Source organism: Streptacidiphilus fuscans (genome assembly GCF_015690355.1).
Taxonomy (GTDB): Bacteria; Actinomycetota; Actinomycetes; order Streptomycetales; family Streptomycetaceae; genus Streptacidiphilus; species Streptacidiphilus fuscans.
The window spans coordinates 156,268-384,457 of record NZ_JADPRT010000007.1 but is presented as its reverse complement, the minus strand read 5'-3'; the positions used below and the strand labels follow the sequence as shown (position 1 = coordinate 384,457).

204 protein-coding genes, 1 tRNA gene and 1 pseudogene (1 of these 206 cut by a window edge) are annotated in these 228,190 nt (G+C 71.9%); 130 read left to right on the top strand and 76 right to left on the bottom strand.

The window, feature by feature from the left end; translation table 11 throughout:
* Both I2501_RS19530 and I2501_RS19525 read left to right on the top strand, forming a co-directional pair.
* Positions 1 to 138 carry the 3' end of an ROK family glucokinase gene (locus I2501_RS19530; RefSeq protein ID WP_236046649.1) on the top strand. The gene continues 936 nt to the left of window position 1, outside the view, so the window shows 138 of its 1,074 coding nt (coding positions 937-1,074); the start codon falls outside the window, past its left edge; its stop codon occupies positions 136 to 138.
* Between the two features lie 17 nt (positions 139 to 155).
* A complete protein-coding gene (locus I2501_RS19525) occupies positions 156 to 791 on the top strand; it encodes an MBL fold metallo-hydrolase (RefSeq protein ID WP_196195358.1) in 636 nt (211 codons plus the stop codon).
* Positions 792 to 846: 55 nt separating this feature from the next.
* Here I2501_RS19525 and I2501_RS19520 read toward each other — a convergent pair whose 3' ends face one another.
* Together I2501_RS19520 and I2501_RS19515 are read right to left on the bottom strand one after the other, a co-directional pair.
* A complete protein-coding gene (locus I2501_RS19520; RefSeq protein ID WP_328806483.1) occupies positions 847 to 1,605 on the bottom strand; it encodes a phosphatase PAP2 family protein in 759 nt (252 codons plus the stop codon).
* A gap of 7 nt (positions 1,606 to 1,612) precedes the next feature.
* The gene (locus I2501_RS19515) at positions 1,613 to 2,269 is read right to left on the bottom strand and encodes a DedA family protein (protein ID WP_196195357.1); all 657 of its coding nucleotides are present in this window, start codon (positions 2,267 to 2,269) and stop codon (positions 1,613 to 1,615) included.
* A gap of 204 nt (positions 2,270 to 2,473) precedes the next feature.
* Here I2501_RS19515 and I2501_RS19510 point away from each other — a divergent pair, with 204 nt between their 5' ends.
* The 9 genes from I2501_RS19510 (at position 2,474) to I2501_RS19470 (ending at position 11,198) form a co-directional block, all read left to right on the top strand.
* Positions 2,474 to 2,842 carry a BlaI/MecI/CopY family transcriptional regulator gene (locus I2501_RS19510; protein WP_196195356.1) on the top strand — a complete coding sequence of 123 codons (369 nt, stop codon included), beginning with the start codon at positions 2,474 to 2,476 and terminating at the stop codon, positions 2,840 to 2,842.
* A 34-nt stretch (positions 2,843 to 2,876) separates the two neighbouring features.
* Positions 2,877 to 3,311 (top strand): YjbQ family protein, encoded by a 435-nt coding sequence (locus tag I2501_RS19505; RefSeq protein WP_196195355.1) that lies wholly within the window; start codon positions 2,877 to 2,879, stop codon positions 3,309 to 3,311.
* Between the two features lie 262 nt (positions 3,312 to 3,573).
* Entirely contained in the window at positions 3,574 to 4,698 is a 1,125-nt protein-coding gene (gene alc / locus I2501_RS19500; protein ID WP_196195354.1) for an allantoicase, read from the top strand.
* A gap of 255 nt (positions 4,699 to 4,953) precedes the next feature.
* Positions 4,954 to 5,877 carry a LysR family transcriptional regulator gene (locus I2501_RS19495; RefSeq protein ID WP_196195353.1) on the top strand — a complete coding sequence of 308 codons (924 nt, stop codon included), beginning with the start codon at positions 4,954 to 4,956 and terminating at the stop codon, positions 5,875 to 5,877.
* 125 nt (positions 5,878 to 6,002) lie between these two features.
* A complete protein-coding gene (locus I2501_RS19490) occupies positions 6,003 to 7,169 on the top strand; it encodes an allantoicase (RefSeq protein ID WP_196195352.1) in 1,167 nt (388 codons plus the stop codon).
* Positions 7,166 to 8,194, top strand: a complete 1,029-nt coding sequence (locus tag I2501_RS19485; RefSeq protein ID WP_328806481.1) for a DMT family transporter — start codon at positions 7,166 to 7,168, stop codon at positions 8,192 to 8,194. Before I2501_RS19490 ends, I2501_RS19485 begins: the two co-directional genes overlap by 4 nt.
* Positions 8,195 to 8,330: 136 nt before the next feature.
* Complete coding sequence (locus I2501_RS19480; protein WP_196195351.1) at positions 8,331 to 9,530, top strand: Zn-dependent hydrolase; 1,200 nt, start codon at positions 8,331 to 8,333, stop codon at positions 9,528 to 9,530.
* Between the two features lie 343 nt (positions 9,531 to 9,873).
* The gene (locus I2501_RS19475) at positions 9,874 to 10,716 is read left to right on the top strand and encodes an SGNH/GDSL hydrolase family protein (protein WP_196195443.1); all 843 of its coding nucleotides are present in this window, start codon (positions 9,874 to 9,876) and stop codon (positions 10,714 to 10,716) included.
* A 59-nt stretch (positions 10,717 to 10,775) separates the two neighbouring features.
* Positions 10,776 to 11,198, top strand: a complete 423-nt coding sequence (locus I2501_RS19470) for a VOC family protein (protein WP_196195350.1) — start codon at positions 10,776 to 10,778, stop codon at positions 11,196 to 11,198.
* On the opposite strand, the gene I2501_RS19465 is transcribed toward I2501_RS19470, so the two are convergent.
* Positions 11,162 to 13,054, bottom strand: a complete 1,893-nt coding sequence (locus I2501_RS19465) for an AMP-dependent synthetase/ligase (protein WP_196195349.1) — start codon at positions 13,052 to 13,054, stop codon at positions 11,162 to 11,164. The two genes, I2501_RS19470 and I2501_RS19465, sit on opposite strands and share 37 nt — an antisense overlap.
* Positions 13,055 to 13,430: 376 nt before the next feature.
* Here I2501_RS19465 and I2501_RS19460 point away from each other — a divergent pair, with 376 nt between their 5' ends.
* From I2501_RS19460 to I2501_RS19435, 6 genes are all read left to right on the top strand, one after another.
* A complete protein-coding gene (locus I2501_RS19460) occupies positions 13,431 to 16,094 on the top strand; it encodes a sensor histidine kinase (protein ID WP_196195348.1) in 2,664 nt (887 codons plus the stop codon).
* Positions 16,091 to 16,504, top strand: coding sequence for a roadblock/LC7 domain-containing protein (locus I2501_RS19455; protein ID WP_196195347.1), 414 nt, complete (start codon positions 16,091 to 16,093; stop codon positions 16,502 to 16,504). The genes I2501_RS19460 and I2501_RS19455 overlap by 4 nt, the downstream gene beginning before the upstream one ends.
* Before the next feature lie 4 nt (positions 16,505 to 16,508).
* The gene (locus tag I2501_RS19450; protein ID WP_196195346.1) at positions 16,509 to 16,922 is read left to right on the top strand and encodes a DUF742 domain-containing protein; all 414 of its coding nucleotides are present in this window, start codon (positions 16,509 to 16,511) and stop codon (positions 16,920 to 16,922) included.
* A 283-nt stretch (positions 16,923 to 17,205) separates the two neighbouring features.
* Positions 17,206 to 17,493 carry a hypothetical protein gene (locus I2501_RS40275; RefSeq protein ID WP_196195345.1) on the top strand — a complete coding sequence of 96 codons (288 nt, stop codon included), beginning with the start codon at positions 17,206 to 17,208 and terminating at the stop codon, positions 17,491 to 17,493.
* Entirely contained in the window at positions 17,493 to 18,239 is a 747-nt protein-coding gene (locus I2501_RS19440) for a bestrophin-like domain (protein ID WP_196195344.1), read from the top strand. Before I2501_RS40275 ends, I2501_RS19440 begins: the two co-directional genes overlap by 1 nt.
* A gap of 134 nt (positions 18,240 to 18,373) precedes the next feature.
* Positions 18,374 to 18,934 carry a GTP-binding protein gene (locus tag I2501_RS19435; RefSeq protein WP_328806480.1) on the top strand — a complete coding sequence of 187 codons (561 nt, stop codon included), beginning with the start codon at positions 18,374 to 18,376 and terminating at the stop codon, positions 18,932 to 18,934.
* Here the strand turns inward: I2501_RS19435 and I2501_RS19430 are convergent.
* A complete protein-coding gene (locus I2501_RS19430; RefSeq protein WP_196195343.1) occupies positions 18,887 to 20,668 on the bottom strand; it encodes a hypothetical protein in 1,782 nt (593 codons plus the stop codon). The genes I2501_RS19435 and I2501_RS19430 overlap by 48 nt on opposite strands.
* 74 nt (positions 20,669 to 20,742) lie before the next feature.
* The gene (locus tag I2501_RS19425; RefSeq protein ID WP_196195342.1) at positions 20,743 to 21,597 is read right to left on the bottom strand and encodes an SMP-30/gluconolactonase/LRE family protein; all 855 of its coding nucleotides are present in this window, start codon (positions 21,595 to 21,597) and stop codon (positions 20,743 to 20,745) included.
* Between the two features lie 142 nt (positions 21,598 to 21,739).
* On the opposite strand from I2501_RS19425, the gene I2501_RS19420 reads away from it, so the two are divergent.
* The 9 genes from I2501_RS19420 (at position 21,740) to I2501_RS19380 (ending at position 34,159) form a co-directional block, all read left to right on the top strand.
* On the top strand, positions 21,740 to 22,594 hold the full coding sequence (locus I2501_RS19420) for a hypothetical protein (RefSeq protein WP_196195341.1): 855 nt from the start codon (positions 21,740 to 21,742) through the stop codon (positions 22,592 to 22,594).
* Positions 22,595 to 22,694: 100 nt separating this feature from the next.
* Positions 22,695 to 25,577 carry an FAD-binding and (Fe-S)-binding domain-containing protein gene (locus tag I2501_RS19415; RefSeq protein ID WP_196195340.1) on the top strand — a complete coding sequence of 961 codons (2,883 nt, stop codon included), beginning with the start codon at positions 22,695 to 22,697 and terminating at the stop codon, positions 25,575 to 25,577.
* Between the two features lie 140 nt (positions 25,578 to 25,717).
* A complete protein-coding gene (locus tag I2501_RS19410; RefSeq protein ID WP_196195339.1) occupies positions 25,718 to 27,007 on the top strand; it encodes an extracellular solute-binding protein in 1,290 nt (429 codons plus the stop codon).
* A 137-nt stretch (positions 27,008 to 27,144) separates the two neighbouring features.
* Positions 27,145 to 28,152 carry a carbohydrate ABC transporter permease gene (locus I2501_RS19405; protein ID WP_196195338.1) on the top strand — a complete coding sequence of 336 codons (1,008 nt, stop codon included), beginning with the start codon at positions 27,145 to 27,147 and terminating at the stop codon, positions 28,150 to 28,152.
* Positions 28,149 to 29,015: a sugar ABC transporter permease gene (locus tag I2501_RS19400; RefSeq protein WP_196195337.1), complete on the top strand. Its 867-nt coding sequence runs from the start codon at positions 28,149 to 28,151 to the stop codon at positions 29,013 to 29,015. The genes I2501_RS19405 and I2501_RS19400 overlap by 4 nt, the downstream gene beginning before the upstream one ends.
* A 70-nt stretch (positions 29,016 to 29,085) precedes the next feature.
* On the top strand, positions 29,086 to 30,816 hold the full coding sequence (locus I2501_RS19395; RefSeq protein WP_196195336.1) for a glycoside hydrolase family 13 protein: 1,731 nt from the start codon (positions 29,086 to 29,088) through the stop codon (positions 30,814 to 30,816).
* The gene (locus I2501_RS19390) at positions 30,813 to 31,901 is read left to right on the top strand and encodes a LacI family DNA-binding transcriptional regulator (protein ID WP_196195335.1); all 1,089 of its coding nucleotides are present in this window, start codon (positions 30,813 to 30,815) and stop codon (positions 31,899 to 31,901) included. The genes I2501_RS19395 and I2501_RS19390 overlap by 4 nt, the downstream gene beginning before the upstream one ends.
* 3 nt (positions 31,902 to 31,904) lie before the next feature.
* Positions 31,905 to 33,131 (top strand): MFS transporter, encoded by a 1,227-nt coding sequence (locus I2501_RS19385; protein WP_196195334.1) that lies wholly within the window; start codon positions 31,905 to 31,907, stop codon positions 33,129 to 33,131.
* 11 nt (positions 33,132 to 33,142) lie between these two features.
* On the top strand, positions 33,143 to 34,159 hold the full coding sequence (locus tag I2501_RS19380) for a LacI family DNA-binding transcriptional regulator (RefSeq protein ID WP_196195333.1): 1,017 nt from the start codon (positions 33,143 to 33,145) through the stop codon (positions 34,157 to 34,159).
* Between the two features lie 135 nt (positions 34,160 to 34,294).
* On the opposite strand, the gene I2501_RS19375 is transcribed toward I2501_RS19380, so the two are convergent.
* Complete coding sequence (locus tag I2501_RS19375; protein WP_196195332.1) at positions 34,295 to 35,140, bottom strand: sirohydrochlorin chelatase; 846 nt, start codon at positions 35,138 to 35,140, stop codon at positions 34,295 to 34,297.
* A 407-nt stretch (positions 35,141 to 35,547) separates the two neighbouring features.
* On the opposite strand from I2501_RS19375, the gene I2501_RS19370 reads away from it, so the two are divergent.
* A complete protein-coding gene (locus I2501_RS19370; RefSeq protein WP_196195331.1) occupies positions 35,548 to 35,784 on the top strand; it encodes a DUF397 domain-containing protein in 237 nt (78 codons plus the stop codon).
* 136 nt (positions 35,785 to 35,920) lie between these two features.
* Here the strand turns inward: I2501_RS19370 and I2501_RS19365 are convergent, their stop codons facing one another.
* Positions 35,921 to 36,475, bottom strand: a complete 555-nt coding sequence (locus tag I2501_RS19365; RefSeq protein ID WP_196195330.1) for an ATP-binding protein — start codon at positions 36,473 to 36,475, stop codon at positions 35,921 to 35,923.
* Between the two features lie 333 nt (positions 36,476 to 36,808).
* On the opposite strand from I2501_RS19365, the gene I2501_RS19360 reads away from it, so the two are divergent.
* A complete protein-coding gene (locus I2501_RS19360; protein ID WP_196195329.1) occupies positions 36,809 to 37,672 on the top strand; it encodes a helix-turn-helix domain-containing protein in 864 nt (287 codons plus the stop codon).
* Between the two features lie 35 nt (positions 37,673 to 37,707).
* Here the strand turns inward: I2501_RS19360 and I2501_RS19355 are convergent, their stop codons facing one another.
* From I2501_RS19355 to I2501_RS19340, 4 genes are all read right to left on the bottom strand, one after another.
* Entirely contained in the window at positions 37,708 to 38,343 is a 636-nt protein-coding gene (locus tag I2501_RS19355) for a TetR/AcrR family transcriptional regulator (RefSeq protein ID WP_236046646.1), read from the bottom strand.
* 175 nt (positions 38,344 to 38,518) lie between these two features.
* Positions 38,519 to 39,418, bottom strand: a complete 900-nt coding sequence (locus I2501_RS19350; RefSeq protein WP_196195328.1) for a DMT family transporter — start codon at positions 39,416 to 39,418, stop codon at positions 38,519 to 38,521.
* Positions 39,419 to 39,625: 207 nt separating this feature from the next.
* A complete protein-coding gene (locus I2501_RS19345) occupies positions 39,626 to 40,621 on the bottom strand; it encodes a M56 family metallopeptidase (RefSeq protein WP_196195327.1) in 996 nt (331 codons plus the stop codon).
* Between the two features lie 195 nt (positions 40,622 to 40,816).
* Entirely contained in the window at positions 40,817 to 41,410 is a 594-nt protein-coding gene (locus I2501_RS19340) for a DUF5134 domain-containing protein (RefSeq protein ID WP_196195326.1), read from the bottom strand.
* 315 nt (positions 41,411 to 41,725) lie between these two features.
* Here I2501_RS19340 and I2501_RS19335 point away from each other — a divergent pair, with 315 nt between their 5' ends.
* Together I2501_RS19335 and I2501_RS19330 are read left to right on the top strand one after the other, a co-directional pair.
* The gene (locus I2501_RS19335) at positions 41,726 to 42,904 is read left to right on the top strand and encodes an MGDG synthase family glycosyltransferase (RefSeq protein ID WP_196195325.1); all 1,179 of its coding nucleotides are present in this window, start codon (positions 41,726 to 41,728) and stop codon (positions 42,902 to 42,904) included.
* Complete coding sequence (locus tag I2501_RS19330) at positions 42,901 to 43,626, top strand: polysaccharide deacetylase family protein (protein WP_196195324.1); 726 nt, start codon at positions 42,901 to 42,903, stop codon at positions 43,624 to 43,626. The genes I2501_RS19335 and I2501_RS19330 overlap by 4 nt, the downstream gene beginning before the upstream one ends.
* A gap of 66 nt (positions 43,627 to 43,692) precedes the next feature.
* Here I2501_RS19330 and I2501_RS19325 read toward each other — a convergent pair whose 3' ends face one another.
* The 3 genes from I2501_RS19325 to I2501_RS19315 are packed head-to-tail and all read right to left on the bottom strand — an operon-like array spanning position 43,693 to position 46,240.
* Positions 43,693 to 44,457, bottom strand: a complete 765-nt coding sequence (locus tag I2501_RS19325; RefSeq protein ID WP_196195323.1) for an amino acid ABC transporter ATP-binding protein — start codon at positions 44,455 to 44,457, stop codon at positions 43,693 to 43,695.
* Positions 44,454 to 45,329, bottom strand: coding sequence for an amino acid ABC transporter permease (locus I2501_RS19320; RefSeq protein ID WP_196195322.1), 876 nt, complete (start codon positions 45,327 to 45,329; stop codon positions 44,454 to 44,456). The genes I2501_RS19325 and I2501_RS19320 overlap by 4 nt, the downstream gene beginning before the upstream one ends.
* Positions 45,330 to 45,349: 20 nt before the next feature.
* Entirely contained in the window at positions 45,350 to 46,240 is an 891-nt protein-coding gene (locus I2501_RS19315) for an ABC transporter substrate-binding protein (RefSeq protein WP_408022753.1), read from the bottom strand.
* 250 nt (positions 46,241 to 46,490) lie between these two features.
* Between I2501_RS19315 and I2501_RS19310 the strand changes: the two genes are divergently transcribed.
* From I2501_RS19310 to I2501_RS19300, 3 genes are read left to right on the top strand one after another with little or no spacing between them, the layout of a single operon-like run.
* A complete protein-coding gene (locus tag I2501_RS19310; protein WP_236046644.1) occupies positions 46,491 to 47,924 on the top strand; it encodes a DUF6421 family protein in 1,434 nt (477 codons plus the stop codon).
* Positions 47,921 to 48,652 carry an SDR family NAD(P)-dependent oxidoreductase gene (locus I2501_RS19305; protein ID WP_328806477.1) on the top strand — a complete coding sequence of 244 codons (732 nt, stop codon included), beginning with the start codon at positions 47,921 to 47,923 and terminating at the stop codon, positions 48,650 to 48,652. The genes I2501_RS19310 and I2501_RS19305 overlap by 4 nt, the downstream gene beginning before the upstream one ends.
* A complete protein-coding gene (locus I2501_RS19300; RefSeq protein ID WP_328806476.1) occupies positions 48,634 to 49,749 on the top strand; it encodes a threonine aldolase family protein in 1,116 nt (371 codons plus the stop codon). Before I2501_RS19305 ends, I2501_RS19300 begins: the two co-directional genes overlap by 19 nt.
* Before the next feature lie 132 nt (positions 49,750 to 49,881).
* Here I2501_RS19300 and I2501_RS19295 read toward each other — a convergent pair whose 3' ends face one another.
* A complete protein-coding gene (locus I2501_RS19295; RefSeq protein ID WP_196195321.1) occupies positions 49,882 to 51,222 on the bottom strand; it encodes a cytochrome P450 in 1,341 nt (446 codons plus the stop codon).
* 611 nt (positions 51,223 to 51,833) lie between these two features.
* On the opposite strand from I2501_RS19295, the gene I2501_RS19290 reads away from it, so the two are divergent.
* The 6 genes from I2501_RS19290 (at position 51,834) to I2501_RS19265 (ending at position 55,668) form a co-directional block, all read left to right on the top strand.
* On the top strand, positions 51,834 to 52,901 hold the full coding sequence (locus I2501_RS19290) for a tryptophan dimethylallyltransferase family protein (RefSeq protein WP_196195320.1): 1,068 nt from the start codon (positions 51,834 to 51,836) through the stop codon (positions 52,899 to 52,901).
* On the top strand, positions 52,898 to 53,536 hold the full coding sequence (locus I2501_RS19285) for a hypothetical protein (protein WP_196195319.1): 639 nt from the start codon (positions 52,898 to 52,900) through the stop codon (positions 53,534 to 53,536). Before I2501_RS19290 ends, I2501_RS19285 begins: the two co-directional genes overlap by 4 nt.
* Positions 53,533 to 54,363: a hypothetical protein gene (locus I2501_RS19280; protein WP_196195318.1), complete on the top strand. Its 831-nt coding sequence runs from the start codon at positions 53,533 to 53,535 to the stop codon at positions 54,361 to 54,363. Before I2501_RS19285 ends, I2501_RS19280 begins: the two co-directional genes overlap by 4 nt.
* A 124-nt stretch (positions 54,364 to 54,487) precedes the next feature.
* A complete protein-coding gene (locus I2501_RS19275; protein ID WP_037604596.1) occupies positions 54,488 to 54,709 on the top strand; it encodes a toxin-antitoxin system HicB family antitoxin in 222 nt (73 codons plus the stop codon).
* On the top strand, positions 54,706 to 55,095 hold the full coding sequence (locus I2501_RS19270) for a hypothetical protein (RefSeq protein ID WP_328806475.1): 390 nt from the start codon (positions 54,706 to 54,708) through the stop codon (positions 55,093 to 55,095). Before I2501_RS19275 ends, I2501_RS19270 begins: the two co-directional genes overlap by 4 nt.
* Positions 55,096 to 55,146: 51 nt before the next feature.
* Entirely contained in the window at positions 55,147 to 55,668 is a 522-nt protein-coding gene (locus I2501_RS19265; RefSeq protein WP_196195317.1) for a hypothetical protein, read from the top strand.
* Between the two features lie 2 nt (positions 55,669 to 55,670).
* Here I2501_RS19265 and I2501_RS19260 read toward each other — a convergent pair whose 3' ends face one another.
* On the bottom strand, positions 55,671 to 56,294 hold the full coding sequence (locus I2501_RS19260) for a hypothetical protein (RefSeq protein WP_196195316.1): 624 nt from the start codon (positions 56,292 to 56,294) through the stop codon (positions 55,671 to 55,673).
* A gap of 333 nt (positions 56,295 to 56,627) precedes the next feature.
* On the opposite strand from I2501_RS19260, the gene I2501_RS19255 reads away from it, so the two are divergent.
* Positions 56,628 to 57,878 carry a polysaccharide deacetylase family protein gene (locus I2501_RS19255; protein ID WP_196195315.1) on the top strand — a complete coding sequence of 417 codons (1,251 nt, stop codon included), beginning with the start codon at positions 56,628 to 56,630 and terminating at the stop codon, positions 57,876 to 57,878.
* A 218-nt stretch (positions 57,879 to 58,096) separates the two neighbouring features.
* The gene (locus I2501_RS19250; RefSeq protein WP_328806474.1) at positions 58,097 to 59,839 is read left to right on the top strand and encodes a phosphatidylglycerol lysyltransferase domain-containing protein; all 1,743 of its coding nucleotides are present in this window, start codon (positions 58,097 to 58,099) and stop codon (positions 59,837 to 59,839) included.
* A 217-nt stretch (positions 59,840 to 60,056) separates the two neighbouring features.
* On the opposite strand, the gene I2501_RS19245 is transcribed toward I2501_RS19250, so the two are convergent.
* Positions 60,057 to 61,250: a sensor histidine kinase gene (locus tag I2501_RS19245; RefSeq protein ID WP_328806473.1), complete on the bottom strand. Its 1,194-nt coding sequence runs from the start codon at positions 61,248 to 61,250 to the stop codon at positions 60,057 to 60,059.
* Positions 61,251 to 61,255: 5 nt separating this feature from the next.
* Positions 61,256 to 61,978, bottom strand: a complete 723-nt coding sequence (locus I2501_RS19240) for a response regulator (protein WP_196195313.1) — start codon at positions 61,976 to 61,978, stop codon at positions 61,256 to 61,258.
* 245 nt (positions 61,979 to 62,223) lie between these two features.
* Here I2501_RS19240 and I2501_RS19235 point away from each other — a divergent pair, with 245 nt between their 5' ends.
* From I2501_RS19235 to thrS, 5 genes are all read left to right on the top strand, one after another.
* Positions 62,224 to 64,242 carry a beta-galactosidase gene (locus I2501_RS19235; RefSeq protein ID WP_196195312.1) on the top strand — a complete coding sequence of 673 codons (2,019 nt, stop codon included), beginning with the start codon at positions 62,224 to 62,226 and terminating at the stop codon, positions 64,240 to 64,242.
* Positions 64,239 to 65,045, top strand: coding sequence for a class I SAM-dependent methyltransferase (locus I2501_RS19230; protein ID WP_196195311.1), 807 nt, complete (start codon positions 64,239 to 64,241; stop codon positions 65,043 to 65,045). Before I2501_RS19235 ends, I2501_RS19230 begins: the two co-directional genes overlap by 4 nt.
* Before the next feature lie 106 nt (positions 65,046 to 65,151).
* On the top strand, positions 65,152 to 66,627 hold the full coding sequence (locus I2501_RS19225) for a DUF2079 domain-containing protein (RefSeq protein ID WP_328806471.1): 1,476 nt from the start codon (positions 65,152 to 65,154) through the stop codon (positions 66,625 to 66,627).
* Positions 66,628 to 66,640: 13 nt separating this feature from the next.
* Positions 66,641 to 67,897: a lanthionine synthetase LanC family protein gene (locus I2501_RS19220; RefSeq protein WP_196195309.1), complete on the top strand. Its 1,257-nt coding sequence runs from the start codon at positions 66,641 to 66,643 to the stop codon at positions 67,895 to 67,897.
* Between the two features lie 150 nt (positions 67,898 to 68,047).
* Positions 68,048 to 69,319 carry a threonine--tRNA ligase gene (thrS, locus tag I2501_RS19215; protein WP_196195308.1) on the top strand — a complete coding sequence of 424 codons (1,272 nt, stop codon included), beginning with the start codon at positions 68,048 to 68,050 and terminating at the stop codon, positions 69,317 to 69,319.
* A gap of 14 nt (positions 69,320 to 69,333) precedes the next feature.
* Here thrS and I2501_RS19210 read toward each other — a convergent pair whose 3' ends face one another.
* The 5 genes and pseudogenes from I2501_RS19210 to I2501_RS19190 form a co-directional block, all read right to left on the bottom strand.
* Entirely contained in the window at positions 69,334 to 71,850 is a 2,517-nt protein-coding gene (locus tag I2501_RS19210) for a DEAD/DEAH box helicase (RefSeq protein WP_196195307.1), read from the bottom strand.
* A 54-nt stretch (positions 71,851 to 71,904) separates the two neighbouring features.
* Positions 71,905 to 74,880 (bottom strand): tetratricopeptide repeat protein, encoded by a 2,976-nt coding sequence (locus I2501_RS19205; RefSeq protein ID WP_196195306.1) that lies wholly within the window; start codon positions 74,878 to 74,880, stop codon positions 71,905 to 71,907.
* Positions 74,877 to 75,323 (bottom strand): hypothetical protein, encoded by a 447-nt coding sequence (locus tag I2501_RS19200; RefSeq protein WP_196195305.1) that lies wholly within the window; start codon positions 75,321 to 75,323, stop codon positions 74,877 to 74,879. Before I2501_RS19200 ends, I2501_RS19205 begins: the two co-directional genes overlap by 4 nt.
* Before the next feature lie 144 nt (positions 75,324 to 75,467).
* Entirely contained in the window at positions 75,468 to 76,208 is a 741-nt protein-coding gene (locus I2501_RS19195) for a class I SAM-dependent methyltransferase (RefSeq protein ID WP_196195304.1), read from the bottom strand.
* A 179-nt stretch (positions 76,209 to 76,387) separates the two neighbouring features.
* Positions 76,388 to 76,810, bottom strand: a pseudogene (locus I2501_RS19190) (NAD(P)H-dependent oxidoreductase); the annotation flags it as partial.
* Between the two features lie 479 nt (positions 76,811 to 77,289).
* Here I2501_RS19190 and I2501_RS19185 point away from each other — a divergent pair.
* The 10 genes from I2501_RS19185 (at position 77,290) to I2501_RS19140 (ending at position 96,666) form a co-directional block, all read left to right on the top strand.
* The gene (locus I2501_RS19185) at positions 77,290 to 78,564 is read left to right on the top strand and encodes an MFS transporter (protein WP_196195303.1); all 1,275 of its coding nucleotides are present in this window, start codon (positions 77,290 to 77,292) and stop codon (positions 78,562 to 78,564) included.
* On the top strand, positions 78,561 to 81,815 hold the full coding sequence (locus tag I2501_RS19180; RefSeq protein WP_196195302.1) for a type I polyketide synthase: 3,255 nt from the start codon (positions 78,561 to 78,563) through the stop codon (positions 81,813 to 81,815). The genes I2501_RS19185 and I2501_RS19180 overlap by 4 nt, the downstream gene beginning before the upstream one ends.
* The gene (locus I2501_RS19175; protein WP_328806469.1) at positions 81,805 to 87,843 is read left to right on the top strand and encodes a MupA/Atu3671 family FMN-dependent luciferase-like monooxygenase; all 6,039 of its coding nucleotides are present in this window, start codon (positions 81,805 to 81,807) and stop codon (positions 87,841 to 87,843) included. Before I2501_RS19180 ends, I2501_RS19175 begins: the two co-directional genes overlap by 11 nt.
* An 18-nt stretch (positions 87,844 to 87,861) precedes the next feature.
* On the top strand, positions 87,862 to 90,066 hold the full coding sequence (locus tag I2501_RS19170; RefSeq protein WP_196195301.1) for an alpha/beta fold hydrolase: 2,205 nt from the start codon (positions 87,862 to 87,864) through the stop codon (positions 90,064 to 90,066).
* The gene (locus tag I2501_RS19165) at positions 90,063 to 91,559 is read left to right on the top strand and encodes a condensation domain-containing protein (protein ID WP_196195300.1); all 1,497 of its coding nucleotides are present in this window, start codon (positions 90,063 to 90,065) and stop codon (positions 91,557 to 91,559) included. Before I2501_RS19170 ends, I2501_RS19165 begins: the two co-directional genes overlap by 4 nt.
* The gene (pdhA, locus tag I2501_RS19160; protein ID WP_215909753.1) at positions 91,556 to 92,650 is read left to right on the top strand and encodes a pyruvate dehydrogenase (acetyl-transferring) E1 component subunit alpha; all 1,095 of its coding nucleotides are present in this window, start codon (positions 91,556 to 91,558) and stop codon (positions 92,648 to 92,650) included. Before I2501_RS19165 ends, pdhA begins: the two co-directional genes overlap by 4 nt.
* Complete coding sequence (locus I2501_RS19155) at positions 92,647 to 93,624, top strand: alpha-ketoacid dehydrogenase subunit beta (protein WP_196195299.1); 978 nt, start codon at positions 92,647 to 92,649, stop codon at positions 93,622 to 93,624. The genes pdhA and I2501_RS19155 overlap by 4 nt, the downstream gene beginning before the upstream one ends.
* Before the next feature lie 89 nt (positions 93,625 to 93,713).
* Positions 93,714 to 94,829: a dihydrolipoamide acetyltransferase family protein gene (locus tag I2501_RS19150; RefSeq protein ID WP_196195298.1), complete on the top strand. Its 1,116-nt coding sequence runs from the start codon at positions 93,714 to 93,716 to the stop codon at positions 94,827 to 94,829.
* Positions 94,830 to 94,846: 17 nt separating this feature from the next.
* The gene (locus I2501_RS19145) at positions 94,847 to 96,166 is read left to right on the top strand and encodes a cytochrome P450 (protein ID WP_328806467.1); all 1,320 of its coding nucleotides are present in this window, start codon (positions 94,847 to 94,849) and stop codon (positions 96,164 to 96,166) included.
* Positions 96,160 to 96,666, top strand: coding sequence for a flavin reductase family protein (locus tag I2501_RS19140; RefSeq protein ID WP_196195297.1), 507 nt, complete (start codon positions 96,160 to 96,162; stop codon positions 96,664 to 96,666). The genes I2501_RS19145 and I2501_RS19140 overlap by 7 nt, the downstream gene beginning before the upstream one ends.
* A 64-nt stretch (positions 96,667 to 96,730) precedes the next feature.
* Here the strand turns inward: I2501_RS19140 and I2501_RS19135 are convergent, their stop codons facing one another.
* On the bottom strand, positions 96,731 to 97,624 hold the full coding sequence (locus I2501_RS19135) for a helix-turn-helix domain-containing protein (RefSeq protein ID WP_196195296.1): 894 nt from the start codon (positions 97,622 to 97,624) through the stop codon (positions 96,731 to 96,733).
* A 270-nt stretch (positions 97,625 to 97,894) separates the two neighbouring features.
* On the opposite strand from I2501_RS19135, the gene I2501_RS19130 reads away from it, so the two are divergent.
* The 3 genes from I2501_RS19130 (at position 97,895) to I2501_RS40640 (ending at position 100,653) form a co-directional block, all read left to right on the top strand.
* Positions 97,895 to 98,266, top strand: coding sequence for a peptidase inhibitor family I36 protein (locus I2501_RS19130; RefSeq protein ID WP_196195295.1), 372 nt, complete (start codon positions 97,895 to 97,897; stop codon positions 98,264 to 98,266).
* Positions 98,266 to 99,273 (top strand): hypothetical protein, encoded by a 1,008-nt coding sequence (locus I2501_RS19125; RefSeq protein ID WP_196195294.1) that lies wholly within the window; start codon positions 98,266 to 98,268, stop codon positions 99,271 to 99,273. Before I2501_RS19130 ends, I2501_RS19125 begins: the two co-directional genes overlap by 1 nt.
* Before the next feature lie 96 nt (positions 99,274 to 99,369).
* The gene (locus I2501_RS40640; protein ID WP_328806466.1) at positions 99,370 to 100,653 is read left to right on the top strand and encodes a C40 family peptidase; all 1,284 of its coding nucleotides are present in this window, start codon (positions 99,370 to 99,372) and stop codon (positions 100,651 to 100,653) included.
* A gap of 116 nt (positions 100,654 to 100,769) precedes the next feature.
* Here I2501_RS40640 and I2501_RS19115 read toward each other — a convergent pair whose 3' ends face one another.
* Complete coding sequence (locus I2501_RS19115; protein WP_196195293.1) at positions 100,770 to 101,558, bottom strand: SDR family oxidoreductase; 789 nt, start codon at positions 101,556 to 101,558, stop codon at positions 100,770 to 100,772.
* Positions 101,559 to 101,679: 121 nt separating this feature from the next.
* Here I2501_RS19115 and I2501_RS19110 point away from each other — a divergent pair, with 121 nt between their 5' ends.
* From I2501_RS19110 to I2501_RS19100, 3 genes are all read left to right on the top strand, one after another.
* Positions 101,680 to 103,050 carry a cytochrome P450 family protein gene (locus I2501_RS19110; RefSeq protein WP_196195292.1) on the top strand — a complete coding sequence of 457 codons (1,371 nt, stop codon included), beginning with the start codon at positions 101,680 to 101,682 and terminating at the stop codon, positions 103,048 to 103,050.
* 62 nt (positions 103,051 to 103,112) lie between these two features.
* Complete coding sequence (locus I2501_RS19105) at positions 103,113 to 103,847, top strand: molybdopterin-dependent oxidoreductase (RefSeq protein ID WP_196195291.1); 735 nt, start codon at positions 103,113 to 103,115, stop codon at positions 103,845 to 103,847.
* Positions 103,848 to 103,851: 4 nt separating this feature from the next.
* Positions 103,852 to 104,547: a cytochrome b/b6 domain-containing protein gene (locus I2501_RS19100; protein WP_236046642.1), complete on the top strand. Its 696-nt coding sequence runs from the start codon at positions 103,852 to 103,854 to the stop codon at positions 104,545 to 104,547.
* A gap of 3 nt (positions 104,548 to 104,550) precedes the next feature.
* On the opposite strand, the gene I2501_RS19095 is transcribed toward I2501_RS19100, so the two are convergent.
* Complete coding sequence (locus I2501_RS19095; protein WP_196195289.1) at positions 104,551 to 105,315, bottom strand: TetR/AcrR family transcriptional regulator; 765 nt, start codon at positions 105,313 to 105,315, stop codon at positions 104,551 to 104,553.
* A 76-nt stretch (positions 105,316 to 105,391) separates the two neighbouring features.
* On the opposite strand from I2501_RS19095, the gene I2501_RS19090 reads away from it, so the two are divergent.
* From I2501_RS19090 to I2501_RS19065, 6 genes are read left to right on the top strand one after another with little or no spacing between them, the layout of a single operon-like run.
* Positions 105,392 to 107,164: an amidohydrolase gene (locus I2501_RS19090; RefSeq protein WP_196195288.1), complete on the top strand. Its 1,773-nt coding sequence runs from the start codon at positions 105,392 to 105,394 to the stop codon at positions 107,162 to 107,164.
* Between the two features lie 25 nt (positions 107,165 to 107,189).
* Positions 107,190 to 108,872, top strand: coding sequence for an ABC transporter substrate-binding protein (locus I2501_RS19085; protein WP_196195287.1), 1,683 nt, complete (start codon positions 107,190 to 107,192; stop codon positions 108,870 to 108,872).
* Positions 108,845 to 109,819, top strand: a complete 975-nt coding sequence (locus I2501_RS19080) for an ABC transporter permease (protein ID WP_196195286.1) — start codon at positions 108,845 to 108,847, stop codon at positions 109,817 to 109,819. Before I2501_RS19085 ends, I2501_RS19080 begins: the two co-directional genes overlap by 28 nt.
* Entirely contained in the window at positions 109,816 to 110,727 is a 912-nt protein-coding gene (locus tag I2501_RS19075; RefSeq protein WP_196195285.1) for an ABC transporter permease, read from the top strand. The genes I2501_RS19080 and I2501_RS19075 overlap by 4 nt, the downstream gene beginning before the upstream one ends.
* The gene (locus I2501_RS19070) at positions 110,724 to 111,734 is read left to right on the top strand and encodes an ABC transporter ATP-binding protein (protein WP_196195284.1); all 1,011 of its coding nucleotides are present in this window, start codon (positions 110,724 to 110,726) and stop codon (positions 111,732 to 111,734) included. The genes I2501_RS19075 and I2501_RS19070 overlap by 4 nt, the downstream gene beginning before the upstream one ends.
* Complete coding sequence (locus I2501_RS19065; protein WP_196195283.1) at positions 111,731 to 112,549, top strand: ABC transporter ATP-binding protein; 819 nt, start codon at positions 111,731 to 111,733, stop codon at positions 112,547 to 112,549. The genes I2501_RS19070 and I2501_RS19065 overlap by 4 nt, the downstream gene beginning before the upstream one ends.
* A 5-nt stretch (positions 112,550 to 112,554) precedes the next feature.
* Here the strand turns inward: I2501_RS19065 and I2501_RS19060 are convergent, their stop codons facing one another.
* The gene (locus I2501_RS19060) at positions 112,555 to 114,039 is read right to left on the bottom strand and encodes a cellulase family glycosylhydrolase (RefSeq protein WP_196195282.1); all 1,485 of its coding nucleotides are present in this window, start codon (positions 114,037 to 114,039) and stop codon (positions 112,555 to 112,557) included.
* 196 nt (positions 114,040 to 114,235) lie between these two features.
* Between I2501_RS19060 and I2501_RS19055 the strand changes: the two genes are divergently transcribed.
* The 3 genes from I2501_RS19055 (at position 114,236) to I2501_RS19045 (ending at position 116,876) form a co-directional block, all read left to right on the top strand.
* Positions 114,236 to 115,447 carry a DNA glycosylase AlkZ-like family protein gene (locus I2501_RS19055; protein WP_196195281.1) on the top strand — a complete coding sequence of 404 codons (1,212 nt, stop codon included), beginning with the start codon at positions 114,236 to 114,238 and terminating at the stop codon, positions 115,445 to 115,447.
* Positions 115,448 to 115,546: 99 nt separating this feature from the next.
* The gene (locus I2501_RS19050) at positions 115,547 to 116,479 is read left to right on the top strand and encodes a hypothetical protein (RefSeq protein WP_196195280.1); all 933 of its coding nucleotides are present in this window, start codon (positions 115,547 to 115,549) and stop codon (positions 116,477 to 116,479) included.
* A gap of 112 nt (positions 116,480 to 116,591) precedes the next feature.
* Positions 116,592 to 116,876 carry a hypothetical protein gene (locus I2501_RS19045; RefSeq protein ID WP_196195279.1) on the top strand — a complete coding sequence of 95 codons (285 nt, stop codon included), beginning with the start codon at positions 116,592 to 116,594 and terminating at the stop codon, positions 116,874 to 116,876.
* Positions 116,877 to 116,921: 45 nt separating this feature from the next.
* On the opposite strand, the gene I2501_RS19040 is transcribed toward I2501_RS19045, so the two are convergent.
* Positions 116,922 to 117,356, bottom strand: a complete 435-nt coding sequence (locus I2501_RS19040; protein WP_196195278.1) for a nuclear transport factor 2 family protein — start codon at positions 117,354 to 117,356, stop codon at positions 116,922 to 116,924.
* A gap of 164 nt (positions 117,357 to 117,520) precedes the next feature.
* On the opposite strand from I2501_RS19040, the gene I2501_RS19035 reads away from it, so the two are divergent.
* Entirely contained in the window at positions 117,521 to 117,997 is a 477-nt protein-coding gene (locus I2501_RS19035; protein ID WP_196195277.1) for a hypothetical protein, read from the top strand.
* A gap of 307 nt (positions 117,998 to 118,304) precedes the next feature.
* Here the strand turns inward: I2501_RS19035 and I2501_RS19030 are convergent, their stop codons facing one another.
* Positions 118,305 to 119,036, bottom strand: a complete 732-nt coding sequence (locus tag I2501_RS19030; protein ID WP_328806464.1) for a pyridoxine/pyridoxamine 5'-phosphate oxidase — start codon at positions 119,034 to 119,036, stop codon at positions 118,305 to 118,307.
* Positions 119,033 to 119,731 (bottom strand): TetR/AcrR family transcriptional regulator, encoded by a 699-nt coding sequence (locus I2501_RS19025; RefSeq protein WP_196195276.1) that lies wholly within the window; start codon positions 119,729 to 119,731, stop codon positions 119,033 to 119,035. Before I2501_RS19025 ends, I2501_RS19030 begins: the two co-directional genes overlap by 4 nt.
* 182 nt (positions 119,732 to 119,913) lie before the next feature.
* On the opposite strand from I2501_RS19025, the gene I2501_RS19020 reads away from it, so the two are divergent.
* The 11 genes from I2501_RS19020 (at position 119,914) to I2501_RS18970 (ending at position 134,153) form a co-directional block, all read left to right on the top strand.
* A complete protein-coding gene (locus tag I2501_RS19020) occupies positions 119,914 to 120,843 on the top strand; it encodes an ABC transporter permease (RefSeq protein ID WP_196195275.1) in 930 nt (309 codons plus the stop codon).
* 7 nt (positions 120,844 to 120,850) lie between these two features.
* On the top strand, positions 120,851 to 121,663 hold the full coding sequence (locus I2501_RS19015; protein WP_196195429.1) for an ABC transporter ATP-binding protein: 813 nt from the start codon (positions 120,851 to 120,853) through the stop codon (positions 121,661 to 121,663).
* 280 nt (positions 121,664 to 121,943) lie between these two features.
* Complete coding sequence (hpnC, locus tag I2501_RS19010) at positions 121,944 to 123,011, top strand: squalene synthase HpnC (protein WP_196195428.1); 1,068 nt, start codon at positions 121,944 to 121,946, stop codon at positions 123,009 to 123,011.
* Complete coding sequence (hpnD, locus tag I2501_RS19005) at positions 123,008 to 123,925, top strand: presqualene diphosphate synthase HpnD (protein ID WP_328806462.1); 918 nt, start codon at positions 123,008 to 123,010, stop codon at positions 123,923 to 123,925. The genes hpnC and hpnD overlap by 4 nt, the downstream gene beginning before the upstream one ends.
* A 241-nt stretch (positions 123,926 to 124,166) precedes the next feature.
* Positions 124,167 to 125,516, top strand: a complete 1,350-nt coding sequence (gene hpnE, locus I2501_RS19000) for a hydroxysqualene dehydroxylase HpnE (protein ID WP_196195274.1) — start codon at positions 124,167 to 124,169, stop codon at positions 125,514 to 125,516.
* Entirely contained in the window at positions 125,513 to 126,685 is a 1,173-nt protein-coding gene (locus I2501_RS18995; protein WP_196195273.1) for a polyprenyl synthetase family protein, read from the top strand. The genes hpnE and I2501_RS18995 overlap by 4 nt, the downstream gene beginning before the upstream one ends.
* Positions 126,686 to 126,689: 4 nt before the next feature.
* Entirely contained in the window at positions 126,690 to 128,783 is a 2,094-nt protein-coding gene (shc, locus tag I2501_RS18990; protein ID WP_196195272.1) for a squalene--hopene cyclase, read from the top strand.
* 62 nt (positions 128,784 to 128,845) lie between these two features.
* On the top strand, positions 128,846 to 129,451 hold the full coding sequence (locus I2501_RS18985; protein ID WP_196195271.1) for a phosphorylase family protein: 606 nt from the start codon (positions 128,846 to 128,848) through the stop codon (positions 129,449 to 129,451).
* A gap of 28 nt (positions 129,452 to 129,479) precedes the next feature.
* Positions 129,480 to 130,637, top strand: coding sequence for a flavodoxin-dependent (E)-4-hydroxy-3-methylbut-2-enyl-diphosphate synthase (gene ispG / locus I2501_RS18980; protein ID WP_196195270.1), 1,158 nt, complete (start codon positions 129,480 to 129,482; stop codon positions 130,635 to 130,637).
* A 110-nt stretch (positions 130,638 to 130,747) separates the two neighbouring features.
* Entirely contained in the window at positions 130,748 to 132,721 is a 1,974-nt protein-coding gene (dxs, locus tag I2501_RS18975; RefSeq protein WP_196195269.1) for a 1-deoxy-D-xylulose-5-phosphate synthase, read from the top strand.
* Positions 132,711 to 134,153 carry an aspartate aminotransferase family protein gene (locus I2501_RS18970; protein WP_196195268.1) on the top strand — a complete coding sequence of 481 codons (1,443 nt, stop codon included), beginning with the start codon at positions 132,711 to 132,713 and terminating at the stop codon, positions 134,151 to 134,153. Before dxs ends, I2501_RS18970 begins: the two co-directional genes overlap by 11 nt.
* Before the next feature lie 36 nt (positions 134,154 to 134,189).
* Here I2501_RS18970 and I2501_RS18965 read toward each other — a convergent pair whose 3' ends face one another.
* The 5 genes from I2501_RS18965 to I2501_RS18945 all read right to left on the bottom strand — a co-directional run bounded on the left by I2501_RS18965 (position 134,190) and on the right by I2501_RS18945 (position 138,512).
* Positions 134,190 to 134,564 (bottom strand): hypothetical protein, encoded by a 375-nt coding sequence (locus I2501_RS18965; RefSeq protein WP_196195267.1) that lies wholly within the window; start codon positions 134,562 to 134,564, stop codon positions 134,190 to 134,192.
* Between the two features lie 42 nt (positions 134,565 to 134,606).
* Complete coding sequence (locus I2501_RS18960; RefSeq protein WP_328806461.1) at positions 134,607 to 135,458, bottom strand: phosphatase PAP2 family protein; 852 nt, start codon at positions 135,456 to 135,458, stop codon at positions 134,607 to 134,609.
* A gap of 232 nt (positions 135,459 to 135,690) precedes the next feature.
* The gene (locus tag I2501_RS18955; RefSeq protein WP_196195265.1) at positions 135,691 to 136,452 is read right to left on the bottom strand and encodes an SDR family oxidoreductase; all 762 of its coding nucleotides are present in this window, start codon (positions 136,450 to 136,452) and stop codon (positions 135,691 to 135,693) included.
* A gap of 204 nt (positions 136,453 to 136,656) precedes the next feature.
* Positions 136,657 to 137,415 carry a 3-oxoacyl-ACP reductase FabG gene (fabG, locus tag I2501_RS18950; RefSeq protein WP_196195264.1) on the bottom strand — a complete coding sequence of 253 codons (759 nt, stop codon included), beginning with the start codon at positions 137,413 to 137,415 and terminating at the stop codon, positions 136,657 to 136,659.
* A gap of 80 nt (positions 137,416 to 137,495) precedes the next feature.
* Positions 137,496 to 138,512, bottom strand: coding sequence for a phosphotransferase family protein (locus I2501_RS18945; protein WP_196195263.1), 1,017 nt, complete (start codon positions 138,510 to 138,512; stop codon positions 137,496 to 137,498).
* A 235-nt stretch (positions 138,513 to 138,747) separates the two neighbouring features.
* Here I2501_RS18945 and I2501_RS18940 point away from each other — a divergent pair, with 235 nt between their 5' ends.
* The 4 genes from I2501_RS18940 (at position 138,748) to I2501_RS18925 (ending at position 143,598) form a co-directional block, all read left to right on the top strand.
* Entirely contained in the window at positions 138,748 to 139,338 is a 591-nt protein-coding gene (locus I2501_RS18940) for a TetR/AcrR family transcriptional regulator (RefSeq protein ID WP_196195262.1), read from the top strand.
* Positions 139,339 to 139,568: 230 nt separating this feature from the next.
* A complete protein-coding gene (locus I2501_RS40635) occupies positions 139,569 to 140,474 on the top strand; it encodes a MarR family winged helix-turn-helix transcriptional regulator (RefSeq protein ID WP_196195261.1) in 906 nt (301 codons plus the stop codon).
* Between the two features lie 437 nt (positions 140,475 to 140,911).
* Positions 140,912 to 141,649: an aggregation-promoting factor C-terminal-like domain-containing protein gene (locus I2501_RS18930; RefSeq protein WP_196195260.1), complete on the top strand. Its 738-nt coding sequence runs from the start codon at positions 140,912 to 140,914 to the stop codon at positions 141,647 to 141,649.
* A 191-nt stretch (positions 141,650 to 141,840) separates the two neighbouring features.
* A complete protein-coding gene (locus I2501_RS18925; RefSeq protein ID WP_196195259.1) occupies positions 141,841 to 143,598 on the top strand; it encodes an AMP-binding protein in 1,758 nt (585 codons plus the stop codon).
* Here I2501_RS18925 and I2501_RS18920 read toward each other — a convergent pair.
* A complete protein-coding gene (locus I2501_RS18920; protein ID WP_196195258.1) occupies positions 143,568 to 144,548 on the bottom strand; it encodes a TrmB family transcriptional regulator in 981 nt (326 codons plus the stop codon). The two genes, I2501_RS18925 and I2501_RS18920, sit on opposite strands and share 31 nt — an antisense overlap.
* Before the next feature lie 318 nt (positions 144,549 to 144,866).
* On the opposite strand from I2501_RS18920, the gene I2501_RS18915 reads away from it, so the two are divergent.
* Entirely contained in the window at positions 144,867 to 147,335 is a 2,469-nt protein-coding gene (locus I2501_RS18915) for an MFS transporter (RefSeq protein ID WP_196195257.1), read from the top strand.
* A gap of 192 nt (positions 147,336 to 147,527) precedes the next feature.
* The gene (locus I2501_RS18910) at positions 147,528 to 148,346 is read left to right on the top strand and encodes a YceI family protein (RefSeq protein ID WP_196195426.1); all 819 of its coding nucleotides are present in this window, start codon (positions 147,528 to 147,530) and stop codon (positions 148,344 to 148,346) included.
* 51 nt (positions 148,347 to 148,397) lie between these two features.
* Here the strand turns inward: I2501_RS18910 and I2501_RS18905 are convergent, their stop codons facing one another.
* From I2501_RS18905 to hpnH, 3 genes are all read right to left on the bottom strand, one after another.
* Positions 148,398 to 149,486, bottom strand: a complete 1,089-nt coding sequence (locus tag I2501_RS18905) for a hypothetical protein (protein ID WP_236046640.1) — start codon at positions 149,484 to 149,486, stop codon at positions 148,398 to 148,400.
* Positions 149,487 to 149,600: 114 nt separating this feature from the next.
* Positions 149,601 to 150,371: a hypothetical protein gene (locus I2501_RS18900; RefSeq protein WP_196195256.1), complete on the bottom strand. Its 771-nt coding sequence runs from the start codon at positions 150,369 to 150,371 to the stop codon at positions 149,601 to 149,603.
* Positions 150,372 to 150,580: 209 nt separating this feature from the next.
* A complete protein-coding gene (gene hpnH, locus I2501_RS18895) occupies positions 150,581 to 151,585 on the bottom strand; it encodes an adenosyl-hopene transferase HpnH (RefSeq protein ID WP_196195255.1) in 1,005 nt (334 codons plus the stop codon).
* Between the two features lie 79 nt (positions 151,586 to 151,664).
* Here hpnH and I2501_RS18890 point away from each other — a divergent pair, with 79 nt between their 5' ends.
* The 3 genes from I2501_RS18890 (at position 151,665) to I2501_RS18880 (ending at position 155,045) form a co-directional block, all read left to right on the top strand.
* On the top strand, positions 151,665 to 152,366 hold the full coding sequence (locus I2501_RS18890; RefSeq protein WP_196195254.1) for a TetR/AcrR family transcriptional regulator: 702 nt from the start codon (positions 151,665 to 151,667) through the stop codon (positions 152,364 to 152,366).
* 133 nt (positions 152,367 to 152,499) lie between these two features.
* Positions 152,500 to 154,101, top strand: a complete 1,602-nt coding sequence (locus tag I2501_RS18885) for a flavin-containing monooxygenase (protein ID WP_196195253.1) — start codon at positions 152,500 to 152,502, stop codon at positions 154,099 to 154,101.
* A 50-nt stretch (positions 154,102 to 154,151) separates the two neighbouring features.
* Positions 154,152 to 155,045 carry an SDR family oxidoreductase gene (locus tag I2501_RS18880; RefSeq protein WP_196195252.1) on the top strand — a complete coding sequence of 298 codons (894 nt, stop codon included), beginning with the start codon at positions 154,152 to 154,154 and terminating at the stop codon, positions 155,043 to 155,045.
* A gap of 7 nt (positions 155,046 to 155,052) precedes the next feature.
* Here I2501_RS18880 and I2501_RS18875 read toward each other — a convergent pair whose 3' ends face one another.
* On the bottom strand, positions 155,053 to 155,514 hold the full coding sequence (locus tag I2501_RS18875; RefSeq protein ID WP_196195251.1) for a MarR family winged helix-turn-helix transcriptional regulator: 462 nt from the start codon (positions 155,512 to 155,514) through the stop codon (positions 155,053 to 155,055).
* An 87-nt stretch (positions 155,515 to 155,601) separates the two neighbouring features.
* Here I2501_RS18875 and I2501_RS18870 point away from each other — a divergent pair, with 87 nt between their 5' ends.
* Together I2501_RS18870 and I2501_RS18865 are read left to right on the top strand one after the other, a co-directional pair.
* Positions 155,602 to 156,060, top strand: a complete 459-nt coding sequence (locus I2501_RS18870; RefSeq protein ID WP_196195250.1) for a hypothetical protein — start codon at positions 155,602 to 155,604, stop codon at positions 156,058 to 156,060.
* Positions 156,057 to 157,676: a multicopper oxidase family protein gene (locus I2501_RS18865; protein ID WP_328806459.1), complete on the top strand. Its 1,620-nt coding sequence runs from the start codon at positions 156,057 to 156,059 to the stop codon at positions 157,674 to 157,676. Before I2501_RS18870 ends, I2501_RS18865 begins: the two co-directional genes overlap by 4 nt.
* A 25-nt stretch (positions 157,677 to 157,701) precedes the next feature.
* Here the strand turns inward: I2501_RS18865 and I2501_RS18860 are convergent, their stop codons facing one another.
* The 4 genes from I2501_RS18860 to I2501_RS18845 all read right to left on the bottom strand — a co-directional run bounded on the left by I2501_RS18860 (position 157,702) and on the right by I2501_RS18845 (position 161,155).
* Positions 157,702 to 158,460 (bottom strand): DUF4232 domain-containing protein, encoded by a 759-nt coding sequence (locus tag I2501_RS18860; protein ID WP_196195249.1) that lies wholly within the window; start codon positions 158,458 to 158,460, stop codon positions 157,702 to 157,704.
* A 45-nt stretch (positions 158,461 to 158,505) separates the two neighbouring features.
* Complete coding sequence (locus I2501_RS18855; protein ID WP_196195248.1) at positions 158,506 to 159,948, bottom strand: pyridoxal phosphate-dependent decarboxylase family protein; 1,443 nt, start codon at positions 159,946 to 159,948, stop codon at positions 158,506 to 158,508.
* 60 nt (positions 159,949 to 160,008) lie between these two features.
* Positions 160,009 to 160,842 (bottom strand): hypothetical protein, encoded by an 834-nt coding sequence (locus I2501_RS18850; protein WP_196195247.1) that lies wholly within the window; start codon positions 160,840 to 160,842, stop codon positions 160,009 to 160,011.
* 88 nt (positions 160,843 to 160,930) lie between these two features.
* Positions 160,931 to 161,155, bottom strand: a complete 225-nt coding sequence (locus I2501_RS18845) for a hypothetical protein (RefSeq protein ID WP_196195246.1) — start codon at positions 161,153 to 161,155, stop codon at positions 160,931 to 160,933.
* Positions 161,156 to 161,318: 163 nt separating this feature from the next.
* Here I2501_RS18845 and lnt point away from each other — a divergent pair, with 163 nt between their 5' ends.
* From lnt to glmS, 3 genes are all read left to right on the top strand, one after another.
* Positions 161,319 to 162,932, top strand: a complete 1,614-nt coding sequence (gene lnt, locus I2501_RS18840) for an apolipoprotein N-acyltransferase (protein WP_408022752.1) — start codon at positions 161,319 to 161,321, stop codon at positions 162,930 to 162,932.
* Between the two features lie 112 nt (positions 162,933 to 163,044).
* Positions 163,045 to 163,287: a hypothetical protein gene (locus I2501_RS18835; protein WP_196195423.1), complete on the top strand. Its 243-nt coding sequence runs from the start codon at positions 163,045 to 163,047 to the stop codon at positions 163,285 to 163,287.
* 22 nt (positions 163,288 to 163,309) lie between these two features.
* Complete coding sequence (glmS, locus tag I2501_RS18830; RefSeq protein ID WP_196195244.1) at positions 163,310 to 165,133, top strand: glutamine--fructose-6-phosphate transaminase (isomerizing); 1,824 nt, start codon at positions 163,310 to 163,312, stop codon at positions 165,131 to 165,133.
* On the opposite strand, the gene I2501_RS18825 is transcribed toward glmS, so the two are convergent.
* Positions 165,120 to 166,571: a GNAT family N-acetyltransferase gene (locus I2501_RS18825; RefSeq protein ID WP_196195243.1), complete on the bottom strand. Its 1,452-nt coding sequence runs from the start codon at positions 166,569 to 166,571 to the stop codon at positions 165,120 to 165,122. The two genes, glmS and I2501_RS18825, sit on opposite strands and share 14 nt — an antisense overlap.
* Before the next feature lie 149 nt (positions 166,572 to 166,720).
* Positions 166,721 to 167,203 carry a MarR family winged helix-turn-helix transcriptional regulator gene (locus tag I2501_RS18820; RefSeq protein WP_328806458.1) on the bottom strand — a complete coding sequence of 161 codons (483 nt, stop codon included), beginning with the start codon at positions 167,201 to 167,203 and terminating at the stop codon, positions 166,721 to 166,723.
* A gap of 89 nt (positions 167,204 to 167,292) precedes the next feature.
* On the opposite strand from I2501_RS18820, the gene I2501_RS18815 reads away from it, so the two are divergent.
* The 3 genes from I2501_RS18815 to I2501_RS18805 all read left to right on the top strand — a co-directional run bounded on the left by I2501_RS18815 (position 167,293) and on the right by I2501_RS18805 (position 168,742).
* Positions 167,293 to 167,907, top strand: a complete 615-nt coding sequence (locus I2501_RS18815; protein ID WP_196195241.1) for a TIGR03086 family metal-binding protein — start codon at positions 167,293 to 167,295, stop codon at positions 167,905 to 167,907.
* A gap of 95 nt (positions 167,908 to 168,002) precedes the next feature.
* The gene (locus I2501_RS18810) at positions 168,003 to 168,374 is read left to right on the top strand and encodes a hypothetical protein (protein ID WP_196195240.1); all 372 of its coding nucleotides are present in this window, start codon (positions 168,003 to 168,005) and stop codon (positions 168,372 to 168,374) included.
* A complete protein-coding gene (locus tag I2501_RS18805) occupies positions 168,374 to 168,742 on the top strand; it encodes an ArsR/SmtB family transcription factor (protein ID WP_196195239.1) in 369 nt (122 codons plus the stop codon). The genes I2501_RS18810 and I2501_RS18805 overlap by 1 nt, the downstream gene beginning before the upstream one ends.
* An 86-nt stretch (positions 168,743 to 168,828) precedes the next feature.
* On the opposite strand, the gene I2501_RS18800 is transcribed toward I2501_RS18805, so the two are convergent.
* Positions 168,829 to 169,248, bottom strand: a complete 420-nt coding sequence (locus I2501_RS18800) for a hypothetical protein (RefSeq protein ID WP_196195238.1) — start codon at positions 169,246 to 169,248, stop codon at positions 168,829 to 168,831.
* Between the two features lie 21 nt (positions 169,249 to 169,269).
* A complete protein-coding gene (locus tag I2501_RS18795; RefSeq protein WP_196195237.1) occupies positions 169,270 to 169,734 on the bottom strand; it encodes a hypothetical protein in 465 nt (154 codons plus the stop codon).
* A gap of 255 nt (positions 169,735 to 169,989) precedes the next feature.
* Between I2501_RS18795 and I2501_RS18790 the strand changes: the two genes are divergently transcribed.
* Together I2501_RS18790 and I2501_RS18785 are read left to right on the top strand one after the other, a co-directional pair.
* Complete coding sequence (locus I2501_RS18790) at positions 169,990 to 171,168, top strand: sensor histidine kinase (protein ID WP_215909752.1); 1,179 nt, start codon at positions 169,990 to 169,992, stop codon at positions 171,166 to 171,168.
* Positions 171,165 to 171,821 (top strand): response regulator, encoded by a 657-nt coding sequence (locus I2501_RS18785; RefSeq protein WP_196195236.1) that lies wholly within the window; start codon positions 171,165 to 171,167, stop codon positions 171,819 to 171,821. Before I2501_RS18790 ends, I2501_RS18785 begins: the two co-directional genes overlap by 4 nt.
* 60 nt (positions 171,822 to 171,881) lie before the next feature.
* Here the strand turns inward: I2501_RS18785 and I2501_RS18780 are convergent, their stop codons facing one another.
* From I2501_RS18780 to I2501_RS18770, 3 genes are all read right to left on the bottom strand, one after another.
* Complete coding sequence (locus tag I2501_RS18780; protein ID WP_196195235.1) at positions 171,882 to 172,727, bottom strand: SGNH/GDSL hydrolase family protein; 846 nt, start codon at positions 172,725 to 172,727, stop codon at positions 171,882 to 171,884.
* A gap of 76 nt (positions 172,728 to 172,803) precedes the next feature.
* Positions 172,804 to 175,158, bottom strand: a complete 2,355-nt coding sequence (locus tag I2501_RS18775) for an ABC transporter permease (protein ID WP_196195234.1) — start codon at positions 175,156 to 175,158, stop codon at positions 172,804 to 172,806.
* A complete protein-coding gene (locus I2501_RS18770; RefSeq protein WP_328806457.1) occupies positions 175,155 to 175,880 on the bottom strand; it encodes an ABC transporter ATP-binding protein in 726 nt (241 codons plus the stop codon). The genes I2501_RS18775 and I2501_RS18770 overlap by 4 nt, the downstream gene beginning before the upstream one ends.
* A gap of 362 nt (positions 175,881 to 176,242) precedes the next feature.
* Between I2501_RS18770 and I2501_RS39470 the strand changes: the two genes are divergently transcribed.
* Together I2501_RS39470 and I2501_RS18760 are read left to right on the top strand one after the other, a co-directional pair.
* Positions 176,243 to 177,727, top strand: coding sequence for a sensor histidine kinase (locus tag I2501_RS39470; RefSeq protein WP_328806456.1), 1,485 nt, complete (start codon positions 176,243 to 176,245; stop codon positions 177,725 to 177,727).
* Complete coding sequence (locus I2501_RS18760; RefSeq protein ID WP_196195232.1) at positions 177,679 to 178,326, top strand: response regulator transcription factor; 648 nt, start codon at positions 177,679 to 177,681, stop codon at positions 178,324 to 178,326. Before I2501_RS39470 ends, I2501_RS18760 begins: the two co-directional genes overlap by 49 nt.
* Positions 178,327 to 178,344: 18 nt before the next feature.
* Here the strand turns inward: I2501_RS18760 and I2501_RS18755 are convergent, their stop codons facing one another.
* Positions 178,345 to 178,770 carry an OsmC family protein gene (locus I2501_RS18755; RefSeq protein WP_196195231.1) on the bottom strand — a complete coding sequence of 142 codons (426 nt, stop codon included), beginning with the start codon at positions 178,768 to 178,770 and terminating at the stop codon, positions 178,345 to 178,347.
* Between the two features lie 88 nt (positions 178,771 to 178,858).
* A complete protein-coding gene (locus I2501_RS18750) occupies positions 178,859 to 179,395 on the bottom strand; it encodes a gamma carbonic anhydrase family protein (protein ID WP_196195230.1) in 537 nt (178 codons plus the stop codon).
* Positions 179,396 to 179,506: 111 nt separating this feature from the next.
* Between I2501_RS18750 and I2501_RS18745 the strand changes: the two genes are divergently transcribed.
* The 3 genes from I2501_RS18745 (at position 179,507) to I2501_RS18735 (ending at position 181,287) form a co-directional block, all read left to right on the top strand.
* On the top strand, positions 179,507 to 179,956 hold the full coding sequence (locus tag I2501_RS18745; protein ID WP_196195229.1) for a VOC family protein: 450 nt from the start codon (positions 179,507 to 179,509) through the stop codon (positions 179,954 to 179,956).
* 18 nt (positions 179,957 to 179,974) lie between these two features.
* The gene (locus I2501_RS18740) at positions 179,975 to 180,439 is read left to right on the top strand and encodes an SRPBCC family protein (protein WP_196195228.1); all 465 of its coding nucleotides are present in this window, start codon (positions 179,975 to 179,977) and stop codon (positions 180,437 to 180,439) included.
* A gap of 110 nt (positions 180,440 to 180,549) precedes the next feature.
* Complete coding sequence (locus I2501_RS18735; protein WP_196195227.1) at positions 180,550 to 181,287, top strand: GntR family transcriptional regulator; 738 nt, start codon at positions 180,550 to 180,552, stop codon at positions 181,285 to 181,287.
* 65 nt (positions 181,288 to 181,352) lie between these two features.
* Here I2501_RS18735 and I2501_RS18730 read toward each other — a convergent pair whose 3' ends face one another.
* Positions 181,353 to 182,531 (bottom strand): ROK family protein, encoded by a 1,179-nt coding sequence (locus I2501_RS18730; protein WP_196195226.1) that lies wholly within the window; start codon positions 182,529 to 182,531, stop codon positions 181,353 to 181,355.
* A gap of 194 nt (positions 182,532 to 182,725) precedes the next feature.
* Entirely contained in the window at positions 182,726 to 183,934 is a 1,209-nt protein-coding gene (locus I2501_RS18725) for a type ISP restriction/modification enzyme (protein WP_328806455.1), read from the bottom strand.
* A 177-nt stretch (positions 183,935 to 184,111) separates the two neighbouring features.
* Between I2501_RS18725 and I2501_RS18720 the strand changes: the two genes are divergently transcribed.
* Both I2501_RS18720 and I2501_RS18715 read left to right on the top strand, forming a co-directional pair.
* A complete protein-coding gene (locus I2501_RS18720) occupies positions 184,112 to 184,606 on the top strand; it encodes a GNAT family N-acetyltransferase (RefSeq protein WP_408022751.1) in 495 nt (164 codons plus the stop codon).
* A gap of 85 nt (positions 184,607 to 184,691) precedes the next feature.
* Positions 184,692 to 185,063 carry a hypothetical protein gene (locus tag I2501_RS18715; protein ID WP_196195225.1) on the top strand — a complete coding sequence of 124 codons (372 nt, stop codon included), beginning with the start codon at positions 184,692 to 184,694 and terminating at the stop codon, positions 185,061 to 185,063.
* Here I2501_RS18715 and I2501_RS18710 read toward each other — a convergent pair.
* The 5 genes from I2501_RS18710 to bioB all read right to left on the bottom strand — a co-directional run bounded on the left by I2501_RS18710 (position 185,016) and on the right by bioB (position 191,862).
* Positions 185,016 to 187,586: an ABC transporter permease gene (locus tag I2501_RS18710; RefSeq protein WP_196195224.1), complete on the bottom strand. Its 2,571-nt coding sequence runs from the start codon at positions 187,584 to 187,586 to the stop codon at positions 185,016 to 185,018. The two genes, I2501_RS18715 and I2501_RS18710, sit on opposite strands and share 48 nt — an antisense overlap.
* 15 nt (positions 187,587 to 187,601) lie before the next feature.
* Entirely contained in the window at positions 187,602 to 188,396 is a 795-nt protein-coding gene (locus I2501_RS18705) for an ABC transporter ATP-binding protein (RefSeq protein WP_196195223.1), read from the bottom strand.
* Positions 188,397 to 188,563: 167 nt separating this feature from the next.
* Positions 188,564 to 189,283 (bottom strand): dethiobiotin synthase, encoded by a 720-nt coding sequence (bioD, locus tag I2501_RS18700; protein WP_196195222.1) that lies wholly within the window; start codon positions 189,281 to 189,283, stop codon positions 188,564 to 188,566.
* 189 nt (positions 189,284 to 189,472) lie between these two features.
* On the bottom strand, positions 189,473 to 190,792 hold the full coding sequence (locus I2501_RS18695; protein ID WP_236046638.1) for an adenosylmethionine--8-amino-7-oxononanoate transaminase: 1,320 nt from the start codon (positions 190,790 to 190,792) through the stop codon (positions 189,473 to 189,475).
* Between the two features lie 5 nt (positions 190,793 to 190,797).
* Complete coding sequence (gene bioB, locus I2501_RS18690; protein WP_196195221.1) at positions 190,798 to 191,862, bottom strand: biotin synthase BioB; 1,065 nt, start codon at positions 191,860 to 191,862, stop codon at positions 190,798 to 190,800.
* A 276-nt stretch (positions 191,863 to 192,138) separates the two neighbouring features.
* Between bioB and I2501_RS18685 the strand changes: the two genes are divergently transcribed.
* The 3 genes from I2501_RS18685 to I2501_RS18675 all read left to right on the top strand — a co-directional run bounded on the left by I2501_RS18685 (position 192,139) and on the right by I2501_RS18675 (position 195,270).
* Complete coding sequence (locus I2501_RS18685; protein WP_196195220.1) at positions 192,139 to 192,924, top strand: hypothetical protein; 786 nt, start codon at positions 192,139 to 192,141, stop codon at positions 192,922 to 192,924.
* Positions 192,925 to 193,034: 110 nt separating this feature from the next.
* Positions 193,035 to 194,204 carry an 8-amino-7-oxononanoate synthase gene (locus tag I2501_RS18680; RefSeq protein WP_196195219.1) on the top strand — a complete coding sequence of 390 codons (1,170 nt, stop codon included), beginning with the start codon at positions 193,035 to 193,037 and terminating at the stop codon, positions 194,202 to 194,204.
* 43 nt (positions 194,205 to 194,247) lie between these two features.
* Positions 194,248 to 195,270 carry a Gfo/Idh/MocA family protein gene (locus I2501_RS18675; protein ID WP_236046635.1) on the top strand — a complete coding sequence of 341 codons (1,023 nt, stop codon included), beginning with the start codon at positions 194,248 to 194,250 and terminating at the stop codon, positions 195,268 to 195,270.
* A gap of 12 nt (positions 195,271 to 195,282) precedes the next feature.
* Here I2501_RS18675 and I2501_RS18670 read toward each other — a convergent pair whose 3' ends face one another.
* Together I2501_RS18670 and I2501_RS18665 are read right to left on the bottom strand one after the other, a co-directional pair.
* Entirely contained in the window at positions 195,283 to 195,765 is a 483-nt protein-coding gene (locus I2501_RS18670; RefSeq protein WP_196195218.1) for a C40 family peptidase, read from the bottom strand.
* Between the two features lie 426 nt (positions 195,766 to 196,191).
* Positions 196,192 to 196,767, bottom strand: coding sequence for an ATP-dependent Clp protease proteolytic subunit (locus I2501_RS18665; protein WP_196195217.1), 576 nt, complete (start codon positions 196,765 to 196,767; stop codon positions 196,192 to 196,194).
* 96 nt (positions 196,768 to 196,863) lie between these two features.
* Here I2501_RS18665 and I2501_RS18660 point away from each other — a divergent pair, with 96 nt between their 5' ends.
* From I2501_RS18660 to I2501_RS18645, 4 genes are all read left to right on the top strand, one after another.
* Positions 196,864 to 197,181, top strand: coding sequence for a type II toxin-antitoxin system Phd/YefM family antitoxin (locus tag I2501_RS18660; protein ID WP_196195216.1), 318 nt, complete (start codon positions 196,864 to 196,866; stop codon positions 197,179 to 197,181).
* Positions 197,182 to 197,190: 9 nt separating this feature from the next.
* Complete coding sequence (locus I2501_RS18655; protein WP_328806454.1) at positions 197,191 to 198,543, top strand: SAM-dependent methyltransferase; 1,353 nt, start codon at positions 197,191 to 197,193, stop codon at positions 198,541 to 198,543.
* Positions 198,544 to 198,748: 205 nt separating this feature from the next.
* Positions 198,749 to 199,375 carry a DUF1707 SHOCT-like domain-containing protein gene (locus I2501_RS18650; RefSeq protein ID WP_328806453.1) on the top strand — a complete coding sequence of 209 codons (627 nt, stop codon included), beginning with the start codon at positions 198,749 to 198,751 and terminating at the stop codon, positions 199,373 to 199,375.
* A gap of 65 nt (positions 199,376 to 199,440) precedes the next feature.
* Positions 199,441 to 199,668 carry a hypothetical protein gene (locus I2501_RS18645; RefSeq protein WP_196195215.1) on the top strand — a complete coding sequence of 76 codons (228 nt, stop codon included), beginning with the start codon at positions 199,441 to 199,443 and terminating at the stop codon, positions 199,666 to 199,668.
* 27 nt (positions 199,669 to 199,695) lie between these two features.
* On the opposite strand, the gene I2501_RS18640 is transcribed toward I2501_RS18645, so the two are convergent.
* The 5 genes from I2501_RS18640 to I2501_RS18620 form a co-directional block, all read right to left on the bottom strand.
* Entirely contained in the window at positions 199,696 to 200,661 is a 966-nt protein-coding gene (locus tag I2501_RS18640; RefSeq protein WP_236046633.1) for a cytochrome c oxidase assembly protein, read from the bottom strand.
* A gap of 83 nt (positions 200,662 to 200,744) precedes the next feature.
* Positions 200,745 to 201,743, bottom strand: a complete 999-nt coding sequence (locus tag I2501_RS18635) for a 2-hydroxyacid dehydrogenase (RefSeq protein ID WP_196195214.1) — start codon at positions 201,741 to 201,743, stop codon at positions 200,745 to 200,747.
* Positions 201,744 to 201,848: 105 nt separating this feature from the next.
* Positions 201,849 to 202,874: a 6-phosphofructokinase gene (locus tag I2501_RS18630; protein WP_196195213.1), complete on the bottom strand. Its 1,026-nt coding sequence runs from the start codon at positions 202,872 to 202,874 to the stop codon at positions 201,849 to 201,851.
* Positions 202,875 to 203,082: 208 nt separating this feature from the next.
* Positions 203,083 to 203,814 carry a type 1 glutamine amidotransferase gene (locus tag I2501_RS18625; protein WP_196195212.1) on the bottom strand — a complete coding sequence of 244 codons (732 nt, stop codon included), beginning with the start codon at positions 203,812 to 203,814 and terminating at the stop codon, positions 203,083 to 203,085.
* A gap of 34 nt (positions 203,815 to 203,848) precedes the next feature.
* Entirely contained in the window at positions 203,849 to 205,105 is a 1,257-nt protein-coding gene (locus tag I2501_RS18620; RefSeq protein ID WP_196195211.1) for a MurT ligase domain-containing protein, read from the bottom strand.
* A gap of 205 nt (positions 205,106 to 205,310) precedes the next feature.
* Here I2501_RS18620 and def point away from each other — a divergent pair, with 205 nt between their 5' ends.
* Together def and I2501_RS40630 are read left to right on the top strand one after the other, a co-directional pair.
* Entirely contained in the window at positions 205,311 to 205,862 is a 552-nt protein-coding gene (gene def / locus I2501_RS18615) for a peptide deformylase (protein WP_196195210.1), read from the top strand.
* An 18-nt stretch (positions 205,863 to 205,880) separates the two neighbouring features.
* Positions 205,881 to 206,795 (top strand): GNAT family N-acetyltransferase, encoded by a 915-nt coding sequence (locus I2501_RS40630; protein ID WP_196195209.1) that lies wholly within the window; start codon positions 205,881 to 205,883, stop codon positions 206,793 to 206,795.
* A gap of 33 nt (positions 206,796 to 206,828) precedes the next feature.
* On the opposite strand, the gene I2501_RS18605 is transcribed toward I2501_RS40630, so the two are convergent.
* Positions 206,829 to 207,452, bottom strand: a complete 624-nt coding sequence (locus tag I2501_RS18605) for a TetR family transcriptional regulator (protein ID WP_196195208.1) — start codon at positions 207,450 to 207,452, stop codon at positions 206,829 to 206,831.
* Between the two features lie 103 nt (positions 207,453 to 207,555).
* On the opposite strand from I2501_RS18605, the gene I2501_RS18600 reads away from it, so the two are divergent.
* The 3 genes from I2501_RS18600 (at position 207,556) to metG (ending at position 210,943) form a co-directional block, all read left to right on the top strand.
* A complete protein-coding gene (locus I2501_RS18600; RefSeq protein ID WP_196195207.1) occupies positions 207,556 to 208,797 on the top strand; it encodes an acyl-CoA dehydrogenase family protein in 1,242 nt (413 codons plus the stop codon).
* Positions 208,798 to 208,983: 186 nt separating this feature from the next.
* Entirely contained in the window at positions 208,984 to 209,217 is a 234-nt protein-coding gene (locus I2501_RS18595; RefSeq protein WP_196195206.1) for a hypothetical protein, read from the top strand.
* Positions 209,218 to 209,407: 190 nt separating this feature from the next.
* Positions 209,408 to 210,943 (top strand): methionine--tRNA ligase, encoded by a 1,536-nt coding sequence (gene metG / locus I2501_RS18590; RefSeq protein ID WP_196195205.1) that lies wholly within the window; start codon positions 209,408 to 209,410, stop codon positions 210,941 to 210,943.
* Between the two features lie 222 nt (positions 210,944 to 211,165).
* Here metG and I2501_RS18585 read toward each other — a convergent pair whose 3' ends face one another.
* Both I2501_RS18585 and I2501_RS18580 read right to left on the bottom strand, forming a co-directional pair.
* Positions 211,166 to 213,241, bottom strand: coding sequence for an FUSC family protein (locus I2501_RS18585; RefSeq protein ID WP_196195204.1), 2,076 nt, complete (start codon positions 213,239 to 213,241; stop codon positions 211,166 to 211,168).
* 122 nt (positions 213,242 to 213,363) lie between these two features.
* On the bottom strand, positions 213,364 to 213,966 hold the full coding sequence (locus tag I2501_RS18580) for a histidine phosphatase family protein (RefSeq protein ID WP_196195203.1): 603 nt from the start codon (positions 213,964 to 213,966) through the stop codon (positions 213,364 to 213,366).
* 128 nt (positions 213,967 to 214,094) lie between these two features.
* Between I2501_RS18580 and I2501_RS18575 the strand changes: the two genes are divergently transcribed.
* Positions 214,095 to 215,027 (top strand): TIGR02452 family protein, encoded by a 933-nt coding sequence (locus I2501_RS18575; RefSeq protein ID WP_196195202.1) that lies wholly within the window; start codon positions 214,095 to 214,097, stop codon positions 215,025 to 215,027.
* Here I2501_RS18575 and I2501_RS18570 read toward each other — a convergent pair.
* From I2501_RS18570 to I2501_RS18560, 3 genes are all read right to left on the bottom strand, one after another.
* A complete protein-coding gene (locus tag I2501_RS18570) occupies positions 215,019 to 215,693 on the bottom strand; it encodes a PhzF family phenazine biosynthesis protein (protein ID WP_196195201.1) in 675 nt (224 codons plus the stop codon). The genes I2501_RS18575 and I2501_RS18570 overlap by 9 nt on opposite strands.
* 62 nt (positions 215,694 to 215,755) lie before the next feature.
* The gene (locus tag I2501_RS18565; RefSeq protein WP_196195200.1) at positions 215,756 to 217,072 is read right to left on the bottom strand and encodes a YhgE/Pip domain-containing protein; all 1,317 of its coding nucleotides are present in this window, start codon (positions 217,070 to 217,072) and stop codon (positions 215,756 to 215,758) included.
* A 172-nt stretch (positions 217,073 to 217,244) separates the two neighbouring features.
* A tRNA-Leu gene (locus tag I2501_RS18560) sits at positions 217,245 to 217,327 on the bottom strand.
* Between the two features lie 310 nt (positions 217,328 to 217,637).
* Here I2501_RS18560 and I2501_RS18555 point away from each other — a divergent pair.
* The 3 genes from I2501_RS18555 (at position 217,638) to I2501_RS18545 (ending at position 220,495) form a co-directional block, all read left to right on the top strand.
* Positions 217,638 to 218,975 carry a M20/M25/M40 family metallo-hydrolase gene (locus I2501_RS18555; protein ID WP_196195413.1) on the top strand — a complete coding sequence of 446 codons (1,338 nt, stop codon included), beginning with the start codon at positions 217,638 to 217,640 and terminating at the stop codon, positions 218,973 to 218,975.
* Positions 218,976 to 219,153: 178 nt separating this feature from the next.
* On the top strand, positions 219,154 to 219,393 hold the full coding sequence (locus I2501_RS18550; protein ID WP_196195199.1) for a chaplin: 240 nt from the start codon (positions 219,154 to 219,156) through the stop codon (positions 219,391 to 219,393).
* A 364-nt stretch (positions 219,394 to 219,757) separates the two neighbouring features.
* On the top strand, positions 219,758 to 220,495 hold the full coding sequence (locus tag I2501_RS18545) for a chaplin (protein ID WP_328806450.1): 738 nt from the start codon (positions 219,758 to 219,760) through the stop codon (positions 220,493 to 220,495).
* Positions 220,496 to 220,498: 3 nt separating this feature from the next.
* Here the strand turns inward: I2501_RS18545 and I2501_RS18540 are convergent, their stop codons facing one another.
* Positions 220,499 to 220,714 (bottom strand): DUF5703 family protein, encoded by a 216-nt coding sequence (locus tag I2501_RS18540; RefSeq protein ID WP_328806486.1) that lies wholly within the window; start codon positions 220,712 to 220,714, stop codon positions 220,499 to 220,501.
* Positions 220,715 to 220,942: 228 nt separating this feature from the next.
* Between I2501_RS18540 and I2501_RS18535 the strand changes: the two genes are divergently transcribed.
* Complete coding sequence (locus tag I2501_RS18535; protein WP_196195197.1) at positions 220,943 to 221,530, top strand: hypothetical protein; 588 nt, start codon at positions 220,943 to 220,945, stop codon at positions 221,528 to 221,530.
* 48 nt (positions 221,531 to 221,578) lie between these two features.
* Here the strand turns inward: I2501_RS18535 and I2501_RS18530 are convergent, their stop codons facing one another.
* Positions 221,579 to 223,438: a helix-hairpin-helix domain-containing protein gene (locus I2501_RS18530; protein ID WP_196195196.1), complete on the bottom strand. Its 1,860-nt coding sequence runs from the start codon at positions 223,436 to 223,438 to the stop codon at positions 221,579 to 221,581.
* A 99-nt stretch (positions 223,439 to 223,537) separates the two neighbouring features.
* Positions 223,538 to 224,521, bottom strand: coding sequence for an aldo/keto reductase (locus I2501_RS18525; protein ID WP_196195195.1), 984 nt, complete (start codon positions 224,519 to 224,521; stop codon positions 223,538 to 223,540).
* 276 nt (positions 224,522 to 224,797) lie between these two features.
* Between I2501_RS18525 and I2501_RS18520 the strand changes: the two genes are divergently transcribed.
* From I2501_RS18520 to I2501_RS18505, 4 genes are all read left to right on the top strand, one after another.
* Complete coding sequence (locus tag I2501_RS18520) at positions 224,798 to 225,859, top strand: LLM class F420-dependent oxidoreductase (protein WP_196195194.1); 1,062 nt, start codon at positions 224,798 to 224,800, stop codon at positions 225,857 to 225,859.
* Positions 225,860 to 226,080: 221 nt separating this feature from the next.
* Complete coding sequence (locus tag I2501_RS18515; protein WP_196195193.1) at positions 226,081 to 226,434, top strand: YegP family protein; 354 nt, start codon at positions 226,081 to 226,083, stop codon at positions 226,432 to 226,434.
* Entirely contained in the window at positions 226,431 to 226,856 is a 426-nt protein-coding gene (locus tag I2501_RS18510) for a hypothetical protein (RefSeq protein ID WP_196195192.1), read from the top strand. The genes I2501_RS18515 and I2501_RS18510 overlap by 4 nt, the downstream gene beginning before the upstream one ends.
* 104 nt (positions 226,857 to 226,960) lie before the next feature.
* The gene (locus I2501_RS18505) at positions 226,961 to 228,094 is read left to right on the top strand and encodes a PstS family phosphate ABC transporter substrate-binding protein (RefSeq protein ID WP_236046631.1); all 1,134 of its coding nucleotides are present in this window, start codon (positions 226,961 to 226,963) and stop codon (positions 228,092 to 228,094) included.
* The last annotated feature ends 96 nt before the right edge of the window (positions 228,095 to 228,190 follow it).

Here is a 228,190-nt window from a genome sequence, read left to right as displayed (position 1 = left end):
GCCGACCTGGCCCGCGGGCGCGCACGGCGGTTCCGCACGGTCAAGCGCAGCCGCGTCGAGGGCACGCCCGCGCGGCGGCTGGGGCAGTGGTGGACGGCGGGGAGTTCATCCAAAACCACGGGCGCTGTGGATCTTTGAGGGGCAGGATGGTGGGCATGCGACTCACCAAACTCGGCCATGCCTGCGTCCGTCTGGAGCGGGACGGACAGACCCTCGTGCTCGACCCCGGCGCGTTCAGCGAAGACACGGCGATCGACGGCGCGGACGCCGTGCTGATCACGCACGAGCACGCGGACCACTTCGTGGAGGCGACGCTGCGGGCGGCGGCCCAGGCCAACCCGGCGCTGCGGATCTTCGCCGACAAGACCGTCGCCGCCCAACTGGAGGGCCTCGGCGCGGGCCGGGTGACCGTCGTCGGACACGGCGACGCCTTCACCGCCGCGGGGTTCGAGGTGGAGGTGCACGGCGAGTGGCACGCGGTGATCCACCCGGACATCCCGATCGTGCGGAACAACGGCTACCTGGTCGAGGGCGTCTTCCACCCCGGCGACTCGCTGACCGTGCCCGAGGCGCCGGTGGAGACCCTGTTGCTGCCGCTGCACGCGCCGTGGTCGAAGACCGGCGAGGTGATCGACTACGCCCGCGCGGTGGGCGCGAAGCGCAGCCTCGCCGTCCACGACGCGCTGCTCTCGGTCCCGGGGCTGTCAGTGGGAGAGCGCCTGGTCGGTGGCAATGTCACCGAGCAGACGCTCTTCACCCGGGTGGAACCGGGAACCTCTTTCGACCTCTGAGATCGAGCTCTGGGATCGACCTCAGAATTCGAGCTCTGGTCAGCTCACCGCGAGCTCAGCTCGCGGTGAGCAGCGGTCGCAGCGCGCCGCTCTGCAACCGGACGACGAGCGGGGGCGCGTACCTGCGCGCCAGCAGCATCGTCGGCAGGGCGACGGCGGTGCCGACCAGCAGGCCGACGACGACGTCGTGCGGGTAGTGGGCGCCGACCCAGACCCGCGAGAAGGCCATCACCAGGGCAAGCGCGGCGGCGATGATGCCCAGGTACCGGTTGACCAGCCACAGCGCGGCGGCCGAGGCGGCGGCGATGGTGGCGTGGTTGCTCGGGAAGGACCAGTCGCCGACGCCCGGGCAGGGCTGCAACGTCACCGTGCCGGGGATCGCCTGGCACGGCCGGACCTCGGTGACCAGGCTCTTGACGAGGTCGTTCACCACGAAGGCGACGACCACCGCGACCGGGACGGCCAGCGCCGTCGTCATGGCCAGCGCGTTGCTCGCCTGCCGGGCCTGCCACCAGCCGAAGACCATCAGCACGGCGAAGAGGCCGAGGCCGAAGGTGGCGTTGAAGGAGATCAGGTCGTCGAACCAGTGCGGTGCGCTCTGCGCCTGCTGGGTGAACCAGCTGTAGAGGCCGCCGTCGATGGACGGGCCGGACAGCGCGAGGTTGTGCAGGCCGATGCTCTGCGGAGCGATGCTGTGCAGGTCCGCCGCCTGAACCGCACCGGCCTGAACCGCACCGGCGTGGACTGCGTCGACGTGCAGGGCACCGGTCTGGACGGCGCCGTGCACGACGGCGGTGTGCTGGAGAGTGCTCACGAGGCGGTCACTCCGCGGCGGTGCTGCTCTTGCGAGCGCGCAGCAGTTCCAGGGCGATCGGGATCAGCGAGAGGACCACGATCACGGCGATGATCGGCAGCAGGTAGTTGTCGATGTTCGGGATGCTCGACCCGAGCGCGTATCCGGCCAGCGTGACGCCGATGCTCCAGAGCAGGCCGCCGACGACCTGCCACACGGTGAAGGTCTTGACCGGGACGTTGAGCGCGCCGGCCATCGGGTTGAGCACGGTGCGCACCACCGGGATGAACCGGGCCAGCACGATCGCCTTGGCGTAGCCGTACTTGGCCAGGATCTCCTCGGCCCGCTCCGCACCCTTCTGCAGGTGCTTGTTCTTGCTGCGGGCCAGCAGCGACTTGCCGCCCTTGCGGCCGATCAGGTAGCCGACCTGGGCGCCGATCAATGAGCCTGCGATGGCGCAGACCAGCACGGACGGCAGGTTCAGGTGGACGCCGTTCTTGGTGGTGGTGCAGAGCAGGCCGGCGGTGAAGAGCAGCGAGTCGCCCGGCAGGAAGAAGCCGACCAGCAGGCCGGTCTCGGCGAAGAGGATCACCGCGATACCCAGTGCGCCGAATGCGGCGAGCACCGAGTTGGCATCGAGGAGGTTCACCGCGAGGTAGTGCACGGCCGAGGGGTCCGGGGCCATCGGAATGATCCTCCTGCAGGGGTGGGCGCGGGTTCGGTAAGGTCTGTCTGGAACAACGTCTACATCCATGTAGTCGTTCCGGCTCACTGTAGTGGATGGACGTGAGGATTCCGAAGACGCGAGCGGTGGCCGGGGCGCAAGAGAAGCGTGAGAAGGTGCGCGGGGCGCGCATGGAACGACACGAGAGCGGGGAGGTCGAGGGGCATGGCGGATGCGGGACACCGGCGGAATCCCGGTGAGCTGGAGTCCGGTGTGCTCTCCGTGCTGTGGTCCGCGACGGGGCCGCTGACCCCGGGGGAGATCCAGCACGCTCTCGGCGGGGGGCTGGCACGCACCACGGTGAACACGATCCTGTCCCGGCTGCACGAGAAGGGCGTGGTGGAGCGCACGCGCAACGGGCGCGCCTTCGCCTACGCCCCCGCGCGTGAGGTCGCCGACGCGCCGGGACTGGTGGCGCGGCGGATGCGGTCGGAGCTGGAGAAGGAGCAGGACCGCGAGGCCGTGCTGGCCCGCTTCGTGTCAGGGCTCAGTGACGAGGACGAGGAGCATCTGCGACGCCTGCTCGGCACGTGAGGGTCACGGGCTGCCGGAAGGTCATGATGGACGCATGACGTCCAGTACGCAGAGCTTCAGCACGCGGACCTTCGAGCTGACCACCGGTCACCATGAGGCGGCCGTCGATCTGACGAGCCGTTGCGAGACCTTCCTGGCCGAGGTCGCGCCGGGACGGGACGGGCTGCTCAACGTCTTCGTGCCGCATGCGACCGCCGGGATCGCGGTCATCGAGACGGGCGCGGGCAGCGACTCCGACCTGCTGGCCCAGCTGCGCGAACTGCTGCCCGCCGACGACCGCTGGCGGCACCGGCACGGCTCGCCGGGGCACGGTCGGGACCACGTGCTGCCCGGCCTGGTGGCCCCGCACGCAACGCTGCCGGTGATCGGCGGTCGGATGGCGCTCGGGACCTGGCAGTCGGTGGTGCTGGTCGACACCAACGTCGACAACCCGGTCCGTACCGTGCGCCTCTCGTTCCTCGGCGGCTGATCGTCCGGGCGACGCGACTTCCCGCGCGGGATCGGGCGGAATCTTGTATTCCCTCTGGTCAGCCGTCCGGGCGCGGGCGTCGAGCGCCGCCGCCCGGCCGCCTGCGGGCCGACTGTGTAGCCCGACTGAAAATAGCCGAAGGATTTACGCGATGGACCTGTGCGGTGCCCAGGTTCGAGCCTTGGGGTGCGGGCAGCGGACCGCCGCCCGGACGGGGCGGCGGGGGAACCCGCCCTGTTTCACGAGCCCCTGAGGAGATCGCATGCCGCACGTCACGTCCTTCACCGGCGACGCCAAGCCGTACCGTGAGGGCGCCGAGCCGTACGCCGACTACCGGCGGGCCGAGACGCTCCCCTTCGACCAGCTGGTCGACCTCGCGGACCGACGCCTGGGCGGTGCGGTCGTCGCAGCCAACGACGAGTTCTTCGCCGAGCGCGAGAACCTGCTGGTCCCCGAGCCCGCCGTGTTCGCCCCGGAGCGGTTCGGGCACAAGGGCAAGATCATGGACGGCTGGGAGACCCGCCGTCGCCGCGGGGTGGACGAGGAGACCCCGCACCCCGAGGCGGACGACCACGACTGGGCGCTGATCCGGCTGGGCGTGCCCGGCGTGGTCCGGGGCCTGGTCGTGGACACCGCGCACTTCCGCGGCAACTACCCCCAGGCGGTCAGCGTCCAGGCGACCACAGCCCCGGCCTCCGCCTCGGCGGAGGAACTGCTCGCGGACGACGTCGAGTGGATCGAGATCGTCCCGCGTACCGAGATCGGCGGGCATGCGGCCAACGCCTTCAGCGTCGACGTCGAGCGGCGCTTCACCCACCTGCGCCTCAACCAGCACCCCGACGGCGGCGTCGCCCGGCTGCGGGTCTACGGCGAGGTGGCGCCCGACCCGGAGTGGCTGGACGCGCTCGGCGCCTTCGACCTGGTCGCGCTGGAGAACGGCGGCGCGGTCGAGGACGCCTCCGACCGCTTCTACTCGCCGCCGACCAACACCATCCTGCCGGGCCGTTCCCGGAAGATGGACGACGGCTGGGAGACGCGGCGGCGTCGTGACAAGGGCAACGACTGGGTCCGCTACCGCCTGACCGGCCAGGCGGTGATCCGTGCCGTCGAGATCGACACCACCTACCTGAAGGGCAACGCGGCGGGCTGGGCCGCGCTGTTCGTCCAGGATCAGAGCTCCGGCACCGGGGAGTGGACCCAGATCCTGCCCCGCACCCGGCTGCTGCCCGACACCGTGCACCGGTTCCTGGTCGACACGCCGCCGTCGACCCACGTCCGGATCGACATCTTCCCGGACGGCGGCATATCCCGGCTGCGGCTCTTCGGCTCGCTGACCGCGGACGGCGCGAAGGCGCTGGCCGAGCGCACCGCCGAACTGTCCGGCTGACGGACGGTCAAGGCTCCGGCACAGCAGGCACAACCAGCACAGCAGGCACAACCAGCACAGCAGGCACAACCACAGAGCACCGCCCGCGCCGCCTTCGTGGCGCCGGGGTCGGCCGGGCACCCGCCCGGTCCGCCCCGGCCCCACGGAGGCGGCGCTTCCTTGTCCGCGCCGCTCTCGACCGGTCGGCTGTGCGGCCGGTGACCGCCCGTCGGACGGTTGTTGCTGTACGACCGAGTGATCCGTAGCCTCGGCTGAATGATCGAATGGGATCTACGGAAGTTCCGTGTGCTGACCGAGCTGAAGCGCCAGGGCACGGTCACCGCCACGGCTCAGGCGCTCTCCCTCACCCCCTCGGCGGTGTCGCAGACCCTCAACAGCCTGAGTCGGCAGATCGGCGCACCGATCGTCGAGCCGGACGGGCGGCGGGTGCGCCTGACCGAGGTGGCGCATCTGCTGCTCCGTCACGGTGATGCCGTGTTCGCCCAGTTGGAGGCCGCCGAAGCCGAGATCGAGGCGTACCTGGGCGGTGAGGAGGGGCTGGTCCGGATCGGCTCGTTCGCCACCGGAGTGGAGGCGCTGGTGATGCCGGCGCTGGACCTGCTCCGGCAGTCCCGCCCCACCTTCCAGGCCTCCGTGCACGAAGCCGAGGCGGCCGAGGTCTACACACTGCTGGAGCGCGGCGAGATTGACGTGGCGCTGTCGTTGGCCGCGCACACCGACGGCGCCGTGGCCGGCGGACGGCTGGTCAGCTTCCCACTGCTGGCGGACCCGATGGACGTCGCGCTGCCCGCGGGGCACCACCTCGCGGGGCAAGCCGGGCTGCATCTGGCCGACCTGGCGGAGGAGGCCTGGGTCTTCGGCGCGTCGGGCCCGTGGCGGGACATCACCCTGGCGGCCTGCGCCGAGGTGGGCTTCGCTCCCATCGCCGCGCACACCGCCTCGGACTGGGGCGCGATCCTGGCGATCGTGCAGGCGGGGATGGGCGTGGCGCTGGTGCCTCGTCTGGTGGACGCCCGGCGTCCTGGCGTGCGGATCCGGGTGCTGACGGAGGATCAACCCCGGCGCCACGTCATAGGGGCGGTGCGCAGGGGGTCCGAGACCGCCCCGCGCCTGAAGGTGGTCGTACGGAGTCTTCAGCGCGTCGCCGAGGACCGTCGCCGCTACAACCCGTCCGTGTAAACGTACTGAAACTTCGCTTACGAAAAGCTCGATGGACGCACCACCGGCCCGGCCGGTCAACTGGTTGTGCGGCGACGATCCCGTCTGCCGCACAAGCCAGTTGACCCGAACCGGAGGTGTGCACCATGCCTGTGGCACTGCTCGACCTGACCGGGCGCGACCTCGGTGCGAGCGTGGTTGCCTCCAGCGACGACTCCGCAGGCCGCCATGACGCGCTGCTGAGGGTTCGGCCCCCAGTCGCGACGGCCCCGGGCACAACGCCGGACGCCTGGCGAGCGCGGCGTCGCACGGCGCCTGTCGGCGAGTGGGTGATCGTCCGGCTGGGCGAGCCCGGTGTGCTGCGCACGGTGGTGCTCGACACCCGCCACCTCCACGACGACTGCCCCGACTCGGTCACCGTCCAGGCCCACTGCTGGGACGGCTACCCGGCCGCCGAGCAGCTGACCGACCCGGCACTGCCGTGGACGACCCTGCTGCGCGGAGTGGCCCTGCGGCCGGACGCCGAGAACGCCTTCGACGTCACCGACCCGCACCGCTACACGCACCTGCGGATCATCGTCCAGCCCGACGGGGCGCTCGCCCGGCTGCGGGCCCACGGCACGGTCGTGCCCGACACGACCCTGCTGCGCGCCGCCTGGATCGACCTGGCCGCGCAGGAGAACGGCGCGGTGGTGGTCGACCACTGCGGCGAACACCCCCACGCCCCCGCCGCACGGCTGACCGTCCCCGGCGGGCCGGACGGCCCCGGCTGGGTCCCGCCGCGTCGGCGGGACGCCTCCCACGACTGGGTCCACCTCCGGCTCGCCGCCGAGGGCACGGTGCGTCAGGTGGACATCGACACCTCGTTCCAGGGCGTGGACGCACCGAGCCGCGCGGCCCTGTACGGGCTCAACGCCTCGGACAGCGGGGACGATCTTCCGCGCTGGTTCGAACTGCTGCCCGCCACACCGTTGCTGCCCGACACCCGGCACCGCTTCCTGGTGCCGACGCCGCGCCCCTCCAGTCATGTCCGGCTCGACCTGTTCCCGGGCGGTGGTGCCTCGCGGCTCCGGCTGTGGGGCGAACTCGCCCCGGCGGGACGGGCGTCGCTCGCGCTCGGGTGGCTCAACACGCTGCCCGGCCAGGCGTTGACCGCACTGCTCGACCGGCCCGGGACACGCGGAACCCCCGGGCCGGAACCGGGCCAGGTCGAGACCTTCCTGGCCGACAGGCCGTTCACCAGCCTCGGCCAGGCCCGCGCCGCCGCACCTGCGGCGCTGCTCACTCACCTTCGAGAGGAGACCCACGCGTGACGCTCACCAGCCCGCGCCCTGACGTCCAGCCCGAGAGCCCTTCTGACGCCCTGTCGGAGGTCCCGCAGACAGATCTCAGTAGCTCCCGATCCGGAACGGGACCGGACAGTGCGCCCCCGGAGAGTGCGCCCCCGGGCAGTCGCATCCGGGGCCGGGCGGCCGTCATCGGACTGGCACTGGCCACCCTCGCCACCGTCATCTGGTCGGGGAACTTCATCATCGCCGATGCCATGGCCCGTTCCATCCCCCCGGTTCAACTGGCGTTCTGGCGTTGGGTCATCGCCCTCTGCGCCGTCGCCCCCTTCGGGGTCAGGCACCTGCGCCGTGAGTGGGCCGTCGTGCGGGCGCACTGGAAGTTCCTCAGCTGCGCCGCGCTGTTGGGCGTCACGCTGTTCAACACCCTGATCTACACCGCCGGGCGCACCAGTCCGGCCACCAACATGGCCCTGCTGGCCGCCGCGTCCCCGTTGGTGATCACGCTGGGCGCCCGGTTGGTCTGGAAGGAGGCCATGGGGCCACGCCGCTGGGCCGGGGCGGCGCTGTCCCTGGTCGGGATCGTCGTGCTGATCACCCGCGGCTCGCTCACCACACTGCTGGACCTGCACTTCTCGTCCGGGGACCTGTGGATGGTCGCCGCGATGACCACCTTCGCGCTCTACTCCCTGATGCTCAAGCGCAAGCCGGCCGGCCTCTCCGGGCTCAGCCTGCTGCTGGCCACCTTCGGGCTCGGCACCGCTTTCCTGGCGCCCGCCTACGCCTGGAGCCTCACCACGCAGGGCGGGTTCCCCGTCCACGTCACCACGGTCAGCGCGCTGCTCTACGTCGGCGTGCTCTCCTCGGCGGTCGCCTACTTCTGCTGGAACAAGGCCATCGCCACGGTCGGGGTGGGCCGTGCCTCGGTCATCTACTACCTCGAACCCGCCGTCGTCGCCCTGCTCGCCTACCTCACCCTCGGCGAGCCGATCAACACTCCGCAGCTGGCCAGCATGGCGCTGATCGTCATCGGCGTCGCCCTCAGCTCCTGACCCGTGCACCGGACTGTCCCTCAGCACCACCGCTCCACCCGCGAACTGTGAACGCGAACTGAGAACCCTGAACCGTGCAACCGCGGACCTCGCCGGCACCGTGCCGAGCGACCGCGCAACGAGGAGGACCACGAACGTGAACACCCCGTCCATCAACGCCCAGCGACTCCTGACCGAGCTGACGCACCTCGCGCAGATCGGGGCCGGACCGGACGGAGCGATCCACCGTGTCGCGGGGTCGCGCGCCGACCTCGCCGCGCGTGACTGGCTGAGCAAAACCATGCAGGTCGCCGGACTGACCGGCCATCGCGACGAGATAGGCAACGTCTTCGGCCGTGTACCAGGCAGCACCGGCCCATGGGTACTGCTCGGCTCCCACGCCGACACGGTCCCGGCCGCCGGTCACCTGGACGGCGCCTACGGCGTGGTCGCCGCCATCGAGGTGCTGCGCACGCTGGTCGAGACGGGGCATCCGGCCGCCGACCACATCGAGATCGTGGCCTTCTGGGACGAGGAGGGCGTGGCGCCCGACTCCAACGGGGGCCTGGGCGGTTCGACCTTCCTCGCCGACAGTCCGCACATCGACGACATCGCCGCCTATCTGGAGGTCCACGTCGAGCAGGGCCCGCGGATGGAGGCCGCGGGTCTCGACCTCGCGGCGGTCACCGGCATCGTCGGCGTCGAGCGCTACGAGATCGTCATGCACGGACAGGAGAACCACGGCGGCGCGTCCCCGTTCGACATGCGCGCCGACGCCGGACGTGCGGCGACCCGTGCCGCGGCCGCGCTCCGCCCCATCTGCCAGAGCATCGACCCCGTCGGACTGATCGGCAATGTCGGCTCCTGCTCGTTCACACCCGGCGCCGCCAACGTCGTTCCGGGGGAGGCGACCCTCCAGATCGAGATCCGCGGCATCAGCGAGGCGGTCCTGGACCAGACCCGGACCGCGCTCCGCGAGGCGTACGAGCGGATCGCGGAGGAGGAGAACTGCACCTGCACCATCCGGAAGGCGTCCGCCAAGCCCGTCGCGGAGTTCAACCCGGAGATCGTCCGCATGGCCGACGAGGTCTGCCGGGCCAGCAGCGACCGCACCGATCGGATGGCCTCCTACGCCGGACACGACGCCAGCGTGATGAGTACCCGGGTCGCCACCGGCATGATCTTCGTGCCCAGCACCTCGGGCATCAGCCACAACGCCTTGGAGCACACGCCCGACCACCAACTGGTCCTGGGCACCCAGGCGCTGCTGGACACGGCCGTGGCCACCGCCGAGCGGCTGACGACCGGTCAGGACTCGCTGTCGGCCGCCCCGCCGGTGCTGGCGGCCGCGGCCTGACGCGCGCCGGCGCCCCGCCGCACGGCCTTCGGCGGCCCGCGACTGTGACCCGTGATCGACCCCACTGCCTGAAGGCGTGTCGGGGCCGGTCACGGGTCACCCGTGCTTACCGTGCGCCTCTCGTTCCTCAGCTGAGCTCTCGTTGCACATCTGACCCACATCTGGCGCATATCTGACGCATCATTACCTGAACGGGCGGCAAATCTTCAACCTTTCAGGGCATTTGCTGGCATGCACACTTCCCCGACCGGTTACCCGCTGGTACACATGACGTGACGCGCGTCGCACTGTGTCCCACCTCACAGTCGTGTACCACCACGTTGCAGTGGAGGGTTTCATGCGCATGCCCGCATTCCCCAGACCGACGTCCCCCGGAGTCGCAGTCTCCGGAACCGCAGGCCGTCGCCTCGGCGCCGCAGCCGCGGCCTCCGCGGCGCTGCTCGCCGGCAGCCTCGCCCTGGCGCCGGGAGCCCAGGCGGCCGGCGGCGGGTACGTCGCCCTGGGCGACTCGTACTCCTCCGGCGTCGGCAGTGGCAGCTACATCTCCTCCAGCGGCTCCTGCGAGCGCAGCACGCTGGCCTACCCGTACCTGTGGTCCCAGGCCCACTCGCCGTCGAGCTTCAGCTTCGAGGCGTGCAGCGGTGCCACCACCAGCGATGTGCTGAGCAGTCAGCTCGGGACGCTCAGCAGCAGCACCTCCGAGGTGAGCATCACCATCGGCGGCAACGACGCGGGCTTCGCGTCGACCATGGAGACCTGCGTCCTGGAGGGCACCAGCTCCTGCCTCTCGGCGGTCTCCTCGGACGAGAACTTCGTCAACACCCAGCTCGCGCCCAAGCTCGACGCCGTCTACTCGGCGATCAAGTCGAAGGCGCCCAACGCCCATGTGGTGGTGCTGGACTACCCCCACCTCTACGAGGTGCCGGGCTCCTGCCTCTTCGGCATAGGGGACACCAGCCGGACCGCCATCAACGGCGCGGCCGACGACCTGGACTCGGTCACCGCCAAGGAGGCCGCCAAGTACGGCTTCACCTTCGCGGACGTGCGCAGCGCCTTCGAGGGCCACGAGATCTGCTCGAACGACTCCTGGCTGCACAGCACGACGCTGCCGATAGACGAGTCCTACCACCCCACCTCGGCGGGGCAGGCGGACGGCTTCCTGCCGGTGTTCAGCAAGGACGCCTGAGTCTCCGCGCCGGTGCCGTCAGTGCCGGTGCTGTCAGTGTCGTTGCCTAGTCTTGCCGCATGACTGAACAGACCCCGCCGCACGGACCGTTGGTCCATCACGTCGAGCTGTGGATGGACGACCTGGCCCTCGCCGAACGCCAGTGGGGCCCGGTGCTCGGGGTGCTCGGCTGCAAGCCGTTCCAGCACTGGGAGAACGGCCGCAGCTGGCGGCGGGACGGCAGCTATGTGGTGATCGAGCAGTCGCCGGCGCTCCGGCCCGGAGGGCACGACCGCCTCCGGGCCGGAATCAACCACCTCGCGCTGCGCTGCACGCCCGTCCGGCCCGAGGCCGTGTTCACCACGGCGCGGGACGCCGGGTGGCAGCTGCGGGTGGACACCGGCCAGGCGCTCCACCTGACGGACAGTCAAGGATTCGAGCTGGAGCTCGTCTACGACGAGACTCCTCAGGTCGACAGTGCCGCCTGCGCCGACGAGGCGTAGAGCGCCTCGATGTCCACCGCGCAGTGGCGGATGATCGCGCGGCGGCGGAGCTTGAGCGAGGGGGTCAGCAGGCCGGACTGCTCGGTGAAGTCCATCGCCAGGACCCGGAACGCGCGCACCGACTCGGCCCGGGAGACGGCGGTGTTGGCCGTCACGACCGCGCGTTGCAGCTCGGCGTGGATGTCCGGGTCATGGGCGGCCTGGGCGGGGCTCAACTGGGGTCGGCCGTTGCGGCGTTGCCAGTGGTCCAGGGCCTCGGGGTCCAGGGTCAGCAGTGCGCCGACGAAGGGCCGGTTGTCGCCCACCAGCATGCAGTGGTTGACCAGCGGGTGGTTGCGGATCCGGTCCTCAAGGGTCACCGGCGCGACGCTCTTGCCGCCGCTGGTGACGATGATCTCCTTCTTGCGGCCGGTGATCCAGAGGTAGCCCTCGCTGTCGAGACGGCCGAGGTCGCCGGTGGCCAGCCAGCCGTTGCGCAGGGTGTCCTCGGTGGCCTCGGGGTTGTTCAGGTAGCCCTGGAAGACCTGGCCGCCGTGCACCCAGACCTCGCCGTCCTCGGCGATCAGCACGCTGGTGCCGGGGATCGCCTGGCCGACGCTGCCGAAGCGCGGGCGGTCGGGCGGGTTGGCGGTGCTGGCCGCGGTGGTCTCGGTGAGGCCGTAGCCCTCGATGACGGTGACGCCCGCGCCCTTGAAGAAGAGCGCGTGCTCGCGGTTCATCGCCGAGCCGCCGGACATGGCGTGCCGGAGCTTGCCGCCGAGCACGGCGCGGACCTTGCCGTAGACGAGCGACTCGTAGAACTGGTGCTGCATCCGCAGCGCGGCCGTCGGCCCGGGGCCCTCGCCGAACGCGGCGCGCTCCTGGGCGGCGGCGTAGCGGACGGCGGCGTTGTAGGCCTTCTCGAAGATGCCGCCGCGTCCGCTCTCCTCGGCCCGCTGGCGGGCGCGCTGCAGCAGCTTCTCGAAGATGTACGGGACGGCCAGCAGGAAGGTCGGGCCGAACGACGCCAGCGACGGCAACAGGTCGGCCGGCCTGAGGCTCGGCTCGTGGGCGAGCCGGACCCCGGCGCGGATCGCGCCGACCTGGACCATCCGGCCGAAGACGTGGGCCAGCGGGAGGAAGAGCAGCGTCGAGGCCTGCTCGCCGCGTCCCTTGGCGCCGAAGACCGACTCGTACTGGGTCACCAGGTTGTCGCACTCGGCCATGAAGTTGCCGTGGGTCAGCACGCAGCCCTTGGGACGGCCGGTGGTGCCGGAGGTGTAGATGATCGTGGCGACGGTGTCGGAGGTGACGGCCGCGCGGTGGCGCTCGATCTCCTCGTCCGGCACGGAGCGTCCGGCGAAGGCGATCTGCCGCAGGGCGCCGGCGTCGAGCTGCCAGATCCGGCGCAGCGTGGGGAGGCTGTCGCAGACCGAGCCGACGGTCATCGCGTGGTCCTCGTGCTCGACGATGCACGCGACCGCGTGCGAGTCGCCGAGGATCCAGCGGACCTGCTCGGCCGAGGAGGTCGGGTAGACCGGGATCGGCTGCGCGCCGATGGACCACAGCGCGTAGTCGAGCAGGGTCCACTCGAAGCGGGTGCGCGACATCAGCGCGACCCGGTCGCCGAAGCGGATGCCCTGCTGGAGCAGGCCCTTGGCGAGCGCCTGGACCTCGTCGCGGAACTGCGCCGCGGTGACGTCGTGCCAGGTGGCCCCCTGCGGGGATGGCGCCTCGTCGGTCGCGTCCGGGTTGATCGCGGTACGCCTGCTCAACACCGGGAGGAGCGGAGTCTCCTCGGCGGTGCGGAAGACGGAGTCGGCGAGGCCTTCCGTCCGTTGTGCCCGGACCAATGCCGGAACGCTGAACTCACGCATCCGGCACCCTTTCATCACCCTGCGTGTGGAGAACCCGCAAGTTACCCCAGGTAAACGCCATGAACCAGAGCGGCGCGGGGGATGCTCCAGCCTTTTCACAGGACCCCCACCGCACCTGCCTGCCTTCTGTGTACCAACTTCCCAGGATGACAAGTGATTTGGGGTGATCTGTCGGATATGACCGTGAAATGTGGTGACACTGCGGCCCGGTGGCGGTGCCGTATCGACGGCGTATCGGTCGCGTCAGCGGAGCCGGGCTGGAGATGTGGTGACAGATGTCATCGGAAGTGCAGCGATCTGTGTCCCTCCACTGTCGAACTGACGTCCTTGCGAGTAGTAGAGTCGCGGCGATTCTGCCGGGACCTGAGAGGAATCCATGCGCTTCCGCCGCAGATCCATCCGCGCGAAGATCACCGCGCTGCTCCTGGTGCCGCTGACCGCACTGACGGCCCTCTGGGCCTACACGTCCGTGCAGTCGGTCAGCCAGGTCTGGGGCCTGATGCGGGTCAGCAGCGACTACCAGTGGTTCGGAACGCCTGCGGACACCCTCTCTCGCGCCCTGCAGGACGAGCGCCGCGCCGCCGTCGCCTACACCGCGGCCTCGCTCTCCGCCGATGGCCGGCCGACCACGCCCCCTGCCGCCGAGCTCAGCGCACTGCGCCAGGCCGAGGCGGCGACTGACGCCGCGTCCGCCGCCTTCACGCGCCACGCGAACGATCGGGGCCACCGCTCCGGGCTGAACGCCGCCGAGCTGAGCACGCTGGGGCTGATCGACACGGAGCTCAAGGGTCTGGCCTTGGAACGGCAGGCGATCAACGGCAACTACCAGGGCTGGTACAGCGTCTACGCGTGGTACACGGTCGGGCAGGACCCCTTCTTCCAGTTCCGGCTCCAGCTCAGCGACGTCAGCGGCGGCGACCTGGCACGGACCGCACAGAACCTGATCGAGATCGTCCGCGCCCGCGAGTACCTCTCCCGCGAGGACGCGATTGAGGTGGGCGCACACTTCCAGGGCACCCTCGACGACCAGCAGTACCAGGAGATGCTGTCGACCGGGGCGACCCAGCAGCTGCTGCTCCAGGTCCACACCGAAGAGCTGCCGTCCTCGATCGCCGCGCTCTACACCCCGTACCTCAGCAGCTCCGACTACTTCGAGCTGCAGGCGCTGCAGTCGGACGCCGCGCAGCTCGGAGCGGCGCAGGCGCTGAACCGGCTCAGCTACCAGCAGTGGCAGCAGAGCGTCGGCGTCAACCTGAGCCGGCTCAGCGACATCGACCAGCAGGCCGCCCAACTGGCCGGGCAGCAGGCCACCTCCTACGCGATGCGGGTGATCTGGCAGGACGGGATCGCCGGTGCGCTCGGTCTGCTCGCGGTGATCGCGACGATCGTCATCTCGCTGCGGATCGGCCGCCGTCTGGTCCGCGAGCTGGTCGAGCTGCGCAACGGCGCCTTCGAGCTGGCCGGGGTCCGGCTGCCGTCGGTGATGCGCAGGCTCCATGACGGCGAGAAGGTCGACGTGGCCGTCGAGGCGCCGCCGCTGGCCACGCCCAGCGGGGGCAGGCCTTCCAAGGGCAAGCACGCCGACGGCTCGCACGACGAACTGGCGCAGGTCGGCCGGGCGTTCAACGCGGTGCAGCGCGCCGCGATCGAGGCCGCCGTCGAGCAGGCCGAGCTGCGGCGCGGCATCTCCGCCGTCTTCGTCAACCTGGCCCGCCGCAGCCAGGCGCTGCTGCACCGGCAGCTGTCGCTGCTCGACGAGATGGAGCGCCGCGCGGAGGACCCGGGCGAGCTGGACGACCTGTTCAAGCTCGACCACCTGACGACCCGGATGCGCCGCCACGCCGAGGGCCTGATCATCCTCTCCGGCGCGGCCCCTGGCCGGACCTGGCTGCGACCGGTGCGGGTGCTGGACGTGGTCCGCGCCGCGGTCGGCGAGATCGAGGACTACGCCCGGGTCCGGGTGCACCGGATGCCCCCGGTCGCGGTGGTCGGCGGCGCGGTCTCCGACCTGGTCCACCTGCTGGCCGAACTCGTCGAGAACGCCACGGTCTTCTCGCCGCCGCACACCCAGGTGCGGATCCAGGGCGAGGAGGTCGCCAACGGCTTCGTGCTGGAGATCGACGACCGCGGGCTGGGCATGGGCGAGGAGCCGCTGGCAGCCGCCAACGACCGGCTGGCGACCGGCGGCGACTTCGACCTCGGCGACACCGACCGGCTCGGGCTCTTCGTAGTCAGCCGCCTGGCCGCCCGCCACGACGTCCGCGTGTCGCTGCGGCGCTCGCCCTACGGCGGCACCACGGCGGTCGTGCTGCTCCCGCACGCCCTGCTCACCCCCGCGCCGCCGCGCCCCGGCGACGCCGACGTCAGCGGCGTCGAGGCGACCGGCGAGCAGGTGGTCGTGCCCCAGCTCACGCGGGTGGCGCGCGAGTTGACGCCCGCGGGCCGGACCCGTCCGGTCCTGGAGGGGGACCGGTCCGGCTTGGACGCGTCGGACCGGCCCGCGCTGGGTGGTCCGCGTCCGCACGGGCCGGAGTCGGAGGACGGCGACGGTGTCGGCCTCACCGCCCCGAGGCTTCCGCGCCGCCGCCGGACCGACGCACGCCGCGAGGTGGTCCGCGAGGCGCCCCGCGAGGTCCGTCAGGACGTGCGCTCCGAGACCCGGTCCGACCTCCGGCACGACGTCCTCGACGAGGACGTGCTGGCGGACGAGATCCTGTTGCGCAGCGACACCGAGACCGCCGTCGCACCGGCACTCCCCAGGCGCGTGCGCCAGGCCAACCTGGCCCCGCAACTGCGGAGCGCACTCGAACCGGACTCCGCGTCCCGGCCCGCGGCGCCCGCCGTCGACCAGGTCGAGCGCACACCCGAACAGGCCCGCGCCGTCTTCGCCTCGTTCCAGCGCGGACTCGCCCGAGGCCGCGCCGCGGCCGACCCGGCGCCGGCACCGGCACCGGCCCCGGCACCTTGGCGGTCGGCATCCGACTCCGTTCTTGACGCAGCACCAGATTCAGCACCGACACCGGAAGGACCCACCCGATGACCGGCACGACGAAGCCGTCCGGCGACCTCAACTGGCTCTTGGACGACATGGTCCGCCGGGTGCCCACGATCCGGCACGCGGTGGTGCTGTCCAGCGACGGGCTGGCCACCGGCGCGTCCGGGGAGCTGGCGCGTGAGGACACCGAGCACCTGGCCGCGGTGGCCTCCGGCTTCCACAGCCTGGCCAAGGGCGCGAGCCGCCACTTCGAGGCGGGCGACGTCCGGCAGACCATGGTCGAGCTGGACCAGGCCTTCCTCTTCGTCACCTCCGCGGGCGACGGCAGCTGCCTGGCCGTGCTGAGCGAGGCGGACTCGGACGTGGGCCTGATCGCCTACGAGATGGCGCTGCTCGTCCGTCGCGTCGGTGAGCACCTGGGCACCGAGCCGCGGGCGTCCGCGTCGGCGGGGTGACCCGATGCCGGGGGAGCAGGACCGCCGTGAGGCCGCCGTAGGGCGAGCGGACGACTGGGACGAGGACACCGCCCAGTTGGTGCGTCCCTACACGCTGACCCGGGGCCGGACCCGGCACTCCGGGTCCGAGGCGTTCGACGTGGTCGCCCAGATCAGCGCGGTGCCGCGCGAGCCGGGCATCGCGGACGAGGACGCGCAGGACCCGGAGCACGAGGCGATCCTCGACCTGGTCCGCCACGGGCCGCTGTCCGTCGCGGAGTTGGCGGCGGACCTGGACCTGCCGCTGGGCGTCGTGCGGATCCTCCTCGGCGACCTGCTGGCGGCGGAGCTGATCCAGGTCACCCGGCCGGTGCCGCTGGCCGAGCTGCCGGACGTCCAGATCCTGCGCGAGGTCATCCAGGGCCTGCGCGCGCTCTGACGTCCTGGCCGTGTTGAGCAGGGTGACGTCTGGCACGCGCTGACGTGCCTGCCCTGCAAGCCCGTTCGACGATTTGTCGCCCGGACGGGTCAATCGGCGGCGGCTCCGGCGTGGCGTCGGGGCGCGCGGGCAGCTTCGGCGCATGCAACCTGGGATCTGTGCGCCCCCACCGGTACCGCCCCCGCACGTGCCGGTCGTGCCACCGGCCGGACCGGGATCGTTCACCCCGCCACAACCGCCGCCCGTACCACCGGCGTTCCCGCCGCCGCTCAGCTGCGTCCGGGTGGTTCCGCACCGGCCGCACCCGCGCGTCGTCGTGCACCCGCGCCCGCCCCTGCGGGTGACCCCGCACCGGACGCCGCCGCCCAAGCCGCCGCCTCCGCTGCCCACACCCGTGCTGGTCGCGCACGTCCAGGCCGTCACCGCCGTGCCGCACGTGCTGGCGCAGCCGATGGTGACGGCGGCTCCCGCCGCGCCCGAGGCCGCGTTCGTCTATGTCGCGATCACCATTCCCGCCCTGGTCGCCGCCGGGGCGGGCGCGCTCAACCACGTGCTGGGAAGGGGTCGTTGATGACCACTCTGGGATTTCTCGCGGCTGCCGTGGTGGGCGGGCTGCTCGCGGTGCTGGTCCTCGCCGGGTTCGGGCGGACCACCCGCTCGAAGGAGGGCGCGTTCTCGGGAGGCGCGCTGGGCTTCCTCGGCTCGGCCTCGCTCTCCTCCTTCGTGCTGATCGCGGCCTTTCTGATCGCCGGGTCCTGGTCCAACCTCAACACCGCGCGCGGGCACACCTTCGACGAGTCGCGCGCCCTCAACGCCGCCTACACGGACGCTGACACCACCACCCGGCCGCTGCTCAAGGAGTACGTGAGCGCCGTCATCGACAAGGAGTGGGCCACCATGGCCGCGGGCCAGGCCAGCCCGGCGGCCTGGCAACGCCTGGACGCGGTCCGCGCGCAGGTGGAGGCGCTGCCCGCCGCCACTCCCACCGCGCTCACGGCCAAGGACCAGGAGCTCAGCGATCTCGACGCGGTCTACACGGCCCGGCAGATCCGGCTCGCGGACACCTCGGCGACCATGCCGTGGCCGCTCTATCCGGCGCTGATCTGCACCGGCCTGCTGGTGCTGCTCTATGCGCCGATCGCCGGGCTCACCTTCCGCCACCGCGAGGCGGTGGCGTTGGGACTGGTCGGCGCGGTGGTCGGGTTCGGGGTCTGGATGGTGCTGCACCTGACCCACCCCTATGCGGGACCGGTCCATGTGACACCCGTCGCATACGTGCAGAGCCTCGCGAGATTCCAGCAGTTGGGAGCGGCCTGAGCCGGTGCCGTGCACCGCGACCAGGGCGTGGACGGCTTGACCCGCCCCCATGCCCGTGCCCTAGGGTGCGGCGCGTGAACCCTGGCGCGAACAGCGGTGGCGCCGCGTCCGCTGCCGTGAAGAATCCAGTAGCCGTGAAGATCCTTGTCGCAGGCGGCTTCGGCGCCGGCAAGACGACGCTCGTCGGTGCGGTCAGCGAGATCCGGCCGCTGCGCACCGAGGAGCGGCTCAGCGAGGCGGGACGACCGCTCGACGACACCGTCGGCGTGGAGGGCAAGCGGACCACCACGGTGGCCATGGACTTCGGCCGGATCGACATCCGGGCGGGGTTGGCGGTCTACCTGTTCGGCACGCCCGGACAGGACCGGTTCTGGTTCGTCTGGGACGAGTTGGCCCAGGGCACGCTGGGTGCGGTCGTGCTGGCCGACACCCGGCGGCTGGAGGACTGCTTCCCGTCGGTGGACTACTTCGAGCGGCGTGGGATCCCGTTCGTGGTCGCCGTCAACTGCTTCGAGGGCGCGCCCCGGTACCCGGCGGAGGAGGTCCGCTCCGCGCTGGACCTGGCCGCGAGCGTGCCGGTGGTGCTGTGCGACGCGCGGGACAAGGACAGCGTCAAGGAGGTGCTGGTCGAGACGGTCTCGCTGGCGCTATCCGAGAAGCAGGCGCTCGTTGGTCAGGGTCATCGGTCCGTCTGAGAGAACGCGCAGGTAGGTCGGCCCGGAGGGGTTGCGCGCGAAGGGCGCGCCGATCCGGGCCAGCGTGTAGCGGGCCGTGGCGTGCGCGGGGAGGGTCGCGGGGCCGGAGACGATCCGCCAGTTGAGGTCCATCCAGGCGTTGCTGCTGGTCGCGAAGGCGGGGGTGAGCGGCTGGTCGCCGGTGTTGCGCAGCGTCGCGGTGATCCGGCTGATACCGGCCGAGGGCTTCGCCGACTTCGCGGTATGCGCCGTCGCGGCGGTTGCGGCCACCTGAAGCGGCGGCGGGGTGAGGACGGCGACGGCGAGCAGCACCACGGCGGGCAGCACCAGCAGCGCGGGCACCCCGAAACGTACCGGGCGGGACCGCAGCACCGCCGGACGTGTCGCCGGACGCCAGGTCCACGCCGTCGCGAAGGACGCCCGCTCGTTGCAGGCGAGCGCGGTGAGCCAGAGCGGCGTCAGCAGCATGAAGTAGGTCTCCGTCGACCGGGTCGACAGGAAGAACGCCGGCCACGGCAGCACGGCGATCGCGGGCGCGAGCCGGGCCGGGAACAGGGCGAGGAGCACCAGGGTGGCCAACAGCAGCGCCGCCGCGGCCGTGGAGTAGAGCCCGAGCGCGCCGCTGCCCCGGGTCAGGTAGTAGCTGATGTCGACGGGGCCGAGGCCCTGCGGGGTGGCGTGCTGGGTCAGCACGGCGACGATCCCGGGCGCCCAGCCCTTTCCGTCCAGGCCGAGTCCGTCCCGGATCAGGAACGGCAGGTTGACCAGCAGGAACACCGCCCCGGCCAGGCCCGCGTAGCGGCCGGTGACGGCCAGGGCGGGACGCCAGGAGCGCAGCTCGCCCCGGCGCAGCAGCAGGACCCCGAGCAGCACGAACGCGGTGAGGAACCAGGCGAGTTGGTGCGCCGAGTCGGCCACGCCCAGGCAGCAGGCGGAGACGGCCCCGGACCGCCCCAGGCGTCCGCCCGCGCCGATCCGGCTCCAGCCCGCCAGCACCACGACCAGGAACGGCAGCGTCAGGAAGACCGGGTAGCCGTCGCGGGCGTACGGGAACATCCAGCTCATGCCGAAGAGCAGCAGCGTCGCGGCGGGCCGCAGCGGCACCGGCAGCAGCCGGAACATCAGTACCCCGGCGGCCACCAGTGCGGCCAGCGACCAGAGCCCGGCCACGGGCACCCAGAACGGCGCGGGCAGCAGCCCGTGCGGCACGAATGGGGCGTTCAGCAGCACGCTCAGCGGTGGATAGCCGAAGACGTCGACGGGCCTGCCGTCCATCAGCGGCGTCAGACTCACGTGGTAGACCGCCGAGGCGGTGGGGAAGTGCGCGCCGTAGACGTGCCCGCCCGCGGCGAAGGCGCGGGCGGCCATGCTGACCAGCGCGCCCTCGTCGTCCCCGTACGGCAGCGTGCCGCGGCCCGAGGTGGCCCCGAACTGGAGGACCAGGCGGACCAGTGCGGCGCCGAGCACCGCCAGATCCAGCCGACGCAGCGTCACCGGCCGCCTGGCGAGCGAGATCAGGACAGCGAAGGCCAGCAGCGCGCCGTAGAGCACGCCGAAGCCCGCGCTGAGGTAGACCCGGCTGACGGCCTCGTCACGCAGGTCGGCCGGAAGGCCCTGGAACAGGCTGAGCAGCGCGACCAGTGAGAGGATCCGGTGCGCGAGCAGCGGGCTGATGACCGGCTTCGAGGTGACGGCCGGTGGTTCGACGGGTGGTCGGTTGACGATGGTCCGCATGGCGAGGCCGACGCTAGTCGACACATTCCGGCATACGCGGCGAAGGACCCCAATGAGTGAGGAACAGGGATCAACTATTCGCCTGGCCGGGCGAATCCGGACCAGACGTTCGCGGGACGGCCCGGGCCGAGTCCGGGATGACGGAAGAGACCGCCGCCTGCGGTGGTGATGTAGAGGGTGTCGAGCCCGGGACCGCCGAACGCGCAGTTGGTGACGTTGGGCACGGGCAGTTCGACGGTCTCCAGCAGCTTGCCCTGCGGGGACAGGCAGCGGACCACGCCGCCGCCCCAGAAGGCGATCCAGAGGTTGCCCTCGGCGTCCAGCGTCATGCCGTCCGGGTCGCCGTCGAGGTGGGACACGTCGAGCGAGCGCAGCGGGGCGGCCAGTGGGCCGTGCTCCGGGTAGGCGTAGAGGTCGATCCGGCGGCGCGGGGTGTCGGTGTGCCAGAGCAGGTCCGGCTCGGGCCAGTCGAGGCCGTTGGGGATCAGGAAGCCGTCCGCGATCGGGACGGCGACGACGGCTCCCGCGTCCGCGTCCTGTTCCAGCCGGTAGAGCGGTCCGGGGCGGCGCGGCTCGTCGACCTGCATGGTGCCGGCCACGATCCGGCCGAAGGGGTCGCACTTGCCGTCGTTCATCCGCCGGTCGGGGCGGTCGCCCTCCACCTCGGCGACGACGCGCAGGTCGCCCGTCGCGGTGTCGAGCAGCGCGAACCCCTCGGCGACGGCCAGCAGCACCGTGCCGTCCCGGTAGGGCGCGACGGTCCCCGGCATGGTCGGCAGGGCGATCTCGCCGACGGAACCGTCCGCGTGCGAGAACCATCGAAGGGTGCGGTCCTCGATGCCGATCCAGTAGACCCGTCCGGTCGCGGCGTCCCAGAGGACGCCCTCGCCGAGGACGAGAGGAGTGGCGTCGGCATGTTCCAACGGCATGTGCTGCTCCGGATTCTGTGACGAGGTGGGGCCTCGGTGCCCACAACCATGCTCGCAGGCCGCACAATGGTTCTTCACGGACCGGACACACGGACAGATACTCCAACAGATACACCGACGCGATGCGGGAGCGGTTCAGGCGATGCAGGGGGCGGCACTGACGCACTGGCGGCTGGGCAAGTTGGGGCTGGGCAAGCTTCTCGGTCCGGGCAGGCTGCGCGGGCTGGTCGAGCTTCGCCCGTTCGGCGTGTTGCGCCGGGCGTGCGGCCTGCGGCGGGTCGGCGGCGTGGTGATCACCCTCGGCGTCGTCGCCTCGGTCGCCGTGGTCGGCGAGGCGGCCTCCGGTTGGCTGGCCGATCCGCCGCCCGGGCAGTTGGCGGCGCAGGCGGCCGACGGCGAGGCGCGGCTGCTGGCCCTGGCGCTGCGTCAGCTTCCGCCTGACGGCCTGCCGGACGAGGCCCGGTTCGCGGAGACGGCGACCGCCGTGCCGAGCGAGCTGCTCCGCGTCGACGTGCGGCGTCCCGGCGACGCGGTGCTGACCGTCCAGCTGGTGGGCCAGGCGAGCTCGGGCGCCTTCGACGGGCGGAGCGCGGCGACGGTGGTGCGCTGCTACGCCATGGACTGGCAGCCCGCGAAGGCAGGCGGTCCGTCGGGCGGTTCGGGCGGTTCGGGTGGTTCAGCCGGTTCGGGCGGTCCGGCCGGTGGTCCGGTCTCGGGGCTCGCGGCCGACGTGGTCGGCGATCCCGTCCCGACGGCCTGCCCGGCCCTGCCCGTGGTGCCGGCGGGAGCGCCCAGCGGCAGCGAGTTGGCGGCGGAGCTGAACGCGGGCTCGACCGGGGAGCGGGCCAGCAGAGCGGGCGTCTTCGCCACCGGACAGCCGGGCGCGTGCGCGTTCGCGGAGACCAGACCCTCCGGGCGGCTGCTGGCCTGGGCCGCGCCGCTGCTCGCACCCTGCACGAACGCCGCGGCCCGCGAGGCGGCCGCTTTCGGCGCGTGAGCGAGCCGGACCGGGCCGGATCGGGTAGGACCGGGGTCGGATCGGGCCTGAACGGGCGTCGTCGCACCGAGATCGGCCGTGGCCGCACGAGAATGACCGGGTGACCAGTTCTGTCGAACAAGCGCGGTCCCTCGAACGCGCGCTGCGCGGCGCCCTCCGGGGTGAGGTGGACTTCGGGACCGCGCAGCGGGCCGTCTACGCCTACGACGCGTCCAACTACCGTCAGGTCCCGCTCGGGGTGGTGAAACCCGCGTCGTCGGACGACGTGCGGGCGGCCGTGGCGCTGGCGCGGGAGCACGGCGTGCCCGTGCTGGCACGCGGGGCCGGGACCAGCATCGGTGGGCAGGCGGTCAGTCCCGGCGCCCTGGTGCTCGACCTGCGGGCGCGGTTCGCCGGGGTGACGGAGGTCGATCCGCAGGCGCGGACCGCACGCGTGCTGCCCGGCACGGTGCTGGACTCGCTCCAGGCGGCGGCCAGGCCGCACGGGCTGGTCTTCGGGCCGGACCCGTCCACGCACAGCCGCTGCACGCTCGGCGGGATGATCGGCAACGACTCCTGCGGCCCGCACTCCGTCGTCTGGGGCCGCACCGCCGACAACGTCCGCTCGCTCGACCTGCTGCTCGCCGACGGCACCGAACTGACCGTCAGCGGCCCGCTCTCCGCCGACGAGCGGGCGCAGCTGCTGCGCGGCACGCCGGGCCGCGCGGGGGAGCTGCTGCGCGGATTGCACGCGCTGGCCGAGCAGAACCTGGGCACGCTGCGTCAGGACTTCCCGCAGCTGCCGCGCCGCGTCTCCGGCTACGCGCTGGACGCGCTGCTGCCCGAGCGCGGCTTCGACCTCGCCCGCGCGCTCACCGGCACCGAGGGCACCTGCGCGCTGCTGTTGGGCGCGACCGTCGCGCTGGCCCCGCTGCCCAGCCGCCGCGTCCTGGTCGTCGCCGGGTACGCGGACGAGAGCGCCACCGCCGAGGCGGTGCTGGAGCTGCTGCCGCTGCGCCCGCTGACGGCCGAGGGCATGGGCGGCGACCTGGTCCCTGGCGGCCTGGCCGGTCTGACCGGCCCAGGCGGCTGGCTGTTGCTGGAGGCCGAGGCGGGCGACCACGCCAGGGCGGTCGAACGGGCCGTGCGGGCGCAGGGAGCGGCCGTCGCCGTGGTCGAGGACCCGGTGGCCCAGCGGGCGGTGTGGCGGGTGCGCGAGGCCGCGGCCGGGACGGCGACCCGGGCGCCGGACGGCTCGGAGGCCTGGCCGGGCTGGGAGGACACCGCCGTGCCGCCCGAGCGGCTGGCCGGGTACCTGCGGGAGCTGCGGGAGCTGATGGCCGCGCACGGCCTCCAGGGCACCCCGTTCGGGCACTTCGGCGAGGGCTGCGTGCACCTGCGGATCGACTTCGACCTGGACCGTCCGCAGAACGGCAGGTTCCGGGGCTTCCTCACCGGCGCCGCCGACCTGGTGGTGCGTCACGGCGGGTCGCTCTCCGGCGAGCACGGCGACGGCCAGGCGCGCGGCGAGCTGCTGGCCCGGATGTACCCGCCGCGCGTCATCGAGCTGTTCGGGGCGTTCAAGGCGCTCTGGGACCCTGCGAACCTGCTCAACCCGGGCAATCTGGTCGACCCGCGCCCGTTCGACGCCGATCTGCGGCAACCGGCGCTGCGGCGGGAGCTCTTCCCGGAGCTGACGCTGACGCTGGTGGACGGCGCGCGACGCTGCGTCGGCGTGGGCGCGTGTGTCACCGACGACCCGGCGACCGTGATGTGCCCGAGCTACGCGGTCACCAGAGAGGAGCGGCACTCGACGCGTGGCCGGGCCCGGCTGCTCGGCGAGCTGCTCCGCGGTGACCTGGTGACGGACGGCTGGCGCTCGCGCGAGGTGCGGGAGGCGCTCGACCTGTGCTTCGCCTGCAAGGCCTGCGCGAGCGACTGCCCGGTCCATGTCGACATGGCGACCTACAAGTCCGAGTTCCTGCACCGCTTCTACCGGCACCGGCCGCGGCCCCGGATCCACTGGACGCTCGGCGGACTGCCGCGCAACCTGCGGCTGCTGCGCGCGCTGCGGCTGGGCCGACCCGTCGGCGCGCTGGCACGGAGCCGCTTCGGACCGCTGTTGGCGTGGCTCGCCGGGACCACCCGGCAGCGTCCGCTGCCGCCGATCCCCGCGCGCGCCTTCACCGAGGGCACCATCACCGAGGGTGCGGCCGGCGCGGGTTCGGGCGGTCGGCCGGTGCTGCTCTGGCCTGACACTTTCGGCAACCACTTGCAGCCCGAGGTGCTGCGCGCTGCGACAACCGTGCTGCGCCGGTTCGGATTTCGGCCCGTACTGCCGCAAGGGCCCGTCTGCTGCGGGCTGACGCAGACCACCACGGGCCGCCTCGACGCGGCCCGTCGCACCAGGGACCGCACCCTGCGCACGCTGGCGCCGCTGCTGGACGCCGATCCGCAGCTGCCGATCGTGGTGCTGGAGCCGAGCTGCGCGGCCGAACTGCGCGCACCGCACTCCCCACTGGCCGACCGTGTCCGCACGTTCGCGGAACTCCTGGACGAGCAACTCGACCGCGTTCCCGAGCTGGTTGCTGCCCTCGCGGTCCAGGGCAAGCCCGAGAGCAAGCCCGACAGCAAGCCCGAGAGCAAGCCCGACAGCAAGCCCAGCGCGCTGGTGCAGACGCACTGCCACCAGCACGCCGTCCTCGGCACCGACGCCGACCGGCGCCTCGCCGCCCGGCTAGGCCTGGACCTGCGCCAACTACCGCCGTCCTGCTGCGGGTTGGCGGGCGATTTCGGCTTCGAGCCGGGTCACGAGGCGGTGTCCGTCGCCGCCGCGGAGCGGGTGCTGCTGCCCGCGCTGCGGGCCGAGCCGGACGCGACGGTGCTGGCGGACGGGTTCAGCTGCCGCACCCAGATCGCCCAGCTGGCGGACGGTCGCCGGGCGTTGCACCTCGCCGAGTGGTTGGAGCGGATGCTGCCGCAGGAGCCTCTCTCGGACATCTGACGGACACGCGGAGGTAACGATCCGGCGTGCTTGCAGAAAGTTGCTGCAAGCACTTTCCAAGCCGATTGCATCGCTGTTACGTTCCTCCCCAAGCCCGGCGGCTGTGCGACCCGGGCACCCACCCCCGAAGGAGTCCATCGATGCGTCGTGGCATTGCGGCGGCCGTTCTGGCGACGGCGATAGCGGTTTCTGCAAGCGCTTGCGGTTCCTCTGGCAGCAGCTCCGGCAGTTCCTCCGCCAACGCGGGTCCGGTCACCATCACCTGGTGGGACACCTCGGACGCCACCAACGAGGCGCCGACCTACAAGGCCCTGGTCGCTCAGTTCGAGGCCGCGAACCCGACCATCAAGGTGGACTACGTCAACGTCCCCTTCGCGACCGCCCAGACCAAGTTCACCGCCGCCGCGTCCGCGGGCAAGGGCGCGCCCGACGTGCTCCGCTCCGACGTCGGCTGGCTCCCCGGCTTCGCCCAGCAGGGCTACCTGGTCCCGCTGGACGGCACCCCCGCCTCCGCCGAGAAGGCCAAGTTCGAGCCGCAGCTGATCCAGCAGGCCACCTACCAGGGCAAGCTGTACGGCATGCCCGAGGTGACCGACACCCTGGCGCTGATGTACAACAAGCAGCTGTTCGCCAAGGCGGGCATCACCGCCGCGCCGACCAGCTGGGCCCAGCTCACGGCCGACGCCGCGGCGGTCAAGACGAAGGACGGCGTCGACGGCTTCGCCTTCAACCCGGCGTCCTACTACGCCATGCCGTTCCTCTACGGCGAGGGCACCGACATGGTGGACGTCAACGCCAAGAAGCTGGAGTTCAACTCCGCGGCGGCGATCAAGGGGATCACCACCCTGAAGAACCTGCTCGCGGCTCCGGGCGTGAGCAAGCTGGACACCACCGCCAACGGCTACGCCAACATCATGGACGCCTTCGAGACCGGCAAGGTCGCCTCGATCATCCAGGGCCCGTGGGAGACCACCAACGTCCTCAAGGGCTCCGCCTTCTCCAGCGCGTCCAACCTGGGTGTCGCGGTGGTCCCCGCCGGCTCGGCCGGCAAGGCGGGCGCGCCGATCGGCGGCCACAACCTGGTCGCCTACGCCGGTTCGGACGCCGCGCACCAGGCCGCCTCCGAGAAGTTCATCGCCTTCATGACCTCGGCGGCCTCGCAGGAGACCATCGCGACCAAGAACTCCACGCTGCCGACCCGCAGCGACGCGTACACCTCGGCCGTCACGGCCAACCCCGGGATCGCCGACTTCCAGCCGGTGCTCTCCGCCGGTGTGCCGCGTCCGCCGCTGGTCCAGTACAGCGACCTCTACACCACCTTCCAGACCGACCTCACCAAGATCCTGCTGAACCAGGAGAGCGTGCAGACCGGGATGAACAACGTCACCATCCAGGCGCAGAAGGAACTCACCGACTACGCCGCGCAGTGACCGAACTCCGGCCGGCCGTCCGGTCGCTGTGGACTGAGGGTTCCACGGCGCGACGACGGCCGGCCGGTCGCAGTCCTTCCCGGCCGGCAACGGCCAGCATCAGTGTCTGAAGCAGCAGTCTCTGAAGAGGTGTCAGCATGACCGTGGCAGCACCGGCCAAGGCCGCGCCGCCGGACCCGGTGGACCGGGCCGAGGCGCGACGCCGGGGGCCGTTCCGTCGGATCCGGCAGTCGTACGACCAGTTCTGGTACGCCTGGGCGATGTGCGCCCCGGTCGTGGTGGTGCTCGGCCTGCTCGTCGGCTATCCGCTGGTGCTGGGCGTGATGTACACCTTCACCGACGCGACCAGCCTCAACGTCGGGCACACCATCGGGGTCAACCACATCCCGGACACCTTCAGCTGGGTGGGGCTCAAGACCTACGTCGACATCCTGTCGGGGCCGGACAACCAGTTCTGGCCGCACTTCGGGTGGACGATCGTCTGGACCGTCACCTGCGTCGTCCTCACCATCTCGCTGGGCCTCGGGCTGGCCGTGCTGCTCAACCGCAAGGTGCGCGGCCGGACCGCCTACCGGATGCTGCTGATCCTGCCGTGGGCGGTGCCGACCTTCGTCACCATCTTCTCGTGGCGGCTGCTGCTGGCCGACGACGGGCTGGTCAACAGCGTCCTCGGATTCGTCGGCATCGGCCATGTGCAGTGGCTCAGCGACCCGTTGTGGCAGCGGGTGGCCGCGATCGCGGTCAACGTGTGGGTGGGCGTGCCGTTCATGATGGTCTCGATGCTGGGCGGCCTGCAGGCCATCCCGGGCGAGCTCTACGAGGCCGCCGAGATGGACGGCGCCACCGCCTGGCAGCGGTTCCGCAACGTCACCCTGCCGGGTCTGCGGCCGGTCAGCAGCACGCTGGTGCTGCTCGGCATCATCTGGACCTTCAACCAGTTCAACGTGATCTACCTGCTGTTCGGCACCACCAACAGCGACAGCGTGCAGATCCTGGTGACCTACTCGTTCCGCCTCTTCTTCGGCCAGGAGCCGATGGACTACGCACGCGCCGCGACCGTCGGCGTGCTCTGCCTCTCCATCCTGGTCGTCTTCACCGAGTTCTACCGGCGCTGGATCCGCCGCATGCAGGGAGACGCAGCATGAGCAGCAGCGCACGCTTGACCAAGCCACGCGGTCGCAACGAGCGCAGCCCGCTCGCCTCCCTCGGACTGCACTCGGTCCTCGCCGTGGCGGCGTTCGTGGCGGCCTTCCCGGTGGCCTGGGTCGTCTACATCTCGCTCGGCCCGGGGCAGTACGACTACCAGCACCCGCAGCGGATCGCGGCACACGCCTCGCTCTCCAACTACAGCTACGTGCTGGGCCACACCGACTTCTTCACCTGGTTCGCCAACTCGGCGATCGTGGCGGCCGGGACGATGGTGCTCGGCGTGCTGCTCGCCGCCAGCGCGGGCTACGCGGTCTCGCGGATGCGGTTCCTCGGACGCGGCACGCTGATGTACTCGTTCCTGCTGACCCAGATGTTCCCGGTCGCCGTGCTGCTGGTGCCGCTCTACAAGATCCTGGCCGACACCAAGCTGCTGGACACCTACCCGGGCCTGATCCTCGTCTACTGCACCACCACCGTCCCCTACGTCGCCTGGCTGATGAAGGGGTACTTCGACACCATCCCGGTGGAGATCGACGAGGCCGGCCGGATCGACGGGCTCACCCCGTTCGGCACCTTCTGGCGGCTGATCCTGCCGCTGGCCAAGCCGGGCCTGGCGGTGGCGGCGTTCTACTCCTTCATCACCGCCTGGGGCGAGGTCGCCTTCGCCTCCTACTTCCTGCTGTCGCCGGACAAGTACACGCTCGCGGTCGGCATGCAGCAGTTCGTCAGCCAGTACAACTCGCAGTGGAACTACCTGGCGGCCACCGGCGTGCTGGTCGCCATCCCGGCGGCGATCGTCTTCTACCTGGTGCAGAAGCACCTGGTCGCCGGGCTCACCGCGGGCGGCACCAAGGGCTGACCGGCCCGCGCCCCCGCTCCGCACCACCTCTCGCAGTTCAGTCGAAGTTCTCTCGCTTCCAAGGGATTCCATGACCCAGCATCTCGTCGTCCCGGTCCGTCCCGCGCTCAGTGGTGCAGGCGAGCGCGATGCGCAGCGGAGAACCGACTGGTGGCGTGAGGCGGTGATCTACCAGGTCTATCCGCGCAGCTTCGCCGACGCGAACGGCGACGGCATGGGCGACCTCGCGGGCGTCCGCGCGCGCCTGCCCTACCTGCGCGACCTGGGTGTGGACGCGGTCTGGCTCTCCCCGTTCTACGCCTCGCCGCAGGCTGACGCCGGCTACGACGTCTCCGACTACCGCCGGGTGGACCCGATGTTCGGCGAACTCGCCGACGCGGCGGGCCTGATCGAGGACGCGCACGCGCTCGGCCTGCGGGTCATCTTCGACATCGTGCCCAACCACTGCTCGGACCAGCACGAGTGGTTCCAGCAGGCGCTGCGCGAGGGCCCCGGCTCGGCGCTGCGCCGCCGCTTCCACTTCCGCCCCGGCAAGGGCGAGAACGGCGAACTGCCGCCCAACGACTGGGAGTCCATCTTCGGCGGCCCGGCCTGGACCCGGGTCACCGAGCCGGACGGGACGCCGGGGGAGTGGTACCTGCACCTGTTCGCGCCCGAGCAGCCGGACTTCGACTGGGACCACCCCGCCGTCGCCGACGAGTTCCGCTCGATCCTGCGGTTCTGGCTGGACCTCGGCGTCGACGGCTTCCGCATCGACGTGGCCCACGGCCTGGTCAAGGCCCCCGGCCTGCCCGACCTGGGCGTGCACGACCAGCTCAAGCTGCTCGGCCACGACGTGATGCCCTTCTTCGACCAGGACGGCGTCCACGAGATCTACCGCTCCTGGCGGCCGATCCTCGCGGAGTACGCGGACGAGGACGGCTCCGAGCGCATCTTCGTCGCCGAGGCGTGGACGCCGACCGTGGCGCGGACGGCCAACTACGTCCGCGAGGACGAGCTGCACCAGGCGTTCAACTTCCAGTACCTGGCCACCCCGTGGGAGGCCGAGGCACTGCGCGAGGTGGTCGACCTGACCCTCGACGCGATGCGTCCGGTCGGCGCGCCCGCCACCTGGGTGCTCTCCAACCACGACGTCACCCGCCACGCCACCCGGTTCGCCAACGAGCCGTCCACCAGCACCCAGATCCGCACGCCCGGCGACCGCGCGCTCGGCCTGCGCCGCGCGCGGGCCGCGACGCTGCTGATGCTGGCCCTGCCGGGCTCCGCGTACCTGTACCAGGGCGAGGAGTTGGGCCTGCCCGACGTCACCGACCTGCCGGACGAGGTGCGTCAGGACCCGTCCTTCCACCGCCAGAGCGGCCAGGACGGCTACCGCGACGGCTGCCGGGTGCCGCTGCCGTGGTCCGGAACGGCGGCGCCGTACGGTTTCGGGCCGGTCGACGGCGGCCCCAGCTGGCTGCCGCAGCCGCCCGTCTGGGCGGAGTTGAGCGTCGAGGTGCAGACCGGCGACCCGACCTCGACGCTGGAGCTCTACCGCTCCGCGCTCGCGCTCCGCGCCGAACGCCCGGAGCTGGGCGCGGGCGACGCGGTGGACTGGCTGGACGCCCCCGAGGGCGTACTGGCCTTCCGTCGCGGCGCGTTCACCTGCGTCGCGAACACCGGCTCCGCGCCGGTCCGGCTGCCCGTGCCTGGGCGGCCGTTGCTCACCTCGGGCGCGGAGCCGGTGCTGGACGGCGGGACCGCTGCCGGCAGCACCGTTGTCGTACCTGGAGACACCACCGTCTGGTGGACGGACCGATGAGCATCCCGTCACAGGCCGGCCCGGCGAGTCCTGGCCCGGCGTCACCGCCCGCCCGGCTGGCGGACATCGCGGCCCAGGCGGGCGTCAGCGAGGCGACCGTCTCCCGGGTGCTCAACGGGAAGGCGGGCGTCTCGGCGACCACCCGGCAGACCGTGCTTGCGGCGCTGGACGTGCTCGGCTACGACCGCCCGGTCAAGCTGCGGCAGCGCAGCGCGGGCCTGATCGGGCTGATCACACCGGAGTTGAGCAACCCGATCTTCCCGGCGCTGGCCCAGGTCGTCGAGCAGGTGCTGACCCGCCACGGCTACACTCCGCTGCTCTGCACCCAGACCCCGGGCGGCTCGACCGAGGACGAGCTGGTCGACATGCTGGTCGACCGAGGCGTCACCGGCATCGTCTTCGTCTCCGGCCTGCACGCGGACACCACCGCCGACCACGAGCGCTACGCCCGACTCGCCGGGCGCGGTGTGCCGTTCGTGCTGATCGACGGGTTCAGCGAGCGGATCGACGCGTCCTTCGTCTCGCCCGACGACCGCGCGGCGATGTGGATGGCGGTCCGGCACCTGGCCGAACTCGGCCATCAGCGCGTGGGCCTGGCCGTGGGCCCGGCCCGGTTCGTGCCGGTGGCACGGAAGCTCACGGGCTTCGCGGCGGCGACGCGGGAGCTGCTCGGCTACGGCGACGCCGAGGTCGAGCAGTTGGTCCAGCACACCCTCTTCACCGTCGAGGGCGGCCACGCCGCCGGTGGGATGCTGCTGGACAAGGGCTGCACGGCGATCGTCTGCGGCAGCGACCTGATGGCCTTCGGCGCGATCCGCGCCGCCCGCCAGCGCGGCCTGGACGTGCCGGGCGAGGTCTCCGTCGTCGGCTTCGACGACTCGCCGCTGATCGCCTTCGCCGACCCGCCGCTCACCACCATCCGCAAGCCGGTCGAGGCGATGGGCGCGGCGGCGGTCGACGCGTTGCTGGAGGAGATCAACGCGGTGCCGGTGCACCGCGCGGAGTTCGTCTTCCAGCCGGAGTTGGTGGTCCGGGGCTCCACCGGCGCCCATGGTGCGAGCGCGCGCCAGCGCGGACGAGGCTGACGGATGGCGTACCGCGAACTCTTCGCCCCGCGCGGGGCGAAGGGGTTCACGGCGGCGGTGCTGCTGGCGCGGTTCCCGGTGGGGATGTTCTCCCTGGCGGCGACGCTCCTGGTCACCTCGCTGCACCGCTCCTACAGCCTGGCCGGGCTCGGCGGCGCGACGGTCCTTGTGACCATCGCCGTCGTCGGGCCGTGGCAGGCCCGGCTGGTGGACCGTCACGGCCAGACCAGGGTCAGCGTCCCGGCGGTGCTGCTGGCCACGCTCGGCGGCCTCGGACTCGTCCTCACCCTGCGCGCCCACGCGCCCACCTGGCTCTACCTCGCCTGCGCCGCGCTGAGCGGCGTCGGCCCCAACACCGGTTCGCTGGCCCGCGCCCGCTGGTCCTTCCTGCACCGGGGCGACGAGGCGGTGCTGCACACCGCGTACGCCTACGAGGGCGTGGTGGACGAGCTCTGCTACGTCCTCGGCCCGATCGCGGCGATGGCGCTGGCGACCTCCTTCTCGCCGCTCACCGCGTATCTGACGGCCTCTCTGCTGAGCCTGGTGGGCATCCTCGTCCTGGCCACCCAGCGCCGCACCGAGCCGCCGCCCGCAGCCTCCCCCGACCGCTCGACGCGTACCCGGCCCGGTGGAGCCCTGCGCGCCCCGGGGATGCCCGCGCTGGTGCCGATGCTGACGGCGGCGGGCTGCGTCTTCGGCACGATGGAGATCACCACCGTCGGCTTCGCCCAGGCCCACGGGCACAAGGCCGAGGCCAGCCTGGTACTCGCCGCTTACGCGCTCGGCTCCGGCCTCTCCGGCATCGCCTTCGGCCTGTGGCGACCGCGCGGCTCGGCGGTGGTCCGGCTGCGCTGGGCGCTGCTTGCCATGACGGTGACGCTGGCTCCGCTGCCGCTGGACCGCAACCTCTGGCAGGTGGCGCTCAACCTTTTCGTCGCGGGGTTCGCCACCGCGCCGACCATGTCGACCAGCATGGGCCTGGTCGCCGAACTCGTCCCGGAAAACCGGCTGACGGAGGGCTTCACGCTCACCACGACCGGCCTGCTGGTCGGCGTCTCCGCCGGTACGGCGGTGGGCGGTTGGGCGGTCGACCAGCTCGCTCCCGGGGCCGGGTACCACGTCCCCGCGGCGGCGGCGCTGGTCGCGCTCGTCCTGTCCTTCCGACTGAGGATCCCTGCGAATCGTCCGCCGGTCGGGCAAACAGCAGGCGAAAGTGTGTGCGTGCAATAGGCTTCGGTGCTGTGAACACAGCGCGGTTGGCCGACATCGCGGCACAGGCAGGGGTCAGCGAGGCCACCGTCTCCCGAGTGCTCAACGGAAAGCCGGGCGTCGCCGCGGCGACCAGGCAGACGGTGCTGGCCGCCCTCGACGTCCTCGGCTACGAGCGTCCCACCCGGCTGCGGCAGCGCAGCGCGGGCCTGATCGGCCTGATCACGCCCGAGCTCAGCAACCCGATCTTCCCGGCGCTGGCCCAGGTCATCGAGCAGGTGCTGACCCGCTACGGCTACACGCCGGTGCTCTGCACGCAGACGCCGGGCGGTTCCACCGAGGACGAGTTGGTCGAGATGCTCGTCGAACGCGGCGTCACCGGCATCGTCTTCGTCTCCGGCCTGCACGCCGACACGACGGCCGACACCGCGCGTTACGACAAGCTCCAGGGCCAGGGCGTGCCGTTCGTGATGATCAACGGCTACAGCGAGCGGATCAGCGCGCCGTTCATCTCTCCTGACGACCGCGCGGCGATGTGGATGGCGGTCCGCCACCTGGCCGGGCTCGGCCACGAACGCATCGGGCTGGCCGTGGGCCCCTCCCGCTTCGTCCCGGTGCTGCGCAAGGAGGAGGGCTTCACCGCGGCGCTGGGCGAGGTCCTGGGCCTCTCGGAGGAGCAGAGCCGGGAGTTCATCCAGCACTCCCTCTTCACCGTCGAGGGCGGCCACGCCGCGGCCAACGTCCTGCTGGACAAGGGCTGTACGGCGATCGTCTGCGGCAGCGACCTGATGGCCTTCGGCGCGATCCGCGCGGCTCGGGCGCGCGGCCTCACGGTCCCGGGCGACATCTCCGTCGTCGGCTTCGACGACTCCCCGCTGATCGCTTTCGCGGACCCGCCACTGACCACCATCCGCCAGCCCGTGGAGTCGATGGGCGCGGCCGCGGTCAACGTCCTCCTGGAGGAGATCGGCGGAAACCCCGCGCAGCGCGGGGAGTTCGTCTTCCAGCCGGAACTCGTCGTCCGCGGCTCGACGGGTTCTGTCGCGTAGCGACAACAGGGGCGCGGGGAACGGCGCGAGAAACCACTCTGTGCGGATGGCCCTGCGCGTTGAGGACCGTCCGCCCTGGGTGGCTTGTCGCGCAGTTCCCCGCGCCCCTTAGGTGCTGCAACGCACCCTTTGTTCTTACAGTTCAGCCTCGACGCCGAGGGCGCCGAGGTACAGCCCCAGTGCCAGCCGCGCCACCGCAGGGTACGTGCCGATCGGCTCGGCCAGCGGGCACTCGATCGCATCCGCCAAGGACGTCAGCAGCTCGGCGTTGACCTCGGGGCCGAGCAGGTACGGCGCCAGCGCCGGCTGGACGCAGCCCGTCTCACGCAAGTGAGTCATCGCCGCCACCACCGACTCCGCGGAGTCGAGTGACGCGGCCACCACCGGGACGGCGAGGCGCGCAGCCAACAGCACCGCGGTGACCTCGGCCAGCTCCAGCGCCTCCGCGTCGCCCGTGCCGGCGAGCACGATGCCGTCGGCGGAGGTGTTGATGGCGAAGAGGCGCGCGCGGTCCGCGCGGGCCAGACCGGCCTCGCTGAGGCGCACGTGGACGGCCTCGGCCAGCAGCGGGTGCGGGCCCAGCGCGTCGGTCCGCCGGACGGACTCGAACCCGGCCAGCGCGGCGTCCAGCTCGGCGCTGGGGCCGGGGGAGAGGGGAACCACGATCGGCGGGGTGCCCGCCTCCACCGCCTCGCCCAGCACGTCCTGGATGGACGGGCAGTCGCCCAGCCCGTCGACGTTCGTGGCGGCCGTCAGATAGGCCGCGGTGACCTGCGCGTCCGGCTGGTCCAGGCGGATCAGCGTGGCGATCTCCTCCGCCAGTCGCCGGGAGTCCGGGTTGGCCGGCGCCGGGACGGCGAGCACGAGCGTGGAAGCGCCCGCGGGGATCTCGGGCCGCTCGGGACGGCGGTGGCGTCCTCGCGCGCGTGCGGCGGGCGTACGGACAGGCAGCGGCGTGCTGGGAGTCGCGGCAGTGCTCATGGGGGACGATGGTAGGTCATCCGTTCGTCCCCTGGGAGCCGGGTGCCCTATACCGGCCCCATACCGGTGAGTAAGGGATCGGCCGAACCGAACACGCGTGAGCAGCGTCACACAGGTGGTACGGGCACGTGGTTACTGACTGTGCGTCACGGGGGAGTTCCATGCTGTTGATCAAGTCGGTCGATATGTGTGCACTGTGCGAGAGCCTGTTGCCGAGAGCGACGACGATGCGCCCGGATTTGCCCGTTTAGGGCGGTCAACTCCCCGTGCTGTAAAGAAAGCAGTCACCTCCTGTAAACGCATGTGCACACGCATAAGCACCTGCACGTGCACGTGCACTGGCGATATCATCACCGGCAGTGAGAACGCTGCATGGTGCACCGCTCGCACGTCCCGGGGAGATACCTATGCATCGCATCTACAACGGCATCGCCGCCACGGAACTCGAGGGAGTGGTCTGGCAGAAGGCCCGGATGAGCAACTCGCAGGGCAACTGCGTCGAGCTGGCACGCCTTGAGGGCGGTGACGTCGCGGTCCGCAACTCGCGGTTCCCGGACGGTCCGGCCCTCATCTACACCAAGGCGGAGATCGTCGCGCTGCTCCACGGTGTGAAGGCCGGGGAGTTCGACCACCTGGTCGACTGACCTGCGCCCCGCACGTTCCACCCACACGGTCCCCATGTGATGGCCCGGGAGTAACTCCCGGGTCATCTCTCGTGTTAGGGGGGTGTGTGCGGCATGCGAAGGATGTGTGCGGCCGCGGCGATCCGCGGCCGGAGCATCAGCCGTGCGACTGAAGTTCGAAGACGGCCCAGACGACCTTGCCGACCGCCACGGGGTGCCAGCCCCAGGACTGACTGAAGGACTCGACGAGATGCAGCCCACGGCCGGACTCGGCCACCCAGTCCGCCTCGCGCGGCACCGGGCCGTTCTCGCAGGGGTCGGTCACCGCGCAGACCACCTGGGGGTCGCTGCGCACCAGGCTGAGCCGTATCAGTGGCTGATTCCCGGGGTTCTCCGCCGTGCCGCCGTAGCCGCTGCCCGCCGTCTCCTCTGCCCGGAGGTCCATGCGGTCGCCGATGGGGCTTGCGCCCGCGCCGCGTCTGCCCCAGATGCTGCGGGGCTCGGGCACGTGGGCCGGCAGGCCGTAGCGGAGCGCGTTGGTCACCAACTCGCTTGCCACCAGGGCGATGTCGTCGAAGAGATCGCCGAGCTCCCAGCGGTTCAGGGTGAGCCGGGTGAACTCCCTGGCTGTACGGACGGATTCGCGTCGGGGGGCGAGCGCGCAGCTCACCACGGTTTCGCGGTCCGCGAGCACCGCCGGGCTCAGGCCCATGAAGAGCTCCTCCCATGCGGGCGCGGCCCCGTCCGGTGGTGCCGGCCGGGGCGAATTCTCGGCGGATTGCCAGGGGGCGTGCAGGTGCACGTGTCCATGGTCCTCTTCGCATACGTCAGATGCAAGAGTGGATTCACGTGCATTCGCGCCTAGGGCAGATGCACGTGCATCTGCCCATGCAGCGAGTAGTGTGGTGGTAGCGCTGCGCAGTGATGGAGGGTCACGACTCGGACATCTTGACCGGCGCATGGACAAGCAGGCACGATGCGCGCCCGGGCAGTGCCTGACAGTGGCAGACTGTGGCGTGTTACCAGCGGGTGGAGGTTCGACGGAATGACCACGGTTCAGCCGGGGGGCGGTTCGATGGTGCGCCGCATCCTCCTCGGCTCCCAACTGCGCCGTCTTCGCGAGGCCAAGGGCATCTCCCGCGAGGACGCCGGTTACACGATCCGGGCCTCCGAGTCGAAGATCAGCCGCATGGAGTTGGGCCGCGTCAGCTTCAAGGAGCGGGACGTCGTGGACCTGTTGAGTCTCTACGGGGTCGAGGAGTCCGAGCGCGGCCAGCTGCTGACGCTGGTGCGCGAGGCCAACCAGAACGGCTGGTGGCACAGCTTCAGCGACGCCATGCCCAACTGGTTCCAGACGTATGTGGGGTTGGAGGAGGCCGCCGCGCTGATCCGCACCTACGAGGTGCAGTTCATCCCCGGCCTGCTGCAGACCGCCGACTACGCGCGGGCCATCATGGGCCTGAACCGGCCCTACATGGGGGAGGAGGAGATCGACCACCGGGTCGACCTCCGGATGCGCCGTCAGCGGATGGTCGTCGAGGGCTCCGGGCCGCGTCTCTGGGCGGTGATCGACGAGGCCGCGCTGCGTCGCCCCATCGGGGGACCGAAGGTGATGCGGGCTCAGGTCCAGGCGCTCATCGAGATGGCCGAGCTGTCGAACGTGGTGCTCCAGGTGATGCCGTTCCGCTTCGGCGGCCACGCGGCCGAGACCGGCGCGTTCTCGATCCTCCGCTTCCCCGAGCAGGACCTGCCCGACGTCGTCTACCTGGAGCAGCTCACCAGCGCGCTCTACCTGGACAAGCGCGACGACGTCGACGCCTACGTCCAGGTCATGGAGCGGCTCAGCGTCGACAGCCTGACGCCGGAGAAGACGGTCGACCTGCTCACCGGGCTGATCGAGGAAGCCTGACGCTCAGGCGTCGTCGCGATCGGACGGTGTCACGATCAGGGCAGCGCGACGGCTGTCGCGCTGCGCGGACCGAGGCGAGGGTCCAGGCCGTAGCGGGCGAAGAGGTCCGCGCGGATCACGGAGCCCGGCAGTTCGGCGCCGGGAAGCAGCAGGCCGATGCACGCGCCCATCAGCGCGCTGCGCAGCACCGCGTGGTCAGCGGCCGGATCGGCCGAGCCGCGCCGCCGCAGCACCTCCTGGAGCAGCGCCCCGAGTTGCTGCTGCTCGTCGTCCTGGACGAAGCGCCCGTCGATGGGGGCCAGGATCAGCGCCAGATGCGTCCGCATCAGCGTGGGCTGGTCGACGGCCAGGCCGGTGATCGCGTCGATCGTGGTGGCCAGCCAGACGTCCGGGTCCTCGCTCTGCGCGGGGTTGCCGGGCTCGTCCAGCGGACGCAGCGCCGCGGCCAGGGCCAGGTGCATGTGCCGGTGCATCGCGGTCTGCAGCAGGAACCGCTTGCCGGGGAAGTAGTACGAGACCAGCCCGCGGGCCACCCGTGCCCGCTCGGCGATGTCGGCGAGGGTGACCCGGTTGAAGCCGTGCTCGTCGATCAGCTCCACGGTGGCCTGCATGATGCGCTCGCGCGAGCGCGCACGCATGACCTCGTTGACCGCTTCCCGACGTGGTGACATGGCGCTCCTGCACTGCCTTGGGCTGACCGGCTGGGGGTGGGGGCCGGTCAGTGGGTGCCGCTCACTGGCTGGGCGCCAATATACGCGCGCAACCTGAGCGTCCTACCGGCCCCGGAAGGCGGCTCCTGAGCTGCGCGACACGGGCCCTCGGCGCAGCAGCATCAGCCCGGGAGCTTCAGCGCAGCACCGTCTCCGGCTCCGCGTCGGGCAGGGCAGCGGACGCCGGGCGGGCGTCCGGCAGTGCCGGGTGCCGGCCGATGACGACCACCCCGATCACGATGCAGACCAGCCCGGCCGCCGCGCCCGCCAGCGCAGCCGGGGTGAGCTGGAGCTGGTCGCCCAGGAAGCCGACCCCGCAGGCGATGCCCGCCAGCGGCTGGGCCGCGGTCAGCGCCGGTGCGGACATCTTCAGCGGCGCCGACTCGAAGGCGTTCTGCACCAGGACCAGCCCGACCACGCCGATCGCCAGCACGGCGTAGGGCTGCCAGCCGGTCACCAGCAGGCCGAGTCCGCCGGTGTCCAGACGGAGCTCGGCGGTGCGGGTGAGTGCGTCCTGCAGGCCGTAGAGCAGCCCTGCGGCGAGCGCGAGCAGGGTCGCCTGGCGGATCCGGGGCAGCCGTCCGGCCAGCGTGACCAGCAGCAGCGCGAGCCCGGCGACGATGCCGAAGACCAGCCAGTGGCGCAGCGCGCCGATCTCGGCGCCACCGCCGGTGGGCTGCCCGCTGAGGATGAAGACGGTCACGCCGACCGCCAGCAGCACCACGCCGCCCCAACCCGAGGCGCCCAGCGTCTGTCTGGTGATCCGTCGGGCCAGGGCCATGGCGAACAGCAGCTGGGTCGAGAGGAGCGGCTCGACCAGGGAGATCCGTCCCGCGTCGAGGGCCATGGCGCTGAGCACCTGACCGCAGACCATGAAGGCGATGCCGAGCAGCCACTCGCGTGACCGCACCAGCCGCAGCAGCAGGCGGTAGGAGACCAGGTCGGAGCGCGTGGCGGACTGCGCCGCGTGCTGCTGCAGGACGAAACCCAGCCCCAGCAGACAGGCTGCGCCCACACCGAGAAGAAACACCGTCACGGGGATTCACCCACAGTCAACGTGCCATCACGGGCCACTCCCGGGAAGCGTATCGCGGGGTTCCCGGACCGGCCCTCGCACTCAGCGCATTCCCACCTTCTTCAGGAAGTACGTCAGCTTCTTGGCGAACTACGCCACTTCGGGAGGGTTGAACCCGGCCGGAGGGCCGCGCCGCACCCGGGGCAGGGCGCGGGGACAGACCCGGTGTCAGACCAGCGCCGACAGGCCGGGCGTGAAGGTGAGGACGACCGGGGTCAGCGCCAGCGCCACCGCGGCGACGGTCAGGCCGAGCCGGGAGGGCCAGGGCAGGCGCGTGCCACCCGCCAGCAGGCGGTCGACCCTGGCGGGTATCTGGGCCAGCGGATGCGGGCACGGGCTGTCGGGGTTGAGCTCGACCAGCGCGATCGCGGTGGCCAGCCGCCCGTGGCTGCGCGCGGCGGAGTCGTCGGCGGCGAGCTCGACGAGGTGGCCCACCTGGTCGCGGAACTGGCCGAAGAGCCGTATCGCGGGGAACGCCGAGACGAGGGCCTCGGCGAAGCCGGACAGCCAGTGGTGCCGGGCGCGGACATGCCCGCGCTCGTGGGCGAGCAACGCGTCCAGCTCGCGGGTGCTGAGGCGGCGCAGCGCGGCCGTGGTGACCACCAGTCGGGGCACCGGACCGGGCAGCGACCAGGCCTTGAGCTCCTCGCTCTCCAGCACGACCAGTTTCTCCGACTGCCCCGAATGCTCCGAGCGCTCCGAGCGGCTCCATGGCGCGGCGGACTGCTTCAGGTCGGGGTGCGGCCCGGGACGCAGCTCGGGGTGCAGGTCGGGCGCCTGAGCCTTCAGCTGCCGGTGCTGACGCAGCCGGGTCGCACGGGAGCCGGAGACCTCGACGGCCAGGGCCAGCGCGGTCCGCACGCCGCCCACAGCGAAGACGAAGGCCGCGCCGATCGCCCACGGGCGGGCCAGCGGAAAGCCGTAGGCCTCCTCCACGCCTGCCGGGGCCCCGGTGAAGACAAGGGATCTGACGGCGGGCCAGGCCGCCGCGCCGGTCAGCACCAGCGCGCAGACGCAGCAGAGCAGGACGCCGACCACCAGGCACTGCCAGGCCCACAGCCCGACCACCGGCTCGCGTTCCGTCCAGCGGGCGCGGGCCAGCGCGCGCGGGCCCAGCAGAGCGAGCAGCGCGCCGAGCGCGACAAGTCCGGGCAAGGCTCCCACCGCTGCGCGGCACCTCCGAGGGCAGGACGGGACGCACGCGTCACTGCGTGCGCGCTCAACCTATGGCGGATCGGCCTGCCACGGAATCGGTTTGCCGAAAGCAGTGACGCAGGACACGGAGTCGGCGGCGAGCCCGCCGCATGCGCTTCGGAGCAGCACGGGCTCGGAGCAGCACCAGGTCAGAGCAGCACGAGCTCAGAGCAGCACGAGCATGGTGGCCATCGACAGGCCCATGACCACCCGACAGGCGTCCGGCAGCGCGGGGGCGGTGAAGAGCGACCGGGACCGGTGGCCGGTGGCGGGTGCGGTCAGCCGCAGGCCCGCGACGAGCGAGACGGCCAGGAAGGCGACCAGCAACGTGCCCGTCAGCACGGGCAGCCCGCGGGGAGGCGCGCCCGCCATGCCGGTCATTCCCGCCATCCCTGCCATGTCGCCGGAACCGATGTCGCCCGAGCCGACTGCGCCGCCGCTCATGGCGACGGCCATGTACACCATCGCCGCGTGCCCGAGGACGTGGTAGCCGTGGTGCAGCCGATGGCCGGAGACCAGCAGTACCGCGCCGAGCGAGAGCAGCGCGGCCGACCCGTAGACCGCGACCCAGAGCCCCGTAGGGGCCGTCAGCCCGGCCGCCATCGCGGCCATACCGAGGCCCATCACCGCCTCGGTGCCGTCCGCGGCGCGGTCCGCCCGCGGCGCCGACCGGCGCAGGCAGAAGCGGGCGGCGCAGTAGAGTCCGGTGCCCCCGCAGAGCAGCACCAGCAGCCAGCCCAGTACCCCCGCGTCCTGCATCCACGCCCCCTGACGCGTCGCCTGTCCGCCTCGGGCCACTGTGACGCGGGGTGATCGCCGCAGAACAGGGCGCAACGGGGGCGCGTGGAAGCAGATGGCGGGGTGTGAATGCCGCGTTCACTGCGTCTCCACCTTACGGCCGACCCTGAGAGCCGACGTACTCCAAATGGAGTATGTGGCGGTGCCGGGTACCCGACGCGACTACGGATCGCGGTGACGCCAATCATCCTGCGGGCGCTCTCGCTGCGGCGTTTCGATCAATAGCTTGGAACTGTCCGCTTTCATCACCGAACCGATCCGGGGACTGCCGACATCATGGGCCGACTCATCCGCCTGCCGCTGCAGCGCCGTTCCGACCTGACGCACGCCCGCCCGCCCCGTGCGGTGATCGTTTCGGCGAGCGTCGGAGCCGGACACGACGCGGTGGCGAAGGAGCTGGAGACCCGGCTCGCCGAGGCCGGCCTGAACGTCGACCGCCACGACTTCCTCGACCTGCTGCCCGGCATCACCGGCAAGATCTTCGTCGGCACCTACCACACGATGCTCGAGCGGGCCCCGTGGACCTGGAAGCTGCTCTACGGCGGCATGGACAACCCGCGGATGATGAACGGCCAGGCCGCCCTCTTCACCTGGCTCGCGGGCCGGGCGATGAAGCGCGCGCTGCCGGACGACACCGCGGTCGTCGTCTCCACCTACCCGCTGGCCAGCCAGGTGCTGGGCCGGCTCCGCAAGCGCGGTCGGATCAGCCAGCGGGTGCACACCTACCTGACGGACTTCTCGGTGCACCGCCTCTGGGCCTCGCCGGACGTCGACTCCCACCTCGCCGTGCACACGGTCCCGGCCGAGCAGGCCGAGGGCACCGAGTGCCAGGACGTCCACGTGGTCACCCCGCTGGTGGACCGCCGGTTCACCCCGGTGACCAAGGCCTCCCGCGCCGCCGCCCGGCAGCGCTGGGGCCTGGCCCACGACGCGAAGATCGCGCTGCTGGTCGGCGGCTCCTGGGGCGCGGGCGAGCTGGAGCACACCGTCGCCGACGTTGAGGCGGCCGACCCGCGGCTGACCTGCGTCGTCGTCTGCGGGCGCAACGAGGTGCTGCGCGCCCGGTTGCAGGAGGCCGGAGTCACCGCGCTGGGCTGGGTCGACGACATGCCGAGCCTGATGCACGCGGCCGACGTGCTGGTCCAGAACGCCGGTGGCATCACCGTGCTGGAGGCCGTCGCCTCCGGCATCCCCGTCATCACCTACCGCTCCATCCCGGGCCACGGCCTGACCAACGCGGCTGCGCTCGACCAGGCGGGCGTGGCCCCCTGGGCGCGCTCCCACGCCGAGCTGGCCCCGCTGCTGGACCGGGCGATACGCTCCGAATCCGCCGTCCCCGCGCCGTGGGGCGTCGACGCGGTCGAGCTGCTGCTGGAGTCGGCCGGGCTCACCCATCTCACCGCGGAGCTCCCCGGCGTGGTCGTCCCGCTCGCCACGATGGAGAACGCACGATGAACCGTGCTGTGAAGACGGCCGCCGGTATCGCCGGCGGCCTGGCGCTGGCGCACGCCGCACCCGCGCTGACCTCGATCCAGCCCCTCGAACCGCTCCGTACCAAGTTCTTCCCCGGCTACGGGGGCCTCGGCGACCCGGGGCACGTCGCGCTCAGCTTCGACGACGGCCCGGACCCCATCTCGACGCCGCGCTTCCTGCGGCTGCTGGAGAAGCGGGACGTCAAGGCGACCTTCTTCCTGCTCGGCTTCATGCTGGAGCGCGACCCGGGCCTCGGCAAGGAGATCATCGCGGCGGGCCACGAGATCGCCGTCCACGGCTACCTGCACCGCCCGATGGTCGTCCGCACGCCGCGCGCCACCAAGGACGACCTGACCCGCGCCCACGGCCTGGTCACCGAGGCGACCGGCGTCGAGCCGCGTTGGTACCGGCCGCCGTACGGCATCGCCACCACCTCGGCGCTGACGACGGCCCGGGGCCTGGGCATGACCCCGGTCCTGTGGACCTCGTGGGGCGCGGACTGGCGCGCCGGCGCGACGGGCACCTCCGTCTACCAGACGGTCACCCGCAACCTGCGCGGCGGCGGCACCATCCTGCTCCACGACTCCGACTGCACCAGCGCCCCGGCCTCCTGGACCGCGACACTGGCCGCGCTCCCGCGCCTGCTTGACCACTGCGCGGAGCAGGGCTGGCAGGTCGGCCCGGTGGGCGAGCACGGGATCTGAGCGCACGCACGTGGGGCCGGCTCTCCTTCGGGAGGACCGGCCCCACTGTCGTTGCTCTGCGGGCGGCTAGAGCCGTCCTGACTCGCGCAGGCGGGTGAGGAACCGCCGCGTGCGCTCGTGCTGCGGGTCGCCGAAGACCTCGGCGGAACTGCCGCGTTCCAGCACCACGCCGTCGGCGAGGAAGCAGACCTGGTCGGCGACGTCGCGGGCGAAGGCCATCTCGTGGGTGGCCAGGACCATGGTCATGCCCTGGCCCTTGAGGTCGCGGACGACCTCCAGCACCTCGCCGACCAGCTCCGGGTCGAGGGCCGCGGTGATCTCGTCGAGCAGCAGCAGCCGCGGCTCGCCCGCGATCGCGCGGACCAGGGCGACGCGCTGCTGCTGGCCGCCGGAGAGACGGTCCGGGTACTCCTTGGCCTTGCCCGCCAGACCCAGCCGGTCCAGCAGTTCCAGCGCGCGGGCCTCCGCCTCGGCCCTCGGCTTCCGGTGGACCCGGCGCGGGGCGAGGGTGATGTTGTCCAGCACGCTCAGGTGCGGGAAGAGGTTGTAAGCCTGGAAGACCACGCCGATCCTCCGGCGCACCGCGTCGGCGTCGGCGCGGGGATCGGTGATCTCCTGCTCGTCCAGCCAGATCGCGCCGTCGTCGACCACCTCCAGCAGGTTGGCGCAGCGCAGCAGCGTCGACTTGCCGGAGCCGGAGGCGCCGATCAGGACGGTGACCGAGTGCTCGGGGACCTCCAACGACACGTCGTCGAGGATGACGTGCTCGCCGAAGGCCTTGCGGACCGACTCGAAGCGCAGGACCGGGGAGGCCGGGGCGGGGCTGGTCATACGACGCCTCCCTGGGCGCGCTGGTTGTCCATCCGGCGGGTGAGCCAGTCCGCGTAGCGGGTCATCGGGATGGTCAGGATGACGAAGCCGAGCCCGGCCAGCACCAGCGGCGTGTAGTTGAAGCTGCTGGCGACCATGATGTGCGCCGCCGCGACCGCGTCGATCGCGCCGCCGAGGTAGACCAGGCCGGTGTCCTTCTGCAGCGAGGCCATGTCGTTGACCAGCGCCGGCACCACCCGGCGGATCGCCTGCGGCAGCACCACGAACCGCATCGTTTGCGCGTAGCCGAGACCCAGCGACCGGGCGGCGGCACGCTGGCTCGGGTGGACCGACTCGATACCGGCGCGGAACACCTCGGCCACGTAGGCGGAGTAGCAGATCACCAGGGCCGCGCCGCCGAGGACGATCGGGTCGTTGGTGACGCCCTGGAGCTGTAGCGCGGGGACGCCGAAGACGACCAGCAGCATCAGGATGACGAGCGGGAAGCCGCGGAAGAAGTCCACATAGGCGGTGGCCAGCAGCCGCACCGGCAGGAAGACCGGTCCGCGCAGCGTCCGCAGCGCGGCGATCAGCAGGCCGAGCACCAGGACGGTCGGCCCGCAGACCGCCAGCAGCTCCAGGTTGAGCACGAAGCCGTGCAGCACCGGGGATATCGCCTGGCGGGCGTAGTGGCCGCTGAAGAAGGTCGTCCTGGTCACCGGCCACCCGGGGGAGCCGGTGATGACGACGGCGAGCACGGCCGCCACGGCGACCGTGCTGCCTCCCGCGATCAGCGCGGAACGCCGCGCCCGCGAGCGGCGGTAGGCCTCACGCTCCAACCGCCGCTGCGAGGGGACGTACGCCGAGGCTTCGGCGTCCGTCCCCTCGCGCATCTCTGCGTCCGATCCCGCGCTCACTTGAGAACCGGCGCTGTGTCAGAAGCCGGCAGCCACTGCTTGGCCAGCGCGGTCAGGGTGCCGTTTGCCTGGAGGGCCTCGACGGCCTGGGAGACGCAGGAGGTCAGCGCGCTGCCCTTGGGCAGGACCAGGCCGAACTGCTCCGGCTTGCCGTCGGAGGTGGCCGCGCCGGACGGGAACTGGCCGGTGACCGTGGCGTTCGGCAGCTCCTCCGAGGTGATGTAGAAGGCGGTCGGCAGATCGACGACGAACGCGTCGATCTGGTGGTCCTTCAGCGCCGAGGTGAGCAGGTCTGTCGTGTCGTAGACGGACGGCTGGGTGGTCGGGGCGATGACCTTCTGCACGACCGTCAGGCCGGTGGTGCCGACCTGCGCGCCGATCTTCGCGCCCTTGAGCCCGGCGACGGTGGTGGCGCCCGCGAACTTCGAGCCCTTGAGCGTGATCACGGCCTGGCGGACGTCGTAGTAGCCGGTGGAGAAGTCGACGGCCTGCTTGCGCTCGTCGGTGATGGAGACCTCGTTGACGTCGAAGTCGAACTTCTTCTGCCCCGGCGTGATCACGTTGTTGAACGGCGCCACGGTCCAGTCGACCTTGCCCTTGGCGTAGCCGAGCTGCTGGGCGACCGCGTAGGCCACCGCCGACTCGAAGCCCTTGCCGTCCGACGGGTCGTTGTTGTCGAACCACGGCGTGTACGCCGGGTTGTCGGTGCCGACGGTCAGCTTGCCCGAGGCCATCGTGGCGAGGGCGCCCTTGGTGCAGGAGGCAGCGGAGCCGCTCGCACCGGAGGCGGCCGTGGAGCTGGACTGCGGCGCGCAGCCGGCCAACGCCAGGACGGCTGCGCCGGCGACGGCGCTGAGCAGACGGGTGGTCTTGAGCAGGGCGTTCACAGTGACTCCGGTGAATCCTGGAAGGAAGGCAAGTGGCCGGAGCTTACCGATCACGTGTCACAGCACGATGAAGCCGGTTCTCCGCTTCCGTCCCGTCTCGGATGCCGGACACCCACGCCTCGTCCGGACGTCGCCCGGGTGCGGACGGTGATCAGCGCCACCCGTCCGGTTGCTGGTCCCCCTTGTACGACAGAACCTTCTGTATATACGGTGGGCCCACCACATTTTCTTTCGTTCAGGCAGGGTTGTCATGGAAAATCTCTCGTCAGCGCTTCCCGTGGCAGGCAATTCCACTGCAGCCTCTGCGACTGCGGCCTCTGCGGATCTGTCCCAGCACCCGGCATGGCTGCGGCTCAAGGTGGCCGTCGAGGCGCTCCGCCCGCTGCAGTTGAAGGACGGCTCGATCGACCTCAACTCGCACGGCGCGTCCACCAAGGACCAGGCCGACGCCCAGCTGTCGGTCATCACGGCGTCGATAGGCGAGCTGGCCCCGCTCTTCCCGCACGACAAGGCGTACCTCGACGCCGTCGTGCTGGACCTGATGCGCTGGGCCGCGTCCGGCTACGCCGTGCCGGACTTCCTGGACTCGCTGCTGGCCTTCCAGCCGGCCGAGCAGCGTGTGGACGGGCTGCCCCACCTGGTGGTCTTCCCGATGTACACGCAGAACGGCAACCCGAACCGGAACATCGAGGCGGTGCTGCTCAACGTGGTCTGGCCGGACTGGCTGGCCGAGCTGGAGCGCACCCGCTACGACAACCCGATGTTCGTGCCGATCACCTTCGTCGACTTCACCGCCGGCTACGACACCAACTCCGCGGTGCTCTTCCCGGAGACGGTCGCGGTGCGCGAGGTGCCGGAGCGCTTCACCTGGGGCGGCATCTTCTGCGACCGTGAGGCCGCCCGCTTCCGCGCCGTGTCGACCTCGGCCGTCCGCACCCTCGGCCTGGAGATCCCCGAGGACGCCGCCGCGCTGCTCACCGACCAGGAGCTGGCGCAGCAGACCTTCGTCCTGTGGGACCTGGTCCACGACCGCACCCACAGCCACGGCGACCTGCCGTTCGACCCCTTCATGATCAAGCAGCGCTCCCCGTTCTGGATGTACGGGCTGGAGGAGCTCCGCTGCGACCTCACCGCCTTCAAGGCCGCCGTCCAGCTGGAGGCCGAGGGGTACGAGCAGGGTCGCAACGTGCAGTACGCGATCCTCTTCGACCGGATGTTCCGCTTCCCGGTCTCCGGCGGCCGGGTCCGCAACTACGACGGCCTGGGCGGGCAGCTGCTCTTCGCGTACCTGCACAAGCACGACGCCCTGCGCTGGACCGACAACAAGCTGCACATCGACTGGCAGCGCGCCCCGCAGGTCACCAACGACCTGTGCGGTGAGATCGAGAAGCTCTACCGCGACGGCATCGACCGCCCGAAGACGGCCCACTGGCTCGCCGCCTACGAGCTGGTCGCGCAGTACCTGACTCCGCACCCTGCCTCCACCTGGGCCAAGGGCGCCGACGCGCTGCCCTTCAAGGAGCACAGCGACGCCAAGTCGCTGAACAAGGCGCTGTGCGACGCCGTGCTGCCGGACGAGTTCCCCCTCAGCATGTTCTTCGAGGCGCTCAGCAAGAAGCTGTCCGGCGTCATCGCGTCCACCTCCGGCATGACCGGAACGTCCGTTGTGGAGAATGCAGCGTGAGCACTGACTCTGTTGACCTGAAGGGCCGCGTCGTCGCGGTGGCCGGTGCGACCGGGATGGCGGGGCGGGCGACCGTGCTGCGGCTGGCGCAGGCCGGGGCGACCGTCGCCTGTGGCGACATCGACGCCCGCAAGCTCGACGAGCTGATGGACTCCGTCCGCCGCGCCGTGCCCGGCGCGATCGTGGTCGGCCAGGTGGTCGACCTGCTCGACCCGCAGGCCGCCCACGACTGGGCCGAGCACGTCGAGGCCGAGTACGGCCGCGTCGACGGCCTGATCCACATGGTCGGCGGCTGGCGCGGGTCCAAGACCTTCGGCGATGTCGACCTCGCCGACTGGGACTTCATGCACGACATGCTGGTGCGCACCCTCCAGCACACCAGCCTCGGCTTCCACGAGGCGCTGAAGCGCAGCGACAACGGCCGTTTCGCGATCATCTCGGCCGCCGCCGCGCACAAGCCGACCGGCGGCAACGCCGTCTACGCCACCGCCAAGGCCGCTGCCGAGACCTGGACGCTGTCGCTGGCCGACTCGTTCAAGGACAGCTCGGCCGCAGCTGCGATCCTGGTGGTGAAGGCCCTGGTCTCCCCGGAGATGCGGGCCGAGAAGCCGAACGCCAAGTTCGCCGGGTTCACCGAGACCGCCGACCTCGCCGAGCAGGTCCTGTCGCTCTGGGCCCGGCCCACCGACGAAGTGAATGGAACGCACCTGTGGCTGACCGCCCAGTGACCGACAACCGCCCCGCCGACACCAGCGAGACCAGCACGGTCACCGACGCCGTCCGTCGGCACGACCCCGCCGTGCGCGGTTTCGCCAGCGACAACTACGCCGGTGTGCACCCGGAGGTGCTCGCCGCGATAGCGCTGGCCAACGAGGGCCACCAGATCGCCTACGGCGAGGACGACTACACCGCTCACCTGCAGGACGTCTTCAAGGCGCACTTCGGCGAGCGCGCCCAGGCGTTCCCCGTCTTCAACGGCACCGGCGCCAACGTCGTGGCGCTCCAGGCGCTGCTGCCCCGCTGGGGTGCGGTGGTCGCCGCCGAGACCGCCCACTTCAACGTGGACGAGGGCGGCGCGCCGGAGAAGATGGCCGGGATCAAGATCCACACCGTGCCGACCCCGGACGGCAAGCTCACCCCCGAGCTGATCGACCGTCAGGCCTGGGGCTGGGGCGACGAGCACCGGGCGCAGCCGCTCGCGGTCTCGATCACCCAGAGCACCGAGCTGGGCACCCTCTACACCCCGGACGAGATCCGCGCGATCTGCGACCACGCCCACGAGCGCGGGATGCTGGTCCACGTCGACGGCTCGCGGCTGTCCAACGCGGCTGCCGCGCTGGGCCTGCCGTTCCGCGAGTTCACCACCGACGCGGGCGTGGACGTGCTGTCCTTCGGCGGCACCAAGAACGGCCTGCTCGGCGGCGAGGTCGTGGTGGTGCTCAACCCGGACACGGTCAAGAACATCACGTTCCTGCGCAAGACCTCGATGCAGCTCGCGTCCAAGATGCGGTTCGTCTCGGTGCAGTTTGAAGCGCTGCTGGCCGGCGACCTCTACCTGCGCAACGCCGGGCACGCCAACGCGATGGCCAAGCGGCTGGAGACGGCGGTCGCCGCGATCGACGGCGTGACCGTGGTCCGCCCGGTCCAGGCCAACGCGGTCTTCGCGATCCTTCCGCGTGAGGTGAGCGAGCGCCTGCAGAAGCGGTTCCGCTTCTACTTCTGGAACGAGCACACCGGTGAGGTGCGCTGGATGTGCTCCTTCGACACCACGGAGCAGGACATCGACGCCTTCGCCGCGGCGATCACGGAGGAGATGGGCCGCTGACCTGCGGCCCTTCGGGGCCGCAGCGCTGCGGTGTCGCGGTGTCGCGATACGAACGACGGCGCACGGTCCGTCGGGTCGAGCAGGATGACCCGCACGGACCGTGCGCCGTTTCGTTGGTGGTGGACCGGCTGACTAGCCCTTGATCCAGCTGAGGAACTGGCTCCAGCGGCCTCCGCGTTCGGCCTTGCCCGCCTCGGCGGCGACCGGCTCGGCCGGCTCCGTACGCTGCGCGGTGGTGGTCCGCCCCGCGATCTCGACCGGCGTGAAGCGGGCCGGCAGCGAGGCCAGGCCGCGGCTGAAGGGGCCCGGACGCCACCTCAGGCTCTCCTCCGGGACGGCGAGGACGACGTCGGGGAGCTGGTTGAACAGGTACTCGATCGCGGTGACCGCGATCTGACGGGCCGGCTCCTTGGACGGGCAGGCGTGCGGGCCCGCGCTCCAGGACAGGTGTGCCCGGCTGCCCGCCTGCCGCGCCGCGGCGAGGGCCGGGCCCGTGTTGGCGGCGGCGAGGCTGATCAGGACGAGGTCGCCGGCCCGGAAGTGGTGCCCGGCGAACTCCAGGTCGGAGGCCGGGTAGTGGGCGGCGAAGTTCGACATCGGCGGGTTCTCCCACAGCGTGTCGTCGATCGCCTCGTCGATCAGCCCGCCCTTGTTGGCGTACCCGTCGTCGGTGAGCACCCGGTGCAGGGTGTTGCCGATGAGGTTGCGCAGCGGCTCGGTACCGGCGCCCAGCAGCAGCGCGAGCTGGTACACCATCTCCTCGTCCGTCAGCTTCGCGTGGTGCTGCAGCAGCCACGAGGTGACGTCGTCGCCGGGCCGGCTGCGCTTGAGCGCCACGAGCTCGCCGCAGGCACCGAACAGCACGCCGACCGCCTGCTCGGCGTTGACGCCCTCGAACATGCCGGAGACGCCGAACATGACCCGGTCGCCGATGTCGGCGGGGCAGCCGAACAGCTCGTTGAAGACCATCAGGGAGACCTGCTTGGCGTAGTCGCTCAGCAGGTCCGCGGAGCCGCGGGCTCCGAACTGGGAGATGAGGAAGCGCGAGACCTGCTCGGTGCTCCGGGCCAGTCGGTGCGTGTCGATGCGCGACATGGCGTCGGTGATCGCCTGGCGGAGCCGCAGGTGCTCGGCGCCGTCGCTGCACATGGCGTTGGGCCGGTAGGCCAGCGTCGGGACGACCGGGCTGTCCGCGGGCAGCTTGCCCTCGGCGAAGTCACGCCAGCGGCGGGGGTCCTTGCGGAAGTTGGTCGGGTCCTGCAGCAGGCGCAGGGCGGTCTGGTAGTCCGTGACCAGCGTGGCCTCGACACCGGGCGCGATCTCGACGGGCGCGGTGGGCCCGTAGTGGCGCAGGTAGTCGTAGTAGGCCTGCGGGTAGGCCGCGAACTCCGGTCCGTACAGCGGAACTCGGCCGCCTAGGGCGTGCGCCGGGCATCCGGGCGGGGGAACCGGGGCGGAAGAGCGAACGTCCATGTCTGCCTGTGGCTCCTAAGCCGGCGGGTCAGCGAAAGCTGACGAGACTAGTCAGAGGGCCGACTGCTGTAGCCCCGAGATCTCGGGGTGGACCCACCTGCTCCGCAAATGCGGTGCGATCGTATCACCGGCTCACGGACCGTCCCTTCTCGTTCCAGGGCCGGTCGTTGGGGGTGCGGGAGGCCTTGTCGCGCTTGGCCTCGGGCACCGCCGGAAGGGTCGTGCGCCGTTGACAGAGGCGCTGAAAAGTCGACACCGAACCACCAAGATCATCTCATGTTAGGCTCCGACGCCGGTGTGCCGCAGGGCAGTTCACATGTGCGCTACGTCGCACACATGATCCGTTTGCGCTCATTCCGGTTGGGCATGCCTGCAGGGTTTGCTGATGATGATCGCGCCGACCTCCCGTGAGATTGCTGCAGATCCCCAGCGTCGAGGGCTTCGTCCCGCGTGCGCCGGTGGGTCGATCACCGGGAGGTGGGTGGGGGCGGTGCGCTGCGAGAACGGAAGGGTGAGTGGACAGCATCTTCTCGGGTGACGGGCGTTCCGTCGGGGAGTTCCTCCGCGAGCGCTGGGCCGACATGTGTGACGGGCTTGGTCTGCAGCGATCCATGACCGGGCCCGTGTCGGGCCAACTCCGCGAACTTCTCCGGCCATGGGCCGACATACCCGTCGGGCGGACGTGCCCGTTCCCCTCGTACGTCGCCGACGACGGCTTCCCCGCCGAGATGTCGGTGAAGTGGTCCCAGGGCAGACCGGAACTACGGATCCTCTTCGAGGCGTTGGGCTCCTCCCGGCCCATCACCCCGGCCTCCAACCTGTTGGCGGCGGCGGAGCTGACGGACCGTCTTGCTGGGGAGCCGATGGTCAGTCTCGACCGCTACGGCAAGGTGGCCGACGTGTTCGCGTCGGGTGCGGGCCGGGGGAGCCTGCCCGTCCCCGTGTGGCACTCCCTGGCCTGGCTGCCGGGAAGCCCGCCCGCCTTCAAGATCTATTTCGGGCTGTTCACCCTGGCCCCGGAGGATCGTTTCTCCATGGTCGGCGAGGCGATGGAACGCCTCGGTATGGGCGCGGCGTGGGCCGACACCGCTGCCCGCGTGGCCCAGGCGACGCGGGCCGACGGCGTCGAGCGCGAGCTGGAGTTCTTCGCCCTCGATCTGGACGCGGGCGAGCGGGCGCGGGCCAAGATCTACTACCGCAACCACAGCAGCAGCGTCGCGGTCCTGGAGCAGATGGCCTCGATAGCCCGGAGCCATGAGCCGGAGCGGGCCCGCTCGGCCTTCCGCACGCTGCTCGGCACGGACCCCGAGGCCGCCGGAACCGCCCCGCTGACCTGCCTGGCCTACCGGTCGGACGCCGAGCGCGCCGACGAGTCGACCACGTACTTCCGGGTGTCGAGCTTCACCGCGTCCGACGCGGAGGCCGCGGCCAGGATCGGCGCACTGATGGCCCACGAGGGCCTCGACCCGGGGCGTCACCACACCCTCCTCAAGGCCGTGGCGCCGCAGCCGCTGGACCGGAGCCGCGGCTTGCAGGAGCTGGTCAGCTACCGCTCGCGCGGCCACGAGGGCGACGTGTCCGTCTACTTCAGGTTTCCGCTCTACCCCGCACTGCCCGTTCAGGCCAGCTTGCCGTCACAGCAGTCCCGAGGAATCCTCCAGGAGGTCGAGTCCGCATGACCACCATGATCGAGCCCCTTCAGGCAGTCGCCGACAGGAACGAGGAGCATGTCCGCGCATACCGCGCGAGCAGCCTGATCGTTCTGCTGGAGGACCCCACCACGCCGGTGGCCACCAAGAACGCCGTCCTGGCGTATCTGGCACCGTGGTCGAACGCGTTCCAGCGGATGATCAGCGTCCGGGCCGCGTACGAGACCGACCCCCAGCTCAAGGAACTCGCCCTTGAGCACCAGCAGGAGGAGGTCGGCCACGACGGGATCCTGGCGGACAGCCACGACACCGGCCGGACCGCCGGCTGGGACCCCGTCATCGAGGCCGGAGCCGCCTGGTTCGTCGACCAGCTCCGCGTCCTGCCCGGGCTCCACCGCGTCGTCCTGGCCCACCTCGTGCTGGAGGCCGGCAGCCTCGCCTTCAGCAACGCCGGATCCCTGGCCTTCCCGGGCAACACCTACTTCGCCCTGCACGACGAGGAGGACCAGGAGCACATCGAGATGGGCTACCGCCTGCTGACGGAGCGTCAGGAGTGGGAGCTCGGCGAGGTCATGGAGCTCCTCGACCAGGCCTGGCAGGTCATCACCATGGTCTCCGACCGGATCGCCGAACTGGCGCTCCGCGACACGGTCGGCGCGGCATGAGCGCACTCGCCCTGGAGCCCCTCGACTCCGCCTCCGCCACCAGAATCGTCGAGCACTGCGCCAGTCTTTTTGAGCAGACCCTCGCCGACCGCCTCGTCGCCGCCTACGCCCTGGGCAGCCTCGCGCACGGCGGGTTCGCCCCCGCCGTCAGCGACATCGACCTCGGACTCGTCCTGGCCGACCGCCGCGATGACGACGACGAGACCATTCGCCGGGTGACCCGTGAACTCCAGCAGAAGGGCAGTTCCTACCAGCGCCTGTCGGTCTTCTGGAGCTCCCTGCCCGCCCTGCGCGCGGACGGGGACGACGGCAGGTTCCCGGCCGTCGACCGGCTCGACCTCGGCAGGAGCGGCCTGCTGCTCCTGGGCGAGGACGTGCGCCCCGAGGTGGCCCGACCGAGCGCCCACGCGCTGCTGACCGACGGCATCCGCTTCGCACTTCAGGTGCTCGCGGCGGCCCCGGTCGTGGTCGAGTTCCGCGACCCGGCGCGGCTGGCGAGCGACATCCACCGGTTCACCAAAGCGGTCCTGCTGCCCGTCAGGTTCCTCTACACCGCAGCCACGGCGGACATCGGATCGACCGACGACGCGGTCGAACGCCACCTCGCGCAGCCCGCGCCGGTGGCCGCGGACCTCGTCCGGGCGGCGATGCGCGCACGCCAGGGACAACCGGACTCGGCGGAGCAGCTCACCGAGCTGCTGCGGGTGGAGCTCATCCCCCTCTACCTCGCCTACATCGACGGCTGCCTGCCCGCGCTGACCCCCGCGGACGGGGAACTGGCACAGGGCCTCACCGACTGGCGGACCCGACTGCTCAATCCGGCCTGACAGTCCTCGCTCCACCCGGACGGCCCGCGTCCCCTCAACCCACGCTTGAGCGGGCGCGGGCCGTCCTGCTGCGTTGTACGGACAGCACTCCCCTGTGCAGCACGGCTGCTGTACCGTAGCGAGCATGTCGAAGCACATCACCATCCGGGTGGACGAGGAGTTCCATGCCCGGTTGGCGGCGCGGGCGGCGGCGGAGGGCACGACCATCACCGCGCTGGTCACCGAGGCGGCCAAGCGCGAGCTCGACCCGGACCGGCAGCGATTCCTGGAGGCTGCCGCGGAGTTCAACACCTCGGAGAACTGGGCGTACTTCCAGGAGCGGTTCGGCGGGAAGAAGACTGCGTGAAGTCCGACGCCGTGAAGGCCGACGAGGCCTGGGCCTGGAACGTGTTGGCGCACCACCTCCCGTCCGACCCGACGGTGTGGGATCCCTCCGGGATCAGCGCGGCGATAGCCCGGCACGCCAGCGACGTCGTCCTGGTCGCCGACGAGCCCCCGCGCGACGTCCAGTGGCGCGCGGCAGCGCTGCTCCACACACTTTCGGTCTGCCCGCCGCTCGACTCCCCGATGAACGAGTTCTACGCGGCCACGCTCACCCGCGCCTACCTGGCCATGGCCGGCGTCAAGCCGTTGCCGAACCCCTTCGCGATGGCCGATCTGGTCGAGCACGCCAAGGAAGGCCGCAACGACGTCTTCGCCACGGCGGAGGCGCTGCGTAAGCTCACCGACTGACGGGTCATCGCTGACGCGTCCTCACTGCACCACGACGCCTGGGGCGGGGCTGTGTTCAAGTCGGGAGTGGGCTTCTACGCCCTGTTCGGGTTCGGCTGGTGGATGTGGGGCCTCGGCGGGGTCGCTGCGGGCGTCGCCCTGCCGGTCGGCATCGTGGTCGCATTGGCGTTGATGCTGACGGCGCGTCGCCGACTGCCCGACGAGGCGGGGGATTTCGCATCGCCCGAGGTGCGCCGGAGGTTCGGCTGGATCAACGGTGCCCAGTGGCTGCTGATCGGCGCGGCCGTGGTCGGCTGCGTCGTCGCCGGGATACCGGAGCTGCTGCCCGCGCTGGTGGCGCTGATCGTGGGCGCGCACTTCGTCCCGCTGGCCGCCGTCTTCGGCGATCCGCGGCTCCGCGTCCCGGGCGTGCTGCTGATCGCGGCGGGCTTTGCGGGCGTGCTGCTCCGGTCCCTCTCCCATCCCTCGGCCGGGACCATGGCCACCACGGTGGGGGTGCCGTGCGCGCTGATCCTCTGGGGCACGGGCCTCTGGGTGGTGGCCACCGGGGCGAACCGCGCCGCGCGGACCTGAGTTCAGCGCGGGTCGGGGCGGTCCAGGTTCCAGTGGCGGACCGTCTGGCAGATCCAGCCGTCGCCGGTGGAGCGCGGCAGCAGCGAGAGGCGGGTGACCGTGCGCTGGCCGCCCTCGTGGTCGCCGTAGAGGAGGTCGACGTTGAGGCGCTGCCGGTTCTTGACCCGGTCGGCGAGCGACGGGTAGGCGGCGTCGTCCAGGTCGCGCAGGGCCGCGTGCCAGGTACCGTGGTCGCCCGCCGCGACGTACATGTCCAGGCCCTGGCGGCGGAAGGCGTCGGCGGGCTCCGGGGTGTCGCCGGTCGGCAGGGACCAGCCGTGGACGATGCCGAGGCCCGGGCCGAGATTGCGCAGCGCCGCGCCCAGGTAGACCGCGTCCGCACCGAGGTGGGCGTAGGCGCCGCTGCCCGAGAGATGGGTGGCGTGGCCGTCGGACCAGATCAGCTTCTGCTCCGGGTCGGTCGGCCGGGCCCCCACCAGCACCGGGCGCAGCGAGACTTGGAGCGCGCGCTCGGCCGAGCGCGCCGCGCGGTCCGCCGAGCGGATCGATGCGAAGCTTGCGACGGCAAGCACCAGCGTGCCGGCCGCGGTGAGCACGTTCGCGCTCGTGCCCCAGTCGAGCGACACGCCCGAACCCCCCTCTGGCCCCGGAGATCCAGCCATCTGACGGATGGTGCCCGCCGGTCGGCGGGTGATCTCATCGGATTTTGTGGCAGCTTAGCTGCCGGACAGCAGTCACACACGTTCGGGTGAGTTTCTTTCGGCGGACTCCTGGGAAGTGCCGCGCGGCCACACACAGGCGAGTGAATCGCCCGTGGGTCAGTGAGCGGGAGACGCCTCGGCGTGAGCGATGCTGTCAGGGTTGCTCATATCCGGATCGAACACCGCGAACCGTTCGAACCACTCGAAGCGTCCCGAGATTCGCACAGCCGTACAGATCGGAAGGTAGGGGAAAATCTTATGGGAGCCATCACGCGTCGGAACGTTCTCGCCGGGGGAGTCGCGGTCGCGACTGCCCTGGGAGTGTCCGCGTGCGGAGGTCCCGGCAGTGCGAATCGCAGCGGGGGAAGCGGCGACGGCCAGCCGGTCGGCGGCACCAGTTCCTCCCCTTCGGCGAGCGCGCGGCCGGTGTCCTTGATCGGTGACGGTTCGATGGCGGACACGGGGCCGCAGCCGTTCCAGCCGGTGCCCGAGAAGTTGCAGCCGGGGCAGCGTCCGCCGCAGTTCGTGGTGTTCAGCTGGGACGGCGCGGGTGAGGACAGCAAGAAGCTGTTCTCGCACTTCCGCTCGGTGGCGCAGGAGGTGAAGGCGACGATGTCGTTCTTCCTCTCCGGGATCTACGTGCTGCCGGAGGGCAAGAAGGACCTCTACCTGCCGCCGGGCCACAAGCCGGGCGCCTCCGACATCGGCTACCTGGCCGACGAGCACGTCAAGATGACGCTGGACCAGGTGCGGGGGGCGTGGCTGGAGGGCCACGAGATCGGCACGCACTTCAACGGCCACTTCTGCAGCGCCACCACCGGTGTCGGCACCTGGACCCCGTCGCAGTGGCGCAGCGAGCTGGAGCAGGCCATCGGCTTCGTCGAGAAGTGGAAGACCAACACCGGCTACACGGACATGGAGCCGCTGCCGTTCGACTACCGCAAGGAGCTGATCGGCGGCCGGACGCCGTGTCTGCTGGGTCAGAACCAGCTGCTTCCGACGGTCGCGGACATGGGGTGGAAGTACGACGCGAGCTCGCCCGGCGGGCTGCAGATGTGGCCGGGCAAGACCCCGCAGGGGCTGTGGAACTTCCCGCTCCAGTCGATCCCGTTCCCCGGGCACAGCTTCCAGGTGCTGTCGATGGACTACAACATGCTGGCCAACCAGACCGGCGGCACGCCCAACGGCGATCCGTCCAAGCGTCCGTACTGGCAGCAGCAGTCGTACCTCTCCTACATGGCGGGCTTCAACCGCGCGTACACCACCAACCGCGCGCCGTTCTTCATCGGCAACCACTTCGAGAGCTGGAACGGCGGCATCTACATGAAGTCCGTCGAGCAGGCGCTGCGCGACATCGCGGGCAAGCCCGACGTCCGCCTCGTCTCCTTCCGGCAGCTGGTGGAGTGGCTGGAGGTGCAGGACCCGGCGGTGCTGGCCAAGCTGCGCACGCTCAACGTCGGTCAGAAGCCTGCCGACTGGCGCGAGTACACCACCCCGCAGCCGGTCTGAGCTGCGCCGATCTGTCAGCTGATCCGTCCCGTTCGGCGGCCCACCGCCGATCGTCACCGGCCCCCCGCCGATCGGCGGGGGGCCGGACTGCACCTCGGGTTGACGCCTCGAACGCATCCTTACGGAATCCTGATAGTGGTCGCTCGACCGTCTCTCCTCCACCCGGAAACCCGGAGCCCGCCTTGATCTCCCGAGCCGCCGCACCCCGGGTGCAGCGTGTGAGCGCTCGCACCGCCGTCTGGTACCTGCGGATCGTCGCCTGCCTCAACCTCTTCGCCGCCGTCTCGCTGAGCTTCCGCGAGCAGGTCCGGCACCACAACCACGGTGACTTCTACACCCCGTACCTGCTGACCGCGGGCTTCAGCTCGGCCGCCTTCGCCGTGCTGATGGCGGTCATGATGAACCGTCACAAGCGCGCCGCCTGGATCGCCAACCTGGTCCTCTCCGGCCTGCTGCTGATCGGCGTCGTGCTGTCGCTGCTGCAGCACCCCGGCGTCGACCGCCACTGGTTCAACTGGGCCACGCTGGCCGTCCTGGTCGTCTTCGTCGGCGCGCTGGTGCTCGGCCGCTCCGAGTTCCAGGCCAAGGGCGACCCGACCAACCCCAAGCTGGCCGGCTGGACGCTGATCGGCGGCGGCGTGGTCACCCTGCTCGTCGGCACCGGCCTGCTCAGCCTCACCGCGGCGGGACGCGCGGCGTCGCTCGCCGACCGCGCGGAGTACGTGGTGCTGCGCGCCGTCACGCTGGGCTCGGACGGCTCGCAGTCCCTGGAGTTCGGCGTTCCGCGCGCCATCGACGTGACCGTCAACGTGCTCTGCGTGGGCGTGCTGCTGCTGGTGACCTACGCGCTGTTCCGCGCGCCCAAGGGCAAGGAGTACCTGAGCCACGAGGACGAGACGCGGCTGCGCGAGCTGCTGGTCAAGCACGGCGCCCGCGACTCCCTGGGCTACTTCGCGCTGCGGCGCGACAAGTCGGTGATCTTCTCGCCGAGCGGCAAGGCCGCGGTGACCTACCGCGTCGTCGGCGGCGTCTCGCTGGCCTCGGGCGACCCGATCGGCGACATCGAGGCCTGGCCGGGCGCGATCGAGCAGTGGCTGGAGCAGGCCCGCGAACACGCCTGGGTCCCGGCGGTCACCGGCGCGAGCGAGGAGGGCGGCGTCGTCTACGCCCGCCACGGCCTGGACGCGCTGGAGCTGGGCGACGAGGCGATCGTCGAGGTCTCCGAGTTCAGCCTGGACGGCCGCGCGATGCGCGGCGTCCGCCAGGCGCACAAGCGCGTCGCGCGGGCGGGCTACACGGTCGCGGTCCGACGGCATGCGGACATCGCCGAGGCCGAGATGGAGACCATGCTCCACCACGCCGACCAGTGGCGCGACGGCGCGACCGAACGTGGCTGGTCCATGGCGCTGGGCCGGCTCGGCGACCCGGACGACGGCCAGTGCGTGATGCTGGAGTGCTACGACGGCGAGGGCGAGCTCAAGGCGCTGCTCAGCTTTGTGCCGTGGGGCGAGCACGGCCTCTCCCTGGACCTGATGCGCCGTGACCGGGACTCCGACAACGGCCTGATGGAGTTCATGGTCATCGAACTGATCCAGCGCGCACGGGAGATCGGCGTCGAGCGGGTCTCGCTGAACTTCGCGGTCTTCCGCGCGGTCTTCGAGCGGGGCAGCCGCTTGGGCGCCGGGCCGTTCCTGCGGGCGTGGCGGTCGGTGCTGGTCTTCTTCTCGCGCTGGTGGCAGATCGAATCGCTCTACCGCGCGAACGCGAAGTACCGGCCGCAGTGGGAACCGCGCTACGTGCTCTTTGAGCGCAGCCGCGACCTGCCGCGGATCGCGTTGGCGAACGCGTGCGTCGAGGGCTTCATCGCCCAGCCGCGCCTCCCCGCGCTGCTGCGCGGACGTCGGCGGGGGGTCGCTGCGGAGCAGGCCACGCAGGAGCGTGAACTGGAGCACGTCGCTTAGCTTTTGGTTCGGCGGGGAGTTGCACTATCTGGGGCGCGGGGCTCTGCTGATGTGCGGCTCCGCCGCGTGGGCGCGACAAGGTGGGCGGGTGCTGCCGCAGGTGGTTGCACTACTCAGGGGCGCGGGGAACTGCGCGACAAGCCACCGATGAGCAGATGGTCCTCAACGGTCAGGGCCATCCGGACAGGGTGGTTGCTCGCGCAGTTCCCCGCGCCCCTTAGGTCTCAACGGGGCTGAGCCGCTCGGTGGGGAACCGGGCCTGCACGGTGAAGCCGCCGTCCGGGTGGGGTTCCGCGAGCAGGACCCCGCCGAGCTGTTGGGCGCGTTCGCGCAGGCCGATGAGGCCGTGGCCGCCGCTGGGGAGGAGCAGGGGCTCCGCGCCCTGGGCGCGGGGGCCGTTGGTGACCGTCACGTGCAGTGCGTCGCGGGTGTCGGTGTGGGTGACGTGGACGGTGACCGCCGAGCCCGGGGCGTGCTTGCGGACGTTGGTGAGCGCCTCCTGGACCGTGCGGTACGCGGCCCGCGCGACCGGCTCGGGGACCGTTCCGTCGGTCACGCCGCACTCCAGCGTCGCCGACAGGCCGGAGCCCGTGACCAGGCGCGGCAGATCGGCCAGGGTCGGTTGCGGGGTGAGCTGCTGGGCCTCGCCGCCCGCGCCCGCCGCGCGGAGGACGCCGACCATCTGGCGGAGCTCCTCCAGCGTCTTGACCGAGAGCTGACGGATCGTCCGGGCCGTGTCGCGGGTCGCGTTCGGGTCCTCCGCGCGGACCTGGAGCGCGCCGGCTTGGATGGAGATCAGGCTGACCTGGTGCGAGACCACGTCGTGCATCTCGCGGGCGAGCCGTGCCCGCTCGGTGGAGAGCACGCTCTGGGCCAGCAGGTCCCGCTCGCGTGCCTGACCACGCGTCAGCTCGTCGAGGCGGACGGCGAGTTCCCTGCGGGTGGTGACCAGCATGCCGAGGGCCAGCGGCGCGCCACCGGTCAGCAGCGCGTACATCACGGCCAGCGCCGTCGTCCGGTCCCAGCCGGGGAGGTTGTCGGACCAGGGCCACGGCAGGAACTGCGCCAGCGCGACCAGCAGCGCGCAGCAGCCCACCAGCCAGCGGTTGCGGTGCTTGACGGCGACCGAGTACTTCACCGCGACCGAGTAGACGGCGATCATCGGCGCCAGCCAGATGTAGCTGAGCTGGAGGCCCGGCAACGTCGCCAGCAGCACCCACACCGGCCAGCGCTTGCGCAGCAGCAGCGCCGCGGCGGCCAGCAGCGAGGTGGTCATCTGGACCGTCGAGCCCAGGTCGTTGGCGAGGAACGCCTCGACCGTCGCCAGCAGCACCGGCGTGGGGACGGTCACCCAGGGCGAGGTGTACCAGGGACGCCGGAGCACGGTCGGCGCGGGCGCCGTCGTCGCCACGGAGCTCACTTCTCGGTCCTGCCGCGAGCCTGGCCCGGCGACTGGCTGGGTGACTGGCCGTGCGACTGGCCCGGTGACTGGTGGTCCCCGGCCAGCAGACCGGCCTGGTGGGCGAAGACGGCCGCCTGGACCCGGTTGGAGGTGCCGAGCTTGGCCAGGATCGCGCTGATGTGGTCCTTGACCGTGCCGGTGCTCAGGAAGAGCCGGGAGGCGATGTCCGCGTTGGAGAGGCCCTCGCCGAGCAGCGCCAGCACGTCCAGCTCGCGGGTGGTCATGGTGGCGAGCCGGGCCGCGGTCTGCTTGTCGGGGCCGGAGTCGAGGTAGCCGGCGATCACCGTGTCGGTGACCGTCGGGGAGAGGATCCGCCCGCCCGCGGCGAGCACCCGGACCGCGTGGACCAGCTGCTCCGGATCGGTGTCCTTGAGCAGGAACCCGCCCGCGCCGCCGCGCAGCGCCGTGCCGATGTACTCGTCGGTGTCGAAGGTGGTCAGCATCGCCACGGCCGGAGGCTCGGGCAGCTCCATCAGCCCGCGCAGCACGGTCAGGCCGTCGACGTCGGGCATCCGCACGTCGAGCAGTACCACCCGCGGGCGGGTCCGGGCCACGGTCGCCACCGCGTCGCCACCGCCGCAGGTGGCCACGACCTCGATGTCCGGGGCCGAGCCGACGATCAGGCTCAGGCCGGAGCGGACGAGAGTCTCGTCGTCGACGATGACCACAGGGATCACAGGGCGGTCCTTCAATCTTCCGTGCGGGTTTTCGATGGCGTTCGCTTCAGGTTCCGCGCGTGGGCTTCCCTGGGTGAGGGCCTCCACGCGTGAGAGGGTCTCTACGCGTGTCCAGCATCGCGGGTCCTTCGTAAGAGCCTACGAGGCTTCGCACCCGTGTGGGGTCTTGCCGAACGAGCGTCGAACGGGAGAGGCTGCGCACGGCCACAGCGGTTCCACGGACGGCACCGGACGAGGAGTGATCCATGGCACAGCGGCTGCGTCTGGGCGGTATCGCCTACGGCGGCGACTACAACCCGGAGCAGTGGCCGGAGGAGGTGTGGGCCGAGGACGTCGCGTTGATGCGGCAGGCCGGGGTGAACCTGGTCAGTCTCGGCATCTTCTCCTGGGCCAAACTGGAGCCGAGGCCCGGCGAGTTCGACTTCGGCTGGCTGGACCGGGTGATCGACGGCCTGCACGCGGGCGGGATCGCCGTGGACCTGGCCACGCCCACCGCCGCGCCGCCCGCCTGGTTCCAGCGCGCCCACCCGGACGACCGCCCGGTCACCGCCGACGGGCGAGTGCTCGGCTACGGCGCCCGGCAGACCTACTGCCCGAGCGCGCCCGCGTACGCGGAGGCGTGCGCCCGGATCACCCGCGAGCTGGCCGCCCGCTACGCCGGTCACCCGGCGGTCGTGCTCTGGCACATCCACAACGAGTACGGCTGCCATGTCGCGCGCTGCTACTGCGAGCGCAGCGCCGTCGCCTTCCGGGAGTGGCTGGCCGACCGCTACAAGACCGTGGACGCGCTCAACGAGGCGTGGGGCACGTCGTTCTGGGGCCAGCGCTACGACAGCTTCGAGGAGGTCGACGCGCCGCGCACCGCGCCCAGCGCCGTCAACCCGACCCAGCAGCTGGACTTCCGCCGCTTCTCCTCCGACGCGCTGCTGGCGCGCTACCGGGCCGAGCGGGACATCGTCCGGGCGGCCGACCCGGACGTGCCGATCACCACCAACTTCATGGCCGGGCTCACCGACAACCTGGACCTGTGGGCCTGGGCGCGCGAGGTCGACGTCGTCGCGACCGACCACTACACGTCCGCCGAGCGCCCGGACAACCAGATCGGGCTGGCGCTCTCCGCCGACCTGACCCGTTCGCTGGCGGGCGGCGCGCCCTGGCTGCTGATGGAGCACTCCACCTCGGCGGTCAACTGGCAGCAGCGCAACATCGCCAAGCGGCCGGGCGAGATGGCCCGCAACAGCCTGGCGCACGTGGCGCGCGGCGCGGACGGGGTGATGTTCTTCCAGTGGCGCGCCTCCCGCGCCGGTGCCGAGAAGTACCACTCGGCCATGGTCCCGCACGCGGGCACCGACACCCGGATCTGGCGCGAGGTCGTCGACCTCGGCACCCGGTTGCAGCAGCTCGCGCCGGTGCGCGGCAGTCGCGTGCGGGCGCAGGCGGCGATCGTCTGGGACTGGGAGTCGCTCTGGGCGCTGGACCTGGAGTACCGGCCCAGCGTCGAGCTGAACTTCCGCGAGCGGATCGACGCCTACTACGAGCGGCTCTGGCGGGCCGGGGTGACCGTCGACTTCGTCCACCCGACGGCGGACCTGAGCGGCTACCGGCTGGTCGTCGCGCCGTCGATGTACCTGGCGCCGACGGCGTGGGCGGAGAACCTGCGCTCCTGGGTCCGCTCCGGCGGAACCCTGCTGACCAGCTACTTCACCGGCATCGTCGACGAGAACGACGCGGTCCACCTGGGCGGTTACCCGGGCGCGCTGCGCGACGTGCTGGGCGTGCGCACCGAGGAGTTCCTGCCGCTGCGCAAGGACGAGCGGACCAAGCTGGTCGCGCCGCCCCGGATCGAGGGCGCCGGCGCCGCGCCAGGGACAGCCGGTCGCTGGGCCGAGGACCTGACGCTGACCGGCGCCTCCGCCGTGCTCCAGCACGCCGACGGCCCCGCCGCCGGACGTCCCGCCGTCACCCGGCACGGCTACGGCGAGGGCACCGCCTGGTACGTGGCGACCGCGCCCGATTCCGGCACCCTCGACGCGGTGCTGCGCGCCGCGCTGGCCGACGCCGGGGTCCGGACGCCGAGCGGCGTGCCGGACGGCGTCGAGCGGGTCCGGCGCGTGGCCGAGGACGGGCGTGGCTGGGAGTTCGTGATCAACCACGCCGACACCGAGGCCGTCGTCCCCGGCCCCGGCAGCGGACACGTCACCGTGCCGGGCGGCGCGGTGGAGGTACTGGACATCGCATCGAACATCACTGGAGGGGTTGTATGACGGTCGAGCGCAGCACGGTCTTCGGCACGACGGCGGAGACGTACGACGCGGCGCGGCCCGGCTATCCGGACACGTTGATCGAGACGGTGCTGGAGTTCGCGGGGCCTCTTGCCGACGACCGCCGCGCGGTGGAGATCGGCGCGGGGACGGGCAAGGCCACGGTCGCCTTCGCGGGGCGGGGTGTGCCGGTGCTCGCGGTCGAGCCCGACCCGAGGATGGCCGAGGTGCTGCGCCGCAACACCGCGGCCCTGCCCGGCGTGGAGGTGCGGATAGGCCGCTTCGAGGACGCCGCGCCGCAGGACCACGGCGCGGGCCTGGTGTACGGGGCCCAGTCCTGGCACTGGCTCGACCGGGCGACCCGACGGGACCACGTGTTCGACGCCCTGGCTCCGGGTGGCGCGGTCGCGCTCTTCTGGAACCTGACCGGCATCGTCGACCGCGACCTCGCCGAGCGGATGACCGCGCTCGACGAGCGCTGGGACATGGGCATGCGTCATGTCGCGGGCTGGGCCGCCGAGTTCGCGGGCGAGATCGAGGCGACCGCCGACAACGACTGGGCCGGGTTCGAGTTCCGCGACGACGCCCGCTTCGCCGACCAGCGCTCGATCCGATTCCGCAACGGCGTCGCCTGGCACACCAGCGACCAGTGGGTGGAGCGGCTGTCCACCCACTCCGGCACGCAGATCCTGGCCCCGGCCGAGCGGACGGAACTGCTCGGCGCGGTCCGCGCCCTGCTGGACGCCAACGGCGGCGGCCTTACGGCCGCGTCCTTCACCGACCTGTTCCTGGCACGGGCGGTCTAGAAGTCCTCCAGCGTCCCCCGGACGAGTCGGCCTCGCCTCACGTCCGCCGCACCGGGCCCGCCCTATGGTGGACTGGTTTGCAGACGGACGGGGCGGGACACGGCACGTGGGTACGACCGAGATCGCAGCCGTCGCGGCGCAGCGCACGCGCCCGGCGGCCACCGGGACCACCCCTGCGCGCACCCGCCGCCGAGCGCCTGCGTGGGTGTGGACCTGGGCGCCGGCCGTCTGCTTCGCCGTCCTCTACACGCTGCTCGCCGTCCGGCGGCACCAGCAGCAGCAGACGGCCGGGTACGACCTGGGCATCTTCGAGCAGACGGTGCGCGCCTACGCGCACCTCCAGGCGCCGATGGTGCCGCTGAAGGGCACCGGTTTCGACGAACTCGGCGACCACTTCAGCCCGGTGCTCGTTCTGCTGGCTCCCCTCTACCGGGTCTTCCCGAGCCCGGTGACGCTGCTGGTGGCGCAGAGCGTGCTGCTGGCGCTGGCCATCGTGCCGCTGGCCGGGTGGGCGCTGCGGGTGCGCGGACCGGTCGCGGCGCTCGTGGTGGGCGGCGGGGTCGGCGTGTCCTGGGGGATCGTCCAGGCCGCGGACTTCGACTTCCACGAGATCGCCTTCGCCGTCCCGCTGATCGCGTACGCAGTGTGCGCGCTGGGCGAACGGCGCTGGCGGGCGGCCGCGTTGTGGGCCTTGCCGCTGCTGCTGGTCAAGGAGGACCAGGGGCTGACCGTCGCCGCCGTCGGCGTCTTCGTCGCGCTGCGCGGCCCGCGTCGGCTCGGGCTCTGGCTGACGGCCGCCGGGGCGCTCGGCACCTGCGCCGAGGTGCTGCTGGTGCTCCCGTCCTTCAACGCCCATGGCGGCTTCGACTACTGGCAGCAGATCACCGGCGGCGGCACCGACACCACCGGCGGCATCACCCAGGCGGGCGGCGACGGTTCACTCCTCGGCCTGCTGCTCCATCTGCCCTGGCCCGGCGTCAAGTGGGCCACCCTCCTGCTGCTGCTCGCCCCGACCGCGTTCCTGGCGCTGCGCTCGCCGCTGGTGCTGCTCTGCGCGCCGACGCTGCTGTGGCGCTTCGCCTCGGGCAACGCGCACTACTGGGGCTTCCATTACCACTACAGCGCGGTGCTGATGCCGATCGTCTTCGGCGCGTTCGTCGACGCCCTGGACCGGGGCGGCGTTCCGCCACGCGTTTTGCGCGGCGGGCTTGCGTTCAGCGCCGCGTTCAGCCTGGTGACACTGCCGTGCTTCCCGCTGTGGGACCTGACCCACCGCGGCGAGTGGACCACCAGCGCCCATGTCCGGGACGCCGACCGCCTGTTGCAGCGCATCCCGAGCGGCACGACGGTCGGCGCGGGCAACCGCCTGGCCGCTCAGCTCGTCTCCCGCGACACGGTCGGCCTGGTCTGCCTCGACGCCGCCCAGGGCGTCACCCCGCAGTGGGTCGTCGTCGACGCCAAGGACTCCAAGGCCGTGGCCCCGTGCTCCGCCTCGGCGGCGATCGCCGCCCTGCATGGCTACGAGACCCGCGGGTACCGGGTGGTGGGGAGCGACGACGGGGTGACCCTGTTGCGGCGGTGACGAAGGGGGCGGCATGAGGACAGCCGACAGCGCGCGGGACCCGGAGCAGTTGGCCGAGGCGGGGCTCGCCTGGCTGCTGAGCAGCGCCCGGCAGGGCGGGGACGGCAAGCTTCACTGGACCACACGGCCGAGTGACGAGGAGCCCAACCCTGTCCTCTACAGCGGCACTTCCGGGATCGCGGTCGCCCTGCTGGAGGCGTACCGGCACTTCGGCGACGACCGCTACGGCACCGCCGCCCTGCGGGCCGCACGCAGCATCGCGGCGGTGGTGCCGGACTGGGAGCTGCACGGCCTGTACCTCGGCCTGAGCGGCATGGCCTTCGCCTTGCACGCGGTCGGCGAGCAACTGGACGATCCCGCGTCCACGGCCGCAGCGCGCCGCGCGCTGGACCGGGTCCGTGCGGGCTTCGACGGCACCCGCTGGGGCCGGTACCTCGAACTGCTCAGCGGCAACGCCGGCGTCGCCCTGGGCGCGCTGGCCGTAGGGGACCGGGAGTTGGCGCTGCTGGCCGTCGAGCCCTTTCTGCGGACGGCCGAGCCGACCGCGCACGGCGTCCAGTGGGAGCAGCGTCAGGGGACCGCGTCCCGCTTGCACCACGTCTCGCACGGCACGTTGGGCATCGTTGCTGCGCTGGCCTCGGTCGGCCGGGCGGAGGGCCGGGCCGACCTCGTCGAGCTGGCCCTCGCGGGCGCGGCGGACGTGGTCGCGCGGGACGAGGCAGGGCCGTGGGGCTTCCTGGTGCCGCACTCGGACCCGCAAGCGTCGCCCGAGCGGATCGAGCGCTACAGCTTCGGGTGGTGTCACGGCCCGGCCGGGGACGCGCAGGTGTTCCGGCTGCTGCGCGACGTCGATCCGGGAGGAGAGTGGTCGGCCCTGGTCGACCGGTGCTGGTACACCGTCACCCGCTCCGGCCTGCCACGCCGGCTCCACCCGGGCTTCTGGGACAACAGCGGCCGGTGTTGCGGTACGGCGGGCGTCCTGGCCTTGGCCGGTGACCGGATGGCGGAGGACGGGGACGGAGCACCCCGGTTCGCCGCAGCGCTCGTCGCGGACCTGAGCCGGCGGGCGAGCGTCGACGACGCGGGTGCCCGCTGGTCCAACGTCGAGCACCGGCGCAGCCCGAGTCTGCTGGAGCCGGAGTACGGCTGGGCGATGGGCAACGCGGGCATCGTGCGGGAGTTGCTGCGGTTCGTCCGGGTCTCACGGGGCGACGGCACCGGATATTCGGTTGCCTGGCCCGACCAGCCTTCCGCTACGGTGGAGACATGAAGCGCGCTGCAGCAGTCATGACGACGACGCCGGACCACGTCCCGGTGCGCTGATCTTCGCTGTCAGTCCGAAGCCCCGGGGCGAGTGCCCCGGGGCTTCGGCGTTTCCGCGCTCCGGGCGCTCGCTCCTCCCGTGAGTCAGGAGAGTGCGATGCAGGAGCACGACGCCGACGAGCAGCACGAGAACCAGCTGCACCAGCACGACCACCGCCGTCTCGGCCGCGAGCTCGGGCTGTTCGACAGTGACCCGCTGATCGGCGCGGGTCTGCCGTACTGGCTGCCCGACGGCGCGGCGGTGCGGCACAGCCTGGAGGAGTACATCCGCGAGGTGGAGCGGCGGGCCGGGTACCGGCACGTCTACTCGCCGGTGCTGGGCAAGCGGGAGCTGTACGAGATCTCCGGCCACTGGCAGCACTACCGCGAGGACATGTTCTCGCCCATGGAGCTCGGTGGGCAGCACGGCGAGGAGCAGCTGGTGCTGCGGCCGAGCCTGTGTCCGCACCATGCGCTGATGTTTCGCTCACGCTCCCGCAGCTACCGCGAACTGCCGCTGCGGTTCGCCGAGTTGGGGGCGATGTTCCGGTCCGAGCGGACCGGGGTGCTGCGCGGGCTGACCCGGGTGCGGGCGATCCAGCTCAACGACGGGCATGTCTTCTGCACCCTGGACCAGGTCGCCGGTGAGGCCGCCGCCGCGCTGGAGCTGATCCGCCGCGCCTACGTCGCGCTCGGCATCGAGCCCAGCCGCTACCGGCTGTCCCTCCCCGGCCCCGGCGGCAAGTACGTCGCCGCGCCCGAGCTGTGGGAGCGGTCGACCGCGCTGCTCCGCGCGGTGCTTGACGACTCCGGGCTGGACTTTGAGGAGGCCGAGGGCGAGGCGGCCTTCTACGGGCCGAAGATCGACGTCCAGGTGGTCGACAACGCGGGCCGCGAGGCGACCCTCTCCACCGTCCAGGTCGACTTCCACCAGCCCGAGCAGTTCGACCTGCACTACGTCGGCGCGGACGGGGCCAAGCACCGGCCGGTGATGGTGCACCGGGCGATCATCGGCAGCGTCGAGCGGGCCGTGGCGCATCTGCTGGAGCAGCACGGCGGGGCGTTCCCGGCCTGGTTGGCGCCGGTCCAGGTGGCCGTGCTGCCGGTCACCGAGGACCAACTGCCGCAGGCGGAGGCGTTCGAGGCGCGCTGCCTGGACGCGGGACTGCGCGTGGAGCTGCTCGGGCCGGAGCGCGGCAGCCTCGGCGCGCGGATCCGCGAGGCGCGGCTCGCGCCCTACCAGGCGGTGATCGGCGCCAAGGAGGCGGCCGACGACCACGTCGCGCTGCGGCTGCGCGACGGGCGTCGGATCGACCCGCTTCCCGCCGACGAGGTGCTCGCCCGGATCGGAGCCCTCGTCGGCGCGCACCGCGTCGACCTGTGGGAGTGACGGCTGACGGCTTGTCAGCCCAGGCGGCTGACCTCGGTGACCCGGAGGACCGCCCGGCCCTCCTCGTCGGAGGAGTGCAGGTCGACCTCGGCGCTGATGCCCCAGTCGTGGTCGCCCGCCGGGTCGTCGAAGATCTGCCGGACCAGCCAGGCGCCCTGGACCGACTCGTCGTCGATCAGCAGCATCTTCGGTCCGCGCGCGTTCGGGCCGGTGAGCAGGTCGTCGTGTTCGTCCCAGTACGCGTCCATCGCGTCGGCCCAACGGTCGGCGTCCCAGCCGCCGTCCTCGGCGTCGAGCTCGCCCAGCGCGTCGTAGTGCTCCAGCGCGGCGAGCTCGACCCGGCGGAACAGGGCGTTGCGGACCAGGACGCGGAAGGCGCGGGTGTTGGCGGTGACCGGGGCGGTCCTCTCCTCCAGGGACTCCTCCAGCTCCTCCTCGTCCTCCGGGTTGGCCAGCTGCTCCCACTCGTCCAGCAGGCTGGAGTCGACCTGGCGGACCAGCTCGCCCAGCCAGGAGATCAGGTCGCGCAGGTCCTCGGACTTCAGGTGGTCAGGGACGGTGTGCTCGACCGCCTTGTACGCGTTGGCCAGGTAGCGCAGCACCAGGCCCTCGGTGCGCGGGAGTTCGTAGAAGCCGACGTAGTCGGTGAAGGTCATCGCACGCTCGTAGAGGTCGCGGGCGACGGTCTTCGGGCGCAGCGGGTGGTCGCTGATCCACGGGTGCGAGCGCCGGTAGACCTCGTACGCGTGCTCCAGCAGCTCCTCCAGCGGCTTGGGGTAGGAGATCTCCTGGAGCCGCTCCATCCGCTCCTCGTACTCGACGCCGTCGCGCTTCATCTCGGCGACGGCCTCGCCGCGCGCCTTGTTCTCCTGCGCGTGCAGGATCTGGCGCGGGTCGTCCAGCGTGGACTCGACGACGGTGAGCATGTCCAGCGCGTAGGTTGGCGAGGCCGGGTCGAGCAGCTCGAAGGCGGCCAGCGCGAAGGTGGAGAGCGGCTGGGTGAGCGAGAAGTCGTCCTGAAGGTCGACCGTCAGCCGGACGATGCGTCCCGTCTCGTCGGGGTGCGGCAGCCGCTCGACGACGCCGCCCGCCTCCAGCGAGCGGTAGATGGCGATGGCCTCGCGGATGTGGCGGCGACGGGTCTTCGGGTCGTCGTCGTTGTCGGTCAGCAGGTGCCGCATCGCCTCGAAGGCGTTGCCGGGACGGTTGATGACGGAGAGCAGCATCAGGTGGCTGACCTTGAACCGGGAGACCAGCGGCTCCGGCGCGGCGTCGATCAGCTTGTTGAAGGTCTCCTCGCCCCAGGAGACGAAGCCCTCCGGGGCCTTCTTGCGGACCACCTTGCGCTTCTTCTTCGGGTCGTCGCCAGCCTTGGCGACGGCCCGCTCGTTCTCGATGACGTGCTCGGGCGCCTGCGCGACGACGGTGCCGACGGTGTCGAACCCGGCGCGTCCGGCGCGGCCCGCGATCTGGTGGAACTCACGGGCGCGCAGCATCCGCACCCGCTGGCCGTCGTACTTGGAGAGCGCGGTGAACAGCACCGTGCGGATCGGCACGTTGACGCCGACGCCGAGGGTGTCCGTCCCGCAGATCACCTTGAGCAGCCCGGCCTGCGCCAGCCGCTCCACCAGCCGCCGGTACTTGGGCAGCATGCCGGCGTGGTGGATGCCGATGCCGTGCCGGACGTAGCGGGAGAGGTTGCGGCCGAACTTGGTGGTGAAGCGGAAGTTGCCGATCAGCGCGGCGATCGCCTCCTTCTCGGCCTTGGTGCACATGTTGATGCTCATCAGCGCCTGGGCGCGCTCGACGGCCTGCGCCTGGGTGAAGTGCACGACGTAGACGGGCGCCTGACCGCTCTTGAGCAGGTCCTCCAGCGTGTCGTGGATGGGGGTGCGCTGGTACTCGTAGAAGAGCGGCACCGGGCGCGTCGCCGAGGAGACGGTGGTGGTGTCGCGGCCGGTGCGGCGCTTGAGGTCCGCCTCGAAGCGGCGCACGTCGCCGAGCGTCGCCGACATCAGCAGGAACTGCGCCTGCGGCAGCTCGATCAGCGGCACCTGCCAGGCCCAGCCGCGGTCCGGCTCGGCGTAGAAGTGGAACTCGTCCATCACGACCTGGCCGACGTCGGCCTGCGTGCCGTCCCGCAGCGCGATCGAGGCCAGCACCTCCGCGGTGCAGCAGATGATCGGCGCGGTCGGGTTGACCGACGCGTCGCCGGTCATCATGCCGACCTTCTCGGTGCCGAACATCTTGACCAGGTCGAAGAACTTCTCCGAGACCAGCGCCTTGATCGGCGCGGTGTAGAAGGTCCGCTGCCCGTTCGCCAGCGCCGCGAAGTGCGCACCCGCAGCCACCAGGCTCTTTCCGGAGCCGGTCGGGGTGTTGAGGATGACGTTGTTGCCAGAGACGATCTCGATCAGCGCCTCTTCCTGGGCGGGGTAGAGGGTGATCCCGCGCTCCTCGGCCCACCCGGCGAAGGCCGTGAAGAGGTCGTCGGGCTGGGGCGCGGCGGGGATGAGATCAGTCAGGGTCACCCGACCATTCTGCCTGCTCCGGCTCCTCCGGCCGGCCCTCCCCGTCCGCCGGGGTCACCCGTAGTGCTTCGCGGCCCACCGTCGCAGTTCGGACGCCTCCTCGGGCTGCCCGACCTCGTCGAGCGCGGCGGCCTGCATGGCCAGCACCTTGAGGAGACGCGGGACCAGGCCGGGCGCGGTGGCGACACGGCGACGGTAGATCTCCGCCGCCTCCGCCGTGAGTGCCAGCGCCTCGGCGAAATCGCTCTGCCGCGCCCGGACGAGGGCGAGAACGGTCAGCGACAGGGCGAGATCCGGTTCGTGGGCGTCGGCTTGTCCCGCCGCCAGCCGACGCCGGATCGCCACGGCCTCCCGCGCGGTCGCCAGCGCCTCCTCCTGCCGCCCCGCCTCCGACAGCCGGACGCCGAGGTTGTTCAGCGACAGGGCGAGCTTGGGTTCGTGGGCGGCAGGATCCCTGGCCGCCAACCGGTGCAGGATCGCCGACGCCTGCTCGGTGACGGTCAGTGCCGCGTCCTGCCGCCCCGCGTTCGACAAGTGCTCCCCGAGGTTGGTCAGCGAGTCGGCCAGATCGGGTTCGTGGGCGGCCGGGTTCTCCGCCGCCAGCTCGTCGAAGGCCTTGACCGCGCACTCGGCGATGGTCAGTGCGTCGTCCTGCCGTCCCGCCTCCGCCAGCCGGATGCCGAAGCTGGTCAGCGCGCGGCCGAAGTCGCCTGCGTAGGCCGCCCGGTTCTTCGACGCGAGCCCCTGCAGGGTCAGCACCGCCTGGTCGGTGACAGCCACCGCCTCCTCCTGCCGCCCCGCCTCCGACAGCCGGACCCCGAGGTCGGTCAGGGTGGCGGCGAGGGCGGGTTCGTGGGCGGCGGGGTTCTGCGTCGCCAAACGCTGGAGGATCGTCGTCGCCCGCTCGGTGACGACCAGGGCCTCCCGCCGCCGCCCCATCTCCGCCAGCCGCGCGCCCAGATTGGCCAGCGAGAGGGCGAGTTGGGGTTCGTGGGCCGCCGGGTCCTCCGTCGCCAGCCGCTCCCAGATCTCCGCCGCCTGCCCGGTGGCGGCCAGCGCTTCGCCCGGCCGCCCCGCCTCCGACAGGTGAGCTCCGAGGTTGTTCAGGGTGAGGGCGAGGTCGTGCTCGTGGGCCGCCGGGTTCTCGGCCGCCAGCCGCTCCCAGATCTCCGCCGCCTGTTCCAGGGCGGCCAGCGCCTCCCGCCGCCGCCCCGTCTCCGACAGGATGTTCCCGAGGTTGTTCAGTGAGCGGCCGAGCTCGGGTTCGTGGACGGCCGGGTTCTCCGCCGCCAGCCCCTGCCAGATCTCCGCGGCCTGCTCGACGGCGACGACGGCGTGACTCCGAAGACCGACATGGCGCAGGCGTACCGCTAGGTCGTCGTTGACGCGGGCACGGGTGGGCGGGTCGTCGGCGACGGCCAGGAGGTGATCGGCCAGGCGTGCGGTGACGGCCGCGATGCCGATGTCCAGATCCGTGTGCCGCCCGGCGGGGAAGAGGGCCGCGACAGCTCCCAGGACGGTGAGGTCGACGTCGTCGAATTCGGCCAGGGCGAACAGCGCGCTGCTCCCCGCCCGCAGGGCGAGTTCGGGATGGCTCCTCAGCAGGGGGTAGAGCTCGGCCGACGCGACGTGGGGCCATCGGCGGGCGGTTTCGATCAGCACGGTCAGCACGTCGCGGGCCCAGGGCGCGGTTGCTCCCGCATCGGAGCCCGCGCCCGCATCGGAGCCCTGGCCCGGATTGGAGCCCGCGCCCGCATCGGCGGACGCGGCCGCCAGGAGCCGTGCGGCCGCGCCGTGGGCCCAGTCGTCGGTGGCCGCACCGGGCACGGGATGAGGCGCGTCGGGGCCGGCCGGGGTGGTCAGACCGAGGAAGTCCTCGCCGAGGCGGTCGGGGTAGAGCGGCTCCAGCACGGTGACGGCGCGTGCGGGCTCGGTCGGGGGAGCCGGATAGCAGGTGCGGTGGTCGTCCAGGAGGATGTTGGCGGCTTCGGCGGTGTCGGCGAGCCCGACGCAGGCGAGTGCGTCCCTGGCGTGGGGGCGAGCCAGCGGCCGGGTGAGGGTGGCGGTGAGCACGGCGCGGCCCATCGTCTCCGGCGTGGTCGTGAGCGGCCCGGACGCGCGCTGGTGCAGGGCGCTCCAGTGGGCGCGTTCGCGCCTCAGGAGATACGCGGACGCGCGGGCCGGGTTGTCCGGGGCCGTATCGTCGCGCAGGCGGGCGTCGACGGCAGCCAAGGCGGCGATGTGGATGGTCAGGACCTGGGCGTAGGCGTCGTCGAGGTCGAGGTCCTTGGGCGGTTCGATCAGGTCCGCCTGCTCGGCGCGCAGGCCGAGGTGGTCGGCGAAGCTGTCGCGCGCGTGGCGGAAGAGGTCGGCGCGCGCGGACGGGGCGCTCGCCAGCGGCCGGAGCGGTTGGGCTTCGGCGGGTGCGTCGAGGGCGTCGCCGATCCAGGTCGAGAGGCTCTCCCACCAGAGGCCCGCCGGGCGGGCCAGCAGCAGGATCCGCACCGGAACACCGGCGGGGTGCAGCAGTGACTCCCGCAGGAGCTTGCGCAGGTCCGCGGTCGGCCAGCGTTCGGCGTAGTCGACCACCAACAGGATCCCGGCCCCGGTCTCGGGCACCGGGTCGGTGGCGAGGGGGTCGGCGCCGGTCTCGTTCACCACCGCCTGCCACACCGTCCACCCCGCCGCCCGGCTGAGCTCGGCGAAGTGCGCGGCGAGCCGGCTCTTGCCCTGGCCGCCGGGGCCGTGCACGAGGCGCGCGGCCAACCGGTCGGCCGCGTCGTCACGCCAGCGGGCCAGCTCCTCCAGGTCGTCGTGGCGGCCGATGAACGGCACCACCTGGTGCACGGCCCGCAGCAGCCGGGACGGCTGCTGGGCGAGGAGCCGGGCGGACACCCGGTCGGGCTCGACGGGGAAGCTCTCGACCCGGTAGCCGGGCTTCCACTGGTGCACGAAGTGGACGTGCTGGACGCCGTGGTCGCCCGCGATGAACGCGGTGGGACCGTGGAAGACACCGCCGTGACCCGTCACGACTCGGGGCCGAAGCGAACATCCTGCCGGTTGTTGTTGCCGACCTGGAAGGCGACCGGCCCACGGAAGGTGTTGCCCGACACGAGCCCCACCCCGCCGCTCGCCCCGGCGGTCGCCGCGTCCAGCAGTCGCCTCAACTCGGCGGCCACCGTTGCCCGTTCCTCGTCGTCACGCAGATCCTCCAGCAGATCGCGGAAGCGGGTCTGCCAGGAGGCCGCCGCCAGACCCTGGGCCTGCTCGACCGCGTCGGGCGCGGTGCGCGCCACTTCTGCCGCTGTGCGGTCCAGCCGCTCCAGGGCCGTCTGCTGCGCGGCCTCCGGTGCGTGGCCGCGGCGGAAGAGACGGGCGATCCCGTCGCGCAGTCCGTGCCAGGCATCCGTACCGACGGCCTGTGCCACGGCCGTCCCCGCCGTCGTCGCGAGCGCGAGCAGCTCCGGATCCAACGTGTCCCCCCAGGGTCTGTCCGACCGACCGGAGGCGCCATGCCACGTCCGCCCCCGGTTCCCTGCAGCGTACTGCCGCCCTCACTCCGCCGTGGTCGATCTGACGGACTGTCGGGATCGTGCGCAGTGCTGACTTCCCTCGTCCTAGGCGCGGCAGCGCAGCATCGTCAGCGGGGGATTGGCGGCGTAGTCGTCCCAGAAGTCCTCGCCGTACTCGCGGACCCCGGCGGGGGAGATCTCCAGGGGGACCCAGGTGATCTCGCTGAACCCGGCTGCCCGCAGGCACTGCTCCAGGACCTCGCGGCTCGGCGGGTTGGCGACGAAGGAGATGGGCGGGTCGAGCAGCGCGGTGATCTTCACCCGCGGCCCGATCTCGGTCTCCTCGCCGAGCGACTCGCACAGGAAGCCGTACTTGGCAAGTGACGGCCCGTCGAACCGGAGGTCCGGGCTCTGGGTGAAGACGAAGAACTCGCCGCCCGCCGCGATGCTCCGGTGGATCCTGCGACACATCTGCTCGATGGTCGCGACGTCCGGGGCGTAGTTGAACAGCTGGACCGCGACCGCGAGGTCGAAGGGCTTGTCGAAGGCACGCAGCTCGGCGACGTCGCCGATCTCGTACTGCACGCCCAGCGGGTCACGGCCCTCGATCGCCTCGGCGGCCTCGACCATCGCGGAGGAGATGTCGACGCCGAGCACGTGCGAGGCGCCGCGGCGCTTGAACTCCCGGCTGTAGAAGCCGGTTCCGGAGGCCAGGTCGAGGACCGACCGGCCCGTGACGTCGCCGACGAGGCCCAGGAAACCGGGAACCTCCCCGTAACGCGTCAGCGGGAGGGTCTTGAAGCCCTCGAACGCCTCGCCGATCCCGTCGTACAGCTGACCGCTCATGGTGGGTCCCCCTCTGTCCGTTCTGTCCATGGTGATGGCTGTCCATGGCGTCGGCCCAAGGACGGGCCGCGGCACTGGCAGGAAGTCTCCACCCGGCCGGGCGGGGCGGCGTACTGGCCGAAGGCCCAAAGATCAGGTGGCTGCGGCCGGTACGGTTCGTGCGCACATCAGACGACCCGTCAGCCGCGCACGTGCAGCCCGAAGCCCGTGCGGCCCGCGGGCTCGAGCCCCTCCCTCAGGTGCAGCGAGGGGATCTCGTAGTCACCGAAGTTCTGCTGCCGGAAAGCGATCGGCTCGGTCGACTCCAGCGAGAGCCGGCGTTCCCGCCACGCCTTGGCGACGTCCTGGTAGTCCTCGGCGGTCAGCCGGTCGGTGCCGTACAGCACGAAGGGTGGCAGCACCTCGATGCCCGGGTAGTAGAGGACGCCGTGGTGGATCGGGAACAGCAGGTCCTCGATGGGTCCGTTGATGCCGCGAGCGGCGTAGTGCGACTCCGGACCGCCGGCGGTCACCGACAGCAGCGCCCGCCGGCCCGCGAGGGTGCCCTCGCCGAAGCGCTCGCCGTACTGGGTGTCGCTGTGTTCGCCGACGCCGTAGGCGAAGTGGCAGCCCCGCCGAGGACAGGCTGCGGGTGCTCGCCTCCCTCGGCGCCGACAGCGCATTCCCCGGAAAAAGCCCCGAGAAACATCAGGAACCGGTCGGACAAACCGAGTCGGCGGATCCGGGCAGCAAAGTGGTCCATGCGCGGCAATACCGGAGTTGAGCAGGCCAACCGGCCCATATGCGACGGCCTCCTCGACCCGTATGTCTGCGTTTACTCGCGTTGCTCGAAGTAGTTGTTGCCGCATTGCCAAACCGTGCGGTATGAAATACCCGGATCTTGGTCGCCCCTAGCGGGCGCCCAGGGAGTCGGCCACGCTGTCGAGCGCGCGGGGAGGGCGCATTGGGGTGAAGTCGCCCCAGCGGGCCGGAATGCCGTATTCCTTCCGAGCATATTCACCGAATCAACTCCGCAGAGCCACAAGCTCGCACGCTTTCGGGTCAGCCCGGCCTCCACACATATGACAGGGCTACGATTCCCATGACCTCAGACTTCAAGAGTTTCCGCTATCTGGTGGCGGGTAACGCCATATCCGCCTACGGCAGCTATTTGAATCTCGTGGCGCTCAATCTCTATGCATTGAGCACCACAGGGAGCGCCGGGCAGACCGGCCTCATCATGGCCGTGCGCCTGGCCGTCGCGTTCTGCATGGGCTTCGTGTCCGGCTCGATCGTCTCCCGCTTCAATCGCAAGTTCGTGATGATCTTCGGCGACCTGTCGCAGGCCGTCGCGCTGACGGTGCTGCTCACGGTTCCGGCGGACGCGCGGCCCGCCCTGCTCTACGTGGTCGCCGTGGTCGCCGGGGTCGGCGGGACGCTGTCGAGCGTCGCACTGCGCAGCAGCATCCCGGTGATCGTCGGGCAGGACCAGCGGGTCCGGGCCAACGGGCTGCTGACCTCCGGACGCTCGCTGGCGATGGTGGCGGGCTTCGCCTCGGCCGGCATCGTGGTGACCGCCTTCGGCTTCCGCACGGCGTTCGCGGTCGACGCGGCCACCTTCGTCCTCTCCGCCGCGAACATGGCCCGGCTGCCCCTGAAGCTGCGCAGGTCCGAGTCGGCGGCGCCGTCCGCGGGCGGCGGGTCGATCTCGCCGATGATCGGGCTGCGGATCCTGCGCGCCACCCCGGTACTGCTCGTGATGATCGCGATCCGTGCGGTGGACGGCCTCGGCTCGGCTTCGCACAACGTGGGCCTGCCGGTGTACTCGACGGCGCTCAACCCCGCGCATCCCGCGGAGTTCGTCAGCCGCTTCTGGGCGATCTGGGCCGTCGGCAACATCCTGATGCAGCGCGGCCTGGTCCGATACCTGAAGAAGAGCGGACGCTCGATCGGCGAGAACGCCTTCTCCGTCGGCACGATCCTGATGTCCGCCTCCTTCATCATCGCCTTCACCGGCCCGCCCCTGATCGTGGGCGTCGTCGTCGCGCTGTGCGCCGGACTCGCCGACGGATTCACCGACAACGCCTACGCGTCCCGCCTGCAGACGGTGAGCGACGACGACCGCGGCTATGTCTTCGGCTTCTCCTCGATGGCAGAGAACCTCGGCTTTGGCTCCGGCATGGTGGTCAGCGCCCTGCTGCTCGACCATCACAGCCCGCTGTGGGTGGTCGGCGTCTCCCACGGTGTCGCGATCGCCTGCGGCGTCGCGTTCCTGAGCTACGTGTTCGTCGCGAGGCGGCGGGAAGCGCGCCGATCCGGCGGCGAGAAGGCGGCGGCTCCGCTCGATTCGGCGGCGGTGGGCGGGGAGGCGAGATGACCGACCGGCGTATCGCGGTCGTCGGCATGGCCTTCCGCTTTCCGGGTGCCGACGACGAACTCTCCTTCTGGCGCAACATCCGTGATGGCGTGTGCAGTGTGCAGCGCTTCACCGACGACCAACTCGCCGCGGCCGGAGTGCCTCCCGAGGAGTACCGCGAGGGCGACTTCATCGGCGCGAGCGCGTTGATCCCCGGGATCGCCGAGTTCGACGCCGGCTTCTTCGGCATGAGCGGAAGCACGGCGCGTGCCACGGATCCGCAGCAACGGCTGTTCCTCCAGGTCGCCTACCACGCCCTGGAGGACGCGGGCTACGCGGCGGTCCCGGACGGCGTGCGGGTCGGCGTCTTCGCGGGCCACGGCTACCACCTGTACGGGCACCGGACCTACCTGGTCAGCAACCTGATCCCGGAGGGCTGGCCCGACTGGGTCTCCGGGTCGCTGGTCACCAACGGCAACCACCCCGACTTCATCGCCACCCGGACCTCGTTCGCGCTCGGTCTGACCGGCCCCTCGCTGGGTGTGCAGAGCGCGTGCTCCACGGGGCTGACGGCCGTGCACATCGCGAGCCAGTCACTGCTCGCGGGGGACTCGGACGTCGCCGTGGCCGGGGCCGCCGCCGTGCACGTCCCGCAGGTGCTCGGCTTCCGGCACGTCAGGGGTTCCATCCTCTCGCGCACCGGCGTCTGCCGCGCCTTCGACGCGGCGGCCGACGGGACGGTCGGCGGCAACGGCGTCGCTGCCGTCATCCTCAAGCGTCTCGACGACGCCCTGGCCGACGGCGACACGATCCACGCCGTGCTGCTCGGCGGCGGCATCGGCAACGACGGCGCGTCCAAGGCCGGTTACAGCGCACCCAGTGCCGAGGGGCAGCGGCGGACGATCCGCCGCGCACTCGCGTCCGCCGGGGTCTCCGCGGATTCCGTCGGCTACCTCGAATCGCACGGCACCGGCACGTACAAGGGCGACCCGATCGAGTTCGAGGGCCTGACGACCGCGTTCCGGGAGGACACCGACCGGGTCGGCTACTGCGCGCTCGGCTCCACCAAGGCCAACCTCGGTCACCTGGACGCCTGCGCGGGCATGGCGAGCCTGATCAAGACGATCCTCGTGCTCAAGAACAGGACCATCCCGCCGATGGCGAACTTCAGTTCGCCGAATCCCCTGCTGCCGTTGGCGAGCAGCCCGTTCGACATCCCGGCGCAGGCGCGGCCGTGGCCTGCCGGGGACGGCCCGCGCCGGGCGGGGATCAACTCCCTTGGGGTCGGCGGGACCAATGTGCACCTGATCGTGGAGGAGGCGCCCGCACGAAGCCGTTCCAGCGCGACGCTGCCACCGCTGCCGTTGACGCCGGTGCCGCTCTCCGCGAAGTCGGCGCAGGCGCTGGCAGAGCTGCGCGAGAGCTACGTCGGTCATCTGCGCTCCGATGCCGGAGCGCAGGCGGCGGACGTGACACTCAGCGCGGCGGCCGGGCGGCCGCACTACGCGCACCGGACGGTCGCCCTGGGCCGCGATCTCGGCGAGGTCGCCGCGGAGTTGGCGAAGGCCGAGGGCGCGCCGTCCACAGGCGCACCCCTCGGGGAGAGCGGCGTCGCGTTCGTCTTCTCCGGCCAGGGCGGCGCCTATCGCGGCATGGCGCGCGCACTGTGGGATCACTTCCCGATCGTGCGGGCGACGCTGGAGGAGTGCGACCGGTACCACCAGGAGCTGACCGGCGCGTCGATGCTGCCCGCGATGCTCGGGACCGACGGCGACGTGCCGCGCGACGGCGCGGACGTGTGGCCGACCGAGCTCGCGCAGCCCGCGCTGTTCGCCTACCAGGTCGCCCAGTGCCGACTGTGGGAGTCGCTGGGCGTGCGGCCCCGCGTGGTCGCCGGCCACAGCGTCGGTGAGTACGCGGCGCTCTGTGCCGCGGGCGCGTTGACGGTGGCCGAAGGCATGCGCCTGACCGTGGGGCGCGGCCGGCTGATGCGCGACGCGAGCGTCGAGGCCGGCATGGTCGCGGTCCTCGCGGAGCGTGCCCACGTCGACGAACTGCTCGCGTCCGTGGCGGAGTTGGACCTCGCGGCCGTCAACGGCCGGGTGAACCACGTGCTCGCCGGGCCCTTCGCGTCAATTCGAAAGCTGCGCGACCTGTTGGACGCTGGGGGAGTCGAGTACGCGCCGCTCGCGGTGGACCGTGCCTTCCACTCCTGGCTCCTCGATCCGCTGCTCGGCGTCTGGCGCGCTCAGGCCGCCGCGGCGAGCACGGGAGAGCTCGCCATCCGATTCGTCGCCGGGCCGGACGGCGCGGTGTGCGAGCCCGGTTGGCGCCCGGACGCCGACTACCTGGTCCGGCAGACCCGTCGGCCCGTGCGGTTCGACCTGGTTCTGGCGCAGCTCGCCGAGGTCGGCGCGGTTGTCGAGATCGGTCCGGGAACGACCCTCACCGGCCTCGCCCGCCGCGCCCTGCCCGAGAAGACCGCGCTCCTGCTGCCCACGCAGCGGCGCGGGCGCGAGGCCGAGACGCTGCTCGAATCGCTGAGCGCCCTCTACCGCGCGGGGGCCGACATCGACTGGCACGCCCTCACCGCAGGGCGAGGCGGCGGTCGCGTGCCGCTGCCCCGCTACCCCTACCAACTCCGAACGTACTGGACCGGGCCGCTGCCGGACCCGTCCGTCCTCGCACCGACGCCCGCCACCCACTCCGAAGGGACCAGCATGCCCAGCTCCAGTGCGCCCACAACCTACGAGCAGCGGGTGCTCGACCGGATCGTCGAACTGACGGTCCGCCATCTCGGCTGCGAGCCCTCCGCGGTCGAGCCGGGGATCGCGTTCGTCGACTTCGGCGCCGACTCGCTTCAGATGATCAACATGGTGCGCGAGCTGGAGAAGGAGTACGCGGTCCGGGTGGGACTGCGCGAGGTCTTCGAGGAGGCCGGTTCGCCCGCGCTGCTCGCGGCCATGGTCGCCAAGCGCTCCGGCGGTGCGGCGAAGGCGGCCGAGACGGCGGCGGTTTCCGCCCCGACGGCAGCCAGCCCGGCTGCGCCCGCCGCTCCGGCGGCCCCGGCGGCTCCGGTGGTCCCCGCTTCGCCCGCAAGCCCGGCGGCGGTGACGCCGACCCCGACCCCGACCCCGGCTGCGGCCCCGACCCCGAGTCTTGAGGCGCTCGCCGAGCAGGTCAGGGTCCTGCAGCAGGTCCAGCTGCAGATGATGGAGCAGCTCTCCCAGCTCGTGTCGCTTCAGCTGTCGGGGGCCCGCCGTGAGAGTTGATGACGCATCAGCGCGGATGCTCGCCCTGAGCAAGCAGATCTCCGCCCAGCTCGCCGAGGCGACGGGCGCGCCGACGGGCGAGGCGGTGGAGCCGGCGGTGGAGTCGGCGGTCGACGCACCGGCCGCGAGCTCCGCTCGTCCGCAGGAGCACGGCCCGCGCGTCAGCGTGGCGCGCGAGTCCGGAATGGCTGGTTCCGCCGACGTGGCGCAGCGCGAGCACGTGGCGGGGCTCATCAGCAGCCTGACGGCGAAGACCCCGTCGTCCAAGGACGCGGCGCAGCGCTACCGCTCCGTGCTCGCCGACAGCCGCGCGGTCGTCGGATTCCGCAGCGCGACCAAGGAGATGCAGTACCCGATCGCGGGTCGCCGCGCGGCCGGCTCCCGCCTCGAGGACGTCGACGGCAACGACTACGTCGACATCACGATGGGCTTCGGCACGCTGCTCTTCGGGCACGAGCCCGCCTTCGTGACCGAGGCCGTGCGCGAGCACCTGTCGCGCGGCCTGCAGCTCGGCCCGCGCAACATCGAGACCGGCGAGGCGGCCCTGCAACTCGCCGAGCTCACCGGGATGGAGCGGGTCGCCTTCGCCAACTCGGGCACCGAGGCCAACAGCGCGGCAATCCGACTCGCCCGCAACGCCACCGGGCGCACGAAGATCGTGATGTTCCACGGTTCCTACCACGGCCATGCCGACAACGTCCTGGGCCGCTCGGTCCCGACCGAGGACGGCCGTCAGACGGTCCCGGTCTCCTCCGGCATCCCCGGCTCCGCCGTGGCCGACCTCGTCGTGCTCGACTACGGTTCGCCCGAGAGCCTGCGGGTCATCGACGAGCTCGGGCCGCAGATCGCCGCCGTGCTGGTCGAACCCGTGCAGAGCCGCAAGCCGTCCTTCCAGCCGGGCGAGTTCGTCCGCGAGCTGCGGGCGCTGACGACACGTCACGGCATCGTCCTGGTCTTCGACGAGATGCTCACCGGCCTGCGCCCGTGCCCCGGCGGGGCCCAGGAGTTCTACGGCGTGACCGCCGACCTGGCCACCTACGGCAAGGCGCTCGGCGGCGGGTTCCCGATCGGGGCCATCGCGGGCCGCGCCGACATCATGGACGGCGTCGACGGCGGGTTCTGGCGCTACGGCGACTCCAGCTACCCGCCGCGCGACACCACGTTCTTCGGCGGCACCTACATCCAGCACCCGGTCTCGATGGTGGCGGCGCACGCCGTGCTGACCCACCTGCTCGCCGAGGGGCCCGGCCTTCAACAGCGGCTCAACGCGCGCACCGACGCGTTCGTCGGCGAGCTCAACCGGTTCTTCGCCGACGAGGAGTTCCCGCTCCGCATCAACCACTTCGGCTCCATGTTCCGGTTCGAGCACCTGGCCGACATGGAACTCCTCTATCCCCACCTGCTGCTCAAGGGCGTGCTGGTCTGGGAGTGGCGCAACTTCTTCCTCTCCACCGCGCACACCGACGCGGACCTCGCATTCGTGTCGGACGCGGTGAAGAACTCGATGCGCGAGCTGCGCTCGGGCGGCTTCTTCCCCTCGGCCAAGGCGCCGCAGCGGCAGCCCTTGCCCGGGACGGCGTCCACGGCGGTCACCGAGCGCCCGGCCGCAGCGACGAGCCCTGCGCCGCAGCCCGTAGCGGATCCCGTGCCGGATCCCGTGCAGGCCAAGGCACTTGACTTCAGCGTCTACTTCTTCGGCGACTACCCGCGCGAGACCCCGGAGGAGGAGCGCTACGACCTCGTCGTCGACACCGCGCGCTTCGCCGACCAGCACGGCTTCCACGCGCTGTGGCTGCCCGAACGCCACTTCCACTCCTTCGGCGGCATCTCCCCGAACCCCTCGGTGCTCGCCGCCGCGCTCGCCCGGGAGACCTCGCAGATCCGGCTGCACGCGGGATCCGTGGTGCTCCCGCTGCACGACTCGATCCGCGTCGCCGAGGAGTGGGCGATGGTCGACGCGCTCTCCGGCGGACGCGCCGGGCTCGGGTTCGCGCCCGGCTGGCGGCCCGACGACTTCGTCTTCCACCCCGAGCGCTTCGGCAACCACCGCGACCTGATGTACGAACAGCTCGACGAGGTGCGCCGGTTGTGGCGCGGCGAGTCGGTGGAGCGTGCGTGCGGCAGTGGCCGCACGACCACCGTGCGGCTGTTCCCGAAGCCGGTCCAGGCCGAGCCGCCGATGTTCGCGGCCGTCGTCGGCAACCCGGTGTCGTACCGGCGCGCCGCGCGGAACGACCTCGGCATCATCACCAACCTGATGAGCCAGACGCCCGAGCAGTTGGCGGACAGCATCGACCTCTACCGCAAGGAGCGGGAGGCCGCCGGGCTCGACCCGGACGGTGGTCGCGTCGTCCTGCTCCTGCACACCTACCTGGGCCGGGAGCTCGCACAGGCGAGACGCGAGGCCTTCGGGCCGCTCAGCAGATACCTGCGCTCCTCCCTGTCGATGTTCGGGGACGTCGCCAACAGCCTCGGCTTCAACGTCGACCTCGACCAGATGACCGAGGACGACCTCGACTTCGTCTTCGAGCGCGCCTACGACCGGTACTGCGACCAGCGCTCGTTGATTGGGACCGTCGAGTCCTGCGCCCCGTTCGTGCGGCGGCTTCGGGAGGCGGGTGTGGACGAGATCGCCGCCCTCGTCGACTTCGGCGTTCCGGCGCGCGGCCTGTCCGCGAGCATGGAGGAACTCGACGCCCTGCGCAGGGCCTCGCAGCAGCAGCCGGAGACCGAACCCGTGACGCCCACGGCCGCCCCACGGATCGTCGTACGGACCGAGCCGGAGCCCGAGTTCACCCCAGAGCCCGCGGTCGCCCCCGAGCCGGTCGTCGCCCCTGCACCTGCGGTCGCCGCGGAGCCCGTCGTCGCCCCAGCCTCCGCCGGCCAGCAGCGCATGTGGTTCTCCGAGCAGCTCCTCGCCGGGCGTTCGGTGCACAACGAGGCCAAGGCGATCCGGCTGCGCGGCACCGTGGACGTCGACGCCCTGCGCACCGCGCTCGGCGGCCTGATCGAGCGGCACGCCAGCCTGCGCACCGTCTTCCGTGAGATCGACGGCGAGCTGTGCCAGATCGTGCGGCCCGAGGCCGAGGCCGAGCTCGACTTCGCCTTCGTCGACCGGTCCGGCGCCGACGAGGAGACGGTGGCCCGCGAGGCCCTCGACGAGGAGGGCCGCCGTCAGTTCGACCTGGCCGAGGGGCCGCTGTTCGCCGCGCGGCTGATCCGGCTGGCCCCGGACGCGCACGTGATGGTCTGGTCGATGCACCACATCGTCATCGACGCCCTGTCCACGATCATCATGTGCCGCGACGTCTCGGCCCTCTACCGCGCCGCGCTCGCGGGCCGCCCGGCGGACCTGCCTGAACTGACGTCGAGCTACGCGGACTTCGCCCACAGGCAGGCCGAGTCGGGTGACTCGGACACCGCGCGCGCGGACCTCGACTGGTGGGTGCGGCAGCTGGGCGACCGGCTGCCCGAACCGCAGCTGCCCGCGGACCGTCCCCGGCCCGAGGTGATGACGTCGCGCGGCCGCGCCGTGTTCACCACCTTCGACCTCGAACTCACCGCCGCGCTCAAGGAGCTGAGCCGCGCGCACGGCGTCACCCTCTTCACGCCGCTGCTCGCCGCGTTCGCCGTCATGGTGCGGCAGGTCGGGGATGGCGGGGACGAGGTGGTGCTGGGGACGCCGGCCTCGGTACGCCCCGAGGGCACTGAGGATCTGGTCGGGTTCCTGCTCAACCTGCTGGCCCTGCGCATCGACCTGTCCGGCGACCCGACCTTCGCGGAGCTGCTCGGGCGGGTGCGCGGCGTCGTGCTGGACGCCTACGACCGCTCGGACACGCCCTTCGAGCGGATCGTGCACGCGCTCGCGCTGCCGCGCCGCACCGACCGCACGCCGGTCTTCCAGGTGATCGTCGAGTTCGAGAACGAGCAGGTCTTCGACCTGGACCTGCCGGGGATCGAGGCCTCGGTGCTGGAGTTCGCGACCAGCCGTGCCGTCACCGACCTGACGGTCAACATGACCAACGGTGTGAACGGCGTCCTGTGCCAACTGGAGTACAACACCGACCTGTTCGACGCCGCGACGGTCGAGGGCTTCCTCGCGGTGTGGCGCTCGGTCCTCCGCGCCGGCTCGGTCGATCCGGGCCTGCGGCTGTCCGAGTTGGCGGCCTTGCGCGGCCGCGACGTCGAGATGCCGCGCTCGACGGTGCGTCACCTGGTCGACGTCCAGGCTGCGCGCCGTCCCGACGCCGTCGCGGTGGAGTCGTCGCAGGGCACTGTCAGCTACGGCGAGCTCGTTCGGCGTGCCGACCGGATCGCCGGGGCGCTCGCCGCGCGCGGCGTGGGCGTGGGCGACGTCGTCGCGCTGTGGCTGCCGCGTTCGGCGGATCTGATCGCGGCGATGCTCGCGGTGCACGGGCGGGGCGCGGCCTACCTGCCGCTCGACCCGGCGCTGGGGCGGCAGCGGGTCGACGTCGTGCTCGCCGAGAGCGGAGCCCGCGTGGTGCTCTCCGACTCCGCTGCGGACTCCGTGCGCGTGCCCGGGACCGACGTCCTAGACGTCCTCGACATTGCCGAGGCGTTGCGGGCCGAGCCGGTCGCGCCGGTCGACGGCCGCCCGGACGACGCGTGCTACGTGATCTACACCTCGGGCTCGACCGGTCGGCCGAAGGGCGTGGTCGCGACCCACGCGGGCGTGGTCAACCTCTGCGGCTGGCACCGCACGCGCTTCGGCTTCGGCGAGGAAGCGCGCGCGGCGATGGTGTGCGGCCAGAGCTTCGACGCCTCCGTACTGGAGGTCTGGCCCGCCCTGACCGCGGGCGGCACGGTCGTCGTCGCCGACGAGGCCGACCGGTTGGACACCCGCGCGCTGGCGAAGTGGCTGGGGGAGAAGGAGATCTCGGTCTCGATCGTCCCCACCCAGCTGGGAGCGGAACTGCTCACGCTGGCCGATGAGTTGCAGCCGGCGTCGTTGCGCCACCTGATGCTTGGCGGTGAGGAGATGCGACGCCGGCCGCGGCCCGGCCTGCCGTACCAGGTCCTGAATGTCTACGGGCCCACCGAGACCACGGTCCTGGTGACGACCGAGGCGGTCGCCGACGCGAGCGTCGATACCGGGCCGATCGCACTCGGCCGGGCGATCGACAACACCGCGCTGCACGTCCTCGACGAGCACGGCCGCCGCGTCGCCCCGGGTGACGAGGGCGAGCTGCACGTCGGCGGCACCGGGCTCGCCCAGGGCTACCTGGGCCGACCCGAGCTGACCGCGGAGCGGTTCGTGACCACCGAGTGGGGCCGGCTCTACCGCACGGGCGACCTGGTCAGGCTGCGCCCCGACGGCCGCCTGGAGTTCCGCGGTCGCGCCGACGACCAGGCCAAGATCCGCGGCTACCGGGTCGAGCCGGGCGAGGCCACGCACGCGCTGCTCGCGCTGGAGGAGGTCGCGGACGCCTTCGTCACCGCGCGCCGCGACCACCAGGGCGACGCGTACCTCGCGGGATACGTGGTTCCCAAGACACCGTCAGCCGACGTGGTGGGACGGATACGCGAGCGGCTCACGGGACGGCTCCCCGCCTACCTGGTGCCGACGCGCTGGGTCGTGCTGGACTCCCTGCCGCTGAACCCGAACGGGAAGATCGACAGGTCCGCCCTGCCGGAGCCCGGGCAGCAGCCAGCCCAACCGCCCGCCCAGGTGAAGGCCTCCGCGCCGGAGCCGGCACCTGAGCCGGAGCCCGCGCCTGCGGGCGCCGCAGCGGATCGGATCGCTGAGCGCGTACGCGCGCTGTGGTCCGCGGAGCTCGGGCAGCCGGTCGGCGAGGAGGTCGACGGTTCCTTCTTCGACCTCGGCGGTCACTCGATCAACGCGATGCGGCTGCTCAACCGGGTCCGTGACGAATTCGACCGCGACTACTCGATGATGGACTTCTACAAGGAACCCACCATCAAGGCCATGGTGGCCGGACTCGCGGGGAACGCCGCGGGGCCGGTCGGCGACGCTCCCACCACCTCCCGCGTCCGCGGCACGCTGTAGCGGGGGGACCTGAACGTCATGCGCCTGTTCTGCCTGCCCCACGCCGGGGGCACCTCGCGGGTCTTCAAGCCCTGGGCCCAAATCCTCGGCGACCAAGTCCTCGGCCGGGACGTCGAGCTCGTTCCGCTCGACGTCGCCGGACGCGGCACCCGGATGCGCGAGAACGGGCCCGGGTCGTTCGCCGACGCGGCGGACGACCTGGCCCGGATCGTCGCCGAGCGCTGCGTCGGCGACGACTACGCCCTGTACGGGCACAGCATGGGCGCCCTGCTCGCCTACGAGGTGACCCACCGGCTCGCCGAGCGCGGATGCCACAGCCCCGTCCACCTGTTCGCGGCCGCGTGCCGGCCGCCGGGCTACCGGCGGCCGGGGCCGATGCTGCACTCCTTCCCCGACGCGGCGTTCCTCGGCGCCCTCGCCGCCTTCGGCGGGCTGCCGGTCGAGATCCTGCACGACCCCGAGCTGATCGAGTTCTACGCCGGGCTGGTCCGGGACGACTACCGGCTCTACGAGGAGCACGCCGCCGTCGTGGTGCCGCGTCCGTTGGCCTGCCCGGTCTCGGTCATCCTCGGCACCGAGGACCCGATCGCGCCGACGGCCTCGGCGGACGGCTGGCGCGCGGTCTCGGGCGGGCCGCTCACCCTCCTTTCGCTGGAGGGTGCGGGGCACTTCTTCGACGACCGGCTCAAGGAGATCGGCACGTTCGTGGCGACCTCGCTGGACGCCTACCGCGCGCCCGCCGTGCGCCCGGAGGCGGCCGAACTGCTCGGCCGACTGCGGCTGGCGGACGTGCGGCTGACCCCGGGCCCGTCCGGACTCGCCTTCGACGCGCCGGCCGGCGCGGTGGACGACGACCTCACGGCGCTCATGGGCGAGCACCGCGACGAGCTCGCCGCCCTCGTCGAGGCGGGCGGTCCGGTCGTGCGCAGCGGCCCGCCGACGAAGGGCCAGCGCCGCGCGGTCGTTCGCGCCGAGACGACCGAGGCGCCGTCCGCGCTCAATGTCGCGTTCCGGCTCTCCGTGTCCGGTGCCCTCGACGTGCCGCGCCTGGAACGGGCGCTCACCGCGCTCACGGCCCGGCACGGCGCGCTGCGCACCCGCTTCGCGCGCCACGGCGGACACCTCGTTCAGGAGCAGCTCCCGCCCGTTCCGTTCACCCTCGACGTGACCAACTTCGCGGGCCTCGAAGGAGACCGGCTGCGTACGAGCCTGGAGGAATGGTGCCTGGCCGCCGCTCGTACGCCGTTCCGCCTCGGCCGGGAACCGCTCTTCCGCGCGAGCTTGGCCTCGGCAGGCCCGCGGGCCTGGGAGTTGATGATCGTCATCCAGCACACGGTCTCCGACGGCTGGTCGCACGCGACCCTGCTGGAGGACCTCTCCGCGTTCTACCAGGACGGCGGCGCGAGCCTCGCCCCGCTCACGGCGGACCTGATCGACTTCGCCCAGTGGGAGGAGGACCGCCTGAGCGGGCCGAATCTCCAGGCGCTGCGGGAGTACTGGGTCCGCCTGCTCGGCGACGCCCCGCTCACCGTCGACCTCCCCTCGGACCGGCCGCGGCCTAAGGCGCTGAGCGGACGCGGCGGTTTCCACGACTTCTTCGTTCCCGCCCCGCTCGCCGAGGCCGTGCGCTCGTTCGCCCTGCGCACCCGCGCCACGGAGTTCGCGGTGTTCTTCGCGGTGCTCGTGCTCTGGCTCGGCGAGCTCACCGGGCAGCGTGACCTGACGGTGCCCACCAACTACGTCAACCGGCCGCGCCGCGAGTTCGAGGACGTCGTCGGACTGTTCCTCAGCAATGTGCCCATCCGCGTCCGGACGCGCGAGGGGGAGCCGCTGGGCGATCTCGTGCGCCGCGTCGGCGCGGCCCTGTTCGAGAACGCCGACCACTTCCTGCCCCTGGACATGCTGGCCGAGGAGCTGCGCTCGGTCGGCAATCCGGGGGTGGGCACCTTCCCGCAGGTGGTGACGGCCGTGCTCAACACGCCGCCGCTGCGGGTCTCGCTCGGCGACCTCGACGTCACCGTGACGCACGTGCCGCCCGGCGGTGCGCCCGGCGAGATGTGCGTCATCTTCGAACCCGAGGACGGCGGTTGGCGCGTGATGGTGCCGTACTCGGCGGACATGTTCGACGAGGCGACGGTCGTCGGCATGTGCGCCCGCTACAGCGAGCTGCTCGAACGCCTGATGACCGAGGAGACCGAGGAGACCGAGGAGGAGGTCCGGTGACCCGCGCCCAACAGGAGCACGAGGCCGTCGAGTTGCTCGGCCGGCTGCGGCTGGCCGACGTGCGGATGTCCGTGACCGCGGCCGGGCTCGGCTACGACGCCCCGGCGGGGGTCGTGGACGACGCGCTGCTGGCGGAGATGGCACGGCACAAGGCGGCACTGACCGCGCTGGTCGCCGAGGGCGGGCCGGTCGAGGCCTCGGGGCCGGTGGCCTGGGGCCAGCGCCGGTCGATCGGTCGGCTGGAGGCGACCTCGGAGCCGGCGAGCTTCAACATCGCCATGGCGCTCTCCATCACCGGCGACCTCGACGTTCCGGCCCTGCGCCGCGCGCTGACGCTGCTCACGGCGCGGCACGCGGGGCTGCGCACCCGCCTGGCGCGGCACGGCGGCCACCTGGTCCAGGAGGTGCTGGCGACGGACCGGATCCCGTTGCCGATCACGGATCTCACCGGCGTGGCTCCCGAGGAGCGGGACGCCGCGGTCGACGCCTGGCGGCGCGAGGGCGCCCGGGTGCCCTTCCCGCTCGGCGAGGGGCCGCTGCTGCGCGCCGCCCTCGCCGAGATCGGGCCCAGGGACTGGGACTTGCTCATCCTGGTGCAGCACACCGTCTCCGACGCCTGGTCGAACTCGACGATGCTGCGCGATCTGAACGAGCTCTACCGCGGCGGTGTGCTCTACCCGCCGCAGGCCGACCTGCTCGGCTTCGCGCGCTGGGAGTCCGAGCGCTATCAGGGTCCGCGCCTCTCCGCGCTGCGCGCGTGGTGGACCGACCTCCTCGCGGACGCGCCGCTGACCCTGCCGCTGCCCGCCGACCGGCCGCGGCCTCCTCAACTCAGCGGCCGCGGTGGGCTGCACGAGTTCCTCGTTCCGGCGTGGCTCGCCGATCAGGTGCGCGCGTTCGCCGACACGGCGGGCGCGACCGAGTTCGCCGTGCTGTTCGCGGCTTTCCTGGAGTGGCTCGGCGACCTGACCGGCCAGGACGATCTGACGGTGCCGGTCAACTACGCCAACCGGCCGCGGAGCGAGTACGAGGACGTCGTCGGCTTCTTCGTGGACAACGTCGCCGTCCGGATCGAGCTGGACGACGCGGAGCCCTTCGAGGCGCTGGTGCGGCGCGTCGGGGCCGCGCTGTTCGAGAACGTCGACCGGTTCGTGCCGTTCGGCATGCTGACCGAGATGCTGCGGGAGGCCGGCAACGAGGGTGTCGCGGTCTTCCCGCAGGTGCCCTTCGTGGTGTTGAACACGCCGCCGATGGATCCGGCGCTCGGCGACCTCGACGTGACGCTCACCCTGGTCCCGACCGGCGGGGCGAAGATGGAGTTCTCGTTCATCCTCGAGCCCGAGGACGGGGGCTGGCACGGCTTCATCCCGTACCAGTCAGACATGTTCGACGCCGGGACCCTGGCCGACTGGTGCGCCGGATACGTCGACCTGCTCGAACGACGCACGGCCGAGGACACAGCTGGACGCACTGCCGGGGAGGCGGGGCGTTGAGCGGGCCCGAGACGTTCCTCGACGCGGACGGCACGCAGATCGGCGAGATCCCGGCCGGTCTGCTCGACCCCGACGACCTCGTCGAGACTTATCGCGCACTCGTCCTGGCACGGCGCTTCGACCTCCAGGCGGGCGTACTCGCGCGGCAGGGCCGACTCGTGGTCTACCCTTCCGCCCTCGGGCAGGAGGCCTGCCAGGTCGGTGCCGTCCTCGCGCTCGAGCCGGACGACTGGTTCTTCCCCACCTACCGCGACTCGATGGCCATGGTGGTGCGCGGCATCGACCCGGTGGAGGTGCTGACGCCTCAGCGCGGAGACCGCCACTGCGGCTATGACCCGTACGAGCACCGCACCGCCCCGCCCTGCACCCCGCTGGCGACGCAGCTTCCGCACGCCGTGGGGTTGGCGATGGCGGCGCGCAGCCGCGGCGACGGGCTCGCCGTGCTGGCGTTCTGCGGCGACGGCGCGAGCAGCGAGGGCGACTTCCACGAGGCGCTCAACTTCGCCGCCGTCTTCCAGGCCCCGGTCGTCTTCCTGGTGCAGAACAACCAGTACGCCATCTCGGTGCCCTTCCGGGAGCAGACGCGGGCCGCGTCCCTCGCCGCCAAGGCCGAGGGGTACGGCATGCCCGGGCGTCGGATCGACGGCAACGACGTGCTCATGGTCCGCCACGCGGTCGGCGAGGCGCTCGCCGCGGCGCGCGCCGGAGCAGGCCCGGCGCTGATCGAGGCGGTCACCTACCGGATGGGTCCGCACACTACGGCTGACGACCCGTCGCGTTACCGGGATCCCGAGGAGGAGCAGCTCTGGGCGGCGCGCGACCCGCTGGCGCGTTTCGCCGCGTTCCTGCGCGAGCGCGGCACGCTCACCGAGATCGTGGCGAAGGCGGCTACGGCCGACGCCGAGGCACTGGCCGACGACCTGCGGGCCCGGCTCGAACAGGAGCCGGTGTTCGATCCCGACGAACTGTTCGACCACGTCTACGCCGAGCCGACGCAGCGCCTGCGCGCGCAGGCCGCCTACGTACGCGCCCAGTTGGCCGCCGAGCTCGATGCCGCTGAGCTCGATGCCGCCGAGGGGGCCCGCAGATGACCGGCTCGACGCTGGCCGGCGCCGTCAACAGGGCGCTGCGCGACGCCATGGCCGCCGACGATCGCGTCGTGGTCTTCGGCGAGGACGTCGGACGGCTCGGCGGAGTGTTCCGGGTCACCGACGGCCTGCGCGCCGAATTCGGCGCGGAGCGCTGCTTCGACACGCCGCTCGCCGAGGCCGGCATCCTCGGTGCCGCGATCGGCATGGCGATGTACGGGCTGCGGCCCGTCGTCGAGATGCAGTTCGACGCGTTCGCCTACCCGGCATTCGAACAGGTCGTCAGCCACCTGGCCCGGATGGGCAATCGGACGCGCGGCCGGATGCGCCTGCCGGTCGTCGTCCGCATCCCCTACGGCGGCGGCATCGGAGCGGTCGAACACCACTCGGACTCCTCCGAGGCCTATGCGGTCCACACACCGGGGCTCCACGTCTTCACCCCGGCGACCGCCGGCGACGCCTACGGCATGCTCCGTGCCGCCGTCGCGTCACCGGACCCGGTCCTCTTCTTCGAGCCGAAGCGGCTCTACCACGTGCGCGCCGAGACCGATCCGACCAAGGAGACGGTCGCGCCGATCGGCACCGCGGTGCTGCGGCGCGAGGGCGCCGACGCGGTCCTGATCGCGTACGGCCCGTCCGTCCCGGTCGCCCTCGAAGCCGCCGAGGCGGCCCGTACGGAGGGCTGGGATCTCGCCGTCCTCGACCTGCGCAGCCTGGTGCCCCTGGACGAGGAGACGATCTGCGACGTTGTGTCGCGCGTCGGCCGCGCGGTCGTGGTGCACGAGGCGGCGGGCTTCGGCGGCTTCGGGGCCGAGCTCGCGGCGCTGATCGGCGAGCGCTGCTTCGAGAGGCTCGCGGCGCCGGTGCGACGGGTCACCGGCCTGGACATCCCCTATCCGCCGCCGCGTTGGGAGCGTCATCACCTGCCGAGCGTGGACCGCGTCCTGGACGCCGTGGCGACCCTCTGCATCCGGTGAGCACGCGGGCGGGGGAAGCGACGAATTCGGCGAAGTCGAAGACAGCGAAGACGACGAAGACAGCGAAGACGGCGGAGGAGCACGGAACCATGAGCACCGAAGGCGGCGAGTTCCGGCTGCCCGATCTCGGCGAGGGCCTGACCGAGGCGGAGATCGTCGCCTGGCTGGTGCGGCCGGGCGACATGGTGGACCTGGATCAGCCGGTCGTGGTCGTCGAGACGACCAAGGCGACCGTCGAGCTGCCCAGCCCCTGCTCGGGCGTGGTGACGCGGACGCACGGCGAGGCCGGCGACGTGGTCGAGGTCGGCGGCGTCCTGCTCTCGCTCGCTTCGCCTGCCCCGGAGGCGGCAAGCGCGCCGCCCGCCGCGGTCCTTGTCGGCTCCGGGGCCGCCGCACCGGCATCGGGCGCGGCCAAGCGCGGCCGGGTGCTGCCACCGGGCGCGGCGTCCCTCACGCCGTCCGGTGTGCCTGGCGCGTCCAGCGCGCACGGGGCACGCGGTGCACGCGGTGCGCGTGTGGCGCGCCCCGTGCCGCAGCGGGCCTCGGCCCACCGCCGCGCCGTCGCCGAGAAGCTGACCCGCACTCAGCGCGAGGTCCCCGCGGCAACCTGCTGGGTCGACGCCGACGCCACCGGACTGCTGGCGGCGCGCGACCAACTGCGCGACGCGGGCGTGGGACTGCTCGCCCTGCTCGCCCGGATCACCGTGTCCGGCCTGCGCCGCTTTCCCGAGCTCAACAGCCGCTACGACGAGGAGAGCGGCATGGCCGTGCCCGCTCCCGCCGTCCACCTCGGCATCGCCGTCGACACGCCGCGCGGCCTGCTCGTCCCGGTCGTGCGCGACGCCCAGGACCTCGGACTGAGGGACCTCGACGCCGAGATCAGCAGGCTGACGCTGGCGGCGCGCGAGGGCCGGCTCGAACTCGCGGCGCTGACCGGGTCGACGATGACGCTGAACAACTTCGGCGCCTTCGGCGTCGACGGCTCGACGCCGCTGCTCAACCACCCGGAGGCGGCGATGCTCGGCGTCGGCCGGATCGCCGCCAAGCCCTGGGTCGTCGGCGACGAACTCGTGGTGCGTCGCGTCGTGCACCTGTCGGTCACCTTCGACCACCGGGTGTGCGACGGCGCCGCGCCGAGCGGCCTGCTGCGTCACGTCGCCGACTGCGTCGAGCAGCCGCTGAGACTCCTGCTGGACGAGGCGTGAAGGCGGGAGCGGTGCGCGTGAGCCACGACGAGACCCACGGCGGCGGCGCGGCCGTCGACCCGAATCGCGTCAACCTCAACCGCGTCGACCTCAACCGCGTCGACCTGAGCCGCGTCAACCTGTTCGACCCCCGGTTCCACGCGACCGGAGACCCGCACCGGGTCTGGGCGGCGATGCGCGAACGAGCCCCGCTGCACCGCCAGGAGCTGCCCGACGGCCGGTCCTTCTGGTCCGTGACGCGCTACCACGACGTGTGCCGCGTCCTCGGCGAGCACCGGGAGTTCACCTCGGAGCGTGGCAGCCTGCTGCATCAGCTCGGCACCGACGACGCCGCCTCCGGGCTGCTGCTGGTGGCCACGGATCCGCCACGGCACACGGAACTGCGGCGCCCGCTCAACCGGATGTTCTCCGCCGCCGGACTGGCCGCGACGCGCGAGCGGATCCGCGCGGCGGTGCGCGGCATCCTCACCCCCGCGCTCGACGGCGGCGAGTGGGACCTGGCCGAGTGCGCCGCCAAGCTCCCGATGGCGGTGGCGGCGCAGGTCATGGACATCCCCGAGGAGTTCTGGCCCGACCTCGTCGCCTGGAGCGCGATGGCCGCCTCGCCCGAGGATCCGGCGCACGCGGTGCCCCACGGCTCCCCGCTCCTGGTCGCCCACCACGGCCTCTTCGACTACTTCTCGCGCGAGTTCGACCGACGCTCCGGCACGCCCGGGGACGACGCGATCCGGCTGCTGATGACGATGCGCGGGGGCGAGCTGAGCCGCGAGGAGGTCGTCGTCAACTGCTACAGCGTGCTGCTCGGCGCGAACGCGACGACCCCGCACACCGTGACGGGCACGCTGCTGGCCCTCGCGGAGCGGCCCTGGATCTACCGGCGTGCGGCCGCCGAACCGGCGGCGATCCCGGGCCTGGTCGAGGAGGGCCTGCGCTGGTCCTCCGCGGCGAGTTGCTTCCTGCGGCACGCGGTGCGCGACGTGGAGATCGCGGGAGGCCTCGTCCCGGCGGGCGACCCCGTCGCCGTGTGGATCGGCTCGGCGAACCGCGACGCGACGGTCTTCCGCGATCCCGACTCCTTCGACCCGACCCGCGGCGACAACCGTCACCTCGCCTTCGGCTTCGGCCCGCACTACTGCCTGGGCGCGACGATGGCGCGGATCACGCTGCGCATCTTCTTCGAGGAGTTCCTCGGTTTCTTCGGTGAGGTCGAACCCGCAGGCGAGCCGGTGCGCCTCGCCTCGAACTTCGTCTCCGGACACACGCGGGTCCCGCTGCGGACGCGCGTCCGCCGCTCCCTCGCGTGGCACACCGGTGAGCGGATCGAGGCGCCGTGCTGAACGTCACGGGTGAGCGGTTCCGCACTGCGGCAGGGGAGTTCCCGACGGGTGTCACCGTCGTCACGGCCGTCGTCGAGGGAGCCGTCTCGGGGATGACGGCGAACTCGTTCGTCACGGTGTCCATCGACCCCTTGCTGGTCCTGGTCTCCCTGGCGAGCAGGAGTCGGTTGGCCCGCGCGGCCCACCCCGGAATGAGGCTCGCCATCAGTGTCCTGACGGATGATCAGCAGGAGATCTCCCGCTTCTTCGCCGACTCCGCCCGCCCCGTCGGCGATGGCGCACTCGGCCCGCGCGACTGGACGGTCCGACGCGGTGCGCGGCTGCCCGTGGTCGCCGACGCTGCGTCCTACTTCGACGGCCACGTCGACGCACTCGTCCCCGCAGGCGACCACACCCTGCTGATCGCCGCGGTCAGCGCCTTCAGCATGCCGGATCCGCACGTCACACCGCTCGTCTTCTGGCGCGGCGGGTACCACGGGGTCTCCGCCTCCCGCAGGTAGCGAACGGGCGGCGGGAGCGCGGGGCGTGGCGGCCGTCGGCAGCCCCGCCGCGGACGGCGTCCGCTCAGGCTTTGGGGCTCATGACCGTCGAGGTGCAGGCCTGACCGGCCGGCTGACTCCCGCAGACGCGCAGCGTCACATCGGGGCCCGCAGCCGCGACCATGGGTGAGTAGTTGTCATATCCCCAGTGAATGAGGGCTGTTGCACGCTCGCCGGACCCGGTGGAGATGACGGCGGTGTCCCCTGGGCTGCCATTGGTGATCTTGGCCCAGGCTGCCCCGCATCGTGAGCTGTAGCGCACGTAGAGGACCACCTCGCCGTCGTTGGCCGTGGTCAGGGTGCGCGCGTCGCTGTCGCAGCCGGACTGCTGCGGGTCCTTGCCCAGACACCCGATGCCCTGGCACTGGACGCCCTCGGTCGTCGGCTGCGCCGGGGCTGTCGCCGCTGTGCGGGCCTGCGCGCGGCGCGGGCTGCTGTGGACGAGCAGCCAGGCCACACCGCTCACCAGCGCGGCTGCGGCAAGTAATGCGGCCAATAAGGCGGCCAGTAATCGGGACGACCCGTTCCGGAGCCCTTGCGCCCACCGCCGGTGTGTCTCGGCGGAATTCGCCGGTGGTGTCTCCACCGAGGGTGTCTCCGCCGGTGTCTCCGGCCGCTCTTCGGGCGCATCGGGGTCGACCGCCGGGGGACCGGTGGTCTCGGCGACCGTCGAACCCTCGCCCGGAACAGGTGCGGAGTCCTCGCTCCCGGCCTCTCGTCTGACGCTGTCCAGGAGAGCCCGTACCGTGTCGCGATCGCTGGCCACCACCGCGGTGAAGCGGTCCAGGGCCTCGGGGGTGATCACGCGCTTGCCGTTGAGCCACCGCTCCCAGGACGCCCTGCTGTAGTGGGTCTTGGCGGCGAGGTCGGCCAGCGAGAAGCCGCTGGCGTCCTTGAGGGCTCGCAGATGCTCCGCCAAAGAGCGTGCTGCCGGCGGAAGATCTGGCGGCAGGGGCTTCCATTTCATGAATTCGCCAACCTTTTCAGGCGGGCCCCGCCCGTGAAAACGCTGGGAGGGGCTCTCCAATGCAGGCCCTTGCGCAGTCTCAAACGAGTGGTCAGAGCGCTGAGACAGCAGGCAGTGTCTCATACCGACGTTCCGTCATCGAACTTCCCTGTGACAGGGCTCCATAGTTGCCGACAGACAGGCGGCGAACGCCTGCACCGTCAGAACCAGAAGGAGACCCTCATGCGAGCACGAGCTCTCGTCGCCACGTTGGGCCTGCTGGGCGCCGCGGGCGCCGGCATCCTGGCCGGCGCACCGACCGCGATGGCCGCCCCCGCGGGCTGCCCCTCCGGCGCGACCTGCGCGTACACGGGCACCAACTTCACCGGTTCGGTGGGGCCGATCTACGGCAACAACAGCAACCTCACCGTCTACAGCACCTTCCGGAACGTCGAGTCCGTCTACAACAACGGCACGCAGTGCGAGGACTTCATGTTCTACGGCGAGAACCTGACCGGTTCCTCGTTCGGGATCCCGATCGGCTACCAGAACCAGAACCTGGGCGGCAGTTGGGCGTGGCACCACATCGACTCCAACCAGTGGTGCAACGCGTAGTGACCGCACGACACCTGCTGCCACTGCTCGTCGTGGCGCTGCTTGCCGCTTCCGGTTGCTCTGCGACCGGAAGCGGCAAGGCCCCGACCACGACGGTCCCCGGCCCGACCGCGCCGACCGCCGCTGCGGCCGCTCAGCCCGGCGGCGGCCGATCGGTCGAGCCCTTCGACGGGCTCGTCGAACAGTCCGCCGCCCAGCAGACGTTGCTGCAACTGGCACAGAGCACGCTGACCGCGCAGTGCATGCGCGGGCGCGGGTTCAGCTACCAGATCCCGCGTCCCCCGGCGCCGGTCGACGACGCCGCGAACAGCTCCTACGGCCTGCTCACCGCGTCGACGGCCGCAGCGCAGGGGTACGGCATCACGGACAACGCCTTCATCCGCCGCGCCGACAATGCCACAGGGACGAGCGCCCAACCGGAGGGCAACCGACCGGGTTTCATGTCCGCGTTGGTCGGTACCACCGCCCACCGGTCCGTGATCACGCTGCCTGACGGCTCGGACATCTCGTACAACGCGGACGGCTGCGTGACCACCGCCATCGTGCAGTTGTACGGGGACGCCTGGAATCCCGCGTACTACACCCTTGCCGTGGCAACCGAGCAGATCCAGAATCAGGTGCTCCAGTCGCCGCTGTGGACCTCGGCGGTGAGCGCCTGGAGCCGCTGCATGAACAGCACCTACCACGAGGACTTGGCAAGTCCTCAGGCGGCGCGCGCCCAGGTCGCCGCGACCGTCGCCGACGCGGTGGCGAAGGCTCCCGGCGACGCCGGTCCCGCGTACCTGTCCGCGCAGCGTGGCAAGGAGATCGCCCTCGCGTCGCAGGACGCCGTCTGTCAGGCCCGCGTGGGTCTGGCCTCCGCGGCGGCCCGTGCGCAGCTCGCTCCCGAACAGACCGCCCAGACGTCGTACCGCGCGGACGTGGCGACTTTTGCCACCGATCTGCGCACCGCCGTGGCCCGCGCCCAGCAGTTGGTCGGGCAGTTGGTCGGGCGCCCCACCAGTTGACCGCCCCACGTCGCACAAGTCGATCGAAAGGACCGGACCTGCATGTTCGCTTCCCACCGGGGGAGTCGCGTCCCCCGTTTACGCACCTGGTTCGCCGTGGCCGCCACCGCGTCGGCGGCGGGCGCGGGCCTGCTCGTCTCCGCAGGGCCCGCGCTGGCCGCCGCGCCCGCGCCCATTCCGCTGACGTCCGCGTCGTGTCCCGCCGACATGGCGCAGGGTGAGATCGACGGCTGCGTCACCGAGTTGCAGGACCTGCTCAACAGCCACGGTGCCAAGCTGTCGGTGGACGGTGACTTCGGTCCGGCGACGTTCACGGCGGTGGAGAACTACCAGGCGGCGCACGGTTTGTCGCGCGACGGGATCGTCGGCCCGCTGACCAAGGCGTCGCTGGACGCCACGTCGGTTCCCGCGCCGATCGCCCTGACGTCGTCGGCGTGTCCGGCGGACATCGCCGAGGGTGAGATCGACGGCTGCGTCACCAAGCTGCAGCAACTCCTCAACACCCACGGCGCGGGGTTGTCGGTGGACGGCGACTTCGGTCCCGCCACCTTCACCGCCGTCGAGAACTACCAGTCGGCGCACGGCCTGGCCAAGGACGGGATCGTCGGTCCCAACACCAAGGCGTCGCTGGACGGTTCCAGCACTTCGGTGCCCGCGCCGATCGCGTTGACGTCCGCGTCGTGTCCCGCCGACATGGCGCAGGGTGAGATCGACGGCTGCGTCACCGAGTTGCAGGACCTGCTCAACGCCCACGGCGCGGGCCTGTCGGTGGACGGCGACTTCGGTCCGGCGACGGTCACGGCGGTGAAGAACTACCAGTCCGACCACGGGCTGACGGCCGACGGGATCGTCGGTCCCAACACCAAGGCATCGCTGGACGGTGGGAGCACGCCGCCGCCTCCGCCGCCCGGTGGTGGGGTGTTGGCGAAGGTCGTCAGCTATGCGCAGGCCATCGAGAACGGCGACGCGGAGACAGGCTGGGGCGGCGGCTACATCCAGTACGTCTGGGGCGGCGGCCACGAGTCCCAGCCGGGCCCGTCCACCGGCACCTGCGTCGGCGACCCGCAGTCGCTGAGCTGCTCCGACCCGGGCGCGATCGGCCTGGACTGCTCCGGTTTCGCACGCTGGGTCTACGACCTGGCCTACGGCAGCGACGTGCTCGGCTCGGGGGCGACCGGCAACCAGATCGCGGAGATGACGCAGGTCAGCTCGCCGGTCCCGGGTGACCTGGTCTTCTTCGGCAGCAGCGCGTCCAACACCGAGCACGTCGGCGTCTACATCGGCAACGGCCAGATGATCAACGCCTACGACACCGGCACGAACGTCCAGACCAACAACATCTCGGCGGGCGGCAACCTGGTGGGCTACTACCAGTACTGAGTGACGCGGACCGGTAGCGCACCGGTAGCGCCGACACTCGGCCAAGCACCCCACGGCCCGTCCCCTTGCCTTACAGGGGACGGGCCACGGGTGCTGCAGACCGACGCCTAGCACCCCTACCCCTCCAGCGAGCGCTGACGATCCGGGCCGCGCATGCCCGCGCGGACGCGGCGGCCGCCGTCGACGAGGAGGTCGGCGCCGGTGACCCAGGACGCCTCGTCGGAGAGCAGCCAGACGATCGCGTGGGCCACGTCCTCCGGCTCGCCGAGCCGACCCAGCGGGGTCTGGGCGGCGAGGCCCAACTCGTCGCGTTCCCAGTAGAACCGGGCCAGCTCGGTGCGGACCAGGCCGGGGGAGACCGCGTTGACGCGGACGGCGGGTGCGAGCTCGGCCGCGAGGTGGCGGGTGAGCTGTGACAGCGCCGCCTTGCTGGTCTCGTAGGCGGCCAGGCCGGGGCCGACGCCTGGCACGCCCTCGGTGACGACGGTGACCACCGCGCCGCCGTGCTCGCGCATCCAGCCCTCCCACGCCGCCCGGACCAGGGCCAGCGGGCCGTGGACGTTGACCGCGAAGGTCTCCTCCCAGGCGGCAGGGTCGCCCTCGACAGCCAGGCAGCCGAGCGGCTGGTTCGCACCGGCGTTGCAGACGACGTAGTCGAGCCGCCCGAAGGCCTCCAACGCCAGGCCCGCCCAGCGCCGGACGTCCACCGGGTCGCCCGCCGAGCCGACCGCCGCCAGCAGCCGGCCGGGGGCCGGGCCGAGTTCGTCCAGCGCCTCGTCGAGGCCGTCCTTGCCGCGCGCCCCGATCAGCACCGAGGCCCCGGCCGCCAGCAGGTGTCGGGCGACCGCGCGCCCGATCCCGCGTGAGCCACCGGTCACCACGGCCGCCTTGCCGTCCATCCGCATCCGGCCATGGTGCGCCCCGACGCTTCACTCGTCCATACGCAAAGTGCGGGATTGGAAGGGGAGTTGACGCCACGGTAGGTTGACGGGCGACAGGGGTGAGCACGACACATGGGGGCGCACGATGACGCATTCCGACCTGCCGCAGCCCGACCGTCAGCAGTCCGACCTGCCGCAGTCCGACGACGCACCGTTGGTCAACGACGAGACGTTCAAGGCCGCCTCGCACGCCCGCTACGCGGAACTGCGCACCCACGGCCCTGTCCAGCGGGTCCGGCAGCCCAACGGGCTGGACCTGTTCCTGGTGCTCGACCACGACCTGGCCCGTACCGCGCTGATGCACCCGGACCTGCGCAAGGACCCCGAGATCGCCCGCGCCGCCCTGGACGCCGCCGGCGTCACCTCCTACCAGGGCCGGGGACAGGGCCTCGGGGCCAACATGCTGATGGCCGACCCGCCCGACCACGCCCGGCTGCGCGGCCCGGTCGCCCGCACCTTCACCCCGCGCCGCGTCGAGGCGCTGCGACCCCGGGTGCAGGAGATCACGGACGCGCTGATCGACGCGATCGAGGCCAAGGCGGCGGCCGGTGAACCGATCGACCTGGTCGAGGACTTCACCGCGCCGCTGCCGGTGATGGTCATCTGCGAACTGCTCGGCGTCCCGCTGGACCACCAGGACGACTTCCGCCGCTGGACGCTGGCCGCCGTCGCGGGCAGCTCCTCGATGCCGTCTCCGGCGCAGCGCGAGGGCGCCGAGGCGCTCAACCGCTACTTCGCCGAGCTGCTGGCCGAGAAGTCCAAGGACCCCAGCGGCGAGGACCTGCTCTGTGCGCTGATCCGGCTGAGCCGCGAGGAGGAGGGCGCGCTCTCGGACGAGGAGCTGCTCGGCACCGCCGTCATCCTGCTCGTCGCGGGGCACGAGACGACGGTCAACCTGCTCGGCAACGCCACGGCCGCGCTGCTGGACCAGCCCGAACAGGCCGCGCTGCTGCGCGAGAGCCCCGAGCTGCTCCCGGGCGCGGTCGAGGAGTTCCTGCGCTTCGACGCCCCCGTCGAGCAGACCCCGCTGCGGTTCGCCGCGCAGGACGTCGAGCTCGGCGGAGTGGTGATCCCGCAGGGCACGCCGGTCGTCGTCTCGCTGGCCGCCGTCGGCCGCGACCCGCAGACGGGCTCGGACACGGCTGCCGCGCTGGACCGGCTCGACGTGACCCGGACCGACGTCAAGCACCTCTCCTTCGGGCACGGCATCCACTACTGCGTGGGTGCGCCACTGGCCCGGCTGGAGGCGGTGGTCGCTCTCGGCACGCTGCTGCGCCGCCTGCCGCAGCTCGCCCCGGCCGTCCCCTACACGGAGCTGCGCTGGACCGAGCGGGGCATCATGCACGGCCCGATCGCCCTCCCGGCGTCCCTGAGCGCCACCGAAGCCACCGAAGCCACCGAAGCTGCCGATGCCGCCCGTGCTGCCGAAGCTGGGAAGTCGGCCGCAAAAGCTTAGAGAAATATGACGGCACCCGGTTCTCCCTGGTCACCCGGGCAGGGGAGTGCTGGGATGGAACCATGCAGCAGAGCGGTGGTCAGCGGGGTGCGGGCACGCCCGTCGGGCGGCGGGTCGTGCTCGGCGTGCTCGCGCTGGGCGCGGCGGGGGTGGCGTTCGGGGCGCGGATCCAGAACGGGCTCGACAACGTGCTGGCCAACGTGAGCAGTCACGACCCGACGGGGCTGACGGGCCTGCTGCCGGGCGGTGACGGCTTCCGGTTCTATTCGGTCGCCGACTCCATCCCGCACCGCAGCGCCACGGACTACCGGCTCACGGTCGGTGGCCTGGTCGACCGCCCGGCCACCTACACGCTGGCCGACCTGCAGGCGATGCAGCAGACCCGGCTGGTCAAGGACGTCCAGTGCGTCACCGGCTGGCGGGTGCCCAAGGTGGAGTTCAAGGGCGTGCTGCTGAGCGACCTGCTGGACATGTCCGGCGTCCAGGCCCAGGGCACGGCGCTGCACTTCACCTGCTTCGACGGCGTCTACACCGAGAGCCTCACGCTGGCCGAGGCCCGGCGGAACGACGTGCTGGTCGCCCACGAGATGAACGGCGCGCCCGTCACCGACGCCCACGGCGGGCCGGTGCGGCTCTACGTCGCGCCCATGTACTTCTACAAGTCGGCCAAGTGGTTGTCCGGCATCACCGTGACCTCGCAGGTCGAACCGGGCTACTGGGAGCAGTACGGATATGACGTCGAAGCGTGGGTCGGCAACTCCAACGGACGCAACGACGCCCCCACCTCCACCGGCTGACCCGATGCCCGCGCCGGACCCGGAGTTCCTGCGCCGCTTCACCGTCGCCGAGCGCTGGGTGCACCGGACGACCGCGACGCTGATGATGGTCGCCATCCTCAGCGCGGCCTTCCTCTATGTGCCGCAGCTCGCCGAACTCGTGGGCCGCAGACGGCTGCTGGTGATAATCCACGAGTGGAGCGGGGTGCTGCTGCCGCTGCCGCTCGCCGTCGGCCTCTTCTTCCGCTCGGTCCGCGCGGACCTGCGGCGGCTCAACCGGTTCGTCCCCCAGGACCGGGGCTGGACCTGGCGGGCCCTGCGCCACGGCACCCGCCACGCGGGCCCGGCGGGCAAGTTCAACGCCGGGCAGAAGATGTACGCGGCGCTGATCTCGGGCGCGACGCTGGTGATGGTCGGCACCGGGCTGATCCTCTGGTTCCCCAACCTGGCCGCGCTGGACGTCCGTACGGGGGCGACCTTCGTCCACGACTGGCTGGCGCTGGTCATCGGCGTCCTGGTGCTCGGGCACATCCGGATGGCCGCCAAGGACCCGGAGGCCCGCCGCGGCATGCGCACGGGCCTGGTCGGACGCCCCTGGGCACGCCGCGAACACCCGCTCTGGGCGCAGGAGTTGGACGAACAGCGCAGGGCGGGGGAGGAGCAGCGCACGGCGGAGGAGGAGCCGCGGCCGGACGACTCCCCTTCCGGGCCGCAGGGCTGACCGTCAGGCCGACGCCCCACGCTGCTGCCGGGCCCGTTCGATCCTCGCCGCGACCCCGTCCAGGAAGGTCGCAAGGGTCATCCGGAACACCTCCGCGTCGTCGCGGAACAGCTCCGTCAGCCGGGGCGCACTCCGGTGCAGCAGCGGGAACTCCTCCTCGGGCAGCGTCGCGTACTTGACCGCCCAGGCCGCCTCGTCCTTGGCCTGCGTCGCCGGGTCGAGCGAGGAGAAGGCGGCCGTGTACTGGGTCATCGCCAGCGTCAGGTCGAGCAACGAGCGGTAGCACTCGGCGGCCTCGACCACCCCGAGCCCGGCCCGGTGCAGCACCGAGATCAACAGCTCGACGCTGTGCGTCTCCGCCGGGCTGGCGGTGGTGCGCGCCGCGGCGAGGACCGCGAGGGCCGGTCGGGCCAGGTAGGAGGCGCGGACACTCTCGGAAGTGACGGTCAGCCAGGCGCGCCAGTCGTCGGACGGGCCGTCGGGCAGCGCCGCGCGGGCCAGGTCGATGCCCTCCTGGATGGTCAGATCGGTGAGGGCCAGGACCAGTTCGTCCTTGTCGCGGAAGTGCCGGTAGACCGCCGTCGGGTCGGCGCCCAGCTCCTTGCCCAGCCGGCTGAAGGTCAACTGGCCACCGCCCTCGGGGGAGCAGAGCCGCAGGGCCGCCTCGAGGATTGACTCCCGGGTGAGCGCGACGCGCCGCTTCGCCGCCTGCTGTGCCTCGTCGGTCTGGCCGTCCGGCTCGACGTCCTTCTCCACGCGTGCCACCACGCGGGCCTCACTTCCTCGGTCGGGTCGTTCGCCGTCATCGGCTCTCGCATCCGATCGTAACGAAGAGTCATTGTCAATGCCATTGACAGCAGCGTTGTCACGGGCTTTGCTACTCCACACATCCGGCAGCGCTGCCCCCGGTTCGCCCCCGTCCCTGCCCTGGAGTGCGCCCGTGCACCGTGAACAAACCCCCGCTGACCTGGTCTTTCTCGGCGGTCCCGTCTACACCGTCGACCCCGCCCGGTCCTGGGCCGGGGCGGTCGCCGTCCGCGACGGCCGCATCACAGCCGTCGGCCAGGACCATGACGTCCGCCCGTTGATCGGCCCCGGCACCGAGGTCGTCGACCTGGCCGGCCGACTGCTGCTGCCCGGGTTCCAGGACGCCCACGTCCACCCGGTCCTGGCCGGGACCACCCTGCGCAGCTGCGACCTGCACCAGTTGGAGACCGCCGACGCGTACGTCGCCGCCGTCGCCGACTACGCCGCCGCCCGCCCCGAGGTCGCCTGGATCACCGGCGGCGGCTGGAGCATGGAGGCCTTCCCCGGCGGGACCCCGCACCGCGCCCTGCTCGACGCGATCGGCGCGGTCGGCGACCGGCCGGTCGCGCTGCCCAACCGCGACGGCCACGGCCTCTGGGTCAACAGCCGCGCGCTGGGGATCGCCGGGATCACCGCGGACACCCCCGACCCGGCCGACGGCCGGATCGAGCGGGACGCCGACGGCACCCCGACCGGCATGCTCCAGGAGGGCGCGGCCGAACTGGTGCTGCGCCATCTGCCCGCCACCACCGACGAGGACTTCTACCAGGGGCTGTTGGCCGGTCAGGCCTACCTGCACTCCTACGGCATCACCGGCTGGCAGGACGCGGCGGTCGGCCCGGCCTTCGGCCCCGGCGACGTCTACGGCGCCTACCTGCGTGCCGACCGCGAGGGCACGCTCACCGCACGGGTGCGCGCCGCCCAATGGTGGGACCGCGCGGGCGGGCTGGAGCAGCTGCCGGGCTTCCAGGACCGCCGCGCCGAGGCCGAGCGGAACGGCGGCCGGTTCCGCGCCGGATCGGTCAAGATCATGCTCGACGGCGTCGCGGAGAACCACACCGCCGCCATGCTGGAGCCCTACCTCGACGGCTGCGGCTGCTCCTCCGGCAACTCCGGGCTCGACTTCGTCGACCCCGAGAAACTCGGCGGCTACGTCGCCGAGTTGGACGCCGCAGGCTTCCAGGTGCACTTCCACGCGCTCGGCGACCGCGCGGTACGCAACGCGCTGGACGCGATCGAGGAGGCCCAGCGGCGCAACGGCGACCGGGGCAACCGGCACCACCTGGCCCACCTCCAGGTGGTCCACCCCGACGACGTCGCGCGCTTCCGCAGCCTGGGCGCGACCGCCAACATCCAGCCGCTGTGGGCCTGCCACGAGCCGCAGATGGACGAGTTGACCATCCCGTTCCTCGGCGAGCGCCGGGCCGGCTGGCAGTACCCGTTCGGCTCGCTGCTGCGCGCCGGGGCGATGCTGGCCGCCGGTTCCGACTGGTCGGTCTCCACCCCGGACGTGATGGCCGGGATCCACGTCGCCGTCAACCGCACCGGGGAGGAAGACCCGAACCGGGTCTTCGGTCCCGAGGAGCGAATCGACCTCGGCTCCGCGCTGGCCGCGTACACCGCGGGCACGGCCCGGGTGAACCACCTCGACGACGTCACCGGCTCGATCCGGCCGGGGACTTACGCCGACCTGGTGATGCTCGACCGCAACCCCTTCGACAGCCCGTCCCAGGCTATCGCCGAGACCCGGGTGCTGCGCACCTACGTCCAGGGCGACCTGGTCCACGCCGCCGACGCCACCTCGAACTGACCCGACCGCCGAGGAGACCCCCACCATGACCTCAAGGACCTCAGGGCCCTCCAGAACCTCCGGGCGCCTGCTGCGCGCCGTGCTCTGCGGCACCGCGGTCGGCCTGCTCGCCACCACCACGGCGTGCAGCTCGGGCGGCGGCAGCACCCCGAACGCCAAGAGCAACTTCTCCACCGCGCAGGTGACCACGGCGCCCGGCACCAAGGCGCTGACCTCGCTCACCTGGTCCGGCGACTACCGCGCGCCCTACTCCGAGGACCCGATCAAGACCGCCGACTACCCCGAGGAGACCATCCTCGGCAACGTCTGCGAGCCGCTGATCCGCGTCGCCGCCGACTACTCGATGCACCCGGGCATCGCCACGTCCTGGAGCCAGCCCGACCCGGAGCACGTCGTGGTGAACCTGGACCCGCGCGCCCGGTTCAGCGACGGCAAGCCGGTCACCACCGCCGACGTGGTCTACAGCCTGGCCCGCAACATGGACCCCAACGAGGCCAGCAACTACGCCGACTCCTACAACGACGTCGCCTCGATCAAGGCGACCGGCCCGGAGCAGGTGACCGTCGCGCTCACCAAGCCGGACTACATCTTCACCCGCCAACTCGGCATCCTGGGCGCGGCGATCGTCGAGAAGGCCTTCGCCGTCAAGACCGGCGCCAACTTCGGCAACGCCAACGTCGGCGTGGTCTGCTCCGGCCCGTACACCATCGCCTCCTTCGACGGCACCAACGCGATGGTGCTGAAGAAGAACCCCAACTACTGGGATCCCAGCCACGCGGGCAAGGCCGACACGGTCACCTTCAAGTTCCTCTCCGACCCCTCCGCGCTGGCCAACGCGCTCTCCTCCGGCTCGCTCGACGGCGCGTTCGACCTGGCTGCGTCCACCGTCCCGCAGCTCAGCAAGGCCGCCGCAGGCAAGCTCTACATCGGCGGCGAGGGCTCGACGACGCAGAACATCGACCTCGTCGTCTCCAGCTTCAGCGGCGGCCTCGCCGACGCCCGCACCCGGCAGGCGCTGTCCATGGCCATCGACCGGAAGGGCATCGTCAGCGCGCTGTTCGACGGCGCGGCCGACCCGCTCTACTCGGTGGCCGGTCCCGGCTTCTGGCTGGGCAACCCGGCACAGTCCACCTACCAGGCCGCCTACGACAAGCTGGTCAAGGGCCCGGACGTCGCCGACGCCACCAAGCTGGTGCAGCAGGCTGGCGCGACCGGAAAGACCGTCACCATCGCCTACGCCGCCAGCACGCCGTCCCAGGCGCAGCTCGCCGAGGTGCTGCAGCAGACCGGCGAGCAGATCGGCCTCAAGGTCAAGCTGGCCGGTCTGCCGGACCAGCAGTACGGCAACCTCTTCACCGACCCCAAGGCGCGCTCCGGCTACGACGGCTTCCTGACGATCAACTACATGGAGTTCCCCGAGGCCGCGACCATGTACGCGAGCTACGCGAGCAAGACCGGGGTGCAGAACTTCAACGGCTACGCCAACCCGGCCGTCCAGGCCGCACTCGACGCCGCCCAGGCGACGAACGACCCGACGGCCCGCGCCCAGGCGGTCATCAAGGCCCAGGACATCCTGAACACGGACCTGCCCTGGATCCCGATCGTCGCGCCACGCGCGCTGCTCTTCCAGAACAACGGCGTCACCGGCGCCCCGCTGACCTTCTCCTACATGGACAACGCGTGGGTCAGCGCGATCGGGGCGCCCTGATGGGCCGACTCCTGCTGCACCGCCTCGGTGGCCTGCTCACCACGCTCTTCCTGTCCAGCATCCTCATCTTCGGCAGCCTCTACCTCGCCCCCGGCAGCCCGGAGAACGTGCTCTTCGGCAACCGGATGCCGAGCCCCGCGGTCCGCGCGGCGGTCCGGCACCGGCTGCACCTCGACCAGCCGCTGCCGGTCCGCTACTGGGACTGGCTGACCGGCGTCCTCCACGGCGACCTCGGCACCTCCATGGTCACCGGCCAGCCGGTCGCCGACCGGATCGGCGCCGGGCTCGCCACCACGGTGCTGCTGGTGCTGATGACGATGGTCCTGGTCGTCGTCCTCGGCATGGGCATGGGTCTGGCCGCCGCGCTGCTGCCGGGCCGGGTCGACGGCGCGGTGAGCGCGCTGACCTCGGTCTCGGTCACCGTGCCGCCGTTCGTCGCGTCGACGCTGCTGATCTCCGTCTTCGCGGTCAAGGCGGGCTGGTTCCCGGCTTCCGGGATCGGCGACGGTCTGGGCGGCAAGCTCGACGGGCTGGTGCTGCCAGCCGTGGCCATGGCCGTGATCTCCTGCGGCTTCCTGGCCCGGGTCACCCGCAACGCGGTCCGCGAGCAGGTGGAGCGCGAGCACGTGCAGACCGCGCTGGTGCGCGGCCTGCCACGGACGACCGTGCTGCGCAGTCACGTCCTGCGCAACGCGATGCCGCCGATCATCACCGCCATCGGCCTGCTCACCGCCGGGACCTTCGCCTCGACGCTGGTCGTCGAGTCGGCCTTCGCGGTGCCGGGGATCGGGCAGTTGACCATCCAGTCCGTGGCGCAGAAGGACTTCCCGGTCGTCCAGGCCGTGGCGTTGATGCTGGTCGCCGCGTTCGTGCTGTGCAACGCGGCCAGCGACCTGATCCAGGCCCTCGTCGACCCGCGGCTGCGCGAGGCAGGGAGCACCTCATGAAAGCCTTCGTCAAGCGCGCGTACGGGCAGTTGGGCCCGTCCGGCACCGTCGCCGCCGTCTTCCTCATCGTCGTCCTGCTGGTCGCCCTCGCCGCACCGCTGGTCGCCCCGGCCGACCCCAACCAGGCCAACCTGCTGGACGCGTACGCCGGTCCGTCCGGCAGCCATCTGCTGGGCGCGGACGGCATCGGCCGCGACATCCTCTCCCGGCTGGTCTACGGCTCGCGGACCAGCCTGCTCGGCCCGGCGCTGGTCGTCGGCGTCGCCCTGCTGATCGGCATCCCCCTCGCGCTGGCCGCGAGTTGGTACGGCGGGCTGGTCGACGGCGTGGTGGCGCGGATCTTCGACCTGGTCTACGCGCTCCCCGGGCTGCTGCTCGCCGTGCTGACCGTGGCGCTGTTCGGGCCGGGGCTGACCCCGGCGGTGGTGGCGCTGTCCATCGCCTACATCCCCTTCCTGGCCCGGATCGTCCGGGCGGCGGCACGGCAGCAGCGGGTCAGCCCGTACGTCGACGCGCTGGCGGTGCAGGGGTTCGGTGCGATCCGGATCACGGTCCGTCACATCCTGCGCAACATCATGCCGGTGGTGGTCGGGCAGGCCGCCATCGCGTTCGGCTACGCCCTGCTGGACTTGGCCTCGCTGTCCTACCTGGGCCTCGCCGTCCAGGCGCCCACGCCGGACTGGGGCGTGATGGTCAGCGACAGCGACGCGCTGCTCAAGGGCTACTGGCTCCCGGTGATCGCGCCGGGCGTGCTGATCGTGCTCACGGTCCTCGCGTTGACGGTGCTGGGCGCCCGGATCAGCGGCGAGAAGCCGCCGGGCTACCTGCGCCGGGCCAAGAAGCAGCAACGGCAGCAGTCGGTCACCGCCCCCGTGAACGACAACACCCCGGTGGGAGCCGCACGATGACCACACCACTGCTGGAACTGTCCGGCCTGACCGTCGACTTCGCGACCGACGACGGCGGCTCGCGGACCCTGCTCGACGGCGTGGACCTGAGCCTCGCGCCCGGCGAGGCGCTCGGCCTGGTCGGCGAGTCGGGCTCGGGCAAGTCGATGACCGTCCGCGCGGTCACCCGGCTGCTGCCGCCCGCCGCGACCGCCTCCGGGACCGTCCGCTTCGAGGGCCACGACGTCGGCGCGATGGACGCCGCCGCGCTGCGGGGATACCGCGACAGCGGCGTCGGCATGGTCTTCCAGGACCCCCGCGCCCATATCAACCCGACCCGGCGGATCGGCGCCTTCCTGATCGAGGCCCTGGTGAAGAACCGGGGCCTGAAGAAGCGCGACGCCCTGGCCCGCGCCGAGGCGGTGCTCGCCGACGTCGGCATCGACGACCCGGCGCGGCGGCTGCGCCAGTACCCGCACGAGGTCTCCGGCGGCATGCTCCAGCGCGTGATGATCGCCTCGGTGCTGCTGGCCGAACCCCGGCTGATCCTGGCCGACGAGCCGACCACCGCGCTGGACGTCACCATCCAGCGCGAGGTCGTCGCGATTCTGGACCGGCTGCGCCGCGAGCGTGGCATGGGGATGGTCTTCATCACCCACGACCTGGACCTCGCCCTGGCCGTCTGCGGGCGTGTCGCGGTGATGTACGCGGGCCGGATCGTCGAACTGCGCACCGCCGAGACACTGCACCGACGCGCCGCCCACCCGTACACGCTGGGCCTGCTGGGCTCGCGTCCGGCGATCGACGAGCGCGCGGAGCGGCTGACGGCCATCCCCGGCCGCCCGGTCTCCGCCTTCGAGGCGGGCCCCGGCTGCGCGTTCGCCCCGCGCTGCGGCTTCGCGACGGACGCCTGCCACACCACCCCGCAGCAGCTCACGGAGTTCGACGGCGGCCAGGTCCGCTGCGGTCGGCTCGCCGAGATCCACCCGGACCGCATCGGTCTCGCGAACCAGGAGGCGACCGCGTGAACGCCGTCGAAGGCAGTGCCGCCCCAGCCGGCACCGTTGAAGGCAGTGCCGTTGAGGTGCGGGGCCTGAACAAGTTCTTCAAGGCCCACCACGCCGTCGTCGATGTCACCTTCGACATCCCCCTGGGCGGTTCGCTCGGGATCGTGGGGGAGTCGGGGTCGGGCAAGACCACCATCGCCCGGATGCTGATCGGCCTGGAGCGCCCGAGCAGCGGCACCATCGCGGTCATGGGCCGGGACCGCAGCCGTCCGGCACGCGGCAGCGGCGAGCGCAACGCCCGCGCCCGGGAGCTGCAGATCGTCTTCCAGGACCCCTACACCTCGCTCGACCCGAGCCAGAGCGCGCGGGCCGCCGTGGAGGAGGTGCTCCGCCACCACGGCGGCCTGTCCGCCGCCGAGCGTGCGGCACGGCTCGACGAGCTGGTCGACCAGGTGGGCCTGACCGAGCGTCAGGCAGGTGCCAGGCCGCGTGACCTCTCCGGCGGCCAGCGCCAACGCGTCGCCATCGCCCGCGCGTTGGCCGCCCGGCCGAAGGCGCTGGTGCTGGACGAGGCGGTCTCCGCGCTGGACGTGTCGATCCAGGCGCAGATCCTCAACCTGCTGGCGGACATCCGCCAGGAGACCGGGATCGCCTACCTGCTGATCTCGCACGACCTCGCCGTGGTCCGGCAGCTGTGCGACTCCGCACTGGTGCTGCGGCGCGGGCGGGTGGTCGAGCAGGGCGACTGCGCGCGGATCCTGGACGATCCGGCCGAGGAGTACACCCGCGCCCTGCGCGAGGCGGTCCCGGTCCCCGGCTGGACCGTCGGTGGCTGACCTGCTCAGGCGGGCCGGACGGTGACCGTCAGCACGGTCCCCGGCCGGGCCGACGGGACCGAGACGTCCGCCGTCCCGTACCAGCCGTCGCGCGGCTGCCGGACGTCGACGTGCGTGCACGCGGATCCCGCGCCGGTGACGGCGATCGCCGCGCCGCCCGGGTAGACGGTGGGCGGCAGCACGAGCCGCGTGGGCGCGGTCACCCCGGTGACGCGGTACCGCAGCGTCCAGACCCCCGTCGCCGCGTCGTAGGAGTCGCTGACCGGGCTGCCCGCCAACGCCCGTGCGTACGGGGCGAAGACGGGCGCGTCGCCGGGGTGCGGGGTGCCGTCGGGGCCGAGCGGGGTGTAGCCGCCGTTGCCCTCGCCCCAGTACCACATGGTCCAACCGGCGGCGAACTGCCGCATGGCGGCCACCTGTTGGGCGACCAGCTCGGTGTTGCCGGGACGGTCCGCGTCCGGCGGGCCCCACTCGCCGACCAGCACGGGCATGTGGTGCGCCGTCGGGTAGGCGGTGATGGCGGCGAGGTAGTTCTGGATGAACCCGTCCGCCGGGTTCCAGTCCTGGCCGTTCTCCACGTTCGTGTCGTAGAAGTGCGGCGCGTAGCCGATCCTGGGCGCGCCGTGCCGGGGGTCGGCGAAGCCGGGCAGCTGCGTCGGGACGCCCTCGCCGACCAGCACCGTCGGCTCGACGAAGATCCAGGAGCGGGAGTCCTGGCTGCGCACCGCCGTGATCAGCCGCCGGTACATGGCGGCCAGCCGTCCCTGTTCCAGCGCGGCGGAGGCGGCGATCTGGTCGGCCGGGTTCGACGGGTCGCCCGCGATCGGGCCGCTCGGCTCGTTGAACAGGTCGTAGCCAAGCAGCGAGCGGTGACCGTGCAGCTCACGGGCCACACGGGCGTAGAAGTCGGCCTGGTCGCGCCGCAGGTCCGCGTCGTCGTAGAGATGGGTGAAGGCGCGCTGGACGGCGGGCTGGAAGTAGCCGGCGAACCAGTCGCTCGGATCGGGGACGAACGGGAGCCCGTCGTCCCGGGTGGCCCAGAGCGGCGCGCCGTCCGGGCTGCCGCCGTCGTACTTGGGGCCGAAGACGTCCTGGTGGAAGTCGACGACCACGCGCAGCCCGTACCGGTCGGCGGCGTCCATCAGGGTCCGCAGCTTGGCGAACTCCGCCTCGTCGTAGACGCCGCGCTGCGGTTCCAGCCGGGCCCAGGTGATGTCGAGACGGATCAGGTCGAAGCCGTGCGCGGCGATGGCACGGATGTCGGCGGGGGTGGTCTCGTCGTACTTGTCGACGTTGAAACCGCGCAGGCCGAGCAGCCGCCCCTGGTCGTCGGTGAACCCCGGCGTCCCGCCGGAGGGGACGGACGCGGTGGTGGTTGCTGCGGAGACGACGGCGGCCGGGCGGGCGACGGCAGCGGTGGCGGCTGTGGGTGCGGTGAGCCCGGCGGCCAGCGCCAGGGCGATCAGTGCGGCGGAGCGACGGGCGCGCAAGGGCACCTCCGAAGGGAGCGGGCCGGCGAAGCACTCTGATGGCCGCCGATCATGCTCCCCGGGCCGCGCGGACGCAAGGCTAATGCGAGGATTCCTCATGTTCTTGTTCGCGACGCCGCCTGTTCCCGCCGTCTGTGCTTACCGTCTCTGCCTCCGCTGCCGTGCGATGTCAGTGCCGTCCCCGATACTCGGACCCATGACCGCACCGGAGCTCGACCCCGCCCGCCTGCGCGCCTGGTGGGCACACCGCCAGGGCCTCGACGGCTCGCTGTCCGGGGCCGACCCGGCCACCGTGCTGACCCGCACCGGCTGGGCCCGGTCCGTCGGCGGCGCGGCCCCCTACCTCGGACTCTTCGCCCGCGCCGGGCTCTCGCGTGAGGCCGTGGACGCGGCCGTCGCCGCGCTGGAGATCCACGAGCTCCCCTCGGCGCGCGGCTGCACCTACGTCCTCCCGGCCGCCGACTTCGCCCTCGGCCTCACCCTCGGTGCGGGCGCGCCCGAGGGCGAGCTCGCCGCGGCCCGCAAGCATCTGGGCGTGACCGACGCCGAGATCGACGCGCTGCGCGCCGCCGTGCTGGCCGCACTCGACTCGGCCCAGGCCCCGCTCGACCCCGCCGCGATCAAGGACGCCGTCGGCGACGCGGTCCGCAACCTCGGCGAGGCGGGCAAGAAGCGCGGCACCGCGACCACGCTCCCGCTCGCCCTCGGGCTGCTCCAGGCGAGCGGCGAGATCCGCCGGTCCCCCGTCAACGGCCGTCTGGACCAGCAGCGTTACGGATACGTCCGCTGGCAGGCCGGGCCGGTGGACGTGGCCGACGCCGACGTCGAGCTCGCCCGGCGGTACTTCGCTTGGGCCGCGCCCGCCTCGCTCGCCCACTTCCGCTGGTTCTCCGGCTTCACCGCCGCCCGTGCCAAGGCCGCGATCGCGCCGCTGGGCCTGACCCCCGTGGCGGCGGCCGAGGGCGCGGAGCTGCTGCTCCCTCCGGGGCTGGCCGAGGAGTTCGCGGCCTACCGGCGTCCCGAGAAACCGCACTACGCGCTGCTGGCCGGGATCGACGGCATCCACCTGCTCCACCGCGACCTCGCCCGCCTGATCGACCCGGCGGACACCGAGCGGCCCGTCCCGGGCGCCAAGGCCGGGCGGGTCTTCGGCTCGGACGCCGACCCGCAGTGCCACATCGTGGTCGACCGGGGCCGGATCGTGGGCTTCTGGGAGTACGACACCGAGCGGTCCGAGCTGGTCCACCAGCTCTTCGTCCCGCTCGACGCCGCCCTCGACGACGCGCTGACCAGCACCGAGGCCTTCGTCCGCGACCAGCTCGGCGACGCCCGCGGCTTCAGCCTGGATTCGCCCAAGAGCCGCGCGCCCAAGATCGCCGCAATGCGCGAGGCAGCAGGCAACGGCTGAGGGGTACCCGTCGTACGGCGGGCTGACAGTGGACAGCCACGCGCCTAAGCTGACGCCACCTCCGCCAGGGGGTCGCGCGGGGAAACACCGGGAGGGGCCGTGACGGTGAACACCAGCAGTCCGCTCAGCCCGGTCGTGCGCCGCACCCTGGTGGTGCCACGCACCGTGGGCGCGGCCTACGCCGCGCTGCTGCTGACGCTGGCCCCCTCGCACACCGACGCGCTCTTCGCCTGGACCATGTCCCCGGTCACGGCCACCCTGATCGGCGCCGGGTATGCGGGCAGCTGCGCGATGCTCTGGCTCTGCGCCGCGCGTGCCCGGCAGTGGGCGCAGGCGCGGGTCTCCGTGCTCAGCTCCTCCCTGTTCATGCTGCTGATGCTGGTCGCGATCCTGCTGGACCACGGCACGCTCCACCTGAAGGGCGGTCAGCTCCTGGCCGTGCTCGCCGCCTACGGCTGGCTCGGCGTCCACCTTCTCGCGCCGCTGAGCGGTGCGGCGGCGCTCTACGCGCAGCGGTCCGGCGCTCCGGGGGAGCGGCCCGGGCCGCTGCCGTGGTGGGTGTCGCTGCCGACCGTCTCCTCCGGCGCGTTCCTGACGGGCCTCGGCGGCCTGCTCTTCACGTCGCCCGCCTGGGCGGTCCGGAACTGGCCCTGGACGGTGGGCCGGCTCGACATCCGCGTGCTCGCCGCGTTCACACTGACGTTCGGCATCGCCATGCTGCTGACCGTCCGCGACCGGGAACTCCAGCGGGTGCGCCACGGCATGGTCGCCCTGGTGGTCACCGGGCTGCTCGGGCTGGCCGGTCTGCTCCGCTACGCGGACCAGGTCCGCTGGGACTCGGTCGGCGCATCGGGCGTGGTCGCGGTGCTGATGCTCCTGTTCGGCCTGGGCCTTTCCGGCCTGGGGCTCTCGGTCGTGCTGCCGCGCTCCCTGCCGACGAGCGCGCGGCGGAGAGCGTCACCGACCGCAGCCCCGACCGCACCGCTGGGGACGGCCGGTGGACCGGGATCCGGTGCGCACAACCCCGCTTGAGTAGGTGTCAGTGTTGCGGGGTACTCTCTCCAACTGGACGGACAGTTGCACACCGACCTCACGGGGCGGATAGGCTTCGCACACGGCCCTGGTGCCTTCCAAGGGGTGGGACATGGAACAGATGCAACAGCTGCGCAGGCCGCGGATCCCCGCGGTCCAGTGCGGCACAGGTGTGGCGAGTCGCCGGCTCGACCGGCACCTCGCGGTGCTCGGCGCGCCCGCGCTGCCGCAGGTCGACGTCGCCGAGGCGGTCGGCCTGATAAGGGAGCTGACGCCGCGCGGCATCTCCGTCAACGAGCCCGCGGTTGCGGCACGCCCCAACCGTTTCTCGCGCACGGTCCTGCTGGCTCCGCTGCGTCGGCTCTCCCGCTCGCTCTTCGGCAGCCGGGGGCGGTAACCCCGGTTCTGCCGGGCCACGGCGGAGCGGCGTCCTCATGACGCGCTACTCCGCCGTGGTCTGCTTCAGCACGACCTGGTACGCTTTCTCCTCGCCCCGCTCCGCCAGCCTCCACCCCGCGGCGGTGCGGACCAGCCGGTCGACGTACCAGAGCCCGCACTGCAGCAGTCCGCCCTCGTCGGGCAGCGGCATCGGGTTGTGACACATCGTCCGCGCGGTGGCGCTGTCCCCGTCGATCTCGACCAGCATGTTCGCCACCAGGTGCTGCGTGGCCGGGAACATCGGCAGCACCGACTCCAGGAATGCGCAGATCTCGGGCACCGTCCCGCGCGGTCCGCCCATCGCGGTGTAGTCCACGACGGCGTCCTCGGTGAAGACCTCCTTGAGCGCCGCCCAGTCGCGGCTGTCCACGGCATGCGCGTATCGCGCGAACAGTTCCTGGATCTCCAGGCGGTCGGAGATCTCCTGAAGCGTCAACATGCGCGCCAGTGTGGGCGGGAGGCCCGCAGAAGTGAAGAGCCGTGATGCCCTGAGCGGCCCTGACGGGCCGTGAGGTGATCACCGGATCGGGCTAGCGCAGGGGGCGCGGGGTGGCGCGCGCTCCTACGTTCGGAGTGGTAGGGACCACGACGAGAGGCGCAGTCATGCTCACACACCGACGTCCGACCATGCTCCTGCTGTGCGGCCTGACCGCGGCGACCCTCGCCGGCACGGCGGGCTGCTCCAGCAGCACGAAGGCGGCGGTCAGCAGCGCCGCCAGCGGCAAGGCCTCCTCCCTCGCCTCCGCCGCGCAGTCCGCGGCGGCGGGCGCGGCAGCGAGCGTGAAGGCGAGCGTCTCCGCGAAGGCCTCGGCCAAGGCCTCGTCGTTGGTGGTGAAGAACGTGACCGCGGGCGCGTTCTGCGCCATGAACGGCGAGAACGGCGAGACCAAGTCCGGTCAGGCGATGACCTGCAAGAAGGACTCCGCCGGCAAGGACCGCTGGACCTCCGCGGTGAACGCCTCCGCGTCGGCAAAGGCGGGCCAGTTCTGCGCGACCTCCAACGCGACGGCGACGAGCGGCAGCACGAAGCTCGTCTGCAAGGCCGGCTCCGACGGCCGCGACCGCTGGACGAAGCAGTAGCTTGCACTATCTAGGGGCGCGGGGAACTGCGCGAGAAACCACTGGCATGCGGATGGCCCTGCGCGTTCGAGGCTCTACCTGTGTGGGTGGCTTGTCGCGCAGTTCCCCGCGCCCCTGGGTGTTGCAACTACCTGCGGCAGCACACGACCACCTGGTCGCGCCCACGCGGCGGAGCCGCACATCGGCAGAGCGCCGCGCCCCTAGATAGTGCAACGACCTGCGGCAGCGAATGTGCAGATGACGAACTGGTAACGAATGCCCGTGAGTTCTCCCAGCCCCGCTCCGTGACCGCGGTGCCCGGTGCCCGTCAGGGCCAGAGGCGTTCGCGGGTCCATGGGCGGGTTCCGGGCCGTTCGGCCCGGTAGCGCAGGCGGACGTGGCCGCGTCCCTGCGTGCCCTGCCAGAACTCCACCGTGCTCGCGCGGAGCGTGAACACCGCATGCTGCGGATCCACCGCGTCCGGCTCCGTCTCCACCCGGGCCAGCGCCTCCGCGAAGGCCCGCGGCAGCTCCGCGGGCTCGCGCAGCACCTCGCTCTGGTGGCCGACCAGGCTCGCCGCACGAGAGGCGGGCAGGCGGCTCAGGAAGTCCGCCGCGGCCGTCTCCGCGTCCGCCCGCTCCACCACGCCGCGGACGCGGATCTGGCGGGCCTGCTCGCGCCAGTGGAAGCCGAGTGCCGCGTGCGGCTGCCCGAGCAGTTGCCGTGCCTTGGGGCTGCCCGCGTCGGTGGCGAAGGTCCAGCCGCGCTCGTCGGCGTCGCGCAGTGCGACCACCCGCAGATCGGGGACGCCGTCGGCGTCGACCGTGGCAAGCGTCATCGCATGGGGTTCGCGGACGCCCTCCTCGACGGCGCGGGTCAGCCAGGCGAGGAACAGCGGGAACGGTTCCTCCGGCGCCTGCTCGGGGTCGTCCGGGTCGAACACGGGCAGCTCGCCCGCCATCATCGGCACGCCGAAGAGCAGCCGCCGCACCGGACCGAGCCCCTCCCGCGGGTCCGCCCCGAAGCGCTCAGCCCCCGAGCGCTCAGCCCCCGAGCTCACGCGCGCAGCCCGGCGGCGATGGAGCGGGCCAGTCGCTCCAGGTACTTCTGGGTGACCGGCTCCCTGGTCACCAGCAGGTGCCAGTAGAGCGGGCCCGCGATCAGGTCCAGGGCCAGGTCGGGGTCGGTTCCGGCCGGGAGCTCGCCGCGGCTGACGGCCCGCTCGACCAGCGCGGCGCTGCTCTCGCGCTGGCTCTCGCGCAGGGCCAGGGCCAGCGTCCCGGCGATGTCGGGGTTGCGCGCGGCCTCCGCCAGCAGGTCGGGGACGATCTGCGCGGCCAGCGGGTGGCGCAGCACTCGGTAGACGACCTGGATCAGCAGCCGCAGGTCCAGCTCCAACGAGCCGGTGTCCGGCAGCACGACGCCCGTGGTGACCAGGTCGGAGACGACCTCGATCACCATCGGCAGCTTGGAGCGCCAGCGCCGGTAGACCGCCGTCTTGCCCACTCCGGCGCGCCGGGCCACGGCCTCGATCGACAGCCGGGCGTATCCGGTGGTGGCCAGCTCCTCGAAGACAGCGGCGCGAATGGCTTCGGTCACATCGTCCCGCAGCACCGCGGCCCCGGTGGGCTGCCGCTTCGTCTCGCCGGACCCCGAACCTGCGGCCGGGCTTGACGCCGAGTTGGCTGCCGAGCTGGACGCCACCTGTGAATCCGCTGGATCCACGACAGCGGCAGGCGTCGACTGAGTTCCCATATGCTCCCCTGTCAGCACTGGTGAGTGTCCGACTCCGGTTCCGGAGGTCCCCGAGGGTTCCCGAAGGTTCCGAAGCCAACGCTACGCCAGCGTTGCGACGTTACGGTTGCGTTCCGTCGCCAGTCCCCGTTAGCGTCTCTTCAGGATGAGACGATACCGTTTCGTCCTGTCCAGTGGGACGGATGCTTGGGAGTAGCGTGTCCACGGTGTATGAGCAACGGGCGGCAGATGTGGCCGGCCCGGATGCGGGGCTCAGCCCCGCAGAGCTGGCGGCGAAGTACGGCCTGAAGCTGAGCGGCAAGCGCCCCTCGCTCCTCGAGTACTCCCGGCAGCTCTGGGCCCGGCGGTTCTTCATCGGCGCCTACGCCACCGCGAAGCTCGTGGTGCAGTACTCGTCGTCGAAGCTGGGCCAGGTCTGGCAGGTCCTGACGCCGCTGCTGAACGCGGGCGTCTACTTCCTGGTCTTCGGCATGCTGCTGGGGACGAGCCGCGGCATCCCCGACTACATCCCGTACCTGTGTACGGGTGTCTTCGTCTTCAACTTCACCCAGCAGGCGGTGCTGAACGGCACCCGTGCCATCTCGGACAACCTGGGCCTGATCCGCGCGCTGCAGTTCCCGCGCGCCTGTCTGCCGATCGCCTTCACGGTCAACCAGCTCCAGCAGCTGGTGATCTCGATGGGCGTGCTCGGCGTGATCATCCTGGTCAGCGGCCTGCCGATCACCATGCACTGGCTGCTGGTGATCCCGATCCTGCTCCTGCAGTCGTGCTTCAACGCGGGGCTGGCCATGTGGATGGCCCGTATCGGGGCCAAGACCAGCGACATGGCGCAGCTGATGCCGTTCATCATCCGCACCTGGATGTACCTGTCGGGCATCTTCTGGTCGGTCAGCACGGTCACCGCGCACCTGCCGCACCCGGCCGCCGTGGCGATCGACCTGAACCCCGCGCTGATCTTCAACGAACTGATGCGCTACGCCCTGATGGACTCGGTCCCGGCGAGCAGCCTGCCGCACCACGTCTGGGTGATGGCCGCTGCCTGGGCCGTGGTCGGCGGTCTCGGTGGATATGTCTTCTTCTGGAAGGCTGAGGAGGAGTACGGCCGTGGATGACCAGGAGATGATCGACAGCGTGCTGGCGCCGGAAGGCCCGCCGCCCGCTCCCGCGGAGAAGATCCCGACGGTGGTCGTGGACGACGTCCACATCATCTACAAGGTCTACGGCGCCGGCGCCGGCAAGGGCTCCGCGACCTCGGCCCTGTCCCGGATCATGATGCGCAAGGCCTCGCCCGCGCTCAGCGAGGTGCACGCCGTCAAGGGCATCAGCTTCACCGCGTACAAGGGCGAGGCGGTCGGCCTGATCGGCTCGAACGGCTCCGGCAAGTCGACCACCCTCGCCGCCATCGCGGGCCTGCTCCCGCCCGCCTCCGGCGCGATCTACACCGACGGCCAGCCGTCGCTCCTCGGCGTGAACGCGGCGCTGATGAACGACCTGACCGGCGAGCGCAACGTGGTGCTCGGTTGCCTGGCGATGGGCATGACCTACGCCGAGGTGCGCGAGAAGTACCAGGAGATCGTCGACTTCTCGGGCATCAACGAGAAGGGCGACTTCATCTCGCTGCCGATGCGCACGTACTCGTCCGGTATGAGCGCCCGTCTGCGGTTCTCCATCTCGGCGGCCCGCACCCACGACGTGCTGATGATCGACGAGGCGCTGTCGACCGGTGACGCGGCCTTCCGCAAGCGCAGCGAGGAGCGGATCCGCGAGCTGCGCAAGGAGGCCGGTACGGTCTTCCTGGTCTCGCACAGCAACTCCACGATCCGCGAGACCTGCAACCGGACCATCTGGCTGGAGCACGGCGTCATCCGGGCCGACGGCGACACCGAGGACGTCGTCAAGGAGTACGAGGACTGGACCGCCACGCGCAAGTAGTACGCGCTGGTAACACGCTCTGGTAACACGCACCGGACGGCTGCTCAGCCGACATCGACAGCCGCCGCGAGTACCCCTCGCGGCGGCTGTCGGCGTGAGGTCGTAGGCTGCGTGGACGTAGGGTGTGAACAAGATCGAAGCTATGTGTGAAGCGGCATGCCGTCATGCCCGGCGACGGGGTGAGGGATCGGGCCAGGCGGCGGCCGCTGACCTGCAAGGCGTGTCCCCTGTGGGCAGCCTGTCAAGATCGGTGTAGAACGGGGGGGTGGCGGTCATGACGATGCGTCGGCAGCAGTCCGGTGAACACACGTCCGAGGAGTCCGCCGGGGAGACCCGGTTCGGCTCCTCCACTGCGGTGCTCGACAAGGCGACTCGGGAGAACTTCCCGGTCGCCCCCTTCTTCCTGCCGCCGTACATGCGCCAGGGGCTGATGGCCGTCTACGGCTTCGCCCGGCTGGTCGACGACTCCGGCGACGGCGACCTGCCCGACCCGCGCGGCACCGCCGAGCTGCTGGGCGTCGACTGGCAGCAGGAGCGCGACGAGGCGGCCGAGACGGCCTTCCGGCTGGCGCTGCTGGACGCCCTGGACGCCGACGTGGACGCCGCGTTCGAACGCGTGCTGCGCGGCCGTGGCGAGGGCCCGCGGCACCCGCTGATCGCCGCGCTGGTGCCGGTCATCGACGAGCACGGGCTGACCGTCGAGCCGTTCCGCGGCCTGATCGAGGCCAACCGGGTGGACCAGCGCGTTGCCACCTACCAGACCTTCGACGACCTGATGGGCTACTGCGAGCTGTCCGCCAACCCGGTGGGGCGTCTGGTGCTCCAGTTGGCCCATCTGGCCACCCCGGAGCGCGTCCGCTGGTCCGACGCCGTCTGCAGCGCGCTCCAGGTCGTCGAGCACCTCCAGGACGTCGCCGAGGACCGGGCCAGGGGCCGGGTCTACCTGCCGCAGCAGGACATGAAACGCTTCGGCGTGACCGAACGGGAGCTCGACGCGTCGCACGCGGGAACGGCCCTGCGCGGCCTGGTGCTGTTCGAGGCCGAGCGGGCCCGGGCGCTGCTCGACGAGGGCGCGCCGCTGATCGGCTCGGTCTCCGGACGGCTGCGGGTGCTGCTGGCCGGTTTCTCGGCCGGCGGCTACGCCGCGCTCGGGGCCGTCGCGGCGGCCGGGTACGACGTGCTCGCGGGCGCTCCCAAGGCCGGCAAGGGCCGACTCGCCACGGAGGCGGTGCGTGCCCTGCTGCCCGCCAGGCCGGCGCGGGGGACTCGACCGGCGCACGGGACCGGCGGCGGGGCGGACCGGCACCACGACGCGCTGCGGCGCAAGGAAGCGAAGGGTACGAGGTGAGTCGGCAGACCACGGCGTCCGATCCGGCGGCCGAGCCGCTGTCACCCCAGGTGGCGGCGGCCTACCGGTACTGCGAGGCGGTGACGGGCAGCCAGGCCAAGAACTTCTCCTACGGCATCCGGCTGCTGCCGCTCGCCAAGCGCCAGGCCATGTCCGCGATCTACGCCCTGGCCCGCCGGATCGACGACATCGGCGACGGCAGCTGGTCCGACGCGCGCAAGTTCGAGGAGCTCGGCCGCACCCGGGGCCTGCTGGACCAGATCCGTGAGGGCGCGGTCGAGCCGGAGGACACGGACCCGGTCAAGGTCGCGCTGGCGCATGCCTGCTCGGTCTTCCCCATTCCACTGGACGCCTTCGACGAACTGATCGACGGTATGGAGATGGACGTTCGAGGCACGTCGTACGCCACCTTCGAGGAGCTCCGGCTCTACTGCCGCTGCGTGGCGGGCACCATCGGGCGCCTCTCGCTGTCCGTCTTCGGCTGCACCGACCCCAAGCGCGGTGCCGAGTACGCCGACACCCTGGGCCTCGCGCTGCAGCTGACCAACATCCTCCGCGACGTCCGCGAGGACGCTCTCAACGGCCGGGTCTACCTGCCCGCCGAGGATCTCGCCCGCTACGGCTGCGAGCAGGGCTTCGGCCTGGACACGCCGCCCGCGGAGGCCGACTTCCGTGGCCTGGTCCTCTTCGAGGCGCGCCGCGCCCAGGGGTACTTCGACGAGGGACTGCGGCTGCTGCCGATGCTCGACCGGCGCAGCCGCGCCTGCGTCGGCGCGATGGCCGGCATCTACCACCGGGTCCTGGAGCGGATCATCGCGGAGCCGGAGGCCGTGCTGCGCGGCCGGGTCTCGCTGCCCGGCTGGGAGAAGGCCTATGTAGCACTCTCGGGGCTGGTCGGAGGGCGTACCTCTTGAACAACCGCCCGAACGTGTCCAAGCCGTTTGCCCGCTCGGCGTGGTGGGGAACCACTCGACGCCGCGCGGCGTCGAGGCCGACGCGGGTCGGCGAAGGGGGGTGGCCCGCATGAGCGGCGAGCTGAGGCGCAGCGAAGCAAGCCGAAGCGGAGCGCGGAGTCCGGGCATGAGCGGCGAGCTGAGGCGCGGCGAAGCAAGCCGAAGCGGAGCGCGGAGTCCGGATATCAGCGGGCGGCTCGGCATGCGCAGGGCACTCGTCGTCGGGGGCGGTCTGGCGGGCATCACCGCCGCGCTGCGCCTGGCCGACGCGGGCCTTTCCGTCACCCTGGCCGAGTCCCGGCCCCGGCTCGGCGGTCTGGCGTTCTCGTTCCAGCGCGGCGCGTTGACGGTCGACAACGGCCAGCACGTCTTCCTGCGCTGCTGCACGGCCTACCGGGGCCTGCTGCAGCGGCTCGGCGTACGCGACGAGGTGTGGATCCAGCCGCGCCTCGACGTGCCGGTGCACGACGTCAACACCGGCCGCTCGGGCAGCATCCGCCGCGACCCGCTGCCGGTGCCGCTGCACCTGGGCCGCGGGCTGGTCCGTTACCCGCACCTGAGCCTCGCCGAGCGTGCGGCGACCGGCAAGGCCGCCCTCGCGCTCAAGCAGCTCGACCTGGCCGACCCGGCGCTCGACCAGCAGTCCTTCGGCGAGTGGCTGCGTGCGCACGGCCAGTCCGCGCGGGCCGTCGAGGCGCTGTGGGACCTGGTCGGCGTCGCCACGCTCAACGCCACGGCCGACGAGTCGTCACTGGCGCTGGCCGCCATGGTCTTCAAGACCGGCCTGCTCTCCGACCCGGGCGCCTCCGACATCGGCTTCGCCCGGGTGCCGCTCGGCCGGATCCACGACGACATGGCGCGCGCCGCGCTGGAGCGCGCCGGGGTACGGGTGCTGCTGCGCGCCCGCGCGGTCGAGGTCAAGCCCGACGGCGAGGGCCGTCACATGGTCCAGCTGGAGGGCGAGCGTCTGATCGGCGGTGCCGAGACGATGACCGACCTGGACGCCCTGGTCCTGGCCGTGCCGCAGGACGCCGCCCACGCGCTGCTGCCGCCCGGCTCGCTGGCCGAGCCGGAGAACCTGCTGCGGCTCGGCTACGCGCCCATCCTCAACGTGCACGTCGTCTACGACCGCCCGGTGCTTGACCGGCCGTTCCTGGCCGCGCTCGGCTCGCCGGTGCAGTGGGTCTTCGACCGCACCTCGCACTCCGGGCTCACGGGCCCGGGCCAGTACGTCGCGCTGTCGCAGTCCGCCGCCCAGGCGGAGATCGACCTGCCGGTGGCCACGCTCCGGCAGCGCTACCTGCCCGCCATGGAGCGGCTGCTGCCGCGCGCCCGCCAGGCGGAGGTCACCGAGTTCTTCGTGACGAGGGAGCGCACCGCGACCTTCGCACCCGCGCCCGGCACCGCCCGGCTGCGGCCGGGGGCGCGCACCTTGACCCCGGGGGTCCACCTGGCCGGTTCGTGGACCGCCACCGGGTGGCCCGCGACCATGGAGAGCGCCGTGCGCAGCGGGACGGCCGCGGCTCGTAGCGTCCTGAGGGAGCTGGGATGACCGACGTTCAGACGCAGGCCGAAGAGCAGAACACCACCGAACAGAACGACACCGGGCAGCACGAGCCCAGAGCGAACGGAGAGGGTACGAGCGTGGTAGCGCGCCCCGATCAGGCACCGACGGCGGAGGCAGTCGACGTGCTGTCCCTGCTGGACCACGGCAGGACCCTGTGCACCCCGGTGCTCAGGGAGGCGGTCGCCCGCCTCGCCCCGCCCATGGACGCGGTCTCCGCCTACCACTTCGGCTGGACCGACGCCGAGGGCCGCCCCACCAAGGGCGACAGCGGCAAGGCCGTCCGTCCCGCGCTGGCGCTGCTCTCGGCCCGCGCCGCGGGCGCGTCGGCCACCGTGGGCGTCCCCGGCGGCGTCGCGGTGGAGCTGGTGCACAACTTCTCGCTGCTCCACGACGACCTGATGGACGGTGACGAGACCCGCCGTCACCGGACCACGGTCTGGAAGCTCTTCGGCCCGGCCCAGGCCATCCTGGTCGGCGACGCGATGATGGCGCTGGCCAACCAGATCCTGCTGGAGACGGGCGCGCAGGGCACCGCCACCGCGGTCGACGCCGGGCGCGCGGTGCAGCGGATCACCACCGCCACCCTCAAGCTGATCGACGGTCAGGCCCAGGACCTCTCCTTCGAGCATCGCGACCGGGTCAGCGTCGAGGAGTGCCTGGAGATGGAGGGCAACAAGACCGGCGCGCTGCTGGCCGTCTCCGCCTCCATCGGCGCGGTGCTGGCCGGCATGGACGACAAGGCGGCCGACGCGCTGGAGCGTTACGGCTACCACCTGGGCCTCGCCTTCCAGGCCGTCGACGACCTGCTCGGCATCTGGGGCGAGACCGAGGTCACCGGAAAGCCCAACTTCGGCGACCTGCGCCAGCGGAAGAAGTCCCTGCCGGTCTCCGCCGCGCTGGCCGAGGGCGGCAAGGCCTCCCTGCGTCTGGCCGAGCTGCTCGCGGACGAGGAGGGACGAGGTCACGAGGATGAGGAACAACTTGCGGTGCGCGCAGCGCTGATCGAGGAGGCGGGTGGCCGCGCCTGGACGGCGGAGGAGGCCCGTCGGCAGCACAGCACGGCGTTGGCGGCGCTGGACGAGGTCGCCATGCCCGCCGAGGTGCGGGCCCAGTTCGCCGCGCTCGCCGAGTTCGTTGTGGTTAGGGAGAGGTGACGAAATGACAGGATCCCCGGACGGCCGGCTCGACCCACAGCACGACGCAGAGCCGGCCGCGGAGGGTACCACCGAGAAAACTGCTGCCACCGAGAAGGACAGCCACCAGGTCGCGCGCGAGACACTCGACCGCGCCGTCGACCACCTGCTGGGCCTCCAGGACGAGGCCGGCTGGTGGAAGGGCAACCTGGAGACCAACGTCACCATGGACGCCGAGGACCTGCTGCTCCGTCAGTTCCTGGGCATCCGCACCGAGGAGCAGACGCGCGCCACTGCGGACTGGATCCGTTCGCAGCAGGGGGCGGACGGCACCTGGGCCACCTTCTACGGCGGCCCCTCCGAGCTCTCGACGACGGTCGAGGCGTACGTGGCGCTGAAGCTCGCCGGGGACGACCCGGAGGCGCCGCACATGAAGCGGGCCTCGCGGTGGATCCGTGAGCAGGGGGGAATCGCCGCCACCCGGGTGTTCACCCGGATCTGGCTGGCCCTGTTCGGCTGGTGGCCCTGGGAGCGGCTCCCCGAGCTGCCGCCGGAGGTCATCTTCCTGCCGCGCAACTTCCCGCTGAACATCTACTCGTTCGGTTGCTGGGCGCGGCAGACCATCGTGCCGCTGACGGTCGTCTCGGCGCACCGCCCGGTCCGTCCGGCGCCCTTCGCGCTGGACGAGCTGCACACCGACCCGGCGAACCCTTTCCGCAGCCGTCCGACCGCGCCTGCCTACACCTGGGACGGGTTCTTCCACCGGCTCGACAAGGCGCTGCACTACTACCACCGGATGCCGGTCAAGTCGCTGCGCCGCCTGGCGCTGCAGCAGGCGGCCCGGTGGATCGTGGAGCGGCAGGAGGCCGACGGCTGCTGGGGCGGCATCCAGCCTCCGGCCGTCTACTCGCTGATCGCGCTGCACCTGCTCGGCTACGACCTGGACCACCCGGTGATGAAGGCCGGCCTGGCCGCCTTCGACCGGTTCACCGTCCACACCGACGAGGGCCACCGCTGGATCGAGGCTTGCCAGTCGCCGGTCTGGGACACCTGCCTGGCACTGACCGCGCTGGCCGACGCGGGCCTGCCCGCCGACCACGAGGCGCTGGTCCGCTCGGCCGACTGGCTGCTCGGCGAGGAGGTCGTCCGCCGCGGCGACTGGGCCGTGCAGCGGCCGAGCCTGCCGGCCGGCGGCTGGGCGTTCGAGTTCGACAACGACAACTACCCGGACATCGACGACACCGCCGAGGTGGTGCTGGCGCTCCGCCGGATCGCCCACCCGGAGCCCGGCAAGATCGCCGCGTCGACCCGGCGCGGCGTGGACTGGGTGCTCGGCATGCAGTCCAAGAACGGCGCGTGGGCGGCGTTCGACGTCGACAACACCAGCACCCTGCCGAACAAGCTGCCGTTCTGCGACTTCGGCGAGGTGGTCGACCCGCCGTCCGCGGACGTCACCGCCCACGTGGTGGAGATGCTGGCCGCCGACGGCAAGGCCGGGGACGTCCGGACCCGGCGCGGCATCGACTGGCTGCTCAAGGAGCAGGAGGCGGACGGCTCCTGGTTCGGCCGCTGGGGCACCAACTACGTCTACGGCGTCGGTTCGGTGCTCCCCGCGCTGGTCGCCGCCGGGCTGCCGACCGAGCACAGGGCGATCCGCCGGGCGGTCGCCTGGCTGGAGGAGAAGCAGAACGAGGACGGCGGCTGGGGCGAGGACATGCGCTCCTACCAGGACAAGTCCTGGGCCGGTCGCGGCACCTCGACGGCCTCGCAGACCGCGTGGGCGCTGATGGCGCTGCTGGCGGCGGGGGAGTCCGGCGAGTGCGTCGACCGCGGCGTGCGCTGGCTGGCCGACACCCAGCTGCCCGAGGGCACCTGGGACGAGCCGGAGTTCACCGGGACGGGGTTCCCGTGGGACTTCTCGATCAACTACAACCTCTACCGGCTGGTCTTCCCGGTCACCGCGCTCGGCCGCTACCTGCACGGCACCCCGCACCTGACGCCGAGTGAGGACGCCACGGCCACCGGTGAGGCCGTCGGCCTGCCGGGCCCGGCAGGCGGGCAGGAGGCACCGGTCTCGCGTCGTCTGCTGCCCTCGCTGGCGGGGCGGCGGTTGCGGTGAGACCCGGTCCGGACGCGGGTCCGGATCCCGACCGGCCCGGCGCACCGTCAGGGGATCTCCTGGTGGCGTGTGCGCTGGGCATCGAGGCGCGCGCCCTGCGGGGTGCGCGCCCGGACCGGGGTCTGCGCCTGCGTCCGGTCCTGCACACCGGTATGGGCCCCGCGCGGGCGGAGCACGCCGTGAGGGGGGCGCTCGCCGCGGGGGCGCACGCGCCGTGCGGACTGGTCTTCGCGGGCCTCGGCGCTGCCGTGGTCACGGGAATACGCCCCGCCGACGTCCTGGTCGCCACCGAGGTGCGCGACGATCAGGGCGTGGCCGCACGAACCGACGAGGGCTGGGCCGAGGCGACCGCCGAGGCCCTGCGGGCGGCCGGACTGACGGTGCGTCACGGCGTGCTGCACTCCAGCGACCACGTGGTCAAGGGCGCCGAGCGCGCCCGCCTCGCCGCGACCGGCGTGGTCGGTGTCGACATGGAGACGGCGGCTGCCTTCCGCGCCGTCCCGGAGGTCCTTCCTGACGGCCTGCCGCTGCTGGCCGTTCGCGTCGTCGTGGACACGCCCGAGCACGAGCTGGTCCGACCGGCCACCCTCGTGCACGGCCCTCGCGCGCTGCGCGCGCTCAAGCAGGTCGGGCTGGTGCTCGCGACCTGGCATCCGCAATTCTGCTGAGTTCTGAGTTCTGCTGAGGAGTTCTGCCATGACCGCCGTGTCCCTCGGAATGCCGTCCGTGCCGGTCGAGCCGTTGGCTCCGCGTCGTCAGAGTCGTCAGATCATGGTGGGGAATGTCCCGGTCGGCGGGGGCGCGCCGATCTCGGTGCAGTCGATGACGACGACGGTGACGTCGGATGTGAACGCGACGCTGCAGCAGATCGCGGAGCTGACCGCGTCCGGGTGTCAGATCGTGCGGGTGGCGTGTCCGTCGCAGGACGACGCGGACGCGTTGCCGATCATCGCGAGGAAGTCGCAGATCCCGGTGATCGCGGACATCCACTTCCAGCCGAAGTACGTGTACGCGGCGATCGACGCGGGTTGTGCGGCGGTGCGGGTGAACCCGGGGAACATCCGTCAGTTCGACGACCAGGTCAAGGAGATCGCCAAGCGCGCCTCGGACGCGGGCGTGCCGATCCGGATCGGTGTGAACGCGGGCTCGCTGGACAAGCGGTTGCTGGAGAAGTACGGGCGGGCGACGCCGGACGCGCTGGTGGAGTCGGCGTTGTGGGAGTGCTCGCTGTTCGAGGAGCACGGGTTCCGGGACATCAAGATCTCGGTGAAGCACAACGACCCGGTCGTGATGGTGGCCGCGTACCGGAAGCTGGCGGCGGCGTGTGACTACCCGTTGCACCTGGGCGTGACCGAGGCCGGTCCGGCGTTCCAGGGGACGATCAAGTCGGCGGTGGCGTTCGGCGCGCTGCTGGCCGAGGGCATCGGCGACACGATCCGGGTCTCGCTGTCGGCGCCGCCGGCGGAGGAGATCAAGGTCGGCACGCAGATCCTGGAGTCGCTGGGATTGCGTCAGCGCGGTCTGGAGATCGTGTCCTGCCCGTCGTGCGGTCGCGCGCAGGTGGATGTGTACAAGCTGGCGGAGGAGGTCACCGCCGGGCTTGAGGGCATGGAGGTGCCGCTGCGCGTGGCGGTGATGGGTTGTGTCGTGAACGGTCCGGGTGAGGCGCGTGAGGCCGACCTGGGTGTGGCGTCCGGGAACGGCAAGGGTCAGATCTTCGTGAAGGGTGAGGTCATCAAGACCGTGCCGGAGTCGAAGATCGTGGAGACCCTGATCGAGGAGGCCATGAAGCTGGCCGAGCAGATGCAGGACGCCGGAGTCGAGTCGGGCGTACCCAGCGTCGACGTGCGCTGATCCGGCCCAGGGTCGACACTCCGAGCCAAGGACCTCAAGGAGGAGGAAGCATTCTGCGGCGCCGCGGAGCGCCAAGCCCCCACAGGTACGTACGGAACGAAGGTGAGTCGATGTCCCTCCTCGAGACCATCAGCAGCCCCCGCGACCTGCGCCGGCTGCCGCCGTCCGACCTGCCGCGCCTCGCCGAAGAGATCAGGGAGTTCCTGATCGACGCGATCACCCGATCCGGCGGGCATCTCGGTCCCAACCTCGGCGTGGTCGAGCTGACCATCGCGCTGCACCGGGTCTTCGACTCGCCGGCCGACCGGATCCTCTTCGACACCGGCCACCAGTCCTACGTCCACAAGCTGCTGACGGGCCGTCAGGATTTCGACCGGTTCAAGAACCGCGGCGGTCTCTCCGGCTACCCCTCGCGCGGCGAGTCCGAGCACGACGTGATCGAGAACTCGCACGCCTCCACCGTGCTCGGCTACGCGGACGGCCTGGCCAAGGCCAACCAGCTGCAGGGACGCGAGGACCGCCGCGTGGTCGCGGTGATCGGCGACGGCGCGCTGACCGGCGGGATGGCCTGGGAGGCGCTCAACAACATCGCCGAGGCCGAGGACCGCCCGGTCGTCATCGTCGTCAACGACAACGAGCGCTCCTACGCGCCGACCATCGGCGGGCTGGCCAACCACCTCGCCACGCTGCGCACCAACCTGCGCACCACCCAGAGCTACGAGCGGGTCCTCTCCTGGGGCAAGGAGACGCTGCAACGCACGCCCGTCGTCGGCGGGCCGATCTACGACGCGCTGCACGGCGCGAAGAAGGGCTACAAGGACGCGACCTCGCCCCAGGGCATGTTCGAGGACCTGGGCCTGAAGTACATCGGACCGATCGACGGCCACGACATCGACGCCGTCGAGTCCGCCCTGCGTCGCGCGGCCGGATTCGGCGGGCCGATCATCGTCCACTGTCTGACCGAGAAGGGCCGCGGCTACCGCCCCGCCGAGCTGGACGAGGCCGACCACTTCCACCAGGTCGGCGCGATCGACCCGATCACCTGCGAGCCGCTGCGGCCCTCCACCGGCGTCTCCTGGACCTCCGTCTTCGGCAAGGAGCTGGTCGAGATCGGGCGCGAACGCCCCGACGTCGTGGCCATCACCGCCGCCATGCTGCGGCCGGTCGGCCTGCAGCCGTTCGCCCGCGAGTTCCCGGAGCGGATCTACGACGTCGGGATCGCCGAGCAGCACGCCACCGTCTCCGCTGCCGGGCTGGCGACGGCGGGGCTGCACCCGGTCGTCGCGCTCTACTCGACCTTCCTCAACCGCGCCTTCGACCAGGTGCTGATGGACTGCGCGCTGCACCGGTGCGGCGTCACCTTCGTGCTCGACCGCGCCGGGGTGACCGGCACCGACGGCGCGTCGCACAACGGCATGTGGGACCTGTCGATCCTGCAGGTCGTCCCGGGCCTGCGGATCGCCGCCCCACGCGACGCCGACCAGCTCCGGGCCGAACTGCGTGAGGCGCTCGACGTCACCGACGCGCCCACCGTCGTCCGCTACCCCAAGGCCGAGGTCGGCCCGCCGATCACGGCGGTGGAGCGGATCGGCGGCGTCGACGTGCTGCTGCGCACCGGCCCCGCCGGACGCGCGCCCGAGGTGCTGCTGGTGGCCGTCGGCACGATGGCGACCGCCTGCCTGGACGCCGCCGCCCTGCTGACCGCCGAGGGCATCGGCACCACCGTCGTCGACCCGCGCTGGGTCAAGCCCGTCGACCCCGCCCTGACCGAACTCGCGGCCCGGCACCGGCTGGTGGTCACCGTCGAGGACAGCGGCCGGGTCGGCGGCGTGGGCGCGGCCGTGGCCCAGGCGCTGCGCGACGCCGACCTCGACGTCCCGGCGCGCGAACTCGGCATCCCACAGCGGTTCCTGAGCCACGCCGCACGCGGTGAGATCCTGGACGAGATCGGCCTGACCGGTCCGGGTGTCGCCGCCCAGACGTCCGCCTTCGCCAAGGCCCTGGGCCTTGCGCCGGGCGGTGACTTCCTGACGTCCGACCTGACGTCCGACTTTGTTGGAGGGGACCAGCACCATGGCAGCTGAGACCAGCAGCGCGGCTCCGGCCGACAGCACCGGGGAGCCCGGTGATCCGGCGGGTGGCTTCGACCTCACGGCGCTGCTCGCCGCGCGCGGCGGCGAGCGGTACCGCCTGCACGCGGAGTACCTGAACCACCAGCTGCCGCGCATGCTGCACACCATCGGCTTCGACAAGGTCTACGAGCACGCCAAGGGCGCCTACTTCTACGACGCCGAGGGCAACGACTACCTCGACATGCTGGCGGGCTTCGGCATCTTCGCGCTCGGCCGGCACCATCCGGTGGTCCGTCAGGCGGTGCACCAGGTGATGGACCTGGAGCTGGCCGACCTGACCCGCTTCGACTGCCAGCCGCTGCCGGGCCTGCTCGCGGAGAAGCTGCTCACCCACGCCCCGCACCTGGACCGGGTGTTCTTCGGCAACAGCGGCACCGAGGCGGTCGAGACCGCGCTCAAGTTCGCCCGCTACGCCACCGGCAGGCCCCGCGTCCTCTTCTGCGAGCACGCTTTCCACGGCCTGACCACCGGTTCGCTCTCGGTCAACGGCGAGGAGGGCTTCCGCAAGGGCTTCGCCCCGCTGCTGCCGGACACCGCGATCCCGCTGGGCGACCTGGAGCGGCTGGAGCGCGAGCTGCAGAAGGGCGATGTGGCCGCGCTCATCGTCGAGCCGATCCAGGGCAAGGGCGTCCACGCCACACCGGACGGCTATCTGCGCGCCGCGCAGGACCTGCTGCACAAGCACAAGGCGCTGCTGATCGCGGACGAGGTGCAGACCGGCGTCGGCCGCACCGGCGACTTCTTCGCCTACCAGCACGAGGACGGCGTCGAGCCGGACCTGGTGTGCGTCGCCAAGGCACTCTCCGGCGGCTACGTCCCGGTCGGTGCGACGCTGGGCAAGGAGTGGATCTTCGAGAAGGTCTACTCGTCCATGGACCGGGTGCTGGTCCACTCGGCGAGCTTCGGCTCCAACGCCCAGGCCATGGCGGCGGGGCTGGCCACGCTGCACGTCTTCGAGGACGAGCAGGTGGTGGCCAACGCCCGCCGCGTGGGCGACCTGTTCCGGGAGCGGCTCGCGGCGCTGATCCCGAAGTACGAGATGCTGGCCGACGTGCGCGGTCGCGGCCTGATGATCGGCATCGAGTTCGGCCGCCCGCAGTCGCTCAAACTGCGCACCGGCTGGACCGCGCTGCAGGCGGCTCGGAAGGGCCTCTTCGCGCAGATGGTGGTCGTCCCGCTGATGCAGCGGCACCGGATCCTGACCCAGGTCTCCGGCGACCACCTCGAAGTGATCAAACTGATCCCGCCGTTGACCATCGGCGAGGCGGAGGTCGACCGTTTTGTCGACGCCTTCACCGACATCATGGACGAGGCGCACAGCGGCACCGGGCTGATGCGCGACTTCGGCAAGACCCTGATCAAGCAGGCCGTGGCCGCGCGCTGACGGCCCTCGTCCTGTCGTGATCGAGGCCGACCCGGATCAGACCTCCAGGTCGGCCTCGAGCTTGCGCATCAGGTGGCGGGCCATGGCCAGGTTGGCGCGCTGCCGGTCGAGCGCGAGGTAGAGGAAGATGCCCTGGCTGCCCTTGTGGGTCAGCGGGCGGATGATGTGGTACTGGCCGGTGAGCGTGATGAGGATGTCCTCGATCGCTTCGTTGTGGAGATTGAGCATCTCCATCGTCCGCATCTTCGCCCGCACCACATCGGTGTTGCCGGCCGCCGCGACATTCAGGTCGAGGTCTTTCCCTGACCCCAGAGTCCCGAGTGCCAGACCGCTGTTGTAGTCGACGATCGCGACGCCGACGGCGCCTTCGATGGACATTGCATCCTTGAGTGCCGTTTCCAAGTTCGCCATGCGGTGACTCTAGGAGCGACATTCGAAGACAACGGCGATATGTCAATATCCGATCGGAATTGACCGCTTGTTCTGGTGATCGAGATCACGTGCCTTCGGAAGCGTCACCGACACGCTGTCGGGCTTCCGGCCGCGGAGGAAGCGGCGCTCTCTCCAGACCTGGCGCATCCGCTCGTCGGTGCTTTCGACGACCGGCTCGAAGAGCGGCAGTGCCAGCAGCACCAGTGCGCCGGCGGCCCAGCCGGCCAGCACGTCGGTGGTCCAGTGGGTGCCCAGGTAGAGCGTGGTGAGGCCGATGGAGAAACCCATCCAGCCGGCCAGCAGGGCGCCGATGCGGCGCCAGCGAGTCGCCAGGTAGGCGACGATCCCCCAGGTGACCACGGCGTTGGCGGTGTGCCCGGACGGGAATATGCCGCCGCCGAGGAAGATCTCGTTCGATCCGTAGACGTGCGCGTAGTGCGGGCCGAGACGGCCCGTGGCTATCTTGACCGCTCCCACCGACATGTTGAGCAGCACGAGCGAGACGCCCAGCACCAGCAGCGGCCGCCAGGACTTCTGCCGCCAGCAGCGCCAGGTGAGCCAGGCCGACACCACGATCGCGGACGGCCCGCGCTGCCCGGCGATGACGTAGTAGTTCAGGAAGTTCAGGACGGCAGGCCAGTGCATGTACGGCTTGAAAGCCATCACCTCCCAGTCCAGTGCGACCAGACGGGAGGTGGTGAAGACGGCGACGATCACCGTCGCGTAGGCGACGGCCGTGACGGCGAAGAGGATCTTGTGGGTGCGACTGAGCGGCCGCCAGCGCGGTTCACGACTGGTCGGCTGTTCGGCGGCTCGCTCATGTGGTCGCTCAGCCCGTTCGAGCAGGGCGACCTCGGTCCTCTGGTTACGCACCCCTTCGACGTTACAGTGTTTCGGGTTGAGCCCTGCCGGGGTCGACGCCTTCGTGACAACCATGTGACCTGTTGGTTTGTCGGATCTGAATAAGCGTCGCCGTTTTTGATGAACTGATGTGATCTAGCTCATCGTTGTTCCCCAAGCGGTTTGCGATGTTCCTCTCGCGGGCACCTCGGCCGGAAAGCAGGATGAACAATTCCGGTCGCCGGCGCTTTCCGGACAGGCCGGTTCAGGCCAGCCCGGCGTTGAGGGTCAAACCCCCGTCGAGGACCAGCGTCTGACCGGTGATCCACGCCGCCTGCTCGGACAGCAGGAACGCGATCGTGCCGCCCACGTCCTCCGGCTCGCCCAGGCGTCCCAGCGGATACGCCTTGACCACCTGCTCCTCGTGCCCCGCGAACAGCGCCTCGGCGAACTTGGTCCGCACGACGGCGGGCGCAACCGCGTTGACGCGCACGGTGGGTGCCATCTCGTAAGCGAGTTGCTGCGTCAGCTGCACCAGCGCGGCCTTGCTCGCGCCGTACATTCCGATCCCCGGCGCGGGCCCGAGCGCGCTGATCGAGGAGACGTTGACAATCGCCCCGCCGTGTTCCCGCATCGACGCGGCGTGCACCAACTGCACCCAGCCGAGCGTCGAGACGAGGTTGATGTCGAGGATCTTGCGAGCGGCGTCGAGGTCGAGATCGACCATGTTGCCGAAGACTGGATTGGTACCGACGTTGTTGACGAGGTGGTCGATTCGCCCGAACGCGTCCATGGCCCGGCCGACGGCTTCCTCGCGGTGCGCGGCGTCGTGGCTCTTCCCGGCCACGCCGAGCGCGTACGCGCTGCCGCCGAGCGCGGCGACCGCCTCGTCCAACGAGGCGGCGTCCCGCCCGGTGAGGACGACCCGGTCCCCACGCGCGACGAGCGCCTGCGCCGCCGCAAACCCGATGCCCCGGCTGCCGCCGGTGACGAGCGCGACCTTTCCGGTGGGGGAGGGAGTGGTCATGAGGGTTCCTTCTGTCTAGGAGAGTGAGTTGCAGAGCCCCCAGGGGCGCGAGGAACTGCGCGACAAGCCACCGCGAGTGGTGTGTCGCTGATCGAGCAGGGCCATCCGCACTGGGTGGTTGCTCGCGCCCGCGCGCCGGAGGCGCACATCAGCAGAGCCCCGCGCCCCCGGTAGCGCAGCTACTTGTCGGAGCGAAGCCGACGGCTAGTCGAGAGGCCCGCCGGCCACGTAGACGACCTGGCCGGAGACAAAGCCCGCGCCCTCGCTCACCAGGAAGGAGACGGTGTGGGCGATGTCGTCCGGCACGCCCACCCGCTGGACCGGGATCATGCTGGCGGCAGCCGCCTTGAACTCCTCGAAGCCCATGCCGACGCGCTCCGCCGTCGCCGCCGTCATGTCCGTGGCGATGAAGCCCGGGGCGACCGCGTTAGCGGTGACGCCGAACTTGCCCAGCTCCTTGGCGAGGGTCTTGGTGAAGCCCTGCAGGCCCGCCTTGGCGGCCGAGTAGTTGGCCTGGCCGCGGTTGCCCAGCGCGCTGCTGGAGGAGAGGTTGACGATGCGTCCGTAACCGGCGTCCACCATGTGCTTCTGGCAGGCCTTGGACATCAGGAACGCGCCCTTGAGGTGCACGTTCATCACGGTGTCCCAGTCCGACTCGGACATCTTGAACAGCAGGTTGTCGCGCAGCACACCGGCGTTGTTGACCAGCACGGTCGGCGCGCCCAGCTCCGCCGCCACGCGCTCGACCGCCGCGGCGACCTGCTCGCCGTTGCTGACGTCCGCGCCGACAGCGATGGCGCGGCCGCCCGCAGCGGTGATCTTCTCGACGGTGTCCTTGCCCGCGGCCTCCTCCAGGTCGACCACGGCGACGGCGAAGCCGTCCGCCGCGAGGCGGATCGCGGTGGCGGCGCCGATGCCGCGCGCGGCTCCGGTGACGATGGCGACGCGGTTCTGCTCGGTCATGGGATGCGTTCTCCTGACGAGAGGTGAGAAGGGTGGTGAGGGAAGCAAGAGAGACAAGCGAGAGGTGTCGCGCGGTGCGGTCAGCCGGCGGTCTTCCCCGACAGCGTGTCGAGGGCCAGTGCGACCAGCGGCGGGACCATCGCGCCCAGGTGCGAGAAGCCGTCGCCGACGGTCTTGCCCTGGATGAAGCGGAAGTGGATCCCCTCCGCGATGATCGCCAACTTGTACTGGGCGAACGCGGTGTACCAGGGGAGCGGGGTCAGATCGAGCCCGGTGGTCGCGGCATAGCGGTCGACCAGTTCGTCCATGCCAGGAAAGCCCAGCTCGGGGCTGACCGCTCCGGCGACCGGGTTGCCCGGCATCGTCCCGGCGATGTCCCAGTACACCTTCATCAGGCCGACGTCGGCGAGCGGGTCGCCGAGGGTGGCCATCTCCCAGTCGAGGACCGCGGCGATGGTGTCGTCGGCCGCGGCGATGGTGTTGTCCAGGCGGTAGTCGCCGTGCACGATCACGGCCCGCTGGCTGCTCGGGACGCCCTCGCTCAGGCGCTGCTGCAGCTCCTCCATCCCCGCGATGTCGCGGCTGCGGGAGCCTTCGAACTGGCGGTGCCAGCGGGACACCTGCCGCTCCAGGTAGCCCTCGGGCTTGCCGAAGTCGGCGAGGCCCACCGAGGCGGGGTCGACCGCGTGCAGCTCGGCCAGCACGTCGATCAGCCGGAAGGAGAGGTCACGGGCCCGCTCCCGGCCGAGACCGGCCGCGTCCTCGGCGGTGCGGTAGACGGTGCCCTCCACCTCGTCCATCAGATAGAAGGGAGCGCCGATCACCTCCGGGTCGTCGCAGAGCAGGTGCACGCGGGGGACCGGTACGGCGGTGTCCGCGAGCGCCGCGATGACCCGGTGTTCGCGGGACATGTCGTGGGCCGTGGCCAGCACGTGGCCGAGCGGCGGGCGGCGCAGGACCCAGCGGCGGTTGCCGTCGGTCAGGCGGTAGGTGAGATTGGACTTCCCACCGGAGATCAGCTCGGCCTCAAGCGGCCCGGTCCCGAGGCGGTCGCGCAGGCGGTCCAGATCCAGCCCCGGTGGCGTCGGAGTGCTCATGCCGGTCACCATACCGACTAGTAGGTATGGGGGCTAGAGTGGCTCGCACCACCTTGACGTCCGGCGTGACGTCGGGATCGGGCCGATCCGAATCGGTGACCGTGCCGGTCGAATTCAGCCCCGGGAAGGCTGGCTTCGTACACACGATGTACAGATCCGGCGACACAGGATCCACAGATCCTGCGATACACGAACAGATGAAACCGAGCAGACGAGTAGAAGGGGGAGGGCGCCGATGGCCCAGGTCGACATGGCGGTCCCCGTCCAGGAGCGACTGCTGGCGGCGGCAAGCAGCCTCTTCGCGGAGCGCGGATTCGCGCCCACCTCGGTCCAGGAGATCGTGGAGCTGGCCGGGGTCACCAAGGGTGCGATGTACCACTACTACTCGTCCAAGGACGACCTGCTCCAGCAGATCTACACCCGGCTGCTCAACCTCCAGTCGGAGCGGCTCGACGCCGTCGTCGCCCGCGACGTCTCGGTTGACCTGCGGCTTTCCGACGCTGCTGCCGACGTCGTGGTGACCACGTTGGAACACCTCGACGACGCGATGGTCTCCTGGCGGTCGATGCACATGCTTCCCCCCGACCGGTTGGCGCAGGTGCGCGCGGACCGTCGGAGGTACCACGAACGGTTCCGTGCACTGATCGAGCAGGGCCAGTCCGAGGGCGTATTCCGAGGCGACGTCTCGGCGGATCTGGTGACCCATCAGTTCTTCGGCGGAGTTCATCATCTCGGCAGTTGGTACCGCGTGGATGGGGAGTTGACGCCGGTGGCGATCGGCGCTGCCTTTGCCGAGCTTTTGCTTCGGGGCTTGCAACCGTCCTGACCCGACCACTCCGGATCGACTCGGATCACGATTGGATCGCAGCTCTCTGCGCCATGTCGCCTTGGTCTGTCTGGTTTGTATAGTGTCCGCCAGCAGCCGACGGCTGTCCGGCGGAAACTGTCCGTACACAGGACCCCCACACGGTACCTGCCCGCGGTTTCGCCGATCACGATCCGTACGCGCCCACCCACAGGGGCTTCAGCGTCGGTGGAACTAATCAGGACGGTCCTATGGTGCTGGGGGATATCGACATGACGGGTACGCCGATCCGCTTGTCCCAGTCGCCAGGTCAGCTGATCCGCATAGCCCAGCAGGTCCACACGCGACTGTGGACCGAGCACGTCGGATCGGATCTGACCGCTCCCCAGTACGCCGCGCTGATCGCCCTGGCTCTCGAGCCCGGTGCGGACCAGCGAACGGTGGGGGAGCGCGCCTCCTTGGACAAGGCGACCATGGCCGAAATGGTCGGTCGCCTGGTTCGACGCGGCCTGGTACTACGTCGACGCGACCCGGCAGACGGTCGCCGCAAGCTGCTCACTCTCTCTCCCCACGGCGAGCAGGTGATGCACGACGCCTCCGTCGGCGTCGCCGTCGTCCAGCGTGAACTGCTGGTCCCGCTCGAGGAGTCGGAGCGCTCCGAGCTGATGATGGCGCTGGCCCGGATGGCTCGGATGGAGAACCTGGCGCTGGAGACCATGGTGGACGCACGTCCGCTGCTGGACGCTCCGCGCGTCATCGGTTACCTGATCCGGGTGGCCCAGCAGGTCCACACCCGGTTCTGGACCGAGCTGGTCTCCGGTGAACTCACCGCGCCCCAGCACGCCGTCCTCGACGCGCTCTCCGTCGAGCCGGACATCGACCAGCGCACGGTCGGCGAGCGCACCTCGCTCGACAAGGCGACCATGGCCGAGCTCATCAGCCGTCTGGTCCGACGCGGCCTGGTGCTGCGCCGGCGTGACCCGGCCGACGGCCGCCGCAACCTGCTCGCGCTGGCCCCGGCCGGCGCCCGTCTGCTGGAGGAGGTCTCGCCCGGCGTCGCCGAGGTCCAGTCACGCCTCCTTACGCCGCTGGACGAGGGCGAGCGGACCCGCGCGCTCTTCCTGCTCGCACTCACCGCGCGTCTCGCCGAGCGCTGACGGGCTGTGAGCCCGGACACAGCGGTCCGACCGTCAACGATCGCCGATAGTTGATCGTTTACCCGGTTCCGTGCCTGTCGACGACCGCCTTCTCCCTCGGGAGGAGGCGGTCGTTTCTTCATACCCCCGCCGTTCACGCAGGCCTTACACCGTGCGGAGGGTGGCTCGCCGGCGAGGTATGCCGTCGCCGGAACGCCCGGCCGCGGGCCTGCCACTACGGAGCCGCCTAGTAGAAGGCCCGTTGAAATCGCGAGAATCGGCTTGCTATCAATGGCGTTGTCGCAACGGCGGTCCTGCCTCGCAGGGCTGCCCGTACACCGGCACGAGCCCTGAACCGGCGTGCCAATGGCGCCGTCCGGCTTCGCAGCGCACCTGTCCCGTGCTGCGGAGCAGAGGCGGACGCGCCTCCAGCCAACGGATTGAGAGCTCGCTTCTCCATGCCTCCCACGCTTCCTTTCGGCCTGCGCAAGCGCGGTGTCGCCGTCGCCTCCTCCGTCGTGGCCGTCGGCCTCGCCGCGGGCGTCGCGGTCGCCCTGCCCGGCAACGGCGCGAGCAGCGTGGTCGCCGAGCCCAACGCCCGCGCCGCGGTCACCAGCGCCGGCGTGCAGGCCCAGCAGCAGGCGGCTGCGGCGAAGGCGGCCGCAGCGGCCAAGGTCGCTGCCGCCAAGGCGGCCGTCGAGAAGGCAGCGGCGGCCAAGGCTGCGGCCGAGAAGGCCGCCGCGGAGAAGGCTGCGGCACAGAAGGCCGCCGACCGTGCGGCGGCGGATGCGGCGGCCGCGGCCAACCGGTCCGTGGAGCGGGCCCGGCTGGCCCAGGCGGCCCCGAAGGCCACTCCCCAGGCCGCTCCGCAGACGCAGCAGCCCCAGCAGCCGGCCCCGGCCGCGCCGAGCGGCACCCCGCAGGAGATCGCCGCGCAGATCGTCCCGGCGGACCAACTGGCCTCGTTCGACCAGATCATCTCCCACGAGAGCGGCTGGAACGTCACCGCGACCAACCCCTCCTCCGGCGCGTACGGCCTGGCACAGGCGCTCCCGGGCTCCAAGATGGCCTCGGCGGGCCCCGACTGGCAGACCGACGCGGCCACGCAGATCCGCTGGGCGCTTGGCTACATGGACGCCACCTACGGCAGCCCGAACCAGGCCTGGGCCTTCTGGCAGGCCAACGGCTGGTACTGAACGGTTGCCGTGAGCTGCCGCCACAGGCAGCCGCCGTGCCCCGCGCCCTTTCGTGGTGCCCATGTGCCCCAGGCTTCACGTTTTCGCCATGACCTCTGGACATATGGTCGACCGCACTGCCACGATCTTGCCCTCTGTGAGATAGGGCGTCAGTACCACCTCCGACGCCCCCGCCGGAGGAGGAGGCGTCCGTGGCCGGCAGCACCAGCGAACCCTGGCACCGCTTCTACGCACCCGGCGTCCCGCACAAGCTGAACATCCCGAACGTCTCCGTCAGCGGGCTGCTGGACGAGGCCGCCGCACGGCACGGGCGGCGGACCGCGCTGGTGTTCTTCGGGAAGCGGACCAGCTACCGCGCGCTCCAGCGCGCCGTCGCCCGGTTCGCCGCCGGGCTCGCCGCGCTCGGGGTGGCGCGTGGGGACCGCGTCGCGCTGGTGATGCCCAACTGCCCGCAGTACGTGGTCGCGTTCTACGGCGCGCTCAAGCTCGGGGCCGTGGTCGTCCCGACGAACCCGCTCTACACGGAGTCCGAACTCGCCCACCAGCTCAAGGATTCCGGCGCGGTCGTGGCCGTCGTCCACGACGGCGTCTTCGCACGCGTCGACGCGGTCCGGGGCCGGACGGCGCTGCGGCACATCGTGGTCGCCTCACTGCTGGACGCGCTGCCCGCGCGCTCGCGGCTCGCGCTGCGGCTGCCGCTCGCCCGCTCGCGCGACCTGCGCGCGAAGCTCCGGACGGAGCTGCCGCAGGGTGCGGACCAGGTCCCCTTCGCCACCGTTGCGGGCACCCGGGTGCCGCGTCAGCGCAAGGGCGAGCCGCAGCGCGCGCAGGGGCCGGTGAGCCCGCGCAGCGCCGTCGCCGTGCTGCAGTACACCGGAGGGACGACGGGCACGCCCAAGGGCGCGATGCTGACGCACCGCAACCTGGTCGCCAACGCGCACCAGGTCCGGGCCTGGTACCCGCAGTTGCGTGCCGGGCGGGAGACCCTGCTGGCCTGTCTGCCGATGTTCCACGTCTACGGCATGACGATGTGTCTGGGCGTGGCGGCCGCCGCCGGCGCGCGGACCGTCCTGCTGCCCACCTTCGAGCCGGAGTTGGTGGTCAGGACGCTGCGCCGGTGGAAGCCGACGCTCTTCCCCGGCGTGCCGCCGATGTACCAGGCGCTGATGGCGCGCGCCGAGCAGCACGGACCCGAACTCACGCGCGCACTACGGTCGGTGCGCTACTGCATCTCCGGCGCCATGCGGCTGGAGCCGGAGACGGTGGACCGGTTCCAGGAGTTGACGGGTGGTCATCTCGTCGAGGGCTACGGCCTGTCGGAGGCCTCGCCGGTGGTGCTGGCCAACCCGCTGAACGCCAACGCCCGTCCGGGGACGGTCGGCGTCCCACTGCCCGGCACCGAGGTGCGGATCGTCGCCGAGGACGACCCGGCGAAGCAGCAGCCCTTCGGCGTGGCCGGGGAGTTGGTGGTACGCGGCCCGCAGGTCTTCGGCGGCTACTGGCACGAGCGCGAGGACAGCGCGGCGATGCTGCACGACCACTGGCTGTTCACCGGCGACATCGCGGTGATGAGCCCGGACGGCTTCGTCACCGTCATCGACCGCAAGCGCGACGTGATCATCGCCTCCGGGTTCAGCATCTTCCCCAGCGAGGTCGAGGAGGTGTTGCTGGCCCATCCGGCGGTCGCCGACGCGGCGGTGGTCGGGGTGCCGGACGAGTACCGAGGCGAGACGGTCAAGGCGTGCGTGATCGTCCGGACCGGCAGCCGGCTCACCGAGCGGGCGCTGATCGAGTACTGCGCCGCCCGGCTCACCGGCTACAAGGTGCCGAAGATCGTGGAGTTCCGCTCCGACGCGCTGCCGCGGAACATGCTCGGCAAGGTGCTGCGCCGCGTCCTGCGCGACGAGCACCTCGCGGCTCAGATCTGGGCGGACGAGCCTTCCGGCTGAACCGGGGCCGACCCGTCCTCGGCGGCGTCGTCCGCGGCGGTCTCCGCGGCTTCAGCAGCCTCGGCGGCTTCGGCGGCCTGGTCGTCGAGGGCCTGCTGCATGCTCGACGGGAGGGCGGGCAGCTCCATACCGGCCTGCTTGAGCGCCTCGGCGAAGGTCGGCGAGCTCTCCCAGATCGACCGGAAGGCGAGCGTCAGCGCGGCGGCCAGCGAGGGGTGGCGGATGCAGAGCGTCGTCGTCGCGCCGTCGCGGGCCACCGGGTCCGGCATGTCGCAGAGGACGGTCGAGCCGTCCGCGATAATCATCTTCAGCGGCAGGTCCTCCGCGATCCGGATCTCCTCGCCCGCGGCGACGAAGAGGTTGATCACCTCCATGAGCGCCGGGTCCTCCAGCACCGCGCGGCTGTAGAGCGAGCGGACGGTGCGTCCGGCGGCGTGCAGCCGGGCGCTGGCCTCCAGGCCGGCGATGTTCTCGGTGGGCGTGTACCACGGCGGCCGGGAGAAGCTGAGCAGCTCGCGCTCGGCGGTGGACTGGAGCCGGGCGAAACGCTCGGTGATGTCCGCCGGGTCGCGCAGCACCTCGACGTAGTCGAGCGGGTCGGTGTGGGTGCGACCGCTCTCGTAGGTGGGCTTGAGCTCGCGAGCCAGCTCGGAGGAGAGGCGCTCCAGGCGGCCGAGTGACCTGCGCTGCTGTTCGATCAGCCGCTCGACGGCCGTGTCCGGCGCGACCGCGGAGTACCCGGCGACCCGACCGGGATGGAGTATCGCCAGCTGTCGGCGGATGAGCCCTTCGAGCACGTCGTACACGCGCTGGCGGGGGACACCCGCCTCCCTGGCGACTTCCGCCGCCGTGAAGACGTCGCGGCGGATCAGGGCGAGGTAGACCCGGGCCTCGTAGTTGGTGAGGCCGAGCTCCTCCAGGTCGGCTGCGCGTCGATCGTCCGTCTGCATGCTGGCACGTTAGCGGCGAGAGTGCGGGTGCTGGCAAGCGCCATCCGCGAGTTGGGGGTCTTTGGGCTCCAAGTGGGGGGACTTTTCGGGACAGGACGGGCTTGACGTGGGGCGTAGCGACCTCTTGTGGGTCGATCCCGTGTCGGCTAGGTTACTCACAGCGGACACCACCGGCAGGGGTGACTCGCCAGTTGCTTGTCATGTTCATACCCGCTTAGGTCTCGTTCATGTCTCGATTCGGCATCGGATCGAAACTTACTTGCCGTACGGCAAGTTTGGGCGAGAGAGCTGTCCGACCTATGCAGTACGGTGCCTCGCATGTCAGAGATCTCGACCGACACCCCGGTCACCCCGCCCGGCTCGGAGGCTCCGGCCGAGGGCCCCAACTACCTCAGCCACAAACAGATCATGGTCGTCATGGGCGGCCTGATGGCCGGCATGCTGCTGGCCGCGCTGGACCAGAGCATCGTCGGCACGGCACTGCCCACGATCGTGAGCCAGCTCGGTGGCATCGACAAGCTCTCCTGGGTGGTCACGGCCTACCTGCTCACCTCCACCGCAGCCACCCCGCTCTGGGGCAAGATCTCCGACCTGTACGGCCGCCGGATCATCTTCCAGACCGCGATCGTCATCTTCCTGATCGGCTCGGCGCTCGCCGGCCTCAGCCAGAACATGGGCGAGCTGATCGGCTTCCGCGCCGTCCAGGGCATCGGCGGTGGCGGTCTGATGTCGCTCGCCTTCGCCATCATCGGCGACGTCATCCCGCCGCGTGAGCGTGGTCGTTACCAGGGCCTGATGGGTGCGGTCTTCGGTCTGGCCAGCGTCGCCGGCCCGCTGCTCGGCGGTTGGTTCACCGACTCGATCGGCTGGCGGTGGATCTTCTACATCAACCTGCCCGTCGGCATCGGCGCCCTGATCGTCTGCTCCTTCGCGCTCAAGCTGCCGGTCAACCGTCGCGAGCACAAGATCGACTTCCTGGGCTCGTTCATGATCGTCGCAGGCGTCACCAGCCTGCTGCTCTACCTCAACTGGGCCGGCACGTCCTACGGCTGGGCCTCCTGGCAGGGCCTGTCGCTGGTCGGCGGCGCGGTCCTGCTGACGGTGCTCTTCTGCCTGGTCGAGCTGCGCGCGGCCGAGCCGATCCTGCCGATGCGCCTCTTCCGCAACCCGGTCTTCCGGATCGGCAACGGCTTCGGCTTCTTCGCCGGTTTCGCCATGTTCGGCGGCATCATCTACCTGCCGGTCTACCTCCAGGCCGTGCAGGGCATGTCCGCCACCAAGTCCGGTCTGGGCATGCTGCCCGCCGTGGCCGGCATCATGGTCACCTCGGTCCTCTCCGGCCGGATCATGGCCAAGACGGGCCGCTACAAGGTCTTCCCGATCCTCGGCGCGCTGATCCTCATAGGCTCGCTGGTGCTGCTGAGCCGACTGACCAACCACACCGCGTACTGGGAGGTCGCGCTCTACGCCTTCGCCTTCGGCGCGGGCCTGGGCATGACCCTGCAGACGCTGGTGACGGCCATCCAGAACTCCGTCGACTTCCGCGACATGGGCGTGGCCACCGCCTCGGCCACCTTCTTCCGCCAGATCGGCGCCGCGATCGGCACCGCGATCTTCGGCACGGTGCTGACCAGCCGCCTGACCCACTACCTGACGCAGGAGTTCGCGGGCACCCCCGGTGGCGCCACGGCGCTCAAGGGTATGGACGCCAACAACGTCCAGGCCATCAAGGCGCTGAAGGAGCCGGTCAAGGGTCTCGTCACGGCGGCCTTCGCGCACGCCATCGGCGACCTGTTCCTGATCGGTGTGCCGTTCATCGTGGTCGCCCTGTTCTTCGGGCTGGCGCTCAAGGAGATCAAGCTCAAGTCGAGCGAGGGCGCCCCGGAGGCCGCCGAGGCCGGCGAGGGCGCTGAGGCTGAGGCTCCGGCCGCCCCGGCTGCTCAGGCCGCCGACCAGGAGACGGTGTCCGGGCTCGGGTCGTCGGCGGCCATAGTGCCCGCCGTCCAGGAGGTCCCGTTGAGCGGCAGCGTGGTCCACGGCTTCGTCCGGGGCGGCGAGGGCAGCCCGGTGGGCTCCGCCACGGCCACCCTGATCTCGTTGCAGGGCCGTCAGTTGGGCCGCGTCGCGGTCGCCGCCGACGGTGGCTACCGGATCGCCGCGCCGGGCGCGGGCAGCTACGTGCTGATCGTCGCGGCCGAGGGCCATCAGCCGCACGCGTCCACGGTGGCCGTGGGTGACACCCCGCTCAGCCACGACGTGGTGCTCTCGGGCACCAGCGGCCTGCTCGGCACGGTGCACGCGGCGACCGACCAGCGGCCGGTGGCCGAGGCGATGGTCGTCGTCACCGACGTCCGCGGCGAGGTGCTGGCCACCGGCAAGACCTCGGAGGTCGGCGCGTTCGCGTTCGACAACCTGATGTCCGGCACGTTCACGGTCGCGGTCAACGCCACCGGGTTCCGCCCGGCCGCGCTGCCGGTCGAGGTCGGCACGACGGGTCCGGCCCGGATCGAGATCGAGCTGGCCGCCGGTGCGCAGGTGCAGGGCACCATCCGCGCGGGTGCGGCCCACCGGCCGCTGGTCGACGCCCGGGTCACCCTGGTCGACGTCGCCGGCAACGTGGTGGGCACGGCGACCACCGGTGAGGACGGCAGCTACGCCTTCACCGACCTGGACGCGGGCGACTACACGCTGATCGCCAGCGGCTACCCGCCGGTGGCCTCCGCGCTGACGTTGGACGGACGCGGCGAGAGTGCCCACGATGTGGAGCTCGGCCACCCGGACGAGTGACAGAACGGGCGAACGGCCTGCGTCGTCCAGCGTGAGGGCGTAGGCCAGTGTGGGGACGAACGGGTTCCGCTGTCCTCGGCGCGGAGGAGCCTCGGCGCGGATGAGCACCGGGGACACCGGGAGCTGAGGACACCGGAACCCGTCACCGAATGATCGGGAGCAGCGATGACCACTCACTCCGGTGAGGGCAGCATGGGGCTTCGTGCGCGGGTGCGGACGAAGGATGGTTGGGCAGTTCGGCACGCGGTGCTGACCGTGACGGACATGACGGGTCGTCAGGTCGTGCGGGCGGCGGCGGACGACGACGGTGTGGTGCTGACGGAGGCGCTGCCGCAGGGCGTGTACACCGCGATCGTCACGGCGGTCGGCTATCAGCCGACCGCGTCGACCGCGATCGTGGCGTCCTCGGGGCGGGCGGATCTGGGGAACCTGGTGCTGGCGCGGCAGGGCGGGGTGGAGCTGCCGCCGCCGGGGCCGTGGACGATCGATCCGGCGCATTCCTCGGTCGGCGCGGTCGCGCAGCATCTGGGGATCTCCAGCATCCGTGGGCACTTCGGTGAGTTCCGCGGGCAGATCGAGATCGCCGAGCGGGTCGAGGAGTCGCGGGTCGACGCCGTGATCGGTGCGGCGTCGATCGACACGGGCAACAAGATGCGTGACGACCACCTGCGGTCGGCGGACTTCCTGAACGTGGACGCCCAGCCGGAGATCACCTACCGCAGCACGGGCGGCGTCTCTGCGGCGGGTGCGGACCGTTGGACGGTCCACGGTGAGCTGACGATGAACGCGGTGACCCGGCCGGTCGACCTGGACCTGACGTACCTGGGTACGGGTCCGGACCCGTGGGGCGGCACGCGTGCGGCGTTCCGGGCGACGGCCGAACTGCGCCGCGAGGACTTCGCGATGACCTACAACCAGGTCGTGCAGGTCGGCATTGCGGCGATCGGCACCACGCTCCGCGTCGAGCTCGACATCCAGGCCGTCCAGGGGACGTCCCTCCCGATGGCGTGACGCCTTCGGATGCCATGACGACAGGACCCGCCACGGCCCACGGTCACACGGTCAGACGTCGAACCCGACGTGGACGTGGTCGTGGTGGGTGTCGTCGCTGAAGAACTGGTCCGGCGCCCCGCCGCTCAACAGGTAGGGCCCGCCCACGTTGTAGGACCCGGCCGCCGCTGCCGCGCGCATGAAGCCCTCCACCAGGGTGCGCGGCGTGGCCGGGTCGATGACGGCCTGGCCGTCGATGCGCCAGACGTCGAAGGCGCGCCCCTTCGGGTGGTCGCTCGGCCGGGTGGTGCCGAAGACGTCGAGCGGATGCCCGGAGCGGACCACGCTCAGCTCGATGCGATGGCTGTGCGACAGCGTCAGCATCGCCTCCAGCGCACTGTCGTGGACGTTGCCGCTGAGCACGTCCGCATGCGCCGCCGGAGGCAGCGTGATCGCGTCCGAGGCGAGTACCGCGCGCGCTGCGGGGCTGAGCGCGGAGAGCGCCAACGCCCCTCCGGGGAGCGCCGGGTGAAGTGCCGTCACCTGCCAGAGCGGCTGCGCGCTGCTGAGCCGCACGTCCACGGTGGTCCCGCCGCTGTCGGCGGCGGTGGTGTCGGCGGTCTCGGTGTGTCCGGGGGTGTACTGGCGGCAGACCACCAGAACGCTGGCCGCATCGCTGAGGATCCCGCCGTACTGCGCCTCCAGCACCTGCAGCGCCGCCTCCGGTGCGGAGCTCAGCAGGCCGCCCGCCTCGGCGGCGAGCGCAGGGTCGTACCCCGCCGCGGCTGCCCGGCGTGCCGCAGCCGCCTCGCCCGAGCCGCCCGCCGGCCAGCTGCCCAGCGCCTCGATCAGTCGCACCGCCCGGAGCTTCACCTGCGGGTCGATGTCGTTGCTGCTCGGCTGCCACGCGGTCGTCGCAGGCAACGCTGCCGCGCTCGACGCGTGCGCGGAGGGAACGGCGGCGGAGACGGCGGACGACGGCAGCGGCGTGGGACGCCCGGCCGCGGAGGTCGTGGCGGTCGAGGACGTGCCGCCCGGGCTGTGCGCGCTGGAGGAGCAGGCCGCGACCAGGCCCACCACCGCGCCCGCGCCGACCGCGAGCACGCTGCGTCTGCTGACGACCGGTCCGGCCGACCCGGTCCGGTCAGGGCTGCTCACCACGGCTCCAGTCTGCCCCCGCCGAAGGTCGGCAGGGCAGTGCCTGAGGGCGTGTCCTGCGGCCGACGCGAACCGCCCGCCTCGGGCCGATGCGGCCTGAGCCAGGCGGACGGTCGCTCAGCCGGACGCGCGCGCCATCTGGTCCAGGTCGCGGAGCAGCGCGGGCAGCTCCGGGCCGCGGCCGACCGGGATGATCTCGTGCGGCTTCTCGTCGAGCAGCAGCAGCGCGATGTCCTCCGTGTGCGCCGCGAGGCTCCAGCCCGGTCCGTCGGCGCGGACGATGCGCGCGCCGTCCGGGGCCGGGGCGGAGCGGATGCGCCCGGCGGGCGGCGGGTCGCTGGTGTAGCCACGGGCCTGGTCCAGGGCCCGCTTGACGTGCGCCGGAGGCTGGGCGCCCGTGGAGTCAAAGCTGGCGCCCTCGCTGACCTGGTGGCGCCAGGTGAGCCACTGCTTGGCCACCTCGTCGGCGGCCAGCCGCCGGTGCGCCGGGCCCCAGCCCTGCGGGTCCGGGGCCTGCAGCAGCACCGGGTGGTCGCCGTGCGGGTCGTGCGGCGCGGGTATGTCGGGCGTGGCGATGGTGATGGCCAGCGGCCAGCCCGCGACGGTGTCGACGACCGTGCGGTCCGGCGCGGCCAGCTCGTACTCCATGCCGCAGTCCCAGGCCGCGATGGCCCCGGCGACCAGGGCGGCGTCGTCGCAGACCACCGTCCAGCGGGCGCCCGAGGCGTCCTGGCCGAAGAGCAGGCCGTAGCCGTCGGACCAGGGCTCGACGCCGAGCGTGGCGCAGGCCTCGGGGTAGTCGTCCCCGAGCACGCTGGGGAACTGCGCTGGGGTCACCAACAGCGCCGTGAGCACGTAGAACGTGTCCAGCTCTTCCTTCGCGGCCATGCTGCCTGCCCCTAACTCGCCTTGCTGTGTCCGACGGATCTGCTGCCCCCTGGTGGGGCCTCATGCTAGTGACGCGCCGGTAGCGTTTGCCAGGGACGAAAGGGACGGGCCGTCGTATCGTGCCGCAACGTTTCGGCTCGATACGACGGCCCGCCCCGGGTTGCGCCGCTCGCGTGATCGAAGGTGATCGAGGGAGCGTCGCCGGCGGATCAGCCGCTGGTGACCGCCCGCAGGCTCTCCTTGAGCGAGGACATGGTGGCCAGCACGGCGGTCGGCTCGTAGCCGCAGTGCGCCATGCAGTTGTCGCACCGCGGGTCCTTGCCGCGGCCGTAGTTGTCCCAGTCCGTGGAGTCCAGCAGCTCCTGGTAGGACTCGACGTAGCCGTCGGCCATCAGGTAGCACGGCTTCTGCCAGCCCTTGAGCGAGTAGGACGGGATCGCCCACGGGGTGCACTCGAAGTCGGTCTTCCCCTCCAGGAAGTCCAGGTAGAGCGCGGAGTGGTTCAGCCGCCACTTCTTGCGGCGGCCGTCCCCGAAGGCCTTCTTGAACAGCTGCCGGGTCTGCTCGACGCCGAGGAAGCGGTCCTGGTCCGGGGCCTTCTCGTAGGCGTAACCGGGGGAGATCTGCATCCGGTCGACCTTGAGCTCGTCGTTCAGGTAGTCGAGCACCTCGATGATGTCCTGAGGGCTGTCGTTGTTGAAGAACGTCGAGTTCGTGTAGACCTGGAAACCGGCCGCCTTGGCCTGCCGGATGGCCGCGATGGCGTCGTCGAAGACGCCTTCCTTGCTGACCGACTCGTCGTGCCGCTCACGCAGCCCGTCGATGTGGACCATCCAGGCGAAGTTGCGGTGCGGCTTGAACTTGTGGATGTGCTTGGGCAGCAGCAGCGCGTTGGTGCAGAGCACCACGAACTTGCCGCGCTTCAGCAGCTGGCGGGTGATCTCGTCGATCTGCGGGTGCATCAGCGGCTCGCCACCGGCCAGCGACACCATCGGTGCACCGGACTCCTCCACGGCGGCGACGGCCTGCTCCACCGGCATGCGCTGCTTGAGCACACTGGCCGGGTGCTGGATCTTGCCGCAGCCCTGGCAGGCCAGATTGCACGCGAAAAGGGGTTCCACCTCGACGATCAGGGGGAACTTCTCGCGGCGGAGAAGCTTCTGCTTGAGGAGGTACGTGCCCATCTTGACGGTCAGATTGAGTGGGAGTCCCATGATCCATGTCTCCGTTCCCCCGGGCCGCGGGTCCGTGGCCCTCCTCTAACATACAGTCTGTATGGAACAGGATGTAGGTATGACAGCTCCTCGATCGGCGCGTAGTCCGCGGGGTCGGCGTGCGGAACACACCGCCGACACCCGGCGCGCGCTGGTGCGCGCCGCGCGCACGCTGTTCGCCGAGCGTGGGTACACCGCGACGGGTACTGAGGACATCGTCGCTGCGGCCCAGGTCACCCGGGGTGCGCTCTACCACCACTTCAAGGACAAGGCCGACCTGTTCCGCGCCGTGATGGGCGAGTGCGCCCAGGAGATGGCGGAGCGGCTGGTCGAACAGGAAACCGCGCGGGCGGAGGCCCGATCGGGTGACGCGTGGACGCTGCTGAGGCTCGGGTTCCAGTCCTTCCTCGACGCCTGCAACGATCCCGACTTCCAGCGGATCGTGCTCGTCGAGGGCCCGGCCGTGCTCGGCCACAGCGCCTGGGACGCGCTGGTGGAGCAGCACGGCTACGTGCTGCTGGCCGAGGAGCTGACCAGGGCGATCGCCGAGGGCAGCATTCAGCCGATGCCGGTCGCGCCGCTCACCAGGCTGCTGGCCGCGCTGATCTCCGAGGCCAGCCTGTACATCGCCCGCGCGGAGGACCACGTCCGGGCGCGTCGCGAGGCCGGTGAGGTCCTGGACCGGCTGCTCATCGGGCTGACCCTGCCGGGCGCGCCGGGGGGCGGCGGGGCCGCGTTCGGCGGTGCTCAGGGTGCGGGCTTCGGGCATACCGGCGCGTAACTTCCGCCTTCCGTAGTCTTCCCGAGGCACCCGGCGTCCCCTACGCTCCTGATTGCGCCACCGATCACTGGCACAGTCGACGACGGCGCTGACCGGGTGAAGGACGCCGGGTGAGGGACGCTGGAGGACCGGGATGGCGGGCAGGCGAAAGACCACGAAGGCAGAGCCGACAGCGCAGGAGCAGTCGGCGGAACAGGCGCAGCCGGCCGGGCGTGTCGAGGACGTGGTGCAGCAGGTCAGGGTCGCCGTGATCGGCACCGGCTTCGGCGGTCTGGGCGCGGCGGTGCGGCTGCGCGAGGAGGGCGTCACCGACTTCGTGGTGCTGGAGCGCGCGGACTCGGTGGGCGGGACCTGGCGCGACAACAGCTACCCCGGCTGCGCCTGCGACGTGCCCTCGCACCTGTACTCGTTCTCCTTCGCGCCCAACCCCGACTGGCCGCGCACCTTCTCCGGCCAGCCCGAGATCCGCGCCTACCTGGAGCGGATCGTCGACCGGTTCCAGCTCCGTCCGCACCTGCGGTTCGGGCACACCGTCACCGCCGCGCGCTGGAACAACGCGACCGCGCGCTGGGACATCGAGACCGACCAGGGTCGGTTCAGCGCCCAGGTCCTGGTCGCGGCGACCGGCCCGCTCTCCGACCCGCAGGTGCCGGACGTGCCGGGGCTGGCGGACTTCCCCGGCCAGGTCTTCCACTCCGCGCAGTGGAACCACGACCTCGACCTGAGCGGCAAGCGCGTCGCGGTCGTCGGCACCGGCGCGTCCGCGATCCAGATCGTGCCCGCGATCCAGCCCAAGGTCGACAAGCTGGTCCTGTTCCAGCGCACGCCCGCCTGGGTGATGGCGCGGATGGACCGCGACATCACCTCCGCCGAGCGGTTCCTCTACCGGCGGCTGCCGGCCAGTCAGAAGGCGCTGCGCGGCGCGCTCTGGCTGGTCCGCGAGTACCAGGTCGGCGCGTTCGTGAAGCGCCCCGGGCTGCTCAAGGCGGCCGAGGCGCTGGCCGGGCAGAACCTGCGACGGGCCGTCAAGGACCCGGCGCTGCGGGCCAAGCTGACGCCCGACTACCGGTTCGGCTGCAAGCGCGTGCTGCTCTCCAACACCTACTACCCGGCGCTGGCCCAGCCCAACGCCGAGGTCGTCGCCTCCGGGCTCAAGGAGATCAAGGGCAGCACCCTGGTCGCCGCCGACGGTACGGAGCACGAGGCCGACGTGATCGTCTTCGGCACCGGTTTCCACGTCACCGACATGCCCGTCGCCAGCCACATCACCGGCGCGGCCGGGACGACGCTGGCGGAGGAGTGGTCCGAGGGCATGGCCGCGCTGCGCGGCACGACCGTGCGCGGCTTCCCGAACCTGCTCTTCGTGATCGGCCCCAACACCGGCCTCGGCAACAGCTCGATGGTGCTGATGATCGAGTCCCAGCTCAACTACCTTGCCGACTACCTGCGCAAGCTGGACGCGAGCGGCGCCCGCGCCCTGGACGTCACCGCCTCCGCGCAGCGACGCTGGAACGACGACGTGCAGCGCCGGATGCGGCGGACGGTGTGGAACACCGGCGGCTGCCGCAGCTGGTACCTGGACGCCAAGGGCAACAACACCGTGCTCTGGCCGGGCACCACCGCGCACTACCGCCGCGAGACCCGCACCGTCGACCTGCACGAGTACGACCAGATCCGCCAGGTCGACGTGGCACCCGAGGTCCCAGCCGCCGCGGCCGCCGCCGCGCACGCGTGACCGCCGCACCCGTGACCACCGCACCGAACGCCGCCCGAAAGGTTCGTGAGATGTCCAAGCACAGCATGGCCGCCCAGGTCGCCGTGATCACCGGCGCCGCCCGTGGGGTCGGCGCGCAGCTCGCCCGGGTGCTGGCCGCCCGCGGTGCCAAGGTGGCGCTCGTCGGCCTGGAGCGCGACGAACTGGCCGCCGTCGCCGAGTCCATCGGACCCGACGCCGGATGGTGGGAGGCGAACGTCACCGACCGCGAGGCGCTGCGCACGGTCGCCGACGAGATCGTCGAGCGCTACGGGAAGATCGACGTGGTGGTCGCCAACGCCGGTATTGCCACCGGCGCGCCGTTCGTGGACTCCGACCCGGACGTCTGGACCCGGGTGATCGACGTCAACCTGGTCGGCAGCGCCAACACCGCCTGGGCCTTCCTGCCCGCGCTGACCGCCTCGCGCGGCTACTTCCTGCAGATCGCCTCGCTGGCCGCCCTCACGCCCGCGCCGCTGATGACGGCGTACTGCGCGAGCAAGGCCGGGGTTGAGGCCCTCGCCCACTCGCTCCGCCCGGAGTTGGCCCTCAAGGGCGTCAAGGTCGGTGTGGGGTACCTCAGTTGGACCGACACCGACATGGTGCGCGGCGCGGACCAGGACGACGTCATGCGCGACATGCGTGCCGGCCTGCCCTGGCCGCTCAACAAGACCTACCCGCTGGCCCCCGCCGTCGAGCGGATCGCCGACGGCATCGGGCGCCGGTCGACCCACGTCTACGCCCAGGCCTGGCTGCGGGCGATGCAACCGCAGCGGCACCTGACGCCGCTGATCGTCGGCGCGGTCGGGCCGATCAAGCTGCGCGCGATGGGCTCGCGACTGGCGGAGTTCGCGGAGAAGCCGCGCGGTCTCGTCGGCCGGGGTGGCGCGGCGGACGACGCGGCGCGGCGCAGCCGGGTCGAGTAGCGGCGGCTCAGGTGGCCGACCCCGGCTCGGGGGAGTCGTCCGGGGCCGGGGAGGTGGCGAAGCGGGTCAGCAGGGCGCGGAGGGTGAGCGCCTCCTCGGGCGTCAGGCCCTGCGCCAGCCGCCGGTCGGTCCGTGCGGCCGTCTCCATGATCCGGGCCAGGACTTCGCGCCCTGCGTCGGTCGGAGTGACCAGGTGGGCTCGGCGGTCGGTCGGGTGCGGCTCGCGTCGCACCAGGCCGCGCTGCTCCAGGCCGTCGATGTAGCGCACCATCGAGGACTTGTCGTTGCCGGTCAGGTCGATAAGCTGACGCTGGGTCAGCGGGCCGAGCTGGTGCAGGTTGAGCAGGAGGCCGGCTCCCGTGGTCTCCAGCCCGATCGGGCGCAGCGCCTCGGCGAAGGCGCGGGAGGCGCGGATATGAGCCTGGCGCAGGATCATGCCCAGGGGCGGGGTGAAGGGTTCGTTCATCATCGCCGTCCAGCATAAGGGGTGGTGCCAAAACAATCTCATATGAGAGTATCTCGCCAGAGACGATTTTTCGCTCCCTGGGGGACTCGTATGTCGAACAGAACCACCCCGCCTCGCTGGCCGGTCGTGTCGCTGCGGGTGACCGCCGTGCTGGTGGCCCTGCTGGCGGTCGCGCAGCCGGTGCTCGCCGGCGGCTTTCTGCAGGGGTTCTACCCACTGCTCAACGCCCACATGATCGCGGCGATGATCCTGGCCACGGCGGCACTGCTGGCCGCGATCGCGGGTCTGCTCGTGTGGCGGCTCTCCGGCGGGCCGAACTCCTTCGCGATCCACTACGCCATCATGGTCGTGGCCTGCGCGGCGCAGATCAGCCTCGGCTTCGACCGGGTGCTGATCCTGCACATCCCGCTGGGCGTCGGCATCTTCGTGATGGCCGAGAAGTTCGCCGTGGACGTCTTCACGTTCAAGCCCGGAGCCTCGGTCGGCGCCGGCGCCGGTGACGGCGATGGCGATGGCGATGCGGCCGAGTCGGTCGAGGTGTCCGCGTGAGCGCCGTCGACGGCGACGCGGCCGGCGTGGCGGGCCGGGCGGCGCAGGGGATCAGCCGTCGCCGGATGCTCGGGATCGGCGCCGCCGCCGTGCTCGGCGCGGGCGCGGTCGCCGGGGGGCTGCCCGCGCTCGGGCGGCTGATCCCGAACGGCCAGCCTGGCCTGCTGCTCAGCAGCAAGGTGCCGCTGCCGTCGCGCTACGCGGTGCCGCTGCCGGTGCCGCCGGTGCTGAAGCCGGTGCGAGCGGACGCGACCACCGACTACTACGAGATCACCGCCCGTCCCGGGCTGGCGAATCTGGTGCCGGGCCGTCAGACCGAGGTCTGGGGCTACCAGGGCATGTTCCCCGGCCCCACCATCGAGTCGCGCTCGGGCAGGCGCACCATCGTCACCCACACCAACGAACTGCCGCACCCCACCGCGGTCCACCTCCACGGCGGTCACGTCCCGCACGAGAGCGACGGCTACCCGCTGGACCTGATCAGCCCGCTCGGCGGTGGCTCGGGCGGGGCCGGCGGCAACGCGGGCATGGCCGGCATGCCCGGGATGTCGTCCGCGACCTTCGCGCCGCAGCGCCAGTACGTCTACCCGATGCAGCAGCACGCCGCCACGCTCTGGTACCACGACCACACCATGGGTTTCACCGGCCCGCACGTCTACCGCGGGCTGGCCGGGTTCCACATCGTCCGTGACGAGGACGAGATGGCGCTCGACCTGCCGCAGGGCGCGCGCGAGCTGCCGCTGATGATCGCCGACCGGGCCTTCGACGAGAACGGCAACTTCGCCTACCCGGCGCTGGATCCCTCCGAGGGTCGGCCGGGCGTCCAGGACGCCTACATGAACGGCGTGTTGGGCGACGTCATCCTGGTCAACGGCGCGCCCTGGCCGGTCGCCAAGGTCGACCGGGCCCGCTACCGGCTCCGGCTGCTCAACGCGTCCAACGCCCGCCGTTACCGGCTGGAGCTCGACCCGCAGCCGCCCGGCGGCGGTGCGCTCGTGCAGGTGGGCTCGGACGGCGGTCTGCTGGCGCGGCCCGTCGCCCACGACGGCATCGAGCTGGCCTCGGCCGAACGGTTCGACGTGGTCGTCGACTTCGCCCGCTACCCGGCAGGCAGCAGCGTCCGGCTGGTCAACCGCCTCGGCAGCGGCGGCACGGCCGAGGTGATGCGGTTCGACATCGGCAGCGCGTCGGTCAGCGACGGCTCGCGCGTGCCCGACCAGCTCGCCACCGTCGAGCAGCTGGACCCGGCCAAGGCCGTGGCCACCCGCACCTTCCTGTTCGCGCAGTCGGGCACCAGCTGGACCATCAACGGGCAGGAGTACCAGCCCGGCCACTCGCTGGCCGCGCCCAAGCTCGGCCAGATCGAGATCTGGCGTTTCATCACCGACGTGCACCATCCGATCCACCTGCACCTGGACCCGTTCCAGGTGATCAGCCGGAACAACGCCGCGCCCGGTGAGTACGACGCCGGGTGGAAGGACACGGTGGACGTGCTCCCCGCCCAGGGCGTCGAGGTCGCGGTCCGGTTCAGCGACTACGCCGGGCAGTTCCTGCTCCACTGCCACAACCTGGAGCACGAGGACATGGCGATGATGGCCGAGTTCACCACCGAGTAGGCGAGCGTCCCTGCATGACGCCGCGTCAGTCCTGGTTGCCAGTGGTTCCGGGGACCACGGGGTGAACCTGGATGGCGCTGCAGCCCATCATCTGGATCGGCAGCCGCGTCGAGGTCTTGGTTCCGGGAGGCGTGACCAGCAGGCCCGCGTAGGTCGGGCAGCTGGTCGCGTTGCCCTCGGGCACGTCCGTGCCCTCGACGCGGGCGGAGGCCGTCGCGCCCGGGGCCACGACGACGGCGGTCGGCGCGGTGGCGCTCTGCGGCGCACCGCCCATCATGCCGCGCAGGGTCCGGGTGGCCTGGGCGACCTGCCGGCCGCCGCTGTCCAGGGCAGCCACGCCCGGGTAGCCGTAGAGGCTGCACGAGGACGAGCCGGTGTTGTGGAACAGCAGCACCGCGGCGCTGTGCCCGGCACCGGCGTCGCCCTGGCCCTGGGACACGGTGATCTGCGAGCCGGTGCAGGTGGGAACCCCGGCGGCCTGCCCGCCTCCCGTCGAGCCGCCGCTGGTGCCGCTGCCCCCGGTCGAGCCGCCGCTGCTGCCGCCGTTGCTGCCGCCGGAACCGCCCGTCGAGCCGCTGCCACCGGTCGATCCGCTGCCGCCCGTGGCCCCCGAGCCGCCGCTGGTCGCGGCGGTCGCCGTCGCCGACGATCCGGCCGACGCGGAGGTGCCGGAATTGGTGCCGCTGCTGCTGCCGGAGCAGGCGGTGGCGGCGAAGCAGAGGGCAGTGGCGCCCAGGAGTGCGAGACCGGCGCGGCCCGCCTTGGATGCAGGACTGATCTTCATGTACACGAAGACGGGTCGCTGATCTGCGGGGTTCCTAGGCATCTGTCACAGTTCCGTCCCGAGCGCCGCGCCTGCGGCAAGCACCTCGTCGAGCAGGATCCGCAGGTCGTCCTCCGTGGTCGCGGCGTTGAGCAGACAGGCCCGTACCGCCTCGTGGCCGGCCAGCACCGTGCCGGTGACGAAGGCCCGCCCACGCTGCTGCACGGCGACCGCCAGCGCCGCGTTGACCTGCTGCAGCCGCTCCTCCGACAGCGCCCGCTCGCCCGCCGGGCGGTAGCGGAAGGCGACGATGGACGTCTCGACCGGGGCCAGCAGCTCCAGATCCGGCTCCTGTTCGACGAGTTGGCCCAGCGTGCGGGCGAGCGTGCAGCAGCGCGAGATGTCGCGGACGATGCCCTCGCGACCGGCCGCCGCGATCGTCGCCCACACCTTGAGCGAGCGGAACGGGCGGGTCTGCTCGATCCCGTACTCGGAGAACCAGCCCAGGCTCCCGGCGTCCTCGTCGCGCAGATAGGCCGGCACCAGGCTGAACGTCCCGCGCAGCTGTTCCGCGTCGCGCACCAGCACGCAGCCGCAGTCGACGGGCACGCCCAGCCACTTGTGCGGATCCAGCGCCAGCGAGTCGGCCCGCTCCAGCCCGGCGTAACGCGGGGCGGACACCGGATCCAGTCGCCCGAACGCGCCGTAGGCACCGTCGACGTGGAACCAGATGCCCTCGGCGCTCCGCTCGCAGACGTCGGCCAGCGCGGCGAGGTCGTCGATCGCGCCGGTGTTGACCGTCCCGGCGGAGCCGACGACCAGGAACGGCACCAGCCCGGCCGCCCGGTCGGCGTCGAGCTGCGACCGCAGCGCGGCCGGATCCAGCCGTCCCTCGGCGTCGGTGGCGACCACCTTGAGGTTCCGGCTGCCGATGCCCAGCAACTCGGCGGCCTTGCGCACGCACGAGTGCGTCTCCGCGCTGACGTAGCCGACCAGCGGCGGCAGCGCAGCGACCCCGTCCTGACGGACGTCCACCCCGAGCCGCGCGGCGGCACGGTTGCGGGCGGCCCCGAGCGCGACGATGGTGGCCATCGACGCCCCGGAGGTCAGCAGCCCGCCGCCGGGCGGATGCGGAAACCCGACCAACTCGGCCAGCCACCGCACGACCGTCCGCTCCAGATGCACGTCGGCGTGGTCGCCCCCGGCACTGCTTGGATTCATCGCCGCCCCGGCCAGCGCCCCGAGCACCCCGGCGGGCGCGGGCGCGGCGTTGACCCACCCGAAGAACCGCGGATGCCCGTTGCCCATCGGGTAGGGCAGCACAGTCTCGCCGACGGTCTTCACCAGCGTCGTGAGCTCCGTCCCCCGCTCGGGCAACGGCGCGTCGAGCAGCGCGCCCCGCGCCGCCTCGGGCATCGGCGTCCAGACGCTCCGCGCGGGCAGTCCGTCGAGGTAGTCCGCGAGCAACTCGACTGCGTCGTGCCCGGCGGAACGGAAGTCGCTGGTCATGCCGCCACCCTAGCGAGGGGACCGCTTGTGCTGCGCGGTCGTCTCAGCAGCGGCAGCGCGTCACCCTCCGGGACAGTCGTTGCTCCCGGTCACGCAGCTGCCTCTGCCGTTGTCGGTCGGTTCGGGAGTCGGCACCGAGGGGGCGTCAGCGGAGTAGTAGGGGAAGGTCACCTGGATGCCGAGCACGTAGCCGGGCACCTGTACCCGCGCGGTCACATCGCTGACGCGCACCGGCCGGTAGGCGCGGACCGCCGTCTCGTCCGCCGGGGCCGCCGGAGAGTCGGTGATCAGCAGTTCGGGCTCTGTTTCCAGGGCCTGCGTCAGGTGGGGTGACTGGTCGACGGTGATCTCCAGGCCGTAGGCGCTCTGGAGAGCGGTCGTTCCTGGCCCGGTGGCGTCGTCGGCGTCCAGCAGGTTGCCGTTGAGCGGGGTCGTCTGGATTCCGCCCTGATCCAGCGCCGCACTGACGCGGTCGAGGGCTTGTGGCAGGGGGCCCTGGACCGCACTGAACCAGACGACGGTGCGGTTGCACACCATCGGACCCCAGGTGGGTCGGCTGCCGAAGTACTGCGTGTCGGCTGCGGCTCCGCAGCTGTCCCGCACACCCTGTGCGACGGGGCGTGCCCAGGGCAGGAGCCTCCGGAGGCGGGTCAGTTCGGCGTCGAGCTGCGTGGTGGCAGTCCGATCGGCCGCGTCGACCGACGCGGAGGCCGCCATCGCCGTCACGTCAGGTGCGGGGCCGGCCGGGGTCGTCCAGTCGTGGGCGGTCTGCCGCACCACCAGCAGACCGCCGACCACGACGGCGCACATCACCACCGCGACCACGAGGCAGCCACGCCGGACGCGCGGTCGGGCAGGGGTGGTGCGGGCGTGCGGCGCGGACCGCTCAGTCACGTCGTACTCCTTTGCCGCTGACAGCTCAGGAGTGTCACTCAGCGCAGAACGCACCCGCCTGAGTACGCGTACTCAATTCCCCGCTCCGCTACCGCGATCCCGGCTCGCTGAGCGCGATCGCGTCGCTCGGGAGGGTCGGCTTCGGGCGGCGGGGGAAGCGGTCGCCGGCGGTGGGTGGGCCGCCGCGCGGGCCCGGTGTGCGGCGGACCCGGCTGAGGAGGCGCGCGGCGAGCGTGCGCACGACGCCGACGGTGATCGCCACGAACTGTGTCCCCGAACGGATCCGTCCGGGTTGCCGCTGAAGTGATGCCATGTCACCCTCCCGTCGTCTCCAGGGTGCGTCGCCGGAGGCCAGGGTGCAAACAACGTGCCCAAGCTGTGATCCCGCCGGAGACTGGGACCTGGAGGCACCAGAGCCAGCAAGATGGTGCGGCCAGCACGTTTCCTCGGGTGGGAGAAAGAGAAAGAGGATCAGCGTGAGCGTCGTCACCGGGAGAAAACCGCTGGGCGGGCACGGCGATCCGCCGCCCCCGGACGCGTCTCGGCTGAGGCGCGCGCTCCGGCGCAGCGCCAAGCCGCTGCTGGCGGCGGGCTGCGGTGCGCTGCCCGTGCTGATCTTTCCCGCGCCCGGCTGGTGGTGGTTCGCCTACGTCTGCCTGGTGCCGCTGCTGCTGGTGCTGCGCGGGGCGGCCACGCCGCGGAAGGCGCTGCAGCTGGGCTGGTTCGGCGGGATGGGCTTCCTGATCGGCGTGATGAGCTGGCTGATCCCCTTGCTGAGCGTCTTCATCGTGGCGATCGCGGCGCTGCTCGGGCTGATCTGGGCCCCGTGGGGCTGGCTGGTGCACCGGCTGCTGCACGGCACCCCGGACGTCGGGCGGGTGGTCGCCGCGCTGGTGCTGGTGCCGACCGGCTGGCTGGTGACCGAGACCGTGCGCTCCTGGCAGTACCTGGGCGGCCCGTGGGGGCTGCTCGGGGCGAGCCAGTACCAGCAGCACATCGCCCTGCGGCTGGCCTCGGTCGGCGGGGTGTGGCTGGACAGTCTGCTGATCGTGGCGGTGAACACGGCCGTCGTCGCGCTGATCGTCTCCTGGGGCCGGTCCTACGCCGCCTGGCTGACCCTGGTCTCGCTGGCACTCGGCGCCGTCGCGGTCTCGGCGTGGGCGCCGCAGCCGAAGCTGACCGGGAGCAGTGCCGCCGTGGGCGTGGTCCAGCCGGGCCTGGCAGTGGACTCCACGGGCTACCGCACCACCCGCGGCGAGCAGTTGACCGCGATGCTCACCGAGGCCCACCCGGATCTGGTGCTCTGGGGCGAGAGCAGCGTCGCCGACGACCTCACGGTCCACCCGGAGGTGACCGCCAAGCTGGCCGCGCTCTCCCGCGCCACCGGCGCGGACCTGCTGGTCAATGTGGACGCGGTGCGGCCTGGCAGCGGCGGGATCTACAAGAGCTCGGTCCTGGTCGGACCGGACGGGCTGACCGGGCAGCGCTACGACAAGATCCGGCTGGTGCCGTTCGGTGAGTACATCCCGCTGCGGCCGGTCCTCGGGTTCGTCGCGGACTTCTCCAAGGCCGCCGCCGTGGACCGCCGACGCGGCACCACGCCGGTGGTGATGACCGTGCCGACGCCCGGCGGCGGGACGCTGAAGGTCGGGCCGCTGATCTGCTTCGAGTCGGCCTTCCCCGACATGAGCCGGGCGCTGGAGCAGCGCGGCGCGCAGGTGATCCTGGTCCAGTCCGCCACCTCGACGTTCCAGGGCACCTGGGCGCCCGAGCAGCACGCCTCGCTGGCCGCGTTCCGCGCCGCCGAGTCGGGGCGCTCGGTGGTGCAGGCGACGCTGACCGGGGTCAGCGTCGCGTACGACCCCTCCGGGCGGCAGGTCGGCACCGAGCTGGGCAAGTCGGCCAGCGCCGCCGAGGTCTACACGGTGCCGCTGGCGACCGGGGACACCCTCTACGACCGCTGGGGCAACTGGGTGCCGACCGGCTCGGTGCTGGTGCTGCTGCTGTGGGGCGGGGCCTGGTACGTGGCGGGGCGGAGGGGCGCCAAGCGGGCGTCTCAGGCAGAGAATCAGGGTTCCGCGGAGAGCTGAGGGCCGTTCGTGCGAAGTCCTGCCCGATATCGGGCAGGATTCTTGGTGAACGGTTCCCTTCTGCGTAAGGTCGTGCCTCGTGTCCCAGGCCAGCCACCCTCACGACGACCTGATGCAGTACCTGCTCCGGACCACCTCGCTCGGCCCCGGCGAGGCCGCCCGCGTCATCGCGGACGTGCTCGCCTACTTCGGCGAGGGAACCGAGGAGTACGTACGACGCCGCCACGGCGAGCTCCAGGCGCGCGGGCTGACCAACGAGCAGATCTTCGCCCGCATCGGTCCCGAGCTGCGGCAGCGGCGCGTGGCAGCACCCGAGCTGTCCGCCCGCCAGCTGCGCCGGATCGTCTACGGGTGAGCCGAGGCAGAGGAGAGTTCATATGTGCGGAATCGTCGCCTACATCGGCGGCAAGGACGCGGCCCCGATCCTGCTGGAGGGGTTGGCCCGGCTGGAGTACCGGGGCTACGACTCGGCCGGGGTGGCCGTCGCCGCCAAGGGCGGGCTGAAGTCGGTGAAGAAGAAGGGCCGGGTCGCCGACCTGGCCGCCGTGGTACCGGCGCGCTTCAAGGGGACCTCCGGCATCGGCCACACCCGCTGGGCCACCCACGGCGAGCCGAGCGACGTCAACTCGCACCCGCACCTCGACGGCTCCGGACGTTTCGCCGTAGTCCACAACGGCATCATCGAGAACGCCGACCAGCTGCGCGCCAAGCTGGAGAGCGAGGGCGTCGTCTTCGCCTCGGAGACCGACACCGAGGTGCTTGCCCACCTGGTCGCCGCCTGCGCGAAGGAGACCGACGAGCTGGAGGACGCCGTCCGCGCCGCGCTCTCCCGCGTCGTCGGCACCTACGGCATCGCCGTGCTGGACGCGGAGCACCCCGACCGGATCGTGGTCGCCCGCAACGGCAGCCCGATCGTGCTGGGCATCGGCGAGAAGGAGATGTTCGCCGCCTCCGACGTGGCCGCGCTGGTCCGCTACACCCGCCAGGTCGTCCACCTGGACGACGGCGAGCTGGCCACGGTCCGCGCCGACGGGTTCCAGACCTTCACCCAGGACGCCCGCGCCACCGCCAAGCAGCCCTCCACCGTGGACGTCGAGGAGGCCTCCTACGACACCGAGGGGCACGCGCACTACCTGATCAAGGAGATCCACGAGCAGCCGGGGGCCGTCGAGCGCACCCTCTCCGGCCGCGTCGACGAGCGGTTCGCCACCGCGCACCTGGGCGGCCTCAACCTGGACGCCCGCGAGGCGCGGGCCTTCCGCCGGGTCAAGATCCTCGGCTGCGGCTCGGCGTACTACTCGGGCGAGCTCGGCGCCCAGCTGATCGAGGAGCTGGCCCGGATCCCCGCCCACGCGGAGCCGGCCTCCGAGTTCCGCTACCGCAACCCGGTGATCGAGGCGGACACCCTCTACATCGCGGTCAGCCAGTCCGGCGAGACCTACGACACCCTGGCCGCGGTCCAGGAGATCAAGCGCAAGGGCGGCCGGGTCCTCGGCGTCGTCAACACCGTGGGCAGCGCCATCGCCCGCGAGTGCGACGGAGGCGTCTACCTGCACGCCGGGCCGGAGATCTCGGTCGCCTCGACCAAGGCGTTCACCTCGACCGCCGTGGCCTTCGCGCTGATCGCGCTGCACTTCGGCCGGGTCCACGACCTGTCGCCCGCCGACGGCCGCCGGATCTGCGCGGGGCTCAAGGCGCTGCCGGGCCAGATCCGGGAGATCCTGGCCGACGAGGACCGGATCGCCAAGCTGGCCGCGGAGTACGCGCACAACGCCGGGATGATGTTCGTCGGCCGGGTGCGCGGCTGGCCGGTGGCCCGCGAGGGCGCGCAGAAGCTCAAGGAGGTCTCGTACGTCCACGCCGAGGCCTACCCGGCCAGCGAGCTCAAGCACGGCCCGCTGGCGCTGATCGGCCCCGAGTTGCCGACCGTGGCGGTGGTGCCGGACGACGAGCTGGTGGAGAAGAACCTCACCACCATGGGCGAGATCCGGGCCCGCCACGGCCGGGTGCTGATGGTCGGTCACACCGCCCCGGACCCGAAGTTCGCCGAGGACGCGATCCTGATCCCGAAGAACGAGCCCGAGCTGGACCCGATCCTGCTCGGCATCCCGCTCCAACTGCTCGCCTACTACGCGGCGGTGGCGCTGGAGCGGGACGTGGACAAGCCGCGCAACCTGGCGAAGTCGGTCACCGTCGAGTAGTCGGCGTCACCGACGTCGCAGCCGCCGAGCCTGCCGCCCCGCCCGTCCGGCCGGGGACCAGCTGCGGCTGGGCGGCGAGGTGGGCCGTGATCACCAGCGTGCCCTCGTCGACGTGGTAGTCCAGCGGCACGGAGAGCTGGCGCAGCGTCGCGATCATGCCCGTGTTGGCGGACGTGGTCACGGCGTAGACCTCGGCCAGGCCCGCCTGGCGGGCCAGCTCGGTCAGGCGGCGGACCAGGGCGCCGCCGATGCCGCGGCGCTGCCAGGCGTCCTCGACCAGGACCGCGATCTCGGCCGCGTCGTCGTCCCAGAGCAGGTGGGCGAGGGCGACCAGGCGGCCGTCCTCGGCCTCGACGGCCAGGGTCTGGCCGTGGCGCGGGTCGAGCAGGTGGCCGAGGAAGCGGTCGGCGTCGCCGACCGGACCGTGGTAGCGCTGGCGGAGCGTCCGGGTGCTGCACCGCTCGTGCAGGGCGATCGCGGCGGCCCGGTCACTCGGCTCGGCCCGGCGCACGGTGATCTGGCCGCCCTCGGCGGAGTCGTGGGGTGCGCCGAGCAGGCGCAGCGTCTGCCGGGTGGGCGGGACGCGGGGGCCGAGCCGGGCGTCCAGCTCGATCAGCGCCCGCGCCCTGGCGAACTCGGTCGGGGTGAACACGGGATGCTCGCGCTTGAGTTCGAGGATGCCGCCGGCCGGGTCGCGCAGCCGCATCACCGAGCCGTCCAGCTCGTCCTCGTCGATCTCGCGACCCGGGATCGAGCGGATCCGGCACCGTCCGAACAGCTGCCGCAGCGCCAGCGGCAGCTCGGCGGCGTCCTGGGCGGTCCGGGTGGCCATGGTCAGCACGCGGGTCGGCACGTCGACCAGGTCGTGGGCGTCGGCGCGTTCCAGCCACACCTCGGTGCCGCCGGCGGCGACCAGCGCCCGGGTCAGCTCCTGTGCGGCGAGCTCCGGGGCCGCCCGGACGACGAACTCGTCGACGGTCTCCTCGGCGAGCGGATGGGCCTGCATGGAGACGATGTTGACGGGGATGTCCGCCAGTGCCCGGCACAGCGCGGCCAGACTGCCCGGCGCGTCGGTGACGGTGGCGCGGATCCGCCAGAGCGCCACCTCCTCCGGCGGGGTGGTGGCGTTGGGCGCGACCGACTCCTCCGCCGGTGTCTCGCCTGCTGTGTCTGCGGCGGAGGAGACGATCGCGCCTGGTGGGGCGTGTGTGTGGCGGTGTGTCCACCAGCTGTGCCACAGGGCCGTGACGACGAGTGCGACGGCCGAGGCGAGCAGCAGAACCGGACCGTCATGGCCGTGCACGACCACGTTCGCGACCAGATCGGCCACCGCGACCGCGGTGAAGACCGCGGAAAGCTCGACCGTGTCTCTGCGCCAGCGGTGCTTGGCGCTTCCTGCAGGGGAGTTGGCATGGTGGGTGAGGTGAGACCGCTTCATGCCGTCATATTGCCGAAGCAGTGTTTCGCAGCCACGAACCGATCATGACCACGAAGTAAAGCTTGGATTTGAAACGGAATGTCCGATTTCGCACCGACGGTGGGCGATGCGGTCGTGCTCGGTCCTGACGGAGTGGCAGATTCCGCGCCCTAGGCGTCCGGATCTACCCGTGTAGCGTCCTGCTCCTCGGCCAGCAGCGGACCGAGCGCCTGTAGGGCGCGGAGCAGGGCCGCGCGGTCGCCCTCGGGGAGGCGGGCGAGCAGGCGCTCCTCGCCCGCCTGGATCGCCGCCTGGGTCGCGTCGCGTCGGGCGCGGCCCTCGGGGGTGAGGGAGAGCAGACGGACGCGGCGGTCGCGCGGATCGGGCGCGCGGCGGATCAGGCCGTCCTGCTGGAGTGCGTCCAGGATCGGGATCAGGCGGGTCTTGTCCGCGCCGATCGACTCCGCGAGCGCGGACTGGGTGCGGAACGGCTCGTCCTCCAGCCGCAGCAGCACCGCGTAGCCCCACATGGTCAGCCCGTGGGCGGCGAGGACCGGGCGCTCGGCCTCGATCAGCGCGCGGCTCAGCGGCGCGAACATCGCGGCCAGATCGGGCCGGTCGGCCGAACCGGCGGGCGGGGTCTGCGGGGTCACAGGCAGGACGATACGCCCCATGATCAGGCGGGCGCGATGCGGTACGCCTTGACAGATGATGTGCACAGAGAGACCGTAGGTATGTGCTTATGAATCTCGCAGACCGAGACGCTTCGGCGGATGTCGTGGAGCTCAACCGCCGCGCCGTGAACGCCTGCCGTGACGTCGTCGCGCAGGTGCGTCCGGCGGATCTGGGCCGTGCCACGCCCTGCGCCGCCTGGAGCCTGGGCGAGCTGCTCGCCCATATGACCGTCCAGCACAAGGGGTTCGCCGCCGCAGCCCGCGGCCTCGGCGGCGACGTCGACTGGACCCCGGCCCCGCTCGGCCCGGACGCGGCCAAGGCCTACGACCGCGCAGCGGCCGAGGCGCTTGCCGCCTTCGACGCCGAGGGCGCGCTGGAGGGTGCCTTCCTGCTGCCCGAGATCAGCCTGACGCGGCCCCTCCCGGCGGCGATGGCCATCGGATTCCACTTCGTCGACGCGGTCGTGCACGGCTGGGACGTGGCACGCGCGCTGGGCCTCGACTATCGGCTCGCACCCGACCTGGCCCCCGCCGCGCTCGCCGCCGCCCTCGCGGTCCCCGGCGGCGAACACCGCCTCGGCCCGCACGCCGCCTTCGCCCCCGCCCTGCCGGACGCGAACGAGCCCACGCCGCTCGACCGCATCCTCGCGGCTCTGGGCCGCTCACCGTCCTGGCCGGAGTGAGCGGGCCGGGGATCCTACACAGACACGGGTGACGGATTGCAGCGTTCTTCAATTCCTGTAACCCGTACGCGGGTTGGACCCTAAGGTCACGGGCCATGGCGAGTACGGAGACTGCGCTCAAAGAAGCGATGATGATCGAGGGCGCGCTCGGCGCGGCCCTGGTCGACTACACCAGCGGGCTGGCCCTGGGGGTGGCCGGCGGCGGACCGGAGCTGGACCTCCAGACGGCCGCTGCGGGGAACACCGACGTGGTGCGCGCGAAGATGCGGACCATGGAGATGCTCGGTCTGGGCGGTGCGATCGAGGACATTCTGATCACACTGACCGCCCAGTACCACATCATCCGGCCGCTCACCTCGCGGACGGGTGCGGGACTCTTCCTCTACCTGGCGCTCGACCGGCAGCGGGCCAACCTGGCGATGGCCCGGCGGCGGTTGCTGATGATCGAACAGCAACTGGAAGTGTGATGGCGGCCCCGCCGCTCTACCAGGTCAAGGCGGAGTTCTTCCGCCTCCTGGGACATCCCGTCCGGATCAGGGTGCTGGAACTGCTGCGCGACGGCCCGTGCCCGGTCCGCGACCTGCTCGCGGACCTGCAGATCGAACCGTCCAACCTCTCCCAGCAGTTGGCGGTGCTGCGGCGCTCCGGGATCATCGTCTCGGTCCGCGACGGGTCGAACGTCACCTACAAGCTGGCCGGTTCCGACGTCGCCGACCTGCTGGCCGCCGCACGCCGCGTCCTGACCGAGATGCTGGCCGACCGCGACCACCTGCTCGACCAGCTCCGGCAGGCCGAGCGCGAGGCGCCGACCGGCGCGTTGGCGTCTACCGCCTGAGTGACGCCGCTTTCCCACGCGCGGGCCCGCCGAGGCCGACGCCGATCGGGACAGCCGCCGTGGACGACGCGGCGGCTGTCCCTTCGTCACGTCCGCGCGGGCACCGAAGACTTGCGGACGCAACGCGCGGAGGCGATGGCGAGCAGTCCGGCGACGAAGGTGAGGACGAGACCAGCGGTCATGACGACGTTGCCGGCGACGGTGCCGGGGTTGTGCGAGAGCAGGTTGGGCTGCAGCTTGTCGGCCACAGCGCCGAGGCCCACGATCCAGAACGCGATGAGCATCCCGAAGACGGGGTGCCACCACCAGCGGGCGGTCAGGAACATCAACAGCCCGAAGGCGACGATGAAGAGGATGCCCGGCGGGAACGAGATGCCGAAGCTCCCTTCAGCTCCCGAGAACTTCGCGGGATCGGCGATCCACTGGACGACCAGACCCACGATGCCCACGAGCAACCCGGCGAAGGCAAGGATCGTTCGGCGGCCGAGGAGGCGTGGCTGGAACATGGTGAACTCCTTGATGAGTGTTCAGGACGGGTCAGGCGCCGGCCGGCGCCGTGAGGTGGCGCGCGGAGCACAGACGACCGCGGCCGCTGCGCAGACGGCCGCTACGGCGAAGCCGGCCAACTGCGCCCACCCGGCGGTGAAGTCGAGGGCCCGGCTAGGCGTGGTCAGCCAGCGGACGAAGGCGGGCGAGGCGAGGCCTCCGACGGTGAAGAACACGCTCATGGCAGTGGCGAAAAGAGGGGTGTACCGCCACGGGATCAGCGCCACCGCCAGCGCGAAGACGGGGTAGACGAACGGGCCGGGCCCGTCGTAGCCGGTGGCCGCGTCGGCGATCGTGGACGCGATCAGGGCCACGCAGGCGGCGATCAGCAGGGCTCGGTGTCGTCCCCGGGCCCGGCCGATCGCTGTTCGGGCCGTCGGTTCGGGGCAGGGCGGGGCCGCCGGAGATGATGACCGGTCGGCGTGGGGCCGTGTCGGTGCTGCCATGGGAGGGCCCTCCTGGCTCGACGCTGGATCGGATGGCGAAAGGCCCGTGTCCTGGTTCGGGGCACGAACTGCCGGGTGGGAGGAGATCGATGTCGTCGCCTCAACCCCGGCACACGCCCATGGTCGCCACGGGCACCCCGCTGCCGCGTCGGATGCGGGACGGCATTCGAAGCCGGGCGGATACGTCCGCTCACGTAGTGGCGTGTCAGCGGCGCGTTGATGCCCCGCTCGCCCGCGGCGGGCATGCTGGGCAGCATGGTGAGGGTGATCAGCGAGCGGTTGACGCGTCCCGCGCCGCTGGACGCGCTGTTCGCGGTGCTCTTCGCGGCGGCCGTGGTGGCCGGGACGGTGGGGGCGGCACCGGGGCAGGCAGGGAGCCGGCCCCTGGACGTGTCGGGCGTGCTGCTGCTGGTGGCGGCAGCGCTCCCGGCGGCGGGCCTACGGCGGACGGCCCCCATCTGGGCGCTCGGCACGACGACGCTGCTGGTCAACGCCTATCTGCTGGCCGGCTACCCGTACGGTCCGGTGTTGCTGTGCCTGGTGCTGGCCGTGTTCGAGGTGGCGCGGCAGCGGCCGATGTCGGTCTCAGCGCCTGCTTGTGCGGCGGCCGCGGTGGTCTCCTCGGCGACGATCTTCGCCCGAGTCGTCGGCGACCACCGTGCCACCGCGCTGCTCGCCCTTGCGTGGACGGGGTGGAGCCTGTTGCCGTGGTCGCTGGGCGCGCTGATCCACGTGGGGAACGCGTCCCGCGCGCGGGCCAGGCACGACCTGATCGCCCGCACGGCTCTGGAGGAACGGATGCGGATCGCCGGAGAGGTGCACGACATCGCGGGCCACGGCTTCGCCCTGATCACCATGCAGGCCCAGGTGGCGCTGCTGGTCTTCGAGGAACAGCCCGAGCAGGCGCGCCGCTCGCTGGAAGCCGTCCGCGACACGAGCTCCACCTCGCTGGCCGATCTGCGCCGGATGCTGGACACCTTCCATCCGCGTCCGGCTCCTCGTCCGGCTCCGCGTGCCGCCGACGCGTCCGCCTCCGGCTCGGATCCGGCCGGTGTCGCGGGCCTGAACGAGCTGATCGGGCAGGTCAGGGCGGGTGGTCTGACGGTTCGGGTGGCTGTCGACGGTGGCGCGGACCTGCCCGAGCCGCTGAACTCCACCGTGTACCGGGTGGTTCAGGAGGCCCTGACCAATGTGCTGCGCCATGCCGGGCCCACCCAGGCCCAGGTCACGATCGACCGCCACGAAGGGCAGGTACGGGTCCGGGTGACCGACCGCGGCATCGGCACGCCGGACACGGTCGGGCCGCCTGGCCGTGGGCTCTCCGGCATGCGCCGTCGGGTCGAGGAGCTGCACGGCCGACTGGAGGTCGGGCCACGGGCGGACGGCGGATTCGAAGTCCGAGCGTGGCTGCCCCTCCCGGAGGTGACCGGGTGATCCGGGTGATGCTGGTTGATGACCATCAACTGGTCCGCATGGGCCTGCGCGTCCTGGTCGACCGCGAGGACGACATGGAGGTGGTCGCCGAGGCCGACAACGGCCGCCAAGCCCTCGCCCGGCTGCGGCAGGACCGGCCCGACGTCATGCTGCTGGACATCCGGATGCCCGACATGGACGGCCTGGAAGTGCTCCGTCAGATCGCAGCCGACCCCGCACTGCGCGCCGTGCGGGTCGTCGTCGTGACCACCTTCGAGATCGACCACTACGTGTTCGAGGCGCTGCAGCTGGGCGCCGGCGGCTTCATCCTCAAGGACACCGCCCCGAGCGAACTCGTGCACGCCATCAGGGTGGTGGCCGCCGGAGAGGCGCTGCTGTCACCGTCGGTGACCCGACTGGTGGTGAGCACCTTCGCCGAGCGCTGGGCGCCCCCCGCCCCCGTGGACGGCCTGGAGACGCTCACTGACCGGGAGCGCGAGATCGCCGCCTGGGTGGCTACCGGCAGGTCCAACAACGAGATTGCCGAGGCGTTGTACCTCTCCCCGGCCACCGTCCGCACGCACGTGACCCGGGCCATGACCAAGCTCAACGCGCGCTCGCGCGCCCAGCTCGTGGTCCTCGCCGTGCGCGCCGGTCTGACGGTCACCACCTAGCGCGCGAAGCACCCGCCCGCACCCTGGGTCTGACGGCAGCCCAGGTCGGGACGGTGCGGATCAGCCCGGGAAGGCGTCCAGGGACGGGCGCTTGGCGGGGCGGTTGTCGCCGCTGGAGCGGCCGGTGAGGCGGCGGCCGATCCACGGCAGCACGTGGGTGCGGATCCAGCGCAGGTCGTCGCCGAGCTTGGTGAGCCGGGGGATCGGGGGAGCCGGTGGCAGCGGCTCGCGCCAGTCGAAGGACGGCTCGAAGCCCAGCGCCTGCAGCACCGCCTCGGCGACGCGTCGGTGGCCCTCGGCGGAGAAGTGCAGGCGGTCCTCGCCCCACATCCGCGCGTCGTCGAACGCGGGGACGTGGAACAGGTCGACCACAGCGATGTTCTCGTGCCGGGCGGCGAACTGCCGGACGAAGCCCTGCAACCGCAGGATCTGCGGCATCAGCCGGGCGCTGCCGCGCATCCGGCGGCTGGGGTCGACGCTGTAGAACATCACGACCTGCCGCGCCTCGGCCGCGATCCGCTCCGCCAGCGCGCCGAGCGTGCGCTCGACGTGGTCGATGTCGCAGCCCGGCCGCATCACGTCGTTCAGGCCCCCGGCGAGGGTGACCAGCTCGCCGCCGAGCGCGACGGCGGCGTCGCCCTGCTCGTCCGCGATCTGGCCGATCAGCTTGCCGCGCACGGCGAGGTTGGCGTAGCGGAAGCCGTTGGCGTTCGCGTCGCCGTTCATGTTGCCGGCCTCGCCGGTGCCGGCCGCGTGGCCGTCCAGCTCGGCGGCCAGGCGTTCCGCGACGCGGTCGGCCCAGCCGCGGTAGTGGCCGTCCGGCAGCACGTCGTCGCACATGCCCTCGGTGAAGGAGTCGCCTATGGCGACCATGCTGCGGAAGCGGGGACCCGAAACCTGGTTCATAGTGCAACTATTCTAGAGGTCAAGGTTCCCGCTTCCGCCACGTGTCGTGCGCCACGGTCGGCGGGTCAGACCACGGTCACTCTGTGCGCAGCGCGGTGGCCGTGCGGGAGCGGGCCGCCCAGGTCGCGGGGGCCAGCGCACCGAGCGTGGCGAGCACCAGGCCGCCGAGGACCAGCGGGATCAGCTCGGGTGCGTGGTAGACCGCCAGGTCGACGCCCGGGACGTCGGTCCCCGCCGCGCGTGCCATCGCCGGGAGGACGCTGTCGTGCAGCGCGATTCCGATCGGCACGCCGACCAGCCCGGCCGCGAGGCCGCTGATGCTGACCGAGGTCAGCACCATGCCCACGGTCTGCCGCGGGGCCATGCCCAGCGACTTGAGGACGCCCAGGTCGTGCACCCGCTCCCGGGTGTCAAGCAGCACGGTGTTGAGCACGCCCAGCCCGGCCACCGCCACCAGCATCAGGGTGAGCAGCGAGGCGAGGGTGTCCATGGACAGCACCACCACGCTCGGCGGCTGCGAGTTCGGGATCGCGGCCATGCCGTAGGGCGCGAGCGCCCGGCTGAGCGAGTCGGCATAGGAGGCCTGGTCGGTGCCCGGCTTGAGGGCGATGTCGAACTGGCTCATCCCGGCGAGGTAGTCGAGGCCGAGCGGGGTCAGCGAGGAGCGGTCGGTCAGCAGTTCGTCGTGGAGGGAGAGCACCTCGCCCACGATCCGCACCCGCGCGGTGCGACCGCCCTGGCCCAGGGTGACGGTGTCGCCGACGTGGACGCCGTTGGCGGTCAGGAAGCTTGACGGAGCGACCGCCTCGCCGGGCGCCTGGAACCAGCTGCCGGAGACCAGTTGGAGCTCGCCGAAGGACGAGTCGCCCTGGTAGGCGACCACCTGCGCCTGGCCCGTGTGCCCGGCCAGGTCCAGGCGGTCGGTCGTGGTGCTGAACCAGGCGCTGGTTCCGGGCTCGGAGTTGATCAGGTCGGCGGCCCGCGCCAGGTCGGCCGCGGTGACCACCTTGGGCCTGGATCCCGGGGCCGGAAGGCCCGGCAGGATGATCACGGCGCCCGCGTTGTCCTGGCTGATGCCCTGTTGGACGCCGTTCAGCGAGATGGCCAGGCCCACGCCGAAGGTGACCCCGATCGTGCCCAGCGTCACCGCCGCCGCGACGGTCAGCGCCCGTCCGGGACGGGCGAACGGCGTGCTGAGGCCCAGGCTGAGGGCGCGCGGCAGCGGCCACCGTGCCAGCAACTGCTGCACGGCCCGTCCGGTGGTCCGGGTCTGCCCGCCGCGTCCGACGGTCAGCGCCTCGACCGTGCTCAGCCGACCGGCGCGCAGGGCGGGGACGAGCGCGGTTCCGGCGACGGCGACGAGCGTCGCGAGCGGGACCACCAGGTCGAGCCAGACCGGGATGCCGGTGGAGACGCTGTTCAGCGCCTTGTTCGTCACGCCCATCAACGGGATCGCCAGCGCGTTGCCGAACAGCACGCCGAGCACCGCGCCGACACCGGCCGGGATCAGTGCCGTGCCGAGATAGGCGCGCACCACCTGCGCCGGGGTGAAGCCCAGCGACTTGAGCACGCCGATCCGCCGACGCCCGGCAGCCACCGCGCCGCTGACGACGACGCCGATGACCAGTACCGACATGCAGAGGCCGAGCACGCCGAAGGCCACCAGGAACGGCACGAAGGTGGCTGACGTCTTGTCCGCCGCCTGCCGCGCGTCCAGGTAGGAGTCGGCCGCGGTCACCGCGCCCGCCGGGAGCGCGGCGGCGACGGCGGCGCGGTCGGCGTCGAGCTGCGTGGCGCTGCCCGCGTCCGCGAAGCGGTAGAGCATCTGCTGGTCAGGCACGGTGCCGTGGGCGGTCAGGGCGGGGATCTCGTCCGGGGAGACCCAGCCGTCGGCGCTGCCGGTCACCGACGCGGCCAGACCGACGACGGTCAGCGTCGGGTGTCCGGGCAGGTCGGGGAAGGTCATGCGATCCCCCAGCGCCAGCGGTGAGTTGCCGTCCGGCAGCACGACCTGGCCGGGACCGGTGAGCCAGTGGCCCTCGGTGACCCGGAGGTCGTCCAGCGGTCCGTCGATCGGGCGGCCGACCAGCGTGGTCGCGGGCAGCGGGTCACCGGCCGGGAGGAACGCATCGGAGCCCACAGCGGGGTGGAGAGTCACCGCCGGGTAGGGCCCGGCCGTCGCGGTGACGCCCTGGACGTGGGCGGTGGCGTCGAGTTGGGCCGCGTCGACGCTTCCCCCGTCGAAGCGCAGGGCGAGGTGCGCGCCGTGCTGCGCGTCGAAGGCGCGGTCGAACGGCCCGCGTGAGGCGAGCAGCAGACCTGCGGCGAGCAGACAGGCGGTCACCGCCGTCATCGTGGTCAGCACCATCACCAGAGTCTGCACCCGCTTGCGGCCGACGCCGGATCGGACGACCCTGCCCAGGGCGCTCATGCCGTCACCGCGCTGACGCCCTGCGGCGCAAGCCCGGTGCGCTCGTCCCTCACCAGACGTCCGTCCGCCAGCTCGACGATCCGTTCGGCGCAGGCGGCGGCCAGCGAGGTGTCGTGGGTGACCAGGACGATGGTCTGGCCCTCGGCGTGGAGCGAGCGGAGCAGTTCGCGGACGTCCGCGGCCGAGGCGGTGTCCAGCGCGCCCGTCGGCTCGTCGGCCAGCAGCAACGGCGGCCGGTTCATCAACGCCCGCGCCACCGCGACGCGTTGACGCTCGCCACCGGAGAGCCCACCGGGCCACGACCGGGCCAGCCGGTCGATCCCGAGCTGTTCAAGCAGCTCCTCGGCGCGAGCCCGGGCCGCACCGCGGCGCATCCCGGCGAGCTGTGCCGGCAGGAGCACGTTGTCCAGGACGGTGAGGTCGTCGAGCAGGTTGAAGAACTGGAAGACCATCCCGATCCGCTCCCGCCGGAACGCCGCCAGCGCGGCCTCGCTCAGGCCGGTGAGGGTGACCCCGGCGACGGTCACGCTGCCCGAGCTCGGCCGGTCCAGGCCCGCGACCAGGTTGAGCAGCGTCGACTTGCCGCTGCCCGAGCGCCCGAGGACGGCGACCGCCTCACCGGGGGCGATCTCCAGGTCCAGGGCGTCGAGCGCGGGCCGGGCGGTGCCGGTCGGGTCGTATGTCTTGGTCACGTCGCTGACGGCGACGATCGGCGCGGTCACGGTTTCCTCCGTCGGGTTCGATGGTGCGCCGCGGGACGTCGTCCGTCCCGGGAGCGAGGACGACGTTAGGAATCCGGGACGGTCCGCCGACATACGGTTGGACGGTGGGAGGGGGGTGTACCCAGCTACACCTGATCTTGGGTGTCTGCGCCCGGCGCGGTCCGGTGCGACGCCCGCGCAGACTAGGGCCTGTTTGAGAACTCGCGTCGGATCAGCCCGGCCCTCCCCTAGCCGAAGGCCGGGGGAGGGCCGGGCCCGGCGGGAGTTCTCAAACAGGCCCTAGGCGGAACGCCCCAGCCGGGAACCCGAGCCGGGAGCCGGGCGCGCACCGACATCGACGAGACCAGCACCGGAGGACCGACGTGAGTTCGCCCGCACCGCCCGCACTGCCCGACGGAGCCGACGTCGCCGCCTGGCTGCGGCGCACCCTGCTCGCGCCGCTCCGCGCGGCCTACCTGGTCGCGCTGACGCTGGCGGGTGGGGCCGCGCTGGCGGCCGCTCCGGTGCTCGTGCTCAACGCGGCGAGCAACACGCAGACGGACGCGCTCGGCGACCGCCTGCATTTCTGGCTCGGCCTGCTGGTCACCCTGGTCCCGTGCGTGATCTGGGGGTTCAGCTGGGCGACGGGGGGCGGCGGTCGGGCCGCCGGCGCGGTCCTGCTGCTCCCCGGCGTGCTGACCGTCGCGGCGGTCACCTGCTACAAAGGCGGCCCGCCCGGCGGGCACCACGGTGTGGTGTGGGCCGCGGTCCTGCTGCTGCCGCTCGGCGTCCTCTCGTCCCGGTGGGTCGCCTCGGAGCACCGGAGGCTGGTCGCCCGCTGGAGCGGCACGCCGATCGCCTCCCCCTACCGGGAGTTCCCCGACGGGGCGTCACCCGTGGAGCAATGGCGCGGACGGCTCGTCGGCTGGCTCGGTGACCCGGCATCCTGGCGCGACCTGGCCTGGGTGGTGCTGAGTGCGGCGCTGGTCCTCGCGGGTGGCGTCGTGCTGGTCGCCGCGCCGTTGCTGCTCAACCACCTCGGCCCGAACGGCCGGTTCACCGACAAGCCCGTCCTGCTGTTCGGCGTCGAGTTGTGGCTCTCGCCGTTGCTGGTGCTGTGGGGAGCCCCGGTACTGCTGCGCCTGCACGACAACGCCGCGCGGGCACTGCTGGGCCCCTCCCGGCAGCGGGAACTCGTCCAGCGGGTGGACCACCTGTCCCGCACCAGAGCCGACACCATCGACCACGGCGCGACCGAACTGCGCCGGATCGAACGCGACCTGCACGACGGCGCCCAGGCGCGACTGGTCGCGCTCGGCATGGCGCTCAACGCCGCCGAGCAGCTCTTCGACACCGACCCGGAGGCGGCGCGGGCGATGCTGGCGGAGGCGCGGTCCAGCTCGGCGCGCGCCCTCGGCGAGCTGCGGGACCTGGTCCGCGGCATCCACCCGCCGGTGCTTGCCGACCGCGGCCTGGCCGACGCCGTCGAAGCGCTGGCCTTCGACCTGCCGCTTCCGGTGGAGGTGAGCGGCGGACTGCCGCAGCGGGTCCCGGCCGCGGTGGAGTCCGCCGCCTACTTCGCCGTCAGCGAGCTGCTCGCCAACGTCACCAAGCACGCGGAGGCGCGGCGGATCTGGGTGGAGATCGGCCATACTGGCGAGGTGCTGCGGATCTCCGTCACCGACGACGGCCGCGGCGGTGTCGACCCCTCCAAGGGCACCGGCCTGCGGGGTGTCGAGCGCCGACTCGCCGCCTTCGACGGCCTGCTCGCGGTGAGCAGCCCGGTCGGCGGCCCGACCATCGCCAGCCTGGAGATTCCGTGCGCGTTGCTCTCGCCGAAGACCTCTTCCTCCTCCGGGACGGCCTGACCCGGCTGCTCGCGGCGCACGGGATCGAGGTGACGGCGGCCGTCGAGAGCGGCGGGGAACTGCTGGACGCCCTCCGGGCGGACCGTCCCGACCTGGCCGTGGTCGACGTGCGGCTGCCGCCGACCTTCACCGACGAGGGCCTGCGCGCGGCCCTGACGGCCCGTCAGGAGCTGCCCGGGCTGCCGGTCCTGGTCCTGTCGCAGTACGTCGAGCCGCTCTACGCACGGGAGTTGCTGGCGGACGGCAGCGGTGGGATCGGCTACCTGCTCAAGGACCGGGTGATGGACGGCGACCAGTTCCTGGACGCGGTCCGACGCGTGGCCGCGGGCGGCACGGCGATGGACCCGGAGGTGATCAGCCGCCTGCTCACCCACAACTCCTCGGGCGGGCCGGTCGCCTCGCTCAGCCCGCGCGAGCGGGAGGTGCTGTCGCTGATGGCGGAGGGCCGCTCGAACGCCGCGATCGCCCAGCAGTTGGTGATCACCGAGCGGTCCGTCGCCAAGCACACGGCGTCCATCTTCGTCCGGCTCGACCTGCAGCCCTCGGACGACGACAACCGCCGTGTGCTGGCGGTGCTCGCCTACCTCAACGGCGGCTGAACTACTCGGCGATCGTGGCTACTCGGCGATGGTGGAGGTGACCGGGGTGCCGATCTCGACGGTCCGGCTCACGGTGCAGTAGCGGTCGTGCGAGTTCTTGACGGCTCGGGGCAGGATCGCGCGGGCGCGGTCGCCCTCCTCGCCCTCGGGGAAGGTGACGTGGAAGGTAACCGCGAGGTCGGTCAGGTGCTGGCCCTGCTCGTCGTTGACCTTGGTGCCGCTCACGGTCACGGTGAAGCCGTCCGGCTCGGTGTGGCGGCTGGTGGCGACGTCCGCGTCGATCGACGTGCAGCCGCCGATCGCGGCGAGCAGCAGCTCGACCGGGGTGAACTCGGCGGTCCCGGAGGAGCCGAAGCTGATCGTGCCGCCGCGGGGGTTGGTCGCGGTGTAGTGGCCGGAACTGGTGCGCTCGATGCTGACGGAGCGGTGCGTGTCGTCGGTCATGCCGACGACACTAGGCGATCTCCGCTGTTCGGGCGCGGCGCCTCTGCACCGCGAGCGCGAGCGCTGGCGCGGGCGCTGGCGCGGGCGCCTACGCGCCGATGCCGCGGTGCTGCCCGGCGAGGGCGACGTACCACTCGGCGTTCAGCTTGATGTGCGCGAGTTCGTCGTCGGTGAGGGGGCGCCGCACCTTCGCCGGGACGCCGGCGACCATGGAGCCCGGCGGGACCTGCATCCCCTGCGTCACCAGCGCCCCGGCCGCGACCAGCGAACCCGCGCCGATGACCGCGCCGTTGAGGACGGTCGCGCCCATCCCGATCAGGCAGTCGTCCTCGACCGTGCAGCCGTGCAGCACCGCGTTGTGGCCGACCGAGATCCGCTCGCCCAGCACGGCGGGAAAGCCGGGGTCGGCGTGCACGGTGCAGTTGTCCTGGACGTTGCTGTCCGCGCCGACGGTGATCGACTCGTTGTCGCCGCGCAGCACCGCGCCGTACCAGACGCCGGAACCGGGGGCGAGCGTCACGTCGCCCAGCACGGTCGCGGTGACGGCGAGGAACGCCTCGTCGCTGACCTTCGGCGTCCGCTCGCCGACGGCGGCGACCAGGGGAAGACGCTGGGGCTGGGTCATCTGGAGCTCCTTGCGGGGGTTCGGTGCAGCTGGTGGTCGCGTCGTGCCTGATCCGATCCTGCCGGATGTCGCACCCGGCCTCGTGATCGCCCCCGCCCTAGCCTGACCCGTATGACCCTTCCCGTGACCCTTCCCGCCCGGATCAGCATCGTCACGCTCGGCGTCTCCGACCTGGAGCGCAGCATCGACTTCTACCAGGACCTCGGCTGGCCGCTGTCCTCCGCCTCCCAGGAGGGGGTGATCGCCTGGTTCCGCACCGCCGACTCGGCGCTCGGCCTCTTCCCGAGCGACGAGCTCGCCGCCGACGCGGGCGTGCCGGACGGCGGTGAGCCCACGTTCCGCGGGGTGACCCTCGCGCTGAACCTCGGCAGCCGCGAGGAGGTGGACGCCGCCATGGCGCACGCGCTCGCGGTGGGCGCGGACCTGGTCAAGGCCCCGGTCGCGATGGAGTGGGGCGGCTACAGCGGCTACTTCGCCGACCCGGACGGCCACCTGTGGGAGCTCTGCCACAACCCGGGCTTCGCGCTGACCCCGGACGGGCGACTCGACCTGCCCGTCTGACGGTCCGACACTGGGCGCATGGCCGCGCCCCTGCACCGCTACCGCTTCCTCTCCGTCTGGGACCTCGCCGCTCCGGCGCACCGCGTCTACCAGGTGCTCGCCGACCCGCGCAGCTACGTGGTCTGGTGGCCGGAGATCCTGGAGGTCCGGCAGCTGACCGACACCAGCGGGCGGATGCGCTTCCGCTCCTTCCTGCCTTACGAGTTGAGCGTCGTCGCGCACGAGTCCCGGCAGGACCCGGTGGCCGGGGTGCTGGAGGCCCGGCTGACCGGCGATCTGGAAGGCCTGACCCGCTGGACGGTGACCAGCCGTGGCGACGGCGCGAGCGTCGCTGTCTTCCACGAGGACGTCGAGGTCACCAAACCGCTGATGCGCGCCCTGGCGCTGCCGGGACGTCCCGCGTTCCGCGTGAACCACGCCGTGATGATGCGCAACGGACGCCGCGGACTGCGCCACTACCTGGGCCTCGACCATTGGTCTTGACCAATGCCCTGGGGGCCCCTATGGTCGGGTTTAGTGCAAAGTCCTTTAATAAATAAGGGCTCATAATCGCGGCCCTGCGAACAGGGCGGCACTCACGCGCGGAGGCCAGGGTGGGGACCACAGCGACCGAGGCGGCGCCGGAGCCGAAGTACTGGCACCTGCGCACGGTGCTGGTCCGGACGATCGACGCCGAGTTCAGCACCGGTGAGGTGCTGCCGAACGAGCGTGACCTCGCCGCCCGCTTCGGTGTCGCCAGGGCCACCCTGCGCCAGGCCCTGGACCAGCTCGAACTGGAGGGCCGCCTGGTCCGCCGCCGCGGCATCGGCACGCTGATCGCCGCGCCCCGGATCGGCATCCCGGTCGCCGAGCCGACCGGCCTGGAGCCGGCCGGTTCCGACACCTGGCGGATCATCGACTGCGGCGTCGGCCCCGCGCCGGCGGCGGTCGCCGAGGCGCTCGGCCTGGAGCCCGGCTCGGGCGTGCACAGCGTGCGCCGAGTGCGGATGATGGCCGGTCAGGCCGTGGGCACCGAGACGCTCTTCGTGCCGGGCACGGTCATGCCGCACGTCCCCGGCTTCCTCGCCGACTCCAGCCGTGCGCGTGCGGTGCTCAAGCAGTTCCAGGCGCTGCCGGTCGAGAGCGAGTCGCGCTCGGTCGAGCTCGGCGTGGCCGAGGAGGAACCCGCCCGGCTGCTGGAGCGCCCGCCGGGCATCCCGGTCCTGGTCCTGACGACGCGTTACTTCTCGGCGGAGGGCGGCCCGCTGGCGGTTTCCGTCTCCACCTACCGCGCCGACACCTGCAAGCTGACCTTCGGCGAGGCCGGGGTCGAGGTCCGCGCGGCGTCCTGAGCCGTCGCCTCCTGAACGTCGCCTCCTGAGCGTTTGCCGACCGGGCGGGCGTTACCGACTGAGCGTCACTGCTCGACGGAGAAGAGCTGGGTCTCGGCGTGGTCGAGGGCCAGCTTGACCGCGCCGATCGCGATGGCCGCGTCGCCGAGGGCCGAGAGCTGCACCTCGGGCGGCCGCAGGCAGAGGCGGCTGAGCTGTTCGCGCAGCGGCTCCACGACGCCCGCCAGGCCGCTGGCCCAGCCGCCGACGACCACGATCTGCGGGTCGATGGCCAGCACCAGCGCCGCGACGTCACGCACCAGCCGGGCCAGGAAGCGGTCGCGCACGTCCATCGCCGTGTGGTCGCCCTCCTGCGCCAGCCGCAGCACCCGCGCCACGGCCGCCTCGTCCAGCGGGTCGTGCAGGCGCTTGCCCGAGGGGGAGAGCAGCTGGGACGGCTCCGCCTCCTGCCCGAGCACGTGCAGCGAGCCGATCTCGCCCGCCGCGCCGCCGAAGCCGCGGTGCAGCCGTCCGCCGATCAGCGACCCGGCCCCCGGGCTGAGCCCGGCCAGGACGAAGACGACGTCGCTGCGGCCGACCGCCGCGCCCTTCCAGTGCTCGCCGATGGCGGCCAGGTTGGCGTCGTTCTCGACCAGGACCGGGCAGCGGAACGAGCGGCGCAGCCGATTGGCCAGATCGAGCCCGGTCCAGCCGGGAAGCGCCGTGCCGAGCTGGACCACGCCCTCGGAGTCGACCACGCCGGGCGTGCCGACGCCGACGGCCCAGATGGTGTCGCGCGAGATGGCGCCGCGCCGCAGCAGTTCGGCGACGGTGCCGCGGACCAGGGCCAGGCGCTCGTCGGCCTCGGTGGTCTCGTCGATCGGCCGTCCGTACGCGCCGAGGGTGCGTCCGCGCAGGTCGGAGATGATGGCGCGGGCGCCGTGGGTGCCGATCTCGACGCCGAGCAGGTGTCCGGCCTCGGCGCGGAAGCGGAAGTGCCGTGCGGGACGTCCGCGCTGGCGCACGCTCTCGGTTCCGGGCTTCCCCGTGCCCGCCGCCACGGCCGCAGCGGCCGGGTCCACCTCGACGACGAGACCGGACTCGATCAGGCCCTCGATCACACCCTCGACCGTGGGCCGGGACAGGCCGGTCTCCCCGACCAGCTGGGTCAGCGTCAGCACCTGGCCCTCGCGGAGGGCGCGCAGCGTCACCGCGGAGTTGATCCGCCGCAGCAGCGAGGAGTCACCACCGGTGAGCTGGGCCACCACGCTCCGTCCTTCCGCTGCTGTTTTCGCCGGGGTTCCGCGGCCGTCGTTCCGTGGCTGCGACGGTGGGCGGAGTCATGGCGGATGGTATCCGGGCCGCGCCGACCGGTGCGAGCGTCGTTGCAGCTCAATCGGGGCTTCGGTATCAAACGGCAATCATCGTGCCCGGTGCGGCCCCTGGACGGCAGGCGTCCTCACAGCAGCGCGTACTGGCCCTCCGGCCCTTCCTCCTGACAGGTGAACACCGACGCCGGTCGGCGCGCCGCGGCGGGGACCGGGAGCACACCCGCGTCGGCGAGTTCGGCACGGCCGATCCAGGGCCCGCCGGAGGCGACGAGCTGCTGCTGCGCGGGCAGCAGTTCGGCGAGCAGGGAGAGCGTGGTCGTCAGCTCCAGCAGCTCGGTGGTGGCCCGCTGCGGCCAGACCGTCAGGCCGAGCGCCTGCAGCGTGCCGGTTTCGGCGGAGCGGAACGCGATCCGGTCCTCGAACCACTCGCGGAGGGCGGGCGAGGCCCAGGCGCTCGGCAGTACGGGGGCCAGCCGGCCCTCGCCGAGCAGCAGGGTCTCGCTCTCCGGCTCGTAGCCGAGCGTCTCCGGCTGCCGGTCGACGGGCTGACGCACGAACGCCCGCCTGCCGTCCGGGAGTCGGCGGCCGGCCGCTTGCCCGCTTTGCAGCGTGAGCACGCGGTGCCCGAGCGCCACGCCCTCGGCCCAGACGGCGGCGGAGCGGGGGAGCGGCACGAGCGGGTCGCCTCCGCTGCGCGGCGCGTCGGGCCGGGCGGTGACGGCGGTGATCCACGCCAGCAGGTCCGCCGGGGTGATCGGCGCGGTGGCCTGGAGGACGCGTGACAGATGGGCGAGCAGTCCGGGCGCGACGTTCGGCTCCGACCCGTCCGGACGCCGGTGCAGCGGATGCACCGTCACGCGCGGGTCGACCGGCAGTTCGGTGCTGACGACGGTGGCGGGCGAGTCCGGCGCGGCCGGGGTCGGCTGCTGCGGTGGCAGCGTGAGCAGGAAGCGCTGGTCGGGGCCGAGGACCCGCCAGAGCTCCGGGCGGGCCTGGTCGAGCAGGCGGTGGTCGGCGAGGAGCCAGAGCCGGTCGAAGGCCCGGCTGCGGACCCGGACCAGCGGCGGCCTGGGGCCGGGCACGCGGGACAGTCGGTGAGTGCTGCCGCCCTGTCCCGCCTGTCCGGGCAGCGCCGCCACCGCGGAGTCGGGGGTGCGGGAGCGGGTCGGCTCGAACAGCTCGGCGCGCCGCTCGGGTGTGGCCTCGACCAGCCGCCGCCAGCGCTCGTCCAGCACCTCGGGGTCGGCGCAGAGGACCCAGGAGCGGCCCGTCCTGATCCCGCGGACGGACCACGGCATCAGCTCGGACAGCGCGGCGTCCCCTCCCCTTTCCGTCACGCGACCATCGTAATGACCGCCCGTCGGGGCCGGGGCGGATGACGGCACCTTCGGACCGGCTGCGCCCACGGGCCCACGGGCCCACGGGCCAGCGGGCTCACGGGCCTACGGCTCCGGTCGCCGTCTCAGCCCTCGGAACTCCCGGCGACGCGCCAGCGCCGCTGCTTGGGTGGAGGCATGAGCGAACCCGGGCCCCTGAGCCGAATCAGCATCCGCGCCGCACGCGTCTCCGACGTCGTCGCCGTCCTGGACTTCTGGCGGCTGGCCGCCGAGGGCACGAGCATCACTGACGACGTGGCAGGTGTGACGCGCCTGGTCGAGCGCGACCCGGACGCGCTGATCCTGGCCAAACTGTCCGCGGGCGCAGGCGATTCGGCACGGGCAGGTGACTCGGCACAGGCGGGCGATCCGGCGCGGTTGGTCGGGACCGTCATCGCGGGCTGGGACGGCTGGCGGTCCAGCCTCTACCGGCTCGCGGTCCACCCCGACCACCGGCGTCAGGGCATCTCCAAGTTGCTGCTGGACGCCGCGCACGAACGCTTCCGCACGGTCGGCGGTCGTCGTGCCGACGCGATGGTGCTGGAGGCCAACGGGACCGGGCAGGCCGCCTGGGCTGCCGCCGGGTACCACCGCGAGGACCACTGGCGACGCTGGGTCAAGCCGCTCGGCTGAGGCGGTGCCAGCCCGCCTGCCCGCCTGCCCGCGCAGTTGAGCGGCCGTCGGTCGGTTTGTCAGTGGCCGGGCGTAGGGTCGCCCTATGGTCGCTCAACTGCCGCGTGGTCATCCGGAGCTGAACAGGACACCCGATTTCGCCCACTTCAGCGAGCCTGCCGAGCCCACGGAATCCAGCGAGCCCACGGACTCCGCCGAGCCCGCCGGGCTCCCGGAGCTGCGGGCGGTCGCGGCCTCGTTGCTCGCCCGGATGGCGGACCTGCGCGAGCGCGACCAGCCGGTGCCCGATGCGCTGTTCCGCGCGGCCCAGCGGTTCCAGCCGCTGCTGGACGGCGTGGATCCGGAGAGCGAGGACGAGCTCGACGAGTTGTGGGGGTTGGCCCTGGCGCTGCCGGGCCTGCTGCGGGGGCTACTCGTGCGCGATGGCGTCGAGGACGTTGAGTCGCGAGGCGCGTAGCGCGGGGCCGACGGCGGCCAGCAGGCCGACCACGGCGGCGCCGATCATCACGGCGATCACGGTGGACCACGGGATCGACAGCGACTGCAGCCCCTTCACCGCCAGCAGCCGCTGCGAGGTCAACCCCCACACCAGCCCGAGGCCCAGCCCGAGGACCGCACCGAACAGCGCGATGACGACGGCCTCCAGCCGGACCATCCGCCGCAGTTGGCGGCGGCCCAGCCCGATCGCGCGCAGCAGCCCGATCTCGCGGGTGCGCTCGATCACCGACAGGGCCAGCGTGTTGACCACGCCCAGCACGGCGATGATGATCGCCAGCGCCAACAGGCCGTAGATCAGCTGCAGCAGGAAGTCGATCTGGCCCCGGACCAGCTTCTTGTAGTCGGTCTGGTCGCGCACCTGCACCTGCGGGTCCTTGGCCAGCGCCGTCGTCAGCGCGCTCTTGACCTGCTCCTTGTTCGCCCCGGGCCCGACGTTAACGAAGACCACGTCGTCCAGCGCGCCCGGCACGTAGCCGCGCAGCGTCTGCGTCGCGACGACCGGTTCGTCGCCCAGGCCGCCCGGGCTGGTGTCGGTGACGTCGATCGCGCCGACCGTCAGCGTGCCGGTCCGTCCGCTCTGGAACAGGAGCGTCACCGGGCTGCCGACGTGCAGGCCGTGCGCGTCCGCGTAGTTGGAGCCGACCATGACCCGGCCGGGCGCGGTGCCCTGGGCGATGGTGCCGGTGCGCATCTGGATCCGGACCACCTTGTCCAGGCCCGACGTGGTGCCGACGACCAGCGTCCGGCTCTGCGAGCCGTTCGCCGCGACCAACGCACCCCGAGTCGCCTGGCCGCGCACCGCCAGCCCCACGCCGTGCGTGGCCTGGACGGTGTTGCCGACCTCGTTCGGGAACGGCAGCCCGTTGGCGTTCTGCACGATCAGGTCGGCGCCGATGGTCTTGTCGATCTGCGCGTCGATCGAGGTGGCCATCGACGAGCCGACCACCGAGAGCGAGGCGACCAGCGCCAGTCCGATCATCAGGGCCGACGCGGTGGCGCTGGTCCGGCGCGGATTGCGCAGCGCGTTGCGCTGGCTCAGCGTGCCCACCGGGCCGAAGACGCGCGGGAACCAGCCGCCGACCAGCCGGATCACCGGCCGGGCCAGCAGCGGGCCGATCACCACCAGCCCGATCAGGCTGAGCAGCACCCCGGCCCCGAGCAGCAGCCCGGCGCGGCCCAGATCCCGCGTCACGGCGGCGGCGCCCAGCGCGGCAGCCGAGAGCGCCAGCACCACCAGCCCGACCGCCGCGCGTATCCGCAGCGGCGCGCCACGGCCGGAGGTGTCCGCCTCACGCAGCGCGGCCATCGGCGAGACCTTCGACGCGCGGCGCGCCGGCAGGTAGGCGGAGACGGCGGTCACGACGATCCCCACCGTGTAGGCGGCGACGACGGTCGGCCAACGGATCGCCAGTTCACTGCCCTTGAGCACCAGCCCGCCCGTCGCCACGAGCTTGATCAGCCCCAGTGCGAGCCCGACGCCCAACGCCAGCCCGACGGTCGAGCCGATCACGCCGAGCAGCACCGCCTCGACCATCACCGACCGGTTGACCTGCTCCCGACTCGCGCCCAGCGCGCGCATCAGCCCCAGCTCGCGGGTGCGCTGGGCGACCAGCATCGAGAAGGTGTTGAGGATCAGCGAGATGCCGACCAGCACGGCGATCCCGGCGAAGCCGAGCAGCGCGTCCTTGATGACGGAGAGGAAGGTGCCGAGCGTCTGCGCGGCGTCCTTGGCGGTCTGCTCCGCCGTCTTCACGTCGTAGGCCTTGCCGACCACGGCCGCCACCCGGTCGGCGAGCTGCTGGTGGGTGAGGCCCTTGGCGGCGACCGCGTCGACGGAGGTGAACACGCCCGGCTGGCCCAGTAGATGACGCTGGGCGGTGGCCGTGTCCAGGAAGACCAGCGTCGCACCGGGGTTGGTGGTGTTGAAGGTGGCGATGCCGGTCAACCTGACCGGGAAGCTGCCGGTCGCGGAGATCACGTGCAGCGGCTGGCCCAGGACGAGGTGGTGCTTGGCGACGGTGTCGGAGTCGACCACGACCTGCGCGCTGTTCACCGGCGGCGAGCCGGAGGTCAGGTCGACGGGGGAGTTCGGCTCCGGGCTCCAGTTGATCCCGATGGTCGGCGCGCCGCCGATCGCGCCGATGCTCTTGTTCCGCGCGTCCGTCAGTACGATCCCGGCGAGCTGGACCCGCCCGTAGTCGGACGCCACCCCGGGCACGTGCGCGACCGTGCCGACCAGGGACGCCGGGACCGTCGGCACGGTACCGGAGAGGCTCTGGTCGTTGCGGCCCACCAGGTCGTTGTGCGCGGTCACCGAGACGTCCGCCGAGGTGCTGCGGAACAGCCGGTCGAAGGTGCTGCCGATGGTGTCGGTGAACATCAGCGTCCCGGCGACGAAGGCCACCGAGAGCACGACCGCGAGCAGGGACAGGGCCAGTCGGCCCTTGTGGGCGAGGAAGCCGCGCAGCGTCGCCTTGAGCATCGGTCCGCGCGCCCCCTACTCGGCGCCGGTGGTCGCGGGCCGGGGATCGAGGCGGCGCATCCGCTCCAGCACGCTGTCGGCGGTCGGGCGCTCCAGCCGGTCCACGATCCGTCCGTCGGCCAGGAAGAGGACGAGGTCGGCGTAGGACGCGGCGTTCGGGTCATGGGTGACCATCACGACGGTCTGTTGCAGCTCGTCGACGCTGCGGCGCAGGAAGCCGAGCACCTCGGCTCCGGATCGGGAGTCCAGGTTGCCGGTCGGCTCGTCCGCGAAGATCAGCGCGGGCCGCCCGACCAGCGCGCGTGCCACCGCGACGCGCTGCTGCTGCCCGCCGGACAGCTCGTGCGGCCGGTGGCCGAGCCGGTCGCCCAGCCCCAGCGTCTCGATCACCTGGGCCAGCCAGGCGGCGTCCGGCCTGCGGCCCGCGATGTCGCCGGGGAGGGTGATGTTCTCCTGGGCGGTGAGCGTGGGCAGCAGGTTGAACGCCTGGAACACGAAGCCGACCCGGTCCCGCCGGAGTCTGGTCAGCTGCCGGTCGCCCAACCGGGTCAGTTCGGTGTCACCGATCCAGACCTCGCCCGAGGTCGCCTGGTCCAGCCCGGCCAGGCAGTGCATCAGCGTCGACTTGCCGGAGCCGGACGGCCCCATGATCGCGGTGAACCGCCCGGCGTCGATCGCGACGTCGACGGCGTCCAGCGCGAGAACGGCGGTGTCCCCGCTCCCGTATGCCTTGCTCAGCCCCACCGCCCGCGCGGCGGGAGCCGCGTGCTGTGAGGTGTTCTCTGAGGCGCTCTGTGGCGGTCCAGCCATGACTTCGTGCTCCGACTCCCCCGGCCGACCCTCCGAACTCGCTGACCAGCATGGATCGGCGTCCGAAACGAGCCTATGACCGACACCCCGGAGCGGCATCCGCCGAAGGACTGAGCGGAACCCTGAAAGATCCCCGGCACCGTCCCCTACGGAGTCGGTTACGTGAGTTACGCGAGCGACCAGTCGCCGCCGAGCGTGGGCGCGAGCGAGGCGCGGGCGACCTTGAGGAAGCTCTCGGGGTCCACCTCCGGCCCGGCGCAGCGCTCCGGCAGTGCGCCCAGCAGCGGAGCGTCCGCCACCAGCGGCAGGTCGGCCAGGTTGCACCGCATCGCCAGGTCCGGCTCGGCCGGCCAGCCGCCGATGACCAGCCCGTGCAGCGGGATCGAGCGTGCACGGAGCGCCTCCGCGCTCAGCTCGGTGAGGTTGAGCGTGCCGAGCCCGGCGGTCACCACGAGCAGCACCTCGGCCTGGAGGCCGAGACCGGTCAGCGCGGCGGGAACGTCGGCGAGCGAGGAACCCTCCGCGTCGAACCGCACCAGCAGGCCGCCCGCGCCTTCGACCAGCACCAGATCGTGGGTCTCGGCGAGCCGGGCCACCTCCTCGGCGATCTGCGCCGGCGTCACGGGCGGCAGGCCGCTGCGCGCGGCGGCGGTCCCGGGCGCGAGCGGCTCGGGGTAGCGCCCCAGCTCGCTCACGGTCACCGTCCCGGCCAGCCGCAGCACCTCGTCCACGTCCCCGGGCTCGCCCGGCGCGACGCCGGTCTGCGCGGGCTTCAACACCGCGACGCGCCGCGAGGCGTCGCGCGCGAGGGCCGCCACGGCGGCGGTGGTGACGGTCTTTCCGATCTCGGTGTTGGTGCCGGTGACGAGGAGGATCTGGCAGGTCATGTGGTGCCTTCGGTGGGAACGAGCGTTGATTCGGAAAGAGAGATCGGGACGTTGCAAACGTCCAGGGGCGCGGGGCTCTGCTGATGTGCGGCTCCGCCGCGTGGGCGCGACAAGCCACCCCAGGAGGTGGGTCCCCGAACGTGCAGGGCCATCCGCACAGGGTGGTTGCTCGCGCAGTTCCTCGCGCCCCTAGGCGGCTTCCGCCGCCGCGCGGACGCCCGCGCAGAGGGTGGCCAGGTCGGCGTCGTCGCAGACGTACGGCGGCATGGTGTAGACGAGGTCCCGGAAGGGCCGTAGCCACACGCCCCGCGCCGCCGCGGCTCTCGCCGCGCGCGGGACGTCGACCTCGTGGTCGAGCTGCACGACGCCGATCGCGCCCAGCACCCGGACGTCCCGCACGCCGGGAAGCCCGGCCGCAGGCGCCAGCCCCTCCCGCAGGCCGGCCTCGAGACGCTTGACCTCCTGCCGCCAGTCCTGCGCCAGCAGCAGCTCGATCGACGCGTTGGCCACCGCCGTCGCCAGCGGGTTGCCCATGAACGTCGGCCCGTGCGCCAGCAGGGGGACCTCGCCGCGGCTGATGCCCTCCGCCACGCGGGTCGTGCACAGCGTCGCCGCCAGCGTCAGATAGCCGCCGGTCAGCGCCTTGCCGACGCACATGACGTCCGGGGAGACGCCCGCGTGGTCCGCCGCGAACAGTTCGCCCGTCCGGCCGAAGCCGGTGGCGATCTCGTCGAAGACGAGCAGCACGTCGTGCGCGTCGCACAGCTCCCGCAGCACCCGCAGGTACGCGGGGGAGTGGAACCGCATGCCGCCCGCGCCCTGGACCACGGGTTCGACGATCACCGCTGCGGCCTCCGCCGCATGACGGCCCATCAGCTCGTCCAGGTGGGCCACGTACGCCGGGTCGACGGGGGCGTCGAACCCGGACGGCGGGGTCTCGGCGAAGATCTGGCGCGGCAGGACGCCGGTCCAGAGCTCGTGCATCCCGCCCTCGGGGTCGCAGACCGACATCGGGTGGAAGGTGTCGCCGTGGTAGCCGCCGCGCCAGGTCAGCAACCGGTGCTTCTCCGGGCGACCCTGCGAACGCCAGTACTGCAGGCACATCTTGGCCGCGACCTCGACCGAGACCGAGCCCGAGTCCGCCAGGAACACGTGCTGCAGCGGCTCGGGCGTCAGCTCGACCAGCGTGGTCGCCAGCCGGACGGCGGGCTCGTGGGTGAGCCCGCCGAACATCACGTGGCTCATCCGGCCGAGCTGGTCGCGGACGGCCGCGTCCAGCACCGGGTGACCGTAGCCGTGGATCGCCGACCACCACGACGACATGCCGTCGATCAGCTCGTCCTGGCCCTCGACCGGCCGGGCCATCCGCAGGCGGACGCCGCTCGCGGACGCGACCGGGTAGGGCTCGGCCGCGCCCGGCATCGCCCCGTAGGGGTGCCAGACGTGGGCGCGGTCGAGCTCCAGCAGCCGGTCGACGTCCATCGGTGTCCGGCCGAACGTTTCCGACATGCTCATCAGGCGTTGGGCGGCAGGTCCGTGCCGGCGCCGCGACGGCGGACGGCCACGTCGGCGTGCTCGCGGTCGCGCGGCAGCGTCGCCTCGTCCTGGCCCTCGACGACCCAGCCGCCGTCGGCCAGCATCTCCAGGTCGGCCTGGCCGGCCTGGCCCTCGCTGGTCAGGTAGTCGCCCAGGAAGATCGAGTTGGCCAGGTTGAGGGCCAGCGGCTGCATCGAGCGCAGGTGGACCTCACGGCCGCCCGCGATGCGGACCTCCTTGTCCGGGAAGACGAACCGGACCATCGCCAGGATGCGCAGGCAGCGCTGCGGGGTGAGGTTCCACTCCTTGGCCAGCGGGGTGCCCTCGAACGGGATCAGGAAGTTGACCGGAACCGAGTCCGAGTCCAGGTCGCGCAGCGCGTAGACGACGTCGACCAGGTCCGCGTCGCTCTCGCCCATGCCCGCGATCAGGCCCGAGCAGGCGGACAGACCGGCGGACTGCGCCTTCTGCACGGTGTCGACGCGGTCCGAGAAGTCGTGCGTCGAGCAGATGTCCTCGTAGGTGCCCTCGGACGTGTTCAGGTTGTGGTTGTAGGCGTGGACACCGGCGTCGCGCAGCCGCTCCGCCTGGCCGTCGGAGAGGAGGCCGAGGCAGGCGCAGATCTCGACCTGCTCGTTCTCCTCCTTGATCGCCGCGATGGTGTCGGCGACGCGGTCCACGTCCTTGTCCGTCGGGCCGCGACCGCTGGCCACCAGGCAGACGCGCTTGGCGCCGCCCGCCACGCCGGCCTTGGCCGCGGCGGCGGCGTCACCCGGCTTGAGCCAGGTGTACTTGAGGATCTCGGCCTTCGAGCCCAGCCGCTGGGAGCAGTAGGAGCAGTCCTCGGGGCAGAGTCCGCTCTTGAGGTTCACCAGGTAGTTGAGCTTCACCCGGCGGCCGAAGAAGGCCCGGCGGACGCGACCGGCCGCGGCGACGACGTCGAGGAGTTCGTCGTCGGTGGTGGTGAGAACGGCCAGGGCCTCCTCGCGAGTGGGCAGTTCGCGGTTGAGCGCCTTGGCGACAAGAGAGTCGAGCAGATCCATGAGGGCGATCCTGCCCTGCGGTGATCCGCCGCCGCCAGTACGGAACCGCATAGAACATCTCACACAACGCTGGTCGTGTTGTCATAGATCAACCGACTCGGACCCGACTCGTCCACTTTGCGCACCGACGCGCCCAGGTGTGGTGTGCACGATGTGAAGGGATCAGGTGCGACCTGTGAGCACGGCGCGAAAGCCTGTCAGTGGCCTGTGAATTCGGTGTCTGCGCTGATCACCCGGCTGGTTCGCACGGGAGTGTGACCCCCTACACTCTCTCGCATGACGACCAGGGGAGAGTCGGCTGCCGACCCTCGGGAAGCAGAGTCGCGGCCCGTGCACGCCGCGCCCGCGCATGCCGCCGGGCCTGGGTCCCGGCCGCGTCGCGGCTCGCGCAGGGCGGCGCTGATCGGCCTGCTGGTCGTGTCGGCGGGCATAGCGACCTGGGCGGAGGTCCACTACACGGGCGCCTCCTCGGCCGCCGCAGGGGCCGGTTCGACCGAGGTCTCCCAGGACAGCGTCGGCGCGGCCGCGCCGGGTGACACCGGCGGAGCGACCGCGCCGCAGGGCAACCTGCCGGACGCGGCGACCATGGCCCCGGTCACGGTGAACGTGCCCGTGAGCGCCACCAACCTCAGCGCCTACCAGGAGACCCGCTACGCGCTGGGCAGCGCCGCGTCCTGCCTGGGCGTCATGGCTCCGACCGTGCCGGGTGCCGTCGTCACCTCGTGTGAGGGTTATCTCACAGCGGATTACCTGAGCACCGACCATTCGGTGTTGTCGCAGGTCACCCTCTTCACCTTCGCCGACGAGAACGCGGCGAGCCGGGCGCAGTCCGAGCTCGCCGACGCACCGGCGTCGGTGGGGATGCGTCAACCCGGCAACGCCGTTCCGGGGGTGACGGCGCCGCTGGCCGCCGTGCAGCGGAAGGTCTCCCAGGTCGGGCGTTTTGTCACGGTTGTCCAATCCGCCTACGCGACGCAGGCGACCGGCGCCACCGCCGACCTGGTCACCCCGACCTGGTACCTGACCGCGCAGACCGCGAACTCGGTCATGTGGGACGAGTGAGGGCCGCTCCGCCTGCCGCTCACCCGCACCACCCTCTGCCCGGCCGTGGTGATCAATGTCGCAACAACTCCGAGTTGTCCTGCGCGGCGCGCGCCTGACAAGGTCGGCCCATGACCCTCGCCACCGCTGACCCCTTCGCGTGGATCGACGCCGCCGCCGAGACCCGGCAGCGGGCCGGTCTGGTGCGCACGCTGCGACCGCGCCCCGCGGACAGCGGTCTGCTCGACCTGGCGAGCAACGACTACCTCGGCCTCACCCTCGACCCCCGGGTCACCGACGCCGCGGCCGAGGCTGCCCGGCGCTGGGGCGGCGGTGCGACCGGCTCCCGGCTGGTGACCGGGACGACCGAGCTGCACGCCGAGCTGGAGCGCGAACTCGCCGAGTTCTGTGGCGCGGAGGCGGCGCTCGTCTTCTCCTCCGGCTACACCGCCAACCTGGCCGCGCTCACCGCGCTGACCGGCCCCGAGGCGCTGATCGTCTCCGACGCGCTCAACCACGCGTCGCTGATCGACGGTTGCCGCCTCTCCCGGGCCCGGATCGCCCGCGCCGCGCACAAGGACCCCGGTGCGTTCCGTGCCGAGCTGGCCAGCCGGAGCGAGACCCGGGCGATCGCGGTCAGCGACTCCGTCTTCTCCGTCGACGGCGACGCCGCGCCGCTGGCCGAGCTGGCCGCCGCCTGCCGCGACCACGGCGCGGCGCTGGTGGTCGACGACGCGCACGGCCTGGGCGTGCTCGGCGCGGGCGGCTCCGGGGCCGTCGCTGCCGCCGGACTGGCGGGCGCGCCGGACGTGGTGACCACGGTGACCCTCTCCAAGTCGCTGGCCTCGCAGGGCGGCGCGGTCCTCGGTCCGCGCCGGGTGATCGAGCACCTGGTCCAGGCCGCGCGGACCTTCATCTTCGACACCGGCCTCGCCCCGGCCGCCGCCGGTGCCGCCTTGGGCGCGCTGCGCGTGCTCCGCGCCGAGCCCGAACGTGCCGACCGGGCCCGGGAGGTGGCGCACCTGCTGGCCGACGCCCTGCGTGCGGAGGGTTTCGAGTCCAGCGAGCCGGACGCGGCCGTCGTCTCCGTCCGCGCGCCCTCCCCGGAGACGGCCGTGGCCTGGGCTGCCGAAGTGCGCGCCCTCGGCCTCGGCGTCGGCTGCTTCCGCCCGCCGTCCGTGCCCGACCGCTTCTCGCGGCTGCGCCTCACGGCACGCGGTGACCTGACGGACGATCAGATCTCCTGGGCCGTCTCACTGCTCTCGCGCACCGCCCCCGAGGGCGCGCGGAGGGACGGCTGACGCGCCCTGTCGTCCGGCGTCCCGGTCATGATGGGATGACCCCATGACCGCAAAGACACCCATGACCGGGACCGCGGGCAGCCCGAACCGCCAGGGGAAGATCCGCTGGGGCATCCTGGCCACCGGGACCATCGCCAGGGACTTCACCGCGGACCTCCAACTCCTGCCGGACGCCGAGGTCTTCGCGGTCGCCTCGCGCACGAAGGCCGCCGCCGAGGACTTCGCCGCACGCCATGGCATCCCGCACGCGTACGGCAGCTGGGCGGAGTTGGCCGCCGACGACCGCGTCGACGTGGTCTACGTGGCCACGCCGCACAGCGCCCACCACGACGCCGCCGCGCTCTGCCTCGACGCGGGCCGCGCCGTCCTCTGCGAGAAGCCGCTCACGCTGGACGCCGCACAGGCCCGCTCGCTGGTCGAACTGGCCCGCAGTCGCGGGGTCTTCCTGATGGAGGCCATGTGGATGCGGTTCAACCCGGCGATCCGCCGGGTGGTCGAGCTGATCGGTGACGGTGCGATCGGCGAAGTCCGCACCGTCCACGCCGACTTCGGCATCGCCGGGCCGTTCGAGCCGAGCCACCGCCTGCGGGACCCGGCGCTGGGCGGCGGCGCGCTGCTGGACCTCGGCGTCTACCCGGTCAGCCTGGCCCACCTGCTGCTGGGCGTGCCTGCCCAGGTCCGGGCCTGGTCCAGCCCGACGCCCGAGGGCGTCGACGCCAACACCGGCGTCCTGCTCGGCTACGACAACGGCGCGCTGGCCGCTCTGACCTGCGGGATCGTCTCCGCCACGCCGTGCCGGGCCACCGTGACCGGCACCGAGGGCCGGATCGAGCTGCCGCCGGGCTTCTTCCGGCCGGACCACCTGCTGCTCCGGCGTGGGAACGACGAGCAGCAGCCGGCCGAGCGGATCGACGTGCCATACCACGGCATCGGGTTCACCCACGAGGCCGAGGAGGTCATGCGCTGCCTGCGCGCCGGGCTGCAGGAGAGCCCGCTGATGCCCTGGCAGGCATCGATCGAGGTGATGGAGCTTCTCGACGAGGCCCGCCGTCAGGCCGCCCGCTGACCGGATGTGTGGTCAGTTCACCCGGCCGAACCAGACCGAGTGCGTCCAGATGTGCTCCAGCTTCACGTAGGTGCCGGGGTGCGGGGAGTGCCAGATCTTCCAGTGCCCGGCGTAGATGCCCACGTGGTAGACGTAGTCGCCGTCGTGGAAGAAGACCAGGTCGCCCGGTCGGAGCTGGCGGAACGAGATGTGGTGCACGTGGTTGTACTGCTGCTCCGCCGTGCGGGGGAGTTTTCTCCCGACATGTTTGAACGCGTAGTAAGTAAGTCCCGAGCAGTCGAAAGAGTAAGGTCCGGTGGCTCCCCAGCGATACGGGGCGCCGTGCTCGGATTCGGCGACGTGCAGGGCCCGCAGGCCGATGGTGAGATTGGCCGCGCTGGCCGACGGCGCGACCACTGCGGTCCCGCCGAGAAGTGCTCCCGTGGCGGCGAGCGTGGTGAATCCGGCCTTCAGCCGGTTGGCATGGTTGCGCGCAGAACCAGAGGACGCAGACATGCGAAAGTCCTTCCGGAACCGCCTACGAAAGTCGTCCCTGTCGGGTTCGGGCTCCAGAAGCTGCCCGGCCGTCGTCCCGGCTTCACCCCGAGGGATGGCGTTGCCTGCGCCACCCCGTACTGCCTGGGTCTCCCGTTCTCGCCTGTCAGGTGTGTGTGAGCACCTGGCGTCCGGCCGGTGGCGAGACTAGGCGTCCGGCAGGACCGCCCCGCCACGGTGGCGAGGACTTGTTCGTTCGGCGGACAGTATTGGCACGTTTTTATGGGATCTTCACGTTCCGCCGTGCGTTTGTGATTCTTACCACAGCGGGTTTGCCGCGCAATTCTTGAGCCTGAAGAGGTATTCGCATCCGGGGCGTCGAAAACGATTACGGGCGCGTTCGAACCGCGTATGAACTGGGCTTATTCGGGACGCCGCGGGAATGGTTCATCCATTCGGCGGGCGTCGGCCGATCGTGTCGGCCAGTCCGTATCCGACGGCCTGTTCCGCGCCCATGGCGAGGCCGTGTTCCAGGTCGTGTCGCACCCGCTCGACGCTCGTGCCGGTCACCTCGGCCAGGAGCGCCTCGACGGCACGGAGCCGGCGCTCCCAGGAGTCCGCATGGTGCATCAGTTCCTCTGCTGCCAGCGGGTGGCCGTCCGGTTCGGTCTCGGGGGACGGGTGGGCGAGCAGGAGCCGGGCCTGCGGCATGACGACCCGTCGGCCCGGCGTGCCGACGGCCAGCAGCACGGCCGCGGTCCGCTCGGCGTGCCCCAGGCAGACGGTCTGCACCGGGCAGGCGAGTGAGCGGACCACGTCGACCAACCCGAGCAGCGGCGTGAGCGCTCCGCCGGAGGAATTCAGGTAGAGGCTCAGCTCGCGGCCCGGGTCGGCGCGGTCGAGGTGGAGCAGTTCGGCGGCGGCCTCCGCGCAGGCGGTGTCGTCGAGCGGCCCGGTGAGGGTGACCACCCGTTGTTCCAGCAGTTGCTCGCGGAAGGGGTCGCGGAGTCGATCGGTCGGCATTCCGTCCTCCTGCTCGTCCCGGATCTCGTCCTGGATCGCGTGCCGGATGAGGTCCGCTGAGGATGTACGTTCTGTACAGAACGCTAGACTTCGAGCATGCCTGCTGAGATCCCCGTGACACAAGCCAGGGCCGCCTTCGCGGAGCTGGTGAACCGCGTCGGCTACGGCGGCGAGCGGGTGGTCATGACCCGCCACGGCAAACCCCTGGTCGCCCTGGTCTCCGCCGCTGACCTGCGGCGACTGGAGGAGCTCGACGGCCGGGAGGCCCCGCGGCCCCCCGAGGAGCCGGAGTGGTCGGGCGCCGTCAGCGAGATCCACGAGGTCGGCCCGCTCACGGAGGGCGCCCGCCCGCGGCGCCGCTTCGGGATCACCGCCCAGGAGAACCAGGGCCGGGCTGACGGTGGTGCGCACTAGATTGAACGCGTGACCGATGATCAGCTGCCCCAGGGTGTAGGCCGGACCGCGCTCGGCGTCGCGATGGCGCGGGCCAACGAGAGCAAGCGTCCGGACCGGCTCTTCGACGACCCGTACGCCGCCGCGTTCGTCCGCGCGGCCGCTGCCTCCGCTGCGTCCGCGTCCGTGCAGGTGCCGCGCGGCGAGCCGAGCGAGGCCCGGCGGGCGATGAGCGCGCACCTTGTGCTGCGCACCGCGTTCTTCGACGACTACCTCCTGGACGCGGTCGGAACGGGCGGCTGCACCCAGGTGGTGCTGCTCGCGGCAGGGCTCGACGCGCGTGCCTTCCGGTTGGACTGGCCCGACGGCGTCCGGCTCTTCGAGCTCGACCTGCCCGACACCCTGGCCTTCAAGGAGCGGGTGCTCGCGGCCGAACAGGCCGAGCCCCGGGTGTCACGCACCGTCCTCACCGTCGACCTGCGCGAGGACTGGGCCGCCGCGCTGGTCGCAGCCGGGTTCGACCCGGGGGCGCGCACGGCCTGGCTGATCGAGGGCCTGCTGATCTATCTGGAGGCCGCCGACGCCGCCGCGCTGCTGAAGCAGGTGGGCAAGCTCTCCGCGCCCGGCAGTCGCCTGTCGCTGAACCGGGGCCGCCATCTGCAGCGGACCTTGGAGCTGTCGCTCCGTGAGCCCGCGATGGCCGCGGCGACCTCGCTCTGGCGCGGCGGCCTCGGCGAGGAGGCCGCCCAGTGGCTGCGGCGCCACGGCTGGCTGGTCCACGAGATCCACGAGGACGAACTCGCCGACCGGTACGGCGCGGACCGCCTGACCTACGGCGGCGGCTTCCTCGTCGCCGAGCGTCCCGCACCGGGCGAACGCCCCCGCCGAGCCGCCGCCCGCCTGCTCGTCCTGGATCAGGACGACCACGTCTTCCTGCAACTCCACCACGACGCCGAGGTCGGCCCGCACTGGGTGCTGCCCGGCGGCGGCCTGGAGCCGGGCGAGGAGCCGCTCGCCGGGGCCCTGCGCGAGACGGTGGAGGAGACCGGCTGGACCGACGTGACCACCGGCCCGGCGCTCTGGACCTGGGAGCACGACTACCACCGCAGCCGCGAAGGCCTGGTCCGCCAGCACGAGGTGATCTTCCTGGCCCACGCCCCGCGCCGGGACCCGGTCGGCGACCTGACCGCCTCCTTCGCCGCCGACGGCATCCTGCGCTGCCGCTGGTTCAGCCCGGCCGAACTCGCCGAGGTGCGCGAGGTGCTGTGGCCGCCGCAACTGGTCGCCCTGCTGGAGGCGCTCCGCCGCGACGGTCCGCCCGCGGAGCCGATCGACCTCGGCTATGTGCCCAATCGCCAGGAGGGGGAGGCGGGCGAGGCCTGACGTCGTGTGTGCCCTCACCGGCACGGCGCAGAACTGAAGGGCCGGCGGCAGCGTCCCCTGAAGCAGCCCCCTTGGCACAAACCCGTTGGCGCAGGGCCCGTGAAGCGGAGCACTCGTCACTCCTTCGGGCAATCGCGTTGACCGCGTCACAGTCGCGACATATCGTGTTGCTGTCGTCGTTGGTCCGTCGTCGGGAGTGTCCGCCGTGAATGAGCCTGTGCTGCGCCCTGCCCCCGTCGCCGAGGGGCCCGCCCTGCGCGCGGGGGACGTCGACCGGGACCGGGTCGCCGCTGTGCTCGCCGACGCGCTGGCCACCGGCCACCTCGATCCGGAGGAGCACGCGTCGCGGCTGGAGGCCGCCTACGCGGCGCGGACGCTGGCCGAGTTGCACCCGCTCACGCTCGACCTGCCCGTCTCCGCGTCCGAGCTGCAGCCCGTCGAGCCGCCGAGCGCCCGGCCGGTGACGGCGCTGTTCAGCAAGGTCCGGCGCGGTGGCCAGTGGCCGGTGCCGCCCACGAGCGTGGCCCGTGCCCGCTGGGGCAAGCTGGTGATCGACCTGCGCCAGGCGGTCTTCACCCGGCGCGAGGTGGTGATCGAGGCCGACGCCCTCTGCGGGCTGATCGAGATCATCCTGCCGCCGCACGTCCGGGTCTACGACGAGGGCGGCGCGTTCTTCGCCAAACGGGTGCTGCCGCTCGGCGCGGTGGACGAGACGCCGACGGACGGACCGACGATACGGATCACCGGCCGGGCCCTCCTCGGCCAGGTCCGGGTGCGCCGTCCCAGGGCCGCGTCCGGCGCCGGTGGCCATGCGTGGCGGGAGTGGCGCTGAGTGCGACGCCGCAGCATCCTTGACGTGATGGGCCGACGTCACCAGGAGTAGCAGGAGGTTCGCCCATGAACGTCTACGGAATGCGGGCCGAGTACGCGGGCAGCGGAACGATCAAGGCCTGGCACATGATGAAGGACGGTGCGCTGACGGCGCTCTGCGGCCGTGAGCTCCGCGAGGACGCGGCGATCATGACCGACGCCGGCTGGGCGCACACCAAGGAACCGATCTGCCACACCTGCGGCGCGCTCTACCTGCGCCAGGTGCCCTACGACAGCATGATGTCCGGCACCTGACCTGCGGCTGATCCGGCGCTCGGCGGCTCAGCCCGCCGGGCGCTGGCCCAGACGGGCCAGGTACGCGTTGTACGCCTCCAGCTCCTGGTCGCCGTTGCGGTCGGCGGCCCGGTCCTTGCGGCGCGACTGGCGCTCCTCGGACTTGGCCCACTGGAAGGTCAGCGCGATCAGCACCACCGTCGACGGGATCTCGCTGAACGCCCAGGCCAGGCCGCCTGCCAGGTGCTGGTCGCTCAGCGGGTTGACGCCGAGCGATGCCGCCGGGTGGGCGAAGGTGGTGACCAGGAGGTTGGAGGCCATCATCACCGCCACGCCGAAGAAGGCGTGGAACGGCATGCCCATGAACAGCTCCAGGATCCGCATCACGTAGCCCGGGCGGTGCGGTCCGGGGTCCACGCCCATGATCGGCCAGAAGAAGAGCAGGCCGACCGCGAGGAAGTGGACCATCATCAGCTGGTGGCCCCAGGTGCTCTTCATCAGGTAGTCGAAGATCGGCGTGAAGTACAGCCCGTATAGGCTGGCGATGAAGAGCGGAATGGTGAACGCGGGGTGGGAGACCACCTTGAGGTACCGCGAGTGCAGCAGGGCGACGAGCAGCTCGCGCGGGCCGCGCCTGCCCTTGGCGGCCGGGCGCAGCGTGCGCAGCGCCAGCGTGACCGGGCCGCCGAGCAGCAGCAGGATCGGCGTCAGCATCGACAGCACCATGTGCTGCATCATGTGTGCGCTGAGCAGCACCATCCCGTACTGGGCCAGCCCGGTGCAGGTGACGAGCAGCATGGTGACGACGCCGAGCATCCACGCGACGACGCGGCCCACGGGCCACTTGTCGCCACGCCGCCAGAGCCGGACCACGCCGAAGAGGTAGAGGCCCGCCAACAGCAGGGCGCCCACCAGGAAGTACCAGTCGGCGGAGGGGTGGAAGGCGAGCGCCCGGCCGAAGGTGAAGGGGGGAAGCTCCTGGTCCATCCCCGGCATGCCCGGCATGCTGCCCATCGGCGGTTCCCGCTTCCCTTGTCCTGGTACGCACAGCTACCGCACCAGAGTAGAACCGACCGTTTTGTCCTTCTGCACCCGGGTCAGCTTTTGGGCACCAGCGTGTTCTCCGAACGCCGCCCGGCCAGGTAGTCGTCGACGTTGGCGACGGTGGTCGCGATGATCTGGCCGACCGCCGTCGAGGTGAAGTAGGCCTGATGGGACGTCACCAACACCTGAGGGAACGTCATCAGCCGGGCAAGGGTGTCGTCGGTCACACCCTCCAGCGACTTGTCGAAGAAGAAGAGGCCGGTCTCCTCCTCGTAGACGTCCAGCCCGACGCCGCGCAGCCGCCCGGCGCGGAGCGCCTCGACCAGGGCGCGCGAGTCGACCAGCCCGCCGCGGCTGCTGTTGATCAGGATCGCGGACGGCTTCATCCGGCCGAGCGCGGTCTCGTCGATCAGGTGGTGGGTGTCGGCCAGCAGCGGGACGTGAAGCGAGACGACGTCCGACTCGGCCAGCAGCCGATCCAGCGAGGCGTACTCCATGCCGAGCTGGTCGCGGCAGACCGGGTTCTCGGCGATGTCCCACCCGAGCAGCCGGGTGCCGAAGCCGTGGGCGATCCGGGCGAAGCACTCGCCGATCTTGCCGGTGCCGATCACGCCGACGGTCATGCCGTGGACGTCCAGGCCCATAAGGCCGTCCAGCCGGAAGTCGAACTCGCGGGTCCGTCCGGCCGCCCGGACGATCCTGCGGTTGACGGCCAGCGCCAGCGTCCAGGCGAACTCGGCGACCGCGTAGGGGGAGTAGAAGGAGACCCGGCTGATGGTGAAGCCGAGTTCGCCGGCCACGTCCAGGTCGATGTTGTTGAAGCCGGTCGACCGCTGGGCGATCATCCTGGTGCCGCCCTTGGCGAGGATCCGCAGGGTGGTGGCGTCGAGCTGGGCGTTGACGCTGGTGCTGACGATCTCGTGCTCGGCCGCAAGTGGCGCGGTGTCCGCGTTGAGGAAGACCTCCAGGCAGCGGACCTCGTGCCGACCTGCGAACGCGGCTTCCAGCAGGGGTTTCTCGTCGGCCTGCACGCCGTAGGCAAGGATCTCCATGCGGCCACGCTAACCGGACATTTCAGGCACTGCTCGGCGGTCCGCCGACGATCCGCCACCGAGCGGACGCACTCGGTGGCGGATCGTCGGGCAGCCGGCGCAGCGTCAGATGACGGTCTCGGCCTCGGCGTAGCGCTCGGCCGGCACGGTCTTCAGATCCGCGACCGCGTCGGCGAGCGGGACCAGGTTGATGTTGGTCCCCTGCAGCGCGGTCAGGTGACCGAACGCGCCCTTGTGCACTGCCTCGACCGCGTGCCAGCCGAAGCGGGTGGCGAGGATCCGGTCGTAGGCGGTCGGCGTACCGCCGCGCTGGATGTGGCCGAGGATGACCGGGCGGGCCTCCTTGCCCAGCCGGTGCTCGAGCTCGCCGGACAGCTGGGTGGCGACGCCGGTGAAGCGCTCGTGCCCGTAGATGTCGATGGTGCCCTCCTGCCACGGCATGCTGCCGGGCTCGGGCTTGGCACCCTCCGCGACCACCACGATCGCGAACTTCTTGCCGCGCTCGAAGCGTTCGCGGACGACCTCGGTGAGCTTGCCGATATCGAAGGGCCGCTCGGGCACCACGATGGCGTGGGCGCCGGCCGCCATGCCCGCGTTGAGGGCGATCCAGCCGGTGTGACGCCCCATCAACTCCACGACCATGACCCGCTGGTGCGACTCGGCCGTGGTCTTGAGGCGGTCGAGAGCCTCGGTGGCCACCGAGACGGCGGTGTCGAAGCCGAAGGTGACGTCGGTGCAGGCGATGTCGTTGTCGATGGTCTTCGGCACGCCCACGATCGGCAGGCCCGCGTCGGAGAGCAGGCGCGCCGCCTTCAGCGTGCCCTCACCGCCGATCGGGATGATGCCGTCGAGGCCGAGCCGCTGGCACATCTCCAGGGCGGCGTCGACGCCGCCGCGGAGCTTGGACGGTTGGACGCGGGTCGAGCCCAGGATGGTCCCACCCTGGGCCAGGATGCCGGAGACGGACTCCAGCGTCAGCTCCTGGTAGTCCTCCTCGAGGAGGCCCCGCCAGCCGTCGACAAAGCCGATGATCTCGTCCCCGTGGTCCACCACTCCGCGGTGGACCACCGACCGGATCACGGCGTTCAGACCGGGGCAGTCCCCGCCACTGGTCAGCACACCAATACGCATTGTTCAGCTACTCCCGAGCAGAGCGCGGCGACCGGAATCGGACAAATTCACCCTATCGCGATGATACCGAGCAGCGACTCCCGGTCAGGCCGGCTCGGTCGCCAGGGCGGCGCCGTCGGCGCCCTGCGTGGGGGGAGCGGAGTGGAACGGTGATTCAGTTGGAGGACTGGACGAGCTGAGCGCGCGGCCCGGAGAGGGCCGCGCGCGATCAGGCCGTCTGCTGCTGGGCGGCGCTGATGCGCTCGGAGCGCAGCGCGTCGTACCAGGTGTTGTCCGCCGGGGGCAGGGCGCTCACGTCGAGCGCGAGCTTGATCAGCAGGTCCGCCACGGCCGGGTTGCGGGCCATGACCGGGCCGTGCAGGTAGGTGCCGAAGACGGTGTCCCGCCAGGCGCCCTCGGTGCCGTCGCCGGTCCCGTTGCCGCCGCCGACGGTGACCCGAGCCAGTGGGGAGACGCCCTGGCCCAGATGGGTGATGCCCTGGTGGTTCTCGAAGCCTGTCATCGTCGGCAGGCCGAGGCGCGGGTCGGGCTCGGCGAGGATGTCGCCGACGTTGCGGTGGCTCTCGCCCCGGGTGCTCCACACGTCCAGCAGGCCCAGGCCCGCCGTCCGCTGGCCCCGGTCGTCGACGAACTCGTGGCCCAGGATCTGGAAGCCGGCGCAGACGCCGAAGACGATGGCGCCGTTCTCGACCGCGCGGTGCAGACCCGGGTCCTGCCGGATCCGCTCACCGGCGAGCCGCTGCGGGCGGTCCTCGCCGCCGCCGATCAGGTAGATGTCACCGCTGGTCGGCACCTGCTGGTCGGAGCGGACGTCGATCCGCTCCACCTGCAGGCCGCGCTGCCGGGCCCGGCGCTCGACGACGAGCACGTTGCCGCGGTCGCCGTAGGTGGAGAGCAGGTCGGGGTAGATCCAGACCAGCCGAAGGGCGCTTTCACTCATGGCGGGAAGGTCCTTGCTTTCTCGGTGCCGGCGGTCAGTTCTGCACGTCGCGGCGGAGCTGCTGGAAGGCGGTGTAGTTGGCGATCGCCTCGATCCGGCCGGCGGGCGCCATCGCCACGGCCTGCTGGATCGAGTCCACCACCTGGAACTGCACACCGGCGACCTCCAGCCGGACCGCGAGGTCCAGCCTGCGCTGGCCCATCACGAAGACCGGGTGGCCGACCAGCCGCTCGTAGTCGACGTCCCACAGCCAGGAGGTGTCGGTGCCGTCCGCGGAGAGCGCGTTGACGGAGAGCACCACCGGCGCGGGCGCCGGGTCGATCAGCGTGAAGGTCTCCAGCCAGCCCGCCGGGTTCTTGGCGAGCAGCAGGCGCACCTCGCGTCCGGCCACCATGACCGACTCGTAGCGGCCCGCGACGGCCGTGACCGACTCCATCCGCTGCAGCGCGACCTGCGGGTGCACGCCGAAGACCGAGGCGACGGCCGCGGTGGAGGCGGCGTTCGACAGGTTGGCGCGGCCCGGCAGCTGGAGCCGGATCGGCCACGGCGAGCCCTGCGGGTCGACCACGAACTCGCCCTGGAGCGCCCAGTGCGGCTGCGGGCGGCGGAAACCGCAGGACGGGCAGAACCACTCCTCGTCCGGGCGCTGCATGACGCCGCCACAGCTCGGGCAGGACCAGGCGTCCTCGCGGTAGGCCTGACCCGCCGCCACCCAGATCACCCGGCGGCAGGACGAGGCGGCCCAGGTGACCAGCGGGTCGTCGGCGTTGGCGATGATCACGGCCTCGGACCCGGCCAGGCCCTCGCGCCACTTCTCGGCCAGCATGCGCGTCTCGGACGAGCGGTCGAGCTGGTCGCGGGAGAGGTTGAGCAGGGCGATGGCCTTCGGGTGCGTGTCCCGGGCGACCATGGCCAGGTACTTCTCGTCCACCTCGATGACGCCGAACCGCGCGTCCTCGCCGTCCGCCAGGGCGGAGGTGATGCCGGCCGGCATGTTGGCGCCGAGCGCGTTGGAGACGACCGGCCCGGCGGCGCGCAGCGCCTCGGCGATCAGACGGGTGGTGGTGGTCTTGCCGTTGGTCGCGGAGACCAGCACCACGTCGAGGTTCTCGGACAGACGGCTCAGCAGTTCCGGGTCCACCCGGAGCGCGACCTTTCCGCCGATCACCGAGCCACTTCCGCGTCCCGCCGCGCGTGACACGGCCGCTGCGGCCTTTCCGGCGGTGACGGCGAGCTTGGCGCGAGCGTTCAGCGAGGCCGACGGCACGGCCGAATCGGGTTGCGCGGACATCGGTGTGCTTCCTCCTGCGGTCTGCCTGCGGGACGGCGAGGCTTTCCGTAGCCTACCGGGCGGATCCCTTCCGCTGCGGGCAGCGTCCATCTCCGTCCGGTTCCCGGTCATCTGATCCGCCTGCGAACTGTGCGCCGCCCGAGCGGACCTCCGCCCCGACGGCCCCGTGCACAGGCGCGGCGGAGCATCCGCTTAAAGTCGTCCCATGCTCTCCCGCATTCCCGGCAGTGCCGGCACCGTGCATCCCGTCACCCCCTGGGCCTCGGCGGTGCTCCGTGAGCCGTGTGCGCCCGTCGAGGTCTTCGACCGGGAGCTGACACGCCTGGTCGAGGACATGTTCGCGACCATGTACGCGGCGGACGGCGTGGGCCTGGCGGCCAATCAGATCGGGGTCGGGAAGCGGGTCTTCGTCTACGACTGCCCCGACGACGAGGACGTCCGCCATGTGGGACACGTCGTCAACCCGGTGCTGGTGGAGGCGGACGGGGTGGTCGTGGCCGGCGAGGAGGGCTGCCTCTCGCTGCCCGGACTGCGGGCGCAGACCCCGCGCTACGACCGCGCCGTGATCCGGGGCCAGGACCTGACGGGCGCGCCGGTCGAGATCGAGGGCACCGGCTTCTTCGCCCGCTGCCTCCAGCACGAGTCGGCGCATCTGGACGGCGGCGTGTTCGTCCAGGAGCTGACCGGACTGCGCGCGTTCCTCGCACGCCGCGCGATCCGTCGCGCGCCCTGGTACCTGCCCGCCGACGGCGTCTGACTGGCGGAACGGACCCAAGTGACCCGGTGGCAGGCGGAACCAGGGCGGACGGCCGTCCAGGACGAGTGGGGCCAGGTCGTGGCCGACTTCGTCCGGGTCGCCGTGACCAGCGGCGGGATCGACGACGGGGCTGACGGCGCGGTTGATGGCGGGGTTGACGGCCGGGCCGACGACGGGGGCGGCGACGGAGGCGGCTTCTGGTGGGCTGACGACCTGCGTCCCCGCTGCTCCGACCTCGCCCATGCGGCGCGGGTGGTCGGCCAGGTGCTGGCCGGCTGGACGCTGGACGTCCGGGTGGCCACGGCCGAGACCGACTTCGCCGAGCTGCTGCACCGTTCCGCCGAGGCGTTCGGACGCCACGCCCACCACTACCTCTGGGACTTCGCGCTGACGCGCCCGGACCCGCGCTGGCACGACCCGGAGCTCCCGCACGGTCTGACGCTGGCCGCGCCCGGCGAGGTGGGCGGCCGTCGACTCTTCCGGCTGCACCGACGCGCCTACCCGCCGGGCCATCCGGACCACCCGGCCGGTGATCCGGAGTGGTTCGCGTCGATGGTCCAAGGGCGGCTCTTCGGTGAGCTGCTGGACGGCAGCGCGGTCGCGCTCGCGCCCGGCGGACGGCCGGTGGCCGCGGTGCTGGTGGCGCAGCGCAGCAGCTGCCTCGCGGGTGACGGGCCCGGCGTGGTGGACATCTTCCGCGACCCCGAGCACGCGCCTCCGGGGCTGGGCGCGTCACTGCTCCGGCGCGCCCTCGCGCGCACCGCGCAGGCGGGCCTGCCCACGCTGCGGCTGGAGGTGACCGAGGGCAACCCGGCCCGACGGGTCTACGAGCGGACCGGCTTCGCCTACAGCGGCAGCTCGCGGCGACTGCGCCTGCCCGGGGGTGCCTCCCGGCCGAAGGCCATGGGGAGAGTCCCACAGCCCGTCCGCTGACGGCGGGTCAGTCGCGGCCACGGACAGGTGCGTTCAGTCCGCGATCTTGGTCGCGCCCGGGTTGTCTCCGGCGGCGGCGAGGCGGCCCCAGAGCAGGTCGGCCAGGGTCTGCACCATCCGCTGCCTGGGGAAGGGCTGGTGCTCCAGCCACCAGTCGCCCCCGGCCAGCACCATGCCGGTGATCGCCTGGCCCCACGCCTCCGCCATGACGTCGCTCGAGGGCCCGAGGTCCACCTGCGTCGCGATCGCACGGCTCAGCTCGGCCGCGATCGCCCGCAGCGTCGGCGCCAGCGGCCCGGCGGGGGAGAGCCCGTCCGAGGCCGGGTCGGGGTGGGCGAGGAACCGGTAGACCTGCGGCGCGGACTCGATCGCGGCGAGGTAGGTGTCGAGCACGTTCTCCACCCGCTCCCGCCGTTCCAGCGGCGCGGCCAGCGCGTCCCGGATATGGGCGAGCAGCGCGGCCGAGTGCCGGTCGGCCAGTGCGCGGTAGAGCCCGTTCTTGTCGCCGAAGTGCCGGTACAGGATCGGCTTGGTGATTCCCGCCTCGGCCGCGATCGCGTTCATGCTCGCGCGCGGCCCCTCGCGGCGCACCACCCGGTCGGCGGCGTCGAGCAGCGCCGTGCGCCTCTCGTCGCGGGCGTCGGCCTCGGTCCCCATGCCTTGACATTCCTTACTACGTAGTAACAAACTTTGAGCGTGTTACCGACGGTAACACCTGGACGGGAAATCGAGTAAGCGCAACGCGCCCGGGGAGACACAGATGACGGCCTTCAACCTCGCACTCAACGACGACCAGATCGCCGTCCGCGACTGGCTGCACGGCTTCGCCCGGGACGTCATCCGCCCGGCCGCGGCCGAGTGGGACGAGCGGGAGGAAACTCCCTGGCCGATCATCCAGGAGGCCGCCAAGGTCGGCATCTACTCGCTCGACTTCTTCGCCCAGCAGCAGTTCGACCCGACCGGCCTCGGCATCCCGATCGCCATGGAGGAGCTCTTCTGGGGTGACGCCGGCATCGGCCTCGCCATCACCGGCAGCGCGCTGGCCGCTGCGGGCGTCGTCACCAACGGTACGCCCGAGCAGGTCGGTCTCTGGGCGCCGGAGATGTTCGGCACCCCGGACGAGCCCAAGCTGGCCGCGTTCTGCTCCTCCGAGCCCGACGCCGGCTCCGACGTCGCCGCCATGCGCACCCGCGCCGTCTACGACGAGGCCACCGACGAGTGGGTCATCAACGGCACCAAGACCTGGGCGACCAACGGCGGCATCGCCCACGTCCACGTCGTCGTCGCGGTCGTCGACCCGGAGCTCGGCGCGCGCGGCCAGGCGTCCTTCATCATCCCGCCGGGCACCAAGGGCCTGAGCCAGGGCCAGAAGTTCAAGAAGCACGGCATCCGCGCCTCGCACACCGCCGAGGTCGTCCTCGACAACGTCCGCGTCGCCGGCGACTGCCTGCTCGGCGGCAAGGACAAGCTGGACGAGCGCATGGCCCGCGCCCGGGAGCGCGCGGCGGCGATCGCCCGCGGCGAGAAGGTCGAGCAGGTCAAGAACGCGGCGATGGCCACGTTCGAGGCCTCCCGCCCGGCCGTCGGCGCCCAGGCGGTCGGCCTGGCCCGCGCCGCGTACGAGGAGTCCCTGGAGTACGCGAAGACCCGCGAGCAGTTCGGCCGCCCGATCATCGACAACCAGGGCATCGCCTTCACCATCGCCGACATGCGCACCCGCATCGACGCCGCGCGCATGCTGGTCTGGCGTGCCTCCTGGATGGCGGCGACGGGCCAGCCGTTCACGGCGGCCGAGGGCTCGATGTCCAAGCTGTACGCCGGTGAGACGGCGAAGTGGGTCACCGGCCAGGCGATCCAGATCTTCGGCGGCAACGGCTTCACCCGGGAGTACCCGGTGGAGCGGATGCACCGCGACGCGGCGATCTACACCATCTTCGAGGGGACGAGCGAGATCCAGCGGCTCGTTATTGCGCGGACGCTGTCCGGGATGCCGATCCGGTAGCCGTAGGCAGACGGCTCAGTTGCACCTCAGGGGCGCGGGGAACTGCGCGACAAGCCACCCACGTAGGTGATCTGCCGAACGAGCAGGGCCATCCGCACAGGGTGGTTTCCCGTGCCCCTGACGTGCAACTTGCCCGCCTGTCGAAAAGGCCTACCGTGGGTGGGGGACCGACCCGAGGAGGCAGTCATGCCGGGTTCCACCACCATCGGCCGCACCGAGCGACTGGTCATGCTGAGCCACCACGACGCGGAGCGTCTCGCCGACACCATGGACCGGATGGCCCAGCTGCTGGCGTCCGACGGCGCCGACCGGATCACCGACGCCCAGGTCGCCAAGCTCTGCGGTGGCGACGCCTCGATGCGCGCGGAGTACGCGCAGTGGGCGACGGAGCTGGGCCGCTACGTGCGCGGCCACCTCTGACCGTCGCCTCTGCTACTCTCCAGCCATGATCGACGCGCCCAGCTTCCGAATGATGGGCCCCTCCAGGGGCTGCTGAGACGCGAACGCACGCGCGCGTTACCGAGGCCCCGTCACCAGGGGCCTCTCGCATGTCCGCCACAGGCCCCTCCCGCCCGAGACCCGGTGAGCCACCGGAGCGCTGGAGAGCCTGATGAGCACCTACTACGTCACCACCACCATCCCCTACGTCAACGCGCGCCCGCACCTCGGCTTCGCGCTGGAGCTCGTGCAGGCGGACGTGCTGGCCCGGCATCGCCGCACGCGCGGGGGCGCGGTCCGCTTCCTCAGCGGGACCGACGAGAACTCGCTGAAGAACGTGCTCGCCGCCGAGAACGAAGGCGTCGACGTCCAGGACCTGGTCGACCGCAACGCGGCAGCCTTCGCGGAGCTCGCCGCGCCGCTCGCGCTTTCCTTCGACGATTTCATCCGGACCAGCAGGGACCCGAGGCACCGGGTCGGCGTCGAATACCTGTGGCGACGGTGCGCCGAGGCCGGGGATTTCTACCGCAAGGAATATGTCGGCCTTTACTGTGTCGGCTGCGAGGCCTTCTTCGCGGAATCCGAGCTCACCGAGGACGGCCGCTGTCCCGACCACGGGACCGAGCCGCAGCAGGTCAGCGAGGAGAACTGGTTCTTCCGCCTCTCGCGTTACCAGGAGCAGCTGCGCGAACTGATCACGAGCGGGCGGCTGCGGATCGAGCCCGAGTCGCGCCGCAACGAGGTGCTGGCGCTGATCGACTCCGGCCTGCGCGACTTCTCCGTCTCCCGCAGCCGCGCCCGCGCACGGGGCTGGGGGATCCCCGTGCCCGGGGACGAGGAGCAGGTGGTCTACGTCTGGTGGGACGCGCTCGGCAACTACGTCACCAGCCTGGGCCTCGGCGGCAGCGAGACGGACGCGGAGGCCTACCGGACGTGGTGGGCGGGCGACGGTGAGCGGGTGCACCTGGTCGGCAAGGGCGTGCTGCGGTTCCACGCCGTGTACTGGCCCGCGATGCTGCTGTCGGCCGGACTGCCGCTGCCGACAAGGGTGTTGGTGCACGACTACCTGACGGTGTCCGGGCGCAAGATCAGCAAATCCGCTGCCGGCACCTGTGCGTCGGGACCGGCCGCGTCGGTGGACCCGGCGGAGCTGGTGTCGCGCTTCGGGACGGACGCGGTGCGGTGGTGGCTGCTGCGCGAGGTGCCGCGCGTCGGCGACGCGGACTTCACCGAGGAGCGGCTGATCGCCCGCGCGGACGCGGACCTGGCCGGTGGCTTCGGCAACCTGGTCCACCGGGTGGTCACCATGGTCCACCGCTACCGGGACGGCGTCGTCCCGACCGCCACGGTGAGCACCACCGCGACCTCCGAGCTACGCGCGGTCTGCGCGCGGGCGGCGGGCCGGGTGGACGCGGCGCTCGACGCCTTCGACTACCGCGCGGCGGCGGCCGCGGTCTGGACCCTGGTCGAGGAGGCCAACCGCTGCATCGACCGCACGCGGCCGTGGGAACTGGCCAAGGCGGAACACGCGGACGCGGACCCGCGGTTGGACGCGTCCTTGGCCGCGTTGGTCGCGGCGTGCCGCGAGGTCGGCGAACAACTGCGCCCGTTCCTGCCGGACGCGGCGCAACGGATCGTCGTGCGCTGCACGCCGGTTGACGGCAGACTGCCGAAGTCGGAGCCGCTGTTTGCCCGTTTGGGCGGATGAGGTGCAGCACCTCAGGGGCGCGGGGCTCTGCTGATGTGCGGCTCCGCCGCGTGGGCGCGACATGCGGGTGCTTTGCTGCCGCCTGTGGTTGCACCATCAGGGGCGCGGGGAACTGCGCGACAAGCCACCCACGCAGGTAGAGCACCGAACGCGCAGGGCCATCCGCTCATCAGTGGTTTCTCGCGCAGTTCCTCGCGCCCCCAAAGCTTGCAACTGACTGTGTCAGCCCAGCGCGTCCTCCAGGCCGCCGATGGCCTCGGTCAGGATCGAGGCGTCGCGGAGCAGTTCCGGTGGGGTGCCGTCGTTTGCCGCGGACCAGTCCGCGTACGCGGGTTCGACGCCGGAGAGTTGCGCCGGTTCGCCGTCGCGGACCGCGTCCGCCGCGCCGGTGAGGGCGGCGCGGACCGTCGTGGCGAAGGAGAGGGCGCCCGGGACGGGCGCCGTCGCCGTGGGGGTGTGAGCCTCGATCAGCATGGCGGCGCGGCTGATCGCGGCGACCGCCGCGCGCGCGTCGGCGACCTGGGAGGGGCGCAGGCCCCGGTGCCGGACGGGCTCGCTCGCCGCGGAGGCGTCCGTCGCTATCATCGCGGCCCGCGCGCCGCGCAGGTCGAGGAGGGCCTCGCGCATCGCGCGTCGGGACGCGGCCGACGGCTCGCCGTAGGCGTGGAGCGTCGCCGCCGCGTAGCGGCCCGCCGCGGCGATGTGCTCGGCGAGCCGGTCGGGCAGGCGGAGGGTCTGCCAGGTGGGCCAGATCGCGTAAGCGGCCAGCGCCAGCGCGCCGCCGACCAGCGTCATGCTGACCCGCTGCTCCACCGTGTGGGACAGCACCAGGCCGTCCATCGACAGCAGGAAGACGATGTAGAGCGTGATCAGCGTGCTCAGAGCCATGTAGCCGCTGCGGATCGTCAGATACGCGAAGCCGACCGCGCAGACCGCGAGCAGGCCGCAGACCCAGGGGGCCGGCTTGGCCGCGACCATGACCGCCGAGGCGACGCCGACGCCGACGACCGTGCCGACCAGGCGGGCCACACCGCGGCTGTAGGTCTGCGAGAAGTCAGGACGCATGACCATCATCGCGGTCATCGCGGCCCAGTAGCTGTGGCCGAAGGGCAGCACCCGGCCGACGCCCTCGGCCAGCGTCACCACCACGGCGGTGCGCACCGCGTGGCGCAGGACCGGCGAGCTCCAGGTCCAGTTGCGCCGGATCGCGCGGGCGGTGTGGGGGACAAGCTCGCGCAGGCCCGGACGGGGCAGGTAGCGGGGCTGGGCCTCGTCGTCCTGCGCGTCGAGGGCGTCGTGGATCTCGGCCAGCAGGCCGATCAGCCGCAGCGCGGTGTGCTTGGCGATGCCGCTGAGCACCGGGCCGTCATCCGGCAGGGCCAGGGCGCGGTAGGCGTGTTCGGGGATCGGCGCCGGTTTGCCGGTGCGGATCGAGCGGGCGGCCATGTCCAGGATCTCGGCCGCCGCCGCGAGCAGTTCCCGGGCGCGGTCGCGCTCGCGGCCCTCCTCGGCGGCGCCGACGCGGGGGTCGGCCAGGGCGGCCAGCGCCGGGCGCATCCGCTCCACCAGCGAGCGGACGCCGGTGAGTTCGGACGGCCGGTTGCGGGCCTGACCGGGCGTGACCTGGGCGGCCTCGCGGGCGACCATGAGCGGGTCCGGGTCGAACGGCGCGAACGGGTCGTGCCGCAACCGCCGGGCGTAGTCGGCCATGGAGGCGCAGGCCTCGGCCAGCGCCTCACGGTGCGCGCCCCAGCGGTTGACCGGCCAGACCACCACCAGCAGCGCCTGGATCGCGCCGCCGCCGGCGATCACCGCGGCGTGCTGCGCGGCTTCGAGGACCGTGGTCGGCAGGGTGACGATGACCAGCATCACCGTGACCGTCATCGACGCCAGGATGCCCGCGGTCTGGCCGCCGACCCAGGCCATGCCCGCGCCGAAGGCCCACAGCGCCAGCACCGCAAGGAAGAGCGGCGGCCACGGCGAGACGACGTAGCCGACGAAGGTGCTCAGCGACAGTCCCAGCGCGGTCGCCAGCGCCAGCCATGCCCGCGGACGGTAGCTGCGCTGGAAGGTCGCCATCCCGGCCAGCTGCGCGCCGAGCGCGGCCGAGGTCGCGATCGCCGGGGTGCTCACCGCGAGCGCGCCGAAGAGCGCGATCGCCACACCCAGCGCGCCCCGCAGTGCGGCGAGCGGCGCACCGGTCGCCCGCTCGACGCGGAGCCCGGACCGGGTGGTCGACTTGATCGAGCGGTACCAGGAGGAGGACCTGGTGGCCTGCTGCGGCGGTGGCGGGATCATCGCTGGCCAGATTAGTGCAGTTTGATCAGTTTGATCAGGGAGCGGACGGACGCCGTTCGCTCGTGCGGCGACCTGGCTGTCCGTCAGGCCGGCGCTGTCCGTCAGGCCGGCCGCAGCCGGGACTACCCGCGCGGGTGCTCGTTCCAGGTCGCGACGACCGGGCGGCCGTGCTCGGTGCTGAGACGGCTGATCGTGCCCGTGGCCAGCTGGAACAGCGCCCCGTCCGCGGGCGGCAGCCCGAGCCGCCGCGCCGTCAGCACCCGCAGGAAGTGCGCGTGCGCGACCAGGACCGCGTCGCCGCCGGTGCTGTTCTCGAGAGCCGCCTCGATCCGGGCGATCACGCGGTCGGCGCGGACGCCCACCTCCTCCGGCGTCTCGCCCGGGTGTTCCTCGGGGCCGGGGGCCACGCCGTCCGTCCAGAGGTTCCACGTCGGCCGGGTGCGGTGGATCTCGCGGGTGGTGACGCCCTCGTACGCGCCGTAGTCCCACTCGTGCAGGTCCGGGTCGACGCACACATTGTCCAGACCGGCCAGCTTGGCCGTGTCCTGGGCGCGGGTCATCGGGCTGACCAGCGTCACCGCGATCTTGTGCTCGCCCAGCAGCGGCGCCAGCGCACGGGCCTGCGCCTCGCCGTTCGCGGTGAGCGGCAGGTCGGTCCAGCTGGTGTGCCGGCCCGACAGGCTCCACTCGGTCTCGCCGTGGCGTACCAGGATCAGGTCGCTCATCGCCGCTCTCCACTGCTCGGGGCTGCTCAAGAGGTGAACGGTCGGATCGTCCGCTCATCGTCACGCTAGCGGGTCGCGGCGGTAAATCGCTCGCCGCGCCCTCCCGACCTGGCCTACCGTGCCCGGACGTGAGCAGTCGCCTGCGGAATGTCGCCGCACAGAACCAGTCCATCGCCGAGGCCGGGGGTTACCGGGCCGAGGACGGCACCGAGGTCCGGATCGCGGAGGCGCTGGCGGCGGCCGTGGCCGGGACCCGGTGCGTCGCGCCCGACGCGGTGCTGCCCGCGCCGAGGGGCGGGGCCGAAGCCGGAGCCTGTACGGCGTTCGAGGTCACGGCGGAGGGGAGCCTGCAGGCGGCGCGCCGCCTGGTCGCGTCAGCCGCGGCCGCCGGCGGGCGGGACGGCGGGGGCGGTCGGGACGGCCGGGGTGGTGGCAGGCGTGACGGCTCGGTCGCGGTGCTGAACTTCGCGTCCGCGCGGAACGTCGGTGGCGGATACCTGGGCGGCGCCCGGGCGCAGGAGGAGGATCTCTGCCGTCAGTCCCTGCTCCACCCCTGCCTGTTGACCGCCCCGGAGTACTACGACGCCCACCGGGCCTCGGACGACCTGCTCTACAGCGACCGGCTGATCTGGTCCCCGGCGGTGCCCGTGCACCGGGGCGAACGGGGTGAGCTGCTGGCGCAGCCCTGCGCTGTCTCCTTCCTCACCTGCCCCGCGCCGAACGCGGGCGCGCTGCTGCGCCGCGACGGCCGCGACCCGGAGGCCCGCGCCCGGATCCTGTCCCGGATCGGCGAGACGCTGACGCGCCGCGCCGGGCGGGTGCTGGGCGTGGCGGCGGGCGAGGGCGTGCGTGATCTGGTGCTCGGCGCCTGGGGGTGCGGCGTCTTCCGCAACGACCCGCGCGAGGTGGCCGAGGCGTTCCGCGCCTGGCTGCGGCCGGGAGCAGCGTTCGCCGACACCTTCGACCGCGTCGTCTTCGCCGTCTGGGACCGGGCCGAGCCGTCGCCCAACCGGGCCGCGTTCGCGGAGGTCTTCGCGGGCCTGGGCGCGACGTCAGAGTGAGCGCAGCTCGTGGGTCACGACCCGCCCGCCGACGGCGATGAAGCCCTCGGGGAGCGGCCGGGTCCGGATCCGGGAGGCGACGCCCTGGCGGATGTCCAGTGCCCGGCCTTGCTCGCCGGTCAGCACGACGGCGGCAGCGCCGGTCGCTTCGTCCTCGTCGACGCCGTCCCCGCGTCCGGGGAAGCCCCGGGCGCGGACGGCCCCGGCGCTCTCGTCCTGCCACGCCCAGGCGTAGAGCCAGCCGGCCCCGGGCGGCGGGACCTCCAGGGCGTCGACCTCCGCCGGGCTCCCGTACCGCTGCGTCCGCTTGCCGGCGACCCACTCGGCGCGGCCGGAGATCCAGCTGAACTCCCCGTCCTGCCACGCCGGTACGTCCCCGGCCTCCGGGCGCAGCAGTTCCCCGCCGAGGCCCTCCTGACGCAGCAGCCAGCCGGTCCCGACGAGCGGGTAGCCGGCGAACGGCAGCCGGACGCTGGGCGTGTAGATGTCCACAAGGCCGCTCGCGGCGTCGTCGACGAAGACGGTCTCGGAGAACCCGAGCTTGGCGGCGACGCGCTGACGCTCGGTCCGCTCGGGGATCGCGGCGCCGTCCAGCATCACTCCGAGCGGGCTGCCGCCGTGACCGTCGGGACCGCAGAACACGCGTACGACGTGAAGGTTCGTCATGAGTGCCCATTCTGCCGTGTCGGCGCGCGCCGTGTTCTGCTGTCCCGGCCTGTCCCGCGCGGTCAGGCCTGGGCCGGCTCCTCCTCCGCGGCGGGCTGCGGGGTGAGGCGGTGCAGGCCCTTGCGGTCGTAGTAGCGGGTCATCGAGAAGCCGAAGATCAGCGCCAGGGCGAAGCCGACCGCGATCATGATCCAGGCCCTGAGTAGGCCGGCGTCGGCGCGCGCGCCGAAGTAGAGGATGGACCGGACTCCGGCGCTGAGTTGCCGCATCGGCTCGAACGCGCCCAGGAACCGGTAGAAGGGCGGCACCGCCTCCAGCGGTACGGTCGCGCCGGAGGAGGGCAGTGACAGCGCGATGAAGACGAACATCGACACCAGCTGCCCGATCCCGCCGAAGGCGGCGTTGATCGCCTGCACGCCGAGCCCGACCGCGAGGCAGGCGCAGTAGGAGAAGATCCACAGCAGCGGGATGTGCGTCGCGTCCATCCCGAGCGCGGCGACGCAGGCCACCATCACCATCGTCGTGGTGAGCACCGAGATCCCGGCGGTCATCCACATCTTCAGCACCAGCGTCCGGGTCCGGTTGATCGGGACGGTCGGACGGCGGGTGTGCCAGGGGCCGATCTCGCTGTCCGCGTAGCCGAGGGCGGTGTCGACGCCGTTGTGGATCAGGTTGCCGCCGATGAAGCCGCTGAGCACCAGCAGCAGCGTGTAGTAGAAGGCGCTCAGCCCCAGGCCGCTGTGCTGCCCGATCGGGTGGCCGACCTGCGTGGTGACCGCGACCGGGTCGGCCAGCAGCAGCCGGGTGGTCGCGTCCACGCCCGCGGTCGCGGGGGAGGAGGTCAGCTCCTTGCCGATGGTCAACGAGGCCTGGTGGGCCGCGTTCTGGTTGATCTGGGACGCGAGCGAGGAGCCGAGGCTGCCCACACCCGGGTTGGTCAGCACGCTGATCGTGGGCCGCGTCGTCGCGTGTGCCGTCGTCAGCGCCCCGACCGAGGCGGTGAAGTCGGCCGGGATCACCAGCGCGCCGTAGACCTTGCCGGATGCCAGCAGGTCCTGTGCCTGCGCCTGGCTCACCTGCTTCCAGTCGACGGAGCCGACCGGCGAGGCGGCCACGATCGCCTGAGTGACCTGCGCGCCCAGGTTCTGCCGCTGACCGGGCAGCGGCGCTCCGGTGTCGGCGTCGACGACGGCGACCGGGAGCCGGTGCAGGCTGACGCTCGGGTCGAGGATGCCGCCCATGTAGAGCAGCGAGAGCACCAGCGCGACCAGCGTGGCGAGGACGGACGGAACCAGCCACAGTTTCGGCCGCCGCAGCAGCGCGGCGACGCGCGCCTGTCGCTGGGGGGCTCGACCGCGCGGCGTGATCGGGGAGGCCATGGTGACCCACGCTAGATCGCGGTGCGGGGCTCGCCCGGGCGCGACACGGGGAGGAAGGGGAGGAAGGAGACAGCACGGCCGGCACGGACGGCAGAGGCGGAACGAGCGGGCAAAACGAGCGGCCAAAACGAAGCGGGCCCGTGATCGATGATCACGGACCCGATCCGATGCGTGCGCGAGGGGGGACTTGAACCCCCACGCCCCGAAGGGCACTAGCACCTCAAGCTAGCGCGTCTGCCATTCCGCCACCCGCGCATCGGACTCTGTCTTTGCGGCCCTGCGGCCTCGCTGACGGGGATAACCATAGCAAAGATCAGCGGCCGTTCCGAAACGCGTTCCCGGGCGGTCATCAGGGGTGCGACCTGCGGGGACTCGACGGGCTCGGACGCGGCGGGCTTGGGCGCGAGCGCGGCGCGGGAGAGGATGGGCAGCACTGCACCCGAACCTCGGAACCCCGGACCTTCGGAACCCCGGGCTCCGGATCTACGGATCTACGGATCTACGGATCCACGGACGCGCGGTGCGGCATCGACGCGGAGAGAGGCTGAGGAGCGTGAGCGAGACAGTGGGCGGAACCAGCGCGGCGAGTGGGGCGGCGGGCGAGGGCTTCGGCGAGGCGGAGGTCGCCGAGCTGTGCCGGGACCTGATCCGGATCGACACCAGCAACTACGGTGACGGCTCCGGCCCCGGCGAGCGCGCCGCCGCCGAGTTCGTCGCCGAGAAGCTGGCCGAGTTCGGCCTGGAGCCGCAGATCATCGAGTCGGAGCGGGGCCGGGCCAGCACCATCGCCCGGATCGCGGGCGAGGACCCGTCCCGTCCGGCGCTGCTGATCCACGGGCACACGGACGTCGTCCCCGCCAACGCCGACGACTGGACCCACCACCCGTTCGCGGGCGAGATCGCGGACGGCATGGTCTGGGGCCGCGGCGCGGTCGACATGAAGGACATGGACGCGATGACGCTGGCCGTCGTCCGCGACCGGTTGCGCAGCGGGCGCAAGCCGCCGCGCGACATCGTCCTCGCGTTCCTCGCCGACGAGGAGGCGGGCGGCGTCTACGGGGCGCACCACCTGGTCGACAAGCACCCGGGGCTGTTCGAGGGCGTGAACGAGGCCATCGGCGAGGTCGGCGGCTTCTCCTTCACGGTCAACGAGAACCTGCGCCTCTACCTGGTGGAGACCGCCGAGAAGGGCATGCACTGGATGCGGCTCACCGTGGACGGCACCGCCGGTCACGGCTCGATGACCAACAAGGACAACGCCATCACCGAGCTGTGCGAGGCGGTGGCCCGGCTCGGCCGGCACAAGTTCCCCGTGCGCATCACCAAGTCGGTGCGGCACTTCCTGGACGAGCTCTCCGACGCGCTGGGCGTCGAGCTCGACCCGGAGGACATGGACACCACGCTGGAGCGGCTGGGCGGCATCGCCAAGCTGATCGGCGCGACGCTGCGCAACACCGCCCAGCCGACGATGCTCGGCGCCGGCTACAAGGTCAACGTCATCCCCGGGCAGGCCACCGCGCATGTGGACGGGCGCTTCCTGCCCGGCTACGAGGAGGAGTTCCTGACCGAGCTGGACGCCGTCCTCGGCCCGCGCGTCCGGCGCGAGGCGGTCCACCACGACAAGGCGGTGGAGACCGACTTCGACGGTCCGCTGGTGGCGGCGATGCAGTCGGCGCTGGTCGCCGAGGACCCGATCGCGCGCGCCGTGCCGTACACCCTCTCCGGCGGGACGGATGCGAAGTCCTTCAGTGAACTTGGAATCCGCTGCTTCGGTTTCGCGCCGCTGCGGCTGCCTCCGGAGCTGGATTTCGCCGGAATGTTCCACGGAGTGGACGAGCGCGTTCCGGTCGACAGCCTGAAGTTCGGCGTCCGGGTGCTGGACCGCTTTATCGACCAGTCCTGAGCCGAGCGGGGAAGTCGCCCACCGAGCCGGTCTGATAATGGCGGATTTTCGTATGGGCGTGCGGAAGTTCTCACTCCAACGGGTGATCGTCACCGGGGTCACGTACCCCATTTGCCGCAGTGTCGTTCACTCATATGCAGCCCACCGAACGGGCTGTTCCCATGGAGAAGGAGAGACCATGCAGGTCAAGAAGATCGCCGTCGTCGTCGCCACCGCTGGTGGTCTGGCCCTCGCGGGCGCCGGTGTGGCCAGTGCGCACTCCGCGACCGCCGAGGGCGCGGCCTGGGGTTCCCCGGGTGTGCTGTCCGGCAACGTGGTCCAGGTTCCGGTCTCCGTGCCGGTGAACGTCTGCGGCAACACCATCAGCGTCATCGGTCTGCTCAACCCGGCGTTCGGCAACCACTGCGAGAACAACTGAGCCGGTCCCGGGAGAATCCGGAAGACCGAACCGGTCGATCGAGAGCCTGATTGCGCGCCCGATTGAGTGTCTGATCGACCATTGAGCGGCCCCTGGAGGGTTTTTCCTCCCGGGGCCGCCGTATTTTCCAGTGCATCTGTCCCGATCGCTCTCTCGATCACGGAATCGGTGCGAGTCCAACCGTGCCCCGGGGCGCGTCCTGTCGTTGTCAGTGGTACGGGGGAGCAGGCCCGGTGCGCGCGCACGTGCGCGGTATTCGCATTCGGGCATTCCAGCAACAACCGGGTGACCTGCGGGTCGCCCGAAGGACTGAGGGCAGGGCACAACCATGCGACAAGCTGCCAAACGCGGTTTGCTCACGGTCATGGCGACCGGGAGCGTGTTGGCTTCCACTGCGGGTTATGCGGCGGGGTACGCCTTCGCCGATGCGGGCGCCACGGGCGCCTCCAGCGACTCACCGGGCGCGCTCTCCGGCAACACCGTCCAGGTTCCGGTCTCCGTGCCGGTGAACGCCTGCGGCAACACGGTGAACGTGGTCGGGCTGCTCAACCCGGCCTACGGCAACCACTGCGCCAACGACTCCCTCCGCGGCGCCCGTGGGGGAGGGGACAGCGGTGGGGAGAACGGCGGCAACGCCGGGGGCGGCACCGCCAAGGGCGGCGCGCACGGCTCGCCCGGTGTCGGGTCGGGCAACTCGGTGCAGGTGCCGGTGAGCATCCCGCTCAACCTCTGCGGCAACACCGTCAACGCCCCGGGCGCGGGCAACCCGGCCTATGGCAACGACTGCGGCAACCACAGCTCCGCCACGGGCGGGGACACCGGGGGCAGTGGGGCTCCGACGCCGTCGCCGAGCTGCGCGTGCACCTCCCCGGCCGGGGGCGGCAGCACGGGCAACACCGGGGGTGAGCAGCCTCCGCCGCCGAACAGCGGGACGCCGAACAGCTCGCCGTCCCACCGCATGAGCCCGCCGCCGCCCAACGGCGAGGTGCTCGCCGAGACGGGTGGCGGCAATGACGCGCTGCTGCTGGCCGGGGGCGGCGTCCTGCTGGCCGCGGGCGGTGTGGTGGTCTACCGCAAGGCCCGGCGTCAGCCCTCCCGGTAGGCGTCAGTCTTCCAGGTAGGCGCTCAGCGGGCTGCGCACCTGGCGGATGATGCGTCGCTTGAGCGTGACTTTGCGTCGCCCGTCCGGGAAGAGGCGGAGTCGGTCCAGTTCCCAATGGCCGTACTCCGCCTGCTCGGTGAGCAGCACCCGGGCCTCGTTGCGGCTGACCGTACGGGGCAGCATCAGCGAGCGGAACTCGTACTCGGGCTGGCGGACGATCTTTCGCGGCGCTTTGCCGGTGGATGTGATGGGTGGGGTCAAGACTCTTCCTCCCGCGGACGAACACAGGCAAGCCTACGACCGGTCCAGGTCAGGTTCTCAAAAGGCTGCCCAGAGTGGAAGACCGGCAACCCAGGGCGCACCCAGGGCGACCGATTCGTGATCGTTTTCCAACGAGGCGGACAACTCCGATGCGCGGGCTGCCCGGGAACGGATAGCGTGCGGGTCATGTCTGATGTCGTGCGCCCCTCCGAAGAACAGATCGCCCGGGTTCGCACCGCGGCGGACGCGGTCAAGGCCGCGGTCGACGCGCACTTGGCCGCCGTCGAGACCAGAGCCGGCCAGGGCGATCCGGCGGTCGCCGACGCCTACGAGGCACTCGCCGTCGCGGCGGACGCCTATGACGAACTGCTCGACGAGGTCTACGACGAGTTCACTCCCTTCGAGGTGCCCCATCCGGACGGCAGCGGCCTGTCGGACGGCATCGAGCCGGAGGCGGTCAGTGTGCTGATCCGCCGCGACTACACCGTCACCGACCCCGGGGCCCTCCGTGAGGCCGTCGGCGCCCCGACCGTGACCGGGGCGCTGCGCACCCTCTTCAGCGACTTCGAGCCGGACCGGGTCGCCCGCCACGCCTCCGACTTCGGCCTGGAGGAGGGCGACTCGACCCTCTGGATCCTCGCCGCCGACCCGAGCGAGCCGGGCGAGTGGCTCGCCGACCCGTTCGACGCCGCCGAACCGGAGCTGCTGATCGCCCGGTTCGACGTGATCGAGGAGTACGAGGACGAGCTGGACGAGGCCCTCGACCCCAGCTGAGCCGCGCCCGGCCCGCGCGGCCGACCGCCGACGCGGGCCCGTGGCGTCCTACTCGCCCGAGAGGATCGTTCGCAGGCGGGTGGTGCGGGGGCGGGCCGCATGCGTGGCCACCGTCTGCGGAAGGGCCGGGCCGAGGGCGTTGATCAGCGAGAGGTGACGCTCGGCCCGGCCGCAGGCGGAGTAGAGCCACTGACGGCTCAGCTCCGGCCCCGCCTCGGGCGGCACCACGACCACCACGCCGGGCCAGCGGCGACCGGCCGCCTGATGGGCCGTCAGCGCCCAGCCGTGCCGCACCTCGCCGAGCTGCTCACGCGGGACGACGACCGTCTCGGAGCCGAAGGCGATCTCCAGCCCCTCCGGCACCGCGCCGCGCACCACGCCCTCGTGGAGGACGCCCGGTGCGGGCACCCGGACGACCGCGTCGCCCGCGTCGAAGCCGCCGAACTGGCCCGGCCCGGGGTTGAGCCGCTGCTTGAGCGCCGCGTTGAGCGCACGCGTCCCCGCCGGGCCCGCGTGCGCGGGGACCAGGACGCGGACCTGCTCGGACGGAATGCCCAGCGCGCGGGGGATCGAGTCGCCGACGAGCTGGACGGCGCGGTGCACGGCCTCGGCGGCGTCCCTGGCCTGCACCAGGACGACCTCCTTCTCGGGGGCCTCGACCGGTTCGAGCTCGCCGATGCCGATGCCCGAGACCAGCTCGCCGATCGGGCCGAAGTCCGGCTGGCGGGACGCGACGACCGGCGCGGGCTTGGCCGCCACCAGGTCCGCGAAGACCCGGCCGGGCCCGGCGGACCAGAGGTCGCCCGGATCGCCGCTCAGCACCAGGCGCCCACCGTCCGCCAGCGACTCCGCCACCGTGGCGGCCAACTCGGCGTCGAGCGCGGGCGCGTCACAGACGATCAGCAGGTCGAGCGCGAGCGTTCCGTCCTCGTCACGCTCGCCGGAGGCCAGCAGCGTGGCGAGCGGCACGGCGTCGGGGTCGAGCCGCCGGGCGCTGTCGGCGTGCGTCGCCGTGAGCGCGGCCCGCAGCCCGAGCTGCCGGGCGGCCTGGAGCAGCGCCACGGGCTCGGAGCGGGCGGTCTCGCCGCCGGTGTGCAGCACGAGCGCGGAGTCGGCGACAGCGCGGATCAGCGCGGCGGCAGAGGAGTTGGGCGCGGCGTCGATCACCTCGTCCCAGCTGGGGCGGGGTGCGGCCGGCTGCTCCTCCGACGGCTCTTCTTCCGAGGGCTGCTCCTCCGAGGGCTCCTCCGTGTCGTCGGTGACCGCCGCAGACCCGCCCGGGGCCGCGTCGCGGCCGGGGAAGGTGGAGCTCAGCCGGACCAGGCCGTCGGCGAGGCTCTCCTCGGCCAGCGCGAGCCGGTCGAGCGCGAGCAGCACCTGACCGGCGGCTGCCTCCTCCGACTCGTCCTCGTCGTCGCCCTCCTCCTGGAAGGCCATCACCCGACCGTCCGTCAGCACCTGCGCCAGGGCCTCGTCCGGGGCCGGCACGCCGTGGTCCGCAAGCCCGCGGTGGATCTCGCCGAGCTCGACGGCCGTGTGGCCGTGCAGCGACGCGCGCTCCAGCAGCCACTGGACCAGGGCGTTGGCCCGTCGCTCGTCCCCCGGCGAGGCCTCGGCGCCGAGCAGGCCGCGCGCGAACTCGTCCGCGTTGGCGGGCAGCACGCCGGGCACCGACAGCACGGCCCACGGGTCCTCCCGCAGGGCGTCGGCGGCGCGCTCGCCGAGCGCGCCCACCACGGCAGGGGCGAGCTGCGCGGGCGCTCCCCCCTCGCCGAGGATCGCCGCTGCGTCCGCCACGGCGTCCCGCGCCTGGGCGTCGACGTCCTGCGCCTGGCCGTCGGCGGCGCGGATCGCCTCGGCGAGCTGCGCGGTCACGGCGGTCGCAGTGTTCGCGGCGGTGTCACTCATCGGTCGCGGCCCTTCGGAATACGTGCGTGTCTGACGCAAAGAACGCTAGCGGCCGCCACTGACAAATCCGGAATCCGCCCCGGAGCGGATCGGTGCACGTCAGTACAGCGCCGTCCAGTTCTGGTCGGGATAGACGTGAACGGGCGCGGAGATGTCGTCCAGCGCGTTGCGGATCTCCGTCGGCAGCGTCAGCGACTCCACCTGGAGCGCGGCCTGCAACTGCGTGGCCGTGCGTGCGCCGAGGACCGGCGCGGTGACGCCCTCGCGGTCGCGGATCCACGCCAGCGCCACCTGCAGCGGCGTGGTCGCGAGCCCGTCGGCCGCCGTGGCGACGGCGTCGACGATGCGGCGACCGCGCTCGTCCAGGTAGGGGTGGACGAAGGCGCCGAAGGTCGGTGAGGCGCCGCGCGAGTCCGGCGGGGTGCCGTGCCGGTACTTGGCCGTCAGCACCCCGCGGCCGAGCGGCGACGAGGCCAGCAGGCCGATGCCCGCGTCCAGCGCGGCCGGCAGGACCTCGCGTTCTATCCCGCGCTGCAGCAGCGAGTACTCCATCTGCGTTCCCGCCAGCGGGACCCGGCCCGGGACCGACCGCTGCCAGGTCGAGGCCTTGGCCAGCTGCCAGCCGCAGTAGTTGCTGACGCCGACGTACCGGGCCCGGCCGCTGCTGACGGCGAGGTCGAGCGCGTGGAGCGTCTCCTCCATCGGGGTGTCCGGGTCGAACGCGTGCACCTGCCACAGGTCGACGTAGTCGGTGCCGAGGCGCGCCAGCGAGGCGTCCAGTGCGCGCAGCAGGTGGCCGCGCGAGCCGTCGAAGCGGCGGTCGCGGTCGGGGACGCTGCCCGCCTTGGTGGCGATGACCAGCTCGCTGCGCGGGACCAGGTCGTCGATCAGCCGGGAGAGGAGGTACTCCGCGCCGCCGTCCGCGTAGACGTCCGCCGTGTCGACCAGGGTGCCGCCCGCGTCCATGAAGACCTTGAGCTGGTCGGCGGCGTCGTGCTCGTCGACATCCCGGCCCCAGGTCATGGTGCCGAGGCCCAGACGGGACACGCGCAGGCCGGTGCGGCCCAGATGACGCTGCTGCACGGGTGGGAGCCTTCCGGTGACGGGCGGGGGCGGTCGGGAAGCTGGCGGGGAGGTGGTGGTGAGGCCGTGGGAAGCCGGCGGGGTGAGCCTACGCGGAACCTCTGTGCCCCGAGGGCATCGGCCGCCACCCGAACGGAGGCGTGTCCCGGCCGGAGACGTCGGAGGCCCGTGCTACTGGCCGGTAGCCGCGCGCGGACGCGGGGGCTAGAGTCGGCGCAGACGCTCCGCTGGGGACCAGAGGTAACCAGGGAGACCCGCCGGCAAGGAGGCAGCAGCGTGCGACTCGGGATCAACCTCGGCTACTGGGGACTCGGCAACGACGCCGACAACATCGCCGTCGCCCAGGAGGCGGACCGCCTCGGGTACTCGGTCTGCTGGGCCGCCGAGGCCTACGGCTCGGACGCGGCCACCGTGCTGGCGTACGTCGCGGCCAAGACCGAGCGGATCGACGTCGGCTCCGCGATCTTCCAGATCCCGGCCCGCACGCCCACCATGACCGCGATGACCGCGGCCACCCTGGACACGCTCTCCGGCGGCCGGTTCCGGCTCGGGCTCGGCGTCTCGGGGCCGCAGGTCTCCGAGGGCTGGTACGGCGTCAAGTTCGACAAGCCGCTGGCCCGCACGCGTGAGTACGTCGAGATCGTCCGCAAGGCCATGTCCCGCGAGCGCGTCGCCCACGACGGCGCCAACTGGACGCTGCCGCTGCCGGGCGGTCCGGGCAAGGCGCTCAAGCTCACCATCCACCCGGTGCGCGAGCGGATCCCGCTCTACATCGCGGCCATCGGCCCGAAGAACCTGGAGCTGACCGGCGAGATCGCCGACGGCTGGCTCGGCATCTTCTTCGCCCCGGAGCAGGCCGAGCTCTCCCTGGCCTCCGTGCGCGCCGGCCGCGAGAAGGCGGGCCTGACGCTGGACGGCTTCGACGTCGCCCCGAACGTCCCGATCGCGGTCGCCGCGAGCGACAGCGAGGCGGACCTGGCCGCGGCGGCGGACATCTTCCGCCACTACACGGCGCTCTACGTGGGCGGCATGGGCAGCAAGGAGCAGAACTTCTACAACCGCGTCGCCTGCCGGATGGGCTACGAGGAGGCGGCGGAGGAGATCCAGAAGCTCTACCTCGCGGGCGACAAGGCGGCCGCGGCGGCCGCGGTGCCGCAGCAGCTCATCGACTCCACCACCCTGGTCGGCACCCGCGACCGCATCGCCGACCGCCTGCGCGCCTACGCGGACGCGGGCGTGACGACGGTCAACCTCTCCCCGGGCGGGTTCACCCTGGACGAGCGGATCACCGCGCTGCGGACGGCGGTCGAGGCCCTGGAGCAGGCCGGGCTGGCCTGATCCCGAGGCGCCGACCCCTGTGACGCGACGTCCGCGGGCGGAAGCTGTCCGTCACGCCGTGGACAGAACTCCGTGCTCAGCGGCGGTAGTTCAAGCCTGAACAAGGCGTAGCCGGTGGACGAACAGTCGCTCGCGCCATGACAGGAACACCCTTTTGCGGTCTGAGATTTGATTCCGTAATGCGCCTGGGTGGGCTTCGTCGGCGAAAAGGGTGGGTGGCCGTGGGTGACGTGCTTGTCGGGAGAGGGCGCTGCAGCGCCGCGCAGGTGGGTGACGGGCTCTACGGTTGGCGGCTGAAAGCGCTCAACGGCCGCGTCGTCGGAGTCTCCGTCCCGTGCTACCGCACCGAGGAGGCGGCACTGACGGCCTGTCAGGCCCTGTGCCTGGAAGGGGCGGTGGCCATCGCGGAGCACGCGCGGATCGCCCATGTCCACCAGGGCGTCGGCTGGGTCTGGACAGTGAGTCTCACGGCCGGCCGCCCGCTCGCCCGCTCGCCGCGGGCGTACGAGCGCTACGGCACCTGCCGGAAGTCGCTCGGGAGTTTCGTGGCGCTGCTGGAAGAGGTGGCGGCATGACGATGCGCCGTCCCGCCGGGCCGACCGCGGTCCGTTCGTGCGGCCCGGAACGCCCCCGCGGCCCGCGGCTCCTGGTGCTGCAAGGCAGCGGAAACCAGGTGCGCTGGACGCTGTTGGCGGCCAACGGTCGGCCGCTGGCGCGTTCGCTGCGGGCCTTCCCGGGCGACGACGCGCTGGCCGCGGGGCTGCGGGAGCTGCTCGCCGACCGGAACGCGTTGCGGTTCACGCTCACGCAGCCCGGCGGCGGGCGGGAGTGGGTGTGGACGGCCCATCTGCCGTCCCGTCGCAGCGACAGCGGCCACCAGCAGCCGGTGGCCCAGAGCGCCCGCGGCTACCTGCGGTCCGACCAGTGCCGACGCGGCGCCGTGGGCTTCCGCGACGCCCTGGACGCGGTGAACGCCGCATGGCCGAAGAGCAGGTGAACCGCCACGTGGAGAAGTACACACGACGCCCACGGCGGCCGGAGAAGCCCGGCTGACCTGCATGTTCGTCATCCGACACGAGGGGGCCCCGGGAGCCTTCCGGCTTGTCCGGCGATCGGGCGCCCGGAAGGCTCTGGCTCGCCGAAGCCCGTACCGAGGCTTCGGGACGCCTGTACGACCCGCCCTTCGTGGAGGACCGGAACATGCGCACCATCTCGCTGTCCAAGCCGCTCTTCGCCGTCGCGATCGCCGCCGCGGTCGCCACCCTGGCCGCCGGCCCGGCGCTGGCCGACCCGCCGAGCGGGGTCACCCCCGCCGCGACCGACATCGTCGGCGTCGGTTCGGACACCACCCAGGCGCTGTTCAACCAGCTGTCCGCCGACTACACCGGCACGCCCAAGCTCTACAGCTGGGACGCGACCGGCAGCAGCCCGATCACGCCCAAGTCGGGCGCGTCCTCGATCGCCCGCCCCAACGGTTCGAGCGCGGGCATCACCGCGCTGAGCACGACGACCAGCAGCACGCTGGACTACTCGCGTTCCTCGCGCCCGGCCGGCAGCTCCGACCCGACCGGGCTGACCTTCATCGCCTACGCGAAGGACGCCGTGTCCTACGCGGCCGACGCGAACGGTGACGCCCCCGCCAACCTGACCACGGCGGACCTGAAGAACATCTACACCTGCACCGACACCAAGTGGAACCAGATCACCGACATCTCCGGCTACACCGGTTCCGCCAACACCATCCAGGCGTTCCTGCCGCAGGTCGGCTCGGGCACCCGGGCGTTCTTCGAGAGCGTCCTCGGGCTCACCGACGCCCAGATCGGCTCCTGCGTCAACAGCACGGTCGAGGAGAACGAGGGCACCAACGCGCTGCTCCAGACCGCCGACGCGATCGTCCCCTACTCCGTGGGCCACTACATCGGCCAGGTGTACTTCGGTCACACCACCTCGACCGACGCGCCCGGCCCGCTGACGGTCCGTGAGACCAACGGCGTCGTGCCCATCGACACCGTCAACCACGTGATCACCTCGGCCTACGCGGCCACGTCCTACGCGCGCAACCTGTACACCGTGGTGCGCACCGCGGACTGGAACGCCGGGAACGCCCACGCGACCGCGCTGAAGGGCCTGTTCAGCTCCACCGGCTGGGTCTGCAAGAACAGCACGGCCCAGGCGGACGTCAAGAGCTTCGGCTTCCTGCTGCTCGGCCTGTGCGGCACCACCAGCACGACCTGATCCCTTCTGCTCCTCCCTGCGGCGGGGGGGGGGGGGGCCCCCCCCCCCCCCCCCCCGGGGGGGGGGGGGGGCCGGGGGGGGGGGGGGGGGGCGCGC

Coding starts and splice junctions, on each gene's coding strand:
- I2501_RS19360 (WP_196195329.1), top strand. CDS start 36,809: ATGACCACGGTTCAGCCGGGGGGCGGTTCGATGGTGCGCCGCATCCTC.
- I2501_RS19405 (WP_196195338.1), top strand. CDS start 27,145: ATGACCGTGGCAGCACCGGCCAAGGCCGCGCCGCCGGACCCGGTGGAC.
- I2501_RS18745 (WP_196195229.1), top strand. CDS start 179,507: ATGACCCTTCCCGTGACCCTTCCCGCCCGGATCAGCATCGTCACGCTC.
- I2501_RS19505 (WP_196195355.1), top strand. CDS start 2,877: ATGACGTCCAGTACGCAGAGCTTCAGCACGCGGACCTTCGAGCTGACC.
- I2501_RS19285 (WP_196195319.1), top strand. CDS start 52,898: ATGACCACCATGATCGAGCCCCTTCAGGCAGTCGCCGACAGGAACGAG.
- I2501_RS18795 (WP_196195237.1), bottom strand. CDS start 169,734: ATGGCAGCACCGACACGGCCCCACGCCGACCGGTCATCATCTCCGGCG.
- I2501_RS19230 (WP_196195311.1), top strand. CDS start 64,239: ATGACGGTCGAGCGCAGCACGGTCTTCGGCACGACGGCGGAGACGTAC.
- I2501_RS18740 (WP_196195228.1), top strand. CDS start 179,975: ATGGCCGCGCCCCTGCACCGCTACCGCTTCCTCTCCGTCTGGGACCTC.
- I2501_RS19115 (WP_196195293.1), bottom strand. CDS start 101,558: ATGCGGATGGACGGCAAGGCGGCCGTGGTGACCGGTGGCTCACGCGGG.
- I2501_RS19100 (WP_236046642.1), top strand. CDS start 103,852: ATGCCCGCGCCGGACCCGGAGTTCCTGCGCCGCTTCACCGTCGCCGAG.
- I2501_RS19295 (WP_196195321.1), bottom strand. CDS start 51,222: ATGGACGTTCGCTCTTCCGCCCCGGTTCCCCCGCCCGGATGCCCGGCG.
- I2501_RS19035 (WP_196195277.1), top strand. CDS start 117,521: ATGCTCACACACCGACGTCCGACCATGCTCCTGCTGTGCGGCCTGACC.
- def (WP_196195210.1), top strand. CDS start 205,311: ATGCTCTCCCGCATTCCCGGCAGTGCCGGCACCGTGCATCCCGTCACC.
- I2501_RS19130 (WP_196195295.1), top strand. CDS start 97,895: ATGCGAGCACGAGCTCTCGTCGCCACGTTGGGCCTGCTGGGCGCCGCG.
- I2501_RS18680 (WP_196195219.1), top strand. CDS start 193,035: ATGACCCTCGCCACCGCTGACCCCTTCGCGTGGATCGACGCCGCCGCC.
- I2501_RS18640 (WP_236046633.1), bottom strand. CDS start 200,661: ATGGGCAGCATGCCGGGCATGCCGGGGATGGACCAGGAGCTTCCCCCC.
- I2501_RS18545 (WP_328806450.1), top strand. CDS start 219,758: ATGGCGACCGGGAGCGTGTTGGCTTCCACTGCGGGTTATGCGGCGGGG.
- I2501_RS18755 (WP_196195231.1), bottom strand. CDS start 178,770: ATGACCGACGACACGCACCGCTCCGTCAGCATCGAGCGCACCAGTTCC.
- I2501_RS19150 (WP_196195298.1), top strand. CDS start 93,714: ATGAGCACCGAAGGCGGCGAGTTCCGGCTGCCCGATCTCGGCGAGGGC.
- alc (WP_196195354.1), top strand. CDS start 3,574: ATGCCGCACGTCACGTCCTTCACCGGCGACGCCAAGCCGTACCGTGAG.
- I2501_RS19110 (WP_196195292.1), top strand. CDS start 101,680: ATGACGCATTCCGACCTGCCGCAGCCCGACCGTCAGCAGTCCGACCTG.
- I2501_RS19420 (WP_196195341.1), top strand. CDS start 21,740: ATGCAGGGGGCGGCACTGACGCACTGGCGGCTGGGCAAGTTGGGGCTG.
- I2501_RS19465 (WP_196195349.1), bottom strand. CDS start 13,054: ATGCGTGAGTTCAGCGTTCCGGCATTGGTCCGGGCACAACGGACGGAA.
- I2501_RS18625 (WP_196195212.1), bottom strand. CDS start 203,814: ATGAGTGAAAGCGCCCTTCGGCTGGTCTGGATCTACCCCGACCTGCTC.
- I2501_RS19310 (WP_236046644.1), top strand. CDS start 46,491: ATGGAAAATCTCTCGTCAGCGCTTCCCGTGGCAGGCAATTCCACTGCA.
- I2501_RS19400 (WP_196195337.1), top strand. CDS start 28,149: ATGAGCAGCAGCGCACGCTTGACCAAGCCACGCGGTCGCAACGAGCGC.
- I2501_RS18800 (WP_196195238.1), bottom strand. CDS start 169,248: ATGTTCCAGCCACGCCTCCTCGGCCGCCGAACGATCCTTGCCTTCGCC.
- fabG (WP_196195264.1), bottom strand. CDS start 137,415: ATGACCGAGCAGAACCGCGTCGCCATCGTCACCGGAGCCGCGCGCGGC.
- ispG (WP_196195270.1), top strand. CDS start 129,480: ATGACCGCCGTGTCCCTCGGAATGCCGTCCGTGCCGGTCGAGCCGTTG.
- I2501_RS18660 (WP_196195216.1), top strand. CDS start 196,864: ATGCCTGCTGAGATCCCCGTGACACAAGCCAGGGCCGCCTTCGCGGAG.
- I2501_RS18835 (WP_196195423.1), top strand. CDS start 163,045: ATGCAGTACCTGCTCCGGACCACCTCGCTCGGCCCCGGCGAGGCCGCC.
- I2501_RS18845 (WP_196195246.1), bottom strand. CDS start 161,155: ATGGCATCACTTCAGCGGCAACCCGGACGGATCCGTTCGGGGACACAG.
- I2501_RS19490 (WP_196195352.1), top strand. CDS start 6,003: ATGCCTGTGGCACTGCTCGACCTGACCGGGCGCGACCTCGGTGCGAGC.
- I2501_RS18940 (WP_196195262.1), top strand. CDS start 138,748: ATGGCCCAGGTCGACATGGCGGTCCCCGTCCAGGAGCGACTGCTGGCG.
- I2501_RS18670 (WP_196195218.1), bottom strand. CDS start 195,765: ATGTCTGCGTCCTCTGGTTCTGCGCGCAACCATGCCAACCGGCTGAAG.
- I2501_RS19025 (WP_196195276.1), bottom strand. CDS start 119,731: ATGGGAACTCAGTCGACGCCTGCCGCTGTCGTGGATCCAGCGGATTCA.
- I2501_RS19180 (WP_196195302.1), top strand. CDS start 78,561: ATGACCGACCGGCGTATCGCGGTCGTCGGCATGGCCTTCCGCTTTCCG.
- I2501_RS19070 (WP_196195284.1), top strand. CDS start 110,724: ATGACCACACCACTGCTGGAACTGTCCGGCCTGACCGTCGACTTCGCG.
- I2501_RS19375 (WP_196195332.1), bottom strand. CDS start 35,140: ATGAGCACTGCCGCGACTCCCAGCACGCCGCTGCCTGTCCGTACGCCC.
- I2501_RS19525 (WP_196195358.1), top strand. CDS start 156: ATGCGACTCACCAAACTCGGCCATGCCTGCGTCCGTCTGGAGCGGGAC.
- I2501_RS19320 (WP_196195322.1), bottom strand. CDS start 45,329: ATGCGCGAGGGGACGGACGCCGAAGCCTCGGCGTACGTCCCCTCGCAG.
- I2501_RS19045 (WP_196195279.1), top strand. CDS start 116,592: ATGGAACAGATGCAACAGCTGCGCAGGCCGCGGATCCCCGCGGTCCAG.
- I2501_RS18600 (WP_196195207.1), top strand. CDS start 207,556: ATGACGGCCTTCAACCTCGCACTCAACGACGACCAGATCGCCGTCCGC.
- I2501_RS19330 (WP_196195324.1), top strand. CDS start 42,901: ATGAACCGTGCTGTGAAGACGGCCGCCGGTATCGCCGGCGGCCTGGCG.
- glmS (WP_196195244.1), top strand. CDS start 163,310: ATGTGCGGAATCGTCGCCTACATCGGCGGCAAGGACGCGGCCCCGATC.
- I2501_RS19470 (WP_196195350.1), top strand. CDS start 10,776: ATGACTGAACAGACCCCGCCGCACGGACCGTTGGTCCATCACGTCGAG.
- I2501_RS19255 (WP_196195315.1), top strand. CDS start 56,628: ATGGGAGCCATCACGCGTCGGAACGTTCTCGCCGGGGGAGTCGCGGTC.
- I2501_RS18995 (WP_196195273.1), top strand. CDS start 125,513: ATGACCGACGTTCAGACGCAGGCCGAAGAGCAGAACACCACCGAACAG.
- I2501_RS18880 (WP_196195252.1), top strand. CDS start 154,152: ATGTCCAAGCACAGCATGGCCGCCCAGGTCGCCGTGATCACCGGCGCC.
- I2501_RS19475 (WP_196195443.1), top strand. CDS start 9,874: ATGCCCGCATTCCCCAGACCGACGTCCCCCGGAGTCGCAGTCTCCGGA.
- I2501_RS18570 (WP_196195201.1), bottom strand. CDS start 215,693: ATGACGAACCTTCACGTCGTACGCGTGTTCTGCGGTCCCGACGGTCAC.
- I2501_RS19390 (WP_196195335.1), top strand. CDS start 30,813: ATGAGCATCCCGTCACAGGCCGGCCCGGCGAGTCCTGGCCCGGCGTCA.
- I2501_RS18550 (WP_196195199.1), top strand. CDS start 219,154: ATGCAGGTCAAGAAGATCGCCGTCGTCGTCGCCACCGCTGGTGGTCTG.
- I2501_RS18715 (WP_196195225.1), top strand. CDS start 184,692: ATGGTCGCTCAACTGCCGCGTGGTCATCCGGAGCTGAACAGGACACCC.
- I2501_RS18685 (WP_196195220.1), top strand. CDS start 192,139: ATGACGACCAGGGGAGAGTCGGCTGCCGACCCTCGGGAAGCAGAGTCG.
- I2501_RS19510 (WP_196195356.1), top strand. CDS start 2,474: ATGGCGGATGCGGGACACCGGCGGAATCCCGGTGAGCTGGAGTCCGGT.
- I2501_RS18945 (WP_196195263.1), bottom strand. CDS start 138,512: ATGAGCACTCCGACGCCACCGGGGCTGGATCTGGACCGCCTGCGCGAC.
- I2501_RS18885 (WP_196195253.1), top strand. CDS start 152,500: ATGGCGGGCAGGCGAAAGACCACGAAGGCAGAGCCGACAGCGCAGGAG.
- hpnH (WP_196195255.1), bottom strand. CDS start 151,585: ATGGGACTCCCACTCAATCTGACCGTCAAGATGGGCACGTACCTCCTC.
- I2501_RS18825 (WP_196195243.1), bottom strand. CDS start 166,571: ATGAAGCGGTCTCACCTCACCCACCATGCCAACTCCCCTGCAGGAAGC.
- I2501_RS18775 (WP_196195234.1), bottom strand. CDS start 175,158: ATGAGCGCCCTGGGCAGGGTCGTCCGATCCGGCGTCGGCCGCAAGCGG.
- I2501_RS19385 (WP_196195334.1), top strand. CDS start 31,905: ATGGCGTACCGCGAACTCTTCGCCCCGCGCGGGGCGAAGGGGTTCACG.
- I2501_RS19085 (WP_196195287.1), top strand. CDS start 107,190: ATGACCTCAAGGACCTCAGGGCCCTCCAGAACCTCCGGGCGCCTGCTG.
- I2501_RS19410 (WP_196195339.1), top strand. CDS start 25,718: ATGCGTCGTGGCATTGCGGCGGCCGTTCTGGCGACGGCGATAGCGGTT.
- I2501_RS19275 (WP_037604596.1), top strand. CDS start 54,488: ATGTCGAAGCACATCACCATCCGGGTGGACGAGGAGTTCCATGCCCGG.
- I2501_RS19365 (WP_196195330.1), bottom strand. CDS start 36,475: ATGGGCCTGAGCCCGGCGGTGCTCGCGGACCGCGAAACCGTGGTGAGC.
- I2501_RS18720 (WP_408022751.1), top strand. CDS start 184,112: ATGAGCGAACCCGGGCCCCTGAGCCGAATCAGCATCCGCGCCGCACGC.
- I2501_RS18915 (WP_196195257.1), top strand. CDS start 144,867: ATGTCAGAGATCTCGACCGACACCCCGGTCACCCCGCCCGGCTCGGAG.
- I2501_RS19220 (WP_196195309.1), top strand. CDS start 66,641: ATGAGGACAGCCGACAGCGCGCGGGACCCGGAGCAGTTGGCCGAGGCG.
- I2501_RS19455 (WP_196195347.1), top strand. CDS start 16,091: ATGACCGGCACGACGAAGCCGTCCGGCGACCTCAACTGGCTCTTGGAC.
- metG (WP_196195205.1), top strand. CDS start 209,408: ATGAGCACCTACTACGTCACCACCACCATCCCCTACGTCAACGCGCGC.
- dxs (WP_196195269.1), top strand. CDS start 130,748: ATGTCCCTCCTCGAGACCATCAGCAGCCCCCGCGACCTGCGCCGGCTG.
- I2501_RS18630 (WP_196195213.1), bottom strand. CDS start 202,874: ATGCGTATTGGTGTGCTGACCAGTGGCGGGGACTGCCCCGGTCTGAAC.
- I2501_RS18805 (WP_196195239.1), top strand. CDS start 168,374: ATGGCGGCCCCGCCGCTCTACCAGGTCAAGGCGGAGTTCTTCCGCCTC.
- I2501_RS19440 (WP_196195344.1), top strand. CDS start 17,493: ATGACCACTCTGGGATTTCTCGCGGCTGCCGTGGTGGGCGGGCTGCTC.
- I2501_RS18870 (WP_196195250.1), top strand. CDS start 155,602: ATGTCGAACAGAACCACCCCGCCTCGCTGGCCGGTCGTGTCGCTGCGG.
- I2501_RS18535 (WP_196195197.1), top strand. CDS start 220,943: ATGTCTGATGTCGTGCGCCCCTCCGAAGAACAGATCGCCCGGGTTCGC.
- I2501_RS18750 (WP_196195230.1), bottom strand. CDS start 179,395: ATGACCCAGCCCCAGCGTCTTCCCCTGGTCGCCGCCGTCGGCGAGCGG.
- I2501_RS19075 (WP_196195285.1), top strand. CDS start 109,816: ATGAAAGCCTTCGTCAAGCGCGCGTACGGGCAGTTGGGCCCGTCCGGC.
- shc (WP_196195272.1), top strand. CDS start 126,690: ATGACAGGATCCCCGGACGGCCGGCTCGACCCACAGCACGACGCAGAG.
- I2501_RS19040 (WP_196195278.1), bottom strand. CDS start 117,356: ATGTTGACGCTTCAGGAGATCTCCGACCGCCTGGAGATCCAGGAACTG.
- I2501_RS19425 (WP_196195342.1), bottom strand. CDS start 21,597: ATGCCGTTGGAACATGCCGACGCCACTCCTCTCGTCCTCGGCGAGGGC.
- I2501_RS18675 (WP_236046635.1), top strand. CDS start 194,248: ATGACCGCAAAGACACCCATGACCGGGACCGCGGGCAGCCCGAACCGC.
- I2501_RS18855 (WP_196195248.1), bottom strand. CDS start 159,948: ATGACCAGCGACTTCCGTTCCGCCGGGCACGACGCAGTCGAGTTGCTC.
- hpnE (WP_196195274.1), top strand. CDS start 124,167: ATGCGCAGGGCACTCGTCGTCGGGGGCGGTCTGGCGGGCATCACCGCC.
- I2501_RS18910 (WP_196195426.1), top strand. CDS start 147,528: ATGGGGCTTCGTGCGCGGGTGCGGACGAAGGATGGTTGGGCAGTTCGG.
- I2501_RS19055 (WP_196195281.1), top strand. CDS start 114,236: ATGACCGCACCGGAGCTCGACCCCGCCCGCCTGCGCGCCTGGTGGGCA.
- I2501_RS18815 (WP_196195241.1), top strand. CDS start 167,293: ATGAATCTCGCAGACCGAGACGCTTCGGCGGATGTCGTGGAGCTCAAC.
- I2501_RS18860 (WP_196195249.1), bottom strand. CDS start 158,460: ATGAAGATCAGTCCTGCATCCAAGGCGGGCCGCGCCGGTCTCGCACTC.
- I2501_RS18585 (WP_196195204.1), bottom strand. CDS start 213,241: ATGATCCCGCCACCGCCGCAGCAGGCCACCAGGTCCTCCTCCTGGTAC.
- I2501_RS19105 (WP_196195291.1), top strand. CDS start 103,113: ATGCAGCAGAGCGGTGGTCAGCGGGGTGCGGGCACGCCCGTCGGGCGG.
- I2501_RS19515 (WP_196195357.1), bottom strand. CDS start 2,269: ATGGCCCCGGACCCCTCGGCCGTGCACTACCTCGCGGTGAACCTCCTC.
- I2501_RS19020 (WP_196195275.1), top strand. CDS start 119,914: ATGCTTGGGAGTAGCGTGTCCACGGTGTATGAGCAACGGGCGGCAGAT.
- I2501_RS18790 (WP_215909752.1), top strand. CDS start 169,990: ATGGTGAGGGTGATCAGCGAGCGGTTGACGCGTCCCGCGCCGCTGGAC.
- I2501_RS18620 (WP_196195211.1), bottom strand. CDS start 205,105: ATGTCCGCGCAACCCGATTCGGCCGTGCCGTCGGCCTCGCTGAACGCT.
- I2501_RS19170 (WP_196195301.1), top strand. CDS start 87,862: ATGCGCCTGTTCTGCCTGCCCCACGCCGGGGGCACCTCGCGGGTCTTC.
- I2501_RS40635 (WP_196195261.1), top strand. CDS start 139,569: ATGGTGCTGGGGGATATCGACATGACGGGTACGCCGATCCGCTTGTCC.
- I2501_RS18920 (WP_196195258.1), bottom strand. CDS start 144,548: ATGCAGACGGACGATCGACGCGCAGCCGACCTGGAGGAGCTCGGCCTC.
- I2501_RS19450 (WP_196195346.1), top strand. CDS start 16,509: ATGCCGGGGGAGCAGGACCGCCGTGAGGCCGCCGTAGGGCGAGCGGAC.
- I2501_RS18930 (WP_196195260.1), top strand. CDS start 140,912: ATGCCTCCCACGCTTCCTTTCGGCCTGCGCAAGCGCGGTGTCGCCGTC.
- I2501_RS18645 (WP_196195215.1), top strand. CDS start 199,441: ATGAACGTCTACGGAATGCGGGCCGAGTACGCGGGCAGCGGAACGATC.
- I2501_RS19280 (WP_196195318.1), top strand. CDS start 53,533: ATGAGCGCACTCGCCCTGGAGCCCCTCGACTCCGCCTCCGCCACCAGA.
- I2501_RS19185 (WP_196195303.1), top strand. CDS start 77,290: ATGACCTCAGACTTCAAGAGTTTCCGCTATCTGGTGGCGGGTAACGCC.
- I2501_RS19370 (WP_196195331.1), top strand. CDS start 35,548: ATGCATCGCATCTACAACGGCATCGCCGCCACGGAACTCGAGGGAGTG.
- I2501_RS19460 (WP_196195348.1), top strand. CDS start 13,431: ATGCGCTTCCGCCGCAGATCCATCCGCGCGAAGATCACCGCGCTGCTC.
- bioD (WP_196195222.1), bottom strand. CDS start 189,283: ATGACCTGCCAGATCCTCCTCGTCACCGGCACCAACACCGAGATCGGA.
- I2501_RS18810 (WP_196195240.1), top strand. CDS start 168,003: ATGGCGAGTACGGAGACTGCGCTCAAAGAAGCGATGATGATCGAGGGC.
- I2501_RS19335 (WP_196195325.1), top strand. CDS start 41,726: ATGGGCCGACTCATCCGCCTGCCGCTGCAGCGCCGTTCCGACCTGACG.
- I2501_RS18955 (WP_196195265.1), bottom strand. CDS start 136,452: ATGACCACTCCCTCCCCCACCGGAAAGGTCGCGCTCGTCACCGGCGGC.
- I2501_RS19235 (WP_196195312.1), top strand. CDS start 62,224: ATGGCACAGCGGCTGCGTCTGGGCGGTATCGCCTACGGCGGCGACTAC.
- I2501_RS18695 (WP_236046638.1), bottom strand. CDS start 190,792: ATGTCGGAAACGTTCGGCCGGACACCGATGGACGTCGACCGGCTGCTG.
- I2501_RS19195 (WP_196195304.1), bottom strand. CDS start 76,208: ATGAGCGGTCAGCTGTACGACGGGATCGGCGAGGCGTTCGAGGGCTTC.
- I2501_RS18605 (WP_196195208.1), bottom strand. CDS start 207,452: ATGGGGACCGAGGCCGACGCCCGCGACGAGAGGCGCACGGCGCTGCTC.
- I2501_RS19015 (WP_196195429.1), top strand. CDS start 120,851: ATGATCGACAGCGTGCTGGCGCCGGAAGGCCCGCCGCCCGCTCCCGCG.
- hpnC (WP_196195428.1), top strand. CDS start 121,944: ATGCGTCGGCAGCAGTCCGGTGAACACACGTCCGAGGAGTCCGCCGGG.
- I2501_RS18595 (WP_196195206.1), top strand. CDS start 208,984: ATGCCGGGTTCCACCACCATCGGCCGCACCGAGCGACTGGTCATGCTG.
- I2501_RS18900 (WP_196195256.1), bottom strand. CDS start 150,371: ATGGCCGCGAAGGAAGAGCTGGACACGTTCTACGTGCTCACGGCGCTG.
- I2501_RS19495 (WP_196195353.1), top strand. CDS start 4,954: ATGATCGAATGGGATCTACGGAAGTTCCGTGTGCTGACCGAGCTGAAG.
- I2501_RS18780 (WP_196195235.1), bottom strand. CDS start 172,727: ATGAACCAGGTTTCGGGTCCCCGCTTCCGCAGCATGGTCGCCATAGGC.
- I2501_RS19395 (WP_196195336.1), top strand. CDS start 29,086: ATGACCCAGCATCTCGTCGTCCCGGTCCGTCCCGCGCTCAGTGGTGCA.
- thrS (WP_196195308.1), top strand. CDS start 68,048: ATGCAGGAGCACGACGCCGACGAGCAGCACGAGAACCAGCTGCACCAG.
- I2501_RS18665 (WP_196195217.1), bottom strand. CDS start 196,767: ATGCCGACCGATCGACTCCGCGACCCCTTCCGCGAGCAACTGCTGGAA.
- I2501_RS18530 (WP_196195196.1), bottom strand. CDS start 223,438: ATGAGTGACACCGCCGCGAACACTGCGACCGCCGTGACCGCGCAGCTC.
- I2501_RS19325 (WP_196195323.1), bottom strand. CDS start 44,457: ATGACCAGCCCCGCCCCGGCCTCCCCGGTCCTGCGCTTCGAGTCGGTC.
- I2501_RS18890 (WP_196195254.1), top strand. CDS start 151,665: ATGACAGCTCCTCGATCGGCGCGTAGTCCGCGGGGTCGGCGTGCGGAA.
- I2501_RS19090 (WP_196195288.1), top strand. CDS start 105,392: ATGCCATTGACAGCAGCGTTGTCACGGGCTTTGCTACTCCACACATCC.
- I2501_RS18635 (WP_196195214.1), bottom strand. CDS start 201,743: ATGGAGATCCTTGCCTACGGCGTGCAGGCCGACGAGAAACCCCTGCTG.
- I2501_RS18580 (WP_196195203.1), bottom strand. CDS start 213,966: ATGAGCGACCTGATCCTGGTACGCCACGGCGAGACCGAGTGGAGCCTG.
- I2501_RS19430 (WP_196195343.1), bottom strand. CDS start 20,668: ATGCGGACCATCGTCAACCGACCACCCGTCGAACCACCGGCCGTCACC.
- I2501_RS18510 (WP_196195192.1), top strand. CDS start 226,431: ATGACGATGCGCCGTCCCGCCGGGCCGACCGCGGTCCGTTCGTGCGGC.
- I2501_RS19290 (WP_196195320.1), top strand. CDS start 51,834: ATGACCGGGCCCGTGTCGGGCCAACTCCGCGAACTTCTCCGGCCATGG.
- I2501_RS18970 (WP_196195268.1), top strand. CDS start 132,711: ATGGCAGCTGAGACCAGCAGCGCGGCTCCGGCCGACAGCACCGGGGAG.
- I2501_RS19155 (WP_196195299.1), top strand. CDS start 92,647: ATGACCGGCTCGACGCTGGCCGGCGCCGTCAACAGGGCGCTGCGCGAC.
- I2501_RS19355 (WP_236046646.1), bottom strand. CDS start 38,343: ATGTCACCACGTCGGGAAGCGGTCAACGAGGTCATGCGTGCGCGCTCG.
- I2501_RS18705 (WP_196195223.1), bottom strand. CDS start 188,396: ATGGCTGGACCGCCACAGAGCGCCTCAGAGAACACCTCACAGCACGCG.
- I2501_RS18965 (WP_196195267.1), bottom strand. CDS start 134,564: ATGGCGAACTTGGAAACGGCACTCAAGGATGCAATGTCCATCGAAGGC.
- I2501_RS18875 (WP_196195251.1), bottom strand. CDS start 155,514: ATGATGAACGAACCCTTCACCCCGCCCCTGGGCATGATCCTGCGCCAG.
- I2501_RS18710 (WP_196195224.1), bottom strand. CDS start 187,586: ATGCTCAAGGCGACGCTGCGCGGCTTCCTCGCCCACAAGGGCCGACTG.
- I2501_RS19340 (WP_196195326.1), bottom strand. CDS start 41,410: ATGCAGGACGCGGGGGTACTGGGCTGGCTGCTGGTGCTGCTCTGCGGG.
- I2501_RS18565 (WP_196195200.1), bottom strand. CDS start 217,072: ATGGCCTCCCCGATCACGCCGCGCGGTCGAGCCCCCCAGCGACAGGCG.
- bioB (WP_196195221.1), bottom strand. CDS start 191,862: ATGGATCTGCTCGACTCTCTTGTCGCCAAGGCGCTCAACCGCGAACTG.